The 230,686-nt window shown below is 39.2% G+C and carries 214 protein-coding genes and 5 pseudogenes (2 of these 219 running past the window's edge); 83 read left to right on the top strand and 136 right to left on the bottom strand.

Annotated features, from left to right (window positions below; genetic code table 11):
- A protein-coding gene (tnpB, locus tag BN997_RS09315) for an IS200/IS605 family element RNA-guided endonuclease TnpB (RefSeq protein WP_042531654.1) crosses the window boundary here: on the bottom strand, positions 1–734 show its 5' portion. The gene continues 439 nt to the left of window position 1, outside the view; 734 of the gene's 1,173 nt are visible here — the first part of the coding sequence; it begins with the start codon at positions 732–734; its stop codon lies beyond the left edge, outside the window.
- 489 nt (positions 735–1,223) lie between these two features.
- Here tnpB and BN997_RS09305 point away from each other — a divergent pair, with 489 nt between their 5' ends.
- From BN997_RS09305 to galT, 9 genes are all read left to right on the top strand, one after another.
- The gene (locus BN997_RS09305) at positions 1,224–2,111 is read left to right on the top strand and encodes an AraC family transcriptional regulator (RefSeq protein WP_042531651.1); all 888 of its coding nucleotides are present in this window, start codon (positions 1,224–1,226) and stop codon (positions 2,109–2,111) included.
- A gap of 228 nt (positions 2,112–2,339) precedes the next feature.
- A complete protein-coding gene (locus tag BN997_RS09300; protein WP_042531649.1) occupies positions 2,340–3,638 on the top strand; it encodes an alpha-glucosidase/alpha-galactosidase in 1,299 nt (432 codons plus the stop codon).
- A 197-nt stretch (positions 3,639–3,835) separates the two neighbouring features.
- Complete coding sequence (locus BN997_RS09295; RefSeq protein WP_042531647.1) at positions 3,836–4,882, top strand: LacI family DNA-binding transcriptional regulator; 1,047 nt, start codon at positions 3,836–3,838, stop codon at positions 4,880–4,882.
- Between the two features lie 300 nt (positions 4,883–5,182).
- Positions 5,183–6,475, top strand: coding sequence for an ABC transporter substrate-binding protein (locus tag BN997_RS09290; RefSeq protein ID WP_042531645.1), 1,293 nt, complete (start codon positions 5,183–5,185; stop codon positions 6,473–6,475).
- A 197-nt stretch (positions 6,476–6,672) separates the two neighbouring features.
- On the top strand, positions 6,673–7,569 hold the full coding sequence (locus BN997_RS09285) for a carbohydrate ABC transporter permease (RefSeq protein WP_042531643.1): 897 nt from the start codon (positions 6,673–6,675) through the stop codon (positions 7,567–7,569).
- A complete protein-coding gene (locus BN997_RS09280) occupies positions 7,569–8,399 on the top strand; it encodes a carbohydrate ABC transporter permease (protein ID WP_042531641.1) in 831 nt (276 codons plus the stop codon). Before BN997_RS09285 ends, BN997_RS09280 begins: the two co-directional genes overlap by 1 nt.
- A 191-nt stretch (positions 8,400–8,590) precedes the next feature.
- Positions 8,591–9,769 carry a galactokinase gene (locus BN997_RS09275; protein WP_042531639.1) on the top strand — a complete coding sequence of 393 codons (1,179 nt, stop codon included), beginning with the start codon at positions 8,591–8,593 and terminating at the stop codon, positions 9,767–9,769.
- Complete coding sequence (gene galE, locus BN997_RS09270; protein WP_042531637.1) at positions 9,766–10,770, top strand: UDP-glucose 4-epimerase GalE; 1,005 nt, start codon at positions 9,766–9,768, stop codon at positions 10,768–10,770. Before BN997_RS09275 ends, galE begins: the two co-directional genes overlap by 4 nt.
- Positions 10,767–12,245: a UDP-glucose--hexose-1-phosphate uridylyltransferase gene (galT, locus tag BN997_RS09265; RefSeq protein WP_042531636.1), complete on the top strand. Its 1,479-nt coding sequence runs from the start codon at positions 10,767–10,769 to the stop codon at positions 12,243–12,245. Before galE ends, galT begins: the two co-directional genes overlap by 4 nt.
- Positions 12,246–12,295: 50 nt before the next feature.
- Here the strand turns inward: galT and BN997_RS09260 are convergent, their stop codons facing one another.
- From BN997_RS09260 to BN997_RS09235, 6 genes are all read right to left on the bottom strand, one after another.
- Positions 12,296–13,465 carry an ROK family transcriptional regulator gene (locus BN997_RS09260; RefSeq protein WP_042531634.1) on the bottom strand — a complete coding sequence of 390 codons (1,170 nt, stop codon included), beginning with the start codon at positions 13,463–13,465 and terminating at the stop codon, positions 12,296–12,298.
- Positions 13,466–13,643: 178 nt separating this feature from the next.
- The gene (locus BN997_RS09255) at positions 13,644–14,681 is read right to left on the bottom strand and encodes a galactitol-1-phosphate 5-dehydrogenase (RefSeq protein ID WP_042531633.1); all 1,038 of its coding nucleotides are present in this window, start codon (positions 14,679–14,681) and stop codon (positions 13,644–13,646) included.
- A gap of 30 nt (positions 14,682–14,711) precedes the next feature.
- A complete protein-coding gene (locus BN997_RS09250) occupies positions 14,712–16,034 on the bottom strand; it encodes a PTS galactitol transporter subunit IIC (protein ID WP_042531631.1) in 1,323 nt (440 codons plus the stop codon).
- Between the two features lie 35 nt (positions 16,035–16,069).
- On the bottom strand, positions 16,070–16,345 hold the full coding sequence (gene gatB / locus BN997_RS09245) for a PTS galactitol transporter subunit IIB (RefSeq protein WP_042531629.1): 276 nt from the start codon (positions 16,343–16,345) through the stop codon (positions 16,070–16,072).
- 38 nt (positions 16,346–16,383) lie between these two features.
- Complete coding sequence (locus BN997_RS09240; protein ID WP_042531627.1) at positions 16,384–16,845, bottom strand: PTS sugar transporter subunit IIA; 462 nt, start codon at positions 16,843–16,845, stop codon at positions 16,384–16,386.
- The gene (locus BN997_RS09235) at positions 16,838–17,623 is read right to left on the bottom strand and encodes a DeoR/GlpR family DNA-binding transcription regulator (protein ID WP_042531625.1); all 786 of its coding nucleotides are present in this window, start codon (positions 17,621–17,623) and stop codon (positions 16,838–16,840) included. Before BN997_RS09235 ends, BN997_RS09240 begins: the two co-directional genes overlap by 8 nt.
- A 172-nt stretch (positions 17,624–17,795) precedes the next feature.
- On the opposite strand from BN997_RS09235, the gene BN997_RS09230 reads away from it, so the two are divergent.
- The 3 genes from BN997_RS09230 (at position 17,796) to BN997_RS09220 (ending at position 21,175) form a co-directional block, all read left to right on the top strand.
- Positions 17,796–18,722, top strand: a complete 927-nt coding sequence (locus BN997_RS09230; RefSeq protein WP_042531623.1) for a 1-phosphofructokinase family hexose kinase — start codon at positions 17,796–17,798, stop codon at positions 18,720–18,722.
- A gap of 20 nt (positions 18,723–18,742) precedes the next feature.
- Complete coding sequence (locus tag BN997_RS09225) at positions 18,743–19,612, top strand: class II fructose-bisphosphate aldolase (RefSeq protein WP_042531621.1); 870 nt, start codon at positions 18,743–18,745, stop codon at positions 19,610–19,612.
- A gap of 315 nt (positions 19,613–19,927) precedes the next feature.
- Entirely contained in the window at positions 19,928–21,175 is a 1,248-nt protein-coding gene (locus BN997_RS09220) for a YeeE/YedE family protein (protein ID WP_042531619.1), read from the top strand.
- Between the two features lie 130 nt (positions 21,176–21,305).
- Here BN997_RS09220 and BN997_RS09215 read toward each other — a convergent pair whose 3' ends face one another.
- Together BN997_RS09215 and BN997_RS22535 are read right to left on the bottom strand one after the other, a co-directional pair.
- Positions 21,306–22,205, bottom strand: coding sequence for an Rpn family recombination-promoting nuclease/putative transposase (locus tag BN997_RS09215; RefSeq protein WP_084612903.1), 900 nt, complete (start codon positions 22,203–22,205; stop codon positions 21,306–21,308).
- Between the two features lie 90 nt (positions 22,206–22,295).
- Positions 22,296–22,463, bottom strand: a complete 168-nt coding sequence (locus BN997_RS22535) for an Rpn family recombination-promoting nuclease/putative transposase (protein WP_175297029.1) — start codon at positions 22,461–22,463, stop codon at positions 22,296–22,298.
- 262 nt (positions 22,464–22,725) lie between these two features.
- On the opposite strand from BN997_RS22535, the gene BN997_RS09210 reads away from it, so the two are divergent.
- Positions 22,726–22,974 carry a hypothetical protein gene (locus BN997_RS09210; RefSeq protein ID WP_042531617.1) on the top strand — a complete coding sequence of 83 codons (249 nt, stop codon included), beginning with the start codon at positions 22,726–22,728 and terminating at the stop codon, positions 22,972–22,974.
- 77 nt (positions 22,975–23,051) lie between these two features.
- On the opposite strand, the gene BN997_RS09205 is transcribed toward BN997_RS09210, so the two are convergent.
- The gene (locus BN997_RS09205) at positions 23,052–23,798 is read right to left on the bottom strand and encodes an alpha/beta hydrolase (RefSeq protein ID WP_042531615.1); all 747 of its coding nucleotides are present in this window, start codon (positions 23,796–23,798) and stop codon (positions 23,052–23,054) included.
- Positions 23,799–24,067: 269 nt separating this feature from the next.
- Between BN997_RS09205 and BN997_RS09200 the strand changes: the two genes are divergently transcribed.
- Together BN997_RS09200 and BN997_RS09195 are read left to right on the top strand one after the other, a co-directional pair.
- Positions 24,068–24,601 carry a GNAT family N-acetyltransferase gene (locus BN997_RS09200; protein ID WP_042531613.1) on the top strand — a complete coding sequence of 178 codons (534 nt, stop codon included), beginning with the start codon at positions 24,068–24,070 and terminating at the stop codon, positions 24,599–24,601.
- 255 nt (positions 24,602–24,856) lie between these two features.
- Complete coding sequence (locus BN997_RS09195) at positions 24,857–25,726, top strand: AraC family transcriptional regulator (RefSeq protein ID WP_042531612.1); 870 nt, start codon at positions 24,857–24,859, stop codon at positions 25,724–25,726.
- A gap of 110 nt (positions 25,727–25,836) precedes the next feature.
- On the opposite strand, the gene BN997_RS09190 is transcribed toward BN997_RS09195, so the two are convergent.
- From BN997_RS09190 to BN997_RS09165, 6 genes are all read right to left on the bottom strand, one after another.
- Positions 25,837–26,721, bottom strand: a complete 885-nt coding sequence (locus BN997_RS09190; protein ID WP_052484963.1) for a glycerophosphodiester phosphodiesterase — start codon at positions 26,719–26,721, stop codon at positions 25,837–25,839.
- A complete protein-coding gene (locus tag BN997_RS09185; RefSeq protein ID WP_226894742.1) occupies positions 26,708–27,469 on the bottom strand; it encodes a glycerophosphodiester phosphodiesterase family protein in 762 nt (253 codons plus the stop codon). The genes BN997_RS09190 and BN997_RS09185 overlap by 14 nt, the downstream gene beginning before the upstream one ends.
- Before the next feature lie 133 nt (positions 27,470–27,602).
- Positions 27,603–28,931 (bottom strand): ABC transporter substrate-binding protein, encoded by a 1,329-nt coding sequence (locus BN997_RS09180; RefSeq protein ID WP_052485112.1) that lies wholly within the window; start codon positions 28,929–28,931, stop codon positions 27,603–27,605.
- Positions 28,932–28,968: 37 nt separating this feature from the next.
- A complete protein-coding gene (locus tag BN997_RS09175) occupies positions 28,969–29,784 on the bottom strand; it encodes a carbohydrate ABC transporter permease (RefSeq protein ID WP_042531606.1) in 816 nt (271 codons plus the stop codon).
- On the bottom strand, positions 29,781–30,710 hold the full coding sequence (locus tag BN997_RS09170) for a carbohydrate ABC transporter permease (protein ID WP_084613020.1): 930 nt from the start codon (positions 30,708–30,710) through the stop codon (positions 29,781–29,783). Before BN997_RS09170 ends, BN997_RS09175 begins: the two co-directional genes overlap by 4 nt.
- Positions 30,711–30,715: 5 nt before the next feature.
- The gene (locus tag BN997_RS09165; protein ID WP_042531602.1) at positions 30,716–31,831 is read right to left on the bottom strand and encodes an ABC transporter ATP-binding protein; all 1,116 of its coding nucleotides are present in this window, start codon (positions 31,829–31,831) and stop codon (positions 30,716–30,718) included.
- Positions 31,832–32,208: 377 nt separating this feature from the next.
- On the opposite strand from BN997_RS09165, the gene BN997_RS09160 reads away from it, so the two are divergent.
- The 3 genes from BN997_RS09160 to BN997_RS09150 all read left to right on the top strand — a co-directional run bounded on the left by BN997_RS09160 (position 32,209) and on the right by BN997_RS09150 (position 34,339).
- Positions 32,209–32,682: a DUF1307 domain-containing protein gene (locus BN997_RS09160; protein WP_042531600.1), complete on the top strand. Its 474-nt coding sequence runs from the start codon at positions 32,209–32,211 to the stop codon at positions 32,680–32,682.
- Between the two features lie 106 nt (positions 32,683–32,788).
- The gene (locus BN997_RS09155; protein WP_042531597.1) at positions 32,789–33,265 is read left to right on the top strand and encodes a DUF1307 domain-containing protein; all 477 of its coding nucleotides are present in this window, start codon (positions 32,789–32,791) and stop codon (positions 33,263–33,265) included.
- Between the two features lie 612 nt (positions 33,266–33,877).
- The gene (locus BN997_RS09150; protein WP_042531596.1) at positions 33,878–34,339 is read left to right on the top strand and encodes a DUF1307 domain-containing protein; all 462 of its coding nucleotides are present in this window, start codon (positions 33,878–33,880) and stop codon (positions 34,337–34,339) included.
- 62 nt (positions 34,340–34,401) lie between these two features.
- Here the strand turns inward: BN997_RS09150 and BN997_RS09145 are convergent, their stop codons facing one another.
- From BN997_RS09145 to mmuM, 10 genes are all read right to left on the bottom strand, one after another.
- Positions 34,402–36,231, bottom strand: a complete 1,830-nt coding sequence (locus BN997_RS09145) for a glycoside hydrolase family 13 protein (protein WP_042531593.1) — start codon at positions 36,229–36,231, stop codon at positions 34,402–34,404.
- A gap of 4 nt (positions 36,232–36,235) precedes the next feature.
- Positions 36,236–38,656 (bottom strand): glycogen/starch/alpha-glucan phosphorylase, encoded by a 2,421-nt coding sequence (locus BN997_RS09140; protein ID WP_042531591.1) that lies wholly within the window; start codon positions 38,654–38,656, stop codon positions 36,236–36,238.
- A gap of 200 nt (positions 38,657–38,856) precedes the next feature.
- Positions 38,857–40,287, bottom strand: a complete 1,431-nt coding sequence (gene glgA, locus BN997_RS09135) for a glycogen synthase GlgA (protein WP_042531589.1) — start codon at positions 40,285–40,287, stop codon at positions 38,857–38,859.
- A 10-nt stretch (positions 40,288–40,297) separates the two neighbouring features.
- Positions 40,298–41,470 carry a glucose-1-phosphate adenylyltransferase subunit GlgD gene (glgD, locus tag BN997_RS09130; protein WP_042531586.1) on the bottom strand — a complete coding sequence of 391 codons (1,173 nt, stop codon included), beginning with the start codon at positions 41,468–41,470 and terminating at the stop codon, positions 40,298–40,300.
- Positions 41,460–42,602, bottom strand: a complete 1,143-nt coding sequence (locus tag BN997_RS09125; RefSeq protein WP_042531584.1) for a glucose-1-phosphate adenylyltransferase — start codon at positions 42,600–42,602, stop codon at positions 41,460–41,462. The genes glgD and BN997_RS09125 overlap by 11 nt, the downstream gene beginning before the upstream one ends.
- A 150-nt stretch (positions 42,603–42,752) precedes the next feature.
- Positions 42,753–44,681 (bottom strand): 1,4-alpha-glucan branching protein GlgB, encoded by a 1,929-nt coding sequence (gene glgB / locus BN997_RS09120; protein ID WP_042531582.1) that lies wholly within the window; start codon positions 44,679–44,681, stop codon positions 42,753–42,755.
- A 124-nt stretch (positions 44,682–44,805) separates the two neighbouring features.
- The gene (locus tag BN997_RS09115) at positions 44,806–46,539 is read right to left on the bottom strand and encodes a phospho-sugar mutase (RefSeq protein WP_042531580.1); all 1,734 of its coding nucleotides are present in this window, start codon (positions 46,537–46,539) and stop codon (positions 44,806–44,808) included.
- Between the two features lie 943 nt (positions 46,540–47,482).
- The gene (locus tag BN997_RS09110) at positions 47,483–48,694 is read right to left on the bottom strand and encodes an MFS transporter (protein WP_042531578.1); all 1,212 of its coding nucleotides are present in this window, start codon (positions 48,692–48,694) and stop codon (positions 47,483–47,485) included.
- Complete coding sequence (locus BN997_RS09105; protein WP_042531576.1) at positions 48,687–49,118, bottom strand: MarR family winged helix-turn-helix transcriptional regulator; 432 nt, start codon at positions 49,116–49,118, stop codon at positions 48,687–48,689. Before BN997_RS09105 ends, BN997_RS09110 begins: the two co-directional genes overlap by 8 nt.
- 166 nt (positions 49,119–49,284) lie before the next feature.
- On the bottom strand, positions 49,285–50,229 hold the full coding sequence (gene mmuM / locus BN997_RS09100) for a homocysteine S-methyltransferase (RefSeq protein ID WP_042531574.1): 945 nt from the start codon (positions 50,227–50,229) through the stop codon (positions 49,285–49,287).
- 169 nt (positions 50,230–50,398) lie between these two features.
- Between mmuM and gpmA the strand changes: the two genes are divergently transcribed.
- Positions 50,399–51,094 carry a 2,3-diphosphoglycerate-dependent phosphoglycerate mutase gene (gpmA, locus tag BN997_RS09095; RefSeq protein ID WP_042531572.1) on the top strand — a complete coding sequence of 232 codons (696 nt, stop codon included), beginning with the start codon at positions 50,399–50,401 and terminating at the stop codon, positions 51,092–51,094.
- Positions 51,095–51,613: 519 nt separating this feature from the next.
- Here the strand turns inward: gpmA and BN997_RS23485 are convergent.
- Positions 51,614–52,168 (bottom strand): annotated as a pseudogene (locus BN997_RS23485) (N-acetylmuramoyl-L-alanine amidase family protein); the annotation flags it as partial.
- A gap of 248 nt (positions 52,169–52,416) precedes the next feature.
- Here BN997_RS23485 and BN997_RS09080 point away from each other — a divergent pair.
- The 5 genes from BN997_RS09080 (at position 52,417) to BN997_RS22525 (ending at position 57,643) form a co-directional block, all read left to right on the top strand.
- Positions 52,417–53,475 (top strand): ABC transporter substrate-binding protein, encoded by a 1,059-nt coding sequence (locus tag BN997_RS09080; RefSeq protein ID WP_042531570.1) that lies wholly within the window; start codon positions 52,417–52,419, stop codon positions 53,473–53,475.
- A 7-nt stretch (positions 53,476–53,482) separates the two neighbouring features.
- Positions 53,483–54,250 carry an ABC transporter ATP-binding protein gene (locus BN997_RS09075; RefSeq protein WP_042531568.1) on the top strand — a complete coding sequence of 256 codons (768 nt, stop codon included), beginning with the start codon at positions 53,483–53,485 and terminating at the stop codon, positions 54,248–54,250.
- Between the two features lie 6 nt (positions 54,251–54,256).
- The gene (locus BN997_RS09070; RefSeq protein ID WP_042531566.1) at positions 54,257–55,075 is read left to right on the top strand and encodes an ABC transporter permease; all 819 of its coding nucleotides are present in this window, start codon (positions 54,257–54,259) and stop codon (positions 55,073–55,075) included.
- A gap of 422 nt (positions 55,076–55,497) precedes the next feature.
- The gene (locus BN997_RS09065; RefSeq protein ID WP_244882358.1) at positions 55,498–55,902 is read left to right on the top strand and encodes a PH domain-containing protein; all 405 of its coding nucleotides are present in this window, start codon (positions 55,498–55,500) and stop codon (positions 55,900–55,902) included.
- Between the two features lie 170 nt (positions 55,903–56,072).
- Positions 56,073–57,643, top strand: a protein-coding gene (locus BN997_RS22525; RefSeq protein ID WP_139088971.1) for an IS3 family transposase whose coding sequence is annotated in 2 segments (ribosomal slippage) — positions 56,073–56,736 and positions 56,736–57,643 — 1,572 coding nt in all. Because the reading frame shifts where the segments join, the coding sequence is not laid out codon by codon here.
- 76 nt (positions 57,644–57,719) lie between these two features.
- Here BN997_RS22525 and BN997_RS09050 read toward each other — a convergent pair.
- The 6 genes from BN997_RS09050 to BN997_RS09025 form a co-directional block, all read right to left on the bottom strand.
- Complete coding sequence (locus tag BN997_RS09050; RefSeq protein WP_042531562.1) at positions 57,720–58,772, bottom strand: 2,3-butanediol dehydrogenase; 1,053 nt, start codon at positions 58,770–58,772, stop codon at positions 57,720–57,722.
- Between the two features lie 348 nt (positions 58,773–59,120).
- Positions 59,121–59,960: a Cof-type HAD-IIB family hydrolase gene (locus BN997_RS09045; RefSeq protein WP_042531560.1), complete on the bottom strand. Its 840-nt coding sequence runs from the start codon at positions 59,958–59,960 to the stop codon at positions 59,121–59,123.
- A 306-nt stretch (positions 59,961–60,266) separates the two neighbouring features.
- Positions 60,267–60,575, bottom strand: a complete 309-nt coding sequence (locus BN997_RS09040; protein WP_042531558.1) for a PTS sugar transporter subunit IIB — start codon at positions 60,573–60,575, stop codon at positions 60,267–60,269.
- Position 60,576: 1 nt separating this feature from the next.
- On the bottom strand, positions 60,577–60,912 hold the full coding sequence (locus BN997_RS09035; RefSeq protein ID WP_042531556.1) for a PTS lactose/cellobiose transporter subunit IIA: 336 nt from the start codon (positions 60,910–60,912) through the stop codon (positions 60,577–60,579).
- Between the two features lie 3 nt (positions 60,913–60,915).
- Positions 60,916–62,205, bottom strand: coding sequence for a PTS sugar transporter subunit IIC (locus BN997_RS09030; protein ID WP_084612899.1), 1,290 nt, complete (start codon positions 62,203–62,205; stop codon positions 60,916–60,918).
- Between the two features lie 11 nt (positions 62,206–62,216).
- Positions 62,217–63,527, bottom strand: a complete 1,311-nt coding sequence (locus tag BN997_RS09025; RefSeq protein ID WP_042531554.1) for a 6-phospho-beta-glucosidase — start codon at positions 63,525–63,527, stop codon at positions 62,217–62,219.
- A gap of 323 nt (positions 63,528–63,850) precedes the next feature.
- On the opposite strand from BN997_RS09025, the gene BN997_RS09020 reads away from it, so the two are divergent.
- Positions 63,851–64,573, top strand: coding sequence for a GntR family transcriptional regulator (locus BN997_RS09020; protein ID WP_042531552.1), 723 nt, complete (start codon positions 63,851–63,853; stop codon positions 64,571–64,573).
- A 27-nt stretch (positions 64,574–64,600) separates the two neighbouring features.
- Positions 64,601–65,299: a chitin disaccharide deacetylase gene (gene chbG / locus BN997_RS09015; RefSeq protein ID WP_042531551.1), complete on the top strand. Its 699-nt coding sequence runs from the start codon at positions 64,601–64,603 to the stop codon at positions 65,297–65,299.
- Positions 65,300–65,426: 127 nt separating this feature from the next.
- On the opposite strand, the gene BN997_RS09010 is transcribed toward chbG, so the two are convergent.
- A complete protein-coding gene (locus tag BN997_RS09010) occupies positions 65,427–66,467 on the bottom strand; it encodes a YdcF family protein (RefSeq protein ID WP_042531549.1) in 1,041 nt (346 codons plus the stop codon).
- Positions 66,468–66,627: 160 nt separating this feature from the next.
- On the opposite strand from BN997_RS09010, the gene BN997_RS09005 reads away from it, so the two are divergent.
- From BN997_RS09005 to BN997_RS08990, 4 genes are all read left to right on the top strand, one after another.
- A complete protein-coding gene (locus tag BN997_RS09005) occupies positions 66,628–67,776 on the top strand; it encodes a CapA family protein (RefSeq protein WP_042531547.1) in 1,149 nt (382 codons plus the stop codon).
- Positions 67,777–68,487: 711 nt separating this feature from the next.
- Positions 68,488–70,599, top strand: coding sequence for a purple acid phosphatase family protein (locus tag BN997_RS09000; RefSeq protein WP_042531545.1), 2,112 nt, complete (start codon positions 68,488–68,490; stop codon positions 70,597–70,599).
- A gap of 509 nt (positions 70,600–71,108) precedes the next feature.
- Entirely contained in the window at positions 71,109–73,079 is a 1,971-nt protein-coding gene (locus tag BN997_RS08995; RefSeq protein WP_042531543.1) for a beta-glucoside-specific PTS transporter subunit IIABC, read from the top strand.
- 35 nt (positions 73,080–73,114) lie between these two features.
- The gene (locus BN997_RS08990) at positions 73,115–74,551 is read left to right on the top strand and encodes a 6-phospho-beta-glucosidase (RefSeq protein WP_042531541.1); all 1,437 of its coding nucleotides are present in this window, start codon (positions 73,115–73,117) and stop codon (positions 74,549–74,551) included.
- Positions 74,552–74,718: 167 nt separating this feature from the next.
- On the opposite strand, the gene BN997_RS08985 is transcribed toward BN997_RS08990, so the two are convergent.
- Complete coding sequence (locus BN997_RS08985) at positions 74,719–75,579, bottom strand: pyridoxamine kinase (protein ID WP_042531538.1); 861 nt, start codon at positions 75,577–75,579, stop codon at positions 74,719–74,721.
- A gap of 242 nt (positions 75,580–75,821) precedes the next feature.
- On the opposite strand from BN997_RS08985, the gene BN997_RS08980 reads away from it, so the two are divergent.
- Positions 75,822–76,361 (top strand): ECF transporter S component, encoded by a 540-nt coding sequence (locus tag BN997_RS08980; protein WP_042531537.1) that lies wholly within the window; start codon positions 75,822–75,824, stop codon positions 76,359–76,361.
- Between the two features lie 110 nt (positions 76,362–76,471).
- On the opposite strand, the gene BN997_RS08975 is transcribed toward BN997_RS08980, so the two are convergent.
- The 4 genes and pseudogenes from BN997_RS08975 to BN997_RS08960 all read right to left on the bottom strand — a co-directional run bounded on the left by BN997_RS08975 (position 76,472) and on the right by BN997_RS08960 (position 78,495).
- On the bottom strand, positions 76,472–77,128 hold the full coding sequence (locus BN997_RS08975) for an HAD hydrolase family protein (RefSeq protein WP_084612896.1): 657 nt from the start codon (positions 77,126–77,128) through the stop codon (positions 76,472–76,474).
- 261 nt (positions 77,129–77,389) lie between these two features.
- Positions 77,390–77,494: pseudogene (locus BN997_RS23685) on the bottom strand (helix-turn-helix domain-containing protein); the annotation flags it as partial.
- A 174-nt stretch (positions 77,495–77,668) separates the two neighbouring features.
- Positions 77,669–77,848, bottom strand: a pseudogene (locus BN997_RS08965) (HAD hydrolase family protein); the annotation flags it as partial.
- Positions 77,849–77,940: 92 nt separating this feature from the next.
- A complete protein-coding gene (locus tag BN997_RS08960; protein ID WP_175297028.1) occupies positions 77,941–78,495 on the bottom strand; it encodes a group II intron maturase-specific domain-containing protein in 555 nt (184 codons plus the stop codon).
- Positions 78,496–78,966: 471 nt separating this feature from the next.
- On the opposite strand from BN997_RS08960, the gene BN997_RS22190 reads away from it, so the two are divergent.
- The gene (locus BN997_RS22190) at positions 78,967–79,485 is read left to right on the top strand and encodes a hypothetical protein (RefSeq protein WP_052484962.1); all 519 of its coding nucleotides are present in this window, start codon (positions 78,967–78,969) and stop codon (positions 79,483–79,485) included.
- Positions 79,486–79,695: 210 nt separating this feature from the next.
- Here BN997_RS22190 and BN997_RS08950 read toward each other — a convergent pair whose 3' ends face one another.
- Positions 79,696–79,905: a helix-turn-helix domain-containing protein gene (locus BN997_RS08950; RefSeq protein ID WP_175297027.1), complete on the bottom strand. Its 210-nt coding sequence runs from the start codon at positions 79,903–79,905 to the stop codon at positions 79,696–79,698.
- A 475-nt stretch (positions 79,906–80,380) separates the two neighbouring features.
- Positions 80,381–81,715 (bottom strand): 6-phospho-beta-glucosidase, encoded by a 1,335-nt coding sequence (locus tag BN997_RS08945; RefSeq protein WP_042531527.1) that lies wholly within the window; start codon positions 81,713–81,715, stop codon positions 80,381–80,383.
- A 223-nt stretch (positions 81,716–81,938) separates the two neighbouring features.
- Here BN997_RS08945 and BN997_RS08940 point away from each other — a divergent pair, with 223 nt between their 5' ends.
- A complete protein-coding gene (locus BN997_RS08940; protein WP_042531525.1) occupies positions 81,939–82,664 on the top strand; it encodes a MurR/RpiR family transcriptional regulator in 726 nt (241 codons plus the stop codon).
- An 80-nt stretch (positions 82,665–82,744) separates the two neighbouring features.
- Here BN997_RS08940 and celB (BN997_RS08935) read toward each other — a convergent pair whose 3' ends face one another.
- From celB (BN997_RS08935) to BN997_RS08885, 11 genes and pseudogenes are all read right to left on the bottom strand, one after another.
- Entirely contained in the window at positions 82,745–84,109 is a 1,365-nt protein-coding gene (celB, locus tag BN997_RS08935) for a PTS cellobiose transporter subunit IIC (protein ID WP_042531523.1), read from the bottom strand.
- A gap of 22 nt (positions 84,110–84,131) precedes the next feature.
- Positions 84,132–84,635 carry a hypothetical protein gene (locus tag BN997_RS08930; RefSeq protein ID WP_042531521.1) on the bottom strand — a complete coding sequence of 168 codons (504 nt, stop codon included), beginning with the start codon at positions 84,633–84,635 and terminating at the stop codon, positions 84,132–84,134.
- A gap of 11 nt (positions 84,636–84,646) precedes the next feature.
- Positions 84,647–84,970 (bottom strand): PTS cellobiose transporter subunit IIA, encoded by a 324-nt coding sequence (locus BN997_RS08925; protein ID WP_042531519.1) that lies wholly within the window; start codon positions 84,968–84,970, stop codon positions 84,647–84,649.
- Positions 84,971–85,029: 59 nt separating this feature from the next.
- On the bottom strand, positions 85,030–85,350 hold the full coding sequence (locus BN997_RS08920; RefSeq protein WP_042531517.1) for a PTS cellobiose transporter subunit IIB: 321 nt from the start codon (positions 85,348–85,350) through the stop codon (positions 85,030–85,032).
- A gap of 261 nt (positions 85,351–85,611) precedes the next feature.
- The gene (locus tag BN997_RS08915; protein WP_042531515.1) at positions 85,612–87,528 is read right to left on the bottom strand and encodes a BglG family transcription antiterminator; all 1,917 of its coding nucleotides are present in this window, start codon (positions 87,526–87,528) and stop codon (positions 85,612–85,614) included.
- 486 nt (positions 87,529–88,014) lie between these two features.
- Positions 88,015–89,412 (bottom strand): decarboxylating NADP(+)-dependent phosphogluconate dehydrogenase, encoded by a 1,398-nt coding sequence (gene gnd, locus BN997_RS08910; protein ID WP_042531513.1) that lies wholly within the window; start codon positions 89,410–89,412, stop codon positions 88,015–88,017.
- A 129-nt stretch (positions 89,413–89,541) separates the two neighbouring features.
- Entirely contained in the window at positions 89,542–90,900 is a 1,359-nt protein-coding gene (locus BN997_RS08905; RefSeq protein WP_042531511.1) for a gluconate:H+ symporter, read from the bottom strand.
- A gap of 12 nt (positions 90,901–90,912) precedes the next feature.
- On the bottom strand, positions 90,913–92,463 hold the full coding sequence (gene gntK / locus BN997_RS08900) for a gluconokinase (RefSeq protein ID WP_175297084.1): 1,551 nt from the start codon (positions 92,461–92,463) through the stop codon (positions 90,913–90,915).
- Between the two features lie 333 nt (positions 92,464–92,796).
- Positions 92,797–93,258, bottom strand: a pseudogene (locus tag BN997_RS08895) (family 1 glycosylhydrolase); the annotation flags it as partial.
- On the bottom strand, positions 93,230–93,769 hold the full coding sequence (locus BN997_RS08890; RefSeq protein WP_042531507.1) for a hypothetical protein: 540 nt from the start codon (positions 93,767–93,769) through the stop codon (positions 93,230–93,232). The pseudogene BN997_RS08895 and the gene BN997_RS08890, both read right to left, overlap by 29 nt.
- Positions 93,770–93,779: 10 nt before the next feature.
- Positions 93,780–94,238, bottom strand: coding sequence for a hypothetical protein (locus tag BN997_RS08885; RefSeq protein WP_042531505.1), 459 nt, complete (start codon positions 94,236–94,238; stop codon positions 93,780–93,782).
- Positions 94,239–94,444: 206 nt separating this feature from the next.
- Here BN997_RS08885 and BN997_RS08880 point away from each other — a divergent pair.
- Positions 94,445–94,651 (top strand): annotated as a pseudogene (locus tag BN997_RS08880) (UTRA domain-containing protein); the annotation flags it as partial.
- A 112-nt stretch (positions 94,652–94,763) separates the two neighbouring features.
- Here the strand turns inward: BN997_RS08880 and BN997_RS08875 are convergent.
- From BN997_RS08875 to BN997_RS08865, 3 genes are all read right to left on the bottom strand, one after another.
- Positions 94,764–96,488, bottom strand: a complete 1,725-nt coding sequence (locus BN997_RS08875) for a class I adenylate-forming enzyme family protein (protein ID WP_042531501.1) — start codon at positions 96,486–96,488, stop codon at positions 94,764–94,766.
- A gap of 42 nt (positions 96,489–96,530) precedes the next feature.
- A complete protein-coding gene (locus BN997_RS08870) occupies positions 96,531–97,796 on the bottom strand; it encodes a beta-ketoacyl-[acyl-carrier-protein] synthase family protein (protein WP_042531499.1) in 1,266 nt (421 codons plus the stop codon).
- A 282-nt stretch (positions 97,797–98,078) separates the two neighbouring features.
- On the bottom strand, positions 98,079–98,675 hold the full coding sequence (locus tag BN997_RS08865; protein ID WP_042531497.1) for a DNA-3-methyladenine glycosylase: 597 nt from the start codon (positions 98,673–98,675) through the stop codon (positions 98,079–98,081).
- Between the two features lie 216 nt (positions 98,676–98,891).
- On the opposite strand from BN997_RS08865, the gene BN997_RS08860 reads away from it, so the two are divergent.
- Positions 98,892–100,043 carry an acyl-CoA dehydrogenase family protein gene (locus BN997_RS08860; RefSeq protein WP_042531495.1) on the top strand — a complete coding sequence of 384 codons (1,152 nt, stop codon included), beginning with the start codon at positions 98,892–98,894 and terminating at the stop codon, positions 100,041–100,043.
- 66 nt (positions 100,044–100,109) lie between these two features.
- Here BN997_RS08860 and BN997_RS08855 read toward each other — a convergent pair whose 3' ends face one another.
- Together BN997_RS08855 and BN997_RS08850 are read right to left on the bottom strand one after the other, a co-directional pair.
- On the bottom strand, positions 100,110–101,327 hold the full coding sequence (locus BN997_RS08855) for an MFS transporter (RefSeq protein WP_042535944.1): 1,218 nt from the start codon (positions 101,325–101,327) through the stop codon (positions 100,110–100,112).
- A 20-nt stretch (positions 101,328–101,347) separates the two neighbouring features.
- Positions 101,348–102,391 (bottom strand): ArsR/SmtB family transcription factor, encoded by a 1,044-nt coding sequence (locus tag BN997_RS08850; protein WP_042531493.1) that lies wholly within the window; start codon positions 102,389–102,391, stop codon positions 101,348–101,350.
- 340 nt (positions 102,392–102,731) lie between these two features.
- Between BN997_RS08850 and BN997_RS08845 the strand changes: the two genes are divergently transcribed.
- A complete protein-coding gene (locus tag BN997_RS08845; protein WP_042531491.1) occupies positions 102,732–103,598 on the top strand; it encodes an SDR family oxidoreductase in 867 nt (288 codons plus the stop codon).
- 50 nt (positions 103,599–103,648) lie between these two features.
- On the opposite strand, the gene BN997_RS23170 is transcribed toward BN997_RS08845, so the two are convergent.
- The 3 genes from BN997_RS23170 to copZ form a co-directional block, all read right to left on the bottom strand.
- Complete coding sequence (locus BN997_RS23170; RefSeq protein ID WP_175297026.1) at positions 103,649–103,813, bottom strand: hypothetical protein; 165 nt, start codon at positions 103,811–103,813, stop codon at positions 103,649–103,651.
- Between the two features lie 3 nt (positions 103,814–103,816).
- Entirely contained in the window at positions 103,817–106,243 is a 2,427-nt protein-coding gene (locus tag BN997_RS08840) for a heavy metal translocating P-type ATPase (RefSeq protein WP_042531489.1), read from the bottom strand.
- A 109-nt stretch (positions 106,244–106,352) separates the two neighbouring features.
- Positions 106,353–106,559, bottom strand: coding sequence for a copper chaperone CopZ (copZ, locus tag BN997_RS08835; RefSeq protein ID WP_042531487.1), 207 nt, complete (start codon positions 106,557–106,559; stop codon positions 106,353–106,355).
- A gap of 155 nt (positions 106,560–106,714) precedes the next feature.
- On the opposite strand from copZ, the gene BN997_RS08830 reads away from it, so the two are divergent.
- On the top strand, positions 106,715–107,515 hold the full coding sequence (locus tag BN997_RS08830; protein ID WP_042531485.1) for a GNAT family N-acetyltransferase: 801 nt from the start codon (positions 106,715–106,717) through the stop codon (positions 107,513–107,515).
- Between the two features lie 68 nt (positions 107,516–107,583).
- Here BN997_RS08830 and BN997_RS08825 read toward each other — a convergent pair whose 3' ends face one another.
- From BN997_RS08825 to BN997_RS08795, 7 genes are all read right to left on the bottom strand, one after another.
- Positions 107,584–108,036 carry a DinB family protein gene (locus BN997_RS08825; protein ID WP_042531483.1) on the bottom strand — a complete coding sequence of 151 codons (453 nt, stop codon included), beginning with the start codon at positions 108,034–108,036 and terminating at the stop codon, positions 107,584–107,586.
- A 102-nt stretch (positions 108,037–108,138) separates the two neighbouring features.
- Positions 108,139–108,723, bottom strand: coding sequence for a hypothetical protein (locus BN997_RS08820; RefSeq protein ID WP_042531480.1), 585 nt, complete (start codon positions 108,721–108,723; stop codon positions 108,139–108,141).
- A 163-nt stretch (positions 108,724–108,886) separates the two neighbouring features.
- Entirely contained in the window at positions 108,887–109,366 is a 480-nt protein-coding gene (locus tag BN997_RS08815; protein WP_042531478.1) for a GNAT family N-acetyltransferase, read from the bottom strand.
- Positions 109,367–109,491: 125 nt separating this feature from the next.
- A complete protein-coding gene (locus tag BN997_RS08810) occupies positions 109,492–109,980 on the bottom strand; it encodes a nucleoside 2-deoxyribosyltransferase (RefSeq protein ID WP_042531475.1) in 489 nt (162 codons plus the stop codon).
- A gap of 77 nt (positions 109,981–110,057) precedes the next feature.
- A complete protein-coding gene (locus BN997_RS08805; RefSeq protein ID WP_042531473.1) occupies positions 110,058–110,822 on the bottom strand; it encodes an HAAS domain-containing protein in 765 nt (254 codons plus the stop codon).
- A 213-nt stretch (positions 110,823–111,035) separates the two neighbouring features.
- On the bottom strand, positions 111,036–111,653 hold the full coding sequence (locus BN997_RS08800; protein WP_042531471.1) for an NUDIX hydrolase: 618 nt from the start codon (positions 111,651–111,653) through the stop codon (positions 111,036–111,038).
- Between the two features lie 96 nt (positions 111,654–111,749).
- Positions 111,750–112,049, bottom strand: coding sequence for a Dabb family protein (locus tag BN997_RS08795; RefSeq protein WP_042531469.1), 300 nt, complete (start codon positions 112,047–112,049; stop codon positions 111,750–111,752).
- A gap of 189 nt (positions 112,050–112,238) precedes the next feature.
- Here BN997_RS08795 and BN997_RS08790 point away from each other — a divergent pair, with 189 nt between their 5' ends.
- Entirely contained in the window at positions 112,239–113,363 is a 1,125-nt protein-coding gene (locus BN997_RS08790; protein WP_042531467.1) for a DUF4352 domain-containing protein, read from the top strand.
- A 106-nt stretch (positions 113,364–113,469) separates the two neighbouring features.
- Here the strand turns inward: BN997_RS08790 and BN997_RS08785 are convergent, their stop codons facing one another.
- From BN997_RS08785 to BN997_RS08750, 8 genes are all read right to left on the bottom strand, one after another.
- Entirely contained in the window at positions 113,470–114,342 is an 873-nt protein-coding gene (locus BN997_RS08785; RefSeq protein ID WP_042531465.1) for an AraC family transcriptional regulator, read from the bottom strand.
- Between the two features lie 91 nt (positions 114,343–114,433).
- A complete protein-coding gene (locus BN997_RS08780) occupies positions 114,434–115,414 on the bottom strand; it encodes a zinc-dependent alcohol dehydrogenase family protein (RefSeq protein ID WP_042531463.1) in 981 nt (326 codons plus the stop codon).
- A gap of 95 nt (positions 115,415–115,509) precedes the next feature.
- A complete protein-coding gene (locus BN997_RS08775) occupies positions 115,510–116,238 on the bottom strand; it encodes an ABC transporter permease (RefSeq protein WP_042531461.1) in 729 nt (242 codons plus the stop codon).
- A complete protein-coding gene (locus BN997_RS08770; protein ID WP_042531459.1) occupies positions 116,239–116,949 on the bottom strand; it encodes an ABC transporter permease in 711 nt (236 codons plus the stop codon). It abuts the gene before it with no gap.
- Complete coding sequence (locus BN997_RS08765; protein ID WP_042531457.1) at positions 116,946–117,857, bottom strand: ABC transporter ATP-binding protein; 912 nt, start codon at positions 117,855–117,857, stop codon at positions 116,946–116,948. The genes BN997_RS08770 and BN997_RS08765 overlap by 4 nt, the downstream gene beginning before the upstream one ends.
- A gap of 136 nt (positions 117,858–117,993) precedes the next feature.
- Positions 117,994–118,488: an NUDIX hydrolase gene (locus BN997_RS08760; RefSeq protein ID WP_042531456.1), complete on the bottom strand. Its 495-nt coding sequence runs from the start codon at positions 118,486–118,488 to the stop codon at positions 117,994–117,996.
- A 43-nt stretch (positions 118,489–118,531) separates the two neighbouring features.
- Positions 118,532–119,899, bottom strand: coding sequence for a HAMP domain-containing sensor histidine kinase (locus tag BN997_RS08755; RefSeq protein WP_042531454.1), 1,368 nt, complete (start codon positions 119,897–119,899; stop codon positions 118,532–118,534).
- The gene (locus BN997_RS08750; protein WP_042531452.1) at positions 119,896–120,564 is read right to left on the bottom strand and encodes a response regulator transcription factor; all 669 of its coding nucleotides are present in this window, start codon (positions 120,562–120,564) and stop codon (positions 119,896–119,898) included. Before BN997_RS08750 ends, BN997_RS08755 begins: the two co-directional genes overlap by 4 nt.
- A 438-nt stretch (positions 120,565–121,002) precedes the next feature.
- Between BN997_RS08750 and BN997_RS08745 the strand changes: the two genes are divergently transcribed.
- From BN997_RS08745 to BN997_RS08735, 3 genes are all read left to right on the top strand, one after another.
- Positions 121,003–121,611, top strand: coding sequence for a TetR/AcrR family transcriptional regulator (locus tag BN997_RS08745; protein ID WP_042531449.1), 609 nt, complete (start codon positions 121,003–121,005; stop codon positions 121,609–121,611).
- 129 nt (positions 121,612–121,740) lie between these two features.
- Positions 121,741–122,667: a daunorubicin resistance protein DrrA family ABC transporter ATP-binding protein gene (locus BN997_RS08740; protein WP_042531447.1), complete on the top strand. Its 927-nt coding sequence runs from the start codon at positions 121,741–121,743 to the stop codon at positions 122,665–122,667.
- 22 nt (positions 122,668–122,689) lie between these two features.
- Positions 122,690–123,463: an ABC transporter permease gene (locus tag BN997_RS08735; RefSeq protein WP_042531445.1), complete on the top strand. Its 774-nt coding sequence runs from the start codon at positions 122,690–122,692 to the stop codon at positions 123,461–123,463.
- 152 nt (positions 123,464–123,615) lie between these two features.
- On the opposite strand, the gene BN997_RS08730 is transcribed toward BN997_RS08735, so the two are convergent.
- The 7 genes from BN997_RS08730 to BN997_RS08705 all read right to left on the bottom strand — a co-directional run bounded on the left by BN997_RS08730 (position 123,616) and on the right by BN997_RS08705 (position 131,143).
- Complete coding sequence (locus BN997_RS08730) at positions 123,616–124,776, bottom strand: FAD/NAD(P)-binding protein (protein ID WP_042531443.1); 1,161 nt, start codon at positions 124,774–124,776, stop codon at positions 123,616–123,618.
- A 126-nt stretch (positions 124,777–124,902) separates the two neighbouring features.
- On the bottom strand, positions 124,903–125,262 hold the full coding sequence (locus tag BN997_RS08725; protein WP_042531440.1) for a hypothetical protein: 360 nt from the start codon (positions 125,260–125,262) through the stop codon (positions 124,903–124,905).
- A 254-nt stretch (positions 125,263–125,516) separates the two neighbouring features.
- Positions 125,517–125,642 carry a hypothetical protein gene (locus tag BN997_RS23680; RefSeq protein WP_276325298.1) on the bottom strand — a complete coding sequence of 42 codons (126 nt, stop codon included), beginning with the start codon at positions 125,640–125,642 and terminating at the stop codon, positions 125,517–125,519.
- Entirely contained in the window at positions 125,642–126,871 is a 1,230-nt protein-coding gene (locus tag BN997_RS08720; protein ID WP_042531438.1) for a helix-turn-helix domain-containing protein, read from the bottom strand. The genes BN997_RS23680 and BN997_RS08720 overlap by 1 nt, the downstream gene beginning before the upstream one ends.
- A 205-nt stretch (positions 126,872–127,076) precedes the next feature.
- Entirely contained in the window at positions 127,077–128,528 is a 1,452-nt protein-coding gene (locus tag BN997_RS08715) for a carbon starvation CstA family protein (protein ID WP_042531436.1), read from the bottom strand.
- 147 nt (positions 128,529–128,675) lie between these two features.
- Complete coding sequence (locus BN997_RS08710; protein ID WP_042531435.1) at positions 128,676–129,407, bottom strand: LytR/AlgR family response regulator transcription factor; 732 nt, start codon at positions 129,405–129,407, stop codon at positions 128,676–128,678.
- Positions 129,395–131,143: a sensor histidine kinase gene (locus tag BN997_RS08705; protein WP_042531433.1), complete on the bottom strand. Its 1,749-nt coding sequence runs from the start codon at positions 131,141–131,143 to the stop codon at positions 129,395–129,397. The genes BN997_RS08710 and BN997_RS08705 overlap by 13 nt, the downstream gene beginning before the upstream one ends.
- A gap of 250 nt (positions 131,144–131,393) precedes the next feature.
- Here BN997_RS08705 and corA point away from each other — a divergent pair, with 250 nt between their 5' ends.
- The gene (corA, locus tag BN997_RS08700; RefSeq protein ID WP_042531430.1) at positions 131,394–132,344 is read left to right on the top strand and encodes a magnesium/cobalt transporter CorA; all 951 of its coding nucleotides are present in this window, start codon (positions 131,394–131,396) and stop codon (positions 132,342–132,344) included.
- 63 nt (positions 132,345–132,407) lie between these two features.
- Here corA and BN997_RS08695 read toward each other — a convergent pair whose 3' ends face one another.
- Positions 132,408–132,668, bottom strand: a complete 261-nt coding sequence (locus tag BN997_RS08695) for a YrhK family protein (protein WP_374705735.1) — start codon at positions 132,666–132,668, stop codon at positions 132,408–132,410.
- 277 nt (positions 132,669–132,945) lie between these two features.
- Between BN997_RS08695 and BN997_RS08690 the strand changes: the two genes are divergently transcribed.
- Positions 132,946–133,896, top strand: a complete 951-nt coding sequence (locus BN997_RS08690; protein WP_042531426.1) for a WD40/YVTN/BNR-like repeat-containing protein — start codon at positions 132,946–132,948, stop codon at positions 133,894–133,896.
- The gene (locus BN997_RS08685; protein ID WP_042531424.1) at positions 133,877–134,746 is read left to right on the top strand and encodes a hypothetical protein; all 870 of its coding nucleotides are present in this window, start codon (positions 133,877–133,879) and stop codon (positions 134,744–134,746) included. Before BN997_RS08690 ends, BN997_RS08685 begins: the two co-directional genes overlap by 20 nt.
- A 185-nt stretch (positions 134,747–134,931) precedes the next feature.
- On the opposite strand, the gene murQ is transcribed toward BN997_RS08685, so the two are convergent.
- The 7 genes from murQ to BN997_RS08650 form a co-directional block, all read right to left on the bottom strand.
- A complete protein-coding gene (gene murQ / locus BN997_RS08680; protein ID WP_042531422.1) occupies positions 134,932–135,819 on the bottom strand; it encodes an N-acetylmuramic acid 6-phosphate etherase in 888 nt (295 codons plus the stop codon).
- A 32-nt stretch (positions 135,820–135,851) separates the two neighbouring features.
- Complete coding sequence (locus tag BN997_RS08675) at positions 135,852–136,874, bottom strand: serine hydrolase domain-containing protein (RefSeq protein ID WP_042531420.1); 1,023 nt, start codon at positions 136,872–136,874, stop codon at positions 135,852–135,854.
- Positions 136,861–137,853, bottom strand: coding sequence for an N-acetylglucosamine kinase (locus tag BN997_RS08670; RefSeq protein WP_042531418.1), 993 nt, complete (start codon positions 137,851–137,853; stop codon positions 136,861–136,863). The genes BN997_RS08675 and BN997_RS08670 overlap by 14 nt, the downstream gene beginning before the upstream one ends.
- A gap of 6 nt (positions 137,854–137,859) precedes the next feature.
- A complete protein-coding gene (locus BN997_RS08665) occupies positions 137,860–138,732 on the bottom strand; it encodes a MurR/RpiR family transcriptional regulator (protein WP_042531415.1) in 873 nt (290 codons plus the stop codon).
- Positions 138,733–138,784: 52 nt separating this feature from the next.
- Positions 138,785–139,957, bottom strand: a complete 1,173-nt coding sequence (gene anmK / locus BN997_RS08660) for an anhydro-N-acetylmuramic acid kinase AnmK (protein ID WP_042531413.1) — start codon at positions 139,955–139,957, stop codon at positions 138,785–138,787.
- Positions 139,958–140,067: 110 nt separating this feature from the next.
- The gene (locus tag BN997_RS08655) at positions 140,068–141,156 is read right to left on the bottom strand and encodes a DUF871 domain-containing protein (RefSeq protein ID WP_042531411.1); all 1,089 of its coding nucleotides are present in this window, start codon (positions 141,154–141,156) and stop codon (positions 140,068–140,070) included.
- Between the two features lie 30 nt (positions 141,157–141,186).
- Positions 141,187–141,507 (bottom strand): PTS lactose/cellobiose transporter subunit IIA, encoded by a 321-nt coding sequence (locus BN997_RS08650; RefSeq protein ID WP_244882357.1) that lies wholly within the window; start codon positions 141,505–141,507, stop codon positions 141,187–141,189.
- Positions 141,508–141,777: 270 nt separating this feature from the next.
- On the opposite strand from BN997_RS08650, the gene BN997_RS08645 reads away from it, so the two are divergent.
- The 9 genes from BN997_RS08645 (at position 141,778) to BN997_RS08605 (ending at position 150,057) form a co-directional block, all read left to right on the top strand.
- Positions 141,778–142,086, top strand: coding sequence for a PTS sugar transporter subunit IIB (locus BN997_RS08645; RefSeq protein WP_042531409.1), 309 nt, complete (start codon positions 141,778–141,780; stop codon positions 142,084–142,086).
- Between the two features lie 26 nt (positions 142,087–142,112).
- Positions 142,113–143,384 (top strand): PTS sugar transporter subunit IIC, encoded by a 1,272-nt coding sequence (locus BN997_RS08640; RefSeq protein ID WP_042531407.1) that lies wholly within the window; start codon positions 142,113–142,115, stop codon positions 143,382–143,384.
- A 97-nt stretch (positions 143,385–143,481) separates the two neighbouring features.
- On the top strand, positions 143,482–143,787 hold the full coding sequence (locus tag BN997_RS08635; RefSeq protein WP_042531405.1) for a hypothetical protein: 306 nt from the start codon (positions 143,482–143,484) through the stop codon (positions 143,785–143,787).
- Positions 143,774–145,741: an AcpB/EbpR/MafR family transcriptional regulator gene (locus BN997_RS08630; protein ID WP_084612894.1), complete on the top strand. Its 1,968-nt coding sequence runs from the start codon at positions 143,774–143,776 to the stop codon at positions 145,739–145,741. The genes BN997_RS08635 and BN997_RS08630 overlap by 14 nt, the downstream gene beginning before the upstream one ends.
- Positions 145,742–145,970: 229 nt before the next feature.
- Complete coding sequence (locus BN997_RS08625; protein WP_042531403.1) at positions 145,971–147,266, top strand: 6-phospho-beta-glucosidase; 1,296 nt, start codon at positions 145,971–145,973, stop codon at positions 147,264–147,266.
- Positions 147,267–147,341: 75 nt separating this feature from the next.
- Positions 147,342–147,665 carry a PTS sugar transporter subunit IIB gene (locus tag BN997_RS08620; protein WP_042531401.1) on the top strand — a complete coding sequence of 108 codons (324 nt, stop codon included), beginning with the start codon at positions 147,342–147,344 and terminating at the stop codon, positions 147,663–147,665.
- Positions 147,662–148,945 (top strand): PTS cellobiose transporter subunit IIC, encoded by a 1,284-nt coding sequence (celB, locus tag BN997_RS08615; RefSeq protein ID WP_042531399.1) that lies wholly within the window; start codon positions 147,662–147,664, stop codon positions 148,943–148,945. Before BN997_RS08620 ends, celB (BN997_RS08615) begins: the two co-directional genes overlap by 4 nt.
- Position 148,946: 1 nt before the next feature.
- The gene (locus BN997_RS08610; protein ID WP_042531396.1) at positions 148,947–149,702 is read left to right on the top strand and encodes a carbohydrate deacetylase; all 756 of its coding nucleotides are present in this window, start codon (positions 148,947–148,949) and stop codon (positions 149,700–149,702) included.
- Positions 149,689–150,057, top strand: a complete 369-nt coding sequence (locus tag BN997_RS08605; RefSeq protein ID WP_042531393.1) for a PTS sugar transporter subunit IIA — start codon at positions 149,689–149,691, stop codon at positions 150,055–150,057. The genes BN997_RS08610 and BN997_RS08605 overlap by 14 nt, the downstream gene beginning before the upstream one ends.
- Positions 150,058–150,205: 148 nt before the next feature.
- Here the strand turns inward: BN997_RS08605 and hmpA are convergent, their stop codons facing one another.
- A complete protein-coding gene (gene hmpA, locus BN997_RS08600; protein WP_042531391.1) occupies positions 150,206–151,426 on the bottom strand; it encodes an NO-inducible flavohemoprotein in 1,221 nt (406 codons plus the stop codon).
- A 308-nt stretch (positions 151,427–151,734) separates the two neighbouring features.
- Between hmpA and BN997_RS08595 the strand changes: the two genes are divergently transcribed.
- Entirely contained in the window at positions 151,735–152,175 is a 441-nt protein-coding gene (locus tag BN997_RS08595; RefSeq protein ID WP_042531389.1) for an RrF2 family transcriptional regulator, read from the top strand.
- A 275-nt stretch (positions 152,176–152,450) separates the two neighbouring features.
- On the opposite strand, the gene BN997_RS22185 is transcribed toward BN997_RS08595, so the two are convergent.
- From BN997_RS22185 to BN997_RS08570, 5 genes are all read right to left on the bottom strand, one after another.
- A complete protein-coding gene (locus BN997_RS22185; protein WP_052484960.1) occupies positions 152,451–153,320 on the bottom strand; it encodes a GNAT family N-acetyltransferase in 870 nt (289 codons plus the stop codon).
- A gap of 115 nt (positions 153,321–153,435) precedes the next feature.
- Positions 153,436–154,440: a LacI family DNA-binding transcriptional regulator gene (locus BN997_RS08585; protein WP_042531387.1), complete on the bottom strand. Its 1,005-nt coding sequence runs from the start codon at positions 154,438–154,440 to the stop codon at positions 153,436–153,438.
- A gap of 152 nt (positions 154,441–154,592) precedes the next feature.
- A complete protein-coding gene (locus BN997_RS08580) occupies positions 154,593–155,531 on the bottom strand; it encodes a dihydrodipicolinate synthase family protein (RefSeq protein WP_042531385.1) in 939 nt (312 codons plus the stop codon).
- Between the two features lie 106 nt (positions 155,532–155,637).
- Positions 155,638–156,915, bottom strand: coding sequence for an Nramp family divalent metal transporter (locus tag BN997_RS08575; protein ID WP_042531382.1), 1,278 nt, complete (start codon positions 156,913–156,915; stop codon positions 155,638–155,640).
- A 107-nt stretch (positions 156,916–157,022) separates the two neighbouring features.
- A complete protein-coding gene (locus BN997_RS08570; RefSeq protein WP_042531380.1) occupies positions 157,023–157,283 on the bottom strand; it encodes a hypothetical protein in 261 nt (86 codons plus the stop codon).
- Positions 157,284–157,445: 162 nt separating this feature from the next.
- Here BN997_RS08570 and BN997_RS22895 point away from each other — a divergent pair, with 162 nt between their 5' ends.
- Both BN997_RS22895 and BN997_RS08555 read left to right on the top strand, forming a co-directional pair.
- On the top strand, positions 157,446–158,615 hold the full coding sequence (locus BN997_RS22895; protein WP_052484959.1) for a short-chain dehydrogenase: 1,170 nt from the start codon (positions 157,446–157,448) through the stop codon (positions 158,613–158,615).
- A 198-nt stretch (positions 158,616–158,813) separates the two neighbouring features.
- Positions 158,814–159,035, top strand: a complete 222-nt coding sequence (locus BN997_RS08555) for a hypothetical protein (protein WP_042531378.1) — start codon at positions 158,814–158,816, stop codon at positions 159,033–159,035.
- 69 nt (positions 159,036–159,104) lie between these two features.
- Here BN997_RS08555 and BN997_RS08550 read toward each other — a convergent pair whose 3' ends face one another.
- Positions 159,105–161,102, bottom strand: coding sequence for a penicillin-binding transpeptidase domain-containing protein (locus BN997_RS08550; protein WP_042531377.1), 1,998 nt, complete (start codon positions 161,100–161,102; stop codon positions 159,105–159,107).
- 12 nt (positions 161,103–161,114) lie between these two features.
- Complete coding sequence (gene bla / locus BN997_RS08545) at positions 161,115–162,038, bottom strand: class A beta-lactamase (RefSeq protein ID WP_042531374.1); 924 nt, start codon at positions 162,036–162,038, stop codon at positions 161,115–161,117.
- A 264-nt stretch (positions 162,039–162,302) separates the two neighbouring features.
- Between bla and BN997_RS08540 the strand changes: the two genes are divergently transcribed.
- From BN997_RS08540 to BN997_RS08530, 3 genes are all read left to right on the top strand, one after another.
- Positions 162,303–164,087, top strand: coding sequence for a BlaR1 family beta-lactam sensor/signal transducer (locus tag BN997_RS08540; protein WP_042531372.1), 1,785 nt, complete (start codon positions 162,303–162,305; stop codon positions 164,085–164,087).
- A gap of 16 nt (positions 164,088–164,103) precedes the next feature.
- Positions 164,104–164,490: a penicillinase repressor BlaI gene (gene blaI / locus BN997_RS08535; protein ID WP_042531371.1), complete on the top strand. Its 387-nt coding sequence runs from the start codon at positions 164,104–164,106 to the stop codon at positions 164,488–164,490.
- An 89-nt stretch (positions 164,491–164,579) separates the two neighbouring features.
- Positions 164,580–165,110, top strand: a complete 531-nt coding sequence (locus BN997_RS08530) for a GNAT family N-acetyltransferase (RefSeq protein WP_084612891.1) — start codon at positions 164,580–164,582, stop codon at positions 165,108–165,110.
- 672 nt (positions 165,111–165,782) lie between these two features.
- Here the strand turns inward: BN997_RS08530 and BN997_RS08525 are convergent.
- Positions 165,783–166,433 (bottom strand): FusB/FusC family EF-G-binding protein, encoded by a 651-nt coding sequence (locus BN997_RS08525; protein WP_042531369.1) that lies wholly within the window; start codon positions 166,431–166,433, stop codon positions 165,783–165,785.
- Positions 166,434–167,172: 739 nt separating this feature from the next.
- Between BN997_RS08525 and BN997_RS08520 the strand changes: the two genes are divergently transcribed.
- The 5 genes from BN997_RS08520 (at position 167,173) to BN997_RS08505 (ending at position 172,232) form a co-directional block, all read left to right on the top strand.
- The gene (locus tag BN997_RS08520; RefSeq protein WP_042531366.1) at positions 167,173–167,922 is read left to right on the top strand and encodes a class I SAM-dependent DNA methyltransferase; all 750 of its coding nucleotides are present in this window, start codon (positions 167,173–167,175) and stop codon (positions 167,920–167,922) included.
- 15 nt (positions 167,923–167,937) lie between these two features.
- A complete protein-coding gene (locus tag BN997_RS22890) occupies positions 167,938–168,105 on the top strand; it encodes a hypothetical protein (RefSeq protein ID WP_175297024.1) in 168 nt (55 codons plus the stop codon).
- 406 nt (positions 168,106–168,511) lie between these two features.
- Positions 168,512–169,267 carry a MurR/RpiR family transcriptional regulator gene (locus BN997_RS08515; RefSeq protein WP_042531364.1) on the top strand — a complete coding sequence of 252 codons (756 nt, stop codon included), beginning with the start codon at positions 168,512–168,514 and terminating at the stop codon, positions 169,265–169,267.
- 42 nt (positions 169,268–169,309) lie between these two features.
- Entirely contained in the window at positions 169,310–170,875 is a 1,566-nt protein-coding gene (locus BN997_RS08510) for an alpha-glucoside-specific PTS transporter subunit IIBC (RefSeq protein WP_042531362.1), read from the top strand.
- 31 nt (positions 170,876–170,906) lie between these two features.
- A complete protein-coding gene (locus BN997_RS08505) occupies positions 170,907–172,232 on the top strand; it encodes a family 4 glycosyl hydrolase (RefSeq protein WP_042531360.1) in 1,326 nt (441 codons plus the stop codon).
- A 66-nt stretch (positions 172,233–172,298) separates the two neighbouring features.
- Here the strand turns inward: BN997_RS08505 and BN997_RS08500 are convergent, their stop codons facing one another.
- Positions 172,299–172,832 carry a DUF1572 family protein gene (locus BN997_RS08500; protein ID WP_042531357.1) on the bottom strand — a complete coding sequence of 178 codons (534 nt, stop codon included), beginning with the start codon at positions 172,830–172,832 and terminating at the stop codon, positions 172,299–172,301.
- A gap of 372 nt (positions 172,833–173,204) precedes the next feature.
- On the opposite strand from BN997_RS08500, the gene treP reads away from it, so the two are divergent.
- The 3 genes from treP to treR all read left to right on the top strand — a co-directional run bounded on the left by treP (position 173,205) and on the right by treR (position 177,132).
- Positions 173,205–174,641: a PTS system trehalose-specific EIIBC component gene (gene treP / locus BN997_RS08495; protein WP_042531356.1), complete on the top strand. Its 1,437-nt coding sequence runs from the start codon at positions 173,205–173,207 to the stop codon at positions 174,639–174,641.
- Between the two features lie 76 nt (positions 174,642–174,717).
- Positions 174,718–176,403 (top strand): alpha,alpha-phosphotrehalase, encoded by a 1,686-nt coding sequence (gene treC / locus BN997_RS08490; RefSeq protein ID WP_042531354.1) that lies wholly within the window; start codon positions 174,718–174,720, stop codon positions 176,401–176,403.
- A gap of 15 nt (positions 176,404–176,418) precedes the next feature.
- Positions 176,419–177,132 (top strand): trehalose operon repressor, encoded by a 714-nt coding sequence (treR, locus tag BN997_RS08485; protein ID WP_042531352.1) that lies wholly within the window; start codon positions 176,419–176,421, stop codon positions 177,130–177,132.
- A gap of 70 nt (positions 177,133–177,202) precedes the next feature.
- Here treR and BN997_RS08480 read toward each other — a convergent pair whose 3' ends face one another.
- Positions 177,203–177,613: a GIY-YIG nuclease family protein gene (locus BN997_RS08480; protein ID WP_244882356.1), complete on the bottom strand. Its 411-nt coding sequence runs from the start codon at positions 177,611–177,613 to the stop codon at positions 177,203–177,205.
- A gap of 198 nt (positions 177,614–177,811) precedes the next feature.
- On the opposite strand from BN997_RS08480, the gene BN997_RS08475 reads away from it, so the two are divergent.
- Complete coding sequence (locus BN997_RS08475; protein ID WP_042531350.1) at positions 177,812–178,684, top strand: Hsp33 family molecular chaperone HslO; 873 nt, start codon at positions 177,812–177,814, stop codon at positions 178,682–178,684.
- A 4-nt stretch (positions 178,685–178,688) separates the two neighbouring features.
- Positions 178,689–179,411 carry a MerR family transcriptional regulator gene (locus BN997_RS08470; protein ID WP_042531348.1) on the top strand — a complete coding sequence of 241 codons (723 nt, stop codon included), beginning with the start codon at positions 178,689–178,691 and terminating at the stop codon, positions 179,409–179,411.
- 104 nt (positions 179,412–179,515) lie between these two features.
- Here BN997_RS08470 and BN997_RS23830 read toward each other — a convergent pair whose 3' ends face one another.
- The 17 genes from BN997_RS23830 to BN997_RS08390 form a co-directional block, all read right to left on the bottom strand.
- A complete protein-coding gene (locus tag BN997_RS23830; RefSeq protein WP_084612888.1) occupies positions 179,516–179,689 on the bottom strand; it encodes a type II toxin-antitoxin system RelE/ParE family toxin in 174 nt (57 codons plus the stop codon).
- Between the two features lie 173 nt (positions 179,690–179,862).
- The gene (locus tag BN997_RS08465) at positions 179,863–180,717 is read right to left on the bottom strand and encodes a hypothetical protein (RefSeq protein WP_042531346.1); all 855 of its coding nucleotides are present in this window, start codon (positions 180,715–180,717) and stop codon (positions 179,863–179,865) included.
- 123 nt (positions 180,718–180,840) lie between these two features.
- Positions 180,841–181,755 (bottom strand): superoxide dismutase, encoded by a 915-nt coding sequence (locus BN997_RS08460; RefSeq protein ID WP_413465439.1) that lies wholly within the window; start codon positions 181,753–181,755, stop codon positions 180,841–180,843.
- Positions 181,756–182,055: 300 nt separating this feature from the next.
- Positions 182,056–182,736: a GntR family transcriptional regulator gene (locus tag BN997_RS08455; protein ID WP_226894739.1), complete on the bottom strand. Its 681-nt coding sequence runs from the start codon at positions 182,734–182,736 to the stop codon at positions 182,056–182,058.
- Between the two features lie 323 nt (positions 182,737–183,059).
- Entirely contained in the window at positions 183,060–183,965 is a 906-nt protein-coding gene (gene prpB, locus BN997_RS08450; RefSeq protein WP_042531342.1) for a methylisocitrate lyase, read from the bottom strand.
- A 20-nt stretch (positions 183,966–183,985) separates the two neighbouring features.
- Entirely contained in the window at positions 183,986–185,128 is a 1,143-nt protein-coding gene (locus BN997_RS08445) for a PrpF domain-containing protein (RefSeq protein WP_042531340.1), read from the bottom strand.
- A 16-nt stretch (positions 185,129–185,144) separates the two neighbouring features.
- A complete protein-coding gene (locus tag BN997_RS08440; RefSeq protein WP_042531338.1) occupies positions 185,145–185,645 on the bottom strand; it encodes an AbrB family transcriptional regulator in 501 nt (166 codons plus the stop codon).
- Positions 185,642–186,145, bottom strand: a complete 504-nt coding sequence (locus tag BN997_RS08435) for an AbrB family transcriptional regulator (protein ID WP_042531337.1) — start codon at positions 186,143–186,145, stop codon at positions 185,642–185,644. The genes BN997_RS08440 and BN997_RS08435 overlap by 4 nt, the downstream gene beginning before the upstream one ends.
- 18 nt (positions 186,146–186,163) lie before the next feature.
- Complete coding sequence (locus tag BN997_RS08430; RefSeq protein ID WP_042531335.1) at positions 186,164–187,663, bottom strand: tripartite tricarboxylate transporter permease; 1,500 nt, start codon at positions 187,661–187,663, stop codon at positions 186,164–186,166.
- The gene (locus BN997_RS22175; protein WP_052484958.1) at positions 187,664–188,164 is read right to left on the bottom strand and encodes a tripartite tricarboxylate transporter TctB family protein; all 501 of its coding nucleotides are present in this window, start codon (positions 188,162–188,164) and stop codon (positions 187,664–187,666) included.
- Between the two features lie 128 nt (positions 188,165–188,292).
- Positions 188,293–189,312 carry a tripartite tricarboxylate transporter substrate binding protein gene (locus BN997_RS08420; protein WP_052484957.1) on the bottom strand — a complete coding sequence of 340 codons (1,020 nt, stop codon included), beginning with the start codon at positions 189,310–189,312 and terminating at the stop codon, positions 188,293–188,295.
- Between the two features lie 414 nt (positions 189,313–189,726).
- Positions 189,727–190,029 (bottom strand): hypothetical protein, encoded by a 303-nt coding sequence (locus BN997_RS08415; protein WP_052484956.1) that lies wholly within the window; start codon positions 190,027–190,029, stop codon positions 189,727–189,729.
- Between the two features lie 199 nt (positions 190,030–190,228).
- Positions 190,229–190,717 (bottom strand): PTS sugar transporter subunit IIA, encoded by a 489-nt coding sequence (locus tag BN997_RS08410; RefSeq protein WP_042531333.1) that lies wholly within the window; start codon positions 190,715–190,717, stop codon positions 190,229–190,231.
- Between the two features lie 87 nt (positions 190,718–190,804).
- Positions 190,805–191,200 carry an NUDIX hydrolase gene (locus BN997_RS08405; RefSeq protein WP_042531331.1) on the bottom strand — a complete coding sequence of 132 codons (396 nt, stop codon included), beginning with the start codon at positions 191,198–191,200 and terminating at the stop codon, positions 190,805–190,807.
- Between the two features lie 182 nt (positions 191,201–191,382).
- Positions 191,383–192,501, bottom strand: a complete 1,119-nt coding sequence (locus tag BN997_RS08400) for a Ger(x)C family spore germination protein (RefSeq protein WP_042531329.1) — start codon at positions 192,499–192,501, stop codon at positions 191,383–191,385.
- Positions 192,491–193,564, bottom strand: coding sequence for a GerAB/ArcD/ProY family transporter (locus BN997_RS08395; protein WP_042531327.1), 1,074 nt, complete (start codon positions 193,562–193,564; stop codon positions 192,491–192,493). The genes BN997_RS08400 and BN997_RS08395 overlap by 11 nt, the downstream gene beginning before the upstream one ends.
- Positions 193,551–194,876, bottom strand: a complete 1,326-nt coding sequence (locus BN997_RS08390; protein WP_226894736.1) for a spore germination protein — start codon at positions 194,874–194,876, stop codon at positions 193,551–193,553. The genes BN997_RS08395 and BN997_RS08390 overlap by 14 nt, the downstream gene beginning before the upstream one ends.
- Positions 194,877–195,112: 236 nt before the next feature.
- On the opposite strand from BN997_RS08390, the gene BN997_RS08385 reads away from it, so the two are divergent.
- Entirely contained in the window at positions 195,113–195,772 is a 660-nt protein-coding gene (locus BN997_RS08385) for a hypothetical protein (protein WP_042531323.1), read from the top strand.
- 164 nt (positions 195,773–195,936) lie between these two features.
- On the opposite strand, the gene BN997_RS08380 is transcribed toward BN997_RS08385, so the two are convergent.
- Positions 195,937–196,485, bottom strand: coding sequence for a histidine phosphatase family protein (locus BN997_RS08380; protein ID WP_042531321.1), 549 nt, complete (start codon positions 196,483–196,485; stop codon positions 195,937–195,939).
- A gap of 134 nt (positions 196,486–196,619) precedes the next feature.
- On the opposite strand from BN997_RS08380, the gene BN997_RS08375 reads away from it, so the two are divergent.
- The 4 genes from BN997_RS08375 (at position 196,620) to BN997_RS08360 (ending at position 198,137) form a co-directional block, all read left to right on the top strand.
- Entirely contained in the window at positions 196,620–196,838 is a 219-nt protein-coding gene (locus BN997_RS08375; protein ID WP_042531319.1) for a hypothetical protein, read from the top strand.
- Between the two features lie 163 nt (positions 196,839–197,001).
- Positions 197,002–197,379: a hypothetical protein gene (locus BN997_RS08370; RefSeq protein WP_052484955.1), complete on the top strand. Its 378-nt coding sequence runs from the start codon at positions 197,002–197,004 to the stop codon at positions 197,377–197,379.
- Entirely contained in the window at positions 197,360–197,899 is a 540-nt protein-coding gene (locus BN997_RS08365) for an RNA polymerase sigma factor (protein ID WP_042531317.1), read from the top strand. The genes BN997_RS08370 and BN997_RS08365 overlap by 20 nt, the downstream gene beginning before the upstream one ends.
- Positions 197,886–198,137: a hypothetical protein gene (locus BN997_RS08360; protein WP_042531315.1), complete on the top strand. Its 252-nt coding sequence runs from the start codon at positions 197,886–197,888 to the stop codon at positions 198,135–198,137. The genes BN997_RS08365 and BN997_RS08360 overlap by 14 nt, the downstream gene beginning before the upstream one ends.
- Before the next feature lie 859 nt (positions 198,138–198,996).
- On the opposite strand, the gene BN997_RS08355 is transcribed toward BN997_RS08360, so the two are convergent.
- The 9 genes from BN997_RS08355 to BN997_RS08315 all read right to left on the bottom strand — a co-directional run bounded on the left by BN997_RS08355 (position 198,997) and on the right by BN997_RS08315 (position 210,070).
- Positions 198,997–199,893 (bottom strand): Rpn family recombination-promoting nuclease/putative transposase, encoded by an 897-nt coding sequence (locus BN997_RS08355; RefSeq protein WP_052484954.1) that lies wholly within the window; start codon positions 199,891–199,893, stop codon positions 198,997–198,999.
- 189 nt (positions 199,894–200,082) lie between these two features.
- On the bottom strand, positions 200,083–200,286 hold the full coding sequence (locus BN997_RS08350) for a hypothetical protein (protein ID WP_139089045.1): 204 nt from the start codon (positions 200,284–200,286) through the stop codon (positions 200,083–200,085).
- Positions 200,287–200,405: 119 nt separating this feature from the next.
- Positions 200,406–202,544 (bottom strand): DEAD/DEAH box helicase, encoded by a 2,139-nt coding sequence (locus BN997_RS08345; protein ID WP_052484953.1) that lies wholly within the window; start codon positions 202,542–202,544, stop codon positions 200,406–200,408.
- A gap of 369 nt (positions 202,545–202,913) precedes the next feature.
- Complete coding sequence (locus BN997_RS08340) at positions 202,914–203,099, bottom strand: hypothetical protein (protein WP_042531312.1); 186 nt, start codon at positions 203,097–203,099, stop codon at positions 202,914–202,916.
- A gap of 262 nt (positions 203,100–203,361) precedes the next feature.
- Entirely contained in the window at positions 203,362–204,639 is a 1,278-nt protein-coding gene (locus BN997_RS08335) for an MFS transporter (RefSeq protein WP_042531310.1), read from the bottom strand.
- A 184-nt stretch (positions 204,640–204,823) separates the two neighbouring features.
- Positions 204,824–206,044 carry an MFS transporter gene (locus BN997_RS08330; RefSeq protein WP_042531308.1) on the bottom strand — a complete coding sequence of 407 codons (1,221 nt, stop codon included), beginning with the start codon at positions 206,042–206,044 and terminating at the stop codon, positions 204,824–204,826.
- Between the two features lie 150 nt (positions 206,045–206,194).
- Entirely contained in the window at positions 206,195–207,070 is an 876-nt protein-coding gene (locus tag BN997_RS08325; RefSeq protein WP_042531305.1) for a shikimate dehydrogenase, read from the bottom strand.
- 168 nt (positions 207,071–207,238) lie between these two features.
- Complete coding sequence (gene aroD, locus BN997_RS08320; RefSeq protein WP_042531303.1) at positions 207,239–208,003, bottom strand: type I 3-dehydroquinate dehydratase; 765 nt, start codon at positions 208,001–208,003, stop codon at positions 207,239–207,241.
- A 36-nt stretch (positions 208,004–208,039) separates the two neighbouring features.
- The gene (locus tag BN997_RS08315; protein WP_042531301.1) at positions 208,040–210,070 is read right to left on the bottom strand and encodes an NAD(P)/FAD-dependent oxidoreductase; all 2,031 of its coding nucleotides are present in this window, start codon (positions 210,068–210,070) and stop codon (positions 208,040–208,042) included.
- Between the two features lie 216 nt (positions 210,071–210,286).
- Here BN997_RS08315 and BN997_RS08310 point away from each other — a divergent pair, with 216 nt between their 5' ends.
- The gene (locus tag BN997_RS08310; protein ID WP_042531299.1) at positions 210,287–211,201 is read left to right on the top strand and encodes a LysR family transcriptional regulator; all 915 of its coding nucleotides are present in this window, start codon (positions 210,287–210,289) and stop codon (positions 211,199–211,201) included.
- Between the two features lie 72 nt (positions 211,202–211,273).
- On the opposite strand, the gene BN997_RS08305 is transcribed toward BN997_RS08310, so the two are convergent.
- From BN997_RS08305 to BN997_RS08295, 3 genes are all read right to left on the bottom strand, one after another.
- On the bottom strand, positions 211,274–211,810 hold the full coding sequence (locus BN997_RS08305; RefSeq protein WP_042531297.1) for a CueP family metal-binding protein: 537 nt from the start codon (positions 211,808–211,810) through the stop codon (positions 211,274–211,276).
- 403 nt (positions 211,811–212,213) lie between these two features.
- Positions 212,214–212,708 carry a hypothetical protein gene (locus tag BN997_RS08300; RefSeq protein ID WP_042531296.1) on the bottom strand — a complete coding sequence of 165 codons (495 nt, stop codon included), beginning with the start codon at positions 212,706–212,708 and terminating at the stop codon, positions 212,214–212,216.
- A gap of 30 nt (positions 212,709–212,738) precedes the next feature.
- Complete coding sequence (locus BN997_RS08295) at positions 212,739–213,491, bottom strand: HAD-IIB family hydrolase (protein WP_042531295.1); 753 nt, start codon at positions 213,489–213,491, stop codon at positions 212,739–212,741.
- A gap of 74 nt (positions 213,492–213,565) precedes the next feature.
- Here BN997_RS08295 and BN997_RS08290 point away from each other — a divergent pair, with 74 nt between their 5' ends.
- Positions 213,566–214,231 (top strand): Crp/Fnr family transcriptional regulator, encoded by a 666-nt coding sequence (locus BN997_RS08290; RefSeq protein WP_042531293.1) that lies wholly within the window; start codon positions 213,566–213,568, stop codon positions 214,229–214,231.
- A 214-nt stretch (positions 214,232–214,445) separates the two neighbouring features.
- Here BN997_RS08290 and BN997_RS08285 read toward each other — a convergent pair whose 3' ends face one another.
- From BN997_RS08285 to BN997_RS08275, 3 genes are all read right to left on the bottom strand, one after another.
- On the bottom strand, positions 214,446–215,735 hold the full coding sequence (locus BN997_RS08285) for a GntP family permease (protein WP_042531291.1): 1,290 nt from the start codon (positions 215,733–215,735) through the stop codon (positions 214,446–214,448).
- Between the two features lie 152 nt (positions 215,736–215,887).
- Positions 215,888–217,396, bottom strand: a complete 1,509-nt coding sequence (locus BN997_RS08280) for a CoA-acylating methylmalonate-semialdehyde dehydrogenase (protein ID WP_042531289.1) — start codon at positions 217,394–217,396, stop codon at positions 215,888–215,890.
- 65 nt (positions 217,397–217,461) lie between these two features.
- The gene (locus BN997_RS08275) at positions 217,462–218,358 is read right to left on the bottom strand and encodes an NAD(P)-dependent oxidoreductase (RefSeq protein WP_042531287.1); all 897 of its coding nucleotides are present in this window, start codon (positions 218,356–218,358) and stop codon (positions 217,462–217,464) included.
- Positions 218,359–218,597: 239 nt separating this feature from the next.
- Here BN997_RS08275 and BN997_RS08270 point away from each other — a divergent pair, with 239 nt between their 5' ends.
- Together BN997_RS08270 and BN997_RS08265 are read left to right on the top strand one after the other, a co-directional pair.
- Entirely contained in the window at positions 218,598–219,203 is a 606-nt protein-coding gene (locus BN997_RS08270) for a TetR/AcrR family transcriptional regulator (RefSeq protein ID WP_042531286.1), read from the top strand.
- A gap of 525 nt (positions 219,204–219,728) precedes the next feature.
- Complete coding sequence (locus tag BN997_RS08265; protein ID WP_042531284.1) at positions 219,729–220,529, top strand: YwqG family protein; 801 nt, start codon at positions 219,729–219,731, stop codon at positions 220,527–220,529.
- Between the two features lie 101 nt (positions 220,530–220,630).
- Here BN997_RS08265 and BN997_RS08260 read toward each other — a convergent pair whose 3' ends face one another.
- Positions 220,631–222,835, bottom strand: a complete 2,205-nt coding sequence (locus BN997_RS08260; protein ID WP_042531282.1) for a Z1 domain-containing protein — start codon at positions 222,833–222,835, stop codon at positions 220,631–220,633.
- 423 nt (positions 222,836–223,258) lie between these two features.
- On the opposite strand from BN997_RS08260, the gene BN997_RS22170 reads away from it, so the two are divergent.
- The 5 genes from BN997_RS22170 to BN997_RS08235 all read left to right on the top strand — a co-directional run bounded on the left by BN997_RS22170 (position 223,259) and on the right by BN997_RS08235 (position 229,460).
- Positions 223,259–224,584, top strand: a complete 1,326-nt coding sequence (locus BN997_RS22170; protein WP_052484952.1) for a tetratricopeptide repeat protein — start codon at positions 223,259–223,261, stop codon at positions 224,582–224,584.
- Positions 224,585–224,858: 274 nt separating this feature from the next.
- On the top strand, positions 224,859–225,548 hold the full coding sequence (locus BN997_RS08250) for a GntR family transcriptional regulator (RefSeq protein WP_042531280.1): 690 nt from the start codon (positions 224,859–224,861) through the stop codon (positions 225,546–225,548).
- 149 nt (positions 225,549–225,697) lie between these two features.
- On the top strand, positions 225,698–226,774 hold the full coding sequence (locus BN997_RS08245) for a tartrate dehydrogenase (protein WP_042531278.1): 1,077 nt from the start codon (positions 225,698–225,700) through the stop codon (positions 226,772–226,774).
- A gap of 229 nt (positions 226,775–227,003) precedes the next feature.
- Positions 227,004–228,131: a glycerate kinase gene (locus BN997_RS08240; protein WP_042531276.1), complete on the top strand. Its 1,128-nt coding sequence runs from the start codon at positions 227,004–227,006 to the stop codon at positions 228,129–228,131.
- Positions 228,132–228,185: 54 nt separating this feature from the next.
- Positions 228,186–229,460 (top strand): SLC13 family permease, encoded by a 1,275-nt coding sequence (locus BN997_RS08235; RefSeq protein WP_042531274.1) that lies wholly within the window; start codon positions 228,186–228,188, stop codon positions 229,458–229,460.
- 213 nt (positions 229,461–229,673) lie between these two features.
- Here BN997_RS08235 and BN997_RS08230 read toward each other — a convergent pair whose 3' ends face one another.
- A protein-coding gene (locus tag BN997_RS08230) for a sodium/glutamate symporter (protein WP_042531272.1) crosses the window boundary here: on the bottom strand, positions 229,674–230,686 show its 3' portion. 370 nt of this gene lie beyond the right edge of the window; 1,013 of the gene's 1,383 nt are visible here — the last part of the coding sequence; the start codon falls outside the window, past its right edge; the stop codon is at positions 229,674–229,676.

The raw sequence follows: 230,686 nt of genomic DNA, 5'->3' as shown, positions 1-230,686 counted from the left end.
TTTGCTGAGCCTATTTGTCGTCTAGACAGAATCACCTGCGCTTTTGCCAGTTTCTTTTCTAATGTCCGGAAAAATTTGGGGTTTGCATACACTGTCCCATTGGAAAGAGTTGCAAAATCAGTTATTCCAACATCGATGCCTACTGAGGAACCTGTCTTTTCATAGTGCCTGACTTCCGTTTCAACTACAATCGAAACAAAGTACTTGCCTGAAGGGTTGCGCCGGATCGTTGCATTGATAATACGTCCTTCCACTTCCCGACTTTTGGCAAAACGAACCAATCCGAGCTTAGGCAGTTTGATATGTTTATCCAATACCGCAATGTTTCCATTGACATGTTTCGTGGTATACGATTGAACAGGATTCTTTTTTGATTTAAAACGAGGTGCCTTATTCTGCTTCTTATAATAGCGCGTATAGGAATCATTCACGTTTTCAACGGCTTTTTGAAGAGCAATGCTATCAACTTCTTTGAGAAAGGGATGCGCTTTCTTCAATTCTGGAACCGCTTTGATTGCCTTATTTTTATTGAAAAATTCGCCCTTCCAATTATGTTGAAGAAGCTGTCCGTTTTGTACCATTTCATTCACCGTATGCCAATAGCGGTCTTTTTCTTTTTGTTTTCCTGTAAAATAGTTGTAGACAAAACGGGAGCAGCCAATTGTCTTATGGATGAAGGTGATTTGCTTTTTGTTCGGATAGATACGAAAACGAAATGCTTTTTTTACTTTCATGATTCCTTACCTCCTCCTGTCTATTATATCAGAAGAAGGATGATTTCGGAACATCTGTTCGATTCGATATTAAATAATTGAGACACCCAGAAGCAAGCTTTTGTGCATAGGAGATTCATCTCCCCCTTACCTCTACGCGCTTGAAGAGGGAGTTTTCTCTCCTGTTTTTGATAAAAAAGAGCCATTGAAGACCCGAAAACCAATTGCTTGATTTGAATAACTCCTTCATCTTTAGTCCTGCCTTTCCTGCATTAAATAAAACAATTCTTATCCATATCCTTTTTACCGATAGTTTGGTTATACTCTTAACCCTATCAGAAATGGGTTCTTTTTTCATTAGGCTATCATCATTTATTACCTATCTTCACCAGTTACTTGGCAGATAGATATAAGTTATTTCGTTTTTCTCTGAACAAGAGATTTGTCAGTCACTCATCCTCCAGTAAGATAACCCATGTTAAAATGTAAAAAAATGAAGGAGGTATTTCCTTGTATAAAGATATCAGCCACAACTCATATGGATTTCGTTTTCAAAGAGCTTATCAAGATAACGTAGCAGATTTGCATGCGATTGGCTTCGAACATCATCAAAACCCCGCTAATTACAGCTGGCATGGGCTGGAAAGAGGCGAAAAGGATATTATTATCTTTCAATATACGCTGCATGGGAACGGTGCAATATCCATCGGGGATACCACGCATGAATTAACAAAAGGAGATGCTTTCTTTATTGATGTTCCGAGCGATCATCGGTATTATCTCCCTGCTGATGCAGAGGAATGGGAATTTATTTTCTTTACCATTACTGGTACAGAGGCAGCGAAGTTATATCAGCAAATAACGAAAAAGCATGGTCATTTATTCCAATTGTCCATTCATTCAAGCCCCGTTAATTATATTTTTAATACCTTAAAGAGAATAGAAACGGCAGGGATTTCTCATGGCTACGAGGCTTCCTCCTGCGCCTATTCTTTTCTGATGGAATTTCTCGGATACTTAGAATATAACCAGCAGCAATCTAAAGCAATCCCTCCTTCTATCTCGAAGGCAATCGAATTTATAGAGAATCATTATAGTGAAGATATTACATTAGATGAAATCGTCAGCGTATCCGGCTTATCCAAATATTATTTCACACGCCAATTTGTAAAGTCTATAAATGAGACGCCAATCCGTTACCTGACAAAAATCAGAATGAAAAAGGCGCTTCACTTATTAATTACTGAAAAGAAAAGTATCGAGGATATTGCAAAAGAAGTCGGGTATACATCCAGTAATTATTTTAGTAAAGTTTTTAAGCAAACCATTGGAGAAACCCCAAGTAATTACCGACAAAACACAGATATCATGCCAGTTAACCAATTATTTACCGATTAAAAGAGAGCAATATATTACTTATTTTCAATTTATTTTACGATTGAAAACGCTTTACGCATCTATTAATATGTAGATAAGCAATAGCAATTTAATCGTACTCAAAAAGAGACCTTGTTTCTTTTTTTACTCTTTTTCAGTAAAACAATTTACTAAAAAGAAGCAAATATGGATTCATCAGAAAGACATTCTCATATTACATTTTGATTCTACTTTAGGAGGAAATAGCTTATGTCCAAAATTACATTTTTAGGTGCGGGAAGTACGGTTTTCGCAAAGAACGTATTAGGTGACTGCATGACAGTCGATGCGTTGCAGGATTTTGAATTTGCTTTATTTGATATAAACGAAGATCGGCTTCAAGATTCTGAAATGATGTTAAATAACCTGAAGAAAAGCTTGAATGCTACAGTTACGGTAAAAGCGTATCAGGATCGTAAAGAAGCATTACGCGGCGCAAAATATGTCATTAATGCGATTCAGGTAGGCGGTTATGATCCTGCTACCATCACAGATTTCGAAATCCCGAAGAAATATGGATTGCGTCAGACCATTGCAGACACCTTAGGGATCGGAGGAATCTTCCGTAACTTAAGAACCATCCCTGTCATGCAGGAATTTGCACGTGATATCAAAGAAGTTTGCCCGGATGCCTGGTTCCTTAATTATACGAATCCGATGGCTGTTCTAACGAATATCATGCTGAAGGAAGGCATTAAAACAGTCGGACTTTGTCACAGCGTACAGGTTTGTGCAAGAGATCTGCTGGAGTCTTTAGAAATGCCGACAGATGACGTGCAGTGGAAAATCGCCGGTATCAATCATATGGCCTGGCTGTTAGAAATCACGCGGCACGGTGAAGACCTCTACCCTGAAATTAAAAAACGTGCGAAAGAGAAGCAAAAAGAAAAGCATGATGATATGATTCGTTTCGAATTAATGGATAAATTTGGCTATTATATTACAGAATCTTCTGAACATAATGCCGAATATCACCCATACTTTATTAAAAGTCAATATCCTGAATTAATCGAACGATTCAATATTCCATTGGACGAGTATCCGCGCCGTTGTGTGAATCAGATTGAAGATTGGAAAAAAATGCGTGATGACTTAGTAAACGACCAAAACCTGACACATGAGCGCTCTCGCGAATATGGCTCTTATATTATTGAAGCGATGGAGACAGACAAGCCATTTAAAATTGGCGGAAATGTATTAAATACAGGACGTTTGATCAGCAACCTGCCAGAAAATGCAGTCGTGGAAGTGCCTTGCTTAGTAGATGCAAGCGGGATTGCACCAACGTATGTAGGTGATTTGCCGGAACAGCTCGCTGCATTAAACCGGACGAATATCAATACTCAATTATTAACCGTAGAAGCTGCGTTAACGAGAAAGAAAGAAAAAATCTATCAAGCTGCAATGCTGGATCCGCATACATCCGCGGAACTATCCATGGATGACATTACCTCATTATGTGATGATTTGATTGAAGCGCATGGAGATTGGCTTCCAGCGTATGAATAACTTAGATTCCCTCTCCTTGCTATGGTAAGGAGAGGGAATCCTAAAAGCTTTCTTGTAGTATACAGGCTGATTCACTTTGTTTTTCCAAGAACATCATAAACGCTTTTTCTATTTGTATTTCACCTTATTGAAAGCGTTTTACTCACCTGATAGTATATTAGCATAGTAAAGTTTAGTAAAAAAAAGGTGGGGAACCTATGGCAACAATTAAAGATATCGCAAGTAAATCAAATGTCTCTATTACAACCGTATCAAGAGTTTTAAACCATGACACATCCTTATCTGTAACGGAAGAAACACGCCAACGGATTATCGAGGCAGCTAATCAATTAAATTATCAAACGGTTCGCGGCAGAAAAAAACAGCTTCAAAACTCTAGTCCGACTTATAAATTTGGGATACTGATGTGTCAGTCCCTTGAGGAAGAACTTAGTGATCCGTATTTCTTATCCATCAGACATGGTATTGAAAGTCAATGCAAGCATTTCAACATCGAAGTTAATGAAGTTTATCGGATGAGCGATTTCCATTTGCATCAGCTGAATGTTCATCTGGATGGTCTCATTATTGCTGGAAAAATCGATGAAAGCCTTGTAGATACAATCCATGAGCAAATCAAGCATCTGGTCTTTGTCGATCATTCTCCGGATGAAAATCGTTTCGATTCTATTGTAATTGATTTTGAGAAATCCACTTGGATTGCTTTGGAGCATCTATTCTCTCTAGGTTATACCAATATTGGATATATCGGCGGAATGCAAGGAAAACATATCAAAGCAAATGAAAAGCGGGAGATAGAGGATGAACGCTATGTATTTTTCACAAAGAAAATGAAGGAACTGGGTAACTATAATGATGCTCATGTATTTGTAGGAGAGTTTACGATGTCTGATGGCTACCGTTTAATGAAAGAAGCCATCCAAAAAGGAAATTTACCGGAAGCCTATTTTATTGCAAGTGACCCGATGGCAGTAGGTGCATTAAGAGCTTTACAGGAAGCAGCAATAAAAGTCCCTGAAGATGTCGCTATTGTCAGCTTTGATAATGTAGAAATGGCCCAATTTGCCAGCTGTCCGTTGTCAACCATTCATGTTCCAACAGATACGATGGGAAAAACAAGCGTAAAGCTGCTGCTTGACCGATTACAGGGCAGAGACATTCCATTAAAAGTGAATGTCCCTACCACATTTGTGCAGCGCGAAAGCTGCGGTGCACTAGCAAAAACACGGCATGTTCCAAACTAGCTTTCGATATATCAAGGAAACCTATTTTTCTATCAAGACGCATTTTTTCATAATTTGTTAGAAAACTTGGTTGTCACCAAGCCTTTAGGTGACAACCTTAGTTACACTTATGCAGTAAGAAAGTTTATACTTTCTTACCTGCTAAACAAGCAATAGACCTAGAATCGTTTTTGGCGGAACAGATCTAGGTCTATCCATAGCATACTAATAGCAAGCGTACGCTATTTCATCTATTATAGGAAATATTTCGTACTCCTTGCAACTGTACCGATTCAAATTACTGATAAAAGGAGTATCCTTATGCGATTATGCCTTAAAACATTATTGTTGTTGATGCTGACCGGCCTTATTATAGCAGGCTGTTCGAATGATGATGCTGAAAATAAAACCGATTCGGAGGAGAGTACACAACCGGGAAACCAAGTAACGTTAACCTTTTTCTCTACTGTATCCAATGAAGCAGAGCAAGAAGCGATGCAGAGCGTTGTCAACGATTTTGAAGCAGAATATCCGGACATCAATATTAATTTAAATATGCCGGGACAAGACTATGAAAGTCAGCTGCGAATTCGAATGGCAGCAAATGATTTGCCCGATTTATTCGATACGCATGGCTGGGCCCAGAACAGATATGGAGAATATACCATGGATTTGCGGGACATGGACTGGGTAGACGACATGGATCCCACACTGGAGCAAAACTTTGTAGATGAGGAAGGCAAGGTGTACGCCTACCCGCTCAATCAGGCAATGGATGGGTTAACTTATAATAAAGAGATTCTTGATGCGTACGATATTGAAGTACCAGAAACATTTGATGAATTTATGGAAGCTTTAGAAACAGTAAAAGAAAAAAGCAACGGAGAAATTGCGCCTCTTTGGTTCGAGGGCTCTAATGAAAATGCTTTTGGTCAGTACTATGATCAATTTGCCAGCCCATTGCTTATCACCCATCCTGACCATGATTACAGTGAAGAATTACTAGATGGCAGTTTTGATTGGGAACCTTATGACTACTTATCTGAAAAATTGTTAGAAATGCATGAAAAAGAATTATTAAATATAGACGTGCTCACTGCAAGACCATACGAAAAAAATCAATTACTTGCTCAAGGCAAAATTGCTTTTGTTATGCAAACTGTACCTATCCATGTGATTCAAGAGTTAAACCCGGATATCGAACTGGGCATCATGCCTGTACCGGCTATCCATGAAGGTGATGACCCGACCTGGATTGGCGGCGAGCGGCATACGGTTGCCATCTGGAAGGATACAGCGCATCCTGAGGAAGCAAAAAAGTTTATTGATTTTTTAGCCAGACCTGAGAATGTAAAAGCTGTTGCAGAAGGAACCTCTTTAGCAGCTGGACTTACCAACGCTACTGCTGATATCTATTACCAGGATTACTATGAGCAATATGATGACATCTTGGTAGAGCCATATTTTGATCGAGTTTATTTACCAAATGGCATGTGGAAACCACTGGGAATGAGCGGACAAGAGTTACTATCTGGCGCCCTTTCTCCTGAAGGCGTCTCTCAAAAAATGAAAAATGAATACTTACGTTTAATAGAACAGGCGGGCTTTGAATAAATAACAAAAGCGTAGAGATTGCGCCCCGAACTTTGGGGTGGTTCGACCTTGGTCGAACTTCCATTACTTAAAGAGATAAAGGAATCACAATGAGGTAACGAACTGATGATGACTTATCGTAGGGCACAACGGGAAATCTCTTAGTTTGTGGCGTTCGGAGCTGGAAATCAATTTGTTTTTATAGGAGTTGAATATAAATGACGGTAAGTACGAAAAAAATAGGAAGAACGAAGCAAAATTCATCCCTTTGGTGGATGTATTTACCAGCCCTCCTGTTTGTTGTCTTTTTTATTGTATATCCTTTCTTAAACGGGATTCGTATTTCATTTACAAACTGGAACGGGTTTTCACAAACTTTTGATTATATCGGATTTAGACAATATACAAGAATGTTGACTGACCCCGATACCTGGACGGTAGTCCGCAACACATTAATATACGGCATCGGCAGCACCATTTTCCAAAATGTTCTTGGACTCGCCTATGCTTTATTACTTAATCAAAGTGTCCATTTTAAGACCCTTACACGAACCATTGTTTATTTGCCTGTTATTATCAGTCCTTTGATTATGGGCTATATCTGGTACTTCTTCTTTTCCTATCAAGGGGGAGCTTTAAACGATGTCCTGATTGGATTAGGATTAGAAAGAATCAATGTGCTTGGTAATGTAGATATCAACATATGGATTATTGTTTTCGTAAACACGTTCCAATTCGTAGGTATCGCAATGATTATCTATCTGGCCGGACTGCAAAGTGTATCGAGAGATTTTTATGAAGCAGCAGAAATTGATGGTGCTTCTTCCTTCCAGAAGTTCAAAAATATTACGTTTCCCTTATTGATGCCTTCCATTACGATCAATATGGTGATTAACATTATCGGCGGCCTCAAGCTGTTTGATGTCATTATTTCATTAACAGGCGGCGGTCCCGGAAATTCATCTCAATCGATGTCTACGTTTATGTACGATCTATATTTTGGAAGAGAAGATGCCGGCTATGCTGCTACACAAGGTGTTCTGATGATGGTTATTATTCTCATCCTGAGTTTATCTGCATTGATTTATTTCCGACGCAAGGAGGTTGAAGCATAATGGATTATAGTTCAAATAGAAAAAAAATTGCTTTATCGACACTCGCCTTATTCATTACGGTGCTTCATTTTCTTCCTTTTTATGTGCTAATCACCACTGCGCTGAAGGAAAAAAGTGACTTCAGTTCAAAGTGGGTCTTCCCTTTCGATATTAGCTGGTCTAATTTCAGGGAAGCCTGGGAGGCAGCAAATCTAGGGAATGCCCTATTAAATACAGGTATCATTACATTTTTTGCAGCGGCCATATTGATTATTGTCGGTTCTTTGGCCGCCTATCCATTAGCACGCAGACAGACAAAGCTGAATCGTTTTATGTACATGTTTTTTATCGCTATTATGGTTGTACCGCCTTTGGCTGCGTTAGTTCCACTGTATCAATTAGTAGTCAACTTAGGGTTGATGAATACACACCAGGTTGCCATATTTAATAATGTTGCTTCTTATCTGCCTTTAACTATCTTTTTATACGCTGGATTTATCCGGTCTACCATACCAAAATCATTAGAAGAAGCGGCTCGAATCGATGGAGCAGGGACATTTCGGATTTTCTTTCAAATTGTATTTCCGTTATTAAAACCAATCACTGCTTCGATTCTGATTATTGCTTGTGTGTATATTTGGAATGATTATCAATTTGCGATTTTCTTCCTTCAGGATGAGTCCGTTCAAACCATGACAGTTGCTTTATCCAAATTCTTTGGAGAAAATGCGAATAATTTAAACTTAGTTGCTGCCGCTGCAATTATTGCTACTTTACCAATGGCAATCCTATTTCTCCTTCTGCAAAAGCATTTTGTACAAGGACTTGCTGCAGGGTCGGTAAAAGAATAAAAGAAAGCTTCTTGCGATAATTTCTATCGTAGGGAGCTTTCTTCGGGATATCTATTTTCATTTGATGAATTTTTTAATAGAAACATTTGCAGAATAGGAGGAAAAACTATAAAATGAACTTAGTTAATTAAATTAATAAAGTTGCAATATGGATAAGCATACCAATAAAAAATATAAATCAGGAGGTCCTTATGACAAATCTAACCCAAGCATTTCACCAGATTTTTGATACATCCGAAGCCCCTCGCCGCTTTTTCGCCCCTGGGCGAATCAATCTCATTGGTGAACATACGGATTATAACGGTGGTTATGTCCTGCCTGCTTCTATCTCATTTGGAACGTACGCACTTGCCAGAAAAAGAAATGATCAAAAATTACGTTTCTATTCTTTAAACGCTTCTGAAAACGGAATAATAGAATGTGACCTCGATCATCTTTCTTACCAGAAAGCGCACGGCTGGGCGAATTATCCAAAAGGAATGGTCCAATATATGAAACAAGAAGGCTATGCCATCACGTCCGGTGCAGATATCTTATTTTATGGAAATATCCCAAATGGTGCCGGTCTTTCTTCATCCGCTTCTTTAGAATTAGCGACCGGTGTATTGCTGGAAGGACTTTTTAATTTGGAAATAGACCGGCTTCAGCTGATTCAAATCGGGCAAAAAGTAGAAAATAATTATATTGGGGTCAACAGCGGGATTATGGATCAGTTTGCTGTCGGGATGGGAAAAACAAATCATGCCATTCTCTTAAACTGCCAAACACTGGAATACAGCTATGCACCAATGCATTTACAGGATTATGAGATTATCATTATCAACACCAATAAACAGCGATCCTTGGCAGATTCTAAATACAATGAACGGTTTGCGCAATGCCGGCAGGCGCTCCAGGATTTGCAAAAGGAACTTTCCATCCAGCACCTTGGTGAATTATCGACGGAACAATTTGAAGCAGCGAAGCACCTGATCACAGATCCAGTTAATCAAAAACGGGCCAAACACATTGTATATGAAAATGCGCGGACACTGGAAGCATTAGAGAAACTGCGTAACGGCGACTTACATGCTTTTGGCCAGCTCATGAATGCATCGCATCTTTCGCTCCAATCGGATTATGAGGTGACTGGAATCGAATTAGATACGATTGCAGCTGTGGCTTGGGAACAGGAGGGCGTCATTGGTGCACGTATGACCGGCGCCGGATTTGGAGGATGTGCCATCGCTATTGTCCATCAGGATGCAGTAAGGGACTTCAAACATCATCTCAAGCAAATTTATCAGGACAAAATCGGCTATGAACCAACATTTTACACTGCTTCTATTGCAGATGGCGCCAAAGAAGTAACGGAGGAGGAGATAAAATGAGCATATTCGTTTTAGGTGGAGCAGGATATATCGGTTCTCACGCCGTCTACCAATTAATCGACCGCGGCGAGCATGTCGTCGTCGTGGATAGTCTGGAAACAGGACATCAAGAAGCAATCCACCCTGACGCTTCTTTTTATCAAGGAGATATCCGGGATATCGATTTTTTACGAAGCGTCTTTGCAAAAGAATCGATTGATGCCGTTGTTCATTTTGCAGCCAATTCACTCGTTGGAGAATCCATGGAAAATCCGCTTAAATACTTTGATAACAACGTTTACGGTACGCAGGTGCTGCTCCAGGCCATGGTCGAATTCGGAGTGGATAAAATCGTCTTTTCTTCCACTGCCGCTACATATGGAGAACCGGAAACAATTCCGATAACGGAAAAATTGCCTGCCAATCCGACCAATGCTTATGGAGAAACCAAGCTGACAATGGAAAAGCTCATGAAATGGACAGAACATGCACATGGCATCCGTTACGTTTCCTTACGCTATTTTAATGTGGCCGGAGCAAGAGAGACAGCAGAAATCGGCGAGGACCACTCTCCCGAAACGCATCTGATTCCCATTATTTTAGAGACAGCTCTTGGGCAGCGTGAAGCAATCACTATATTCGGAGACGACTACGATACACCGGATGGCACCTGCATACGAGATTATATCCATGTGGAGGATCTTATTCAAGCACATCTTCTGGCATTAGATTATTTAAAAGAAAACGGGCAAAGCGATATTTTCAACCTCGGAAGCAATCAAGGGTTTTCTGTGAAGGAAATGATTGAAGCTGCTCGTAAAGTAACTGGAAAAGTAATTCCTTCCCAAATCAGCAGCCGCCGTGCCGGTGATCCAAGTGTTCTTATTGCCAGCTCTGATAAAGCAAAGGAAATATTGCATTGGCAGCCTTCCCGCACCTCAATTGAAAAAATTATAGCAGACGCATGGAATTGGCACAGCAGTAATCCAAATGGCTATGCAGGAGGAGACGATTTAAAATGATTTACCATGATATCCAAGGATTAATCGACAAAGCGATAGAAAAAGAATTAATCGAAGGCTCCGATGAAATTTATGCACGAAATCAAGTCATGTCCTTGCTAAAAATAGCGGATTTTCCGGATCAGACAGTAGAGCCGACAGAAGATTCCATCCCTAACCTGATCGATAAAATCGTAGACTACGCGGTAGAAAATCACATCATTGAGGATGTTTTTGATGCGAAGGAAATCCTATCAGCTAATGTGATGAATTGCTTTGTCGCCCGCCCTTCTGTTGTAAATGCTATTTTTAAAGAAAAATATGCAGCATCACCAAAAGCAGCGACGGATTATTTCTATGCCTTAAGCAAAAATAATAACTATATCCAGATGAACCGTATCCGTAAAAATATTCATTTTAAAGCGGAAACAGGTTATGGCAATCTTGATATTACCATCAACCTGTCCAAACCTGAAAAAGATCCGGAGCAAATCAAAAGAGAACGCGCACTTAAGCAGACGATTTCCTATCCTAAATGTCTTTTATGTATTGAAAATGAGGGATATGCCGGACGGACTGGTTATCCGGCAAGAGCAAATCATCGTGTAATCAAGGTTCCGTTAGGAGATGAAAACTGGTATTTTCAGTATTCGCCTTATGTTTATTACAACGAGCACAGTATTTTACTCGCAGAAGAGCATCGTGATATGAAAATCGATAAGCAAGCATTTGAACGCCTGGTTACGTTTACGGAAAAGTTCCCACATTACTTTATTGGCTCCAATGCAGACCTGCCCATTGTCGGAGGCTCTATTTTAAGCCATGACCATTATCAGGCTGGAAATTACGAATTCGCGATGACGCATGCTGAAAATGCTTTTTCATTTTTGATTCCAGACTTCGATCACGTCTCAGCAGCCGTGTTAAAATGGCCATTATCTGTGATTCGGCTGCAGAGCGAGAATAAATCATCCTTGCTTGAAGCTGCCGATCATATTCTGCAAACATGGAAAAATTATTCAGATGAACAAGCAGCAGTACACGCATTTACGGACGATACACCGCATAATACTATTACACCAATTGCCAGAATACGCGAAGGCAGCTATGAACTGGACCTGGTATTACGCAATAACCGGACATCCAGCGACTATCCGCTGGGGATTTTCCATCCGCATGCAGATGTCCATCATATTAAAAAAGAAAATATCGGCCTGATTGAAGTCATGGGGCTTGCCGTTCTTCCAGCAAGGTTAAAGGATGAATTGCAGGAGATCAAAAATGATTTATGCGGAAAGCCAAGTAATATCGCTGACTACCATCAGGAATGGGCCAATCAAATAAAAGATAAATACGGTACGATTTCCAGCGAGGAACAAGCAGAAGATATATTACAACAGGAACTCGGCTTGAAATTCAAGCGGGTACTGGAAGATGCCGGGGTATTTAAAGAAAAAGCTGCGTTTGACAGGTTTATTGCGGCATTGGATACGTGAATCATTCATATAAAAACCGGACGGACTGCTGATAAAATGCAGTCCGTTTTTTATACTGGATTAAATAATTCAATCAAAAGTAAGGATATAGCTCCAAGCACCGTGGCATTATCATAAAGATTCGTCGCCTCAACCTGTGTTTCCTTTGCTTTCCCTGTCAAGGCACGCTGATGAATCGTTTGTTTAATAACAGGAAGCATTATTTCCCGGCTGTTCATAACGCCTCCGCCCAGAATAATTTTATCCGGATTCAGAATATGAATTAAATTGGTCAAGCCAATGCCGATAATTTCCGCAATTTCTTGAAAAACCTCGATATATTCTTGCTCGCCTGCTATCGCACGTTCATAGATAGTTTCCGCTGTATCTGCATCCTGGGAAGCACCTTTTATTTTTTTATGCGCATACGCAACAATTGCTGATCCGGTCGCAAAAGTCTGTAAGCATCCTCTATTCCCGCAGGTACAGCGTTCTCCATGAAGATCGATGATCATATGACCCAGTTCGCCGGCAATATCCTGTGCTCCATGATATAATTTCCCATTGATAACGATACCCGCACCTACACCGCGTCCAAGATTAACAGCTACCATGCTTTCCACATTCGCATGACCGCCAAACCAGGATTCTCCTAAAGCCATGGCACGGCCGTCATTTTCCACTTTGACGTTCAGATTGAATGCTTCCTCCAGCTCTGCTTTTATTTGAATATTTTTCAGCTCCAGGTTCGGCGCAAATAAAGCGATGCCTGTTTCAACTTCGACTACCCCATGCATGGCTACACCGATGCCGATAATTTTATCGTCTTCAACAGAGGAGGCTTGTAATACGTTGTGAATACCGTCTTTTAGCATCGTCATAAAGGCTTGATTGGTTATCGGCTTTTGAATGATGGCAGATGACTGCTCCAAAATTTCTCCGGATAAATTAGAAAGGATGCATCGGATTGTTTCTGGTCCTGCATCTACTCCAATGACGTAAAACGCACTGCTGTTCACATAAAGCAAGGTTGGTTTTCTTCCGCCTTGCGAAGCTCCCAATTCTTTTTCGATCACCAGCCCTTCCTCTATTAATTCTTTGACAATGCTGCTGACGGTCGGCGGGGTGAGTTTTGTTTCTTTCGCTATTTGTGCTCTTGATATCGGTTCAAAGGTACGAATTTTATTTAAAACAAGTGATTTGTTGACCGATTTCATTAATTGAAAAGTGCCTCGCTGCATCCAGATTCTCCGTTCATCGTTTTAGAAATATCATACCATAGTTAATTTAATTTATTAAGTAAGCTGTCCACATCTATTTGGTTGTACACCTTTCTTCTGGAGTTTCTATACCTTAAAGTTGTGGTGACGAAAAAAACTTGAAAGATACAATGAAACTGTACCCTTCAAGGCTTCCTTCCTACTGTCTTACATCATATAAAAACTTAATCGAATGATTATCCGGATCAATCATTTTCTGGAATGGTTCTTCTTTGACCTCCAGCGGGTTCACTTCATGAATCAAGGCTTTTACATCGATTTTTCCATCCTTCATGTATTGTAAAGCTGCTGTCCATTCAAATCCTGGAAAAGGAGCGGAATAGGACATCCAAGAACCGTATACTTTTAATTCTGCTCTTAGAATTCTTTCAAATACATCTGCTGGGAATGTAATCTCTTTCTTGGCTGTGCCAACATATACAACCTGACCAAGCTTCTCCACTACACTCAATGACTGAACCTGAGTCTGCTGCACCCCTGCTGTTTCGACTACGATTTCCGGTCTTTGATTTTCTTTAAAATAATCATCTAAATCAACTTCTAATGAATTGACGATAACTGTAGCTCCTAACGCTTTCGCCATTTCCAGCTTTGCGTTGTCAATATCTATAACCGTTATCTCTCCTGCACCCTTTGCCTGCAGTGCGAGCAGTGACATCATGCCGATTGTACCTGCTCCAAAAACAACGGCGCTTGCCCCGGCGTGAATATCGACTTTTTCAATTCCATGGATAGCAACAGTTAATGGCTCAATTAACGCCGCTTCCTGGTCTGTAATTTCATCCGGTAAAGTCAGGATATTTTTGGCATTTACCGCAACGTATTCAGCCATTGCCCCCTGCTCTCGGGAACCAATAAAACTATAATTCTCGCAAAGCGCCGGATGGCCGCTCGCACAGCTGGAACACTGTTCACACGGAACTAATGGAGCTACTGCCACGCGGTCTCCTTCATTTAATCCCTGCACTTCGCTTCCTGTTTCCGTAATAACACCTGAAAATTCATGCCCTAAAATGGTCGGGTAATGATGCACCTTCCCATCAAAATAACGGGCTAAATCGGAACCGCAAATTCCCACATAAGCTACTTTCACTAACACTTGATTGGGTTTAATAACTGGTATTTCCATATCCTTTACGGAGAAGTTTGCTTTACTTTCCAGCACTAACGCCTTCATTTCAACGACATCTCCTATCTAAAATTTTCCTCATATTTTCTCTCTTTTAAATTGAACGTACGTAAAAATAATACTGAATACATAAATTCCGCCAATGATTAACAATGGGACTAAATTTTGAAGCTGGAATAATTCTTTCAAAATAAATGTGATTGGTGCTCCGCCTTGGTCCAGAGAAGCAACTTGGCCGCTTGAAATATTTCCTGTATCTGTTGCCAGCTTCGTATGCACGCCTACCATCATATTCGCGATCCAGATAGTGATACTCATGATAAACGCTCCGGAAATAACCGTCCGGAATAAGTTTCCTTTATGGATCCCTACTGCCATTGATACAAAGAATCCAATGGTAGCCAAGTCACCAAACGGCAGGACTTGGTTGCCAGGAATCAAAATAGCAATAACCAATGTTAATGGAACAAAAATCAGGCTTGCTGCTACTACTTGGGAATTGCCTAATAGTAATGCTGGATCCAGCCCAATATAGTATTGCTGTCCTTGGAAGCGTTTGTCTAATATAGCCTGCGCAGCTTCTGCTATCGGCATTAAACCTTCCATAATAAATTTAACAACTGTCGGCATCAAGACCATAACAGCAGCCATTTGAATACCTAACTGCAGCACGTCAGATACAGGGTAGCCTGCCAAAAATCCAATGACGATACCTAATACAGCGCCAATAATGACTGGCTCGCCGACAACCCCAAAACGCTCTTCAATCTTACTGGAATTAATATTCACTTTTTTTACACCTGGAATTTTATCGATAATGGCATCAATGACCACTGCAAATGGAGCGGACCAGGTTCCAGAACCATGCGGAATCGCTATCCCTTCCAAGCCAAAATGCTTATTCACTGTCGGTGCAAACCAATCACCCAGCTTGTAAACAAAGGCAGAGTGAACAACAACACCAATAATTGCAAACCAGAAGTTTCCGGTTGCTGCCAAAATAATGGCTCCTGTAAACGTCATATGCCAGATATTCCAGATATCGACGTTAACCACACGGGTCATTTTCGTTACAAGCATTAGCACGTTGACAAGAATGGCTACAGGAATAGCTACCATAGCAATCGTTGATGACCATGCCATCGGGGAAGCTCCCGGCCAGCCGACATCAACCACGGAAAGGCCTAAATTAAAGCGGTCCGCCATTTCCTGTGCAGCTGGTCCTAAATTATCTGTTAAGAGACCAATGACCAAATTAATCCCGACAAATCCGACACCAATGGTTATCCCGGAACGAAGGGATTTTCCAATGCCTTGTTTTAAACAAATTCCCAATATAAAAATAACTAATGGAAGCATTACGGTCGGCCCAAGATCTAATATATATTGTAAGATTTGCATGGACGGAATTTCCTCCTTTTAATAAAGAGATTGCTCTACTGCAGAACCTCTAAAATTTCTTTTTTTGTTTTGTCTAACCCTACTCCTGAGATAAATGCCAATCCATGAATAACCGGAACACCGTAATCCTTGTCCACCTTAGCTGTGGTTACAATCAAATCTGTACCGCTGACTTTCGACCCTAATTCACTTACACGGCATTGTGATACATCTGCATCAATGTTATTTTCCTTTAATAAAGCTCTGATTTTATTTGCTGCCACCGTTGACGTTGCTACTGCTCCACCACATGCTACTAATACTTTTTTCATTTTAAATTCCTCCAATTTTGGTTAAATAATATTTTTATTTATAAATCTAAATTTGATTCCAGTAATTGATACGCTTCCTCTACTGTTTGAAGCTGTAATAGCTGATCTAAAAATGCTTGCTGCTGCACCAGCTCCACTATTTTTTGCAATACTTGAATATGTTCTTCTCCATCAGAGCACCCAAGCAGAAAGACGACTTTCACTTCAATTTCGTCAGAGTCGCTCCCCATAATCCGAAAAGAAACGGGCTCCTTCAGCGTCATTAAACCGATTTTACTTTCATTTACATAACTTGCATCTGTGTGTGGAAGTGCTACTCCGATTACGCCTGTCGGAACACCAGTCGGGAATTCTTTTTCCCTTGCTTTTAATCCCTCGACATATTCACTGTTGGCATAACCCTTCGTAATCATAACGCTTCCAATCTCTTCAAAAATGGCAGCTGTTGAATCTGCGCTGCTATTTAAAAGAATCAAACCTTTATCAAGATAATTATTCATCTTTATAACTCCTCTCCGCTTCAACGGTATAGACTTTCGTTTGCAGTGATTTGATGGTTTCTACTGCTTCTGCATCAGATGTTGTGTCTGTGATTAAAATATCGACTTCATCAATGGCAGCTACTTGGTTCATCGAAGTAGAATGGAATTTGGAGAAATCAGCCATCATAATTTTTAGCTGGCTATGTTTCATCATCAACCGGGATACTTCCGACTCTCCCATATGCATATTGGTATAGCCTGCCTGCAAATCTAAACCGCCTATTCCAAAAAATCCTTTATCTACAAAAAGCTTTTCAATCCCACGATAAGCAATTGGTCCAAATAAAGAGTTTTCATTTTTCCTTACATTCCCGCCGATAATAATGACATCAAAATGAGAATAATCGATGAGCTCCTGTGCAATCGGCAACGAATTGGTAATAATCGTTAAATCTTTCTTGTTATTTATTTCTCTGGAGAAGTATAAAGCGGTTGTTCCATAGTCTATATAAATGGTATCCCCGTCTTCCACGAGTTCAGCAGCTTTTTTAGCAATAGCCTTCTTTTCCTCTTCATTCACTGTTTTTCTCGTTACATACTTTGTCTCCAGATTGGCTTTATTAAGTATCGCTCCCCCATGAACCTTCCGAACAATGCCTTCCTGTTCCATTTCATAGAGATCTTTGCGGATGGTTTCCCGAGTTACTCCTAAATCATTACTTAAATCTGCAATTCTCACGCTTTTATTTGTTTGCAGATACTGCATGATAATTTCTTGACGATCTTGTGAGAGCATCTAAACACCTCCTAAAGGATAACTTGCAAACGCTTTAAATTGATTATAAGACATAAAACAAAATAATGCAAACATATTTTTATTATTTTTTTGCTTTATTTAAATTTTTCTTTGCTTTTTTTTGCTTTAGGATTTATGATAAATCTATCGAACATGAAAATGAGGTGATAGTTTGTTGCATGTTGTTTGTCCGAACCCCGCATTAGATCGAACAATTTTTTTAGAGAAATTTGATGTTAACGGTGTCAGCAGGTCACATCAGGCGAAGGAGCTATTAGGAGGAAAAGGGTTTAATGTGATTCGTTCTTTTTCTTTTCAAAATCCAAACAGCGCTTTCACAGCACACGCTTTTTTAGGCGGATATATTGGCAAACATTTGCAAAGCTTGGCAAATGACCAGCATATCTCTACGACAGTAACACCTATTAAAGAAAATACGCGTATCTGTTCCATTATTGTAGATAACGAAAAAGGGCACGCACATTTAATTAATGAAAAAGGACCGGTTATCTCCACATCTGAAAAACAGGCATTTGAGGATACCTTACTGGATTCGGTAAAACCGGAAGATTATGTTGTCTTTTCCGGATCGCTGCCAGATGGATTACCCTCATCATTTTATCGGGATTTAATTATTTCTTTGCAGGATAAAGGAGCAAAATGCGTGATAGACAGCAGCGGGGAAGCTCTATCCAAAAGCATCGAAGCGAAGCCATGGCTGCTAAAAGTCAATGAATCGGAATATTTAGAGTTAAAAAACAAAACAGCGGAAACAACGGAAGAAATCATTACCCTCTTAAAGAATGATACAGCACTGGAAAATATTATTATTACATTGGGAGGAGATGGCTCCATTGCAAAAATTCACAGAAAATGCTATCGCATTACTTTGCCAAACATCACAGCAAAAAATGCAACGGCCTCCGGTGATATTTTTCTAGGAAAATTGTTAGAAGCGTTTCAATCGAATAAAGTAATCCAGACTGCTCTCATAGAGGCAAGCAGTTTTGCTGCTTCAAACTGCTTATATTGGTACCCGCATATTGATATAAACGATGTAAATGCAATAAAAGAACAGATTACATTGGAAGAACTATAAACTAATGAGGAGAGATTTCAATGACTTTATACTCTACAACACCAATGCTAAATAAAGCAAAAAAGGAAGGCTATGGCATTGTCGCATTTAACGTCCATTCCTTTGACAGTATTTTCTGGGTAGTGGAAGGAGCAGCGCAATTATATTCCCCTGTTATTTTGCAGACAACGATGGGAACGGTCAAATCCTTAGGCGCAAAAAATATTGTCGAAGCGGCAACTGCTGCATCAAACTATTTTGATGTTCCTGTCGGCTTACATCTGGACCATTGCACAGACTATGAGCTGATCAAGCAATGCGTCCGTGCAGGCTATACTTCTGTTATGATCGATGCCTCGATGCATTCATTTGACGAAAATGTAACGCGAACCAAAGAAGTAGTGGATTTAGCAAAATCATTACATGTCAACATTGAAGCAGAGCTCGGCAAAGTAGGCGGCGTAGAAGACGATATCGTGGTAGACGAGAAAGATGCTCAAAAAGCAGTGCCTGAAGAATGTGTTGCCTTTGTAGAACAAACTGGCGTACCGACACTCGCTCCAGCCATCGGTACAGCACACGGAATCTATAAAGGGGATCCGGATATTGATTTTGACCGTATCCAAAAAATTGCTGAGATTGTCGACGTTCCTCTTGTATTACATGGCGGTTCCGCTGTGCCTGATAAAGATGTCCGTCAATGTGTCTCACTCGGTATGGCAAAGGTAAATGTTTCTACCGAATTAAAAAACGCTTATTCCCAAGCAATTGCTGATCATTTTAAAGAATATCCAGACCAATTAGACCCAAGACAATATTTACAAAAAGCAAAAGATGCGGCAATAGAAATGGTTGCTTCTAAAATCAAAATGGTTGGCAGTGAAGGGAAACTGGTAAAACCGTTTGTTTGATTGAGCTGCCGTATTTTCTTTCAATTGTTCTCAACGCTTCATGATGAAAAGAACCCTTCGAGATACAGTTTTTCATGATGTATTTCGAAGGGCCCTTTTTCATTTTATAAATGTTTTTATTTTATCCTCTACCTTATCTACATTTTCGTCAAAACTCCACTTCTCTTTATCGATTTTTCAAAAAGTAGTTAAAACCTTTCCCGGCTTTAAAGTGCATTTCAATCATTTTTAATAACCCATTGACATTTTTTCCAAAGAGGCATACACTAAAAAATCATAACAAACTAAATTGATAGGAATTAGAGGTGTTTTTAAATGTCTACATTGGCACAACCGGTTTCTGATCAACCAGCAAAAGTGGAAGATGCGCCAAAATTAAATCCTCCACAGAAAAAACTGGTTGCTGGCGGAATCATTGTTACATTTATTTTGACGATTTATTTAGCAGCCACACAGCATGTCGTTCAGCCATTGTTGTTATTGATTGGATTACTGCTTGGATATACATTGTTTCATGCACGTTTCGGTTTTACTTCAGCCTTCCGGAGACTAGCTTCAGTAGGGAATGGCCAGTCTCTGCGGGCGCATATGTTCATGCTGGCTATTGCATGTACATTATTTGCACCTATTTTAGCATTCGGGTTTTCCTTTTTTGGAGGAACACCTGCCGGTAATATTTCACCGATCGGCATTAGCCTGATTGTCGGGGCATTTATGTTCGGCATCGGCATGCAGCTTGGCGGCGGCTGTGCTTCTGGCACACTTTACGCAGTCGGCGGCGGCCGGACTGTTATGTTTATTACCCTGTTATTTTTTATTGTCGGCTCAACTATTGGTGCAGCCCATTCCACATTCTGGATGGACGATTTACCAGCTGCAGAACCTTTTTCTCTGGCAACCTCAACAGGGCTTGGTTACGGCGGAGCATGGGTTGTTTCTTTATTGATTTTTGCCATCATTGCCGGGATAACTATTCTGATTGAGAAAAAACGCAAGCCTCCTAAAATGGCGGCACTCCCTTCCGAAAAGGGATGGAAACGAATTTTCCGGGGTTCCTGGCCTCTTTTCGCAGCGGGTGCTGCACTAGCTGTTTTGAACGCTCTTACGCTGCTCACTCGTGACAGCCCATGGGGCGTGACAGCTGCATTTACACTATGGGGTTCAAAAGCAGCAGGAGCACTTGGCTTTAATGTGGAAAGCTGGGGCTACTGGGCCGGAAATACAGAAGCTCTCCATGCTTCTATTTTCGCAGATACAACAACCGCTCTTAATTTCGGTGTCATCTTAGGAGCTTTCATCGCTTCCGCAGCAGGAGGCCTATTCAAATTTACAAGAGTTACAAAAGGAAATACTGCCGCTTCCATTATTGGCGGTCTTCTGATGGGTTATGGCGCGCGCCTTGCATTCGGCTGTAACGTCGGCGCTTATTTCAGCGGCATTGCTTCCTTTAGTGCACATGGTTACATTTGGGGAGTAATGGCTCTTGCAGGTACCTTCCTTGCTTTATATTTGCGCCCGCTATTCGGTCTTTCTGTGCCAAAACCACGCGATTCATTTTGCTGACAAAAACACGGCGATACAGGCAGCTTCCTAAAGTTATTTTCAGCAAATGAATCCAGCAAACTTGATAAGAGGCAGGGAGCTCTCTTCCTTGTTGTTAATAGAAAAAACACGGATTTCCCCCGTGTTTTTTCTATTTCAAGTATTGTTTGACGTCTTCTATGGTTTTCAATTCATCTATGTGATCCACTATTGCTTCCAGTGTGTTTATTTCCTGTTCGTATATCTTTTTCTTTATATCTTCTGAAGGTGGAGCTACAAACTTTGTGATTAATCGAATTGTGGTATTGGCTAATGCTTCTGCTTTTGCTTCTGCTTTTCCTTCTGCTCTGCCTTCTTCCTTTCCTTCATTCCGAAAAATCTCTGCTAATGTCATTGTCAATTCGCTCCCTTCTTGATAAGTGTTTCCTATATGGTCGATTATATCATAAAATTGTTTTTTGGTAAGATGCCGCTGGACACGGAAAATATAATAAAACAACGTCTTCAGGTACGCTATTGCCCTTGTTTGATTCTGCAGCTGCCGCAGGAAATCGACTGCCTGATAGATGGTATTTACCACGGCGTGGATATCCTTTTTGCGGATATCCCGAAACACCATCAGAATAATTCGCAGGAACACATTCAATTGGACATTTTCGTCTTTATAACCAGATACATCGTATAGAAAAAATTCATAATCAGGGACATATTTCTGCAGATCGGGCGGGAAATCCTTATACCCTTCCAGCAGATGTTGAAAGGAAGTACCGGCATACCAATCCGTATCGCCATGATACAGCACAATCGGCATAATGATGGGCAGCTTATTGTCTTCTTTATTATCCCGTTTGATTTCCCATATCTCCACCATATATCGCAGTAACTGTAGAGCAGTATAGTAATCATGATAGCTTTTATGCTCGAATAGAAAATAGACGTAGGCTGGTTTTTGGTGAATTTTTGTCTGGAATAGCAAATCGGAGAAATATTCTTGAAGGTCGTGACTGATAAAACGAAACTTCTTTCTGTGGGGTTTTCGCTCTTCTCCCACAGAATGTTAGTTGAGTGATTCAGGGAGTTAGCGTCCGTTATCCCCCGCTTAAATGAATTTATTTTCACTCTCTATTTCGAGGCGGGGGTTTTACGGACGGTTCTCCGTGGCGAAGCTGTCTTTTTGAGGCTGAATAGATGCTACATCAATGGTTTCGTGCACAGAGGGCGGTAAAAAATAGGTAATAAAATCCTTAGCAACATCCACATTAGAAAATGTTTCTTTAAAAATTCTATCATGCGGGTTTTGAATCTGCAAAGTGATCAAGTCCTTTCATTGGTATCATTGAATGACTGAATCGAAAATAAGTTCTGAATTATATTAACACAGCCCTCCAAAAGAAACAAATGTTCTAAATTCCTTTTTTAGTTCAGAAAACTCGCTATTTCTTTAACTTTTTTTTAACGACAGCTATTGAAATATCCAATTAAAAATCAAAACCCCTGTATATTTTTCAAATTTAATCCCAAACTAAGTATCGTTGTTGATTCACATTCTAAATGGATAGGGATGATAATTAATGATGAATAATAAAAAAGGAATGACCACGTCACTGATCGCTGCAGGTGTAGCAGGTGCGGCAGCCTATGGTATAAGCATGGGAATGCAAAATGGTTCCTTTCAAAACATGTCACAAAAGCTTTCCAATTCCATGAATAGCTCCACCATGCAGGATATTGCTAAACCGCTTCAGGATATGCTTGCAAGCGGCGGCCAAGCAATGAATCAAGGTGCTAGCGGAGGACAGAATCAAACACAATCGTCTTAGATGCAAGTGCAGAAGCATTTACTTTTAAGATGACAAAAGGGATGACATCAGCTTCGATGTCATCCCTTATTAAATTGTTATAATTCTCCATCTTCTTCCCATGACTGCAATGCATGCAGAGACTTTTCAATAATCAAACCTTGATCATTATCCAAGGTTGCTACATGATAGCTCTCCTTCAGAGTGACGATTTCTTTTGAATTAGCAGATATGCTGTCCAATATCTTCTGAGCATTATCAGGTGAGACAACATGGTCTTGTTCGGAACTAAAAATAAGTGCAGGACAGGTTATTTTCTCCAGATTTTCCTTTGTTTCTTTTATCAGGCTTTCTAACTCTTTAATTGATTTAACTGGTATTTTTTCATAAGTGATTTCCATAGCATCTGCCTTTTTGATATCTGGTCCATCATCCGCAATAAAACGCTCTTTGAGATTTTCATACATTGCAGGTAATTCCACTGCTGCGTTGACGGTAATTATCCCGGCAAGCGGGTACTTTGCTGCGGTATATAGCGTCAATGTGCCTCCCATAGATAAACCGCAAACAAAAATCTTATCGCATCGTTCTTTAAGCCAGTTATATGCTTCCTCAACAGAATCTATCCAATCTTGGTATGTATATTTTTCCAGATCCTCAGGAGCTGTCCCGTGACCCTTTAACCTCGGTCCACAAACAGTATATCCTGCGTCTGCGAAAGCTTTTCCAATCGGATACATCGCTTGAGGCGTTCCAATAAAACCATGGATTATTAGAACCCCTGCACGATTCCCTTCAAAATAAAACGATTCTGCTCCATTGATAATAGGATACTGATTGCTCATCTATTATTCCTCCTCTTAACGTAAACTTTACTTCTTATTGGAATAATTCAAATCATAACACTATCTTTTGAATTATAACAAATTGATTTCCTGTAATTTGCTTTATCTCATGAAACAGATTATCTAAATAAACTTGGACTTGTACGGTAAATGTATTTTCGTTTTCCATCTTCGCTGTCCCTCACCATCATTTATTATTTCCATCTTATATAGTAAGATAAGCAAGAAGCCATTACTACAATCCATTATAATAAGAAAGAAGGATTTCCTTGAATATAAACCTTCGTAAAGAACAATCAACAGATTATCAAAAAACAGAAGCGCTCATTGAACAAGCTTTCCGAAACGAAGAGATGAGTGATCAACAAGAGCATTTGCTTGTACAACGTATCCGCACGTCCAACGCTTTTATTCCAGAGTTATCTATCATTGCAGTAAATCAACAAAATAACATCCTTGGCCAAATTCTTTTTTCAAAAATAACGGTTGAAAACAACGAAAAAACAACAGCATCGCTGGCTCTTGCACCCGTCTCTGTTCATCCAGACTATCAAAAGCAAGGGATTGGGTCTATGTTGATAAAAGAAGGATTAGAAAAGGTAAAGGCAGCTGGATATCCCTCTGTGATTGTACTTGGTCATGCCGATTATTATTCCCGCTTCGGCTTTAAACCAGCTAGTCTATGGGGAATTCAAGCTCCATTCGATGTTCCAGATGGAGCATTTATGGCTTTGGAGTTAACACCGGGTGCGTTAAAGGATGCCAGTGGTGTGGTTCACTATTCGGAAGCATTTTCTGAATAGTATACTGCTTTACCGGCTTACCGATAAAGTGAAGCTTCCTTCAGTAGGGGTTTTCTTTCATTCCCCACTGAATTTGAAAGGAACAAACCGGGCCGTTACTGGTTGTTGGATCTTCCACTCAGAAATATAATTTTTTACTCATTTCTTGAAATGGGAGTCTTGCAACCAGTTACCCTGCGACAAATTGGAACGCATATTGTCGGGAAACAGCTGATTTCAATTGGTATCCTTAAAATGAGAAGAGGAGGTTATCACATGAATACGCTTGATTCCATGAATGCTGCTATCGAATATATAGAGGAGCATTTAGATAAAAAAATCAATTACCAGCATGCGGCTCAAATCGCCTGTTTTTCGGAACATCATTTCAAACGAATGTTTTCTTTTCTTGCCGGTATCCCTTTATCCGAGTACGTACGCAGGCGTCGACTAACATTGGCAGCATTAGAACTGCAGGAGAATAACATGAAGGTAATTGATATAGCATTGAAATATGGTTACCAGTCCCCTGATTCGTTCTCCAGAGCCTTTCAGGAATTGCACCATACCTTGCCTAGTACAGTAAAGCAGACAGGAGTTTCTCTTAAAGCTTATCCACCGATTTCCTTCCAAATTTCTATTAAAGGAGATGTTGAGATGAAATATCGTTTTGTCGAAAAAGATGCTTTTCACATTGTAGGGCATAAGGAAGTCATGTATCCAGAGGATGGAGATTTTAACCCTACTCTTTGGAATACACTTACCGATGCAGATTATGCAAAACTTGGAACACTTGAGAGAGAAGATCCGAATTTAAGCGGCATACTAAATATCACCGTCAATACCTGCCACGGTCCAGAGCAGAGCGAAGAAGCCTTGGAATACTATATTGCTGTTGTAACAAATCAAACTGCTCCAGATCATCTCGCTGCGTTAGAAATACCTAAACAACAATGGGCTGTTTTTGATGCGGAGGGTGAGATGCCTCATGCCTTAACAAGCACTTGGAGTAGAATTTACACAGACTGGTTTCCAACATCGGGATATGAACTTGCAGAAGCTCCCGAGATTGTAAAAAGCATCCATGATATGAAAACGGAGATTTGGATTCCTGTACAAAAAAGTAAATTCGCTTTTATTTTTTAAAATAGCCGTTAGCTGTGATTTTTTATCGTACTGCAGCTAATGGCTATTTTAAAAACCTCACAAAGTCAAATAGCCTACTCTGCAAGGTTCTATATAAATAATGACATACTCTACTCCTTCAATACCTGCTTCGTAAAATCAATATCATCTGTAAAAATCCCATCCACTCCATACATCATGACACGCTGCTGTTCAACAAGCTGCGTACGCTCATCCGTAAAAAACACATGAACTTCCTTCCCCTGCTGATGAAGCGTATCAACAACACATTTCGTCACATTTCTTGATTCGATTCCAATTACATCTGCGTCTGCTTCAAGCCCATCCTCTAAATCAAATTTATCTGTGCCATATAACAGCGTCGAACGGATTTCCGGTGCGAATTCCTGCAATTTTTTCAAGCTCTCCTTAGAAAAGGATTGAAAGCTCACATATTTTGGATCCAGCAAATCATTTTCCTGAAGCAGATTGATTAACGGTTCTTCCATTTTTGTTTCCCCATCAACCAGACGTGTCTCAATATAATAATGCTCTTCCTGTTTAAATGCCGTAACGATTTCTTCTAATGTCGGGACGGGCTCTTTATAGGTTTTCTGCCCGAATACGGCTACGGTATCGAATTGCTTGATTTCGTTCAACGTAAATTCTTCTGGGACGCCTGCTCCTGTTGTTGTACGATCTAAGGTCGTGTCATGAAGTGCGATTAATTCATGATCTTTGGTCATCCGTAAATCAATCTCTATTGAGTCTGCATCAGCCTCCGAAGCAATTTCGTAAGCAGTCAGCGTATGTTCATTAAAGAAATTATTCGCACCACGATGGGCAATCACCTCTAAATCAGTTAAAACTGCTTCAGGCCTTCCTGCTGCACTTGCATATAATGTCTCCGCACCATATGTTTCCGAATCCTTAAGTACCTGCGGCTTTGCTTCAAAAAAACCAGATATTATAAAGACGGCAATTACCAAAGTAAGTAAGATACTACGCCATGGCATAGCGCTCACACCGATAAAAGATGGCACGATCCGGATAATCTGTCACAATGGCTTTTACTTTCACGTCCAGTAATTGCTTCAGCGTATCCTTATCATTGACAGTCCACACACGCAGCAGTCTCTTCCATTTACTCCAATGATAAATATGCTTTAAAAATGTATCCGCCTCAACATGCAGTGCCTCTAAACCCAAAATATCAATATAATCCTCCGGGTGGGAAATCGGCTGGTTAATAATCCATGCCAGCCGGGCATCCCTGTCATAATGACGTAAACGAATCAGTGTAGGCAGATGAAAGCTGGAGTAAATGACACGATTCTTTACATCCGGATATTTAGCAACATAGTCTAGCAGCTTTTCTTCGATATTTTCATATAAATTTTTACACGTTTTTAATTCAATATTCAATGCAACATCTGGATATGGACTAACCAGCTGAAGGACTTCTGCTAAGGAGGGAACCTTTTCTTCCTCCCAGCTCTTATCATAAGTCTGGAATGAGGATAGATAGGCTGGATTCCAATGTAATTCCCGAATTTCTGAAAAGGTATATTCTGCTATGGATCCAATTCCATTCGTTGTCCGATTTAGTGTAGCATCATGCATTACCGCAAATTCACCGTCCTTTGTCATGTGCACATCTATTTCCAAACCATCCACTCCAGCTTCCAGTGCTTTTTCAAAACTTAGCAGCGTATTCTCCGGATATAATCCCATCATGCCGCGATGTCCATATACTTTTGTCAAGAAAATCCCTCCTGAAAATTGAGTTGTTATCATGAAGTATCCTTTTGTTCAGCGGAGGTTCCCTGCTTCTGTTCAGCCCAAAACCTCCGCTGAATGAACCTCTTACTTACATCGTGCTTTCCTCTGTTACTTATTACTCTCCACGAGCTTTATTTGCTGTTTCAATGGCTGCATTCAATTGTTCGATTGCTGTCTGATACGTGGTATCTACATCTCCGCCATTAAATACGCTCTCCAATGCCGTTTCAATAATCTTACGTTCTTCCGGTATCATATCCATGACAGCCCCCTGTGTTGCATAAGATGGGTTGGTTGCTTGCAGCTGTTCCACTGTCACCTTTAATTGTGGGTTTTCTTCATGCATTTCTACAGCCAGCTCCTCTTCATAAGCTGCCGGATTAATGGCAAAATAGCCTGTATCTGTATGCCACTGTGCCTGAATTTCAGGCGATTGCAGGTACTTCATAAAATCCCACGCTGCTTTTTGCTCTGCTTCCTCCTTGCCCTCACTCATCCAAAGACTTGCTCCACCGATAACCACACCTTCCCGTTCCACATTTTCCGGATGCGGTAAAAACGCGACGCCTACCTCAAATGGTGCATTATCGATTAAATCACGAGAATTAGCAGAGGATTGCAAAAACATCGATACATCTTCTGCTAAGAATCCAGCCAGCATATTATCGCCATTGGTGCCATAGTTTGCAAATGTTCCATCTGTATTCATCCGCTCTACCCATTCAAAGATTGATTTTCCTTGTTCTTCGGTAAAGCCGATTTCTGTTGCTACTCCTGAACGTCCATTATCTTCATTCAATAATAATGCTCCTTGGTTTGCCAATAATTGTTCAAATAACCAGCCATACGCCTGAAGCGCAAAACCTTTCATCTCAGGATTTGATTCGACAATAGCTTTACTAGCTGCTTCTACCTCTTCAAATGTCTGAGGCGGATTTTCCGGGTCTAAACCAGCTTCCTCAAAAGCATCTTTATTATAAAACATCACCGGCGTCGAAGAATTAAATGGCATCGAATAGAATTGATCGTCTATTTTATAATAGTTAACGATATTCTCTTCTAAATGCCCCATATCATAGCCGTCCTCATCAATAAACTTTTGAATCGGCTCAATATGACCGCTGTTTACCATCGACATCGTGCCTATCTCAAATACTTGAATCATCGTCGGCGCACTATCTGTCCCAGCTACACTATGAAACTTCGTTAATGCCTCATCATAGGTTCCCTGAAACTCCGCCCGGACCTCTACCTCATCCTGCGATTCATTGTAGGATGCGACAATTTTGTCCAACGCTTCTTGTGAAGCACCTCCCATTGCATGCCAAAAGGTGACGATTTGCTTGCCATCTTCTGTTTCTGTTGCTTCACTAGACCCTTCTGCATCATTGGAACCGCAGGCTGCCATAAAAATAGTCATACTCAAAACGACGAATAACAACATTTTCTTCAAAAAAACGACTCCTTTTTCACATTCTTTTTTATTTTAGCGCTCCCTCTGTTAAACCACGCTGCAACTTCTTCTGTCCTAAAAATAATAAAATCAATGTTGGAATAATGACAATGACCGCTCCCGCCATAATCACTCCCCAATCGTTCATCTGCTCTTGTGATTGTAATTGGCGCAGACCAATCTGTACGGTTCTGACATTATCATTGGTTGTAGCTAACAGCGGCCACAGATACATATTCCAGGACGTTAAAAAGCCATACACGCCTAAGGTGATCAGGCTTGTTTTCGCTACCGGCAGGACCACTTTCAAATAAAACTTCACATCTCCCATACCGGCAATCTGACTTGCTTCGCGCAGTTCCTTAGGAATTTGTTTGAAATTCTGCCGTAACAAGAATGTTCCAAAAGCCATCGCAAAGAATGGAATCGTCAGTCCGGTATATTGATCAATCCAGCCAAGGTCGCGAATCGTATGGAAGTTTGGAATAATCGAAGCTTCAAATGGCACCATCATCGTTGCGATAAAAAGATAAAACAAGAAATCCCGGCCTTTAAATTCTAAAAAAACAAAGGCGTACGCTGCTAAGCTGGCTAAAATCAGCTGGCCAATCATGATGGCAATCGAAACTAAAAAGCTGTTGATGACATAATGCAGCAGCGGAAATTGTTCAAATGCCCGACGATAGTTATCGAGTGAAAAAGCAGAAGGCAAGCTTCCCGTCATAATATCCTGATTTGTCATAAAGCTCATGACAACAGCCATCATCGTCGGTGTGAAAACAAGAAATGCTGCAGCAATCAATAAAAGATAGGTTACAATTTTTCGTCCGAAAGGAATTCTCATTGATAATGAACCTTCCTTTCTCCCAATTTAAATTGGATGATTGTCATTAATAGAATGATAATAAACAAAATGATTGCCTGCGCACTCGCCGAGCCAAATTGATAGTTAGTAAAGGCTTCCCGGTAAATCGAGTAGACCATTAAATTGGTTGCATTTTGCGGACCGCCCTGCGTTAAAATATCCACCTGCCCAAACGTTTGAAAGGCATTGATAATTGTTACCGTCACAACAAAGAACAGGGTTGGTGACAGCATGGGAATCGTAATCCTTCTTAATTTATAAAAATACCCTGCACCATCCACATCCGCACTTTCATAAAGATATTTATCAATCGATTGTAATCCGCCCAGCAATATCAAAAAGGTAAAACCGATATTCATCCATATGGTTGTCACAGCTACCGCAATCAGTGCCCAGGAAGGGTCTGTCAGCCAGCCAACCTTCTCCAGCCCAAAGGTGTCCATGATAATATTTAAAAAGCCGATTGTCGGATGAAATAAGTACAGCCAGAATACAGATGCCGCGGCTACGGAGATTCCCATGGTAGAGGAAAATATCGTCCGAAAGAAGCCAATCCCTTTTAATTTTTCATTTGCAATAATAGCTAGAAATAAACTGATCACAATGGTCAGCGGCACTGTATAAAGAACAAATAGAAACGTCGATTTGATGCTTTGCTGAAAAATAGTTGATTGAAATAATGTCACGAAGTTATCCCATCCTACAAATACCGTTGTGGCCCCGCTCGCATCAGTAAGGAAAAAGCTTAAATAAATTGTCCGGAGCAAAGGATAGAATAAAAATACAGAAAAAAGAGCAATGGATGGCAATAGAAATAGGATACCTTTGATAAATTGCTTGTAACGCTGTTTCCGCTTCGTCCGCACAAATAAAGCTTGGTCCTCTTGTGTAATGACCGCAGTCATATTCGTCATATCGCCTGAACCTCCCCATGCCCGCTGAAGGAAGCTGGACGAATTAATGCTTCCGTCTGTGCATCAAAAAAACTCAGGTGCTCTGTCGATATATACACCTCCAGCTGGTTACCTGCTGTGATATCCCATTGCCCCGGCCATTTTGCTGTCCATAATTCGCCGCCGACATCCAAAGCGAGCGATGTCTCATTCCCTAACTGCTCTACATGAATCACTTCTAAAGAATGCGTTGCTTCCTGATGGATTGCCGGCTGGATATGCTCCGGTCTTATTCCTGCGATGATGTTTTTATGTACCTGAAACGCCTTCTGCATCCTGACATCTGCCGAAAAGGACAGTGTCTTGTTCACAAGAAAATTCGAGACATCCTTTATTTCCGTTTTTCCCATATTCATTTTGGGAGAACCGATAAAAGAAGCGACAAATAAATTGGCCGGTTCATTATATAATGTAATTGGTTTACCTACCTGTTGGATTTCTCCATCATTTAAAACCATAATCCGGTCTCCCATCGTCATCGCTTCGACCTGATCATGTGTTACATAAATCAAGGTTAAGCCTAATTGCTTCTGCAGCCTTCTAATTTCCACACGCATCTGCGCACGCAATTTAGCGTCTAAATTAGATAGCGGCTCATCCATTAAACAAAGCGGCGCTTCACTGACAACCGACCTGGCCAAAGCAACTCGCTGTCGCTGTCCTCCTGAAAGCTGACGCGGCTTCCTGTCTAAAAGCTCCGATAATCCCATCATTTCTGCTGTTTCCTTCAGCCTTTTCTGCTGTTCCGCTTTAGAAACCTTTTTCGCCTTCAAACCAAACAGGATATTTTGTTCGACCGATAAATGCGGATATAAAGCATAATTTTGAAAAACCATCGAAAGATTTCTGTCTTTCGGCTGCAGGTGATTGACTACTTTTTCATTCATTTTCAATACGCCGTCTGTAATATCCTCCAGTCCGGCAATCATCCGCAGCAAGGTACTTTTCCCAGATCCGGAGGGCCCTACCAATACAAAGAATTCCCCCTTCTCGATTGTTAAGTTGATTTGCTCTAATATGTTATTTCCCGCATGATACGACTTCGTGATATCTTTTAACTCGATATAACTCATTCTTTTCCTCCCTTCATTCAAGTACATTAAAACATATCTTTTTCATGAAATCGGGAAATTTACCAAACCAATACCAATACTTCATTTTTCATTAAAGGAACTTACAATAGCTTAATAAAACGAACCTCCTTTGACGGAAGTTTCACTGAAAATAGTTCATGATAAAGTAAAGCTTATCCCAGCCTCTAAACCGCTAAATCCAGTAATATCCAAAACAAACCAAATTTCATAATGAACATCCAAAAAAAGCAAATAAAACCTACTTCAAGCGCAGGATAATAGTCTAATTCTTTATTTTTTATCCAATTTGCTTTGACTTTGACTGTTTAATTCGGTACGCTAATTTTACAAATAAATAGATTGGGGCAAATTTCATAATGAAAAAAAGAATTTTTAGAATTACCGGATTATTATTTTTATTTATTGCTATAGCTGGACTAATGGCTTGCGGGAACGAAGAAACAGTAACACTTCAAGGGGAACAAATGGGAATGACCATGGAAGTAACCATGGATGCAAAAGATGATGAAATGACAAAACAAACGGTTAAAGCTAACATTCCTTATTCTATGGTAGGTGCCGCTTCACAGGAAGAAGCAGAATCGATGGATGAGCTTTTCCGTTCAGAATTTGAACCATTTGAGGATATCGATGGCATCGAATTTGATTTGGATTATGGTGAAGAAGAATTAACTCAAACAATTTCTGTTGATTTAACTGTTGCCGATATTGAAGAAATCAACAGTATTCCTGGCGCTAGTTTCCCAGACACTGGAGACGATGAGTATATTAGTCTGGAAGAAACAGTGAGCGATTTTGAAGAGCAAGGATTTGAAGTAGTAGAAGAATAGTTTGAGAGTAAAACCGTACCCGGAGGTACGGTTTTCGTTTGACTTTAATCGTTTAATTCGGTACGATGGCAACTGTATTAAAAAATGGATAGGAGCAATGACACAGATGAAAAAGAAAAATTTCAGAATTACTGGACTATTAGTTTTATTGATTGCTATTTTTGGATTGGCAGCATGCGGATCTAACGAAACGGTAACGCTTCAAGGAGAAGAAATGGGGCAGCAGCAGGAAATTACATTAGAGGCAAAGGGCGATGAAGTTCAATCCATGGCAGCTGAAATGACCATACCATATGCCTTAATCGGAGTCGAGTCAAAGGAAGAAGCAGAGTCTATGGATGAGATGCTTCAATCCGAATTTGAGGATGCAAATGAAGCAGATGGTGTAGAGGTTGAACTTACTTATGAAGAAGAAGAAATTGTGGTAGCCATCAATATCGATCTGACAACAGCTGGCCCAGAAGAACTGAACACGCTTGGCTTCGGTATCGATGAAGATGCTTTTGATGAGGAAGATTTAAGCTTAGAAAAAATGGTCAGCGAATTGGAAGATAACGGTTTAGAAGTAGTAGAAGAAGAATAGGAAGAAAGTAAAGCCGTATCTGAGCGCAGATACGGCTTTATTTTTATCTTTCCACTATTTTTACTAGTCTATTATTCACGAATTTCGATTTTGACTTTCCTATTCTAATTCGATACGATTAGCTTAATTACTCAACTTTCGCACCTAAGAATAAGCAAATATATCTTATATTCCAAGATGAACATGTTCTTCATTACCATGCTTGCATTTTGGTGAGGTGTTTTCCATGTACAGAATATCCTACTAGCGGAGGAAAAACACGGAGACTCCTATGGGAAAGCGCAATGTTCTTCGGTGGGGCGAGTAATCGCAGTCCCAGTGGGAAGACCCCGCAGAAAAAAGCGAACTTCTTTTTTCTACCCGCAGGGCATAAGTGCGACTTTGCTTCTGTCTGCGCCTGACGGCTTGCCAATCAGCAAGTCTTCTTTAAAGGAGGCTGAGCGCAAGCCCATGGAAAGCGTAGTGTTTTTCCGCAGCGGTGCTTTACACTTCACCTTCTGTTCTTTGTCAGGGGTGTTATCGAAGGAACGATTGACTCCTGTTTCTATAGAGATAAAGTTACTTTTAATGTGCGAAAGTTGAGTTAATTACATAAGAATAGGAGAAACAAAGATGATACAGAATAATAACTTTAAAATGACCGGTTTTTTCGTCTTGTTGATTTCCTTTCTCACCTTGGCTGCCTGCAGCTCCGAACAGGAAACCGTAACATATAAATTAGAGGAAGACAATAATTCGATCGAAACAACCTTTGTAGCTGATGATGGAGAAATCATTGAACAATCCAGTCAGAGCATCACCTCTTATGATAGTATCCGAGGCATTGAATCAAAAGAGGATGCAGAGGCGCTTCTTGTCCCTTCTGCTGAACCATTACAAGGGATTGAGGGGCTGGAATATAGCCTCGCTTTTGAAGAAGATCATTTCACTGAAACAATTACCATTGATTTCGCCGTGGTAGATATTTCAGAGCTGCCGGGGCTTGATGAACTGCTAGAAAATGAAGAAGGGAATTTAAATTTGGATGATGCGGTAGAAACCTTGGAAGAACAAGGCTTTGAAAAGGTAGATTAATAACTTTAAAAGCAGGCTGTATCGAGATGAATCGAGACAGCCTGCTTTTATTAAATACACAACTATATTTTTCCTGTTACAAAGAAATCACTTTTTCCGTCTATCGTGACATCCTTCAAAATACCCTTTATCACTTCCTCGGTTAATGGTACTTTCCGCAAGAAATGAAGCTTATCAGCATGACAGGTCTTTTCTTCATCATGCGGATTAATCATATAAATGGTATATTCCTCATCTGTAAAACGAAGCATTCCTAACATATCATCGGTATGAAAAAGAACAAAATCACCGTATTTTAACGTACTGTTTTGTTTTCTTTCCGTAATCCACCTTTGACAATGCTTGAAAATATCCTGGTCGATATCCTCCCATGGGAAGAATTTACGGTTATCGGGGTCCTGTTCTCCTGTCACACCAGCTTCATCCCCATAATAAATACAAGGAATTCCCGGAGCAATCAATAAAAAGCTCAGCGCAAGCTTCAGCCTTGCCTTATCCTCTCCAAGAAATGTATAGATTCGTTTCGTATCATGTGTCCCGATATTATTTAAATTATTAAAAAGAATATCTTTGGGATAATTTTCGTGAAGCTGCGTTAATCGCTGACAGAGCTCTTTTGGCGTTTTTTCTAATTGCAGCAGATCTAAGACCGTGTTTCGGAACGGATAGTTCATTACACCATGCAAATGATTTCCCAGGATATATTGCCTGCGTTCGTCATAAGAAATCTTATTTGATGCGTCCTCCCAAACCTCGCCAATCAGCACTTTTTCTGGATATTGTTCCAGCTTATGACGGATGCCGGCAATAAATTCATCCGGGAGCTCATCAGCTACATCTAAACGCCATCCATCTACACCCAGTTTGCTCCATTTATCAATTACACTGCCGTCATCCTGATAAATATAATCTTGAAATTCTTTATTAAACTTATCCACTTCCGGCAGGTCATCAATCCCCCACCACGACGCATACTTATTCGGATAGTCAGTGAATGTAAACCAGGGATAATACGGACTCTCTTGATTTCGGCAGGCTCCCTCATCCTCTCCATACGTACCATCATAGTTGAAATAAATGCTATTTCTTCCTACATGGCTGAATACGCCGTCCAAAATGACATGAATGCCTTCCGCATGCAACTTTTCTATGATTTCTTTAAATAGCTTCTCATCACCGAGCATTGGATCGATTTTCATATAATCTGCCGTATCATAACGGTGATTACTTGCTGCTTGGAAAATGGGATTCAGATATATGGCATTGATTCCTAAATCCTTCAGGTAAGGTATCTTTTGCCGGATTCCTTCTAAATTCCCGCCGTAAAAATCCCAACGGAGAATCTCTCCTTTTTGACCGCGCACATACAGCGGTGTATCACGCGTATCCCCATATAGGAAACTATTCCGCTTTGGCGCATTTACTTGCCCGTCTGGATTGCCATTATAAAAGCGGTCAGGAAAAATCTGATAAAAAACAGCCTCCCGATACCAATCCGGTGTATTTTCTTCTTTTTCAAAGCAGGTCAGCTGGTAAGGAATCACCTCATGCAGATTATGATATAGTTTCCCTTCCCCTTTAACAGATGACGCACCCCAAAAAGCAGACATTTCCTCCCCTTTATCATCCTTCCACTTCACAGCAAAATAGTAAAAATAGAGACCCTTTCCTTCATGAGGCGCATAGCTATAAGAGAAACGATTATCGCCTATACCCTTCATTAAATAAGCTTTTTCATCATGCGCCCCATTTTCTTTTCGAACCATAAATTGTACTTCGCTTCTATGACTTTCATGGACATCCACTTGAAAGGTAATCTTTTCGTTCGGCTGTACCGCTCCAAATGGTTTTTTATAATCGCTTATCCATGAATTATAATAAACATGTGGCATAATACTATCCTTTCTCAGTAACAAATGAATCTTTTGACTCGATTTTCCAAATATCCTCTGCATAACGGCTGACCGTCTCATCAGAGGAGAATCTGCCGGCATTCGCAATATTGATGAGGCTCATTTTCTGCCAGAAGGTTTGATCTCCATAAGCTTTATCAATTTCTTCCTGCGCTTCTACATAAGAATCAAAGTCGCGCAGCAGGAAGTACTCATCATTATATTTTATGAGGGAATCAAAAATTTCACGTCCTTCATAAACAATGTTTGGAATCGTACCATCAATAAATGCATTTAATACACGGCGGATAACGGCATTTTCATCATATAGCCTTTGGGCGGAGTACTCCTGATTCTCATAATATTCATAAACCTCTTTCTCGGTGAGACCGAAGATATAAATATTATCATCGCCGACTGCATCTCTGATTTCAACATTAGCGCCATCCAGCGTCGCAAGTGTAATCGCACCATTCAGCATCAGCTTCATATTACTCGTACCCGAAGCTTCCTTTGATGCAAGGGAAATCTGCTCACTGACGTCTGCTGCGGGGATAATTTTCTCTGCTAGGCTGACATTGTAATTTGGCAGGAAAACAATTTTAATCCGGTCTTTGATATCCGGGTCATTATTAATTAGATTCGCTGTTTCATTAATACATTTAATAATTACTTTGGCATAATGATAGCTTGGCGCTGCCTTTGCCCCGAAAATAAACACACGCTTTTGCATTTCTAAGCTTGGATTTTCTTTTAAATCCTGATACAGCTTAATAATATGCAATAGATTTAACAGCTGACGTTTATAGGCATGCAGTCTTTTAATCTGCACATCAAAAATGGCATCTGCGGAAACCTCAATATCTGTTGTTCCCAAAATATAATCAGCTAATTTTTGTTTATTTATTTTCTTTGCTTCTGCCAGTTTCTCTAAAACGGCCTGATCCGATTGATAGTTCCTCAGTAATTTCAAATCGCCAGAATCCTGTCTCCATGTCTTTCCAATCGTTTCATCTAACACGTTTGACATCGGTTCATTCACAATTTGTGACCATCTGCGCTGTGCAATTCCATTCGTCTTATTATTAAACCGGTCGGGATAAATAATATAGAAATCATGCAGAACAACTGATTTGAGCAAATCAGAATGCAATTTGGCCACACCATTTGTACTATGGCTGCCAATAATAGATAAGTGCGCCATATGTACCTGCCCGTTACGGATAATCCGCGTACGTTCTACTAAATCATGCGGGTGCAGCTCCTGCATCGTCTGCACATAACGTGCATCGATTTCTTCCATAATTTGATACATCCGCGGCAATGTGCGCTGCATTAAATCAATGGACCATTTCTCTAATGCTTCCGCCATAATGGTATGGTTCGTATAACTCATTACTTTTACAGTAATATCCCAGGCCTGTTCCCAGGACAATTCTTCTTCATCAATCAAAATCCGCATCATCTCCGGCACGCATAAAGCAGGATGTGTATCATTGATATGGATAGAAACATATTCGCTGAGCTTGGAAATCGGTTTTTGAAACCACTTTTTATAATGACGGATAATACTTTGGATGCCTGCTGACACAAAGAAATATTCCTGTGTTAAACGGATTAAGCGTCCCTGCTCATTGGAATCATCCGGATAAAGAACAGCTGTTAAATCCTCCAATTCTCTGCGTCCCTGAATACTTTGGTATTTATCCTCTTCCGAATCAGGAATCTCTACTGCCCAGAGCCGTAGTGTGTTGACAACATTATTTTCATAGCCTACCATCCCGGTATCGTAAGGAACGGCCCGGAGAACTCTTTCATTCTCATACACCGGCTTTAATTTCCCATCGTTTGTCTCTGCTAAATAAACATGCCCGCCGACACGGACATCTACCGCTTTACTTTCTCTGCGAACTTCCCAGATATTCCCGCTCTGCAGCCACTCATCCGGAAGCTCTACCTGGTATCCATCTACGAAGCGTTGTTTAAAAAGCCCATAGTCATACCGGATGCCATTTCCGTTACCTGGAAATCCGCCAGATGCGATCGAATCCATAAAACAGGAAGCCAATCGTCCAAGGCCACCGTTTCCTAATGCCATATCCTTTTCCACTTCTGCCAGATCATCTAAATGAATACCAAGATCCGTTAAAGCCTCTCTTGCAGTGTCCAATATTCCCAGATTCAATAAATTACTTTTCAGCATTCTGCCAGGTAAAAATTCAATGGAAAAATAATAAACCTGTTTTTTATTTTTATCCACATAATACTTCCATGTATCTCTCCATGCATCCGAATAACGTGCTTTTACCAGCGCTCCTAATGTATAGAAAATCTCTTGCTCGCTTGCGTCCTCCAATTCCATTGCATAATTCTCTCTCAGTCTCTGTTTCAATTCTTCTTTGAAAATTTCCTTATCTAAAGCCATGTATTAAGCTCCTTCTCTGCATTATCTAAGTTTAGCTTAAAGTTCTTCTTCCCTGAAAATGTAATTACACACTACATTTTGGGGAAGAAGCTGCTCATCTCACTTAAACCGATGCGTTTATGTTTTGGGCCTATAAGAAGGTGTTCAAAAAACTCAATAACATGCATTATTTCTTGAGCTCTTTGAACACACACCGCTTCCTATAAAATTTCTTTATAAAGCAAATAGTACTGCTCACTGGACGTCTCCCAGCTGAAGTCCTGTACCATTGCAGACTGAATCAGGCTGTCCCATACATCCTTCTCTTCCTGATAGACATGGATTGCTTTTTTCAATGCTTCCATCATGTAGTATGGTGTAAATAAGGAGAAGCCAAACCCTGTCCCTGTTTTTTCAATCGGATTATATGGTTCTACCGTATCTTTCAATCCGCCTATTTCATGAACCACCGGCAACGTGCCATACCGCATGGAAATCAGCTGTGATAATCCACATGGCTCGAATTTTGAAGGCATCAGGAAGATATCCGCGCCGGCATAAATCTTTTGAGCCAGTGTTACATCGAATGTAATGTTCACTGCGCACTTATTTGGATACCATTCAGAAATCAGCTGGAATGGATGCTCTAAGGCTGGATCTCCGGTCCCTAACAGAACAAACTGGACATCATATTGTAATAGATTCTCCAGCTCTTCCAAAACAAGATGAAAACCCTTCTGATGTGTCAGACGGCTGACCACCGCAATGACCGGAACATCCTTCTTCACAGGAAGTCCCATTCGTTCCTGTAATTCTTGCTTACACTCTTTTTTGCCTGATAAGTCAGCGGAAGAATAGGTAGACTTGAGCGCCAGATCTGTTTCCGGATTATTTATCTCATAGTCTATCCCGTTCACAATACCTGACAGCTTTCCCTGCTCCTGTCTGAGAATGCCTTCTAAGCCATTGCCAAATTCAGCAGTCTGGATTTCTCTTGCATAAGAATGGCTGACCGTATTTACTCTGTCTGCATATACAATACCCGACTTCAGAAAATTAATGTCATCTTTGAAGCGAATGGTACCATCATGATATTTTCTGTCGCCGACTCCGAATAAATCAGACAGCACTTCCGGGTGATACCGACCTTGAAACTCAATATTATGAATGGTCAGCACGGTTCGAATGTTTTGATATGCTTCAATCCAATGATATTTTTCTTTTAAGAGAAATGGTACCATTGCTGTATGAAAATCATGTACATGAAGGATATCCGGAATATAATCAACTGCCTCCATCATTTCAATCAGAGCCATCTGAAAGAAAGCAAAGCGTTCCCCATCATCATAAAAACCATATAAATCATCGCGGTCAAAATAGTAGAGATTATCGATAAAATAATAGGTGACATGATCCATTTTTAAACGTTCGATTCCACAAAATTGACTTCTCCAGCCGACGTCTATCGAGAAGGACGTCACATTCTCTAAGTTCTCTCTATATGCAGCCGGCATTTTTTTGTGAAGCGGCAGTACAACTGCCACTTCCACATCTTTTTTTGCTAATTCTTTCGGGAGTGCACCAATAACGTCTCCGAGTCCGCCTGTTTTGAAAAACGGTGCACACTCTGCACTAGCAAATAATAATTTCATATTTTTCCTCCTATCTCTCTATATCGCCAACTGCTACCCCATTCGCAAGGATATCATTGGTTACGTGCTGATATTTTTCAATGACTACCGGATTTTCTCTTGTCCCTATTATTTGTACCCCTGGATCCACAACAACTTCCTTATCCAAGATAGCGTTTTGCACCCTGGCTCCGGCACATATTTTTGCACTTGGCATAATGATTGAATCGATGATTTCTGTCCCTTTATCTATCACTGTTCCACGAGAAATAGAGGATCCTTCTACTTTTCCTTCAATGATACATCCTGTTGCAAATTGGCTGTTATTCACCTCAGAAGACTCTGAGTAATAGGTTGGAACTTCATTTTTTAATTTTGTATATATTTTTTGATTAGAATAGAGAAGCGAACTGAATTTTTGCTGGTTCAGCATATCAAGTGATGCATTATAGTATGAATTGATATCAAAAATATTACTTAAATAACCCGTATGCTCGTAGGTAGAGCTTTTTACGGTATGGATTTTTTTACGCAGAAAATCTTGGATATCCGCGGGAGTTCCTTCCTGCTGTCCTTCTTTTAATTCCCGAATCAGCCAATCTGTCTGGACGATATAAATATCCATGCAGAGATTCTCCTGCTCGGATGTCTGCAAATGCTCCATATATGGGCGCACTTCGGTAATTTGGCCATTATCTGTCAGAGATAATACAGCATCTGTCTGGCATATTTTTTCAGATTCTACCTTTTTATAAACTACCGTCATTTCATTGTTTTGCTGCTGGTGAATTTTTAAAACAGCTCGCAAGTCGATATTACAAATCATTTTACTGCTCATATAAACCGTATACTCTGATTTTGATTTTTCAAGATAGTCGATCAGCGGACGATAATAGCTTTGGTTATGTGCTTTTAATTTCAAAAAGTCTTGATAGAGGTGGATAAAGAAACGATTATGCACGCCGTCTAAATTCCATTCTTTCCCTCCGCCGATATGATCAAATACAGATTGTGTTTCTCCTTCATTAAAAATCATATAAACCGTATTTATATTCGCATTGACAATGCTGGAAAGCGGAAAATCAATCAGTCTGTATTTACAAGCAAACGGCAAGGTTGCCAGTGGTCTCTCATTTGTTAATGGAAGTAAAGCATTATAGCGTTGAATATTCCCTAAAACCGCACAAATTTTATTAGCCCTCATCCATCGTCACTCCAATCACTTCAGAATAGCCTACTACGCCGACCTCTTCCGTTCCGTCAATTACTGTATTGTCACCCACGACCGCGCCTTCTCCAATAATTGCCCGATGGATGGTTACGTCCCTGCCGATACTTGCTCCCGGCATAATAAAACTATCCGTTATTTTCGAGCCTTCTTTTACCTGCACATCATTCGATAGAATACTATTTTCAATCTGCCCAGCTACATAGCATCCATCAACGATTAGAGAGTCTGTCACCGAAGCGGTATCTGTTAAAAAGTTTGGCGGTGAAATTGTATTTCTGGAATAGACACGCCATGATTTATCCCGGATATCCAGATTCATTTCAGGATTAATAAATTCCATGTTTGCTTCCCAGAGCGAATCAATGGTTCCAACATCCTTCCAATATCCAGCAAATCGGTAGACAAATACATTCTCCCCGCCTTCTAAATAAGAGGGTATAACGTGCTTGCCAAAATCCAGCATATGGTCATCTTTGGAATAGCTGCTTAACAGCACCTCCCGTAACCGGCTCCAGTCAAAAATGTAAATTCCCATCGAGGCCAGGTTACTTTTAGGATTTTCCGGTTTTTCTTCAAATTCTATAATCCGGTCATTTTCGTCTGTATTCATAATTCCGAAACGAGATGCTTCTTTTTCAGGGACTTCCAGCACGGCAACTGTTAAAGAAGCTTCATTTGCTTTGTGTGTCTCAAGCATCTCTTCATAATCCATCTTATAAATATGGTCTCCTGATAATACAAGTAAATATTCGGGGTTCATCTCATCGATATAAGCAATATTCTGGTAAATCGCATGTGCAGTTCCTTCAAACCATTTACCGCCTTCTGAACCAGCATAAGGCTGAAGAATCGTGACGCCGGAATTAATTCCATCCAGCCCCCAGCTTGTCCCATTGTCTACGTGGTTATTTAAAGCGAGTGGCTGATATTGGGTGACTACACCCACATTTTTAATCCCAGAGTTGGCACAATTACTTAATGTGAAATCAATAATACGATATCTTCCTCCAAAAGGAACAGCTGGTTTAGCGATATTTTTTGTCAGTTTTCCTAATCGCGATCCCTTACCTCCTGCAAGAATCATTGCTAGCATCTCATTTTTCATATATTCGGTGAAAGCAGCCTTTCACCTGTCCCCCTTTCGATTACTTCTTCAAAAATTTACGTTAAAAAGTAAAACCTGGTGTGTTTCTATAATATATTTTTAGAGGATACAAAAAATTCCAATAAAAATGATATTTCCCATGATGAAAAATTACTTAGCAGATGGACGTTTTCTTGGTATTTTTATTTTATCAGGCTGTAAGATCAACGCTCCCAATGCCGGTACAACCGTTTTAATACGATAAGGATATTCCTTAAAAGGAACTTCCTCCGTTAATTGGTCAGGATTATGCTCTTTCCACGTCCCGCCGAATTCTTGCATTTCTGTATTCCAAATTTCCTTGTAGCTCCCTTGGTATGGAACACCAATCGGAAAATCCTGACGCTCTACAGGGGTCATATTTAAAATAATAATCAGAAAATCCTTTTTCTTCTTACTTTTCCGGATAAAACTAAGAACCGAATCATTTCGATTGTCGGCATCGATAATTGAAATCGTGTCATAGCTTTCCTCCAGTTCCCATAATGCCGGCTGTTCTTTATACAAAGCATTTAAACTAGTAGTAAAATGCTGCATGCTGTTGTTCATTGGATCATCTAAATCACGCCATTCCAATCCTTCATCGTACTTCCACTCTAAGAATTGTCCCCATTCACTTCCCATGAATAAAAGCTTTTTTCCAGGATGAGCAATCATATACGTATATAAATTACGCAATTGCGAAAATTGTTTATACCTGTCTCCCCACATCTTATGCATTAAACTCCTTTTTCCATGTACAACTTCATCATGAGAAAGCGGAAGGATATAGTTTTCCTGCATCATATACATAAAGGAGAAGGTGATTAAGTTAAAATGGTCCTTCCGAAAAGCTGGATCCATTTTATAAAAGTCCAGCACATCATTCATCCAGCCCATGTTCCATTTATAATCAAAGCCCAATGCGCCTGATTCAATTAATCCAGTAATCTGTGTGTCAGATGAACTCTCCTCCGCAATCATAATCACTTCCGGATGAGCCAGCTTGACAACTGCATTCAGCTTTTGCAGGAAGTAGTATCCTTCATAGTTACGATTCCCGCCTTCATGGTTCGGTTCCCAAGGCCCATCGTCATAATCTAAATAAAGCATACTGGAAACCGCATCGACACGTATTCCATCAATATGGTACATTTCTAACCAGAATAGAGCACTGGAGATTAGAAATGATTGTACCTCTGGTTTACCTAAATCGAAATTAACAGAGCCCCAGCGAATATTTGCTGCCCGATCCGGATTCTCATATTCAAATTGAGGTGTGCCGTCATATTTCGGAAGAGCATCATCATTAATACAGCAGTGACCGGGGACCCAGTCCACAAATACTCCTATATTTTCCTTATGACATGCTTCCACAAAATCTTGAAATTCTTCCGGCTTGCCGTAATAAGAGCTTAAAGCAAAATAACCTATCAATTGATATCCCCAAGACGCCCCGAGAGGATGCTCCATTAACGGCATAAATTCAATATGGGTATATCCCATTTTCTTGACATATGGAATTAATTCTTCCTTTAAATCCGCAAAGGAGTAAGGCGTCCCGTCCTCATGATGCTTCCAGGAACTGGCATGTACCTCATAGATATTTATGGGACGCTGAAAGAAATTAGAACGCTTCTTTCTCCCGTACCATAAACCATCCTTCCATTTTTTCTCCGGAACATGATGAATCACAGCTGCATTATCCGGACGCTTCTCAAATGCAATGGCAAATGGATCAATTTTATAAACTACTCTGCCGTCTGCCTGACGCACCTTGTATTTATACAAATCATTCTCGGAAGGCTTGCCGGTGAACACTTCCCAATAGCCATATACTTCATTTTTTTCCATTGGCAAGGATTCGTCCCAGTCATTAAACGTTCCTACCAACCATATCTGCTGTGCATTCGGAGCCCAGACACGGAAGACAAATCCTGTCTCCCCGTCCTGGTCTTCCTGGTGATATCCGAAAACATGCTGACTATAAAAGTTCTCACCCGAGTGAAATCTTTTTATTGCATCTTCTGTTTCCAATTCCAAATACTCATTCGTTTGCATTTCTTCATTCACCACCTATTGAAGTGCGTGTTCAAAAAGCTGCCGATGCTTTCGATTACTCCCCTCATCGAAAGGAGCTGATGATTTTTGAACATCCTCTTGAAGCTTGTCCCTGAAGTGATTTTCAGCTGGTTACATTGGTTATTTCCGAAATAGCTGCTGAAAAGGCTTTGATTTTTTCTTCAGCCGCTTCTTCACTCCCAGCTTTAACACCGATATAAAACTTAATTTTAGGCTCTGTTCCGGAAGGGCGTGCAGCTATCCAGCTTTCGTCTTCCAAGAAATATTTCAATACGTCTGAGGGCGGCGTGTTCAACGCAGTTACGGAACCATCTGCATGTACTTTTTCCTGTAATTTATAATCCTCTGTGCTGACAACCTTTATCCCTCCAAAAGTTATCGGAGATTCTTCACGAAGCTGTCTCATTAAGGAAGCTATTTTCGCCGAACCTTCTAAACCGCTCATGGTAATAGAAATTGTTTTTTCCTGATAATAGCCATATTCCTCAAAAATCGTTTGTAATGCGTCGTAAAGGTTTTCGCCCTTTTGCTTGTAGAAAGCAGCTACTTCGGCAATCAACACCAGCGCCTGAATGGCATCTTTATCTCTGACAAAGGGTTTTACCAGATAACCATAGCTTTCTTCAAAACCAAACAGAAATGTCTGCGAGCCGTCCTCTTGATATGCCTGAATTTTTTCAGCGATAAATTTAAAGCCTGTCAGTACATTAACCATTTTAGTTTGATAATTTTCAGCAATAGCAGTGGAAAGCTCGCTGGAAACAATTGATTTCAATGCCACTGCATTGTCTGCCAGTGTACCATCATCTTTTCGCGCTTTTAAAATATAATCCAGCATCAAGGCTCCAATTTGATTACCGCTGAGAACTCTATAGGTTTCGTCCGGCAGCTTCACAGCAACACCTAAGCGGTCCGCATCCGGGTCTGTTGCCACCAGCAAATCAGCACCGTCTTTTTCCCCCAGGGAAATCGCATATTCAAATGCAGAGTGTTCCTCCGGGTTAGGAGATTTGACAGTCGTAAAATCCGGATCAGCAATACTTTGCTCAGGGACGAAAGAAAATCCTGTAAATCCTGCTTGCTCCAACGCTTTTTCACCAAGCATTTTTCCGGCGCCATGCAGCGGTGTAAAAACAAGCTTTAAATCTTCTCCTTCTTTCGCTACCAGCTCTCTATTAATCGTTACTGTATCTACTTCCTGTAAATAGGCATCATCCACTTCTTTTCCGATAATTGTCAGAAGCCCTTTTTCTTTCGCTTCTTCTTCGGATAATACATCTATTTGCAGCGGATTTTCTACAGAACGGACATATGATGTTAAAGCATCCGCATCTTTCGGCGGCATTTGTCCACCGCTCTCTCCATAAATTTTGTAGCCATTATAATTTGCAGGATTATGGGATGCCGTGATCATAATGCCGGTAAACGTATTTAAGTGTCTCACCGCAAAGGAGAGCTCCGGTGTCGGACGCAATGATTCGAATACATAGGACGGAATCCCGTGGTTTGCGAGTGTTCTTGCCGCTTCTAACGCAAACTCAGGGGACTTATGTCTGGAATCATAGGCAATCGCCACTCCCCTTTTTTTATCCTCTTCTGACTGACTTTCCATAAATCGGGCCAGACCTTCTGTAGCTTGTCTCACCGTATAAATGTTCATCCGATTGATGCCCGGGCCCAATATTCCGCGCATACCCGCAGTTCCAAATTCTAAAGGGTGTGAGAAAGCATCTTCCAATTCTGTTTCATTGTTTAAAAGACTCTCTAATTCTGTTTTTAGTTCTCTATCCAGAGTCTCTTCATTCTTCCATTGTTCATAGGTATCTTGATATGACATAAACATGCCCCCTTCTACATTAAAATCTATGATCTTACTGCCAAGTAACAGTAACTCTATATTCCTGCGCAGACAAATAAAATTGATATAAAAAAACATCGCTGTAACCCATCATTATATATTGCATATATATGGAATGGTTCTATGTTATAAATTGATAACACATGACTGCGATGTTTTTATTTACGTTTATATAATAAATGTCTCTTAAAATATAGTCTATTCTATTGTCTGCTGCTGTTACTTTCACTTTTATTTACGTTCTAGATGAAATAACTAAATTTTCTAAAATCTGATTTTGAAAACCAACTTATCATATAACTAGAATCTATTCATTTTTATATAGCAGTAAGAAGGTTACTTGAGTTCATTATACTATAGATCCTTACATAATTATACATTGAATTTAAGAAAAAGGAGTAAAGTTCATATTATTATCATAATCCATTGGAATCAATTTACTTTTATTATCTTACATAACAGCAACCGACTTTTATCGTATATTTTCTACAAATTTTCACAGTACACTTAAAACATTTTTCGCCAAAATCTATCGTTGACAAATTCGATGTCATTATGGTTTTTAGCAGCCGTCTCAAAAATACTAGATATTAACTCAACTTTCGCACCTAAGAATAAGCATATATATCTTGCTATTCCAGGGTGAACATGTTCTCCATTACCGTGCTTGCATTTTGGTGAACTATCCGGCCATTTTGAAATTGGTGATGGTGCATAGCTCCGCTCCGGACAACCACTCCGCTTTCCGCCGCAGCGGCGCTTTACACTTCGCCTTCTATATCTTTGTCAAGGGTGTTATCAAAGGAATGATTAACTCCTGTTTCTATGGAAATGAAGTTACTTTTTAATGTGTGAAAGTTGAGATATTAATGTAAAAAACCTTCATTCCAAAAAGAGTCTCTTTTTGGAATGAAGGTTCTTTTTATTTATATGCTAATGCTTGCTTTTGAGCAGAAGCGGCTTTTTTGCCATGTAAAATGGTATACAGCCCTGCTGTTACAAGTACAACCAGGCCTAACACGATATAAAGCGTGCTAAACCCAATGGCTGGCGCAATAAATCCGAGGATATATGGTCCAAAGCCTAATCCTCCATCTAAAAAGATGAAGAAAGTAGATGTTGCCAGCCCCATCCGATGCGGGGGCGTCAGTTTGACTGCAATCGCCTGTGTACAGGATTGCATATTACCAAAACCAAGGCCAATCAATACACCCGCTAATAATAGTGTAAAGCTGCTATGTGCAAACCCTAAAACAATCATACCAATCGTAAACAGGACAAATGCAGGATACATTACAATATTTGACCCTTTTAAATCAATTAAACGGCCAGTAAAAGGACGGGAAAGTAATACAGCAATGGAATAAACAAGGAAGAATACACTTGCTGCGCTTACCAAATCCAGTTCTATCGCATAGGAATTAAGGAAAGACAGCACACTGGAGTAGCAAAGAGCTAAAATCAATGTGATAATTGCAATCGGCACAGCTCTAGGCTCTACAAATTGAGCAATAAAATGCTTTTCTTCCTCTTTTTCTATCTCTTTTTCCGCTTTTGTTTCCTCAATAACCGGGATTTTCACAAAAAAGACTGTAAAGAAACTGATAACACCAATTGCTAAACAGAGCCCAAAAATTCCTTGCATGCTGGTATGCTGACTCATATACAGACCGACAAACGGTCCTAATGCAGTAGATAAGGTCGCACTCATACTATAATAGCCGATTCCCTCTCCCTTGCGTGCTGCCGGAATGATCTGCGCTACAATCGTACCCGTTGCCGTACTTCCAAAACCAAGTCCAATCCCATGAATAAATCGGTTAAAGAGTAAAAAGCCGATACCAAAATTAAAGAAATATAAAGATGTAGCTACAATAAATATAATAACCCCGATAAACAGTGTTTTTTTCTGACCAAATTTTTCAATATAACGACCAATAAACAGGCGTCCAATCAGTGCACCGACAATAAAAATCCCGACTACTAGTCCGGATTGACTTGCAGTTGCATTAAATTCTTCTGCTGCGTATACTCCCATCACAACGACAAGCAGATAAAAAACAAGTGTTAATAAAAAATTAACTGCGGACACAATAATAAAATCTTTTGTCCATAACTTCGATTCACTACTCACTACGAAACCCTTCTTTACTTAAAATATTATCTTGGATTTTCATTAAAAATTGAAAAGCAATTTGCTTCTCTTCTTCTGTCAACCCTTCGGAAATGCTATGCTCTAATGCCGTAATCTCTTCTCTGCATACTTGATAGACACGCTTTCCTTCCGAGGTCAGCTCAATAATTTTTTCTCTGCGGTTGGTACTTGGTACTTCCTTAATCAGGCCAGATTCCTGCAGGCGACGAACCCGCCTGGTAATACCCGGTTTTTCTACTTGATAATAATTGGAAATATCAACGAGCGTTGAAGTACCGCTATCCTTTAAATAAACAATAACCTGCCACAGGGAATAAGAAAGCTGATATTTTTCTAAAAGGTCATTCAAATGTTTCATTAACAACCGGTGTGTACGTATATAATGCCGAAATAATCCTTCCATTTGCTAACCTCCACACATAATTAACAAGAGTAACTATTAACCTAGGTAACTATACATTTTATTACTGAAATTGTCAAGGGGGGATTGGATAAAAAATAATGGCTCTCCTTGTTTGGAAAGCCATTATTTTTGTCCGTTGCTTTTATGATGAAAAGAAGTCTGATTTCTACTGATTTCCCCTCAATATCTTATGGATACCTCTAATATCCTCTGGTCCTGTCCGGCAGCAGCCGCCGATAATTTTCGCTCCTTTTTTAGCCCAATCAGCAGCCGCGGCATCCATATGTACATCGTTATCTCCATTCCATGTTTTCGTTTCCGGATTATAATGTTCGCCAGAATTCGGATAGATGATAATAGGTTTTTGTGTACTGGCATGCAATGCTTGAACGGCATCACTGACAAATTCCGTGGTCACACAGTTTACCCCTACAGCTGCAATCTGGCTGCATGCGTTTAAAACTTCTGCACATTCTTTCAGAGACGTTCCTTCACTTATATGAACCGCATCTCTCAACGAAAACGTCATCCATGCAGAAATATCAGGAAATTCTTTCAGTACATCACAGATAACTCGAGCTTCCTGAAGTGATGGGATGGTTTCCACCGCTAATAAATCCGCTCCCGCTTCCACCAAAGCTTCTATACGCGGCTTGTGAAACTCATATAAAAACGAATCACTTACGCCGTAGTTCCCGATGTACTCTGACCCATCTGCAAGATAAGCACCGTATGGCCCGACAGAACCGGCTATCAATGGGTAGGGACGGAATGCTTCTTTTTTTTCCATCCAGTAATCTTCCCGCGCCTGTTGTGCTAATTCTACTGTTTTTTTCATAAGTGCTCTCGCATCCGCTTCACTTATTCCGCGCTTTTTAAAACCATCTATACTTGCCTGATAGCTTGCTGTGATTGCAATATCTGCCCCCGCCTCAAAATAAGCATAATGAACCTTTCTGATTTTTTCAGGCTCGTCCAGCAAAACACGAGCTGACCACAAGGGATCCTCTAAATCACAATCCAGCTTTTCTAATTCTGTTGCCAATGCACCGTCTAAAATTAATGTATCAAATTGATCCAGCAGCTGTTCAATTGGATTAACTTTTACCATTACCTGCTACCTCCATCTCTCTTTTATTTACTAGCTTATCGTATTCTCTTCTTTCTGCAAATTTTTCCTTTTTTTTTCAGAAATTTTTTAGAAGTTATTCCTTCGCATAATGTGTAAATCCTTCCAAACAGTGGTATGTTATATGTAAAAGGATAGTGAGGGATTATATATGAAGCTTGTACTGATCAGACATGGACAAAGTGAATGGAATTTGGCCAATCTTTTCACTGGATGGACAGATGTGGATTTAACAGATCATGGAGCTGCAGATGCGAAGCATGCAGGTCAAGCATTGAAGCAGCATGGATTCCACTTTGATGTGGCCTATACATCCTATTTAAAAAGAGCCATTAAAACACTGAATTATGTTTTAGAGGAAACAGACAGCCTGTGGGTCCCCGTCCATAAATCCTGGAAGCTGAACGAAAGGCATTACGGCGCTTTACAAGGATTAAACAAGCAGGAAGTGGCAGAGAAATACGGAGCCGAGCAGGTGCATATCTGGCGCCGCAGCTTTGATACAGCTCCTCCGCTTTTAGAAAAAGAAGATGAACGTTATCCTGGACATGAGCAAAAATATAAAGAAATACCCGAAGATGAAATCCCTCTCGGTGAAAGTCTGGAAACTACCATCAAACGCGTTATCCCTTACTGGGAGGAAGTAATAAAACCATCTGTAAGAGCAGGGAAAAGTGTTATTATCGCTGCACACGGGAACAGTTTAAGAGGTTTAATGAAATACCTTGAAGATATCAGCGATGAGGATATTGTAAATGTTTCCATCCCTACCGGAGTTCCACTTGTTTATGAATTAGATGACAATTTAGAACCTGTTTCAAAATACTTTATAGATCAGGAAGAATAAAACTTCATTCAGCAGAGACGTTGATTCTCTGCTGAATGAAGTTTTATTTTATAATCTGCGTGCGCTCGTATCTGGTCCAATATAAATATTACGTCTTCCCCGGCCTGTTTGAATCGTCACGACATTTGGATACGGCTCTGCTAAAATCGTATAAGTCAAGCCTCCAAAAGCTGACGGTGTAAGGCTCCAATCACTGTTTTTCTTTACAGGAGTAACATTTAACGGATACGTTCGCCAGGTGGATGCAGATGCTGGCAAATGAACACGTTTGGCTGAGGAACCGGTAGAAGTATTACCAGAATTCCCTCCAGATCGGATGGCATTTAATAGCCGTGTATTCTGTGCAGCTGTTCCCGTATAATTTTGAATACCATAAGAGCCAGCCAGCCTGGCACGATTGGCAAAGCTGGAATCTGTTCCAACGGATTTCAAATAATCTACAATGGAATTCGTTTTGCCTGCACCTGATGAAGCGCCTCCCTGGTTATTACTGGAGCCGCCGGAATTACCGGAAGACCCTGAGCTGCTTTTAGAGGATAATTGAAATATCCTCGCGATTCCTCTTGCATGTCCTAAAGCAATTTGCTCCAAAAATGCATCCGATTTCAATTTTGCTGCATCTGCCGCATGATCGATGAATCCATTTTCTGTTAAAACAGCTGACATTGCCGACTCGCGCAGTACATGAAAATTCGCTTGTTTTCTTCCTCGATTTTGAAAGTTCACCTGCTTCATGACTTCTTCATGCATGATTTGCCGATATCTTCCGGTTACTCCTTGATTAGAAAGACTGGAGTGAATAAAGTCTTCGTACCCAGAACCTCCCCCGGCATTGATATGAATGGAAACAAAATAATCTGCGCCCCACTGGTTCGCATCATTGGTCCGTGCAGTCAATGAAACGGTTCGATCCGACGTACGGCTCATCCGAATTTGATGCCCCTGATAACGATTGTTCAAGATATTTCGTATTTTCAAAGCAATCGCCAGCGTGACATTTTTTTCTTGGAGTCCTTGCCCTACAGCTCCTGTATCACTTCCTCCATGTCCAGGATCCAAGTAAATCTTCGCCATATAGAATTCCTCCCTCCATTTAAGATATAGAAAAAAGAGCTTGCCCGTATGGACGTGCTCCTTACGTGATTTGCTGATTTTTATTACATGGCGATAAATAGAGGCATCTTCCTTCTGTAATTTTCCAAAAATTCGTATAGAATTAAGCACTTATTTGTGCTATTCTATTATCTATATATCAAGCATACATACGGTTTTTCAAAAATTCGGACAAGTGCTGGTACTTAATTATGAAGGGGGAAATATTAATGAGAAAGAAAAAAAGTCTGTTATGGATGGCACTCTTAGCATTGCTAGTTTTGCTTGCTGCCTGTGGAGATAATGCATCTGGTACAAATTCGGATGATGCACAGCAATCGGACTCAGAAGGATTAACTACTGTTGAACTCGGAATGCTAAAACTGACGAGCTCAGCACCACTATTTATTGGAATAGAGCACGGATTATTTGAAGAAGAAGGAATCGATCTTCAAGTAAATTGGTTCGATGCGGCACAGCCAATTGCTGTCGCCGTAACCGGCGGGGATATTGACGTCGGTGCAACGGGAATTACTGCAAGCCTATACAATATGGTTGCGGGCGGAGAGGAATTATTAATCGTAGCTGATAAAGGAAGAGAACAGGAAGGCTATTCCTCCACTGCATTATTAGTACATAATGATTCAGATATCGAATCTGTTGAGGAACTGAAAGGGAAACAAATTGGAATTACTCAAACCGGGTCGACTTACCACTACATGGCCGGGAGATTGCTTGAGGAACACGGTCTGACAACAGATGATGTGGAACTTGTTCCATTAAACAGCATTCCTGGATTAATGGAAACATTGGAAAGTGAACAAGTAGATGCTGTCCTTTTAAATGAACCGAATATTTCGCTTGTGCTGGAAGAAGGCTACGGGAAAGTGATTGAACAAATTGGCGATGCTTTTGACTATCAGACATCCGGAATCTTTTTCTCCAATGCCTTTGCAGAGGATGAGGAAACGGCAGTTAATTTCATGAAAGCTTATGCAAAAGCAACCCAATATTATTATGAGGCTGTTCTTGTCAAAGAAGACGGGGAAATCGTTCCAGGGGAAAATTATGAGGAAGTCATTAATATTATTGCAGAATATACAGATCAAGAGCCGCAATTGATTGAAAGCGGGCTGCCTTATATGGATCGGGACGGCGTACTGCTCTCAGAAGATATCCAAACACAAATCGACTGGTACGCAAAGGAAAACTTAATAGATGCGAATGTCAATGCCGAAGATATCGTAAATACCGAGTTCCTTGAACAAGCTTTAAACGAATTGGAGTAGTGACCGTATGAAAATCGTCATTGAAAATGTTATAAAAAAATTTATCGATGCCAAAAAAAATGAAGTGACCGCATTGAACGATATCAATTTCTCCATCAATGAAGAGGAATTCGTCGTACTGGTCGGACCAAGCGGCTGTGGAAAATCGACGCTTTTGAATATTGTAGGCGGCTTATTGTCGCCTACTTCCGGTGATGTATACTTTGATGGAATCGAACAGGACCCAACACTTGGCATCGTGTTCCAGGAAAACGCCCTATTTCCTTGGCGAACCGTTTTTCAGAATGTTGTCTATGGACTGGAAGAACGGGGTGCAAGCAAAAAAGAGCAGAAGGAAATCGGTAATCACTACCTTGATATGGTCGGCTTAGCTGACTTTAGAGATGCCTATCCTAAACAGCTGTCCGGTGGGATGAAACAGCGGGCAGGAATCGCCCGGGCTCTTGCTGTAGAACCGGATTTACTCCTGATGGATGAACCATTTTCTGCGCTCGATGCTCAGACAAGGACATTAATGCAGGAAGAATTACTTACCATTTGGAATCGCACCCGTCTAAGCACGCTTTATGTAACGCATAACATCCAGGAGGCTGTCTATCTTGCCGACCGTGTTATTGTTTTATCCCGGCATCCCGGGCAAATAAAACAAATTATTCATATTGATCTGCCAAAGACAAAACGAAATAGCGAAGAGCATATACAGCAATTTAACCGCTATTCCGAAGAGATTTGGGAGCTCATCCGGCACGATGCCCAGAAAGCCTTGAAGGAGTGATTCGTTATGGAAAAATCAATAGAACAAACATCTCAAAAAACAAATCGAAAAGTCATTAAAAACCGTGTTGCTTATCTCGATAAACAAGTTCCTTTCTACACTCCTTTTGTAGGTATCCTTGGATTGCTCCTATTGTGGGAGCTGATTGCGCAGCTGGGATTTGTTTCCCCGCTCTTTCTTCCTGCCCCGTCAGTGATTATAACAACTGGGTGGGAAATGCTCACTAACGGGGAAATTATAAGTAACTTGAGCGCCAGTTTATACCGGATTCTAATGGGGTATGCGCTTGGTTCCGTTTTCGGTATTTTAGTTGGGTTAATTCTTGGTTTCTTTCGAACTGCTGATGCTATCGGAACGCCAATTGTCTATTCCATTTACCCGATTCCCAAAATTGCCTTACTGCCATTATTTATCCTGTGGCTTGGAATTGGCGAGCTATCCAAGGTAACCATTATTGCGCTTGGGGTCTTTTTCCCAGTTGTTATCAATACCTTTTCCGGGGTAAAGAATGTTGACCCGCTCTTGGTTAAAGCTGCTGTCACATTCGGTTCCAGCCGTTTCAATGTTATTCGCAAGGTGATCCTTCCCGGTGCATTGCCGATGATTTTTGCAGGACTCAAGCTTGCTGCCGGGACTTCCCTGCTTTTACTTGTATCTGCTGAAATGATTGCTGCTCAGGAGGGGCTTGGATCCATGGTTCTCCACTATGGAAACCTGATGATTATATCAAAACTGATGGTCGGCGTTTTGATTTTATCATTACTAGGATTGACCTTTAATAAAGTTCTTAAATGGCTGGAAGGTAAATTAATTCCGTGGCAATAAAAAAGTTTAAATAAAAAAAAATGCAGATAAATCATGCTTCATAAACTGGCCCCTATAAAACAGATACGGTAAAAAAACAACCACTCTATTCTGTTTTATAGGGTTCTTTGCCATATATTTATTTTAGAATGATTGTACGCGGGAGTTGATTATATGGGGGCATTATTTTTCCGTTAACGATTCTAAACATCCCCTCGTCCAATTGGGGTGAATTCCATATCTAGTTTTTTTAGAAAACGGAAAACGCGAATGCTTTCAATGTACCCTTCACATGGGACCGCTTTACTAAAACAGGGAGGAAACTTTGCACTATCCTTTCTTATAGCACAAAAAATAAAAATGAAACTTACCATCCTGACAAACGTAGATGTAGTAGGAAGGGGGAACCTTATATGGTATTTCCGTCAAAAAAAGATTGGTGGATGAGAATTGTTATCTGGGGAGCGGCTCTGCTTCTTATTATACCGCCTGTTTTCTTCCCAAACTTCGGTGTTTGGATGACTCCTGCATTTTTAGATAAGCAATGGATAAAAGTAATCATCTTGGGCTTTACTGGCATTCTTTTATTATGGATTTGGTTCAAAACCAATTACACGGTTGAAGAAAAAACACTAAAAATAACTTGCGGACCTTTTAAGAAAAAAGTAAAAATAGATGATATCCGCAGCATTCGGCAAACGAAAGATCCATTTACTGCTCCAGCTCTATCTATGGACAAACTTGAAATTAATTACGATTCATTTAAGGTTATTGCCATTTCTCCCAAAGATAAGCAGACATTAATACATCATTTATTAAAACAAAACCCCAATATAGAAATAAAGTGAGCCTTTAAACAACCAGGTTCTTATAAAAAACCTCTGCTTTGGCGGTTCCGGATGGCTGAACAGCGATAACAGATGAAAAGCAAAAGTCCACAGACATGATTGATATGCTCCCAATACAGTGGACAGAGAAATAATAAAAATTCTCTACTACTGTATTGGGGGCATTTTCTATGTCTAAAAGGAGAAGTAAACATACTTTAAATGAAAGGATAGAGGCAGTATTACGTGTGATGGAGGGGAGCGTGTCTGTAAGCAGGATTGCTAAAGAATACGCTGTCGACCGAACGACGATTAACGTATGGGTTCGCAAGTACAAAGAAAATGGGGGCTATGGTTTAAAGGATTTGAGGACATGGAAGGGATATTCCAGCGAGCTGAAAAGGGAAGCTGTTGAATTTTATTTAAATGGAGAAGGCAGTTTGAGAACGACTTGTGAAAAGTTCAATATTTCATCTCATTCGGTTTTACGTCAATGGATAAATCAGTATACTAGTGGGAAAGAGATAAAATCTACTAGTAAAGGAAGAGGAACCGTGACTAAAGGGCGTAAAACCAATCTTCAAGAGCGTATCGAAATTGTACAATATACGATTGCCAACGACCGCGACTATCATAAGGCAGCTGAAAAGTATAACGTTTCTTATCAACAAGTATATAGCTGGGTACGCAAGTATGAAAAAGATGGGGAACAAGGTCTTCAGGATCGTCGTGGAAAGTCCCTGGAGTCAAAGCCTACACTTACAGAAGAGGAAGAATTACAGCTTCGTATTAAAGAGCTGGAACACCGTAATCAGTATTTAGAGGCGGAGAATGGCTTATTAAAAAAGTTGAAGGAAATCGAAAGGGGGATGGGACCGCGCGACTAGGAACACATTTAGCTAAATTCCAAGCAATTCATGATTACCAACAGGAGACAGACACTCCGATTCTATTACTCTGTGAAATCTTAGTTGTATCACGCTCCGGATACTATAAATGGTTGAACTATGACCCAACAGAATCCGAAAAAGAAAATGAATGGCTCATGAAAGTAGTGAAAGAAGAATTTAAAAAGTATCACGGTAACTTTGGTTATCGTCGAATAACCATGGTGATCAACCGCAAATATAAGAAGCAGTATAACGAGAAAAGAATTCGACGCTTAATGGATCAAATGGGCCTAAAATCGCATATTCGCCGGTCGAATGGTTATTCAACGAAGACAAGTCACGAAAATATTGAAGAAAATATTTTAAACCGAGAATTTACCGCAGAGAAGCCGAATGAGAAGTGGGTAACGGATATTACGCACATGCATTATGGTTTTGGCAGTAAAGCTTATTTAAGTGCCATTAAGGACCTTTATGACGGCTCAATCATTGCTTACCAGGTTGGACGCTATAATGACAACCCTCTAGTTATGGATACCATCAAAGCGGCTATACAAGCAAATCCTGACACAACTCCATTGATTCATAGTGATCGAGGTTCGCAGTATACATCAAAGGAGTATCGTTATATTACTACAGAAGCTGGCATGACGCGCAGTATGTCTCGTGTCGGTAACTGTATTGACAATGCTCCGATTGAGAGCTTTTTCGGTCACTTTAAATGTGAATGTTACAACCTAAAGCAGTATAAGTCGTTTGAGGAGCTAAAGGAAGATATTGACGAATATATAACGTTTTATAATGAAGAACGATATCAAGCAAAATTAAACAGCCTTGCACCGTTAGAATTCCGGCACCAGGCTGTCGCATAGATTTTTTGTTTTTTCACTGTCTACTTGACAGGGCGCAGTTCAGATTCGCCTGTGGACCTTTCAATTATAAATCCTCTTATTTTGCACTGACCAGAATTTTAGATTGACTTTTATCGTTAAGAAGTAAGTCAAATCCTTCTTCTACGATATTATCTAATTTAATTTTATTCGTCACTACTTTTTCAGCAGGGATTTGTCCGCTGGCAATTAAATTAATCACACGATCGTAGATATTGGAATATGCCAGGGAAAATTTAATGTTAGCTTCTTTAATTGTTGATGCAAAGGCATTGATTTCCGGATTTTTCCCAAAAATCGCTAACACACAAACGGTACCTGTACGTTTAATAGCTTCCAGACATGTATCAAATGTCGGCTGAACGCCTGCACATTCTAATGCCACGTCAACACCATCACCATTCGTATCTTCCATAATTGTGCCAATCACATCATCTTCCGCTGGATTTAATGTTTTTACAAACCCAAAGGTCTCCGCTAGTGCTAAACGTTCTTTCGAAACATCACTGACAAATACTTTACTCGCACCTGCTGCACGAGCTGACAAAACCGTTAATAGGCCAATTGGTCCTGCACCGGTAACCAGTACCGCATCCCCTGCTTTCACACCTGCCATCTCAACCCCATGATACGTTACTGCAGTCGGCTCTACAAGCGCTGCCTGCTCCAATGTCATATGATCCGGGATTTGATGACAATATTGTTCTTCCATGACACAGTATTCTGCGAACCCGCCATCATCAGCAAGGCCGATAAATGCGGCATTACTATTTCTGCAAAGGTGGTAATTTCCTTCCCGGCATTCCTTGCATTCTCCGCAGCGAAGGTTTGGCTCGATACAAACGCGGTCGCCAGGCTTGAACGAGGTAACACTGCTGCCTACCTCTGTCACCGTTCCGCTAAACTCATGACCCAATGTCAGCGGAGCTTGTCTTTTTGATATTGGATGCTCTTCTGTCGGAATACCAACAAAATGAGAATAAGCATGTAAGTCTGAACCACAGATACCAGTCCATGCTACTTCTACTTTCACATCTTTTGCCCCGACTTCTTTTACTTCGACATCCTCTACACGGACATCTTTTTCGGCATAAATTCTTGCTGCCTTCATAGAAACTCTCTCCCATTCTATAATTTTTCTTATAAAAGGCAGAGTTTGCTTTCACTAAATGAAATACACACCTAGTTAAATACACCTATTTTTTTCAGCAAACACACTCTGTCTACCAATCTATTATACCATATGCCCAGTAAGAATTAACTGCAAACGCTCATGCGACCATAAAACGAAACTTCATTCAGCGGGAATTTTACGGGCGGTTCTCCGTGATAAATTATAAAATCACCCGAAAAAGACAAAATAAATGGTTGAAATTATGAAATAAGTCAGCATCCCCAGCAAAAATACCAAAATATATTTTACCGCTTTTCTCATCACCGCTCACCATCCTGTCCGGAGTCATTCGTCTATTAACTTTTCCAGCACAACCGCAATGCCATCCTCTTCATTCGTTAAAGTAATTTCATCTGCTGCACGTTTCAGTTCATCCTTTGCATTCCCCATGGCGATACTTCTGCCAGCGTACTGCAGCATCGTATAATCATTTTGTCCATCACCGAATGCGATAGTATCTTTTGCCGCAACCCCTAAGGAAGAAAGTGACTGCTCAATCGCGTTGGCTTTATCAATATCCTTGTCCGTGAATTCAAAATAAAATGGAGCAGAAAATGCTGCTGTTACTTCGCCTTGAAACGGCTCTTGCATTTGCTGGTAATGGGCTTGCAGGTAATCCTGCTCTCCTGCTACTAAAATTTTATGTACTGGAAAATCCACAAAATCAGCTAGATCATCCACCTCGCATAATTTCAGTCCAGCCCCTCTGGCTTCATATCTAATAATATTGATTGCTTCTCCTTCATAATGAATCACATTGTCATACACATCTTCTACATACAGATAATCGTCCCGGTCAATCATTGTTTTAACTGTAAATTTCCGCAGATGCTCTAAAACAGCTTTTGTGTATTTGACAGGCAATGGCTGGCTGAATAATTCTTTCCCTGTTTCACATTCAACTACTCTTGCTCCATTATAAGATACTATCAACCCCTGATAAGCACTCATTTCTAATTCATTTGCAACATCCTCCATCCCTTTTGATGGTCTGCCGGATGCTAAAACAAGCTGTATCCCTTGTCTCTGCGCTGCCATTAATACTTTCTTTGTTCTTGGCGAAATTACTTTTTCATTTGTCAGTAAGGTCCCGTCTAAATCTAATAATATGGCTTTTGGCTTCATGATCTGTCTCCTCAGTTCTGCTTTTTTATTTTCAAATTATGTTTCAACCTTTCCCGATGTAGGCAACGTTATTCAGGTATCTCCTTCTATCTTTTCCAATACATAGCTATCGTTCTATTATATTTTAAAATAAGCTGTTCATCTATTTTTTGATGTAACAAAAGAACCTTCCATCTTTTTAGCTGCTTCTCTATCATAGAACGGAATTGTTTATAGTGGAAGGGTAATGTACTGGTACGCTGAAAATATCTTCAAACACAAAAACTCGTACCTGCAAAGACGCAGATACGAGTTTTTATATCTATTCTAGTTTTCTCCATTTAATTCAATGGCCTGCTTCAGAACTTTATCCCCCTGCATCATTCCGTATGCCATCTGATCAATGACAGCTACCTTAACACCTTGAGGTTCTACCTTTTCTTTGATTTTCCCCTCTAGATAGCGAACTTGGGGCCCGATAAGAACAACATCTAACTGATCTAAATGATTCTTCAGCTGCGATTCTGCAACCGCTTCAATATCAGCAGCTACATTCTGTGCTTCTGCTGCTTCCTTCATTTTCTTTACAAGCATCGACGTAGACATCCCCGCTGAACAAACTAAACGTATTTTCATATTATTTCTCCTCCAGACGAATTATTTTTTGATGCATATCTATCATTTCAACGGCTAAATCCTTCACCGTTAATGCGTTCATTAAATGGTCCTGCGCATGAATCAGGATTACGGAAAGCGGAGTTGCTTTCCCATTCGCCTCGTCATGCAACAGGCTTGTCTGCATATAATGCGCCTCTGCAAATGCCTCATCCGCTGCATCCATTTTTTTAGCCGCTTCTTCAAATTCCCCTTTTTTAGCTAGCAATAACGCCTCCATTGCATCGGATTTGGCATTCCCTGCATGTAAAATAATTTGAAAGGAAAGCATTTGCACTTCTTCTTTTGTCATTGTCATGTTTTATTGACCTCCCATTTTCTCTTTCATCGCACGTACGCCTGCCATAATGAACGGGATATAGATAACCACCGCAACAGTCAGGTTAATAAGCTGAAGAATAATTCCTCTGGCGCTGCCGCCCGTTACCAGATATCCGCTTAGAATCGGTGGAGTCGTCCACGGCAGAATAGCCACTGTTTTTGGTACCAGTCCTGTGGATAACGCGATATAAGAAATAACGGTTAATGTAACTGGTACAAGAATGAACGGAATCAAGAAAATTGGGTTTAAAACGATCGGCAGCCCAAAAATCACCGGTTCATTGATATTAAACAACCCTGCTGGAGCAGATACCTTGGCGACCTCCCGATATGGATGGTTCTTTTCTCTTCTTATCACAATAAAGATAGCTATCAAGAGCGCAATCGTTGTACCTGAACCTCCCATGAAGACAAAAGAATCTAAAAATGGCTTGGTCACAACATTCGGTACATCAAACGCAGACATCCCCTGCTGGAAAAGGCTTGCATTTTGCTCAATCAACGGCAGATAAACCGGCTCAATAACCGATCCAATAATATTGGTACCGTGTAAACCAAAGAACCAAAGCAAATGATTTAAGAACGAAACAACCAGTGCTGCAGGTAATGTATTTCCCAGACCTTGCAGCGGTTCTTGTATTGCATTAAAGATAACCTCAAACATGCTGATTCCTACGAATACACTGATAAGTGCCTGGAATAAACCGACTAATGCAAGAATAATCATTGCTGGAATCAATGCAGCAAAGGAACGGGTTACCCCTTCCGGAACGCCATCCGGCATTTTGATTGTAATATTCGCCTTCACCAGAAGACGGAATAACTCGGTTATCAGCAGCGCAATAATAATGGCTACAAATAATCCTTGCGCACCCAGCCAGGCAAAATTCAATCCCCAATCTGCTGTTTCTGGTACTAAGATAATATAGGAAGCAATAGAGATTAAACCTACCGATAATCCATCTATTTCATAAGACTTAGCTAAATTATAAGCGATTGTAAAGGAAATGAGTAGTCCAATTACGGCAAATGTTCCATTCCAAACACTTCCACCCAGCGTCTGCCAGTTCCCTTCCCCAAAAATATTATTTAAAATCTTCACCATATCAAAGCTTCCAAAGGCAGGGAAATTATTAATCAATACGGCTAACGAACCGATAATAATTAAAGGCATAATCGCTACAAAACCATCACGAACAGCAACTAAATGACGTTGTGAGCCGATGCGGCCGGCAATTTCAATAAATTTTTGCATAAATGTATTATTCATTTTTCTTCCCCCTAGCGTTTAAATTGTGGCAAGTAATCTTCATGTGCTTCCAACAGTTCATCTAAAACCACTTTTGCTTTTTTCTCATCTTGAATTAACGGATTTACCAGAAAGGCATTGTAGGCGTCCTTGTAATCTCCTGACATACTCGCCTTGATTACCAGCTCTTCCATTGCTTTCATATTTTGAATCATCCCCCGCATCGGTGCAGGAATTTCCCCAATCGCAATCGGCTTCGGACCATTCTTTGTAATCACGCAATTTGCTTCAATCACTGCGTCATAAGGTAAATCAGGAATCGTGCCATGATTCCACGTATTTACCGTTTGGATATCTTCTTTGTTATTATAAATAGAATCCATTAAACTGCAGGCAACTTGACTGTAAAATGCACCACCGCGCTGTTCCAGCTCTTTTGGCTTCTCTCGGAGACTTTCTTGTTTATATAGATCAAACAGAGATTCTTCTAACGCTTGAACAACTTCCGCACGTGTCCCATTCTCTTCATAAGCTTTTAGATCTTTTTCCAATACTTTTTCTGATTGAAAGTAATACTGATGGTATGGATTCGGCAACAGTCTGGCAGATTGAATAAATGTTTCTGACCAATCTAATGGCATAATATTTGCCGGACTGTAATCAAACTCTTTTGAAAGCAGCTTTTGGAATACATCCTCTGTCCGATCCTCTCCGCTGACATAGACCTTGTCTCCAAACACAAAATGATTCAGCCCGATAAATTGAATCCATACATCCTCAGGAGGGACCTGTAATAGTTCAGCCGTAGAATGTCGCATATTAAATGGAATATTACAGACACCAATAACCTTTTTATGTGCCGAATGATTCAGCAGCGCTTCCGTAACGATACCTGCCGGATTGGTAAAATTAATCATCCACGCATCTGGACAAAGCTCCTGGACTTCTTTAGCTACTTCCATTAATACTGGAATCGTTCGAAACGCTTTCATTATTCCACCAGCACCGTTTGTTTCTTGCCCAATCATTCCATGCTTCAACGGAATTCGCTCGTCTTGGGCTCTTGCTGCTAATCCGCCAACCCGAATCTGTGTCGAGACAAAATCTGCTCCTTTTAAAGCACTTCTCCGGTCCAGCGTCCAAGTTAACTCAATAGCTGCACCCGCCTCTTCTATCATCCTGTTTCCTAATTGACAAATTGTAGCTACCTTTTCTTTCCCGGCTTCCACATCCACCAGAACAATTTCTGAAACAGGAAGTGTCGGCTGCCGCTCGATAAGTCCTTCTAAAATTTCTGGCGTATAACTGGAACCTCCACCGATAATTACTACTTTTAAAGACATAATCGACTTCTCCTTTAATTCTATTTTGTAATCGCTTTAATTGTTTTATCTGTATTACCTGTTTTAAATGTATCATACAAATTTTTATTTGTCTATATAAAATAAAATATAATTGTTGTAACAATTGTGTTTTTATCAATTATCTAGTAAACTATCTTTATAGTAGAAACTTTCATAAGAATTTAGATACTGATTTCTTAAAGAATGCTATGGATAAAATCACTTTTTCGTGTCTTTAGTCCTATTCATTGCTTTATCCCTTGTACTTTTACACTTAAAAGGGTATGATTTTTTAAAAGTGTCGCTAAAGGAGTACGGAATCTATGGAAAGAAACCAATCGCTACACACTTATATCAAAGAAGAATTGTTACATCGTATTAAGACAAATCAATATCAGCCCGGCGAGAAAATCCCTCCCGAACTGGAATTATGTAAGAGCTTTAATGTCAGTCGTACCACGGTTCGTACCGCTTTAAATCAGCTTACATTAGAAGGATATTTAGTTCGTCAGCAAGGACGGGGCACGTTTGTTGCAGATAAGAAAGTAAAACAGGCTTTATCCCAGACAGTCAGAAGATATAGTGACCAATTAGCCGACCAGGGGAAACATCCGGAAATTGAAGTATCAGATATTTCTGTCGTTGCTGCAAATGAATTATTATCTGATCAGCTAAATGTGAATCTCCAGGATCCTATTCAACGTATTGAGCGTGTCCGTAAAGCGAATGGAGAGCCTACACAGTATGAAGTAGCTTATGTCCCCTGGTCTGTTGCTCCGGGGATTACTGCAGAACATGCCGGCCATTCTCTATATAAATCATTAAATGAATTTTTTGATGTGTGGATTGCGAAAACCTCAGAAAATATCGAAATAGCTTTTGCAGATGAGCAAATTTGCAAATTTTTGGAGTGTGAGCAAGGTCTGCCCTGCTTTTACATTGAAACACTGGCGGAAGATAAAGACGGAAATAAAGTTGAGTTTTCCAGATCTTTTTTTCGGGGAGATAAAACAAACTTCTCGATTGAACGTACTTATTCGAAGTAATTAAAAAATCTATCAGGAGTGGTTTTCATGCGAATAGAAATCAATGCAGACGATTTCGGATTGACAAAAGGAGTGACAGATGGAATCATCCAGGCGCATCAAGACGGCTGCGTAACATCAACAACCTTAATGATGAATGGACTTGCAACCGATTACGCTGTCGAAAAGGCGCTGGAAAATCCCGATTTAAAGGTTGGCATTCATCTTGTATTAACTTGGGGAAAACCGCTTCATTCATCTGTGCCAAACCTCGTTAAATCCGATGGCACCTTTCGATTCACCAGCGGCTATCGCGATATGGAAGCTCCGAATATTTCAGAAGTCGAATTGGAATGGCGCGCACAGCTGGATGCTTATTTAACAACAGGTTTGCCACTTGATCATATCGACAGCCATCATCACGTTCATGGCTGGCCTCCTTTAAAAAATCTAGTCATCCAGCTTGCCAAAGAATACGATGTTCCTGTGCGTTATGTTGATTCCATAGCGGATCATCCGGAAATATGCTGGACAGATACGCTGTGGACTGGTTTTTATAAAGAAGGAATCACTGATGATTTATTTGATGTTCTTCACGAAGAAAATGGAACATCAATTGAAGTAATGACCCATCCCGGGCAAGTGGATGACGATTTAAGGAAAGTCAGCTCGTACACGGATGACCGCGAGAAGGAAATAGAAATTCTCAGCAGGATAAAAGTTCCTGATTGGGCAGAGAAAAAATAAAGCGTCCCCCCATTCATGAGGGGTTTCACGGCCAATTCTCTTTGATAAAAAAAGAAATCCAAACATCTCAAATTCTGTAGAAAGAATGTTGATAACGTTTGGATTTCTTTTTTTATGAAGTATGTTCTCAGGTAAAAAAATAGCTGATAATGGATAAAAGCAACGCAAAGCCCATAATACAGCTGACTGCCATAAAATGACGGCGGCGTCCCATGACAACAACAGCAATATATTCCCTGACCATGGCATTTGGCCAATAATAAAATGCTGTTTTTGAACCAATCCCCTGGCTGTCCAATCCAGCTTTTCGTGCATAAATCCCAGCACGGAATAAATGAAAATTATTCGTTGCGAAAATACTCTGGTACGTTCCTTCTCCACTCAAGTTATCCATGATTCTTTTGGAAAACCTCATATTTTCATACGTGCTGACTGATTTGTCTTCTTGAATCGTATCTTCCACTGGTATTCCTTTTTCTACAGCATAGTTTTGCATGGCTTCGGCTTCTGGAAGTCCTTCATCCGGGCCCTGTCCCCCGGAAAAGATAATTTTCGGCGGAACCGTAACTTTTTTCTGCTGATGATAAAATTCAATCGCTTTATCAATTCTGCTGGCCAACAATGGAGACACCCGGTCATTAATCAAGCCGCTTCCTAACACAATGATAAAATCTTGGTTTCGTTTTGGACGGCTCCATTGATTCAGTCCATAAGCTGTTAAAAAGTTAAACATATGCAAGAAAACATAGATAACAACCAAGCTGGCTCCTCCAAATAACGGATGCAAATACTCCGGGAAAAACTGTGTCGGATTGACCATATTGAAAATAATCAATGTAAGTATGCCTATGGCCATGATCAATGTTAAGGAGTTCCTGAATCGTTTCCCCTCCTTCTCCATTAACACTTTGGCATTGTAAAATAACCCGGCTATTAATGCGAGCACGCCAAACGGAATCATCAAAATCAAAAGTAAAGCAGGAAAAACCAGCACGATATACTGATAAGGCCCATCGATGTAAATATAAAAGAATGCGCAAAAGAAAAAGAAAGTGATTAAAAACCCATTAAACAAAAACCCGTTAATCAACTTACGCGGGTCCCGAAGATAACTGATTAGAAATAGAATTAAAAATAATAGCGGTATGGAAGCAATAAAATATATCAAATACACGCACCTCTTTCCATCTGTTCTCATTGACCTTTCTACTATCTAAGAAGAAGGAAGTTCTTTCATTATAATCTTTTCTATAAATGAAAGCATTATTTGTTTCAAAATAATTATGTGGTAGAATGTATCTAATTAACAGCTAAAGGCGGAGACTTCTATGCATAAACTAACCTACTTTTTCATCGCCCTTTTTCTTTTAACAGCATGTACACCCGCTACTGATTCGAATATAAGCAGCCCCCACTCTCATAGAAACATCTCACTGAGCGAGAAGGAAACGGATTGGATTCATTCACAAATTACAGTTTCCGCTATTGGAGATATTTTAATCCATGACCGTGTATACGACGATGCCTGGGATGGGAAAAAATATAATTTTAAACCGATGCTTGCTGAAACTGCCGATTATTTAAGAGAACCGGAAATCACTGTTGCCAATCAAGAAACCATTATGGGCGGGGAATCTATCGGCTTATCAGGGTATCCTAATTTCAATAGTCCAGTCGAAATTGGAGATGCTTTACAGGATGCTGGCGTCGATATCGTCACCATGGCCAATAATCATACATTAGACAGCGGCGAAGAAGCGATACAAAACGCCATTGCCTATTATCAAGAAATAGGAATGCTTTACACGGGAAGCTTCCAAAGTAAAAAGGATCAGTCTGAAATCAGAGTAATAGAAACAGATCAGAACATTTCAGTTGCTTTTCTAAGTTATACATATGGAACGAACGGCATGCCTATCCCAGAGGGAAAACCTTATCTCGTTAATTTGATCCAACGGGAGCAGATCAAACAAGAAGTTGAAAAAGCAAACGAGCTGGCAGATGCAACAATTATCAGTCTGCATTTTGGCGAAGAGGAAGCGCGAATGCCTAATCAGGAACAAAAGGATTTAGCACAGTATACTGCGGATCTTGGCGTGGATGTCGTGATTGGTCATCATCCGCATGTTCTTCAGCCGATAGAATGGCTGGAAGGAAAAGAAGGAAACCAGACATTGGTAGCTTATTCTTTAGGAAACTTCCTTTCCGGTCAATATCAGTTTTACAATCGTATTGGCGGAATTTTTGAATTTGATTTGGTGAAGAAGGCAGATGAAGTACACGTCGAGGCTCCCCGCTTCCTGCCGACCTTTGTGGAGTTTGAAGAAGATGGTGGTATCATGAAAGATATACAAGTTGTTCCATTAGAACAAACAGCGAAGGAGCAGATAGAGAATCTTGATGACGTTTATTCTGAAATGCAAGCCCATATGACGCAGTGGATGCCTGAATTGGATTGGATGAATTTGTCTAAATAGCAATAAGGGTTATTAAAAATAATGGCGGCTAGAATGTTTAACTCTGTCACATCCACTGAGTAAATTAACTAAAGACAGCGATAAAAGTGACCAACTCATGAAAACGCTTGAATCTCTGTTGACTTCATGATGTAGTCGTGATAGATTATATGTGTTAATTAAAAATAATTTATATAATTTTAGGAATGTTACCTATTTGGGCATAACCTGAGCGAAATAGAAGGATGCAATCCCTTTGCGTCTATTCTTATTCGTTCAGGTTTTTTATTTGTAAAAATGATCATCTCATTAGCTCAGAATAAGGAATCATCTTGGAAGTTGTGCATAAAGACATTAAACGGCTGAATTATTCGCCTCTTCACTTTCATCTGTTGTATCTCTAAATAAGCCTTGATTAAATAGTTAAAACCCATGTTGTAAGATTTATGCGTGTTTTCTCGACTGCTGTAACGGTTGGTCAGGAACGGCATTTCTTATATTCAAACAGATAAAGCTTACATGTTTTTTGTCTCAAAAAAAACATTATGTTCGCTTCCCAAAAAAGGAAAGCGCTTCCATTTAAATCCAAAAAAGGATGATGACTAGATTCATGCGCAGAAAATTACTTGTGAAAGGAGGTAAGATTCATTTTGAATGCCAAGCCTTCGTTTGTGAAGCTATTCTGAGCAAAAGAGATATTCATTATATAAAATATAAAAAAGGATGGTAGCTATGAAGAATAAAAAGTTAATTCTTTTTTTAATTGGTTTATTGGCAATAGCAGCAGTATTAGGAGCTTGCACCAATCCATCTTCTGATGATGCAGAGACTGACAGTCCAGAAGAAACGGAAGCAGCAGAGAAAACGGAGACCACGAATAAGAGTGCCACTTCGCTAGAGTCATTATTTGATACTGATATTACAAGCTTGGAAACTGTTAACGTGGTGGATGAAGATATGGAATGGCGCTATTACGATGATGACAAGGACCCAAATGCCGGAACTTGGTATGAAGGTTGGAATAAGCGTAATGGCTGGGCATATCCTGAAGGCTGGTTAGACTGGGGCACCATTCCAATGGAGTTTACAGAAGAAGATTGGCCAACCTATGAAGGAACTGTATTTAGTACCAGCCCCGAAACAGATGGACAAGTGTTAGCGACAACGGAGGATAGTAAAGCAAAAAGTACTTACTTCTTACGCCATACGTTCACACTAACCCAAGAACAAGCGGAGAGTATTTATGCACTTGAAATTACCGCTCGTTACAATGATGCAATGACAATGTATATCAACGGAAGTCCTGTAGGGGGGTTCCACAATATCCCAACTGATAATTATTCTGAAAATATGGAATACGGGGCACAAGAAGAAGTTGCTGATGGGGAATTTATTGAAGAAACCTTTATTGTAGATGACGTTTCAAGTATTACCAATGGTTATGTACCCGGTGAGTATGAAGAAGTTTACGATGAAGAGAATGATATGATAACGCATGAATTAAGTGAAGCAACAACAGATGATGATGGCAACACCTTTATGAACATTACTATCGCTGTTGAATTACATGCGTATGACCCAGATGATAACGAAGCCAGTTTTGAATTAGTGGACGTCATCCTTAATCCGGATGAGACCGAGCTGGCAGCAGACAGTGAAGCTGTGAAGAATGTTTCTGTCAATACAGGGGCAGACGAAGACAGCATTAATTTCACTTGGAATGCTTTATCCTCTGAAACAGGATATGTAGAAGTTGTTGAAGGAACAGATCCTGAAGCATTCTCTATAGAAGATGCCACTGTTTATGAAGCAGATTCCACAGAACTAGCTTATACGAAATTTACAGAGACAGATTATTACACTAACAAAGCAACTGTCGAAGTGGAACGTGATACCGATTACCTCTATCGTGTCGGTAACGAAGACGGCTACTCGCAAGTCTTTCCACTGCGTACACAAGATATCGCGGATGGTTACGAGGCAATTTTCTTAGCAGATGCTCAGATTGGTACCGGCACGATTCCAACCGATGTTTTTGGATGGGAAGAAACATTAGCGCATGCGTTTGAAACTGCGCCAGATGCTAGTATGATTCTAAACGCAGGTGACTTTGTAGATGCACCAGATAAAGAAAGTGAATATGATGCATATTTTGAGCCAGAGATTCTAGCTTCTTATCCAACTGCATCCGCCGTAGGAAATCATGATGTTGCTCCAAACTATAAAAATCACTTTAATGAGCCCAATTTAACGTCATATGGTGAAGATGAGGCAGGCAGTGATTACTACTTCACTTATGGTAATGTTTTATACTTGGTGTTGAATGCCAATAATATGAATAACGAAGAACATGTCCAATTCTTGGAAGAAACAATGGAAGAGACAGCCGATCAAGAATTTGACTGGAAAGTGTTGATGTTCCACCAATCTATTTACGCAGCCGGCAAACAATCGGAGAGTGAGGACGTGCCTATTCGACGTGATGTTTTAGTCCCTGCTATTGATGAGTCAGGCATTGATGTTGTATTAATGGGGCATGATCATGCTTATGCCAGAACCCATCAAATGCATAACTTTGAACCGGTTGAAGATGTTGAATTTGAAGATGAGAATCAGACAGCTGCTGTGAATCCAGAAGGAACATTGTATATAACAAGCAGCTCTGCCAGCGGCAGTAAGTATTATGATTTAGTAGAAGAATACGACTACTTGGCTTTCAGAGAGCAATTTTATGTACCAACCTTCTCTCATATCAGCTTTACTGAAGACACATTTGCGATCACATCTTACCGCACTGATACAATGGAAGAATTTGATTCTTATACGATTAGAAAATCAGAATAGGTTATATAAAAGTCGCGGTTCCTTTCATTCAGGGACCGCGGCTTTTATATTCAATCATCCCTCCTTCTCTGCCGCTAGATTAAAAGAAGTTTAAAATTCATTTTATAAGTATTAAAGATATAATCGCGACAAATGGTGAAAAACTCCGGATAAGAGAATAACTCCTTTTGAAGGAATCTATATTGGCGTATTTTCGGCTGAATATCTTTCTCATTTATCAAAGCTTTAGAGCATTTTTTCCATTCTTCAACCGTCAAACTTCCAAGATAATACTAAAAGTAACCAATTATTGAAAACGCTTAAAAAATTGTTGACTTCCTATAAAAGCCGTGGTAAGTTATAGTTGTTAATTAACAACACAATTGTATATACAAATTTAGGAATGTTACCTATTTTGGGCATAACCTGAACGGAATGGAAAGATGCAATCTCTTTGCGTCTATTCTAATTCGTTCAGGTTTTTTATTTGCAATTAGTCATTCAAATATAATTAGAAAGCGGGGAAAAAGATGAAGTACGAGCAGTTAGCTAAAGAGATTATTGAATTAGTCGGCGGCACAGAGAACGTAAATAGCGTAACACACTGTGTGACAAGACTCCGTTTCCGATTAAAGGACTCCCAAAAAGCGGATCGAAAGGCATTAGAGAATCATGAGGATGTCGTCACTGTCCGGGAAAGTTCCGGACAATATCAAGTCGTCATCGGCAACCATGTTCCGGATGTTTACAAAGCAGTCGTTGCTGTAGGCGGGTTCGAAAATGAGAAACAAGAAGATGACAATGAAGCTAAGGATGACGAGAAAAAAGGGTTATTCTCCAGCTTCATCGATATTATTTCGAATATCTTCATCCCAGTTCTTCCTTTACTGATGGCAACAGGTATTATCAAAGGATTTAACTCAATGTTCATCGCGCTGGGCTGGTTAGAAGATACCAGTGGTACGTCGCAAATACTGAATGTGATTGGTGATGGCTTCTTCACATTCTTACCTATATTCTTAGGTTACACAGCCATGAAAAAATTTGGCGGCACACCTTTCCTTGGTATGGCCATTGCTGCTGCGCTTGTTCACCCGAACCTCGCAGGAATCGGAGAAAGCGAACCATTCATGACATTATTCAGCGGGACGATTTTAGAATCACCCGTACAAGTATCCTTTTTAGGAATTCCAATTATCTTAATGAGCTATACCGCTTCCGTGGTACCGATTATTTTATCCACTTACTTTGCGGCGAAAATAGAACGCTGGTTTGCGTCGATTATTCCGCAAGTGGTGAAGTCGTTTATCGTGCCATTCTTAACATTGCTTATCATTGTTCCATTAACATTTATTGTTATTGGTCCTATCGCAACATGGCTGGCACAATCCATTGGATATGCCATCCAAACAGGCTATGAAGCCGTCCCGGTCATTGCCGGTATCGTTGTCGGCGGGTTCTGGCAAGTATTAGTTATTTTCGGTATTCATTGGGGTATTATTCCAATTTATTATAATAACTTAGCTGTGCAAGGGTTTGATATGCTCATCGCGATGACATTTGCTGCTTCCTTCGCACAAATCGGTGCAGTACTTGCTGTCTGGATAAAAACAAAGAATAAAAAACTAAAAAGGCTCAGCTTCCCTGCCTTTATCTCCGGGTTCTTTGGTGTAACAGAGCCTGCGATTTACGGGATTACCCTGCCATTGAAAACACCATTTGTTATGAGCTGTATCGGATCTGCCGCTGGTGGTGCGATTATTGCTATGACAGGTGCAGCGCTTTACAGTGCAGGACCTTTGGGTGTATTTAAAATCCCGACATTTATCCATCCGGAAAACGGGATTGACGGCGGTTTCTGGGGTATGCTGGTATCCATCATTGTAGCATTTATCGTTGCCTTCGTATTAACATACTTCTTCGGACGTATTAATCAAAAAGAAAATACCGAAGCGGTCGTCGGCGATGAAAAAATGCAAGAAGAAGTTCAAGACCAAGCATTGGTTGAAGATGATGTGAAGCAGACCAATCAAGAGATTACCGTCCAAAACGAAAATATTTTAAGCCCTGCAAATGGAGATATCATTCCATTAACGTCCGTTCCTGATGACGTATTCGCTTCCGAAGCAATGGGTAAAGGCGTTGCGGTCCAACCAAGTGAAGGCAGGATGTATGCTCCGGCAAATGGGGTCATTACCACACTCTTTAAAACGAATCACGCTATCGGTATGACCACAGACAATGGCGCAGAAATTCTGATTCATATTGGAATGGATACCGTAGAATTAGATGGAAAATTCTTTGAAGCACGTATGAAGCAAGGGGATACAGTAAAAGCAGGAGATTTGCTGGTTGAATTTGATATCAATCAAATCAAACAGGCTGGATATTCTGTCGTCACCCCTATCGTCATCACGAATACAAAGGCTTATAATGAGCTTGAAATTGTGTCGGGTGATACAATAATGAAAGAAGATGTATTAATTATTACAAAAGTGTAAAAAGAATATTTATAAAAATGCAAGGAGGAATTTTCATGACAAATAACAAACGATTTCCAGAAGGTTTTCTATGGGGCGGCGCTATTGCTGCCAACCAAGTAGAAGGAGCTTATCTTGAAGATGGAAAAGGACTGACAAACGTTGACTTACTCCCTACCGGAGAGAAAAGAAGAGGGATAATGGAAGGCCATATTACCGATCTCAAGCCGAATCCAGAAGATTTCTACCCTAGTCACGAAGCGATTGATTTTTATCACAACTATAAAGAAGATATCGCATTGTTCGCAGAGATGGGCTTCAAATCATTTAGACTCTCTATCTCATGGGCACGTATTTTCCCGAATGGAGATGACGCAGCTCCTAATGAAGCTGGTCTTCAATTTTATGATGATTTGTTTGATGAGTTACGTAAACACAATATTGAACCCGTTGTAACCATCGCACACTTTGATGTACCTGTATCCCTGATTGAACGGTATAACAGCTGGGAAAGCAGAAAACTCGTTGATTTATTTGAAAAATATTCGATTACGATTTTCGAGAGATACAAAGATAAAGTAAAATACTGGATGACATTTAATGAAATCAATATGCTGCTGCACCTTCCATTCATGGGAGCAGGCATCGTCCTTAAAGAAGGAGCTAACCGCGATCAAGTACTTTATCAGGCTGCCCATCACCAACTTGTAGCAAGCGCCAAAGCGGTAAAAGCATGTCATGAGATTATTCCAGATGCACAAATCGGCTGTATGCTTGCTGCGGGTATGTTCTATCCATATACAAGCAATCCGGATGATGTTTTCAAAGCAATGGAAAAAGACCGTGAATCCTTCTTCTTCATTGATGTGCAGTCACGAGGAGAATACCCGGGCTATGCGAAACGTTTCTTTAAAGATCATAACCTGAATATCAAAATGGAACCGGAAGATGAGCAAATCTTAAAAGACAACACTGTGGATTATATTGGATTTAGCTATTATTCCAGCCGGACAACCAGTACCGACCCTGAAGTTCTAAAAAATGCTACAAGCGGCAATGTCTTTGGTTCCGTTTCGAATCCATATGTTTCTAAATCGGAATGGGGCTGGACCATTGATCCAAAAGGCTTCCGCATTACAGCTAACCAGCTGTACGACCGCTATCAAAAGCCATTGTTTGTTGTAGAAAATGGCCTTGGCGCGAAGGATGAAATAAATGCAGATGGCACTATCACCGACGACTATCGCATCGATTATTTGAAAAAACATCTTAACGAAATGGGAGAAGCAATCGAGGATGGCGTGGACATCATCGGTTATACCAGCTGGGGCCCGATTGATATCGTCAGTGCGTCCACTGGTGAAATGAAAAAACGCTACGGCTACATTTATGTAGACCGTGATAACGAAGGTAACGGCACATTAAGCCGTAAGAAAAAGAAAAGCTTTGACTGGTATAAAAATGTCATTGCGACCAATGGTGAAGAATTGTAATAACGATGAACCCCCCGAATGGATTCGGGGGTTTTTTACGTACATAAATTTCTTATTTTACAGGTTAAGCTGAAAAAGGAATCGTTATCTTCGCCTGAATTTATCACAGCATCATCAGTGACCCTGCCGCTCTTTTAAATATATTAGACAAATGAAGAAGAAATACCTTACGTATTTTTTTCAATCAACATCCCCAAATATTTTTCAAAGTGTACCCCTTCTATTTCAGGAACCTCTTCTTCCGTTGAATCCTGGATAGCTTCTTTGAGGAATGCAACAGCAAGCTGTACAGCATTTTCCAGGTTATCTTCACGCATCATGCTCCCCATCATGACCGAAGCAAATAAATCGCCAGTACCTGAATAGCTTTTCCCGTTATACGCCATCTCATGGTAAAACGTTTTATTCTTATCTAAATACAAGTTACCGATAAACTGCTCTTTTGAATCAATTGACGGAGGATTCACACCAGTAATAATGACTTCAGCGCCCGTTGCTTGCTGCAGGTTATTCCCTGCTTCCTTCAATGCTTTCATATAATCCTCGCCATTTGAATAGCTATGTAACTTCTCATAAGATAATCCAGACAATAAACAGCATTCTGTCACATTTGGTGTAATCACATCTGCATGTCTCACTAATTCTTTCATTTTCTCCAATAATCCCCCGGTAAAAATCTTATAGACTTCTCCATCATCTCCCATAACCGGATCTACCAGCAGCTTTGTTTCTTTCTTATAAAACGTATCTAAAAAATGAAAAATATTTTTGATTTGTTCTCCGCCAGTTACAAATCCAGTAAATATCCCATCAAACGTTTCCCCGAGTTTATTCCATTCCTCTGTAAAATGATTCATTTTAGAAGTGAAATCTTCCCAAAAATAACTTGGATACTCCGTTTGTGCAGATAGAACTGCTGTTGGCAAGGGGCAAGCCTGAACACCCATGACGGAAAGAACAGGGATTGCAGCAGTTAAAGAGCATTTCCCAAAGGATGACAAATCTTGAAGCACAGCAACTTTTTTCATATAACCCTCCTTGAACGAACTGAAACTTTTTCTATTTTATCATTTGAAGATTGGCTTGTCATTAAAGGTAATAGACGATATTGGCAGGAATCGGCTGGACACGGATCGTTTATTTCAGATTACATGACCGTTTTCAGCTCATCTTTCAACTGACCCTGTCATTTTTTCATGAATTGACACTTAAAGGTAGGTCAATATTCTGCTAAAGTAATAAAAAAAATTCAAGTTAGGAAGGTTTACATATGGAGAATACCCCGGCTTATTTAAGGACACGTAAAAAAACACAAGACTTAATCATTACTTCTATGCTCATCGCACTCATTTTTATTTCTACCGCATTTCTAAATTTCAGACTGCCGATCGCTGCAAATGGAGGGCTAGTACATATGGGTACAGCGATGCTTTTTATTGCCTCTATTTTATTCGGACCAAAAAAAGGGGCCTTGGCCGGAGCAATCGGAATGGGTTTATTCGATATGATTGGAGGCTGGCTATTGTGGACTCCTATAACAATTATAGCGCGCGGGCTGCAAGGGTACATCGTTGGTAAAATTGCCTGGTTTCAGGGCCGCAAAGGAAATAGCATCGCTTTAAACATGACAGCGACAATTGTTTCTGTTCCATTTATGATTGCTATTTATTACATTGGTGAGTCCATTCTATACGGAAACTGGATTACACCACTGGCTTCTATACCTGGGGATATCGTCCAAAGTGTCCTGGGCATTCTGATAGCTATCCCAATTTGCGTTGCTTTAAAGAAGGTTTATTATTTTAAATAAATCAAAGGGGCTGTTGCACAATCGATTACCAGATTGTACAACAGTCCCTTTTCACTTTCCACCTATTTATACAATTGCAGTCCAGCCTAATCCAGCCCTTTAAACGTCCCCTACTCTGTGACCTTTACATTTTCTTGTAAAGATAACAATTGAACGATTGTTTTCATCACAGCATCTTCTTCATTAGCACGCGTGATAAAATTGGCAGCATCTTTTAATTCTTGCACCGCATTACGAACCGCAAAATTATATGCCGCTCTCTTCATCAGCTCTAAATCATTGTAGCCATCACCAAAGGCCAGCGTTTCTTCTGGAGAAACATTCAATATTTGCTGCAGCTGTTCCACCGTCGTTCCCTTATGAACATTTGCATTGGCAATATCAATCCAGTCTGCTTCCGAAGCGACAATATACGCTGATTCAAAAAATGGTGCTAATTTTTCTCTCGTCTCAAAACAATTCAAAGAAGCATCATGGATAGTTATCTTAACAAAGTCATCCGTTATTTCCTTAAAATCAGAAACCTGTCTGACCTGTGCATAGGACCCTCTGACAATCGCCGCTTCTTCCTGTGGAATGTTTTCTTTAATAACCGCCCCTTCTCTTGTGCAGGCAATAATCGTATGTTCCAGACTTATTTCCTCAAGCAGCTGGATAATTTCCAGCCCTAGTTTGTTGCCCAGCAATGATTCATAGACAAATTCACCATTGTGCTTGATTCGTGTGGCACTATCTCCTAAAATCCTTGAACTACCCCCACTTACCAACCTTCAAAGTTGCTTGAAGTGGGGGATTCCTAAGAACACCAACCTATCGGTCAGTTATGGATTAGGCTAGCCCCGCAGTCCCTGCGGTTAATCGCAATGCTTCTTTACGAAGATTCCTGCTTGCGTTCTTATCTCTTTGGTGATGGCATTGACAGATATCACACGTCCATGCACGCAAAGCAAGTTTTTTAACGTCTTGGTTTTGGTGTCCATTTCATTCACCGTATGCCAATAGTGGTCTTTTTCCTTTTGTTTTCCTGTAAAATAGTTGTAGACAAAGCGGGAGCAGCCGATTGTCTTATGGATGAAGGTGATTTGTTTTTTGTTCGGATAGATACGAAAACGAAATGCTTTTTTTACTTTCATGGCTTCTTACCTCCTCCTGTCTATTATATCAGAAGAAGGATGGTTTTGGAACATTTGTTCGATTCAATATTGAACAATTGAGACACTCCAAAGCAATCTTTTGTGCATAGGAGATTCATCTCCCCCTTACCTCTACGCGCTTGAAGAGGGAGTTTTCTTTCCTTTTTTTGATAAATCATTGGCATCGTCACCAAATAATTCCTCGACACGTTCACATTGTTTACCTGTAACAGGAGCAAAAACAACGCCTTTTTCATGCATCATCTTTTTCACATCACTGTACAGCTCCCTGTTAAAATCACCGCGATTATTTAAAAACGTTCCATCCATATCTGTTAATACTAATTTAATCATCATGAATATCTCCTTCAATCGAGTAGAGGGAAAAGCTAACTAGCTTTTCGCCCCTCTCACACCACCGTACGTACGGTTCCGAATACGGCGGTTCAATAGTTTGAGTGTACGAACTGGTATTGAAGAGCGATATCTTTATATCCTCTCGATGCCAGTTCTTTATCTGTCAATGAACGATGGAGTACATAGCTACTCGATATGACCCAGTAACCTTTTCTTGTATTCGACCATTCATAAGCTTTCTGTTTATCGATGCCTAAGTGAATTAGATTTTCCCTTTTTGTACGTGGATTCTTCCACTGTTTCCAAATGTACTGTCTAATTCTACGCTTTAGCCACCCATTTAGATTCTTCATAAATCCTTTCATTTCTCCTATGCCATAGTAGTTTATCCACCCTGTCATAAGTTGCCGGATTTCTTTTAGAATTCTATCGATACTTCTTCCACGATTGCGTTTCGTGATTCGTTTGAGTTTCTGTTTAACGGTCACTTTTGCTTTATAATGCGGACGAATTTGAACACCTTTCTTTGTAACGAGGAGACAGAACCCTAGAAACTTTCGTTTCAAGGGGCTTCCTACTGCGCTCTTTTCCCGATTCACCGTAAGACTTAAATCCTTCTCCAGGAATTTCGTCACATTCTTCATGACGCGTTGTCCTGCTCTTTTACTTTTCACGTAAATGTTACAGTCATCTGCGTAAATAAATTCACCACTAGTCTATAGATGTTATCGTAAACGTTGTCGGGAGGGTGTCGAAGAAAGCCTTACACACCAACGATTACCCCACTTTTACTTACTCTTAAATTTCTCTAATTCACACAAAATCACCACTTCAATCACCCTCAATCCCTTGTCAATACTGGCTTCGCTCGATAACAAGTAGTGCTGCCGACGAATAACAATATCAACAGCTGGCATTTTCCCCTCAAATATCCATATATTTAACCCCTTTACGATCATTTCATCGACAACTGATAATATTTTCTAATTTAAATATCCAGACATCAAACTTCACCAGTGTCAGTTAACAGAAAATTTCGGATATTATTCCATATCTAGTATCAATTCCTATTAAATGTTAATATTTTAAATATAATACAAAGGAGGGAATATTTTATGGATTTTAAAAAGAGAATTATTTCAGTATTTTCTGCAATTGCATTGCTAATTGTTTTTGGCATTAGCCCTGTTTCGGCCAATAGTGAAGATACATATGAGCTAGAGGTCACCCAAGAACTAGTTGATAAAGCTGAAAGTATCGAGACAGAAATTGATCAGTATGTTACAATTAACGATGAAGGGTTGTTAGAAATCGATCCAATTGTTGAAGAAATTTACGGGGAAGAATTATACGTTTTCTTTGTTTACGGTGCAGAAATTAACAATGAAAAAATCCTAGACAACGAATTACAAGTAACCGATTCAGGAATTTCTTCAACTGAACAATCTCAAGACGGGGTCACAACCTTTTCAGGCGGTTGCTCTTGGTCAAATTTTAGTAAATCAATAATTGGCGGTAGTATTAGTGGAGCTACTGGTGGCGCAGTTGTAGGCGGATTACCAGGTGCTGGCCTTGGAGCAATTGGAGGATATGCAGGTGGCGGCTTAACTCATTTTGCAACATGTTGGTGGTGATTCATATGTTAAAAATTTTCAAGAAAGATTTTAATATCTCAGGTTTAAGACTCTGTTTAGGCATTGGAGCAGTAGTGTTTGTTAGTGGAGTTTTATTCAAACTTTTTGAGTTATTTTAACGATTTGAGAAAGTGGTGATTTGCCACTCTCTTTTACTTTTATCATAAAATAATAATGCCCAAAAAAAATAAGCCCAGAATTATTCTAGACTCATTTTCCACCATCATCATTTTCAATTATAAATAAATCCTCCAATTCACAATCCAATACCTCAGCTAATTTAACCGCCTGATCTAACTTAATCATACTCCTATTTTTCATCCAATGAGTCAAAGTATTATTAGTAATCCCCATCTGTTCAGCGATATATCTCTTCTGATATCCCTTTTCTCTTATCAATTCCTCTATGACTAATTTCATTTGCATCACCATTTATATAATTCTACATCACCCTCAATATTCCTTTATTATCATTTATTTTTTAATAAAATCCAAATATATTTGGAATAAAATCGTAAACATTTGTGTATACTATAACTACAAGCGAATATACAACAGAACATACAGAATACTAACCCCACTCCACGAATCGGTGTCCCCGTTTTTCCAGTAATTGGTCTAACTCGTTTAAGTAAATATTACTGCGTAACGGAGACAGGTTTCCCCCTTGAGGCGTTCCTTCAGCCACTACCTCACGATAGCCACCTTGCCTTTCGCTAACAGTTCCTACTGCCAAGCCTGTAGTGGTCTTTCACCACCAAGTTTTCGCCCATGCAGGGCACACCTTTAAAAACAGATACCCGGCGCCGGGTATCTGTTTTTATCAATTCATGTAAGAAAGCATGCAGCATGTTAGCTTTACACTTTTCTCACCTTACAACTTCCAGCACCTGTATTAATTTACGCTCACTGTTTCCTGGAAGAATTGAGGAAGATGTGCTTTATGAGCCTCCATCATCTCATCAATAATTTCTTTCGCAATCTTATCACTTGGCGTTAATGGGTTAATTGTTAAAGCAAGTACCGCTTTATTATAATCCCCGGTTACAGCTGCTTCTGCTGAAATACGCTCAAAGGACTTAATTTGCTGTACCAGTCCGCGGGCAGCAACAGGAAGGTCTCCCACTGTCAATGGAACAGGACCATCTTTTGTAATGACACAGCTGACCTCAACCGCTGATTCAGCCGGAATACTTGCAATGGCACCGCGGTTCATTGTGTTTACTGGTTGAATATCACGCTTGTCGTTATAAATGGATGTAATTAAACGAACCGCTGCATCAGAATAATATGCTCCGCCGCGCTCTTCTAATTGAGGCGGTTTGATATTAAGATTTTCATTTTTATAAAGTTCAAATAATTCTTTTTCCAATGCCTGAACAACCTCAGCACGCGTTCCTTCTGTCTTAGAGCTTTCGATAGCTTTATCTAACATTTCCTTCGATTTGTAGTAATACATATGATATGGACAGGTTAAAGCATCTAACGCTTGAATAAATTCAGGCTCCCAGCCCATTCCATCGATATTCTTAACAAAGCTTGAATTTTCCGGATCAGATAATTTCTCAATTACCTCTTCCTTCACGCTCACTCCATCCAAATAAACATTCAAACCGTATACCATATGATTCAGTCCTGCAAAATCAATGCGGATTCGTGAATGATCGACATCTAATAATTTAGCAATTCCCATTTCCATACCAATTGGAACATTACATAGACCGACAACTCTATCAATATTGGAGTAGCGTAATACAGCTTCGGTAACCATGCCGGCTGGGTTCGTAAAGTTAATCAGCCATGCATTCGGGCAAAGCTCTTCCATATCTTTTGTAATTCCCAAAATAACCGGAATCGTACGCAACCCTTTAAACAATCCGCCAGGTCCATTTGTTTCTTGACCAAGTACACCATATTTCACTGGAATGCGCTCATCCTTGGCACGTGCATCTAAACCGCCAACACGGAATTGCGTTGTTACAAAATCAGCATCCTTCAGAGCCTCTCTGCGGTCCAATGTTAAATGCACATCGATTGGAAGGCCGGCCTCTTTGATCATTCGTTTTGCAAGGTTTCCGACAATCTCCAGCTTTTCTTTTCCTGTTTCCACATCGACTAACCAAAGCTCGCTTAGTGGAAATTCATCATACCGTTTAATAAATCCTTCTACTAATTCCGGAGTATAACTTGATCCGCCGCCAATTGTTGCAATTTTTATACCTTTTGCCATCCTTTACACCTCCAAAAATTTTAAAAACATGTAAATCTATCTAATTCTTTAAAAAGAAGAAACTTAACTTATATATTAATTGTATCAATATTTAGCAGAATATAAATGGTTAGGAACCATTTCGTTTTTAATAACAGAAGAAGTCATTTGTTACAAGGATGTAACAACCTGTGTTATAATGAATCATAGAGTTAATTTCTAATTAAAAGGAGAAGTGTGCATCATGTTTACACACGAGATGATTGCTTCATTCAATGAGTTAGAGACTTCTTTGTATAACTATATCAGTAAAAATAGTGAAAAGGTTGCTTATATGCGCATTCGCGAGCTTGCTGATGAAACCCATGTATCCACAGCTACTATCCTGCGCTTTTGCAGAAAAATAAATTGTGAAGGTTTTTCCGAATTTAAAGTAAAGCTGAAAATGTATCTGGAAGAAAATAAAAAGACAATTTTAAAGGATACACAGCATGCTGTAACAGAATTTTTTGATCGGACACTGAAGGGCGATATCGAAGAAGACATTAAAGAAGCTGCTAAGCTGGTAAGTAAAGCAGATAGTGTTATTTTCATTGGAATAGGCACCTCAGGGATCCTGGCCGAATATGGGTCAAGGTATTTTTCAAGCTTAGGTAAATTTTCGATGTATATTAAAGACCCGCTTTTCCCGGTCCATTCCAGTCTGCGATATAATAGCACTGTCATTGCTCTATCTGTCTCTGGAGAAACAAATTTTGCAGTTACGCATCTTAATCAAATGAAACAAGAAGGAAGTAAAATTATTAGCATTACCAACAACAAACACTCCACGGTTGCTAAAATATCAGATATCAATATCCCTTACTATGTAACGGAAGAGTGGTTTGAGAACGCAAATATTACCACACAGGTACCTGTGCTTTATATTTTGGAATCAATGGCACATGAGACATATAAGCTGAATGGCTAATGCAGGATAAACTTGAAAGGCGTAGTCGATAACGACAACGCCTTCACAATATTTCTTGTTAAATTATTTCTTGTGCTAAATTAAATCAACGCATCTTCCCCTTTTTCCTGATTAACTAATTTCTTATCATACATTTTAATGAATGGAAGCCAGATCAGAAATGCTACAAAAGCACAAAGCACGGAAACAATTGCCGCCATATAACTTCCGCCTGTACTAATAAATCCGCTGATACCAACTGGAGTAGGCCAAGGCATCATAGCGATAATCGATTCAACAAACCCTAATTTAATTGCCCAATAACCGATGGAAGCTGATACCATTGGAGCTAAGAAGAACGGAATAGCTAAGAATGGATTATAAACTATCGGTAATCCAAATATTAATGGTTCGTTGATATTAAAAATCCCCGGTGCAAGTGCCGCTTTACCTAAAACACTCAATTGCTTCGATTTTGCCATAAATGCAATAAATATACATAAACCTAATGTTGCTCCAGATCCGCCAATCGTTACAAACGCATTATTAAATTCCCCTGCCAGCGGAATGTTCGCACCATCGATATTAGATTGAATATTGGAAAGAAAGATTGGTGTCAAGAATCCAAATACAATGGTTGCTCCATGGATACCTACAATCCAAAGCGCATGCACAACAAAGTAAATAACCAGTATACCTAACCAGCTGTTTGTAATATTCACTACAAATCCAAACGGAATTGCTACTAATTTAAATATATCCGTGCCTAATGCAATTAAAATACCATTGACCACCAATACAGCAAAGGCAACTAAAAACGCCGGAATCAATGCAGTGAACGATCTGGATACACCCTCTGGTACCGCTTCAGGCATTTTGATAACCCAATTTTTCTTCACACAGAGCCGGTATATTTGCACAGCTAAGACAGACATCAGAATTGCTGTGAATATTCCTGTCGCCCCTAGACGGCTGACACCGTCTTCAACCATTTGCCATCCATGAACTGTTGTATTATTTTCATCAATCTGATGCACGAGAGACATCATGCCATTTTCTAATACGATTTCCGGAATAGTGATGAAAAAGGCAAACATAGATAGTAAAGCTCCGTTTAAAGGACTTAGATTAAGCTCTTCCTCCTCGGCATAAATTTTTGTATATTCGTAACCGATAACAAGACCGAAATAGATTGCTAATATTCCCATCGTTGCTTTATTCGCTAACATATATAAATCACTGATTCTAAAAAATGTATTATCGAAAAAGCCTTGTAAAAATGTAAGTGTCTGCGGCAATACGTTTAACACTAAAAACATCGAACCTACAATTACAAACGGAATCGAAGCCATCCCTGCAGCCATAATGGCACGTACAATACGAAAAGATGCAACTTTCCCCATGGGACCCATCAAATATTTTTCCAAAAAAGCAAATACTTTATTTTCTCCGTTTTCTGAAGCCATCGTACTCCCTCATTTCTTTTTATTAATTGACAGCCCTTTCAAAACTTTTAATTCGTTCATAATGCTTGTCTTCATTATGTTTAATCTTGTTTAAACGATAGAGAATCAACGTACTCAGTAATACACCGGCAATCAAAATACTTAAAACCAATATTTTAGATTTCTCTTCCGCTACAAGAAAGGGGAATAATTGATTGAATGATGAAGTAAAGCATGCCGGTACAATTAAAAGCATATTTGTAACAAGTAAAATGGTAAAGCAATACTTTGTATATTTGACAATATTAGAATGATGACCATATATTTTCACTTGCTCGATGGTACTGATAACCAATACAACCATTAATATCAACGGGATAAAATACAGTGATGAATCACTCATCAACAATGACATGAACCAGTATAAATTAGTAAAAAAGAATAATGCGGAAACATATCTAACTAATAAATACCGATTAAAGTACATCGATTTAATACTTAGCTTTTTCCTATTTAGTTCGATTTGTGCCCTCGCATCGTTTTTCATATTCAAACCCCTCATTTATCTTTGTCGAGTTTTTCATATAGATATAACATTTCTAACGCAACTTCTCTTAATGTCATCGTAGTCATTAAATGATCCTGTGCATGAACCATAATAATTTCCATATTGATTGTTTCTCCGGATGAATACTGCTGCAATAACGCCGTTTGGGACTGGTGCGCTAATAATACTTCTTCATTTGCTTCATCCAGCTTGTCTGCAGCATTTTTAAATTCGTTATTTCGCATCATTGCAAAGGCTTCATGTATCATGGTTCTCGATGACCCGCTGTGCAAAATGATTTCAAAGGCTACGCTCTGTATTTGTTCCTGATTCATTGAATATCCCCCTTTATAGTTGATATAAAGCAATATAAATATTTATTAATAACGAATGATTATTCCGGCAGCTCCTGCAAAATTAAATTACCTAATTTTTCTATCCCCATTGGAATCGGAACATACGCTTGAGGCGGAATATTTACCACTGGTTTACCAACGCGATCGCCAGCCTTTTTCAGATTTTGATAATACATTTTTGTTTGTGGACTCACTAAGAATAAATCAAAATCACTATTCTCTATTTTCTTCCCGCCCTCTGTCGCTGAAACAGCATCCACTTCAATATCATGCTCTTTTCCTTTTAGATATTCTGTTGCTTTTTTTGCTAATAAAGAAGATGACATACCACCTGCACAAATAATTAACGCTTTTTTCATTTTACATTCCTCCATGAAATTCTATTTTTTAGCATCTTGCGCTGTCTCTATAATCAGGAAATTCATAAAGGACTTAAACAGCAATCTCATGCCTTTCATCTAGCTTTTACCTTTATAAATTTCTTACTTAAATTATAATATGTAAGCGTATTCAATTACAGAGACTCTTTTTCCGCTGGTACAGGAAATAACTAACACCAAGTTTTGAATAGCACGAAAACACCCCGGACAGTGTTTACCCCGGGGTGTTCTAGTGCTACTCTATTTGATTATCTCAATTAATTGTTCATACGTCTTACATTGCACTATTTCTCTCACCATATTCTTATCGTCCAACAATTCCATTAATCCCTCATACATTTGTTTTAAATCATTTTTTATACCTTTGCTGATATTTAATTGGACAATTAATTGCACATACTTATCTCCCCATTGAATCGGTTTTTGAAGTGTAACAATTGACCAGAATGTATCCTCCGTCTGCGGTTCAATCGGGTGAGGAATGGCAACCATATTGCCAAAACTCGTTGGAGAAAAGCTCTCCCGTTGAAGCACCGATTCCAAATAGTGCGCATCCACTTCTCCATCAGATTCCAGTGCTTCACAGATAAAGCGTAAAACCTCTTCTTTCTCAGCAAAGCCCTTTTGTAGATACGTATATTTTTCCCGCAGATACGTATTGGAAATAACATCTCCCTGAATGACAAAATGATTGATTTTATTTAAATCTGTTTCTCCTAAAATCGTGCTTATATGAATAACAGGGACTGGCATCTTTTTCTCAATCGGAATCGTGCTGATAATAAAATCAATGTTATCAAACGAATGCTGGGATAAATTATAGTATTCGGTTGTACCCATAATATTTAACTGATTCCCAAACTCATTTTGCAGTTTATACATTAAAAGCTGAGCACTGCCCAGGCCAGATGCACAGACAATTAAGCAGCCCGGTACGTCTTCTTTATTCTTCTTTTTTCTTTCCTGCGCTACCTCAATATGAAGCGCCAGGTAACCAACTTCATTCTCATCTATTGCAATGCCCATTCTTTCTTGTACGGCTTGCGCTCCAATTAATGCTGCATCAAAAGATAATCGGTACTTCGATTTGATTTCTTCCAGCATTGGATTTCGAATATTCATCTTGAATTTATATCGGCTTATTGCTGGTTTTAAGTGCAGACTCATCGCCAACAGCAGTTCTTTGTCATCAGCTAAATGAAATCCAAATTCTGCATCAATCCGTTTCAGCATTTCTTTGACCATTTCTTGAATCTCATCATCAATAACAGAAATAACCTCTGTATGATGAATCGAAGAATCGGTAATCTTTGTTCCTTGCAAATGAATCGCCAGGTATGCAATCTCGTGTTCAGTAAAGGAAATATACAGTTTTTCCTGAATAGCATTTGCAATTTCTTGAGCAACTAAAAAAACCTTTGATGTCTCTATTTCTTGAAAATGAGGATGAATCATTTGAACAGAATGACTCTCACGAATCCGCTTACAAGCAATTGCAATATGTGTGATTAGATTTTGCAGGCTAATATCTGAAATAATAATATGATGCTTTCTCAGATTAAACAATACACTGTTTTTAATCATCTCTAACTCTTCTTCAGGTAAAATACCTAACCAGTCAGCCATATTGTCTTTTAAGACAGATTGTTGATTAAACAAATACTCAGAGATGCAGTATCTGATCTGCGTTTCATCGCCTATAATTTTAATCCCATGATACGGCTTATGCTCCAAAGCCAGCTTATACTCTTTCAGTATAGCACGGATATATTTTAAATCATACTGCAGGGTAGAGCGGCTTATAAACAACTGCTCTGCTAAGTCATCTATTTTAATATAATCGGAGGTCATCAGCAGTTTCTCCATCAGATATTTGACACGATCTGGATGATTTGAGGGAACATCATCTTTTTTGTAATTTGTTTGCTCCTGAATGAATTCATAGAATAAGCGTTCATTCCGAATGGTAAGCTGATAGCCTTTCCCTTTTAAAGATACGATATGTGTCCCGTACGGCTTTAAAAGTTCATTTAATACTTTGATATCATTACGTATCGTTTTAGAACTGACCTGTAATAAGGACGCTATATCCGAACTGGTTAAAGGTTCCTGTGCTAATCGCAGCGCCTCAAGTATCTTTTGTAATCGTGTATTCACGTAATCACTTCCTAGTTAGCACAATATTGAATCTGTCATCCTAAAATTTCTGTATATAACGGCTGCCAATAGAGTTTGTGACTATAGTAACAAGTTTATTATATCATACCTTTCTATGGGTCATCTATATTCAAATAATTGCAGCTTAATTAGCAAGCTGACTTTCTCTTCCGTTCATGATTCCTTTTTGCTGTACCTGAAAAGCACCGATTTTCACGGATACGCAAAAAAGTATTGCAGCGCATTTCGATTACGCTGCAATACTTTTTTAGAATGTCTCTCTTTTAATAGTTTGTCATATACTGCTCCCGCCCCCGCGGATGAATCGCAGTACGGAACAAAAATGCAGACTGCTGTTCAATAAAAGGAATATCGATACAGAGATTTTTTACCGTGTCTGCTTCAGAATTTAAAAATACATTAGAGAAAAAGAACTTGGTCAGGAACGCTTAGAATAAAACGAAACGCTTCTGCCTAAAGCCTAGCTTACCACTCCGTATGAAAATGACCTTCTTTATCCACACGCTGATACGTATGCGCTCCAAAATAATCGCGTTGTGCCTGAATCAGGTTGGCGCCGCTTTTGGCAGAACGGTAGCCATCATAATATACCAGCGAAGCATTAAAGCACGGTAATGCTAATCCAGTTTCCATTCCTTTGATAACCACTTTTCGCATCGATGCCTGATAGTTATTCAAAATTGTTTTGAAATATGGAGACAGGAGAAGGTTGGATAATTCTTTGTCTTCCTTAAATGCTTTACTGATTTCATTTAAAATACCGGCACGGATAATGCAGCCGCCGCGGAAAATCAGCGCAATTTCATCCAGCTGCAAATCCCAGTTATACTGCTCTGATGCCTGCTTATATTGATAGAATCCTTGCGCATAGGTAATGATTTTCCCCATAAACAGTGCTTGACGGACCAGCTCGACCCATTGATCCTTGTCAGCTGCATCTGCTAATTGGTTTGGCCCTGCTAATTCCTGCTCTGCCATCATGCGCTCTTCCTTCACATTGGACAGGAAACGCATAAATACAGATTCCGTAATAATAGATAAAGGTACTCCCGTATCCAGCGCATTTTGACTTGTCCATTTGCCGGTTCCTTTTTGTCCTGATTGATCTAAAATAACATCAACCAGCGGCTTTTTGGTTTCTTCATCCACGTGTGTCAAAATATCAGCTGTGATTTCCATCAGATAGCTTTCCAATTCGCCTTTGTTCCACTCTGCAAAAATAGCGGCAATTTCATCGACATTGAGCCCTAACCTTTCCCGCAGGAATTGATAGGCTTCCGTAATCAGCTGCATATCAGCATACTCGATACCGTTATGCACCATTTTGACGTAATGACCGGATCCTTCTTTGCCAAGATACGAACAGCACGGCTTGCCATCCACCTGTGCCGCAATTTTTTCCAGGATAGGAGCGACGTGCTGATAGGCTTCTTTATCTCCGCTTGGCATTAATGAAGGACCATTTAATGCGCCTTCTTCACCTCCGGAAACACCCACACCGATAAAATGAAAACCTTTTTCCTTTAAGTAACCGTATCTGCGGTTAGAGTCCTGAAAATTAGAGTTTCCTCCGTCCATGATAATATCGCCCTGTTCCAGCAAAGGCAGAAGACTATTGATAACGGAGTCTACAACAGCTCCAGCTGTTACCATCAAAAAGATTTTTCTTGGTTTTTCCAGCGAATGGATAAACTGCGTCAGCTCATAATACGCTGTTGTATTCTCATGCGGATGCTTTTCTTGAAATGCTTCCGTCAAATCAGGTGTATAATTATAGACTGCGACCTTTTCACCCTTATTCGCCATATTCAAAGCAAGATTCGCTCCCATGACTCCCAGCCCAAAAACGCCAATTGAATTCATTTTTTCATTCCATTCCTTTCGACAGGTGTTCAAGCGCTTTATAAAATCAAGAGAGCCCGAACACCTTTCACACAAATATTTCAGTCGAAGCTTAAGACAGAATTCCTGTACTGTCAGCTTGCCCGAGTTTTAAATAACTAAGCTTATTAAAAGCGTAAATACAAGTCCGGATACAGAGATAATCGTTTCCAGCAACGTCCAAGTTGCAAATGTTTCTTTCATCGATAAATTGAAGTATTCCTTAAAAATCCAAAATCCGGTATCGTTTACATGGGAGGCAATCAAACTTCCTGCGCCCGTAGCTAACACCATCAGCGCCAGATTCACATCGGTTCCTTCAATCAACGGAATCACCATTCCAGCAGTTGTTAAAGCTGCCACGGTTGCCGAACCTAAGGAAACCCTTAAAATAGCAGCAATCAGCCACGCAAGCAGAATTGGCGACATATTTGAACCAGAGAAGATATTTGCTACAGCATCACCGACACCGCCGTCAATCAATACTTGTTTTAACGCACCGCCGCCTGCAGTAACTAAAAGAACAATACTAATTCCGCGAACGGATTCCTCTGCTGAACTCATCAATGTTTTCATCGGAATCTTACGTGCAATCCCCATCGTGTAAATCGCAAATAACAGGGAAAGAAGGAGAGCCATTGTCGGGTCTCCAATGACGCGTGCGATTTCAAAAAACAAATTATCTGCAAGTCCGGCAATTTCCTGAACCAGCTGTACAATCGTTGTAACCGCCATCAATATGACTGGAGAAAGTGCAGTCAAGGCACTAATACCAAATCCAGGTGTTTCTTCTTCTTCAAATGTTTTTGTCGTTCCAAGTGATCCAATATTGCCGATTCGTGAAAAAGCATCCGGCACCAATTTCTGAGCTACTTTCGTAAATAACGGTCCGGCGATAATCACCGTCGGAATAGCAATCACAATACCGATAAGCAGCACCATGCCGATATTTGCTTCATACTGCTGTGCAATTACTGTCGGGCCCGGGTGAGGAGGCAGGAATCCATGTGTGACGGATAATGCAGCCGTCATCGGCACACCCAGATATAATAAAGGCAATTTAACTTCTTTAGCAATCTGATACACAATCGGAATTAATAAAACAAGTCCTACTTCAAAGAACAATGCGATACCAATGATAAAAGAAGCAACAACAACAGCCCATTGAATTCGTTTTTTACCAAATACATTAATTAATGTTAAAGCGATACGATGGGCACCGCCGGCATCAGCCAGTAACTTCCCTAGCATTGCACCGAAAACAAAGATAAGCGCAATGTCGCCAAGTGTGCCTCCAAGTCCTCCTTGGACCGTTTCAACAATTTCACCTGGAGACATGCCCAGTGCCAATGCCGTTAGTAAAGAAACAACAATCAATGCAATAAACGTATTTAAGTTCCACTTCATGATTAGCAGCAATAGTGTCACTACTGCCAGCGCAACAATAATAAGCGGATAAATATTTTCCATTATTCTCAGCTCCTATTCTTCATTCTGTTTATTTTCCAGTGATTTCTTTTCCTGATAAGCCGCAATTTGTTCGTATTCCTGTTCAAGCGAACGGGAAATATTGATAAAAATCGGCATTAATTCCTGATACGTTGAAACATGATCCGGGTTCGGTTCATGCTCATGTGTAAAACCAATCAACTTTTCTACTACATCGAAGGAATCAATTTTCCCTTCTGCATACAATCCCAGTAAGCAAGCTCCCAAGCAGGAGGACTCATAGCTTTTCGGAACGATGACATTCTGGTCAAAGATATCAGCCATCATTTGCCGCCACAATTCTGATTTTGAAAAACCGCCCGTTGCTTTAATCGATTTCACCGGCACATCCATTACTTCCACTAATGCCAGAAAAACAGAGTATAAGTTAAAAATAACGCCTTCTAACGCAGCACGTACCATATGCTCTTTTTTATGATTCAATGTTAAACCGATAAAGGAACCGCGGACATTCGCATTCCAAAGCGGTGCACGCTCTCCAGCCAAAAACGGGTGGAATAACAATCCGTTTGATCCGGGCTCCACCTGCTTTGCGATAGCAGTTAATACTTCATACGCATCAATGTTTAATCGTTTTGCTGTTTCGACTTCACTTGCAGCAAGCTCATCACGAATCCAGCGCAGCACCATGCCGCCATTATTTACCGGCCCGCCGATGACCCAATGATCCTCTGTTAATGCATAGCAAAAAATCCGGCCTTTTTGATCGGTGCGCGGTTTGGGAATAACGGTGCGGATAGCCCCGCTCGTGCCGATGGTAATCGCCACATCTCCTTCTTTTATCGCATTTACGCCAATATTGGACAGCACCCCATCACTTGCTCCAATAATAAATTTCGTGTCCGGAGCAATGCCTAAATCCTCCGCAATCTCCGAATGACAGTTTGTAAAGCTTTCTGTTGTAGGAACAAGTCTTGGGAGTTTATCCGCTGAAATACCAGCCATTTCAAGAGCTCCTTTATCCCAAACAAGCTCCTCCAAATTCATCATCCCCGTAGCGGAACCAAGAGAATAATCCATCACATAGTCGCCGAAGAATTGATAGAAAACATATTCTTTGATGCCGATGTATTTCTTTGTCTTTTCAGCTGTTTCTGGCTGCTCCTGCTCCAGCCATGTAATTTTACTAAGCGGAGACATTGGGTGGATGGGGGTTCCCGTTCGCAGGTAAACATCATGGCCGTTCCATTCATTTTTAATTTTCGCTGCCCAATGCGAGCTGCGGTTATCTGCCCAAGTAATGCATGGTGTAATGGCTTTATTATCTTCATCCATTGCAATTAGACTGTGCATTGCGCTGCTGAAAGAAATAAAGGAAAGGTCTTTTTTATCTATCTCTGATTCCTTTACTGTTTCTCGGATAACATGAAGCACCGCCTGATAAATATCGTCCGGATTTTGCTCAGCTGTACGTACATCCGGCGTATGCAAATCATATCCCTGATTACTCTGCGCGATAATTTCACCTGCTTCCCGGTAAAGAACGGCTTTTGTACTTGTTGTGCCAATGTCGACTCCGAGCATAAATTTATGTTGATTCACATTCATCCCTCACTATCTTTTATTAGAAACTGTGTATTGTTATGACATATCCTTCTGCCATTTATTTAATCCATTCACCCTTTTTATATCACTGAAATAAAGGGCTTACAAAACATATAATTTGTTAGTTCGAATACTTGTATACAAGTATCCTAACATGTAATTTCCATCTTGTAAACGCTTTTATTATATTTTTTTCATTTAAATTTAAGAGGTCAATCATTTCGGGCTATGAAAGATAGCCATTCCAACAGAAAAAAGGACTTTCCTAACCCATCAAGTTAAGAAAGCCCCTTTTTTCGTCACTATATCATTTTATCTTTCGTAATGTAAGTCTTCCCCATTTGATTGAATTACTTTCTTATACCAATCAAATGAATCTTTCTTCGAGCGTTTCATGGTTCCATTACCTTCGTTATCCCGGTCTACATAAATCATGCCGTAGCGTTTCTTCATTTCCCCGGTTGTAAAGGATACAATGTCCATAATTCCCCAAGGAGTATAGCCGATTAAGTCTACGCCATCCTCATTCACAGCCGCTTTTAAAGCTTCGATATGAGCGCCAAGATAATTGATTCTTGCTTCGTCATGAATGGATCCATCTTCTTCGACTGTATCAACCGCTCCAAATCCATTTTCCACAATAAACATCGGCAGCTGATAGCGGTCATAAAAGCGATTCAGCGTGTAACGCAAGCCTGTCGGATCAATTGCCCAGCCCCAGTCACTGGATTGAACATATGGATTATCAACCCCATGTGGCAGGCCGCCATTTGTTTTTTCTGCAGACTCGTCCGGTTAACGAAGAACGGTTGCCCAACTTTTTCTCAAGCGATCCCTCATATACATGGACCATCCCGGAAAAAGAGCCATATTTGGTGTGATTACTGGTGTAAAATAAATCCGTGATTCCTTGATCGATTCCCAGCAGCTCCTCTTGTGCTCTTTTGTTCACCTTTTTCGTGAAAGGGATCCCGATTTTAACTTTTCCATTCACAACTTTGGCAGTCATGGAGCCATTTTTATATTGATTTAATCTCCTTAAACTGTTTTCACTAGTGTTGACTGGTATTTCCACATACTTTTTTTCGTTTAGCAATTTTAAGAATACAACAAAATCTTCTGTCGTAGAATGGGATTTCTCGATTTTAGAAACTCTCGAATCCAATTGTAGTGTAGCCTTATGGACAAAGGGAAGTTTCCAATGATCCAGTTTATCGTAGAATAACGCACGGATGTATTCCCTTTTTGAAGTGCGTTGTTCTTCCGTTAACCTAGATAATATCATGTATGCGTTTTCATAAGTTTTTTGCAGCTTGCTTATTTTTGGTGCTTTGCTGCAATGCCCTTAATACAGCTAATTCATTTTCATCCTGAACAGAAGCATTCAAAAGAGATATGAACGATACATAAGGAATTATACCTTCATCATGGTGGAAAATATAACCATATAAATTATTTTTAATTTGCATGAAATGATTATGAAGCAGGCTAACTGCCTGATCAATCGCATTTTGACCATAAGCAGATCCTAATTGATGTGTGTGTCTTACACTTTTTTCAAGTACACGAATCTTGGGGGCTTGTTTGTTATTATTCATTAAGTCAAGGTAGTACTTGCTGTCATTAGCCATTTCTTTGATAAATCTATTCATCAAATTTGTATAGGCTTGTTCTGTTTCTATCAAACGTTCCAATTTGTTCTTGGTTGGCTTTCCGAATAGAAATACAGATTTTTTCCGATCATTTTTCCCCAAATATGATCACCCTTTCAATTTTTGGTTGTCCATGTATTTCTTAAAAGGATTATCCCATTAGCTCAGAATAAGTTAGCCATATGAAACACCTTCAACGAACTTTTGTTCGTAATTTAATCATATCAAACATTAGTTCGTTTGGGAAGCCATGCCATAACTTTCCTTCCATAATTGTTCCATTACTCAGGGAATTACATAAATAACATGGTCTAAAAGTTGGATTCTCTGATATGTATATGCAAACTGGCAAATTGACTGAACAGGAAGCAAGTTATTTGAAATTAAAGAACGGTGAACCTAAGCTCACGATGGAAAGCATCTTCTACCTGACAAATGGAATACCCTTCGATTACTCCAAGGTTACTTACAATTACAATCAATCGCAATTTTTTATTTTAGGTACAGGAATTTAATTCCTTTAGCACCTCAAATAAACCTGCTCAAAGCTGTTTTAACAGGTTTCGCAGCAGGTTTATTTCATCCCAGTTTCATGAACAGTAAACCCCGCCATATCAGGATTTCACGTTATTTCTTCCGTTTTTCTTCCGCTATATCCTGCAGTTTAAATTTCTGTATCTTACCTGTTCCCGTCAGCGGCCAATCCGCCGCTTCTACAAACCAGATATAACGCGGGACTTTAAATCGTGCTACATGCTCCCGGCACAGCTTTCGGATTTCCTGCTTCGTGCAGGTTTGGCCTTGTTTTAATTCCACAAACGCGGCACCGGTTTCTGTTGTTAATTGATCCGGCACGCCGACGATATAAACTTGATTTACTGCCGGGTGCATGGAAATCACATCCTCTACCTCTTTGGGAGCTACGGTTTCTCCAGATACTTTATACAGATCCTTACTTCTTCCTAACAGCCGAATATAACCTTGTTCATCAATCGTCCCCAGGTCTCCGCTGCGGATATATCCGTCCTCATCCTTGGCAAAAGCTGTCTCTTCCGGCTTTTTATAATACCCTTCTGTTACCACATTTCCCCGCACCGCTAACTCGCCGGCAGAACCGCTTGGCAGTGTTTCTCTTGTATCGGGATCAATCACTTTGTACGTGACACTTTTATCTCCAAACTCCGGATGAGCAGCGGCTCCTGCTGTTTTTACTTTCCCGACTGTTGTAGAAATAATTTCTAATGGATCTCCGATTTCAGTAAGCATTGTGGTAGAGCCCGCTTCTGTCGCGCCACAGCCTGTACCAATTTCGGTCACTTCTAATTCATCTACTGCTCTTTTCCATAACGGGACCGGCGAAGGAGCGGCACAGCATAATAGCGCATAAAGAGACTTTAGATTGGTATGCTTTACTTCCGGACGATTTAATAAGGCAACAAGCATCGATGGAACAGCCAGAAAATCATGAACCTGGTATTTCTCCATCAGCTCCAGTGACTGAAGTGGCTGAAACGCATGACAGGTCACCATCCCTCCTCCTACAAAGGAAGCGGCAAACAAGCCTTCCTGCAGAAAGTAAACATGGTACATCGGCAGCGGAGCATAAATACGTCTTCCTACCTCATATCCTCTGGTTAAGCACGTTGCAAAACCAGAACGGAGCAGCATATCATCCGTCAGCATCACGCCCTTCGGCAAGCCTGTAGAGCCGGAAGTATAAATAATAGCTGCAGTTGCGTCTGGATTATCTGTTTCCTTCCAGCGTTTGTTTAACGCCGTTTCTTCCACTGCTCGTGCACCTTGTAAAAATACTTCCCATGTCATATAGATTTCCGGTACATCTGCTTCTTTGTTGGGAATACAAACTGCTTTAGTAAAAGGGCTCTCTGCATCCGCTTGGAGTTCAGAAACAATATTCTTTACCCCTTCGGCATGATGCTGTTTTCCAGCGTATTGATGCGTAATCAGCCAATTGGTATCGGATTGACGCAGCATATAGGTCAATTCTTCCTTTTGCAGCTGCGTATTCAGCGGGACCATCACTGCTCCTGCCATCGAGGAAGCTACAAATAATGCGACGTATTCCGGTTCATTTTCCATTAAAACTGCGATATGGTCCCCCGGCTTAACGCCTAAATGCAGCATTGCCTTTGCATATTCACGTGCCCGCTCCCACATTTCCCCATAAGTTACAGCCTGATTCGGCATCATAATCAAAGGATTATCGCTATATTGCTGGCACTGCTTATGAAAATGCGTCGCAATCGTCCGCCTCTCCCAGCTCGGATACATCTTTTCCAGTGCAGCCTGCCGCTCCACTACACTCCCATGGCCTTGCCGTTCTTCTAGCATTCTTATCTCTCCATTTCATTATTCGTTTCCTCTTTTGCCCGATTAACCTTGAGGTGCCTGCCAAATCACAATTCCATTTTGTCCGCCAAAGCCAAAGGAATTGCTCATTGCTGTCTGGATTTGCTGCTTGCGGCTTACATTTGGAACAATATCCAGCGGAGCCGCTTCGTCCCTATTTTCTGAATGAAGGGTTGCCGGCAATATTCCCGTCTCTATTGCCTTAATCGATGCAATGCTTTCAATGGCTCCAGCCGCTCCTAATAAATGCCCGACGCTGCCTTTAATGGAGCTGACCGGCATGTTATCCAAATTCTCTCCAAATATCATCTTTAATGCTTTCGTCTCTGCAATATCTCCAGCCGGAGTCGACGTTGCGTGCGCATTAACATAGTCAACCTCCTCCGGTTTTAACTGTGCGGAACGGAGCGCCCGCTCGATTGCCAAAGCGGCGCTTGTTCCTTCCGGGTCAGGAGAGGTGTCATGATACGCATCATTCGAAGCTCCATATCCTTTTAACGTTGCGTATATATGCGCTCCTCTTGCTTTGGCACGCTCCAGCGGTTCCAGAACAAATAAACCTGCTCCTTCTCCCATAACCATTCCTGTCCTCGCTGCATCAAACGGCCGGGACCATGTGGAAATATCTTCCGGACCTTTTGCTGCCAATGCGCCCGCATCACCTAAACCGGATAAAAAGACATTGGACCATAAGCTATCCACGCCTCCAGCAAGAATATAATCCACATCGTCACGGAAAAACCAGTAAGCAGATTCTCCGATAGCATTAGCCGAAGCAGCACATGCAGTGACATATGTATTCGACGGACCGCGGAATCCGTATTGAATCGATATCGTACTTGCCGCTGCATTCGGAATCGATTTAGAAATCATACGCGGTCCGACTCTTTTTGCTTTACCCGTCGCTAATTTTTCAGACGCCTGCTCCAACGACTGAATCCCGCCAAAAGCTGTTCCAATCGCTGTTCCGACCCGATTTCGGTCTACCCCATCTATGAAGGATTCTCCATCATTTTTTAACAATCCGGCATCCTTTAATGCTTCATCTGCTGTTATCAAAGCCAGCTGGGTGAAATAATCCGTATTTCGGATAATCTTTTTAGATAGAAAATCAGACACTTCAAAATCAGGTACACGAGCTCCTGCTTTTGTCCACTTTCGTATATTTTCATCGGTTATTTCCCTTACCGCAGAATGATTCGCAATTAAATTATCCCAAAACGCGGGTACTCCCATGCCAAATGGCGAGACAGCGCCCATCCCCGTTACTGCAATGTCTATCTGTTTCATGCCGCATGCTCCTCTGCATATTTTTTAGACCAAATCTTCCCCTGTGTACATTCTCTATTATAAACATGACCAGCCTACCATTTGCTGCCATATCCTATTCAAAACCTAGTATTATTATAATGTAAGTATATATTTTCCTCAAACCATCCATTCCCAGATTTGTTTAGACTATCAGGTTATCTGTTTTTATTTTCTTACTATAATAAATTGAATTTAATATTAATAGCTACCGCTACATAAAAATTCCCGTTATCGTACAAATGATAACGGGAATTTTAAGGGTTATTTAGAAACAAATTTATTGCCGGCTACCCAAAAGCGATAGGGATAATCTCTGGCCTCTCCAGAATTATCAATACCAATCCGCGGACCGCGATTTATTTTCTCCGGCTTTTTTCCTTCCGCAATAAACAGCGGCGGCTCCTTGAGAGACCGTCCATAATCTCTCATATTAATATCTAAAGCCTGCGATAGTTTGCCCGGCCCGCTTGTTAGATTTTGAAATTTTTTCACTGGACGGCGGGCCATCATCAGATCGATTCCTGTATAAGGCTCCACTGCACGAATTAATACGCTTTCCGGTACTTCCTTCTCCGCACTGACCACATTAATTAAGCAATGATTATGAATGAGATGCGTATAGGTCATTCCAGCCTCTGCATAGAGAATCTCTGTCCGTTTCGTTCGCCGATTTCCAAATCCATGCGCTGCTCTGTCAGCATTTCCCAGATATGCTTCCGTTTCTACAATATATCCAGCGCTTGTTCCTTCCTCCGTTTGCTTTACTAAAATGCATCCAAGCAATTCTTCTGCTAACTGTAAGGTCGGATACTGATAAAATGCGTCTGGTAATGGGGTTAGATTAGGATCTTGTTTCATCGTATACACTCCTCGTTCTTATATCTCCTCTATAAGTTTACCCCATTTTAGTTAATTGTTAAGCATTCCCCTTTAAATAACTCCACCGTGCCTCTTACGGCGCAAAATATATTTCGGCCCATTCAAGATAATTGAACTATTCTGCAAACAATGAAATAATATAAATAAAACAAATCTGATGAATATACTTTGTCTTTTTCAAGGAGGAATACTGGTATGAGTTCTATAACAGCCCTAAAAACAAAAGAGGAGCGGGTCCAGCTTTTATCCAAAACAGTGGAGCCCTTTGGTGAACGTGTTCGGGAGCTTCCCGACGGCGCTTTTCCATATGAGAACTTTAAAGACTTGCAAGAAATCGGTTACCCGGCACTCACTGTACCTAAGGAAGATGGCGGAGCGGGTATTCCGCTGGATGAACTGCTTACCTATCAGCAAATAATTGCCCGGGCAGACGGTTCCACTGCATTATCTATCGGCTGGCATATGGGAATCATAAAACATTTAGGGGAAAGCAAGCCCTGGGACGAACAGATGTATACGAAGGTAATCAAGGACGTGGTTGAAAATGGTGCATTATTAAACAATGCCGCAACAGAACCGGCAACTGGAAGCCCGACGCGCGGCGGCAAACCGGAAACAACTGCTGTCAAAAAAGACGGTGGCTGGGTGATTACCGGACGAAAAACCTTTACGACGTTATCGCCAATCTTAACTTACTTTGTCGTTAGTGCTTCTATTGATGGAACAGATGACGTCGGTAACTTCCTGGTAAAGCATGATTTGGAAGGTGTTAACGTAGAAGAAACATGGGATTCGATTGCGATGCGCGGTTCTGGCAGCCATGATCTCGTTTTAGAAGAGGTTCATTTAGAGAAAGAAGATCTCGTTGAAATCATATCCAATCAGAAAAGAAAACCAGCAGGCTGGCTCTTGCATATACCGGCATGCTATCTCGGCATCGCACAGGCTGCTCAAAAAGATGCTGTCGCCTTTGCTACAAGCTATTCACCAAACAGTATCAAAGGGACGATTTCCGAGCTGCCGAATGTGAAACAAAAACTGGGTGATTTAGAGCTTCTTTTACTAGAATCTGAATACTTCCTGCATGCCATTGCAGATAAGTGGGATAAAGGCGATGAAGAAACCAGAAATACAATGGGCCCGGAATTAGGAGCAGTCAAGCTGTCTGTCACCAATAAAGCCGTTCAAGGTGTAGACCTTGCCATGCGTGTTGCCGGCGCGCAAAGCCTCAAGCTGAAAAATAATTTTGAACGCTATTACCGTGATGTCCGCGCCGGATTGCATAATCCGCCGATGGATGATATGACGGTGATGCAATTAGCGGATAAGTCGATACGCGAACTGTAAAGCATTCCAGCTAATAATGAAGGAAGAGCATACAGTAATGGAAGGAAGCTGTATGAAAATCTCGTTTCATACAGCTTCTTTTTCTTTGTCTGCATCTTCATCTATAAATTTAAAATATGGAAGCAAGATTCCCAATAAAGAAGTGGTGCTTATCACCATCCCTATCAATAAATATAATGGCCGGACGCCCCACATGTCACTTAAGTAACCACCGGCCAGGACACCTAATGGCATCATACATAGAATAATTAACAGCCTCACAGAGAATATTTTCCCCATTAAATGATGCGGGATGATTTTTTGGCAGATTGTCGTATTATGTATCGCGAAAACAGCCATAGCTACTCCGCCAATTACCTCTGTCAGAATCCCCAATAGAATGCTTGTATTAAAAAATAGAAATACAAAGGTCAGCCCGCCGATAAACAAAGCGCCGAGCATGAGTTTTCTCCGGCTTTTATACTTTATCTTACCAACCAAAATAGAACCTAAGATAAAACCAACAGGAAAACCGGCCATAAAATAACCGTATGCTGCGTAGCTTCCAGATAACTCCTCTGTTATATAAGGAAGCGTCGTAACCATTGTCACCCCAACACCAAATTGGACAAAGCCAAGAAATATTCCTAACCAGACAATCACCCGTTTTCTAAAAAAGTAAGTGATACCCTCTGTAAATTCCTTTATCCACGGCGCTCTTGTTTTTTGCTGGATTCTCGTCTCTTGGATAAAAAGCAACGTGAAACCGCTTAACAAAAGCAATGTACTTACTAGAACCATCGTAGGCAAGACACCCAGATATTCAATCACGACTCCCCCTAAAAAAGGAGCGGTAAAGGTCATGAGCCGTGCTGTTCCTTCCAGATAGGCGTTCGCTGTTTCCAATTGCCCCTTTGCCACGATGGAAGGCGTGATTGCCTGATTTGCCGGAACATACAGCGGTGTAATTAAGCCAATGATAATCTGCACGAAATAGACATGCCATGGCAAAAGCGAATCTGTCCATAAAGCAAACAGCGGCACAAGAAAGACAAAGCCTCTTGCCATCTGGGAGAATATCAATATCCACTTGCGGCTCCAGCGGTCAATAAACGGACCGATAAATAATTGGAGCACCAAAGAAGGGATAAAATATAACAGCCACATACTCCCAAGGGCGAGGGTCGAGCCGGTTAATTGATAAATCAAAATGGAGTTACAAAAGGTTCCAAAAGCACCGCCCAGCTCTGAAATTCCATTGCCAATCCATATGGACAGAAAAGATCTATTCTTAAAAATGGACATTTCCTTCTGCTTTATCCCCTTCATTTTTCCAGATACCAGTCAAATTCTTTCGCTAAAAGGGAAAATACATTCTTTTTCAAGCAATATTTGGAATCGCGTATTTCTACGATTTTTGCTGCTCTTAATATTTTTAAATGATGGTGAATCGTCGATTTCCCGATATCTAGTCTTTCTGTCATATCCTGCAGCGTCCTTGGATGTTCAGATAATAATTTAACCATTTTCAAGCGTACCTCGTCACCTAATGCTTTATATTTCTGAACGAGAAAATAATCAGGCATATACCGATCGCTTGGAGACACACTTTCATTCGCAACCGGATAATAAAATACTTTGGTTCCTTCGATATCTGCTTCAATATTCCACGGACGATAAATATATTGAGGAATCAATAAGACGGTGTGGACACTGGGTTCAGGTATATAAGTCACCCCGCCGGTCGCCCATTGCACTAGTTCCTCCGAAGACACTTTCTGCTGCCTCTCTTTTTTTGATTGATAATCCTTTTCTAAAATTGCTTCGGTTTCCTGCTGTTTCTCCTTCCCTACTTCTTGATACCAGCTGTTCATTACCTTTGTCAGATGCTTTTTTAAAGATTCCGCTTCACAGGTACTGATAAATTCGATATATGCTGGAAAGAACGGGTTATGTTCTGTAACACGCATCAGCTCTTTGACTGCCTTTGTCTCTCCTTGCGCAGCCTGCTCCCGGTCGGTCTGATAATGACCTCCGACAAAAGGCAGGCAGATAAACTTCAGCTCTGTATCTGTTAAACCTTGTACATATTGCTCGAACGTTTCTAGACTTGAAAATTCCTGCTGATGAAGTATTTGGAGCAATGCTTTCCACGTATTATTTTTTTCAACAAATTCCAATTCCTCCGATAACGCTGCGGAAATAGATTCTCTTATCTGCATCCAATATTCTTTAGGCTTATCTAATGTATCCAGCAGCCGGGTATTTGTTATTGCCGCAATTCCTAACGCACATTCCCACAAAATAGAATAATGGAGCTTGACTTGATACGTTTCTCTTTCTCTGCTTGTTGTTTGCAGAACATCCACTTGATCACTCCTCGTATGTTATTTATTTTAGTTTAACACATATTCTATAAATATAGAATTTAATATTTTATATTTATGAAATGTATTACATCATCATATAGTGCTATCACGAAGAGCTTTGATTGTATAAAAGATGATATGAGTTAAAGAGAAAAGAATACTCCTGCTCCGCGCTCTCTAGAATCAGCTCTCTTCTAATTTGATACAATTAAAATTTTAAAAACTTGCAGCTTCTATTCATCTCTTTGATATGCCTTTCAAATTAAAAGGTTTATAAAACGCTCGTAAGTGGAAAAATGTTGATACATACTTGGAAACTGAAAAAAGGGAGGAACGTATGATGAAACCGACAGAAATGCAAAAAGGCAGTACACCAAGACAAACACAAGATAAGCAGCCGGGAATTGAATCGAAAATGAACCCGCTCCCGCATCAGCCAACAGATTATACAGGTACAGATAAACTAAGAGGAAAACATGCGCTGATCACCGGCGGTGACAGCGGAATTGGCCGTGCTGTTGCTATTTTATACGCGAAAGAGGGAGCAAATGTTGCCATCTCTCATTTAGATGAGCACGGAGATGCAGAGGAAACGAAAAAGCTAGTCGAAGCAGAGGGCGTCCAATGTCTCCTTCTTCCTGGAGATATCAAAGAAGAAGCTCATTGTATTGATTTAGTCCAAAAAACAGTAGAAGCATTTGGCGGCATCAATATTTTAGTCAATAATGCTGCCATCCAATTTGACCAGGAAAATGTAGAAGATATTCCTTCTGAACAGTTTGAAGAAGTATTCCGCGTGAATTTCTTCTCGCAATTTTATCTGACGAAAGCAGCTGTTCCGCATATGGGACAAGGAGATTCAATCATTAATACCTCTTCCATCAATGCCTATAAAGGAAATGCTACATTAATGGACTATTCGGCAACCAAAGGGGCGATTACTGCTTTCACTAGAAGTATTGCACAAAGTCTTGCTAAAAAAGGAATTCGAGCGAATACCGTCGCTCCTGGACCTGTATGGACACCGTTGATTCCATCTTCATTTGACGAAAAGAAAGTGGAACAATTTGGACAAGATTCTTTAATGGGACGGCCCGGTCAGCCATCAGAGCATGCTTGGCCTTATGTGATGCTTGCCTCCAAGGAAGCTTCTTATATGACTGGACAAGCTATTCATATTAACGGAGGAAGCTGGACATCTTCCTAATAAAAAACAGCCTGTATTCTCGATAAAAGAATACAGGCTGTTATCTATTTCTATATAAAATCAGTTGAATTTACTTCTACAACTTGTGCTGCTGCATGATCATGAGGTTCTAAATCATTGCTTTCAAATGGATTATCCCCTGTGATCACACCATATGCAATAACTACAGCACATACATAAATAATCCCGATACTTACCCATTTTTTAATCGCCATCGATTACGCCTCCCTTTTCAGCTTCAAGCGCTGAAGTCTGAGTGCATTGAGCACGACGGATACGGAGCTGCACGCCATCGCTGCGCCAGCAACCCATGGGGCTAACAGTCCAATCGCAGCAACTGGAATAGATGCAGAATTATAGGCAAAGGCGAAAAATAGATTTTGCTTGATATTCCGCATTGTTTTGGCGCTTAGCTCAATACTGTCAGCCACACTGTGTAAATCACCGCGCATTAGCGTCACATCTGCTGCTTCTATGGCGACATCGGTTCCTGTACCAATTGCCATTCCAATATCGGCAATTGCCAGAGCGGGGGCATCGTTAATGCCGTCGCCTACCATCGCTACTTTTTTGCCTTCCTGCTGCAGACGTTTAATTTCATCTGCTTTTTGATCTGGCAAGACCTCTGCAATGACACGGTCGACACCAACCTCTTTGGCAATGGCCTGCGCTGTTCTTTCGTTATCTCCTGTAAGCAGAATAACTTCCAAGTTTTGTTCATGCAAACGTTCAATCGCTTCTTTTGATGTTTCTTTCACCGTATCAGCAACAGCAACCATTCCTGCCAGTGCACCTCTATAACCGATAAGCATTGCCGTTTTTCCTGCAGCTTCAAGCTCTATCATTTTTTCTTCGATGGAATCAATTTCGATATTTTGCTGCTTCATCAATTTTCTTGTACCAATATGGAGAGGTTCTCCCTCCCAGGTTACTTGAATACCTGCTCCGGGTACCGATTCAAAGTCGGTCGTTTCGATTAAATCAATATCCTGTTCATCGGCGCCTTTAACAATGGCTTCTGCGAGCGGATGCTCTGAATGCTTCTCAGCAGAAGCAGCCATTTTTAACAGCTCTTCCTTGATAATATCTCCTTGAGGAACAACATCTGTCAAAGCAGGCTCTCCTTTGGTGACGGTTCCCGTTTTATCCAGCACAATTGTTTCAATCAAACGTGTATTTTCTAGATACTCTCCGCCTTTAAACAGAACACCTAATTCCGCAGCTCTGCCTGAGCCGGCCATAACCGATGTCGGCGTTGCAAGCCCAAGTGCACAGGGACAAGCAATAACCAGGACAGTAATTGCAGGAACTAAAGCTGCACGTAAATCTCCTGGAGCAACCAAGAAGTACCAGACAAGGAATGTCACAATCGCAATACTGACAACCACAGGAACAAAGATTCCAGATACACGGTCTGCTACCCGCTGAATATCTGCCTTGCTTCCCTGCGCTTCCTCGACAACTTTTACAATTTGCGCAAGTGCGGTATCCTTTCCAATTTTCGTTGCTTCAATTGTCAGCATGCCATTTTTATTGATGGTGGAACCAATCGCCGTATCCCCGATATTTTTATCAATCGGAATACTTTCACCGGTAATCATTGACTCATCTACAGCTGATTTGCCTTTGACAATCGCGCCATCAACCGGTATTTTCTCTCCTGGACGGACGATAACCTGATCGCCGACAGCTACTTCTTCTATGGCAATTTCCAACTCTTCCCCGTCACGGATAACACGGGCTGTTTTCGCCTGCATATCTAACAGCTTTTTAATCGCCTGACCAGTGCGTCCCTTCGCACGTACCTCGAATAATTTCCCAAGCAGAACTAACGTAATAATCACCGCAGCAGCTTCGAAATAAAGTTCAGGCATGCCGGCTGCGCCTTGTATCTGCCACTCTATTCCGAGAAAAATACTATAGAGATAGGCTACCGATGTTCCTAGAGCAACGAGTACATCCATATTCGCGCTTTTATTTCTTAGTGCTTTATAAGCCCCTATATAAAACTGCTTCCCTGCAATAAACTGCACGGGCGTTGCCAGCGCTAATTGTACCCATGGATTCATCAGCATATCCGGTGAATAAATAAACGAGGTAAAGGAAAAATGCGTCACCATCGTCCATAACAACGGGAGCGTCAAAATAGCGGAGAAGATAAATTTTCCGGTCTGATGACGAATTTCCTCTTCTTTCCGGTTTGACGTCTCTTCCTTAGATACCTGGGGTTTAAGAGCATACCCTAGTTTCTTCACTACCTCCATCATATCCTGGGATGTTACTTGATTTTCATTATATTCAACCGCCACATTTTCCAATGCGAAATTGACATTGGCTTCTGTCACGCCATCCATTTTGTTTAAACGTTTCTCAATCCGATTCGCACATGCTGCACACGTCATTCCCTCAACATCAAAGGTCTGCTTTTCATGCTGGACATGATAGCCCAGCTGCTCGATTTTCTTCTCAAAATCCGCTACCGATGTCTGCTCTGGATTATAGTGAATCGTCGATTTTTCGATTGCAAAATTAACATTAGCATCTTCTACACCATCTACCCGCTTCAAGCCTTTTTCAATTCGGGTAGCACAAGCCGCACAGGTCATTCCTTCAATAGGCAATGTGACTTCTTTTTTAGCTTCCATCCAAACCGCCTCCCATACCTATACAGGGTATGTAATCCTTTAAAAAGGAGATCGTGCGGAATCTCTCGCACGACCTTTATTAAAATATCTAGACAAGATGTGTTCCTATTTAAACAACATCATAACCTTGATCTTCAATTGCTTCTGTAATATCGTCCAGCTTAACTTTCCCTTCATCAAAGGCAACATCCACTTTACCTTCCTGAAGATGAACGTTCACTGTATCTACGCCATCCAGACCGCCTACCGCTCCTTCAACAGAACTCACGCAGTGCTGACAAGACATACCTTGAACTTGAATTGTTTCGTTAGCCATTTTTCTAACCTCCCTTACATTCTATATCTATCATAACATACCCCTTATAGGTATTGTCAAGAGAGATGATTGGATTTCTTTTCACGATTAATGGACACCGCAAACTTATCATTGATAGAATAAAAGCGAGCTTTATCAGGAAAGGGAGTGACGTGATGGATAAGAAAAAGCAGAAGCAAATCATGATGCATAACTTAACCGAGAAATCAAAAGCAGCAGCAAGAAAAACAAAGGAAGCAGTGCTTTACGAAGAACATGGCTTTACATATATCGATGCCCAGCTTCCATCCTATAATTTTAATGTCGTTACCTTATCCGAAGATACCCCGCTCCCGCAAGAGGAACATGTTCAAAAAATCATAGCTATGTATGAAAATAAAGGATACCCCATGAATGTATGGGGATGGGAAGACCAACCAGAGATAACCAGTATGTTTAAAAAAGCGGGGTTAGTTGAATACGAAACGGATTATTTAGGAATGATTGCTGATTTGACAGCTTTTCATCCTGGGGGTCCTCATAAAGATTCAACGATGCAATTTAAAAAAGTTACTGCTCCAGAACAACTGATTACTTTCGGTGCAATTCTGGCCAGTCTATATGAGGAGACCGAGGAAGAAATACAAATCAATCATTATTTTCATCGTGCTGCACAGCATAGCTTTACAGATTATAAACAGTCACAGCATTTTCTTGGCTATTACCGGGGCAAACCGGTTGCTATTGGTTCATTATTGTTTACGGAAAACACAGCAGGAATTCATGATATTGCTGTGTTAGAAAGGGAAAGAGGACGCGGATTGGGTACAAAGCTGATGTACCATCTGATAGAGTCTGCTATAGCTGCAGGAGCTGAATATTGCACCCTTCAAGCCTCTCCGGAAGCGGAGGGTATTTATCGAAAGCTCGGCTTTGAAACCATCCGGAAGCTGAAAGTATATGCTAACTTTAAATGAATGTTTTCATACAATAAGCGATCCAACAAGCAATGAATCAACCTGCCCGCCGGATCGCTTTTTGCCGCTTAAGCCGCAGCCAGAAAATCTTTTATCTGTTTTAAATGATGCTCATCATGTTTTGTAAAAATTTTAAGGAAGCTCTCTGCTGAAAATTTCCGCTTTCCGCTTCCGATGGTAAATCTATCATTTTTATCTACCGTTCTAATCTTCTCTAACAGCTGCTTCCTCCGTTCCATAAATAACTCTATTATTTCATCAACGGTTTTTCCCTCAAGTGATTGAATCGCCTTTTCATTCTGCGTATCGTGGTCTGGAAATGCCGGCAGGTTCGCTCCCTGCTGCATTTGGGAAACCATATTATGAAGATTGTAGTCATCCCAATAATACATATGACCAATAATTTCTCTTATCGACCAGGCATCTTCTTTTATAGGAGTGTTCAATGTCTGTTCCTCTACTTTTTTCAGTTCGGAAACAGCGGCTATCGTACTTTCGTATGCAGTAAATACGTTACTCATATTCGTTTCCCCCTCACTTAGTCTATACCTTTCACACGCTTGAAAAAGGTGTCTTCCCGCCTGTCGGAGCAATGAATTCTATATTTGCAGATAATCTAAATCTTATTCTACTTCTGACGCAGGGACATACGATTCTATATGATCATTTAATTGGTCTCCGTTAAAATCTTCTTCCGTAACCATTAATTTATCGCCATCCCGCTCTAATTGAAAGGTGTAAAACGGACCATGGTAATTAAATAACCACGTCAGTTCAGCTGTTTCAACGGCTTCCACTTCCCCTAATAATTCTCCAATTATCTCCGTATCATCCTCTGCGGTTTGTTTCATATAATCAAAATCAATGTCACCATCATCAATCTCCAGATTTACCTTTAAGCGGCTATGTACAGAACCATCTTCTAAAATATCAACGCCGTTTTCCTGAACAGAATACGTCTCCGAACCTGCCACAAGCGCGGAAAATATATCTGATTCTACATCGCCCGGCTGGATTTCTTCCTGCTCTTGCTCTTCTTCTGTACTCTCTTCTCCATCACCGGCAGATTCGCCACTTTCAGCCTGCTCACTTTCCTCTGCCTGTTCATTGTCAGAAGCATTATTCTCATTACCTTCATCATTTCCACACGCAGCCAGTACAAATAAAGCCATTATTCCCGCTGTCATCAAACCAAGTATTTTTTTCATTTTCTTCCTCCCGTCTTTTCCTTTTAAAAATAGCATAGCGAGATTGGAAATCAACAGGGAAAAAGAACTGATTTTTCATTCTATTCTTTTAATTTCTTTCAATAACAATACAATTGTCCTGTGTTTTTACAATACCTAGAAACAGGAATATTTTTTACTCGATTTACCTAAGCTTTAAAGCTAGAATATATTGCTCTCCTTTAGGACCTTCTTTTCGTATACCCGTATCTGCAAATGCAACTTGTTGATAAAGCTTTTGTGCGGCTGTGTTTTTATGATTAACTGCTAAAATGATCTCATCACATTCAGGAAATGTATCCTTCACAAAATCCTCCAGTAACCGCATCCCTTTTCTGGCATACCCCTTGCGTTGATGAGCTTGATCAATAGATAGCGCAGTCAAAAGGATAGCATGAGGGTTATCGGTGTATTCTTTTACACGGTCTGTCTGATGCAGCAGGAAAAAACCCACCGGCTCCCCGTGATTCATAATCATAACGCCATACTGACCTTCAGCCAGATCAACGACCTCTTTCGGCAGCGCAGTAAATTGATGCTGCTCTTCCGGAAGCTCAAATTGATACAGCTGATCCATGTATTCTTCGGATAAAAGCTTTAAGGTGATTCTTTCCGTTTTTGACATAACCCTTCTCCTTCAACATTATCTGTTTATTCATTAAATAGGATGGAGGACATCAATAAAAAAGAGAAAACCAAACCCGCCCATCATAGCAGCATGAAGGACAATTTTGATTTTCTCTAAAAGCATTATAGCTGTCTATTCTTTACCTCTAATACAGCTTCCACAGCCTCTTCTATCGTAGAGGTAATCACACCATTCCGCTTAACTAAGCCTACTAAAAATAAATTGCGATAAACAAATTGATTTTCTAAAGCATCTTCCACAAGCGCATCTATCTTTTTCTGATTATCTCTCCCCTGCTGGCGGGTATCCGTAAATACACCAACAATCGGACGTTTCAACATCGAAAAAGCACCAATCTCAGCAGCTACACCAGAATCTATCTCTACACCGTCCAGTACTGCGATTAAAATATCACTCTTTTCCAATTTGGATAAATCCGCTTCTGCAATAATCTCACTATTGGCATAAGCCGTTTTATCATTAATTGCAGCATTTTCCTGCGGGAGATATAAATCTATCTCTGGAACAGCTTCACGAATCGCCTTTGCCAGCTGTTCATTCACATAACGATCGCCCATTGAAAATAACCCATTTGCCAAGTAACCCTTCACTTCAAGCACCTCTTATCTATTTTGATTCCTGCTTATCTTTCATTGCTTACATTCTAACAAAATATGTCTGGTTACAGCTATTTTTCTTCTTGAAACTCTAAATAAATATAAGCCCCTACAATCAACACCGTTAAAATAATACCCAGAAACGCTTGCATATCTACTCCAAGCGGTGTATTTTCCAAAATCAAGGGCGGAAAATTCCAAGCTATTAAAATAACGGGCAATATCCATGTTTTCGCCCAAACAGAGAGCAGTATCGCCGTTGCTGTTACAACTCCTAATAAAATCATACTACCTGCGAATGGAATCGTAACAAGCGACGTTTCCACATAACCATCTATAAAATAAGCCGCTATAAATAAAAGCATGCTAATCACTGCCGGAATAGCGAGCATGGCATATTTTTTAGATTCAGATAACTGATTTCCAGAAGTATACCGCACTGCAAATACAGAACCAATGATAAATAATAGCCCAATAACAACGGTACTCAGGATTCTAAAAAGACTGTACGCTACAATTTCTCCATACAATACCCCGCGTAAGGCGTCCCCAAACAGCATAAAAACAATCGCGCCTATTAGAATATAAGGTATCAGCCAAGATACCGACGGATTCTTTTTTTCCACTTCTTTCTTCAGCTTGTCTACATATTCCTTTGGGGATTGATTCGTAATTTGTTCAATCGGCTCATTATTCTGTTCCATCTCATAAAGCTGCTGTGCCAGATTATCTGCAACATCTTCAATATCCGATTGCTCAATCCCTTGAGAAAATAAATACAGCCGCAGTTTTTCGATAAATCGATTACTTTCCGAGCTCAATTTCGTCCGGTCCATGTCTACTCTCCTTTTTTGCTTCTATATCAATGTGTTTCCACTTTTGATTATTCCATTTACTTTCGGATTGCCAGGAATTCTTTTCTTCCTATGCATACCTCATCATATAAGAAAACATCCCTATTCTAAAGGACATGGACGTGTTTTACAAGAAATTTAGAACAGCAGAAATATTCTCTTCTTCCCAAGAAGCAATGCTTCATCCGTATGGTATTAATCAAATAATGCCGGTTTCTCCGGGTCTCTTAAAAATTCAAATAAACGTTTGATTTGTGTTTCCGTATTCCGGTTTAATGAAAGATTAGGCAGGTTATCCTCTGCAAAAAAATCAATCCCCTTTGTCTCCATACCTAAGCTGGCTTCCCCGCTGATAATCTCGCACTGAATACATAATTTATAATATTGGTAAGGCTGCGGCGGATGCGCATGCTTATTCGTATCAAAAACAGCGAGCAGCTTTTTGGCTTCAACATGAAAACCCGCTTCTTCCTGAATTTCTTTGGTAACATTTTCTCTTGGAGATTCACCGACATCACAAAAACCGCCTGGCAATGCCCAAGCATCATCATGTTTTTCACGTACCATTAAAATACGGTCATTCTTGAAAACCACGCCCCGCACATCTACTTTTGGAGTCTGATATCCTGTTTCATTAGCAAATAAATCACGGATAGATTCAAAATCGTGGCCCGTATATTCGTTCATAATCTCGATGCTTAAGGTACGCAGCTGTTCATACCGCTCTTTATCATACATATCATTTGTGAAAGTTAATCCTGCCTGTGCTAACGACTGGATTTGCTTTGCCCATTCTAGCCATTTATCACTCATCCAACTGCATCCTTTCATTGATTCATTTTATGTATACTTGCTGCGACATAGGAAAAAACAGCATAGAAAACCTTTCTACACTGCTTCTATCTATGTTTATAGTTGATAATCTACACAAACTCTATCCTGCACGCATTCCTTTACAAATCCGGATACACGGACATGCTCCGGGTGTATTTGATATTGCTGTAACGCTTCTTCCGTTTCAAATTCACTATCCAGAATAATATCACGGTCACTTGTTGCCAGCGGATTAAGAATGACACGGATAGAAACAACACCTTCTATCTTATCTTTTAAACTCTCTAACTCGTTCTTGATTTTTTCTGCATTTGTCTTCTTCTCTGCTTCACTAAAATTTTCACGGTGATTCCATTGTACGATATGTTTAATCATGCCTAACAGCTCCTGTTCATTTTATATACTAAAATTTTATCATATACTGCCCTTTTGGGACATCCATAACATAATTATATTATTCACATATTTTAGAATTATTTGATGCCATTGTCTTTAAATGATAAGGTAAGAACAAAGGATTATTTGCTCAAATTTCTAAAAATTATTAAGAAAGGAAGTACGGCAATGTACAAAACAGCAAGAACAGCAGGTTTTTTTCGGACACTCCTTTTATTCATTGCTTTCGCAGTCTTTATGATGGGATGCAGCTCTAATTCTGATGAAAACAATGAAGACTCCAGTGTCACAGCAAATCAAAATGAAGAGACGGAAGATACAGCGGCTAACGGTACAGAGGAAGAAGTTACAAATGATGAATCAGAAGGTTCTGAGCTCTATCATGAAATGGGAGAAACATTTGAAATCGAGGGATACAGTTCTGGTGTCCCTGCAGAAATTACCGTTAATGAGATATGGATAGAGGACGGAGAAGATCATCAAGCATTTATTGAAGAAAGTATCGCTTCCCCATCAGAGGATGACGCCGTTGCATTTGTTGATTATACCGTAGAAAATATCGGGGATCGTTCCATTAATATGGGGGACGTTATTCCGGAATACGCAGCTCTTAATGGAAGTTTCGACCTTGATTTGAGTTACCCTGAAAACGATACATTCACTGACCAGCTGGCGTCTTTCCAGGAAAGTTTAGACGAAGGCGAATCCATGGATTTGGTCGGAGCTGTTGCGGCAGATGAAAAATCACTCTATGCCGGTGCACTGATGTGGAATTTCGTACAGGACATTCCTGAGATTGTTTTCTATACTCCACAGGATGAGCGCAGAGATCAGATTGGCACCTATGATATTGGAGAAGACATGTATTTAAACGATTATGGAGAAGATACATTTTTTAAGGTGAATATCAGCAATGTGGAAATCAATGAAGGGAATGAAAATCTTGATTTAAGAGATGAAACGGAATCTGTCCTTGCTGTTGATATGACATTTGAAAATCAACTTGATGAAGATGTAACTTTATATCATAAATTTCCGCAGCCGCATGTAGAAGGCCTGGTAGATGGTCAAGGAGCAAACAGTTCTGTTCATCTTGTAATCGATGGACAACCTGTCGAAGATTTATATGAGGGGCCTGAGGGAAAAATTGGTCCAGGTGAAACGCTGGCAGGAACCGTCTATTATGAAATAGTCAGTGATGATGTAGAGGATGTTCAGCTGCTTTTTCCAAATCCATCCCTGCTTACATTTCCGGATTACGGGATGTGGGTTAATTATAATTTGGAGAGTTAGCACATCATGAGGGAAGCATCCTTTATGAATCCCCAAAACAAATATCATCATTATGAAAAACGAGGTGCTCTAAAGCAGCACCTCGTTTTTCACATTTGTGTCCCTTCTAATCCTTTCTCTTTACAGCCATCCAAATCTCACTATACACATTATCCAGATTGCTATAATCTTCTACAAAAGAGATTTCAGGCGCTTCCACTAATTCATAATCGGAGGAAGGAAGCCATTCAGCAGCAATTTTTGCCCATGTTTCCTGCATCGTTTGAGGGAACGGTCCTTGTGAAGAGAAAATAGCCCAAGTATGAGCAGGTACCTCCAGCACATCCAGCTCTCCAAATGGTCCTTCTTCATTTGTCAATACACCAATCATATGCTCCAAATAGCCTTCTTCTTCCATTCTGCCTTCATCAAAATGATACGAAGCATTAATTACTTGTCTAGGCTCTAGATTAGCATGTTCATGCATTTTGCCTTTTTGAGATTCCGTAATACTTTGCGCCAACTGTTCAATTTCCGGATTAACTCCTTCAAACTGCATTGGCACTCTTTTACTGACACCAATTATTTTAAATGCTTCTTTTTCTACAATTCGATAATTCATTTCTACTCCTCCTTGAATCGTTAATTGGAAGGTGAGTTTCGGAAAAGCTTTAAGGGATTGCTTTTGCTGCTGTTTCACTTCAGAAGGTTTACACCCTGCCCATTCCCGGAACGCACGGGAAAAACCATCGATAGAATGATAACCATATTTAAAGGCCGTATCTGTCACATTAACATCCTCCCGCAGCAGATCAAACATTGCATTGGAAAGCCTCCGATTACGAATATAGGCAGTCAGCGTCATCCCGGCTAAGAAAGAAAACATGCGCCGGAAATGATAAATCGATGTACCAGTAATTTTTTCAATTTCTTTCTCATCGATTTCTGTATCTAAATTCTCCTCAATATACTGTAATGCTTCGTTCATGCTGCTTTGCATTTCCTTTCCTCCCTTCCATTGATTCAAGTATAGAAGCTATTCATAAAAATGACTCGACAAAAAAGAAACGGATTTTATCGGAAAAGCATCATCAGCTGCTGGATAAGATTACTTTTCCTTTTCTGCCATCCGCAAGTGTATCCATTACCTGCTTTATATCTGCCAAATCATAATTTGCTTTCTCAAGGCCAAGCAGCAGCTCTTTCTTCTCCACAAGCCTGATGATTTGCTGGAAGGTTCCCTGCCATCTCGCCTGGCTTACCCTTTTATTCCAGTGTCTTAAATGAAAAATATTCATTTTCACTTTATCTGCAAAGGCTCCCCAATCCATCTGCTGTCCAGACAACAAGCCGATACTCAAAAAACGGCCCTGATTGCGTAAACAGCCAGCTAAATCAGAACCAGCACTGCCTCCCAATGAATCAATTGCAGCATCGGCTCCTTTTCCATTTGTTTTATTCATCACCATTTCAAAAAGGGATTGTCTTGAGGTATCTACCACTTCAGAAGCGCCAAGCTCTAAAAGCTTCTGTGTATGTTTATCATTTCTCACAACTGCAATCAAACGTAAATTTAAAACTCTTGCAAGCTGCGCATATAAATGTCCTATTGCTGACCCACAGGCATTAACTAACAGCACACTACCTGGCTGTAATTTCAATATCTCTGTCAGCGTAACCCACGCCGTCACAGGATTAATATATAGTTGCGCAGCCTGTATCTTATCAATGGATTCCGGCACAGGTACAGCAAATGCAGCTGGCGCCCGAACAAAATCCTGCCATGTCCCCTCACCCCGTAATGGTAAAACACGCTTGCCTATTAGCTCTTTGCTGACATTAGCGCCAACATCCGCTACAACTCCAACGCCTTCGTAGCCCGGAATATAGGGCAGAGGAATTCTGTGTGAATAGCTTCCTCTTACCGGGATTAAGTCCGAGGGGTTAATTGGTCTGGCTAACATGCGTACAAGTACTTCTCCTGCTTCAGGGGGAGTGGTTTCTTTGCCTGTTATTTTTAATACTTCATTAGGATTACCAAATGAATCACAATAAATATATCTGTTTCGCACTTTAAGATATCCTCTCTTTTAAAGCATTGCCTTCTCCCTATTATAATGGAAAAAGGAACAGCAGACGACTGCCATTCCTTTTGTATTTCTTCCTATTAAATCGCTTTTCTCTGAAAATACAGATAGCCTCCAATGAAAAATAATAAAAAACTGCCGCCCACAACCATTAGTATCTGATCCCAGGGTACAAAAAAGAAATCTTCTGCACTTCCACCAATATTCATCATTAAAAAGGGCTGTCCCCACGGATAATATGGCCCAAATCGCTCCGAATTAATTACTAAAATCGTCGGCAATGTAAAGATAACATTTATCGCAAATGGAGCTGCAAAGCTTTTAAATGCAATCGAAACCCATAGCTGTAAAGCAATCAACGGAAATGTTGCCATCCAGCCTCCTACAATCGTTTTCCACACAATATCCATCGGAAAAGGCTCTGTAATCCCACCTATCATACCTACTAAGTAAATAGAGACCAAGTATAATAATTGCATTACAAATATAAGGAGCAGCAATAATACATATTTGGAAAGAAAGACCTTTCCTCTTGTTACCGGCAGTGCCAGCAGCTGTTTCCAGCCTCCCTTCTGATGTTCGTACCGGCAAATCACACTAGCTAAGACACCTGAAATTAAAGGCAGAAATAAAACAGCATAAGTAAAATTCATCATCACCAATTTTTCATACCATGGATTTATTGCTCCTATATCGCCTAACGAGCTGGACATTCCAATAAATAATCCAACCAGCGGCGCCACCAATAGAAGTAGCAGCACTTTTGACTTTCGCAGTTTATACCACTCAGAACTTATTACGGAAATCATTTATTTAACGTCCCTTCTTTTAAAATCAACCATCCCCAGCAAATACAGCAACACTCCAAAGCCGATTCCTAACAAGGCATTGATATACGCATGGCCCCAATCATTCGATAGTGCCGGCCATTTCCAAATCATCCAATCAGGTAGAAGCGGAGCAGAATATGCAAAAATAACACCAATCACGCCTAGAGTTACCGGGATAGCCTGATTTTTACTTATCGTAGCCACCCAGAGCTGCAGTCCTAACACCGGCAGCGCAGCAAAGAAAGGTAAAAAACTGTACTCCATTAACCGTAAATACGGAATATCTTCTCCTAATCCCAATGTCAGACCGTAACCAAATACAAACAGGAATAAAAGGACGGAGGACAAAAATAAGATACAGCTGATTACCGTAAACTTAGATAGATATACTGACCGTTTGGATACAGGCAAAGCAACTAACTGCTTCCATGCATTGGTTTCATCTTCAATACTCGACATAAAAGATGTTAAAATCACAATCCCCAAAACAATCGCAAGCGGGGTAAATGTATTGATATTCAAAAGATAGTAAAGCCAGCGATCATCCATCTGCTCAAACAGATAATCTTTTCGCACTCCATAATTGACCATCTGCAATGCCACTACACCAAAAGGGCCAATCAGACACAACAGCCACATACCTTTACGCTTTATCTTTAAAAAATCCGATTGTATCAGTGGAAAAATCATTCTGCATGTTCCTCCTTTGTCATCTCCAAGAAGATATTCTCCAAAGACCGTGTTTCTTCTTGCACCCGATAGATAGAGAAGCCTTGCTGGACGAGGTAGTCAATGGAAGCAGCTACCTGTTCATCGTCCTCCACTTGCAGATTGATATGTTCTTCTCCTAAATCGGCTTTTTGTCCATTGGCAAGCATTGAACGCCAAGCTGCTTCATTATCATTTACCTTTATTTGAATAGAAGCTTGTGCAATTTTACGCATGGTTTCAATCGAATCCTGAAAAATCATTTTCCCTTTAGTCACTACCCCTACCCTTGTTGCCATCTGGTCAATCTCAGATAATAAATGACTGGATATCAATACCGTCATTCCATATTCTTTCGGCAAACTTTGAATCAATTCACGCATTTCAATAATACCGGATGGATCCAGTCCATTTGTAGGCTCATCCAAAATTAGCAGCTCCGGCTGATGAAGCATGGCAGCAGCAATCCCAAGGCGCTGCTTCATCCCAAGTGAAAAACCTTTTACTTTTTTATTTCTAACTCCATGCAGGCGGACCAGCTTCAATACTTCATCTATTCTTTCCTTTGGTGCATGTAGAATTTTTCTGCTAGCTTCTAAATTTTCTTTAGCGGTTAAATGCGGATAATACGAAGGGTTTTCTACCAGCGAACCCACATTTTTCAAAATGTCTATCCGGTTGTTTTTCATATCTTTGCCAAATAATTGAACAGAGCCGGAAGTTGGCCGCATCAACCCTAACAGCATACGAATTGTTGTCGTTTTACCAGCCCCGTTAGGACCAAGAAAGCCATAGATTTCTCCCTTTGGTATCTTCATTTCTAAATTTGACACTGCTTTTTCTTTTCCAAATGATTTTGTTAAGTTCTTTGTTTCTACGATATATTCCATGATTATCACCTCTACTTTCAAAGTTAAAGATGGAAGGTTAAAATAAAGTATGTGCTTTGTTTAAAATTTGTTTAAAAAAGCCGGAATTTTTAAGTTATCTTGCTTGTTGAAATGCCAAAAAAAGAGACAGTTTATATCACCCGTCTCTTTTCATTGCAACATCTAAAATACTTTGATGTAATGTATTCCAATTTTTATTATATTTTTTTATATCTTTCGGATTTATCCATATTCTATCTCTCGATTCATGAGCGGCTTTAAATTCATAAATTTGCTGCACATCCATACGATAAAAAATCTGATAACCAACTTTTGGGTAACGTCCTTCCGAATTCCATTCGATATTTTCGGTATGATCTACTGCGATATATCCTAAAAGCGAACAACTGCCTGTAATATAGCCTTCTTCATAAGCTTCACGTTTAAAACAATCTGCAGGCGCTTCCTCTTTTTCAATATGCCCGCCCGGTATATCCCAGCCCCTGTGATTTAAATTCACCAGGATCAATTTATTATCCTTGAAGCATAAACCGTGTACACTTGTTATCAATTCCTTTTCTGGAAGTTCGTTAGCTTGTATCCAAGTTAATTTTACTTTTCCATTTCCCCAATATACGTAAGCACTTTTCATTATCACTTCTCCCTTAAGAGAATTTCTCTACTCAAAACAAGGCCTAATCATCAGCTCTTTTTACTCTAATAATTTTTATCGTTGTTCCTTCTTCCGTAGAATTCATGTCCCAATCCAGGTCCATACCTTTTACCATCATATCAACAATAGAAAGACCGATGCCTGCGCCATTTTGATCTGTACTCGTCTGCATTCCTTTTCCTTTATCTATAATAACAATGGCATCGTGGTGCCCCGTTGACTCTGTCCGCACTGCGATATATTCGCCATCTGCCGCATGACGCAGCACATTTTGTAACAAATTATCTAAAATCCGGCTGAACCACAATGAATCTACTTTCCACATATTTTGTTCAAAAGGTTCTATGTCAATATCAACTTCAAACCTTTCCTTCTCAAAAACCGGATACCAGGTTGCTAAATATTGGCGGAGAAAACGCATCATATCTATTTCTTTTAATTCCTTCTTATATTTACTCGCCATAAGCAACGTATAAGACATTAAATTTTCGATTAATTTATCCACCTCTTCAATAGAGGTTGTCGCCAACTTAAGGGAATGCTTTGCCTCTTTTGGCAAATTCATTTTCTGCAATGTATACGCTTGTGCGTTTATTTTAGTTAAAGGTGTACGTAAATCATGTGATAAATTAGCAATCAGTTCTTTACGCAGCTGTTCCTCTTCTTGTTCACGTTCTCTGCTTGCCCTTAATTCCTGTACCATTTGATTAAAAGACTTCTCTAAATCACCAATCTCATCTTGTTTTTTTTCTTCAATAAGAATCGGTAACCCATCTGTATCTCGAATTTCCATTGCTTCTTGCAGGTGGACAAGACGTTTACGAATTCCTCTGAAAAACCATAGGGATATAAAAATAAACAAAAACACAACACCTATCGTTAACATAACAATAGCCCAGCTATACTGATCAAAAAGGCGTTGTCCTTGAGGCTTCATCGCTTCCCGCTCCAGTTGAAAGACAATAAAGCCATCTTCCTCATTTTCTCCTGCAAAAGCAACAACAGTAAATGGATCATTATTGTAATTTCTTTTTAAGAAATCCGCAGTATAAGTTGCGTCCCATTCCACAGGTAAGTTTTCTTGAAGGTTGCTTTGTACAGTCAAAATACCATTCCCATTCACCCAAAACATAGATGCGTTTGAATAGACCTCCCGCCACTCTTCAAATAGTTGATTCACATCGTCTTCCGATACTACGGCATTGGCTTCCTGATGCCATTTCTCCTCTATTTCTGTAAATGTATTTTCCCCATCCTCCGGTGAATCTGAATCATCTACTAAATTAAAAAAAACAAAAATGATAATGAAGTAGGCTGCTTGTATTAAAAAAATGGCAATGAGGATAATCAATATATATTTCGCTAATAAAGATTTCAAAAACCGCTTCATTTTTTCACCCGATATCCAATCCCGCGAATTGTCTCAATAATTGTTGGTTTCGCCGGATTTGCTTCAATTTTTTCACGCAAATAGCGGATATGCACCATCAGCGTTTTATCTCCTTCCATAAAACGCTCCCCCCATACGCCTTCATAAAGCTGCTCCTTCGTCAAAATTTGATTCAGGTGGCGAATGAAATATTGAAACAGTTGATATTGCTTTCCTGTCAACAAAATCTCTTCTGCTGTATGCTTATTGGTAATAACCAATGATTTCGTATCGATTTGCAGATGTCCGATTTCAATCGTGTCCTCTTTCTTTTGAAAACGGCGAAGCAATGCATCCACGCGTGCAGCTAATTCATCAGGATGAAAAGGTTTTGTCACATAATCATCCGCAAAACTTAAGCCTTCTATCTTGTCCTCCACCGCGGAACGTGCGGACAACATCACAATCGGCGTTTCTTGATTCGCTTTTTTGATTCGTTTTCCGATTGAGAAACCATCCAATCCCGGCAGCATAATATCTAAAATGGCAAGGTCTATATGGTTTATATATGTTTCTAATTCATTTCCAGAGGTCAGCCAAACTACTTCATGTCCTCTTCCTGTCAGATCTTCTGTTACCCATTGTCCGATTTCTTTTTCGTCTTCGATGTACAGGATGTGTGCCATTTTTCCACCTCATAATCTAATGAATTTCCTGATAATGCCTTTTTCTTTTCTGGTATGTTTCTTAAATTAAACATAACCATTCCTCTATAAACAATCATAGCAATTCTGCAAATGAAAAGAATAGACAACTTCTATTTTTAAACAAAATTTAAACATTAACCTAGCTTCTCTTTTAGTATTAATTTATTTTAACAAGGAAATTCTTTTTAAACTGTTCGATGCTAAAGATAATAAAGTTTATTTATCATTTATATTTATGGTAAAGTAGGATTATCTTAAGCTCTTTTTACTTAAAAGATTTTTCTCCTTATTTTATATAGGGACACACGGACTAAAACTATTTAAATGCATCGTCACATCCAAGAATGATTACCTTTATCCCGATTTTGGCTAAATTAAAATAATTACTTTAATAAAAGAAGATGGAGGTCACTGCTGATGGCACCTTTAAACGAAAATCAATTAGAACAGATTCGTCATGAAAGAAAAGAACAGATTATGAGTGCAGCACTTCAAGTTTTTGCAGACAATGGCATTAAGCTGACAAAAATAAGCACGATAGCAAAAGCTGCAAAGGTAAGCCATGGATTAATATATCATTATTTCTCTTCAAAAGAAGAAGTTCTGTATGAAAGCTTAAAGTGGGCAACTGCTGTCAATACATCAACTAATTTTTTAGAAAAATTAAAAGAAGATGATCTGCCTCCATCTGAAAAAATTAAAAAATTTGTTCTATATGCATTTTCCTCCACAGACTCCACTTCTAGTTACGTGTTTCGAATTATACAAAATTTGGATAATAAAGAAGAAACTCCGCAAGAAGTTAAAAATTACGTGGATAGTCTTGGGACAATGTATATCAATTTCCTTATACCTCTTATAAAAGAAGGACAAGAATACGGAGAAATTATCCAAGAAGATTCCGAAGAACTTGTCGGGATTTTCCTTACAACTTTATCAGGTGTCATTGCTGATGATATTACATTTTGGCAAGAGGACATGGAGCGCAAAGTAGAAATTTTGCTCAGAATGATTACTACACGATAACCTCTCCCCTGACTTCCAAATCCTAAAATTAAAAACAAAACTCCTCCAAAAAAGATTTGACAAAAGGAGGAGTTTATTATAAATTGTTGATTGACTGAATTAGTCAATCAACAAAAAGGAGGTTCTAGTTTGGAAACTGTTATTTCAGTGAAAGATTTAGAAAAAGTATACGGAAATCATTCTGTTTTAAAAGGAATAAACTTCGAAGTAGAGCGAGGGAGTGTTTTTTCTTTATTGGGGGAAAATGGGGCCGGCAAAACAACTACTGTTCATATACTTTCTACACTCATTTCCGCTACTAGCGGCTCTGTCCTAATTGGAGGATATGATACACGCAAAGATACCGATAACGTAAAAAAACGAATCAGTTTAACTGGACAATACGCTGCTGTAGATGAATTACTGACTGGAAAAGAAAATCTTATGATGATGGGACGCTTGAATCATTTAGACAGACAAACAGTAAAAAAACGAACCATCGAACTTTTACATCAGTTTGATTTAGTAAATGCAGCAAATAAATCTGTAAAAACATATTCAGGAGGAATGAGACGACGCCTCGATATCGCAATCAGTCTGCTTGCTTCTCCAGAGGTTATTTTTCTCGATGAACCTACAACTGGACTAGACCCAAGAAGCCGAAACAACATGTGGAAGCTTATCCAAGAACTTTCCAATAAAGGTGTTACGATTTTTCTTACAACGCAGTATTTGGAAGAAGCTGATCAACTCGCTGATAAAATTGCTATTTTACATGAGGGAAAAATTGTAGAACAAGGTCCAGCAGAAACATTGAAAAAATTAGTGGGTGAGGAAAAACTAGAAATTAACCTTGCTAATCAAAAAGAAAGTTGGTCCATTGCCAAGCAGCTTTTGGCTGGAAAAGCAGATGAAAAGAATCTTACTATTCTTGTTCCGTTATCATCCGTAAATAGTTTGCGCGAACAATTACAACTCCTTCATGAAAATGGAATTGAACCTGCCTCGATAAGTATTCGTAAACCAACCTTAGATGATGTATTTATACAGATAACAAAAATCAAAAAGTCTGAATAACAGGAAAGGAGCTGATAATTTTATGAATGAATCAAAATGGACTTGGATTATTCTTGATAGTTGGACAATGACACAGCGTACATTAAAACATATTTTCCGAAATATAGAATCACTGATGATGAGTATTGGTCTCCCCATTGCACTTATGCTTATGTTTGTTTATATTTTTGGTGGTGCAATAGACACAGGAACATCTTATATAAATTACGTTGTTCCAGGCGTTATTGTAACATGTGTCGCTTTTGGGAGTTCGCTTGTTGCTGTAGAAGTTGCTGATGATATGACTGGAGGTTTATTTGAACGCTTTCGTACGATGCCTATCCTTCCCTCCGCTTTATTAGCAGGTCATGTTATTGGAGGAATGGCTAGAAATGGGCTCGCTACAGCCATTACTATTCTCGTAGCAGTTATTATTGGATTCCGACCAACTGCTGGATTATTAGAATGGCTTGGAGTTGTCGGTATTTTAGCATTATTTATGTTCGCTGCTAGTTGGTTATTTGTACTGTTTGGCCTTATTGTAAAAAGTGTAGAGAGTGCTAATGCGATAACATTTCCAATGCTTTTCCTTCCCTATTTAAGCAGTGCTTTTGTGCCAACAGAAACCATGCCTAAATGGCTCCATACTTTTGCAGAGAATCAGCCAATGACACCATTTATAGAATCATTACGCAGTTTACTCACTGGAACACCCCTTCATAATAATGTATGGATTACGATTATCTGGTTTATTGGTTTGCTTATTTTTTCTATTATTGGAGCTACAATTGTATTTAATCGCAAGAAAAAGCGTTAATAATAAGTATATTATTTTTCAAGCGAATCTTTAGATATAATTAAACACATGATAAAAATAAAGCTAATTTCATATCGCCATCCAACCAAAAAATCCGCCTCACACAATAATCTATGGACAATGAGGCGGTTCTAACTCCCTATTCTATTTCCCTAAGCAAACTGCAAAATCCGTTCCGCAGCCTTCCTTGCTCCTGCAATATTTCTGGAAGCCGGACCTATCTCTAACTCAGCTAACGCTCCTGCCACAAATAAACCATTTTTCCATTCCAGCGATTTAGGTACGATTGGAAAACCACATGGTGCACAAGGCAACTGCATCTGCTCTATCAGCGGATCTAACCATTCCTTTCCCGGCATTGCAATGGCTGGACCGGTTGCCAGTAAAATAGCGGTTCCTTCCAGCTTTGCTTCATTTTCCATAAACAGCTGCATACTTCCATCCGTGTCTTCTCTAATCTTTTGAATACAGCCTGTATGAATATCCAGCCTTCCTGCTCTCTTTTGCTTCAATAATTTTAAATATAAATCTCTGGTGATGGAACCTCGATTCCTTGCTTCTTGTATAACCAACCTTCGTTCCTTATAGCTGGTCAATTTATGATACTTATTCAAATACTTAGGCCCGAGCCATCCTGGATCACTATCAAAATGGTGAACACGTAACGGATGCCGCTTCACCATGGTGACAGAATGAATAGATTCTTTTTGTGTAAGTGCATAGGCAAGATGTGCTGCTGTCATCCCGCCGCCAACTACAATCACATCCCCCGTTTCCGGAAGGCTGCTATCCATTTCAAACACATGATTTATTGCTTTATGATCCTTATACGAGTCAATCCATGAGGGATAATGAGGGGTATGGTTAACACCCATAGCAAGCACCACTCGCTCACTAAAGAAACAACGTCCATCCGCAATGCAAACTTTCCATCTCTGTTCCGTCCATGACAGTCCGTTTACCACTCCTTGCAGCCAACATTCCATGACGCCTGTTTCTTCTAACAAATCCATACTGTGCTGATTAAACATATCCAAACGCGGTCGCTGATACTGTCCTTTCAAACTCGAGGCATAATTGTTTTCAGAAGAGTATTTTTTTAAACTGTATGGATCCGTATGCAAATGATGTACTAAAGGAGAGCGTAAATATTTCATTTCAATCTTTTCTGTGATTGTGCGCCATCTTTCCAATGGCTGTTTATGTGGATCAATAATCAGTACATCTTTTACCTCTGCTTTTTTCTCTTCAAGCAGCCGGGAAGCAACACAGCTTCCTTGGATTCCTCCACCAATCACTATCCATTTATACATACCTGTTCCTCTCCTTCCTTAAAGCGTAATCATTACGGTTCAAAAGTTAAAATTTTTTCTTGAGATTCCTCCCTATTTGATTCCCATATCCGCTTTCGAATGGTTGTTTTTCTCTATTACCTTTCATTACAATCCTTCTGTATAAAAATATTTTCTATGTTCATTTTTTTCAAAGGCAGTCGAAACAACATTTGTACAATCAAGCCAACGTGCTTCTGCTTTTATCATTTTCGTTCTTTTCTCTATCTTTATTTCTATTTCTTTTAACACTTCCAGAAGTTCGTGTAAGGATAAATTGAACGCTTCAGCTACATGCTTATGAGGAGATTCAGCTCGGATTAAATCTATAAAATGTTCGGGTGTTAATGCTTTTTCAGAAATCATATTTTCTATATTTATTACTTTTTCATATAATAACCGCTCCTCGTTTGAGAGAAAACGGCTGATCACCTTATTCAAAAGTTTTGCTTCTATGTAGCTTTCCATTTTAAACGCCCCCCATAAAATAATTCATCAAAAACGTAATCATTACGATTTGTAACGGAAATATTATTACTTTACCATGAAATATAAATAAAAACAATCTCTTTTTCGATGAACCCGCTCTCTAACTTCCAACGCTTCCTTATGATATGTATCTATTCCCTAAAAAAGCATCCAAATTCATCTGCTCTGCAAAAAAAAAGCCATCTTCCACCAATCTAATGGTACAAGACAGCTTTCATCCTTCACATACCCTCTTAAAAATCTTTCGGATCTAGGCTATGTGTTGAATCTGGGTACTCAATTTCATCTACAGCACTTACAGTCATGGTTACACTGAAAAATGCGAATACCGCTAATGCAGCAATTATTAATTTCTTCATCAAATCCCTCCTTTCATATCTAAAACATTTTTTATCTTAAAATAAGCTTGTTTATACTGCTTATTTTGAGAATAATAATCAGATAACAGTACATTAGAGTAAATGAGGAATTCTGTATCCTTTTTCTCTTCAAAAAATGGAATAGCAACGGTTTCTAAGTATTCTTTAATGTTCTCTTCATTCAACTGTAATTGAAGTACATGAAACTTAATAATATACTCCTCCAACCCCTTTTTTTCTGCCACTTCTTTTCCTTCCGTAATATACTGTATCGCTTTGTCTTTATTCTCCATGCTCAAGTACAATTTTGCTAAGGCATATATTGTTTTCATACTATGTTGTTCTTCTATAGAGACGGAGAGACTTTGTTGATAATAATCAATTGCTTTTTCAATATCCTTCTTTTTTTCAAAGGCCAGTCCCAGGTTATGATATACCTTCCGAAGCAAATTTTTATCATCTTCTATAACTTTCTCTATACGATTATAATAATCAATCGCTTCGTCATAATTGCCCATCTTAAAGTAGTTAATACCTAGCAAAAAATAACAAACTGTACATTTATCATAGTTCATTTCCTGTAAATACTTATTTAAAGCTTTTTCCAAATGCTTAATCGATTTATATATGTTACCTTTCCGGTTGTAGACCAGAGAAAGTTCATAGTGAATATCTGCTTTGTATGGATAATTTAAAGAGTTTGCCAGACCCAGGTATAACTCTAACGCAGCATCGTAATCGCCTGTTTCATAGTAGTATAAGCCACAAACTCTATTAAATAAAGGCATCATCTTCATATTACTATAATCTTGCAAAGATTCTGCCTCTTGAAATTTTTCTTCAATTTCCTCCATTGTTGAAAATCTTAGAGCAAATCGCAACTCTATTAAGCTGATCAGCAGTCGGATACCAGGATCCGATGAATTTTCGAAGTCTTCCAAAAATGATTGATAGGCTTCTTTGGCTGCAGCTTGGTCTTCTTTAATCAAATTATAGATATTTTCCGCTTCTTGAACAACCTGATCATTCACCACTTCTTCGATTTGTACTAATTCTTCAGGGGCGATTCCAAACCGTTCAGCCAGCAATTGTAGAATCTCTTCATTAGGAACGACATTACCGTTTTCAATCTTGCTGTAATAGGATACAGAACAAATACCTTCAACAATCTCATGCTGGGTAGAATTCTGCTTATTTCGTAAAAATTTAAGTTTTTGCCCTAAATCCAAAATCCTCTCTCCTCTTCGTGAAATTTTTTACCTAGTTTAAATGTAACATAATTTCAATGAGAAGTAGAAGCATTCTTTTAATTTTTAAGGGATATCCTCATAATTATGGTTAATATTCACAAATAATTAAATAAAATGAAATGAATTTGTAAAATTTATAAAAAAAGAACAAGATAACCGCTTCCAGTCATCTTGTTTTTTATAATTAAGAAGCTTGCTTCCAATCAGAGACATCCACTTCAAGCGGAATATTATTAGCACGTGCCTTTGCAGCTGCTTTAAAAAATAGAACTACTAGCAGCGCTGCTCCAATAAAGCCGCCTCCCCATGAGATATTCATAGGTAAATTAAAACCAATTGGCTGTGACAAAATATAGGTAATAACCATGATCAGCATAAATGTTCCCGGAATCAATGCGACGAAATAATTTTTTCCTGCAATATAGAGATACATCGAACCAACAAATAGAGCAATTACTGCCGTTGACTGGTTTGCCCAGTTAAAATAACGCCACAATAATTCAAAATCAATTTGCGTTAAAATCATCGATACTGCAAATAATGGCAAGGCAATCCACAAACGGCTGGAGAACTTTTTCTGTCCAATTTTTAAGTAGTCTGCAATAATCATTCGTGCACTGCGAAATGCTGTATCTCCAGAAGTAATTGGAAGTATGATAACACCCAGCACGGCTAGCGTTCCGCCAATTGCTCCCAGAAGCGTAGTGGAAGCTTCACTTACAATGGCTCCTGGTCCGCCAGCCGCTAAAATGTCATTCAATCCATTATAGCCGTTAAACATGCTCATGGCAGCTGCAGCCCATATCATTGCAATAATCCCTTCTGCAATCATCATGCCATAGAAAATTTTACGTCCTTCTTTTTCTTTTCTGGTTGTCCGCGATATAATCGGTGTTTGTGTAGCATGAAAACCAGATAAAGCACCACATGAAATAGTAAAAAACAATAATGGAAAGATAGCTGCCCCTTCAGGATGAAAATTTTGGAAAGAAAGCTCTGGAATTGGTGCTCCCGTTACTACTAAACCAATTCCAACACCAATTGCACTCAATAAAAGCAATGCTCCAAAATAAGGGTACAGTCTGCCGATAATTTTATCGACCGGAAGCATCGTAGCCAAGATATAGTAAGCAAAAATAAAAGCAATGAAGATACCTAGGGCGACACGCCCGTCCGCTAATAAATGAAGCAGACTTGCTGGTGTAGAAACAAATACCGTACCAACTAGCAATAGTAAAAGGACTGCAAAGCCGTTAACGATATGCTTCATAACCTTTCCTAAAAACTTACTCGCAAGCTCCGGCAGATGCGCTCCCCGATTCCGGATGGAAATCATCCCTGTTAAATAATCGTGGACGGCCCCTGCAAAAATGCATCCCACTACTATCCAGATAAATGCTGCCGGTCCATATAACGCTCCCATAATCGGACCAAAAACCGGACCGGTACCAGCAATATTCAAAAGCTGAATCAGCGAATTTTTAGGTGTACTCATTGGAATATAATCCATGCCGTCTCCGTTCACATAGGCAGGTGTCGGCCGGCTTTCTTTGACTCCGAAAAGCTTCTCAATAAATTTCCCATACGTAAAATAACCGATAATTAATAAAACAATTCCTGCTAGAAATGTATACAAACTTTCTCCCCCTCTTCCATCATCAATGAATACGTTTTCAATAAGTATAGAATATACAAAGCAGGAGAAGGGGAAATCAGGAACAAAAGGTTATTTTTAAGCGTTATGATGTTCTTTCAAGAAATTAAGATGCATTGAAAGAAAGCATCAGATTTCTAATTTAGCACGTAATGCTTTTATATAATTTCTGCTGACGGAAAGCGTGTCTTTACTTCCTTCTAATTGCAAATGATAAGCGCCATTAAACCATGGAGTTAATCGTTGAATATGCTCCAGATTAACTAAGAAGCTTTTATGAATTCTGAAAAAGCCATACGCTAACAAGCGATTTTCCAGTTCTTTGAGCGGCATTTTGGTATCAAATTCTCCCTGCTTTGTGATTAATTTTGTCCGTTTTTCTATTCGTGACATATACAAAATATCTTTCAGATCTATATAGTGAATATCTCCTTCCACTTCTATCGCCAGCTTTCCACGTTCCTTCCCTTGATTTGTCTGCTCTTTCACACCACGTTTTTTCTCCAGCCGCCCGATTGTTTCTTTCAACAGTTCTTCATCATAAGGCTTCAATAAATAATCTACAGCATCATAGCGAAAAGCCTCTGCAGCAAACTGCGGATATGCTGTAGCAAAAACGACCAGCGGTGGCTTTTTCAGTTCTTGTATCGCCTTCGCTACTTCCATTCCGCTCACTTTTGGCATTTCAACATCTAAGAAAATAACATCTGGCTGATACTGCATGGTCTTCATGATAGCTTCCTCACCTGATTCTGCTTCTTGAACAGATTGTATTTGTGTGAATTCACTTAGTAAATGCTTTAATTCTTCCCGGTTATATGGTTCATCATCAACGATAAGCACTTGCATTAACTGATCCATTGCTTTTCTTCCTCCTTATGCGACAGGACAAAATAAATATTGGTCCCTTCCTCGTTGGTTCTTACTTGAAGTAACGCTTCCTCGCCAAACAGAATACGCAGCCGCCGATTTACATTGTAAAGCGCTAAGCCATTTCCTGATGTCGAATCTATCGGTGCTTGACGTATTTGATTTGCTGCTTCTTCACTCATCCCCATGCCATTATCCTTAATCCCGATATAAACACTGTCTGGGTGTTTTTTCATCGTAACCTCTAAGACACAATCGCTTTCTTTATCTTTAAACCCATGCATGATTGCATTCTCAACGATTGGCTGCAGGGTTAAAGGCGGAATCACTTCCGATAGCGCCTTCTCATCAATTTGATAATTCACCGTTAACTTATCTTTAAATCTTTCTTCATTCAAGGACAGATAAGCCTGGACCTGTTTTAATTCCTGGTCTAAAGTCGTTATTTTTTGTGTGGTAGCGGATAGATTCTGTCTAATAAAATGAGACAGGGAAATCAGCATTTTCCGAGCTTTCCCCGGATGAAGACGGATAAGTGATACAATTGTATTTAATGTATTAAATAGAAAATGCGGATGAATCTGAGCCTGAAGCGCTTTTATTTCTGCTTCTTTGGCCAGCTGATACACGCGTTCTGCCTGACCAATTTCCAGCTGATGACTGATCATGGAGCTTAACCCTGTAATCAATTCCATATTAACGTTGGTCAAATCATTTTCTGACTGGAAATAAAATTTTAGCGTGCCAATAATTTCTCCCTGTTCTTTCAGAGGAGCAATCATAACAGCTTCCAGCGGACAATCTGGGTTTGTACAATGAATCGATTCCGCTGTTGCCATTTTGATTTTCCCGCTTGCTATGGTTTCTGCAGTAATTTTTGTCTGAATTGGGTTTTCCTGCTGATGGTGGTCATGTCCAAGTCCGACATGTGCAAGGATAGCTGTCTTATTTGTGATGGATACAGCGCTTGTGTTTAACTCTTTATGAATAATACGGCAAACTGCCTCTGCTGCTTCTATTTGCAAGCCATTACGTAAATGCGTCAGTGTCTGATCTGCAATTCTCAACGTTTTTTGAGCCTGTACAGCACTTGCTTTCTCTTCTTCTTTCAATACACTTTTAATAACCAGCAGAACAAGCACTGAGCCGATGCCGTTAGCTAAAATCATCGGCAGCCCAATTAAATTAACTAGAGCCCAAGCCTGCTCTATCGGCCGGGCTAAAGCCAGAATAACCAGCATTTGTACTGCCTCAGCAATCGCCCCCACAAAAAAAGCGGTTTGCAGTTTAATCCGTTTATTTTTCTTATAGAACAGACTTGCAATAATTCCTGCAATCATTGTGGCAACACCACAGGCTATTGCTGTAAACCCTCCCAACGTAAAGCGATGAACTCCGGCAATCACCCCGGCTCCAATACCAACCTTAGGCCCTCCCAGTAAACCAGCGATAACGATGCCAATAACCCTTGCGTTTGCAATCGCTTCTTCTGACATCAAGTCCGTTGCCCAACGGTTAAATTGCAGGCTGTCCGTATTTACATTCAGCCCTGTATATGTACCGATAATCCCAAAAAAGGCGAAAAAAAGAATAGCTGTAAGATGCTGCTGGCGATTCAGCTGATTCTGATAAAACATTTTCCGGAAGAAGCGAAACCTTGTCAGCACAAAGGCTATTGTTACAATAATTCCAACTCTTTCTACTAACGTAATTAATAATTCAAACATGATAATGCTCCCTTCCGTTTTAATCAAACCTCGAAAACGCTCTCATTATTATAGCAGTTTCCTAGATAGTTGAAAATTGGTTATCAATCTACTATCAATAAGCCCTTCCCGCCTTCCTGTCTACTTAAATTCATCGATGGTAATATAACCGTAACCTTGGCACACAGCTTTAAAATTAATACTTTATCCGCTTCCCATATAATTATCTTTTATTATATACTTTTTTAAAGTGCAAAAAAGGAGTTTCATTATGCCCATCTCAATACATTACCAAACAGCTTCAAAAGAATGGAAACAAGCAGAAAGTGATGCAGCGGTTCCCAGTGATGCCCTTTTTATTTGGTATGATTTTGTACAAGCCAGTACAGAGGAAAGTGAATTGCTTGCTTCCCGATTTCATTTCGATCCGCTGGCCATTGAGGATACGATAAAAACAGTGTCACGGCCCAAGCTGAAAAAATACCCAGAATACCACTTTTTAGTTTGTCACCTTGTGAATGCAGATGATTATCGCGCACGGGCGGTAAACCTGTTTATGAAAGATCATATTCTTGTAACCTATCATCAGGATGATCTAAACAAGCTGGGCACTATCGGAGAGGGAATTCAAAAACGCTATCCGTCCCAGCCTGTTACTCCGGCAGATGTCGCTTTGATTATTTTAGATTTTATTGTGGACAGCTATTTTGAATACGTGTACCACGTAGAAGATGAAGTATTTTCCTTTGAAGACCGGCATGTCAATGATACAGCCGATAATCAGCTGATGGAAGACGTCTTTCAAATCCGGGCGGTGATGATTAAATTAAAGCGTGTTATTCTGCCGATGCAGGAATTGATACAGCATTTAAAAGAAGAAACAGCCTTCACCAAAACAAAGAAACAGCGGCTCTACCTTCATCATATTGAGGACCATATTATTAAACAAATGAACATCATTAAATCTGCACAGGAAATGACCAGTGATATCCGCGATAATTATGATTCGTTAAGCTCATACCGTTTAAATAATGTAATGAAGATATTAACACTCGTTTCAGTTATATTTTTGCCGCTCACGTTAATTACCGGTATTTACGGCATGAATTTCTCGCATATGCCGGAGCTGCAATGGGATTATGGGTACGTTGCAGTGCTTGCTGTTATGCTGCTTATCAGCATGGGGTTAATCATTTATTTCAAATTAAAAAAGTGGTTTTAAAGAACAGAAATGATATAGCAGTTAAAATCATGTTTAGCTGCTATATCATCAATCAGACGTTTTTTAAAGGGAGTTGTTATCCCATTTCTGCTTTTGCTTCACCTTAGACAGATGAAAATCATGGATAATCGAAATGAATGGACGTATTAGCATCTGAATACTTCCAATTACAAACAAAACGGTCCCGGCAAACATTGTATTGTCACTGAAAAACAGAAAGCTTCCAGTTAAAAAAATGAGCCCGAGGACGAAATCATTTATCTGATAAAGCAACTTATATATTGAAGTTACTTTTAATTCTATCCTGCTTACATGCAAATCCAGTTCTTGGTTACTTTTAGGTAATGGCACGCTTCTCCTCCTCCGTTTATTACTGTATGTGTAATCGGAAAGCCTTCTCTCTCTCTCTTACCAATGTTTTTTCATGCTATTATTTTAACAAATAATCGACTCCAGAAAGAAAAATAGTTTTGTTAAAAAATAAAAGAAGTTTTTTCGTTACATATATATTTCATCTTTTTAACTATGTTATACTTTTTTGTGTTCTAATTTAGAATGAATGTTTCATTTAAAAATAAATCGTCCAAAGGGAGTCTTTTTTGTGAAATCTTTTGTACTTGGTATATCCGCTTTCATGTTAACCTTGTTAACTATCATCAGTATGTTTGTTTACCAAAAACTTGATTTTTTTATAACCTCTCCGCCAGGATTTTCTGAAATAGACGATACCACTGTTTCAGCACCTGGAGGGCCGGCAGCTGACGCGCTGCGGCCAGTAGATTATGAAGCTTCCACTAGTTATTCCTTGCAAAACGATGAACTGCGTCTCACCTATAATCAGGGGGAAGATTGGGTGAACGTACCAATCGAGAAGGAACAGCTATTTTCCGGAGAATATCAAGGAAACAAGCAAGAATTGATGGAGCACAGCTATATACTGACGGAAGACCGGGCTGCCTTCTTACATGCAGAATCGTCGAATCAACACGTGCGCAGCATTCTTCTCACTTATTCTTTAGATCAGGGAGCGACATGGGAAACGTCTGAAGTAACCGATGCTTTTCCAGCAATGCGTTTTAGAAAAGTTGATTTTGTAAATGATCAATTTGGTTATGTTATCGTTTCGGGTGATCGCACGATGTCTCAGGAATTTTCTACCGTCTTCCTTACCCATGACGGCGGAGAAACCTGGGAAGAGACCAATAATTCGGGAGTATCAAGAATGATTGCAGACGGCGGATTTGTAGATGAATCAACAGGTTTTTTATCATTTGGAACCATTGATCCCGCAGAACCAATGCTCTATGTAACACAAAATGGCGGAGATAGCTGGAAAGAAGCTGCATTTCATATTCCCGAGGAATACGATCATGTCTTTGTTATCGCCGAAACCCCAGTACAGGAAGAAGACCAGTTGACTGTTTTAGTGGACCAGGGCCCTAATGGCGATTATGCCGGCGGTTTCGTAAAAGGAAAATTTGTATCTGAAGACAATGGAGAAACATGGGACTTTTTAGAGGAGGTGGATCCTGATGAAACAGCGTCAGAATAAAGTTAGAAAGTGGCAAAAAATCATTGGTGCTATTTTATTACTTCTTGCGATTGGCTTTTTCTGTTTACAAATGGGCTACCTCTTTATCCGGTCCAGCCATTTAATTGATTATATTGATCACAGGCTCTTTTACATTATCAATATCGCCTGTATGATTTTTCTCGCGTCTGGGGTTTTTCTTTTTATTTCCACGACAAGAAGGTTGAAAATCATTGGTTCAGGTATTGTACTTCTTCTCATCGTGGTACAGCTTATCATGCTCTTCAATAGTAATAACCTGATTAAAAGCGTAACAAGTCTATCTCCTGACCGGAAAAATGTTTTATCTATTAAAGAAAATCTGCAGACGACCGAGGTCGTTTATTATCGACCTCATTTCGGTATTATCGGCCGGCCGGAAGAAAGACTGCTGTCCCCAGTAAAAGGAGACTTTAAAGTAGAATGGCTGGCTAATGATGCGGCGGCGGTTACGTATCAAACTGCTGATAACAACACGCAGCAATTTATCGCTACCTATGGAGATCGCGGGGGCGGAACGAGTTACTATTATGTTGGTGCCGAGATTCACGGTACATGGCAGGGAGAAAATGTTCAGCTGGTCAGTGATACAGAAGGGATTTCTATCACAACTGATGGCGAATCCGAACATTTTGAATGGGACGATATCCATCAGTTCGGAACGCTTGCTGTTGTTTTAGAAAAAAACAACGAGGCTGCCTGGACTGTCTCTTTGGATGAAAATTTTCAGGTTAATGAAGATACACCAGAGCGGCAGAATGGAAATATTACATTATATCAAGCCACGATGAATGATAATGAACCGATAGAGCTGACTAAGCAGATAGAATAAAATAGATGCACTTCGGCTGAGGGGGAACTATTTTCAGAGAGTATGAATCTGGAATTTCAAACCTGCAGATAACCGCATGTATCTGCAGGTTCAAACTTACTTTATATGATTGGATAAAGGCATGTAATAAGGTGGACAGTAATTTCTATGGCAACAACAAAATGTTTAAGATTTTTTCAGACATGCTATACACTATCCAATTCTCCTATTGCTTTGACAAAATTCCCCTTGTACTTGTCCAGTTTTTCCTGCGCTATTGCCAACTCAACGCCAAACATCTGCATTAAAATAGCTGCTTTTGTATCCCCATCTGCTTTATCATAAGCCTGAGCAGCTTCCTTATCATCTGCCTGCGTCAACTCTTTTATAATAGAGACTGCCCTCTTACGCAATTTATGATTCTTTGCCTGCAAATTAACCATCAAATTTTCATAGACTTTCCCAGTCCGCACCATCGTTGCTGTGGACAACATATTTAAAACAACTTTTTGAGCCGTTCCCGCCTTTAGCCTTGTAGAACCTGTGACAACCTCCGGACCAACGGGGAGTTCGATAGCTATATCCGCTTCCTGCGATAGTTTTGTATCCTCGTTACAAGAAATTCCAATCGTTGAAAGTCCTAATGATTTGGCTTTATTCACAGCACCTAATACATAGGGGGTTCCACCGCTGGATGCAATTCCAACAATAACATCTCCATGTTCTGCAGCCTCCTCTACATCTTTTCCGCCAAGTTGTTCATCATCCTCTGCCCCTTCCACAGCTACACGCAGTGCACCATCTCCTCCAGCAATAATACCTTGAATGACGTCAGAGGAAACCCCAAAAGTCGGAGGACATTCGGAAGCATCCAGAACACCTAACCTACCGCTTGTTCCTGCCCCTAAGTAAATGACTTTATTTCCTTTTTCTATCGCTGCAACCATTGTCTCTACAGCCCTTTCTATTTGAGGAAGCACATTCTCAACAACTTCAGGTACCTTCTTATCTTGTTCGTTCATCAATTGCAGGATGTCATAGGTGGATTGTTCATGTAAATGATAGGAATGTTTATTTCTCTTCTCCGTCAACATATATTAACTCCCTTTCCAAATGTATATTTTTACTAGGTAATCAGCGTTTCAAAAACCATCGTGTGAAACCTTTTTCTGATTTCAGACAATCGATGCTGTCGTCCATAGTGCACTATATTGGTAAGCAGGATTGTAATGATTTCTTCTTTTGGATCAATCCATAAACTTGTGCCTGTAAATCCGGTATGTCCAAACGAGCCGATGGACCAGGCTGATCCGCAAGTTGTTCCAAGCGTCTTATCATGTAATACTTCAAAGCCTAAACCTCGATTTTGAATCACATTTTCTTTGATTAAAGCCATTGTTTCCGGTCTTAATATCGACTGCTTTTCCGGATACAGCCAATAATCGGCATAGACCGCTACATCCGAAATATTAGAAAATAGACCTGCTGAACCGCCAACGCCGCCCAAATGATAGGCTTTTTCATCATGTACCTCACCATGAACGAATTTTCCGCAAACTTTTTCCGTTGCAGCGATCTTATTTTTTTCTATTTTGTCAGGGAGAAAGCCAGTGTCTTTCATCCCCCAGGGCTGATACAGCTCCTTATCCGCAAAAACATCCAGCCGTTGGTTTGTTATTGCTTCGACAACTTTTCCTAAAACAATCATGCCGATATCGCTATATAAAACCTGTGTCTCTGGCAGGTGCACTGCTGTACAGTTCAAAATTTCCTTCCATACGTCTCTTTGCTGATACCGGTTTTTAACAGATAAATCTGCTGAAACACCTGAGGTATGCTGTAAAAAATGGCGAATGCTTATCTGCTTTTGCGGAAACGCGGGTATATATTTATTTACTGCATCGTCTATATGCAGCTCATTTCGCTCATGTAAAAATAGAATGCTCGGCAGTGTACACATAATTTTTGTTAAAGAAGCCAGGTCAAAGTAAGTTTCTGCAGTAACAGGGATTCTCTTTCCTTCATTATTCAAAAAGGAGCCTGCACTTCGTAACGTTTTCTGTTGTTGATGATGCCTGACAAGATAAACAGCTGCAGGAATCTCATCCTTTGTAACTAATTCCTCTAAATACCGTTCATAAGCCTTCATTTATGGCACCTCTTCTCCCTTTATCTGACAGCATTCGTTTGATTTGTTCCGGCAAATAGCCCTGCTGCTTTAGAACAAGCGCAATACTTCCAATCACAGGTGGATTTTGTGATGTTAAAACGTTTAACGAGGGAATTGCAGCGAGTTCCGCTTTTACCTTTTCGACAATGAGGTCATTTTGAAAAATGCCTCCTGCCAACACAAAAGAAACAGTCTCATCCCTTGTTTGAAACAGCCGTTCAAACAATACATTGCCGCGATTCGCTATTTGTTTAGCCGTTTCTTGGATAATCTTTAGGGCAATATCATCTTTCATTTCAGCCGCTTGAAAGACATAGCTTGCGAATGCAGCCACACGCTGTTTTTCAAAATGTTGATAGATTATAGGAATCAATTCTTCTATACAATCGATTTCTTCTCCATCCAAAATAAGGTCTGTCAGCGCAGTTTTTGGTCCCAGCCCGTCTAATTCATTGAATACAGCTATCAAGGCCTGCGAGCCTAAATCATAGCCGCTGCCCGGGTCTCCTCCAATCACGTGACCCCATCCGCCAACGCGGGCAGTCCTTGATTGATGCACCCCAAGCGTTATTGCTCCTGTTCCGCAGATAGACACAATACCATCTGCGCCGAATGTTTCTGAATAAAGAGCAATGGTTCCATCATGCTCCACAACGATTTCATTAATGGGGAAGCTATGCGGTGATGTTTTTTGAAAGTACTCGACCCATTTTTTCCGGTCCGCTTCTCTGCCTAAGCCTGCTATACCCAAACCTAACGATACCTCTGTATTATCCGAAAAATGATTGTGTTCATAAGCCTCGCTTATGATTTGGCTGATGACTTTAGCAGAATGAGTATAGCTGGTACTGTGGGGATTTGCAGCCTCTGCTTCCGTTTCCCATACATGCCCCTCTGTTTTATGAAACAATAACGCTTTCGTTTTCGTTCCACCGCCATCAATTCCCAAGATATACATTTATCATCACCCTTTATGTGGATTCCGAAATTCCTTTTGCAACACTTCTCGTGTCTTATTAAGATAATATAAGGTGGAATCATAACTTCTTGAAGCAACGCCGGTAAACAAAATATCAATGATATTAAGCTGTGCCATCCGTGATGCAGTTGCTGCACTTCTAACCAGTTCTGACTCAACAGAGGATACATATAAAGGAATATCAGCCATCTCAGACAGAGTATTCTTTCCGTACCTTGTAATCGTTATCACCATTGCATTATTTTTTTTCGCATTTTCAATCGATGAATTGACATGCTTTGTTTCTCCTGAATAAGAAATCCCGACTGCCACATCCTTTTCTGTTAATGTAACGGAGGAGGTCAACTGTAAGTGCGCATCTTCAAATGCGGTACAATATTTGTTAATTCTTAAAAATTTCTGCTGTGCGTCCTGTGCAATAACCTGTGAAGCAGCCGCTCCATAGAAATCAATTCGATTTGCCTTATCTAATGCTTCAATGGCTCTCTCCACACTGGATAAATCAAGTATCTTCAATGTCTGCTCAATAGATTGTATGTTTTTCTGTGAAATGATATCCATAATGGAGCTTACCTTTTCCCCTGAGGAAATTTCTGTATTGTTATAGTTGCTCAGCTCACTAGTTTGCAAATTCCCAGCAACTCGCAGCTTTAAATCTTGAAATCCGGATACGCCTATGTTCTTACATAGACGTATAATAGCGGCTTGGCTGGATCCGCTTCTTTCAGAGAGTTCTTTGATTGACAGCCGGACTGCTTCTTCCGGATGCTCTAATATATAATTTGCGGCATTTCTTTCAGCTGGTTTGATGATATTCAATGCTTCTCTAATTCGGATTAATCCATCATTATTTCTCATTTTATAAAACCTTTCATTGTTAATTTTTCGACTTGTGCATCGTATAGACTTATTATAGAAGGAAATTTGGATTAACTCCATAAGGAGGAAGCGTTATCTGCCCCAATATAACCGGCTCTCTGGCACCTGTCGCGTTAGGTACATTCGTTTTTTGCTGATGAATGGTCTCATTCGCCAGAACAGCAAATCCGACTGCTTCCTTCTCATCTGCAGTTATCCCTATCTGTTCCGCTGTGTACACATTTTTAGAAGGCAATAAACTCTGGAGCATTGTGATTAATGTCTTATTATTTCCTCCCCCTCCGCTGATAATAATGTCTGTAATATCTGTTTTGGGAAACACAAATTTCTGATAAGCATCCGCAATAGAATATGCCGTGAAATAGGTGGCAGTCGCTACTAAATCCTCGTATGGCAAATCTTTATGGTTCTTGATAACTCTAGAGGTAAACGTTTCTCCAAACTGTTCTCTTCCTGTTGATTTAGGCGGCTGAAGAGCAAAGAAATCATGTTCCATCCATTCTGCTGCGATAGCTTGATGAACCGTTCCTTTTTTCGCAATTGCACCTTCTGCATCATAGCCCACCTGAAACAATTTTCTACACAGGGCATCAATAATCATATTCCCCGGGCCTGTATCAAATGCATAAATCGTTTCTAAAGATGAATCCTTTTCCATAACCGTACAGTTTCCAATGCCGCCAATGTTTTGTAAAATTCTTCCCTTATGCTGATCTCTATATAATAACCAGTCAATATACGGAATTAAGGGAGCACCTTCCCCTCCAGCAGCAATATCCATCATTCGAAAATTGGAAACAACCATTGTTTTGGTTTCATAAGCAATCACCGAGGAATCTCCTATTTGTAAGGTGGACCGCACCTTGGAGCCATCTGCTTCAGGAATATGATAGACCGTCTGCCCATGAGAGCCGATTAAATCAACATCTTCTAAATTGACCCCAGCCTCTCTGCAAACCCTTTTAACTGCCTTTGCAAAGGAATAGCTTAATTTCACATTTAAGCTGCACAGCTTTCCAACATTTGATTTATCAACGTCCATAGCATCCAATAATTCTTGTTTTAAAGCACCATCATAGGGCCATGAAATGCTTTTTATAATATCGATTTCTGTATCGGTGCCATAACCATCTATTTTTACAAGTGACGCATCCAGACCATCTAAGGATGTCCCGGACATTAACCCTACAACCAATTTACTCATGTCATCTCCCCTTTACGAAAGTTTTCTTCATGCTACACAACAGAAAAAGCGCCACAGCCTCCGTCACACTGTTTACCTAAACATCTGATAAGATACCCTTCATTCTTTGCTTATGCTCTTGCCGTAAATGCAAACTTTTCCCATGGCTTTAAATAATCAATTAAGAAAATCTCTTCCTCTCTAATTCTTGCAACTACGTTGGATTTACCGGAATTGACCATATCTTTTAAAGCAATCTGCAATTCTCCGGCATACTGTTGATATAAATCACTTTCTATAATGATATCTCCTCTTTTTATATCCGGCGTATGATGAGCCGGGAAGGTATGCCCGCGATATTTCACTCTGCTCTGCGTAGAACGAATCATATAATCGGAAACGTCTCCCCTGTAAAAATGCGGCTCACGAAAAATAATTTCTTTTTCCAAATCACTTGCGGTAGAAACCGTATCGACAGTAAACGTTATTTTCTCCTTGTTTATCTCACTGAGGCGCTTCATTTCCGCTTCAGATGCATAAGCATTACTGATAATGACATCATCAATAACGTTTGTGGCAAATAAATGCTTCGCTTGCACGTCAATTGGCAATTCACGATGCATCTCAACTGTCGGCAGACCCTCTACGATTGGCCATGGTCCAAAAGCAGCATCCTTGGAAGAGATAAAAGCTGCTGTTCTCAAACCATGCTGTTTAAATTTCCGGCTGCATTCCATAAAAAAATCATAGGATAGCCCGGCGTAGCGATGCGGGTAAAAGTTATGGCATCCTGTCAGTTTAGATAAATTAGGCTGATAGCTTAACAGATTTTCCAAATATTTATTGGAGTTACTCATATTAATCTCGATGCTCAATCCATAAGAATTATACGTCATCATTGCTTCTTCATTACCGGTAAATCCCATATCTAATCGGATACCATCCACTCCAAGATCAGCGAAAAAAGATAAGTCTTGATAGGAAATATTCAATGCAGCAAATATGCGCGGACTGATATCACAAATCACTTCCATTTCTTTTTCTTTCGCAAAAGAAATTGTTTTCTTAAAATCAGAGATTATTTTTTCTTTATCCCCTTCTACGGATAGCAGACAAGTGAAGATACGTTCAAAACCATATTTCCTTGCTGTTTGTATATATTCCAAGTCTTCTTCGACACTTGATTTATTGGGATAGATGGAAATACCAAGCTTTTTCATTTCGAACACCTCTCTCCTCATGTATTCATTTTAATTCTTCTCTAATTCGGAAATTCTATTTAACAGCTTAATCATATTTTCAATCAATGACATTTCACTTATCGCTGCCATCAGATGGTCTTGGGCGTGAACCATCAGCAAAGTCATTGGAACACCTTCTCCATTTAACTCTGCTTGAATCAGTTTGGTCTGCGTATTATGAGCCGTGTTTAGTGTTTGATTTGCTTCTTTCAACTTCTCTTCCGCTTGCTGAAAATCATTTTCATGCGCTAGTTCGAGCGCTTCATAAGCCATTGCTTTCGCATCTCCACCATTCGATATAATTTCAAAAATTTCTTTTTCCATATCCATCTGAACCCCTCCCGCTGATTTCCGCATGATAGCGGATTGAATTTTAATTTTACAATTTTAAAATATATTTGAAATTTTATTTTATGTATTCTATAATACAAGTATATGAAAGCCCTTTCAAGCAATTAATCATTTATCCAAAAAAATATTTTCAGGAAGGAGGCCACCAATAAAAAAATCGAGCTTATTTTTAAGTCGCTTGCTGTTTATAGGAAACGGATAAAAGGCTGCAGTAAAATCCAAATAATTATTTTTAAAGGACGTGACGTGATGAAAAAAGTATTATTTGTATGCTCTGGTGGAATGTCGAGTGAAATTGTGGTGAATGCATTAAAAAAAGAAGCGGGAAAACACGGACAGGATCTTGACGTAAAGGCTGTAGGCTCCAGTGAGGTAGACGCAGAACTTGACCATCATTGGGATGCCATTATGGTTGCACCGCAAATAAGACATCGCTTTAAAGGCATCAAGGAAAAAGCGGATGAACATGGCGTTCCATGCGGCTCCATACCTGCTCAGGCCTATAACCCATTGGGCGGTCCTACGTTATTAAAAGCGCTGAATGAATTGATTTCATAGCTCAGGATGGAAAGGAGTTACGTATCATGGCTAAATTTACAGATTTTTTGGAGGAAAAGGTTTCTAATCCAATGGCCAGATTGGCGGAACAAAGACATCTTTTAGCTATTCGTGATGGTGTTATTTCTTCCCTGCCATTCATTATTGTAGGATCTTTCTTTTTACTTATTGCCTCTCCGCCTTTGCCCGAATCATGGGCAATTACTCAATGGGCGGCAGATAATGCAGCAGAAATATTAATCCCTTATCGGATGACCATGTTCATTATGTCCCTTTACGTCGCATTCGGTATTGGCTATAATTTAGCGCAATCCTATAAGGTCGACCCTTTGTCAGGGGCACAAATTGCAGTTGCTTCTTTGCTTCTTACCATTACACCAACAGTAATTGATGAGTTGTTTTATTTACCAATGGAGTTTCTCGGCGGAAGCGGTCTGTTTGTAACGATTATTGTTTCCATCCTGTCTGTAGAAATCTTCCGAATATGTAAACAGAAAGGGATTACGATCAAACTCCCGGATGCCGTCCCTAAATCCGTCAGCAGATCCTTTGAAGCACTTATTCCGGTAGCCATCGTTATCGTATTAATGACTCTTATTACGGTAGTTATCGGAGTGAATTTGCATACAGTTGTTGAAAAGCTGGCCGCTCCGCTCGTTACAGCTGGAGACAGTTTATTTGGTGTATTAGTCCCTGTTTTTCTCATTACCTTTTTCTGGTCGTTTGGTATCCATGGTGTTTCGGTTGTCGGATCGGTCGCACGTCCAGTATGGGAAGTATATTTGTTAAATAACGGGGAAGCTGCCGCCGCAGGAGAGATTCTGCCTCATGTTGCCCCTGAGCCTTTATATCAATGGTTCATATGGGTCGGCGGCTCAGGCGCCACACTTGGTCTTGTTATTGTGATGATCTTATTTGCACGATCAAAATATTTAAAAAATCTAGGCAGAACAGTGAGTGTACCTGCCCTTTTCAACATCAATGAACCGGTTATTTTCGGACTGCCGATTGTCTTAAACCCGATACTGATTATTCCTTTTATCATTACACCTATCGTTCTTGCAATTATTTCTTATTTTGCAACGTCCATAGGTCTGGTATCGCCGACATTTATACGAGCCCCCTGGACGCTGCCAGCTCCAATCGGCGCTTATCTGGCAACGGGAGGTGATTGGCGGGCTATCCTCCTGGTTCTTGTCAATATCGCGATATCCGTAGCAATCTATTTCCCATTCTTTAAAGTCTATGATCGAAAAATGGTGGACTTAGAAACGGAAGAAGATAATACAGCTCCATAAGACGAAACGTCACTCAGCGGGAGTTTTACGGACGATTCTCCGTAATAAATTCAAGAGAGGAAATCAGCAGGTTTCCTCTCCCAGGGAGGAAAATATAATGAAAGAGTCCAAATTAATACCTCGTATCAGCTTTAAAGGAGTGCTTGTGTTTTTATTTATATTATTTGTTGGAATGCTCGTCTTTCCGACTTTCTTAAGTTATTTCCAGCTTCCGGATGCAGTAAGCTATTTTATCAGTGCCGGGATAGCAGCTTCATTAGGTATTGGCATTGTTCTTACTAAAATAGATGGAAAGGCAGAAGAGAAGCCTTATTTCAAAAAACGTATAATCGTTGCCCTTCTTGTCGGGTTTGTCAGCAGTGCTTTAATGACCTTTGTATTTGGAGGAGATGTTATTGGTTAATGAAACAATCAGAACAGAGGATCAATCAGGTATGCATATGAATGTGCGATGGAAACAAATTTTACATTTATTGCTCACGTCCGGGAAGTCTTTAACCAGTCATGAATTAGCGATAGAGCTGCAAGTCAGCTCCAAAACAATTCGCAATGATATGAAGAAACTCCGGCCCTTGCTAGCTGATTACCATATAGAAATCGCCTCTGTACGCGGGAAAGGCTATACATTAATAAATACTGACCAGAAAAAAATTACTGCTTTCTACCAACAGCATATGGAACAATCTATCCCTGTTGAGCCAGAAGATAGGGTTCATTTTCTAATGGAAAAATTACTACTGCAAACCGACTATATTAAGCTTAACGAAATAATGGAGAAAATATATGTCAGTCGTTCAACCTTACAGAGTGATTTGCGACAGGTACGCAAAATTTTAGCAGATTATCAGCTTACGCTGGATCAGAAACCGAACTACGGAATAAAAGTGAAAGGCGATGAAATGCAAATTCGTTTTTGTATCGCAGAATGGCTTTTTCAGCAAAGCACTTCATTTCTGCATCATGAGATGGACCTGTCCATCTTAAATGAAAAAGATTTGAAAATGATTAGAGATACAGTTTTATCTCATTTGCGACAAAACAAAATCATTATTTCAGATATAAATCTTCATAATTTAATTACACATGTAGCTATTTCTGTAAGACGTCTCAGAGAAAACAACACCATTCAAAAAAATATATACGATGCTAATTTACAGGACACCACAGAATATGAAGTAGCCCAAAAGATATTACTTGAGATAGAAGAAAATTTATCTATTATTTTTCCAAGTAATGAAGTTGCCTACTTAACCATACATCTGATGGGGACAAAACTCCTCTCTCATGAAGAAAGTACGACAGAACTCCATCAAGTTATTGATGCGGATACACTCAAGCTGGCAGAACAAATGATAGAAAGAATCGACAATCAATACGGATTTCATTTAAAAGAAGATAAGGAATTGAAGCTTGCATTGGCTTTACACTTAAAGCCAGCAATCAATCGTTATCAATATCAGATGAACATGCGCAACCCAATGCTTGATGAGATAAAAATGAATTATCCCCTATCGTTTGAAGCGGCATTAGCTGGGAGTGAGGTATTAATAGAAGAAAAATCAATTACGATAAAAGAAGATGAAATCGCCTACCTTGCATTACATATAGAAGTGGCTCAAGAACGAAGAAAACAACTGGTTGCCAGCAAAAAACGCTGTCTAATCGTTTGCGCTTCTGGAATGGGCAGTGCACATCTTCTGAAATATAAACTTAAAAGTATGCTGTCAGAAGACTTGGTTATTGTTGGAACAACCGAAATGCATAACTTAAAATACCATTCACTGGATTACATTGATTTGATTATCACCACGATTGCTATTCCTTGGGATACCGGGAAACCAGTTATCCAGGTGAGTACTATCTTAGGGAAATCTGATCTTTCTAACATACAGCAGCTTCTAAGAAAAGGAAAAGATATAACAGATAATTATCTTTATGAATCATTTACTTATTTGCAGCAAAGTTTCAGTCAACCTGATTCTATCCTTCATTTTATGTGCAACGAAATCTACAAAGCAGGATTTGCTAATGAAAATTATCTTGATTCCGTTTTAAGCCGAGAAGAGTATGCGCCAACCAGCTTTGGAAATTTAGTCGCCATCCCCCACCCTCTTGAACCGAAAAGCACACATACATTCTGGTCAGTGATGACTTTGGCAAAGCCGGTTGATTGGGGAAAAAAGCCTGTACAGCTTGTGTTTCTATTAAGTGTAAAGAAAGAGAATCCAAAAGAAATGAAAAAAATGTTTGAAGCTTTAGGTGATTTACTGGAAGACAGAGATTTAATTCAGAGATTAATAGCATGTACTACCTTCAAACAATTCAATCATACTTTGCAGCAATGGAAAGATCTTTAAAGCCGGATGAATGGAACAATGAATTCATCTGGCTTTATTATTCTAGCTTGGCATCAGCCTCCATCCTTTTCAATATGTTCTTTTTGCATACTCTTAAGCGCCCCCTGATAATAACCCCCAGTTTTATCCACTTGATTTTTTTCCTTTGCAGATAGAAAAGGACGCGGTGCAAAAGTCCAACATATTCAACTACAATAAAGATAACAAAGAGAAAAGAGGTGAGGAATGAATGAAGTCTATCAAATTAGCAATCATTGGCGGTGGGTCTTCTTATACTCCTGAACTTCTGGAGGGTGTAATTGCTGAAGCAGAACATCTACCAATAAAAGAAGTATGGCTTGTCGATATTCCTGCAGGTGAACGGAAACTTCATATCATCGAAGCACTAGCAAAAAGAATGATTAAAAAATCTGGTCTCCTTATTCATATCTTTGCAACAATGGATAGAGAAAAAGCCATTGAAGGCGCAGATTATGTCATCACACAATTTCGAGTCGGACAATTGGAAATGCGGAGAAATGATGAATATATTTCCATGAAGCATGGGGTTATTGGACAAGAAACAACTGGTGCAGGAGGATTTATGAAAGCGCTTCGTACTATTCCGGTTATTTTAGAAATTTGCAAAGAGATGGAAAGGTTAGCCCCAGACGCGTGGCTGTTGAATTTCACCAACCCTGCAGGTGTAGTAACCGAAGCTGTACTGAAGCATTCTAAGATTAAAGTGGTCGGGCTCTGTAATAACCCTATTAATTTCTATAAAAAGTTTGCTGCCGTATATGATGTGCCAGTGGAAGCTGTAAGAATTCATTTTACCGGAGTGAATCATTTAATTTGGATAACCGAACTGTACATTCACGGACAATCACACATACAGGATGTTCTTACAGGGCAATCAGAAAGCTATGAAGCTGCCAATATACCAAATTTTGATTGGGATATGGATTTCCTTCAGTCGCTTGGTGCTATCCCCTGCGGATATCACAGATACTATTATCAGACCGATACCATCTTAAAAAAACAAAGAGCGGGATATAAAAACAAAAAAACACGAGCAGATCAAGTACAAAAGGTAGAAAAAGAACTTTTTGAGCTTTATCAAAATCCAGAATTGGACAGAAAGCCAGAAGCATTGGAACAACGGGGAGGAGCTTATTATTCCGAAGCTGCTATCCAGCTTATGAAATCAATTCATTTGGATACACAGCACATTCATACGTTGAATGTCAGAAATAACGGAGCAATATCCTGTCTTCCTGAATCTGCCTGTGTGGAAGTCAATTGTATAGTTGAAAAGCATAAAATCACACCATTGCAAACTTCCGAACCATCGCCACAAATCCGCGGATTACTGCAAATAGTAAAAGCTTATGAAGAGCTTACCGTTGAGGCTGCCACAACAGGAAATAAGGGGATTGCCATCCAAGCTTTAACACTACATCCGCTTATCCCTTCCGCAGATAAAGCCAAAGAAATTCTTGATGATATGCTGGCGGTCAATAAGCCTTATTTAAACTGGAACTGACAGCCTATCTTGTATTCGCGAGGAGGGATTACAGCGAGTTAGTCTGTGATAATAATATGTTAGGAGATTTTAAAAATGAAAATTATATTGCTCTGCGCGCTGGGAATGAGCACAAGTTTGCTTGTTAAAAAAATGAATAGAGAAGCTGCCAGTCAGTCTATTGATGCTACTATTGAGGCATATTCTGCAGATGATTTAGAGGAACAACTGGAAAATGCAGATATCATCCTGCTTGGACCGCAAATTCGCTATAAAAAAAGGAAAATATTCCAACAAGCAGAAGAAGCTGGTGTACCAATTGATGTTATTGATATGAAAGCTTACGGGGTACTTGACGAAAAAAAGGTATTAAAACAAGCTCTGAGTTTAAAAAATAAACAAGGGAGAGAAGGTCAATGAATGGGTTTCAAGAATTTATGGAACGTTATTTCATGCCAGTTGCTGGAAGGCTTGCTGAACAGCGCCACTTAAAAGCAGTACGAGATGGTATTATTGCTGTTATGCCATTATTGATTATCGGAAGTGTGTTTTTAATTATTTCCTCGCCGCCCGTTGAAACTTGGGCAGATTTCATGGCGCCATATGCTGCTAAACTAAGTATCCCTGTTGATGCTACATTTGGACTGCTTGGATTAATAGCAGCATTTTCAATCGCATACAGCTTGGCAAAAAGCTATAAAATGGACGGACTTTCGGCAGGAGTATTAAGCATCGCAGCATTTTTTGTTGCAACACCTTTGACCGAAGATGGAAATATCCCGCTTAACTTACTTGGAAGCGAAGGACTCTTCATCGCTATCCTCCTATCTATCCTTACAGTAGAGATATTCCGCTTCTTTGAACAGCGAAATATTGTCATTCGCATGCCTGAAAGTGTACCTCCTTCTGTTTGGAGAGCATTTACCGCGCTTATTCCTGGAGCTGTTATCATTGCAGTGGTATGGGGAATCGACCTATTGCTCAGCGCTGTTTGGAATCTATCTTTGCACGAAATTGTTGGAGCTGTATTAAGAGAGCCTCTGCAAATGCTTGGATCAAGTTTTTGGGGAGCGATGGTTGCTATTATACTAATCCATCTACTCTGGTCATTTGGAATTCACGGCATTTCTGTTGTTGCCAGTGTCATGGCTCCTATCTGGTACAGTCTGACAGAACAAAACGTAGCTGCACAACAAGCTGGAGAAGAGCTCCCTCATATTGTCGGTCAACCTTATATGGCAATCTGGTGGGCTGTAGGCGGATCAGGCATGGCTCTGGCACTCACCTTACTACTTGTCTTCATGGCAAAATCAAAACATTTAAAAGGGCTTGGAAGAGGCTCCATAGGAGCCGCCTTTTTCAATATCAGTGAACCCGTCATTTTTGGAGCACCTATCGTAATGAATCCATTATTGATTGTTCCATTTATTCTGGCTCCTCTAGCTGTCGGCATTATCACTTATTTCACTATGTCGATTGGCCTGGTCGGTAAGCCTTATGCGATTGTTCCTTGGACAACGCCTCCTCCATTTTCCGGAATACTGACAACAGGCGATTTCCGTGGCGGTATTCTTATGATTGTAAATATTTTAGTAGCGATGCTTATCTACTTCCCTTTCTTTAAGATGTATGATAAGCAACTTTTAAAGGAAGAAGCAGATAATAAAGAAGACGCATCAATTGAAGAAAAGGATGATTGATATGCCAAATAGGAAGAAAGCAATTATTAATGCGGATGATTTTGGTATGACTCCTGGTGTTACAGCGGGAATCCTCTATGCGCATCAGTTTGGTATTGTAACAAGTACTACAGCAATGGTAAATCGTCCTTTCGCAAAAGAAAGCTTAGCTCTGGCAACAAACTATCCCAATCTCGGTATTGGCTTACATTTTGTCTTGGATTCTGGAAAGCCCGTTTCTCATCGAGTGCCAAGCTTGGTAGACCAAACCGGTCAATTTTTATCCGGCGATTCTCTAATGAAATCCGCCAAAAAAGCAGATATAAAAGCGGAGTTGCTTGTACAGCTTGAATTATTAATGCAATGGCATCCAAATGTTACGCATATTGACAGCCATCATCATATGCATTTGCATCTGCCAGATGCATTGGAAGCAGTCTTGGAAGTAGCAGAAACATATAAGCTTCCGATACGCTCCTTCACAGAAAATCATTGGCAGAGCACAGACAGTACGGACAATCTATATTATGACTTTTATGGAACAGAGAATGTAAATCTCTCCTACATCGAATCAATACTGGTAAATTTGGAAGAGGGGGCAAGCGAGATCATGTGTCACCCGGCATTTTTAGATCCCTGGCTTACTGCAGGCAGCAGCTATACAGAAATAAGAATGAAGGAATTAGAGATTTTAACAAATTACAGATTAAAGGAAATCATCCACGAGCATTCTATTGAGCTAGTTCACTTTGGAGGTATACACAATGAATATAGATAATTTATCCATGCAAATCATTTTACATGCTGGAAATGCTAAAAATGCACTGCATGAAGCTCTGCATCAAGCAAGAATTGGAGATTTCTCGCATAAGGAGGGTAAATTGGAAAAAGCTGTCGAAGAATTACTGCTGGCTCACAAAATACAAACCAGTTTTATTCAAGAGGACGCAAAAGAAAATTTGGAATCGTGGTCAATACTTCTTGTACACGCTCAGGATCATTTAATGACAGTTATGTCTGAAAAGGAACTGATAGAAGAAATGATTCATCTATACGAAAATCAGTATCGACTGGAGCAGCGCGTAGAGGAATGGATAGATGTAGGAAGAAAATACAATTTAGACAGCAAATGAATCATTTAGCTGCGTAAAGTAAATCTGTAGGAACGGGCGAACTTTTGTGATAAAGACATTTATAATCTACTATACATGAATCTACTTTTCTCGCCAAAATAAAACCAAAGAAGCTGACTATTCATAAGAGCAGGCCAGCTTCTTCTTTTTAATTCGCTATCTCATCCATTGGTTCAAATAATTCAAAGTGAATATCATTATCTGCCACATTCATTTCTTGCAAATGACCATGCATCGCACCCATAAATCCTTTTGGACCGCATAAATAAAAAGATGCGTCCACCGTTGGAATAACTGTTTTTAGCCAATCCAAGTCAATATGCCCTTCTTTATCACATACACCTGCGTCTGTATTATCCGCATAAACCGTATATTGCGTTACTTGTTTATTGGATTCTGCAATAGAGGCTATTTTATCCTTCATTGCATGGTAGGCGCGAGATCTAGCTGCATGGATAAAGATAACTTCTCTCTCCGGCTGTTCTTCTACCACTGTTTCCAGCATACTCATTAATGGGGTTAATCCAACTCCCCCACTGATTAACACTAGTGGTTTTTGTTCTGTTTCGTTTAATACAAAATCTCCAGCTGGCGCGCTAATTGCCAGAACAGCACCTTCTTCTACTTGGTTATGAAGATAATTAGATACAATTCCTTCCGGATGATGCTCATCTTCCCGCTTCACACTGATTCGCAAGAAATCCTGTCCCGGCGCAGTGGATAAACTATATTGACGTAAATGGTCATAGGCTTCCCCTTCCATTTGTGCTTTTACAGTAATATATTGTCCAGCTTGATAAGGTGGAAGCTTTCCGTTATCTGCAGGCTTTAAATAAAAAGAGGTGATGACTTCACTTTCCGGAACTTTCTTAGTAACTGTAAAATCACGAAATCCAACCCAGCCTCCTGGCGTATTTTGCTTTTCTTCATACATTTCTTTTTCTACGCTGATAAACACATCTGCAATCACGCCATATGCTTTTTCCCATGCATTAATAATGTCATCCGTAGCAGCATCTCCAAGCACATCCTTGATGGCAATTAATAAATATTTTCCTACAATCGGATATTGTTCTGGTCTGATATTTAAGCTTGTGTGTTTATGGGCTATCTGTTTCACATGCGGCAGGATATCCTCTAAATGCTCAATATTTGCCGCTGCTGCATAAACTGTATTTGCCAACGCTTTTGGCTGTCCGCCCTTCCGCTGGTTGGTCTGATTAAAAACATTTTTCAGTTCCGGGTGATTTTCTAACATAATTTTATAAAAGTGCCCTGTTATTGCTTCACCATGCTCCTGCAAAACTGGTACCGTTGCCTTTATTGTTTCTATTGTTTTCTGATCTAATCCCGCTGTTGTTGTTGCCATTATAAAACACTCCTTTGTTAAATAGTGAAAATTCACTCCATGGAGGGCTGCTTCCCTCTTACAGAGTTTTAGCTAAATCAATCGGGGTATTCACGTCCGCTGCTTCCCGTTTTCTCTTCATAAATCACCTTAATCCTTGAAACAGAGAGGTTACAGACGATTGCACCAAGGTACATTTTATCTTGATCATTTAAAAGATGTATTTTGAATACATCTTTTATTTTAATACGGTTAAAATGTGAATTCAATGTGTCAAAAGCAAATTTATGTTACAATTATGTGAAACAATTAACAATTGGAGAGATATCATGAACTTAAAAAAATATACAGACTTCTCCTTGCGCGTCTTGATTTTTGTTGGATTAAAGCCGGAGGACGAGCTTTCAACAATCAAAGAAGTATCCGATGTGTATGCCATCTCACCAGAACACCTGAGAAAGGTTGTCCATGATTTAACGAAAAGAGGATTACTGACATCTGTCAGAGGAAGAAACGGCGGATTCCAGCTTGCCAAGCCTGCTTCTGATATCAATATTGGATTATTGATCCGCTCTCTGGAAAGTGATTTTAATTTACTCGAATGCTTTGATAAAGAAACCAATCATTGCGTGATTTCACCGGGGTGCTCCTTAAAGCATGTCCTGAATAAAGCGTTATTTCAATTTTTTAAAGTGCTGGAAGAATATACATTAGAGGATTTAATACAGAATGAAGAGGAACTGAAGGAATTGATGGGGATGAAAGATTAATTCGGGGGATGATCTTGTATTTCATCCTATTATTTACAAGACGGCTAAGGCAGCCCGCTACAAGACCCCCCCTATCTCAATTTGATTATTAAAATGAAAAAGCCGTGATTTTTACTAATGGCCTGTATAGTGATATCCTCTAAACTTATTTAACGAAGCAGGAATTAACGGAATTAACGGAAGGTCATTCCTACCTTTTTGAACAGTCTCTTAAATAAATAAAAACAGCCTTTCCTGGAAAAGACTGCTTTTACTCCTTACTCACTGTATATCCGCTAGTACTGAATTTTATAATGAATCAATGTATCTCCCTTTTCAAATCCTATTTTTTCGTAAACATGATTCGCATGATCGTTGTCGGCATCCACAGTGAGATGTACCTCATCTATTTTAGGAAAAGCAAATATAGCTGTTAACACTTCCTTTAATAAAAGCCTTCCAAATCCTTTATTTTGATACCTGCCTGCTACGGCAATATATTCTAATGAAGCCTCTGAAAGCTCTTTGTTTATTTCAAAATAAGCATAACCAACGAAATCTCCATGATCATCCTTCAAAACCTTTAGTACATTATTCTTGTTTAACCTGTTCCGGATGGTTTCTGCGTCATAATATGTATTTGGAAAAATGCTGTCATGCAGCTGCCGGAATGCTGGAAAATCAGGCTCAGTAAAGAAACGGCATTTTCGTTCATCAGCGTTTTCAAAACGGTTCCGATAAATAACTAAATTTAAGTGTTTCCTTCCTTGTTTTGCTCCAATCTGTTTCATAAATGCCTGCTGCTTTCTATTTTCTTCGTTAATAAAGAAGGAAAAATACTGAACAGATGGATATCGATCGATTAACCGCTGCCAAAGCTGAACGTCCCATTCCATTCCTTCCGTCTTATTAAACGGACCCCAGACTTCTGCTTCGTTATTCTCTATATCCAATCCGCAAGCAGCCACAATTTCTCCAGTATTGCGTTTAGCTATTAGAAAGGAAACTTCTCCCTTCTCATTCACGAAGTCCTCTTTAAGCGCTTGTAAAATATCCGCTTTATCTGTTCCGCAAAAACCAATATGATTGGTCTTTTGATGATTCATATCCGCAAGAAAACCAGCTATTAATTCAAGATTATTTGCTCGTTCTATTATAACGGTCATCTTCATACACCTTCTTTTATAGAGCTAAGCATGTCATTTTACAAAAAGGTTTTTTGTAAAATGACAATAGCACCGGGAAAATTCTGTTCGTTCTTAATTAATTATTATATTCAAACTAATCCTTCACAATTCCAGTTGTGTCTCTTGAAATAAAATCCATTTCAAAAACTATCTCTTTTTTGCGAATTTGTTTACCCTTTAACAAATTAATTAAAATTGCTGAAGCTCTTTTTCCTATTCCAATCAAATCAACATGCACGGTCGATAGCGCAGGAGTAATATGGCTTGATAATGGCACATCATCTAATCCAACAACAGATAAATCTTCAGGTATCTTTAAACCAACTTTTCCGGCAGCTTTGATTAAACCAATTGCTAAATAATCAGATGAACAAACAAATCCAGTTATTCTTGAATTTTCAATTAAAAATTTTTCTAAATCCTGATTTCTTGCTTGTATTTCAAATTCACCCACTTCAAACACATTATTTTTAGTGTATTCCATATTTAATGACTCTATTGTATTTTTATACCCTCTCAAGCATTTCACACTATGCATAGAGTCCATAGGCCCATTTATAAAACCAATATTTCTGTGTCCTAATTTGTAGAGTTCTTCTACCGCTTTTTTGGTCCCCATCTCGTCATTTGGCCGTACACAAGGGAATGGCGAATCTTCTAAATAACTACCGATTACTACAATCGGCAATCCGATACTTTCTAACCATTCTAATTTCAACTCTTTGTATCTCGGAGCAAATAATATTACTCCATCAACTGATTGAGTTTCCAGCAACCTTTTTTGCTGCAGGGAAGTAAAAGACATCACCATATTGTAATCTGTTTTATCTAAACCTTTCGCAATACCTTCTAGTACAGTAGAAAAAAAAGGGTTATTTAAAGTAAATGTACCTCTGGGTATTACTATAGCAATATTTCCGGTCGATTTCATAACTAACCCACGAGCACCCATATTAGGACGGTAATCTAGTTCATCCATGACTTCGCGTATTTTTTTTTCAGTTTCTTTGCCTACACCTGGTTTTCCACTTATGACTCGTGAAACCGAGGCAATTGAAACTCCTGCCTTTAATGCAACATCTTTCATACTGACAGTCACTATCTTATCCCCCATTTAATGATTGTTGTTTTTATTATAAAACATTCTTACACCAATTCATAGAATAGGGATATATGTAAAAGCTAATATGTTCTTTTTCCAGGAACATACTAGCTTTTTATTTATCATAAAACATTTTTAATTAATAATACTTATACTTCTACAGATAGCCCTACTTTTTTAAGTCCATCAGATATTTCTTGTTTTTCTTCCTCAGTTAATGGTAATACTGGACGACGAGCTAGAGAACTGCTGATTAAACCACGTTGATACATTGCTTCTTTCATTCTTAAATGTGAGGTAGATGAAGGTTCATCCATCTTATAGATTGCCTGTTTTAATTCGTAAATACGATCATATACTTTATTAGCTTCTGCTAAATTTTGATTCTTAACTTGTTTGACCAGTTCTGCAATCAAATCTGGAACAAAGCAACCAAATCCTACTAATGCACCGTCAATACCTTGTACAAGTGTCGGTAACAAATATTCATCGTGGCATGTTAACAGCGAAACATCTGGCGCATGCTCCTTAAGCGCTCTTACGTCTACTTCATATTGTGCCATATCACGTTGACCGATTTTAAAGGAGACCACATTAGGTATTTTCGCCATTTCCAATAATTGACTCGTCGTATATGATGGTTTAGTCCATGTAGGATATTGATGGACTACAATTCCAATATTGACCGATTCAGCTACATCTTTAAAAAATTCAACAGGTGAATCCGGCTGCATTCCAAAGCGTAACCATGAATGTGGAGGCATTAATAAAATTCCTTCCCCACCAGCTTGCTCAACTGCCTGACTATGTTGAATGGCTTCAATTGACCCTTCTGCAGAAACACCAGAGATTACTGGAATACGCCCTTGTAATTCATCTGCTGCTATCCTTACTGCTTCTGCACGCTCTTCCGGTAATAAAGTCATGATTTCTCCCGTATGCCCATTAACCACTATTCCATTTACACCTTCATGACTTGCCACCCATCTAACTAATTTACGAAATTCTGGTTCGTCAATTGAATAATCATCCTTAAAAGGAATTAATACTGCAGGAAATACTCCACTCCATTTTTCTTTATTTTTCATTATAATCTCCTCCTATTTTTTACGTAAACGTTTACGTAACAATGGTAAAACGGTTTCATTATATTGTCAATAATAAATAATGACCTTATATAAATCCTTCCGTTTATTAACTGAATATTTTAGAAATTACATCTATAATTACAAAAGTAATTAATATTAAAGAAAATAAATAACTTATGGTCATACATACTTGCAATAATTTTGGTTTTTTCAAGCCTTTATTTACTTCTTTGTTATATAAAAGCAAACACATAAAAAGGCCTCCAAACGGCGCAGCAACAGCCGTAGCTATATTTGCCACATATATCAATTGTATTGGTGACCCTCCATAACTGAAACTAACAACTGCAGAAATAACCAAGACAACAAGAGACCCCCAACGGACACTTTTTTCTTCTAAGCCAGTCGGTTTATTAAAACCTGCATTTAATAATACAATTGATCTGTGTGTGTTTCCTAGAAGTGATGAAAACGCACAAGCAACTAGGGCAAGTCCCATAACTATACTTGCAGCTCTTCCCATAAAAGGAACTAGCATATCCGCTAGCTGCGTAGGAGAGCTTATTATTACTTGATTAGGAAATAACACAATAGCGCCCACTAGAACTATTGCGCCGCTCACTAATATCACTCCCGCTATATGCGCTATCGAATCAGCCAGCATACCGCCATTAAATAAATCAGCTTTTTTCCACTTTTTCTCTTTGCTTAAATAAGTACCATATAACGCAGTTGTAATAGAAGCATTTGTACTAATAAAACCTAACACTAAAGCTAAACTTCCAACCGGAAAAGTCCAATGGCTTATTCCGTACGCTAATTCACCTAAATTTGGTCCTCCAGTTTGAAATATTGTGGCGTAAAAAGCCAATATTAACCCAATAACACACAACATTGATATCTTTTCCACTTTCGAATATACACCTTTAGAAAAATAACAGTACACTAGGAAGGCCAACATAATTAACGCACCTATTTTCCAGTCTATCCCGAATAGCAGATTCATACCTGCACCTGTACCAGAAATATTTCCTATAGTAAAAAATACACAAGATAAAAAAGTTGTTATTCCAACAATCTGAGCAGCTAAAGGGCCAAAATAATGTCTAATCGCATGTAACGCTGGCATGCCAGTCAAAAGAGCTACTCTATATGTTGTTAATAAGAAAGATATACCCATAAAAGCAATTGGTATCATAATCCAAAGTAACGAGTATCCATACATCGCCCCTACCATAGAAGCTGTTGTAATCGCTCCAGGTCCAATAACAATCCCAGCCAATATTATACCCGGGCCAATTCTCTTCATTAAATCTTTAAAAGGAAGGCGCCTAATATTGGATTCATGAACAGGTTCTTGTTCAATTAGATTTTCCTGGCTCATAATCTACCTCCAGTTCCATTTTCCTTAGTAAACGTTTACGTAAAATTAAAATAACACGAAAGCGCATACAAAGTCAACGTTTTTATAAAATACATTCTGAACTTTCTTTATTTTCTTTTTCTAAAATTATTTCGTGTTTTACCGCAAGCTCTCCTTACCTCAGCGTACTGTACAAAATAATATATAAAAAAGCCAATCAACGGTGGCACAATATAATCAATTACATTAGCATAATTACTTCGTATAACCATCATCAACAAGGAAGCAAATAAGAACACACAAAAAAATCGTATACTTGATGGAAGCAATTTCTTTTTTTCCTTTTGAAATGCTTCTTTTGTGGATACTTCTTCCGTTTCGAAGTCCATTTTTTACCACTCCCCCACTTTAATGTAACACAAATATTAATTTCAGAAAATAACAATTTATTTAGCAGGAAAAATGAATAGGTTTCATTGCTGATTCGCGCAAACGCTTTTACAATAAACATAAAAGGCCCTACTAGAAAATATATGGAGAGGGGAGATTTTTTGCAGCATTATCCTTGGGAAGCTTTGACAGTGGAAGAAATAAATCACCTGATGAAAGATGTCTCTGTGTCATGGTGGATTGCTGGAGGCTGGGCGCTTGATTTGCATTATGGACAGCAGACAAGAGAGCATGGCGATATGGATATTTTGATTAGAAGCGAAGATTTAGATGCACTAAAAAAGTATTTAGGAGAAAGCTATGAATTATTTATTGCTGATAACGGTATGTTGACACAGCTGGAAGATTCTGAAAGCCTAAGCGTAGCATCAGGCAGTCTTTGGGTCAGAAAGAAGCAGGGAACAAGCTGGTTATTCGAAATCATGCTAATAGATTCAGAGAATGACGAATGGATTTACAAAAGAGATAACCAAATCAAACGGTCTATCAGCAGGATTGGAGCACTCACAGACGATGGTATACCCTATATAAAGCCGGAGATACAATTGTTATATAAGGGCGGCAGCTCTGTTATCAGAGAGAAGGATCATAAAGATTTAGAACGGCTGCTTCCCGTTCTGAAAAAGAATGAAATAAAGTGGCTTTATTATTCATTACGTCAGCAATTTAACGGGAAGCATCCGTGGCTGGAAATCATCCATAATAAAATGAAAGACCTCCCTGCCCACACCTTGGTTATCGGCGGAACAGGAATGTTATCCGCTGCTTCTTTATGGCTTGCTGATCATTCAGATAAAGTTTCCATTATCGCACGCAATCAGACTAAAATGGAGAGAGTACTTAACAAGACGGAGGCGGCTTCCTCTATTACCCCGTTATTTGTTAACTACAAAGATAGTGCGGGGCTGAAAGAAAGGATTAAAGCAGCCATCCTTCAGAACGGTCCAATCGATTTGGTTATTGCATGGATTCATTCGGATGCGCACCATGCGTTAGATATTATCTGTCATGAAGTTGCACAGGAAAATCCAGCTTGGAAACTCTATCACATCTTAGGGAGCAGCTCCAGTTTAAATCAAATAAAAGATGCTGCTGTAAAGAAATATCCGGGCTGCCAGTACAGACAAATTCAGCTTGGATTTATTTTAGAGAAAGAAGACTCCAGATGGCTAACACATCAGGAAATCAGCGATGGAGTGATTGATGCTGTTGTTCACAATCAGGAAATAAAAATTATTGGAACATTAGAGCCTTGGGATAAGCGTCCTTGAGTTATACAAATACGGATACTTTTATGAAGAAGTTGACAGAGAAATAAATAAAGCTATATGAACATTTTGTCCATATTTGAAACGAAACATGACATGTTGTCCCTAAAGCTCTTTACAATTTATTAACAAAAGCAATTTTTCTGATTTTCTTTGTTAAAATCGGGTAAGAGCATACATTAGAAGGAGTGATAATACATCATGCGATTGAAAAAATCCTACCTTGCAGCCTTAGGAGTTTCATTGATGCTTCTTCTTGGAGCATGTCAGGACGATGAAAATGAAGAACCGGATAATCAAGAACCAAATCAAGAAGAAAATGACAATGAAGATGGAGCGGAATCAGAAGATACAGAGAAAAATGATAACGAAGGTGGATCAGATGAGGACAAGGTGGAGGACATTTTTGAAGGCGGGGAATAAAAAACCTATCTAAAACATATTCACCTGAATCCTCTTTGCCGGATTCAGGTGAATGCTCATTTTTATTCTTTATTGCATATATTCAAAAATACTTCTCGCCTTGGATATCACATAACCGCTGCCGCCGCGGTCCTTCACATCTTCCACCATCATTACCAATAATATGTCAGAATCGTCCTCTTCAAATCCGACAAACCAGCCATTTTCGTTTCCATTATCATCTTCCTTGCTTCCTTTTATCTCCGCTGTTCCAGATTTCCCGCCAATTACCGCTTCTGGTATATACGTGCTGTGTGCAGTACCATCCGGGCTTTCGACGACCTGAATCAAATTCTCTTTTACCAAATCAGCAGTTTCTTCGCTGATAAGGTTTTCCTTCCAAACCTCAGGTTCATCCGCTTCAACCAGAGAAGGGTATAGCATGTTTCCTTCATTAAGATAGGGCGTGTATGTTAACGCAAGATGGAGTGGGCTCATCATTACCTGCCCTTGTCCATAAGCTGTATCAGCAAGCTGTACTTCATGCTCGATTTCTCCATTATTCGTCAGATTCGAAGCTGGAATAGCAAATGGGAACGGGATTTCTTCGCCAAATCCAAAAGCAGCTGCCTCTTCTAAAAAGCTGTCTTTCCCCATCTCTAAAGCTTCCTGCGCAAAATAAATATTATCAGAATGAATAAAAGCATCTCGCAGATTGACATCTGCTTTGTCATGAACACGAGTAACATAATAATCTCCCCATGAATCATCCTTTGTCCAATGAAGACCGTCAATCTGACGGACCTTTTCCGGATTGGTAATGCCGGTTTCTAATCCAATCGATGCAGTTATCGTTTTAAATACAGACCCTGGAGCATAACGGCTAATAAAACGATTTAAGAATGGTTCATCCGGGTCTTCACTCCATTTTTCCCATTGCTCGTCTGACAGTCCTCTTACAAAAGCATTTGGATTGTAACTCGGTGAGCTGACAAGTGATAATACTTTTCCTGAATTTGGATCGAGCGCAATGGAGGTTCCAGCATCCCCGTCAAACTGATTATATATTTCTTGCTGCAGTGCAGCATCAATGGTTAATTGTACATCTTCTCCATCGACAGGTTCTTTTTTGGCAAGCGTTTCTTTTACATCTCCATCTGCATTGCTGATATAAATATGGGCGCCTTTTTCTCCCCGTAATTTATCTTCAAATACCTTCTCCAACCCTGCGTTTCCAATTACATCGCCAGCAGCATAACCATCGAGCTTCCCCAGCTGCTCTGCCGATATTTCCCGGACATAGCCTGCTAAATGAGCGGTCGAAGCTCCCAACGGATAGGTACGGACGGTTTCCACGCGGGAGCTTACTCCTGGAAGTTCCACATAGGCTTCTATATCGTCTTCTTCCATTGGCAAGGTTTTTATTGGCACGAACACTTCCGGTGTTACCCAGGATGCATCCAGCGCCTGATTTATTTCTTCCACCGAAATATCCAAGAGCTCCGCCAGCTTCTCTTTTGTTTGGGTTCCTTCTTCCAGCATGCCCGGGATAACCCCTATAACATTCGCATCATCGTTAACGGCAAGTCCGTTTCCATTCTTATCCTGCAGCTCTCCTCTTTCTGCCTCTAACGTGTTGACCTTTACTTTATCTCCTGTACTTAACTGCGGAAAAATCTGTGAGGTATTCCATTTAACCAGCCACGCTCCCTCATCTCCCTGTTCTAAGGTCAGCCGGTGCCTGTATTCAATTGGACCAGCAGCGGTGTTCATTTCTACCTTATATGGAAGAGTCATAACACCTCCATCAGACTCTAACTGCTCCTTGGAATCTACCTGCGATGTCACTTGTAAATTCTCTGCTTCTATCCCATCATATATATTTTCATAGCGTTCGATAAACGCTTCTTCTGTTATTTTATTTTTTACTTCGTCAGAAAGCTGTTCATACATAGCAGAAAAATCTTTATTCTCCCAGTTGGAAAGATAATCATCCAGTACCTCTGACGGCTCTTCTTTTTTGGAGCATCCAACGATTATCAAAAGCAGCATCACCAGCAGGAGGAGAATCATTCGATAACCTTTCATTCTTCCACCTTCCTATTCTTCATTCTGCATCTGCTCGATGACACCTCGTGCTGCTTTTGCAATGACTGCATCATCGAAATCTGCGTCTTCTGTATCACGACTGGACAAAATGGAGATAACAATCGGTGCTTGATGGTCAGGCGGCCATACGACAGCAATATCATTTCTTGTACCATAGCCCCCTGCTCCACTCTTATCGATAACTTCCCAGCCTTCAGGTACGCCAGCACGAATCAATGTATCTCCAGATTCATTCCCGGTCATCCAATCAGTTAACAAATCACGCTTATCCTCAGAGAGCAAATCACTGAGCACATATTTTTGCAAGCTTTCAGCAAGTGCTTTGGGTGTACTCGTATCTTTGGTATCTCCCGGCGCTGCTTCATTTAGATCCGGCTCCATCCGGTCTGCTTCGATTGTTTCGTCACCAATTTCTCTTAATCTTTCTTCCAGTCCATCCGGTCCTCCTAATTCTTCCAATAACAAATTTCCAGCTGTATTATCACTGTAGCGAATAGCAGCCTCCATGATTTCTTTTAATTTCATTCCATCATCTACATGATTTTCTGTCACAGGAGAATAAGTTACTAACTCATCCTCCGTATACGTAATGACTTTCTCCAAGTCTTCCCTTGATGCGGTTTGTAAAATGGCAGCAGCTGCTAAGACCTTGAACGTAGAAGCATAAGCAAACCTTTCATCCGCGCGATAAGCAACAGTCTGATTTGTTTCCGTATCTATCGCATATACGCCAAGTCTTGTATCAAATTCATCCTCCAGCTCTTTAAAAACTTCTTCACTTTGCGTTTCACGCTCCGCAGCTTCAGGATTTTTATCACTGTTTCCCGCTTCATTGGAACAGCCTGCTAACCCTATCACAGCAATCAATAACAATAAGGCCAATCCTTTTTTATTAAAAATACCTTGAATATACATCGTTTAAATTCCTCCTAAACATTCTTTTTGACTACAACTGTAATACAATACTACATATGTAGTCCTCATATGTCAATTCCTATTTTTCCATTCTTATTCAACGTTTGATAACTTTACCTCAGCGTGCTAAACTTTAACGTATTACAGATGTAATTTCAGATGCACTTATGCAGAAAGAAATATGGATGTATTTCTTTACGTCAAATAACTTTCGGTAAATTGTTTATATATTATTACCGCAAATGAAGAATGGAGACGAAAAGCATGTTTATAACAACGCTTCTTACAGGTTTCATCATTTCTTCCATTACAGTCGGATTTATTTTGCTTATAAAAAAGCTTTTCCAAAGCCAATTATCTGCGAAATGGCAATATAACCTATGGTATTTATTGCTTGCTGCTTTGGTCATTCCATTTATCCCTGCGCACTTTCTTCCTGCCGGCAACCTCTTCCATTCATTTACTGGCCCGTCCAGCGAAGGAAGTACCGCTTCGATAAATACTGCAGCGCCCGAATCCGGGGGAACCAATACAAATTGGATGCAGGACTTTTCTGTAACTGTAACGCAGACAAATACGGATCTGTTCAATGGAATTGCCGGCGGGATCTGGATTGCAGGTGCTCTCGTATTTACCGGGCTTTCCATACATGCATGGCTGAAATTAAAAGGAATAAGAAAATCTATTTCCGCGGTGGAAAATAAAGCTATTCTTGACCTTTTCAAAAGAGCAAAGCAGCAGTTAAATATCTCAAAAAATATTTCATTGGGAGTTTCCGATGAAGTACATTCCCCGTTGACATTCGGCTTGCGTAAAACCTTTGTTGTGCTGCCGGCGAATTTTGAAGAATGGTTATCTGAGGATGATATCAGGCATATCTTCCTGCATGAATTAAACCATTATAAATACAAGGATATCCCTACAAATTATCTGATGGTTTTCTTTCAAATCATCTACTGGTTTAATCCGTTGATTTGGATTGCATTTAAAGAAATGCGTCTCGACCGGGAGATTGCTTGTGATTACGCAGTACTGTTGTCTTTAGATGACAAAAATCATAAAAAATACGGAAATACCATCATTCATTTTATCGATAAATCTTCCAGCCCTTCGTACAATAAGCTGGCAAATCAATTAAATGGCTCTAAAAAGCAGATAAAGAAACGGATTGTAGAGATTGCTTCCTTTCAAGCAGACTCTAAATTACTGCGTGCCAAAAGCATGGGAATCTTTTTGCTGGTTGGATTATTTGTAATCACGCAGATTCCATTTGCTTCTGTAATGGCAAATGACAATAATCGTTATACTTCCTTTAAGCCTGAACAGACAAACGAGGAAGACCTGAGTTCTTATTTCCAAAATTACGAGGGCAGTTTTGTTCTGTACGATATGCAGGAGGATGCGTACCATATCTATAATGAAGATCAGAGCACACTGCGGATTTCTCCTGATTCTACTTATAAAATCTATAGTGCTTTATTCGGATTAGAAGAAAACATCATCACAACCGAACAAAGCACCATCGAATGGGACGGCACAGAACAGCCTTATGACCAATGGAATCAAGACCAAAATCTGGAGACTGCTTTAAACCGTTCTGTCAATTGGTATTTCCAGCAGCTTGATCAAAAATTAGGTGCAAACAGCATTCAATCCTATCTAAGCCGGATTCATTACGGAAACCAGGATATTTCTGACAGAACGAACCCATACTGGCTGGAATCTACTTTAAAAATTTCACCAGTAGAGCAGGTAGAGCTGTTGCAGGAACTTTATACCAATCGCTTTGACTTTCAGGAAGAGCATATCCAAGCTGTCAAAGAGGCCCTGCAAATGGACCAAAAAGACGGTGCTGCTCTCTACGGAAAAACGGGAACAGGTAATGTAAACGGCAAGGATATCAATGGCTGGTTTGTCGGATTTGTTGAAACAGAAACAAACACGTATTTCTTCGCAACAAATGTACAGGACGAAGATAATGCCTCTGGAAGTATAGCAACAGAAATAACCTTAGCGATTTTAAAAGATAAACAAATTTATGAGGAATAAAACCGGGGTGAGGAACATGACGGAGAAAGTACCAAGTATTTCTGAAGCAGAATGGGAAGTAATGAATGTCCTGTGGGAAAAATCACCGCAAACAGCAAATGATGTGATTACCTCCCTGCAGGGGCAAAAAGATTGGAAGGCGAAAACCGTACGCACATTGTTAGATCGGTTAGTGCAGAAAGGCGTTGCCGGTGTAAATAAAGAACAGCGGGTCTATACCTTTTACCCCCTTTATTCACAGGATGAGTGCCAGCGTGCCGAAGCGGAATCCTTTATCAAGCGAATCTATGGCGGCACGGTAAAATCCATGCTTGTACAGTTTATTGAAGAAGATTCTTTGTCTGAAGAAGAAATTGAAGAATTAAAATCGATTTTGGATGAAAAACCGAAAAAGAAAAAGTAAATTAACCAGAAAACCTTGAAGGGACTGAATGATGCGCAGATAGCAATACTTTTTACAATAGATTTAAATGATTATTGGAGGTAAAAGTATTGAAAGAAGAACTATTCACAAAAAGATTAGTCTTGAGAAAAATGCAGACATCTGACGCCAATGCTCTATTTCATATTTGGTCTGACCCGGCAGTAGCAGCATTTATGAATATCTCTGCTTTCACACACGAATCGCAGGCCATAGAAATGATTAACACATTGAATGAATTAGCTGAAACCAATCAAGCCATCCGCTACAGCGTGATTGATTTGGATTCACAGGAAATTATCGGCAGCTGCGGCTTCAATGCTATCGACCTTGAAAATGCCCGGGTTGAGATTGGCTATGATATTGCGAAAGCGCATTGGGGAAATGGATATGCTCCTGAGTCAATCCAGGTACTGATCCATGAAGCTTTTGAGAATTTGGGAATAAATCGGATCGAAGCGAAAGTGGAGCCTGCAAATGTGAATTCGGTGAAAGTCCTGAAAAAACTGGGATTCAGCTTTGAAGGAACATTACGGCAATATGAAAAGGTAAACAAAGGTTTTGTTGATATTCAAATGTATTCCCTTCTGAAAAGTAATTAATCGAATTGAAGCCGTTCTAGATCTGTTACAGGATCTGGAATGGCTTTTCTTTAGCGTTTTCATTCTAAGAAAAACCAAGAAAATCACTTGGTCTTTAAAATAATGGTATTCTTTTCGAGCAGATGTCCGCTACGGGAAGTCGCTTTCCGCGGGCAACGCTTAAATCTCCTCGGAAGAAAATCGCTTCCTGCTCAGGTCTACCTGTTGCTTTTCCTGCAGGAGTCGACAACATCCGCTCTCATCCAAGTGGAATTATGTTTTATTTGCTTTTTTACAAGGAAATAAAACATAATTCTAGCGGAAGAAATACACGGAGACTCTTGTGGGAATGCGCAGTGATCTTCGATGGGGCGAGTAATCGCAAAAGCTCTTCGATGGGACGAGTAATCGCAGTCCCAGTCCCAGTGGGAAGACCCCGCAGGAAAAAAAGTGTTTTTCTTTTTTTCTACCCGTAGGGCATAAGTGCGACTATGCTTCTGTCTGCGCCTGACGGCTTGCCAATCAGCAAGTCTTCTTTAGAGGAGATGAGCTCGGGGCCCACGGAAAGCGTAGTGTATTTCTAAAGCGGCTATATTCAGCATTTTTTATATACTTTCCTATTCTTTAAAAAAGACAGACAAAGAAAGTACGCACCTTCTTTACCTGTCTGCTTTTAAATTGTTTTCATAAAAGTTACTTAGTGACTCTATCAAAGAATGTTCTTACCTTCTCTATATCCGTTACTTGCTGATTGCATAATTGACTGTCAGCGCAGATATAATTATAGTGTTTGGTAAATGTTCCGGGAACCTCTCCTTTTACGGAAGTGGTTAAACGAACAACATCTGAGTGCTGATTGCAAAGCGCACAAATACCTTTCGTTGAAGGGTGTGTAAAAGTACCCTTAAGTGCTTTAAACCCACTATCTTGCTCTATCACCATATATCTGCGTAATTTCCCGGGATCATCCCAAGCTAAATAAGAAATGTGCTGAAAATCCATCTCCTCAAGGGTTGGAAGCTTCAACTTTTTCTCCTTTTTAAATAAGCTTTTTAATTTACTTGCTTCTACTGTTTTAAATGGAACAATATAGGATGTTAGCTGTTCTAAAAAAGCTTCTCCCTCTGTCCGGTCTGTTATATCTATCAACGGTTGGATTACTTTTTCTTCTTCTTCAGACCATGTAAAGGAATCGATAACATCTGCTTTTACAATTCCGCGTACTGCCAGAATGACATTTTTATCCTTCGTGGTGGTTAAGGCTCTTAAAATTTTATGTGCCTGCTGCTCTATAAAACGATAATTCGCTACTGTTAAAAACGGCTCAATTACTTGTTTTCCCATTCGAATTCACTCCATTATATTAGGCTATTTATTAAAACTTACGGCCTAAAGAGATCATTCATTATTTATTCCGGCTTACTATATTCAGACCTCTCAGACCAAAAAGGTGCCTAGTCTAGAGCAAGCATTATCAAAGAATGCTTCCATGTCGATTCCTCCTTAAAAAAAAAGCTACAGCCAGTATATCACTTTTTCAACCTAACATTTTGCTATTTGTCTATTTGTCAAAAGCAATCTTGAACTTCAGGATTCATTTTAAAAAATAAGTTAAATATATACATTAGAAGGAGTGATACAGCATGAGACTGAAAAAATCATATTTTGCAGCACCTGGCATGGCACTCTTACTTATCCTGGGGGCATGTCAGAGCGCTTAACAGGCAGAAAGAGACACCTCACAGCAGGAGCAGGAATCGGATGAAGAAACTGCTTCTGAGACGGATAGTACGGAAGAAAATGACGCAGAATCCGCTGGCAGCAAGGAAACACCGTTTATGAAATTGATGAGAGCATCGACAATCCAATAGACGCATTGCAAATAGCTGTTGAAAGTGCCTCTTAACACAGAATGGCTTGCCTTTGTTATATAGGGCAAGCTTTTTTCGAATAACATTACTAGCAATACTTCTACCTTTTTATCCTTTTTTAGATTATTCCTCCATTTTATTATAGAATGGTAATATATGCTTCACGAATGCTGCAGTTTGAAATAAGAATATGACAGAATCGAGGGATAGGTATGTTCAAAGAGTACGGGGAACTAAGTACAAAATTATATGAAGTTACCAAACCAGTTGGACATTCATTGAACGGCGACATGGAATATTATCTTGAGAAAGTAAAAAATAGACAGGGTTCGGTACTGGAGGCCGGTGTTGGTACAGGCAGAATGCTAATCCCCCTTTTAAAAGAAGGAATAGCCATAGACGGCGTAGATATCTCACCAGAGATGCTGACGCAGTGCAAAACCAATATGCAAAAATATCAAGTAAACACCAATTTATTTAATCAAGATTTGATACAGCTTGATTTAAAACAGAAGTATAGCACCATCATTATGCCTTCAGGGAGTTTTTGTCTGCTTTCCAGAAACCAAATCGATACCTTCCTTCAAAGAATCTATCATCATCTGGAGGAAGACGGACTATTTATTTTTGATACCTTATTGCCAATCGGCTTTCAAACGGGTGATATGGAAATAAGCAATTATCCTATAACAGAGGATTCAGGGATATTATTTACAAGTATAAGCAAAGGCATCGACTGGCTGGAACAAAAAATTTCCTATATCCATAAATATGAACTGCTGCATAAAGGTGCTGTAAAGAAAACCGAAATCTCCCATTTCATTCTTTACTGGTATGGATTGAAGGAATTAGAAGGTTTATTAAAACATATCGGTTTCAGTTCCATCGATTATGACATTGGTTATGGTCAAGAAAATGACCCTTCTCTCATAACCTTTAGTGCGAGTAAAGAACATAATTAAGGGAGTGAAGTTATCTTGGAGATTCAAACAGAACAATTGATTCTGCGGCCATTTACCTCATTGGATAAGGATATTCTCGTTACTTTCCGGATGTATCAGCAGATTAATTGGGATAATAAGAAAAATCGCGTATTTAAAAAGTATTGGAATATGTACGCTGAACATTTTATAGAAGATATTTAATATAAACAAAATATTGCTCTGAATATAATGAAGCTCTCTGTGAAGGTAACCTCCTGGGGCTTCTTATTATTTTCTTCAAAAACGCCGCTCTCTGTTCCCTCCACCATAATATTTTCAATCAGCTGCTCTAAAAAGGATTTCTCATCCTCTCTAAAATCCCAGCTTCATATAAATGCTTTTTTCATTGGGACATGTCCCGGAAAATGAACGCATGTGTCAGCATGAGTAAAGGCATCCATAATCGCTTCCATCTATTGTTGTTCTTGAAAACAGCATTTAAAATTAAAATCAGTTGAAACCCCTTCCATCGCCGGCAGGAAAAAATTTATGGATAGTGAGGTGATTGCTTTTATACAGATTTTTAAATTATACTCCTTGTAAAGGAAGACTTACAGGAGTGATAAAAATGGATTTAATAGAAGAAGCAGTTAACCAATATTATGAAACATTTAATGCCACAGATAAGTCGATAGCCTCCTATATTCTGAAGCATCGTGAAGCTGTAGAGAAGATGACCATCAGGGAACTGGCTGATGCATGTCATTCATCAAAATCAACGATATCCAGATTTATTAAGAAGATTGGATTCGCGGGTTTTAGCGAAATGAAATATGCAATAAAATGGCAGGAACAAAAGGAGACTTCAGAAAAGTCTTATAAAAAAAGCCTCATCACTGATATACAAATGAATATTGAGCAGCTGCAGCATTGGGACTTTGAAGAAATATGCGAAGCCATTGAATCATCCGAGCGTTTATTTGTATACGGAACAGGAACAGAACAAAAATTGTGTGCAAATGAACTGAAAAGATATTTTTGGGTACTCAATAAATATGTCCATGTGATTGATGACGAAATGGATTTTCATGTATTAATGGACGATTTAACTGAAAACGATTTAATTATTATTATTTCACTTTCAGGCAATACGCCTTCCATGCTTCCTTTTGCACAGCGGATTGCTGCTAAAAAGATTCCATTGATGTCAATTACAGATTTAAAGAATAACAAGCTTGCTCAATTAACTGATTTAAGAATGTATGCGTTTGCTCATCCGCAAAAAAGCCATCTCGCTTTAGAGATTACAACATTTTCTACCTTTTTCGTTATGGTTGAGGCGCTTTTCCGGTCGTATTTAGATTATTTGGAGCAGAAAAAGTAACAACTTTTATCTATTACTATTTTAAGTTAGGGGGAAATACAGATGATGCAGAAATTCCAACGGTTTGGAAGCGCTATGTTTGTTCCGGTTTTATTTTTCGCATTTTCAGGGATTGTCATAGGCTTTTCGACACTTTTTAATGACCCTCTTATTATGGGCAGTCTTGCAGAAGAAGGCACTGCATGGTCTAAGATTTGGTTCATCATTGAAGAAGGTGCCTGGACCGTATTTAATCAAATGCCCCTCATTTTTGCAATGGGCATTCCGGTAGCATTGGCTGCCAAAGCAAATGGCAGAGCGTTAATGGAAACAATTATCATTTTTCTCACCTTTAATTATTTCATTAATGCGATGTTAACAAGCTTTCCTGGATTTTTTAATGTTGATTTCAGCCAAGAGGCCGGCGGTGTCAGCGGGCTAGCAGAGATTGCAGGGATTAAAACATTAGATACCAGCATTCTTGGCGCAATTATTATATCCGCTATTGCGGTATATTTGCACAATAAATACTATGATACGAAACTGCCAGACTATCTCGGTATTTTTCAAGGGTCTGCATTTGTAGTCATTATCGGTTTCTTCGCTATGCTGCCGGTTGCTTTCTTAACTGCCTGGTTATGGCCTTACATCCAAATGGGGATTGCATCCCTTCAAGGATTTTTAGCTAACGCGGGGAATTTCGGTGTATGGCTCTATATCTTTTTAGAAAAGATTTTGCTTCCGACAGGATTACATCATTTTATTTACGGACCATTCCAGTTTGGACCAGCTATTATTGACGGCGGAACTTATGCCAATTGGGCAGCAAATATGGGTGATTTCGCCCAATCTACTGCTTCCTTGAAAGAACTATTCCCAGAAGGCGGATTCGCCATGCAGGGGAATTCCAATATATTTGGCTTACCAGCTGCCGCTTTAGCTATCTATGTAACAGCACAAAAAGGAAAAAGAAAAGTGGTCGCCGGATTATTAATACCCGCAACCATAACGGCTGTTTTGGCAGGAATTACCGAGCCGCTTGAGTTCACGTATATTTTTGTTGCACCATTATTATTTGCTGTAAAAGCTGTTCTGGATGCTTTTCTGGCTACAACGATGTATATATTTGGCGTCACTGGAAATTTTGGCGGCGGACTGCTGGAATTCATGTCCATGAACTGGATACCTTTATTTAGCAATCACTGGATGACCTATTTAATCCAAATCGCCATTGGTATCGTCTTCTTCTTTATCTACTTCTTTGTATTCCGTTTTATGATTTTGAAATTAAATATTAAAACACCAGGACGTACTGATGAAGAAGTCAAACTTTATGGAAAAGAAGACTATAAAGAAAAGAAAAGCGCAGAATCCACAGAAAAGAATCTGGCTGGTGAATATGTGGACCTTCTCGGCGGACCAGAAAATATTGAGCATGTTACAAATTGCGCTACCCGGTTAAGAGTGCTCGTCACGGATCCTGAAAAAATAGCTTCTGATGAGCATTTTAGAAGCCTCGGCGCATCAGGTGTCGTTAAAAACGGAAATGCCATTCAAGTAATCATCGGATTATCTGTGCAAAATCTCAAAGAGGATGTAGATAATTATCTCGGAAAAGAAACAGAATAAAAAGTTTAGTCATGTACTGGAGGAATAAAGAATGAAGGATAATTTAATCATAACCATTGCCGGCGGCGGAAGTACCTACACACCAGGTATCGTCTCTGCGCTATTAAGTAATAGCAGTAAATTTCCTATTACAGAAATGCGGTTATATGATATCAATCCAAAAAGAAATAAAGATATGAAGTTAATTATCAATCAGTTATTGATTGATAAGGACAGACAAGATATGAAGCTGGTTGTAACAGAAAATCCAGAAGAAGCATTCACAAATGTGGACTTTGTTTTCTCCCAAATTCGTGTTGGCGGTCTTGCTATGCGAGAACAAGATGAGAAAATTCCGTTAAAATACGACCTGGTAGGCCAGGAAACATGCGGACTGGGCGGTTTTGCATACGGGTTACGCTCCATTGGCGGAATATTGGAGATTGTAGGCTATGTACAGCAATATGCTCCAGATGCCTGGATTCTTAACTACACGAACCCGGAATCTATCATTTCCGAAGCAATACGGAGAAAATATCCTGATGCCAATATGATAAATGTGTGTGATATGACCATATCCCTGGAAGAGACCATTGCATCTAACTTTGGGTACGACAGAAAAAACTGGATACCAACTTACTATGGTCTAAATCATTACGGCTGGTATAGCAAAATATATGATACGTCGTTAAAACGGGATGTTATGCCTGAAATTATTGACAAGCTGCGTCAAGTTAATATGGACGTTGCCGAATTTAATGAAGGAGATCGATATTGGGCGAAGACGTATCAACTGATGTCTGCCATGGTGAAATATTTCCCTGAGGCACTGCCTAATAATTATTTAGAATATTACTGGTTCCCCGATCTTATGGTTGAAAATGAAGATAAATACTTCACCAGAGCCAATATGGTGATGGAGGGCCGTGAAGCAAACACACGTAAAATGGCAGAACAAATCAGAAATGGAGAAACAGAAGATATTCTGCATTTCAACTTTGGTGAACATGGTAACTATATTGTAGATATAGCTGTTGCGATTTTAAATGATGAACCGAAACGTTTTATGGTTATTACACCTAATAAAGGGTCAATTCCAAATTTAAGAGAAGATGCAGTTGTAGAGGTCCCTGCCTATATCGGCGCCACCGGTGTAGAACAGCTTGCTTTACATCCTATCAATGATTTTCATAAAGGAATGATGGAAGCACAGGTTGCAGCAGAAAAACTGCTTGTGGATGCATTTTTTGAGAATTCCTATGACAAAGCCTTACAAGCATTTACCTTAAATCAAACCGTACCGTCTGCGCGAGCAGCTAAACAAGTCCTTGATGAAATGTTGATTGCGAATAAAGATTATTGGCCTGAACTCCATTAATTCAAAATATAGTGTTCTCTCTCTAAAAAGCTTTTGAGTGGCAAGAAGAAGCCACCCAAAAGCCTTTTATTTATATTTTCTCCGCATTTCTTCTAAATACGCTTCCGATTCCCCTCTAGGAATACTCAGTGTTTCCCAGTCCTCCCCTTTTACTTGTTTACCTATATAAACAATCTGTCCAACATGATAAGCATAATGAGCCAGCTGTCTTTCAATCGCATCTATTACTGTGTGTTCTTCACTCCGAATCAGAATAGTCTTTAATAAATCATCACCGCTTACTTCATGCAATGCTTGAAAGAGGACTTTCCAGCCGTTTTCCCAGGTGTTTCTTAATTCTTGCAAAGAATATATTGTCTCTTCAAATTCGTGGTCACGGTCTCTGGTTGGCTTCTCACCATCTGATGTTAAAAAATTGGTCCATCTCGATACCATATTGCCATGCAAATGCTTTACAATCACAGCAATACTGTTGGATGCTTCATTCAAACTCCAATGAATATGCTCTTCCGCCAATTGATTGATCGTTTTATCGCCAAGTTCCTTCACACTCTGAAACCTTTTGCGTACGACATGCAGATATTCTTCTTGCATCTCCATCATGCCCCCTCCTATTTGAATCCACTTTAATTACCCTCCCTGTTTTCCTGCCTTCAATATACAAGATTCACAAAATGATAACAATTTATCGCAGTGTAACTGGCTGGGACTGGAGCTGCGATTACTCGACCCACCGAAGGGTTTTGTAAGACTCCCACTTCAAGAATGGAGGGAAATCAAAAATTCTAAGTGGGAGATCCAACAGCCAGTAACGGCTCGATTCGTTCAACTAATCTTCAGCGGGGATAAAAAAACCCCCACTGAAAGAAGTTTCATTTTATCCTTCAACTTCTTATTGACAAACTTGTATATACAAGTTAAACTGTAAGCGATAACACTTGTATATACAAGATACAAAGAGGAGGTAAGACATTGAGTAAATTTACTGGCGACGCAAAGAAACTGCTGGAAAAAGTCGGTGGAAGTGAAAACATATCTGTGGTCACACACTGCGCTACCAGGATGCGGTTTGTTTTAAATGACCCGGAAAAAGCAGATGTCGAAGCTATAGAAGATATTGATATGGTAAAAGGAACCTTTACACAGGCTGGACAATTCCAAGTAATTATCGGAAATGAAGTTGCTTCCTTTTATAATGAATTCACAAAAATTTCTGGGGTTGGTGACACTTCTAAAGAAGATGTCAAAGAAGCTGCAAAGCAAAATATGAATATCATGCAGCGGCTAGTATCTCATTTAGCAGATATATTCACGCCGATTATTCCCGCATTGGTTGTCGGAGGACTGATCCTAGGTTTCCGAAACGTAATTGGTGATATTGAGATGCTGAATAATGGAACGCTGACCTTGGCTGATTCCTCCCAATTTTGGGCAGGTTTATATGATTTTCTTTGGCTGATTGCTGAAGCGATCTTTCATTTTCTCCCTGTTGCTCTTACCTGGTCTATCTCCAGGAAGATGGGAACGACACAAGTACTCGGAATTATTTTAGGTCTTACATTAATTTCTCCACAGCTTTTAAATGCCTATAGTGTGGTCGAAACATCCGAAGTACCGGTTTGGGATTTTGGCTTCTTCCAAATTGAAATGATTGGCTACCAAGCCCAGGTTATCCCGGCTATTTTAGCAGGTTTTGTATTAGCTTATTTAGAAATTGGCTTGCGAAAAATTATCCCGCAGGTTGTATCCATGATTTTTGTACCTTTCTTTGCATTACTTCCAACAGTAATTATTGCCCATGTAATCTTAGGCCCTATCGGCTGGACAATCGGTACATGGATCTCAAATATTGTATATGACGGATTAACTTCTGCAGTCGGCTGGTTATTTGCAGCGGTATTTGGATTTGCCTACGCACCGCTTGTTATTACTGGTTTGCATCATATGACAAATGCCATTGATTTGCAGTTGATGAGTGAATTCGGGGGAACAAACCTCTGGCCGATGATTGCCTTATCAAACATTGCCCAAGGTTCTGCCGTTGTCGCAATGATTTATCTTAACCGAAAAGATAAGAAAGAACAGCAAGTAACCATCCCGGCAGCAATCTCCTGTTACTTGGGAGTTACTGAACCGGCATTGTTTGGTGTTAACTTACGATATCTGTTCCCGCTTTTCGCTGGTATGGCAGGATCTGCCGTTGCAGCAGTGATTTCAGTCGGCTCAGGTGTCATGGCTAACTCCATTGGTGTTGGCGGAATACCAGGAATCTTATCTATTCAGGTACCGCATATGCTGATGTTCGCTGTAGCAATGGTCGCAGCAATTGTTATTCCATTCATCTTGACAGTGATTTTATCCAAAACAAAAATGGGCGTAGACGCGTACAAACGCTTAGGTAAAAAATAAAGTGAGGAGGGAGCCTCTCTCCCTCCTCCATTCATAAAAAAATAATTGAAACACAGCAACATTTAGGAGGTTGATTATGGAAGAAAAATGGTGGCAAAAATCCGTCGTTTATCAAATTTATCCAAAAAGCTTTAACGATACGACAGGCAACGGAATGGGCGACATTAACGGAATTACAGAAAAACTCGATTATTTAAAAGAACTGGGGGTTGATGTCATTTGGCTTACCCCTATTTACCTTTCTCCTCAAAAAGACAATGGATACGATATTGCTGATTACTATGCAATCCAACCAGAATTTGGAACCATGGAAGACTTTGAAACAATGATGGAAAAAGCACATCGACTTGGTTTAAAAATAATTATGGATATCGTTGTAAACCATACATCCACCAGTCATAAATGGTTCCAGGAATCCAGAAAATCGAAGGATAACCCTTACCGAAACTATTATATTTGGAAGGATGGCAAGCCTGGCGAGCTGCCGACAAACTGGGAGTCCAAATTTGGCGGCAACACATGGGAATATGATGAAGCAACCGGCTCTTATTATCTGCATCTCTTCGATGTTACCCAGGCAGATCTCAATTGGGAAAATGAAAAAGTCCGCGACGATGTCTATCAAATGATGAATTTTTGGCTGGATAAAGGGGTAGATGGCTTTCGTTTAGATGTGATCAACTTAATTTCTAAAGACCAGCGTTTTCCAAACGATGATGGCAGTGTACCACCAGGAGACGGACGTAAATTTTACACAGACGGCCCGCGGGTACATGAATTTCTTCATGAAATGAATCAGGAAGTTTTTAAAGGACGTAAAACCCTCACTGTCGGGGAAATGTCCTCTACCTCCATGGAGGATTGTATCAAATATACAAATCCAGAACGCGAAGAACTGGATATGACATTCAACTTCCATCATTTAAAGGTCGATTATCCAAACGGGGATAAGTGGACAAAAGCACCATTTGATTTTCTTTATCTCAAGCAGCTGCTATCCGACTGGCAGACCGGGATGCAAGAAGGCGGCGGCTGGAATGCGCTCTTCTGGTGTAATCACGACCAGCCGCGAATCGTTTCCCGTTTTGGAGATGATACAACATACCATAAGGAATCTGCAAAAATGCTGGCAACAACGATGCACATGATGCAGGGTACGCCTTATATTTATCAGGGAGAAGAAATCGGCATGACCAACCCTGGTTTTGAAGATATTTCCCAATACCGCGATGTCGAATCACTGAATATGTACAAAATAAAAAAAGCTGAAGGCTTATCTAATCAGGAAATTATTGAAATTCTGCAGCAAAAGTCCCGTGATAACTCTCGAACTCCTATGCAATGGAACCATTCAGCCAATGCCGGGTTCACAGAAGGTATTCCTTGGATCGGTCTTCCTGATAATTATCAAGAAATCAATGCAGAAGCTGCAGTGGCCGATAAAACATCTATTTTTTACCACTATCAGAAGCTTATTCAGCTTCGAAAAGACTACCAAGTGATAACAGATGGAAAATATGAGCTGATTTTACCAAAGGACTTTGCAATTTTTGCGTATATAAGAGAAAATGAGGATATAAAACTATTAGTAGTAAACAATTTTTACGCAAACGAAGCAGAGCTGGATTTACCTGAATCGATTCATCGTGCATTTACAGACAGCGAGATTATACTGTCTAACTATACCGATTCCCCATCTTTAACGTCAGATCAGATTTCACTGCGGCCGTATGAGTCTGTTGTTTACTATCTAAAGAAATAACTGGAGTTAATTGCGATGCGAAATAAATATGTCCTTATTTATCAAGAAATGGTCCAAAAAATAGAAAAAGAAACGTTTAAAGCAAATGAATTTCTTCCCTCGGAAAATGAATTAGCCGAGCAGTATCAAACCTCCCGGGAAACAATTCGGAAAGCATTAAATTTGCTTGCTCAAAACGGGTATATTCAAAAAATCCGCGGGAAAGGATCCACGGTGATTGAACGGAATAAATTTGACTTTCCCGTATCCGGGTTAGTCAGCTTTAAAGAATTAGCTGATAAAATGGGAGAAAAGCCAATTACTGCTGTTCATCAATGTGCCAAAGTCAGCGCAAATGATTTTATCCAGAAGCAATTAAAGCTCAAGGATAACCAGGAAGTCTGGGAAATTATCCGGACCCGTTCCTTCTCTGAACAGCGTATTATTTTGGACAAGGATTATTTAATCACAAAAACGGTTCCGTACATTTCCAAAGACATTGCTGAAACGTCTATTTATAACTATCTTGAAAATGAGTTAGGACTGATTATCAGCTTTGCAAAAAAAGAAATCATTGTAGAAGAACCAACAGCAGAGGACCGTGAATTATTAGATTTAGAAGGTTTTCATAATATCGTGGTGATAAAAAATTATGTCTATCTAGACGATGCGACATTATTTCAATATACCGAATCCAGGCATCGTCCAGATAAGTTTCGTTTCGTGGATTTTGCCCGGAGAGAACATTAAAGACAGGCTGCTGCAGGAATAGAATTGACTGCAGCAGCCTTTTCTCTGCCTAAATATTCCGCTGCTGATGCTAAAAACCAATAAAATCAGGCATTTCCTCACCAGAATAAAACAAATGCGAAAAACATCTGCAATCCGATGATCCGAAGCCTTTTACCGGCATTGTTCCTGCATTTTCCCGCATCAACCGCTGAAAAAGCCCGCATTCCCCTTCCAAACCGGGATACGTTTGCACAGCCTCAATTTGTAAATAAGGGCGTAAATAATCTATATGCCAGCGCTTCTTTTTGTCTATCTGAAGATGCCTGTCCACCCGCGCACGAATATTCCGTTTGGCACTGCCAGCATATACATAATACCCTTTTGGAAAATGAAATTGCCCCAGCTTGCCAATTGGAATAGCGCTCATATCTTCCGGAAGCCACGCCTTCACTGGATAAAGTGTATCTGTTTCCTGTACAGAATAATGTATAAGCTTCAACTGTTTTATCACCTCCACGGTAACCATGCTGATGAAAATACCTGAAATGTTCCTTTGCTTTCTATTCCTGTTAATTCTATTTTAAGATGAACTGTCCATATTGTAAAAGACCGTTCTTCCTTTTTACACTCTTCCAAATGAAGCTTGAACCTTACGTCACGTCATGTTTTATCCTATTATTAGAAAGGAGCGGATCACATGATAAATACAATTATAAAAACCCTTATTTTAGATAAAAGTATCCGTTTATACTTTACGGATAACACAAAAATGCTACAGGAAATCATGGAGTTAAGTACAATAAAGGATAAGACCTGCTGTTTTGCTTTAGCTAAAGCGGTTTCCATTCTGAGCCTTCTTTCCGCAGCACTGAAGGATAATCAGCGAATCAGCTTGGTTATTACATTAACGAACAAGAATCATAAAATATATGCAGATACAGATGCAGGAGGAAATGTACGCGGCTACGTCAGCCAAGCACTTTTAAAAGCATCCCGACAACAGAATTCAAACCACTCACTCCAGGACCTTATCGGGACAAAAGCTTCCATACGAATGATGAAAGGATTGGAAATGAGCCAATTCACTGGGGTTACAGATATGCCTTATCAAAATATGGACGATGATTTTGCCTATTATTTTAAACAAAGTGAGCAGACAGATACCATGATACAAACAAATATTGAATTGGACAGGAATAGCTGTCTTCTTAAAAGTTATGGAATCTATGCGCAGGCCTTGCCTGGAGCTGAGGAAGGTGCATTGGATTTTGTACGGGAGCAATTCGAAGCAGAAAACCTTGCTTCTTTGCTGCTTAACATGAATGACGCCGAGATAGAAAAGGCGTTGAACCAGCGCTTTTATCGTTCTAAAGTGTTGGAACATAAGCCAATCCAATTTTCCTGTTCCTGCTCGAAGGAAATGTTTTATGGCTTTCTGTATTCCCTATCTGCAGAAGAATTACAAAAAGCCGTGGAAACAAGCACTTCTATTGATACAACATGCCATATTTGCGGCAGAAGCTATGTATTTCACCCTTCTGAAATACAAACTATTTTACAAACGAGGTGAGCACATGCCAGATTACTGGTCAACCGGGCAATTAGCAGCGCTGACAGGACTTTCCATCCGTACACTAAGGTACTATGATCAAATCGGGTTATTTTCGCCTTCTCTCTATTCAGAGGCGGGACATCGGCGCTACACCAGCGAGGATATGCAGATGCTGCTGCAAATTCTCGTGTTGAAAAGAATGTATTTACCATTGGAGGAAATAAAGGAGATTATCCAAACACACAACGAGAACCTATTAGATACACTCGATCAACAAATTAGCCGGGTCAAAGCAGAATTAGCTGTTCAGGAAAAACTGCTGAGCCAGTTAGAATATACCAAACAGGAAGCAGCTAAGATGGAAACTATTTCTTTCCAAGAGCTGACCTCCCTTTTTGAATTGATTCGATTAAATCGTTCCGACTATTTTACAAATAAACAGCTTGATAAAATGAGAGAACACTATCTTCATACAGGAAAAAAAGCATACAAACAAGGGGAAAAACGCTTTAAAGAACTGCTTGGAGCGTTAAAAGACAAGCATGAAGATGGCGTATCTCCACAGGATCCATCCGTTCAGAGCTTGGCAGAGGAATGGCAAGAATTGATGGATACTTTTTCAGGAGGAAATAAGGACTTGATAGAGAGCGCCGAAAAGTTTTACGCTAAAAACCCACAGCCTGCTTTGCATTTTGGCTTGGACAGTGTGTTGTATAGATATATTCAAGCTGCTTTGGAGGAATAGCGAAAAGATGCACGACAGTAACTATCTGTATGCCAGAAAAGGCTGATACCAAACCAAGAAAAAAATGACTTGTATCAGCCTTTATTTTCTATGATTAATTAAAATCATTTTACTAAATCATCGTATTTCTGAGCGCCAAATAAAACGCGCATAATCAATACATTTTTGTTCTTAATCAAGTAGAAAACAATATAATTCTCAACAATAGGTTTACGATAACCTCGTCCCCTTATTATTTTATCTTTTGCCAGTTCACAAGAGAATGGAAATAGGTTCAATCACTTAATTCCCGATTCTATTTTATTCATTAATTTATTCTTTTTACTTTAACCCAACAAACTATTCCTTTAATGCTCCGGAAGATGAAATAATTTTTTTCGCACCAAAAAAACGACTCCTTTGCAACGAAGCCGTTTTTTCCTTGTTAATATATAGAAGCAAATCATACATCTTATGCTTCATTATCCTCCGTCTCTTCGTCTTCCAATTGCTCTTCCATATGTTCATCAGGGGCTATCTGTTCAACCTTGATCTCATCATCCAATACGTCCTCTAACTGGAAAAAACCTTCATCGTAATCAAAGTCTAGTGCATAATCCTCTAATTCCATACTTGTTGTAACCTCACCATCATTTGAGCTCATCTCCATCTGGACGATGACAAAGGTTTCGGTATCAAAATAATAGTCGATTTCCTCCTCTCCATCTGTGAATACGAAGTGATGCGCATCATATTCATTAACAGCAGTCTCACCTTCATAGGTAATGTCGTGCGTATCCATCATCTCGCGAATCTGATCTTCTTCCATTTGGATTTCTGCTGGATTTGCTTCCACATCTAACATTTCGATTTCGTATGCCGTATCATCACCCTCTGTATAATTGATGGAAGTTTCACTATCATCAGAGACGCTATATTCTACTGGGCCGCCATCTGTCTCTATTTCCGTACGTTCACTGACCGTTCCATCTTCATTATTCATTTGCCATGAGTACATATGCATCGTAGTAGAAGATTCTGTTTCAGCGTTCTCTTCTCCTCCCAGTTCTTCCTCCAGCTCCTCATCTAAGGACATCTCCATGGTAATCGTTGCTTCTTCATAACGCTGATCAATTCCAGACAAAGCATCTAGGGCTCCCTCCAGAAGCTCTTCTTCCTCATTTACCTCTCCCTCTTCTGTTTGATCAACTTCTGGTGTATCTGTTCCATTGCCATTGTCTTCTGCGTCATTTTCCCCTGTATCATTACATGCCGCTAATATTAGTAAAAAAGATACCATGACTGCCAAAATATAATGCTTCTTCATACAACTTTTGTCCTCCCTCATTTTTACATCTACAGGAGGATTTCCCTTCAAAATGAGTGCTAAAACTTTCATTTTAAAAGAAAATTTGGTATTTGCTTAAATTTAAACATTTTATAACGCCTATTAAAAAGGCTGCCATTTCAATTGTTTTGCCTTATTAAATCGGTTCTCCACTTCCGTCCAATTGACAATATTCCACCAATTATCTACGTAATCCTCTTTCACATTCTCATATTGCAGATAATAGGCATGCTCCCACACATCAAGGACGAGAAGAGGTACCACATCCCATTGACTTAAATTTTGATGCTTTTCCGCCTGAAGAATCTCCAGACGTCTTGCCCGCGGAGACCATACTAAAATAGCCCAGCCACCTCCTTCAACATGATTTGCTGCTTCTGTAAAATGTGCTTTAAACTGGTCATAGCTGCCAAAGGATTGCTCGATTTCATGCAGTAAATCTCCAGTAGGCTCCCCGCCCCCATCCGGGCTCATCACCTTCCAAAATATCGTGTGTAGATAATGTCCTGCACCGTTAAACGCTGCTTCTCTTTCCCAATGCTTAATCAGGTCATAATTATTATCCCAACGCGCCTGCTGCATTTCCAGTTCCGCTTTATTTAAACCGTCCACATAGCTCTGATGATGCTTATCATGATGCAGCTCCATAATCCGGCGTTCGATATAAGGCTCTAAAGCATCATAGCTGTACGGAAGCGGCGGAAGCGTATGGCCGCCGATTGGAACCACTCTTTCACGATTCCCTTCTGCTCGCATTTCCTCCGTGTACTGTTCTATATACTGGTTAAATGTTGTGTACAAATGATTCGCTTGGTTATAAGCCTCCTGTTCTTCTATAGCTTGATGATTTGCAAGCTCCTTTTGAAATTGATTGAATTCCTTTTCCCATTCAGCTAATGCATCTCTACGGACATCCTCTTGAAAAGATTCCCTTGCTTCCCGATATGTTTGCGCCATCTCTTTACACCATAATTCTATTGAATGAAGATATTCTGACAATGAAAAAGCCTCCCTCAAATTAGTCGTTAATACTATATGCAAAAGCGGGCTGGGCTGATAATTAATAAAATAATATGTGTAAGTTCAATTAAGTATTTAATACATTAGCACCTATACTGATTGAAAAAACAGCAAACAAATTCTTTTACGCTTTATAAAGAAGTAAAAATTACAAAGGTCATTGAAAAGTTTTATTGCTTAAGAATGTTAATGACTCCACGGCATAACAAAAGCACCTCCTTTAACTTAAATTCCCACAAAAAGAAGGTGCTGGTTTACTAATATATTATTTGAATATTAAGCTGCTTTACTTACTTTTTATAAAGACAGATAAGACAACCCATGTATCGTATTTTTCAAGCTACGTTTAATATGTGCACGCATTGCTGCTTCAGCTGCATGTTCACTTTTAGCTTTCATATGTTTCAATACTTCTTCATGTTCTTCGACTGGTAAAGTACGTGGATATTCAGGATCCTTATAAACACCTAATCGTCTATACCTAGATACCCGGTTATTTATCTGTTCTAGTAAATTTACTGCCGTGGCATTGTTACTGTACTCACCTAATAAACTATGAAAATCACTTCCATAAGATACTACATCCATTTTACGTTCATTTTCTGCAGAATTTCGCATTAAAAATGTAATGTCTTCAAACTTATTAATGATTCCATCAAAATCATTAGATTGAGCAATGTTCAGTGTAGCCTCTCTGGCAATGAGTCCTTCCATTACCTCTCTAACCATAAAAAGTTCTTTCGCTTCTTTCATAGACATTGGAGCAACAGCCATTCTCCCATTAGCTTTTTTTACTATTAAACCTTCCAATTCTAATCGATATAATGCTTGACGCAATGGAGTTCTGCTTATCTCCATTTTTTTAGCTAACGAATCTTCAACTAAACGGCCATTGGGTTCATAAGTAAACTCGATAATATCTTTTTTTATTTGTTCATAAATATAATCAGTTGTTGATAATCTTTTTGTTTTATCCAATATAGATCCATCCTTAATATAGTATTAAGTTAGATGTCACCTAATTAATTCTTTTCTCCATGGGATTTTAGAAATACCTTATATAAAAGAATATCATATAATTAGGAAGCGTGACAGTTAAAAAGCATGTATATGGTTCAAACTCAATTAATATACTTTATTTTTTTACGAATTATTTAATTATAATATTTCAAATATAATTAAACCATTAAAATATTAATAAGTAATTACTTATTAAATGTAGAAAAAAACACAGAAACTACTGTAATTCAGCATTTCTGTGGTTTTTTATATCAAGAAGATATTGCAATAAATAAAACTAATTACTTAATCAATTCCTCCATATTTGTTTTCGCAATACTTTCATCTAATAATTCATACTTTTCATATAAAAGAACATCATATAATTCTTGCCTTGTCTGCATCTTGTTTAATAAATTACTTTGTGTACCTGTCTCAGCTATTTCTTTATACATAAGCTCTACCGCTTTACTTGCTATACGCAAAGATGTAACTGGATATATTACGATTTTATACCCCATCTCTTCAAATTGTTCTGCTGTAAACATCGGCGTTCGTCCAAATTCTGTCATGTTAGCTAAAAGCGGAAAATCAACTCTTCTAGCAAATCGTTCAAAGTCTTCTTTACTTTGCAATGCTTCTGGAAAGATAATATCTGCCCCAGCACCAAAATATGCTTTTGCACGATCAACAGCATTTTCTAACCCTTCTTGGGCGAAAGAATCTGTTCTTGCTATAATAACGATATCAGGATCTGCTTCTCTAGCTGCTCGAATTTTTCTCACCATTTCTTCTTTGGTTACTAGTACTTTTCCGTTTAAATGGCCACATTTTTTAGGAAGTTCTTGATCTTCTAATTGAATGGCTGCAGCCCCGGCGTCTATCATTTCAAATACAGTTCTTGTTACATTTAATATACTTCCATAACCCGTATCAATATCAACAAGGAGCGGCATTCCTGTAGCACGAACAATTTCTCTTGTACGATTTGTTAATTCTGTTAATGTGAGCACCCCTAAATCTGGTATGCCTAAACTTGCGGTTAAAGCTGCTCCAGATAAATATATAGTTGAAAATCCAGCTTTTTGGGCTAGCAAAGCTGCCATTGCGTCGTGTGCACCTGGCATTTTAATAATTCCTTTGGTATTTAATTCTCTCCTCATCACTTTAATCGGATGTTCATAATTATTTCGTACTAACCAGCTCATTTTAACACTCCTAATTCAACTTAATTTTGCGGTATATATAATTTACCAGACATAATTCTACGTGCTGTTCTTTCCAAACCAACATAATTAATTCTTTCTTCTAATTGACTTTTTTGAACTCTAATAGAAATTATTCCTTCTGGATGTCCAATCCTTACCATTTGTCCATTTTCTAATGGCTTTATCTTAGAAACTTGGTTAGGAATCGTGCCATCTAAAAGACATGCTCCTGCTAAGTTTAGTAAGCCACTTACTGCAAAGGTCCGATGCATCTTCTTCATAGATACCATACGAGCTAGAATATCATAATCATTCTTTTTTATTCGCTTCCCAGTAGACGTTAAATAATCTATAGGTCTACTGACAAAAGAAACCTTTGGTAAAGCAAGATATTTTTCTTCTGCTTCTATCAAACTGGGAGTTAACCCACTTTTAACGGCTATATGTCCTCTCATATCTTCTAATGTTTTCATAATAAGTGGGTCTTTCATAATTTCTTCATTTTGCTCAGCACCTGTTAGAGAAAGGGATTCTGCATCTAGATATACAAATGGATTAACAATATCGCAAAATGAGTAAGCATATTTTTTTTTGCTAATAGTCAGTATAGACTTTGCAGACAACGGTAATGTCTTCTTTGTTTTTGCCCCGCCAGGATCTTTAATATCAACAAGGAATTTAGCGCCAGGGTCTTTAACACCTGGTATTTCAAAACTGCCATCTACCTTTGCCTTTCCATTTTCCAGTGGAACTGTTATCTTAAGATATTTTTTAATATTAACGTTCCAAACCGTAACAAGGGTGGATTCCATGTCTTTTGATACGTTTATCATCCCCTCATCCACTGCAAAAGCTCCCGTTGCAGCCATAAGATTCCCACAAGTTCCTTCGTAATCTATTACTTCACTTCCAATTCCTAATTGAACAAAAGTGTAGTCTATATCTGCATCTTTTTTTACGCTTTTATTAATGATTACAACTTTACTAGTATGAGAGGTTCCTCCTCCAAGGCCATTTACATGAGATACATCTTCCGCTCCAATACCTTTTAAAAATATTTTTTCTCTTAATTCTTTTTCTTTAGGTAAATCTTTTTCGTGGAAAAATAATCCTCTGCTTGTACCGCCTCTATAAACAACACATGGCACCGTTAATTGTTCCATTTTCTCACTCCTATCCTCACAACAGTAATAATTTGATTATTACGGGTAATATTAAAATTAAAAGAGATATACGAAACAAATGCATTAACATTACTACTTCCACATCAACATCTATTTCATCGGCTACAATCGAGATTTCACTCATTCCCGCAGGTAAACTTCCACTTAACGCAGTTAACCATTTAAAACGGAACAGCTTAGTAAATATATAGGCAATTAAGAATGCAAATAAAAGATGAAAAACGGTTGCTATAAGACCAGGAACTATATGATTAAAAAATAACGATACGATATCCGGCTGTAAATTCAATCCTATTAATCCACCAACTAGCATTTGTATCATCTGCTTATACTTTTTCTTTAATGGAGGTACTTTCAAACCACTAATTTTCGCGATTGCTACAGTAATAAAACTCCCCATTAAAATGCCAATTGGCAAATTTAAAATATGCCCAATATATCCTCCTACGCTTGCTATGCTGACTACAATCACAAATTTCTTTAAAGATTGATTCATGTCTTTTCACCTTGTTTATTAAACGTTTTAAGAATCCATCTTAAAAGTAGCATTAATGTTACAAACCGAATTAAATGCATTATTGCTACAACTTGTGTATCCGTATGTATAGAATCTGCCAAAGTCAGCATTTCAGCAATTCCACCTGGTGAAACAGATACTAAAGTCATAACAAATGGAGTCATTCCCATTCCTTTAAGAATCATAGCAACAACAACAGCTGATATTACACTTCCAAAACCAAGTATTATAAAACTGATTAATTTTTTAAATGGGAGATAAAGTATATTTTTAGTAAACATTAAGCCTATCATTGTTCCTAAAGCAACTTTAGATAAATTTCGAATCAAAGGCGGTATCTCCTGGGAGTCAATCATGCCGACAATGCTAAAAACCCCGACCATTAACATAGACCCTAAAAGTGCACCAGCAGGTATTTTTAATTTAACGCCAATTATGCCTCCTAAATATGCAAGAAATAAAAAAACAATAGCATTCATTTTATTATCCCTATTTATTTAGGAAACTTTACTCTTTTTGTTTAATTTATCAAGAATAATTGGCAAGAATACACCTAAGATAGTAATGATAATTAGAATGATACTTACAGGGCGAGTTAAAAAGGCATTAATCGTTTCACTACCATGAAGCTGTACACTTTTCAATAATTCTGAATCCGCAATTGGACCAAGAATCAAGCCAAGTACGACCGCAATGACAGGATATTTATTCCTTCGTAAATACCAACCAATAATTCCAAAAATAAATACTAAAAAGGCATCAAATAATAAATTTCGTGTAGCAAATGCACCAATTAAAGCAAATACTATGATGATGGGAATAAGAATTCTAGTAGGAATATTTATAACACGGCCTGCCCCTAAAGATACTGCTCCTCCAACAAAAATCAAAAAGAACAAACCTACAACCATTGAAAAAATAACACCATATAATATTGTACTTTGTTCAATAAATAATCTTGGTCCCGGAACCCATCCTTGCATAATAATAGCTCCAAGCAACATTGCCGTTGATGCGCTTCCTGGAATACCTAAAACAAGCATCGTAGCAAGTGCCCCTCCCTCAGAAGCGTTATTAGCGGATTCCGCTGCTACAATTCCTTCTTCATTCCCTTTACCAAATTTATCTTTAGACTTGGAAAATCGTTTCGCCTCATTATAGCTCAGTAAACTGGCAATCGTAGAACCTGCTGCTGGCAAGGCACCAACAAAAACTCCAATCGCACTTGATCTGATTAAATTAAACGGATATCTAAAGATTGATTTGATACCTTTTAACATTTGAGAAGTTAAATTTTGATTTGCTGATTGCTTAGACACAAATTGTTTATCTGCAAGAAAAAAGAGTTCAGATACTGCAAATAAACCGATTAATGCAGGAATCATTGGGATTCCATCCAATAAATAAACATTATCAAAAGTACCTCGTACCGCTCCAGTATCTGTCATGCCGATAGTACCTAATAAAACACCGAACAACCCTCCAAAAATTGATTTAACAAAGCCTCCTTCTTGTATTGAAGATATAATTGTTAAACCAAATACTGCTACAAGAAACATTTCCGTGGGACCAAACTTTAATGCAAAGGAGGCAAGAGGTTGAATAATTAATAGGAGCACAAATCCTCCAATCATTCCCCCTATAGCAGAGGACCCTACCGCTAGACCTAGAGCTTTTCCTGGCTGACCCTGCTTTGTCATTGGATAACCGTCTAAGGTAGTTGCGACTGCTGCTGGTGATCCAGGAGTGTTAATCAAAACCGCTGTTATTGCTCCCCCAAACAAACCTCCTGTATAGATTGCAATTAAAAACACAAGTCCGGATAATGGTTCCATCGTAAATGTAACTGGAAGCATCAACGCAATACCCAATGATCCTGTGAGACCTGGTATAGCCCCGAGTATAACCCCTAAAAGTAGCCCTAATATAATTAAAAGGAAATTAAACCAGTTCATAAACATGACTATTCCATCCATTAGTGACTGCCATTCAATCATCTACAATACCCCCTCTAATAGTATTCCTGATGGAATAGGTATTCCCAAAAGGTTATTAAATAGATAGAAAAGAAGCAGTGTAAATACTATTGGCAAAATAACTAGAACTTTTTTCGAACTTGTTCCTAATATTCTCATCAAGATTGGCATATAAATAATTGTCATTATTAAAAAACCGAGATAATTCATTAATACTAAATAAATTAATGTTGACAGCATAAACAAAAATACTTTTTTGCTTAATCTAGCAGATGATTCATCTGCTTCATCGGAATCTTTTTCATCTGTGTTAGTGGATTGTTTTACTTCTTTCCATTCTTTCCATATGATTAGTGGATAAAGTAGAATGATAATCCAAATAATCGGATTGACCATAAGTTTATCCTGTGCGCTGTTTAGTGAACTAATATCTACTAAATATACTACTGAAAAAATAAGGATACCTGTGGCTACAATAACGCGATGGACAAATGTATTAAAAAATTTTCCTAATCCTCCCACATTACCCCTCCTTATAATAAAATTTAGAAAAAAATAAAGTCATGAATTTTAAATAAAAGGTTCATGACTAATAAAATATTCGAGTGGAACCAATATAGTTTTCTAGTTTAATTTCTTCTAATGTTGTATTATTCTTCTTTAAGTTTGTCTTTATATTCATCTAATAAGTCATGTAGAGAGTGATTTAATTCATCACTTTCCTCAGGGCCACGAAATTCACTTACTTCCTCTGCGTTGTTATCTTTGATGTAATCTTGATATTCTTCACTTTCGAATACATTTTGATATGCTTCTGTAAGTAATTCAAACAATTCTGGATTATTTTCTTTAAAAGAATCATGTGTAGCTAAGAACCGAACAGACCCTACTAAAGGGACTTCTACATCATAATTTGCTAATACATCATTTATAGGTTCTGCATCTGGCCATAAATCCATTTTTTCTTCTGAAGCTACAGATAGAACTTTAATGTTGTCTTCAATTGCGCTATCTCCCAAAGCATTACCAATCATGAAATCAACGTGCTCTCCTAAAAGAGCGTTACGCATTTCCCCTCCGCCATCATAAAAAACTGGTTTAAATTCAATTCCTAACTCTTCTTCCAACAGTACTCCGGTAAGATGTAATGGCCCACCGCTTACCGTAGAATAGCTAAGCTCTCCAGGATTTTCTTCTGCATACTCAATTAACTCTTCAAATGTTTCAAAAGGCGAATTTTTATGCACAGTTATTGTGATTGGATCAAATTGTTCAATATTTACCATTGAAAAATCATCAATGTCATAATCTGCATCTTGTAGCAGAATACTAGCACTTAAGTATAATTGCGTACCACCAAATATAACAGATCCATCATCTTTCCCATTCTGAAAAACGGTAGTTCCAACCTGTGTAGCTGCCCCAGGACGATTATCAATTTGTATTTTTGTATCTAATTCCTCTTCTAACTGCTGAGCAATAACTCGCATCATACTATCCAAGCTCCCTCCGGCATCAAACGGAAGAATAAGCGTCGTAGTATTATGTGGCCATTCTACATCTCCTTCTGAGTTTGCCTCGTTATTCGCCCCATCGTTAGAACATCCTACTAAAGTAATCCCTAAAATTAATAGTGCAATAAGTAGTTTTGCTATTTGAAACTTCTTCATTTTTTCCCTCCTCTTATTTTAAAAAGAAACCGCTTGCAAAATTATTTATTCCCCCTTTTCTGAATTATATAAATTAAAACTTTTCGATATCATATCACAGTTTCGTATAATTGTATACAATTATACGAAAAATTTTCGACAATATTTTTTAATTCAACAAAAAAAGACAAATTAATTTATAACAGCTAGATGATGGACGAGGGAGAAGACTATCCTGTACTTTTTATTTTAGTTTATATTTTTAGAATTTTGATTAGTTTAATATTAGCTGTACATGTAAAAACTTCATTTAAAGGTAATTTTCTTTGTACAGGATAAATCTGTGTTATTTATTCTCTTCGAAAAATGTCATATTGTAACCAATAAAAAATACCGATTAGAAACCGGCATTTTTATCTTGATTTATTGTATTTTTTAATAAAAAGTCCCAGGCTGTTGAAGAGTTTGCGGTCTCCACCAAGACTCTACCATTTGCCACGCTGAATGAAAATCCTGTCCCTGCCCCATCAAATATGCAATTGCTATGGCCTCTCTTAATGCATGCGGATAACCGAGATGTTGCGCTTCCCGCATCCCGTGGTTGATTACTGGAGACATCGCAGACAGCACCTGCTGCTCCATCGAATGTTGTCCCATATTCGGCTGCTGCTGAAAATTCCGAGGTTGTTGCTGATTAAAAAACGCCATATGCTGATTTGGATTATATGGATTAGACATATTAGCCGCCTCACTTATAAATGGAATCATTTTAGGTAAATTCCCTACTGTGCAGCCTATGCATTTATTATTTTAAATGTTCCCTTTGAATACTTCATACAGAAGCAATGTTATTCACGCCTGTACTCAACGAAGTTTTTAAATAAAAAGTGATTTCCCGCCATAAAGCGAAAAACCACCAATTTAATTCTTTACCACATTATTTAACAGTAATCACAACGTCTTCACTTGCACGTACTTGGTTCACATCTTGTTTATTTAATGCTTCGATATCACTCATATTCGTAATAAGCATTGGTGTGACCGTATCTGCAGCTTTTTCACTTACCACATCTAGATCCACATCAACAAGGGCATCGCCTTTTTTCACTTTATCTCCTTCTTTTACATGGATGGTAAATCCTTCTCCATCCAAGGAAACCGTTTCTAATCCAATATGAATTAGAATTTCGGCACCATTGTCAGCTTTAATCCCTACAGCATGCTTTGTCGGGAATGCTTGTACAATATCTCCGTCAACAGGTGATACGACTTTACCGTTAGATGGTTTAATCGCAATTCCGTCCCCCATCATTTTTTCAGCAAATACCGGATCAGGTACTTCTTCCAAAGGAATTACATCCCCGTCGACGGGGGCGAATAATTCAATTTCCTGTTTTTCTTTCTTTTTAAAAAGCTTCCCAAACATAGCTATCCCTCCAAAATTGATATACATTGATTTTATCATATGTTCCGAAGAATTACTTTAATAAGCCTGCTAGAGCCCAACATGTAATCAACTTTGCTTATCTATCAGCTTCTCCACGATTTCTCCTGGCCGAACATCCAAATAAATAAGCTCATCCAGTCCTATCCACACTGGCTGGTAAGTCCCCCTATTTCTACTAGAATTCGTATACTCCTCTCCAAGTCCTGTCGCAAATTCACCACTTATTATCTCTGCGGCAAAATAATATTGTTTACCATCAAAATTTATGGTATCAAAAAGTTTGATGATTCTTACATGAACACCGAGTTCTTCGTATACTTCCCGAACAGCTGCTTGTTCTGGATTTTCTCCGTCTTCTATGCCGCCTCCTGGAAATACATAATACCTTCTTTGTTCACGAGTTCTTTTTATCAGCGCAACTTTCCGGTTTTCGATAATCACTGCAGCACTTCTTCTTCTCATTTATACACCTCTCTTCTTTATAATAAATGAAGCCATTTCATCTGTATACTTACTTTCTCCCCCTATTTACCACTATTAGCCCTGCCTGATAGATAAAAACAATAAATTGGTTTAAATGGCTTCAAAATGTAATAAAAAACTCCAGATACCATATTTACGATACCTGGAGCCCTTTTCTCCAACTAATCCTGTTTTTGTTTATCCCAGTCTTCAAAATCATCATTATTTAAATTTCGTATTTTACCATTATTCTCGATAACCGCTTCTACTTCTACCTTTACATTTATATTCGGATACGTTTCATTGAGAAAGTTTTTCAGTTCATTATGGGTATAGTTTTTCCTGATTCGATTACTGATTCCAAGAACATCTGCATGTTTATCCTGCAGCTTTTTAACGAGCTGAAGTGTATCCTTTTCCACTTTTTCTTCAAACTTCTTCTGAATATCTTCATCGTTTAAATGATCTTCTGCTTCAGCAACAATCATCACAAATTCAAGCTTGATGGTCAGGTCGATTTGATCGCCATTGTATTTGTAATCGTACTCTACATCTCTTTCAACAAGCTCTACATCAGTTGTCTCATCAATCGTTATAAATGTTTTAATAACGTTTTCTTCATTATTTAATAAATTCATCAGCAGCACTTCTAAAGCATCTAATGTTTCAACGATCTTTCCATTCTTTAGCACGGATGCGCCAAAGTAATCCATTTCCAAATTTTCATTGGAGCTAATAATTGGAATAGCAATATCTGAGGTATACGAATGAATGCCTCTGTATACCTGCCATAGACTTACTTCCGGATTATAAATTTCCCAGCCAGCCTGCTTTTCTAAAAATCCAAATATAGGTACACCTACTTTTTGAAATGTTTCAATCATCTGATCGATATAGGAATCCATATCTTCTTGGGTAAATGCCACAGTTGGTGTTGCCGGCATATCTCTCATGCGCATGAAGGTATTAATGATTTTTCCAATCCCTTCCCTTCCCAGTTCTTCACCTAACACAACAAAACCAATATGTTCTAAATCAATGGTTGTTTCAATTTTTTTCTTAATTTGTTCAATGGCGTCAACAATTGTAGCACCTTTGCCGTCCACCTTTGCCAAATTCCTCTGCTCAGATACCACAGAGACCGGTATGATTAAATACACATGATACAAATCTTCATCCTTTGTTACCCCCATTAAAATAGGCGTGGAACGGTAATTAATGTCTCTGGAATCCCAGCATCCACTTAATAAAGCCAGCAATACGAAAGAAATGATTATCTTTATCCAATAATTACGTTTCATGTTTATCCCTTCTTCCTATCCAAAAAATGAAGATCAGCAGACTGATGAAGGTGTAAAAACGAAGCGGCACAATCCAAATGATATGGGATTGTACTTGCTCCCACGTAGAAATCATATTTGCTACAGCTGTAATGAAGATAACTATAATAACCATTGCAATCGATGCATGAAGCTTGCTCGTCTGGAAGATGCTTTGATATAACGTCCGCAAAATATGCAATAGCATCCCTAAAAATAACGTTGCGTAGATAAGAAGACTTAGACCAAAGAGGCTTGTCAATGTTTCAAAGATAGACCAGTCAATATCAACCGTAGCTAGCATTTCGATATATGGAAAAGTGAAATTCCGTGCTATTTCATTTCCAAATACCAGCATGGGTGAGTAAGCAGCCATAAATATAAATAGAATCAAAAGCCACGAAAACCAGAAAACCGTTTTATAATTGAATTTTTTTCCTTTTGGTAAAAAAGCGATAAATAAAAAGGTTGGAGATAATATTAAAAAACCTGTAATAAAAGGCATTTCCAATAAAAAATCGAAGTTACTTACCTTCGCCGGAAAGAAGTTATACCATTCCGCATTGAAAAAGGATAATATGAAAATAACGACTATGACATAGGAAGAAGTAGCTGCTATTAAAAAGGTTGTCCGGAAGATACTTTCCATCGAACCAAGACCAATATAACCAGCCGTTGTAATGAAGATGACCATCACATAAAACATGGGTGTCTGATTCAAGAATAATACTGTAGTAAACTCTGCATAAGTACGGATGGCAACAATCACTGTTCCAATAATAAAAAGGCTGATGGGCACAAGTAAAGTAAGGGATACAGCCCAACGTTTTTTGGGCAAATTTTTTAAAATATTAGGTTCCTTTAACTTGGATACACCAAATAACAGCAGACCAAAAAGAGCGATATGTGAAAATCCATGTATAAGAACAATTAGCCAATGTCCATTATCTACTGTATCCAGGATAAGGCTAGGATACAGCAGAAACATCACTCCGATATTTGTGACTAAAAAAAAGATTATAATCAATAAATTATTGATTTTCACTTTGAATCCCTTCCTTTTTCCATCGGACATATGGAACTCCAAAACTCGTGATTCGGGCAATATAGGAGCATAAAACCAGCAGACCGATGACATGTCCCAGAATTCCAAACATAGCGGAGAAAACGACAATAATATATTTCATCAAGCGCAGCGTAATCCCATTTTCAAAGTTAACGATAATTCCATTTGCAATTGTCGTCGCAGCAATGATAATAATCAATACCCCACTCACAAGGCTGGCTTCCACAATCGCCTGTCCCAAAATAATACCGCCTACTACTCCAATCGTATTGGATATCGAGAGAGGCAGCCGAACGGCAGCTTCCGTAATCAATTCAATCAAAAGAAGCATAATGATGATCTCAATAAAGGCAGGATAAGGCACAAATTGACGGCTCTCCGTTATCGACAAGGCCAGCTGGACTTTTAACATTTCCGGATTTATTGTAATCAGCGCGACATATAAGCCGGGCAGCAATACAGCAATCATAATTCCAACAATACGCAGAAGATATAAAGAATACACAAATGCACTCAGATAGTTACTGTCACTTGGCTGCTTGAACACATCAAAAACCGTATTAAACAATACCAGTGCAAACGGATAACCATCCATAAAGAATACAATCTTCCCCTGCTCTATGTATTCCATGGCGTTTTCAGGTAGCTCTGTAGAATTTACTCTGGTAATTAATGAAAATTTAGAAAAACCAAATGCAACATGAATGTCTTTGACTTGTTTGATTTCATTTGGATAATCCTCGATTTTCTTTTTAATCATCTCTACCATGTGTTCCTCTGTCGTCCCTTTTAAAATAAGAAAAGAAAAGCGGCGGTTTCTTTTTCCATGCTGTGTTGTGATTACTTCCACATCTTTTGATTGATATTTACTTCGCAACAGCCCTATATTTTGTTGACTATTCTCTGTAAATGCATCCTTTGCCCCGTAAATAGTGGTTTCATTGACAGGAACTTCAATACTTCTGTATAGAGGTTGTGAAACAGGATCAATAATTAATGACATTTCTTTCTCACGATTCCAAATAATTACTTTTCCTTCATAGAGTGTTTTGATTTGTTTATTAAATTCCATTTTCTTCCAAGATGTTTCTTTAGAATGAAGGCTGTTTGGCTCTGATGATTTTTCTTCTTCGTGCCGAACTAATGTCTCCACCATTTCCCACGTAGCCGAAAAATCCACCAAACTTTCAAACCCAACCACATCGTAAGGAATACCTTTAATAATGACGGACTTCATTTGCAAATCTTTATTCTTCTGTTTCAAATCTTCTATCTGATTGATGAAATCCATTGTCCGCATCCTTTCTCTTATCTTATCTTTTAGTTATGAGCAAGGAAGCACTTTTTCATACAAAAAATCCGCAGCTCTGTTCTTTCTAATTTTTTAAACAGGTGGTTCTACACCGAAACTTTATTCACCTGGAAGTTTACAGAGGGTTTACCGTACTAATGTGTAAATTATAAGAAACCTTTTCCCCCTTTTCTCGTATTATCTATTAAAAGAACACGATTCGGAGGCAGGATAGCATGTTTCGTTTTAAAAGCAAGCGCAGAGAAAGAGCAGCAAAAAAAGTAAAGAGTGGGGATGGACATGCGTTAAAACCCTTTCGTTTTTATGAAATATTTTATCGTTCCCTTTTTTATATAAACCTTCATGAAGATGATAAAGAAAAGCATACTTATGCAGTCCATATTAATTACTTTGATGAAAATGAGTCCATCGATTTATACCGTGATGGAAAGCACCATGCAAAAGCCTCTACTCCAGCTGTCTTTCCGGTTCCTGGAGGGGTTATTGAAGCTGCAGCAACGACATATGGTTTAAAACGAATTCATTATATTACGGAAGATGAACGCGAGTTTGTACTCTCCCCAGATCGCCGTTCAGCGGAAGGGCTGCGCATGCGTTTCGATGCCAAATTCCCTGAAATCAGCGCCATTATCGGAAAGTTTGCCATTTTTATTCTGCTGGTTTCTTTAATACTAGGACTTCCGCAGCTGGCTTCGCTTATTTCGGAGATTCCCTTTATTGCAGAGCGGTTTGGTTCCTTTGATTCGCCAATCATTCTTCCTTCTTGGCTAAATACGACACTTCTCATCGCCGGGGGCATCGCAGCTATTGAACGTGCTTTGACATTAAAAAATCATTGGCTGATTGATATGGAAACAAGCTGGTGGGATGACTAATTTTTGAAGTGAATGGAAAAGGAAATACGAAGTTTATCAGCAAGTATTTAAAAATGCAGCAACCGCCAGTTGAATGACAGTTGCTGCATTTTTAAATACGTTTTTCGGCGATTCATGACCTGTTAAACTGATTATTGGATAATTAATTGCATATCTTTCGTTCTTTACGCTTCTAACCATATCCGCTCAAGCTGGTGATGATCTTCTGAAATCTGCAGCTTATAAATATCGGGATTACTAAGTTTTCTCCACGCCTCAAATCCCGTACTTTTATCGTAATAATGCAAAAGCAGAGAGATGATTCCTCCATGGGCCACCATTATGCTGCTTTTCGCATCGCTTTCTCGCAAATCATTCACTACATGCATTATTCTCCTGGTTGCTTCCTTACTGCTTTCGCCGCCTTCATATTTTAAATCGAAATCCGTATACGTTGCTTCAAGTTTATCCATCCAATCTGGCATTGAAACCGTACTGAGCACCCTCTCTTTCAAACGGCTATCTGTCTCTATTTTTAAATTGTTCTTTTCAGCAAAAGGCTCTACCGTTAGTATCGCGCGTAGAAACGGGCTGGAAATGATACGATCAACTTTTTTGCCGGAAAGGAATACAGCCAGCTTCTTCGCCTGCTCTTTTCCTTTTTCCGTCAAGGAGGCATCAGGAGCTTGACCTGTTGCTTCACAATGCCGGATGATGTAAATTATTTTATTCATCTTCTTCAATAATCCTCTCTTTTTGAAAAATTTAATTTATTCTCTTTATCCTAACAGAGTTTATGATATTTCTTTTATTTTTTATGAACTTTTTGCTTTGTTTGTTTGTATAGTCAGTAAACAAGGGGGAGGGAATGAAAATCAATGCATATCAAAAACGAACCATTTATATTACAACTGGTGTACTTATTTTCTTCGCAATCATTTCTTTCATCACAAATGATTGGAGATTCTTTTTAGGAAGCTTATACTCTGTATTCATTAATATCATGTTTGCATTTACCGCTAAAAACAATAAGCATATACAAAAATTTAATCAGAAACATGCTGAAAAAAAGAAACTTGTAAAATAAAATATAAAATCCAATGTTTTTACTTCTTTGATATAATGCCTGTACAGTAACTCTTATTGACGAGATATAGTTCAAACCTTATCCATGTCCGTTTATTTGGCTGGCCATCATGTCATACTCGGAATTTGATCAAAGAAAATATATAATAGATAGGAAGGGAATTATGGGGAAAGGATATATTATTTCTTTAATTGTGGCAGGGGTATTATCAATATTGATTCCTGCTATCATCAGATCATTTAATCATAAATATGTTGTTAAAGAAAATGGAAAAATAAATTATAAAAAAACAACGATTTATTTAAGGTGGAACGTGTTTGATACAGTCACGTTATGCCTTGCCATTTATGTCATTCTCTGTGCACAAGCCTTATTTTTCTTCATTGCAGCTGGAAAAACCGTTGAAAATGCATGGGTGCAATTTCTATCCAATCAAACGCAAACTTGGGTTATTGTTATTGTGAGTTATTTTGTTTCCCGTATTTCGATGACATTAAAATCCATCAAAGCCCACCCAGGGGATAAAGAAGATGAAGCGTAACGAAGAGTGGATGGAAATTTACAAAAATGGGGACAAAGCAGGCTTCACACAATTATATGAACGCCTGTACGAACCGCTTTACTGTTTTCTCTACCGTTACACGCAAGAAGAACAGCTCAGTATAGATATTGTTCATGATACGTTTGAAATCCTGCAGAAGAAAAAGCAGGCATTCAATCCTGCGAAAGGAACAGTCAAAGCTTATTTATTTCAAATTGCTTACCGCTTACTAATAAATAAATTAAATCGAAGAAAGAAATGGCGCTCTCTGCTGCCTTTTTTAGCACCACAGTCTAATCACTCGATAAGAATGGATGAAAAATTATGGGTTCAGCAGGCCATTGCCGACTTGCCTGATAAGCAGCGGGCGATTATTTTACTGGTTTATTATGAAGACCTGCCGCAAAATGAAATTGCATCGATATTAGATATTCCGATAGGTACCGTTAAATCGAGGCTACATACTGCAATGAATACATTAAAAAACAACCTGGAGGAGGATTTTCATGCTGAAAGATGAATTTAATGAAGAAGATAAACTAAAGGAAGAGCTGGACCGATTTCAGGTAATCGTCCCTGAGCAGAAACGCAGGCAAAAACAAACAGCCTGGCAGCGATTTATCCATTATTTAGCTTCCCCTGCCAAAGATCCTTTAGAAAAAGCAACCGTCACCTTAACCGGGTTGAATTTAACAAGAATGGTTCCTTTAGCTTTAGGGGTTGGGATGAGTGTAATTCAATTATGGATTCATATGTAAACAATAAAATGCGAGTAAAGCAACTTTCTATTACTAAATTCTGCCCAACTTCCTTAACTACAGTTTTACAGATTCTAGATTAGGGGATGGTTTTATAACCTGGAATAATGGGAGGTTCGTAAATTCATGCAGGTAGTATCTTGACTTATCTTTGGATACCTTCTCCTTCTCTTACATGTATGGTTTCATGAGCTGGGGCATTACCTTACCGGCCGTTTTATTGTAGAAATCCATAAAGACAATATCCAGATAAAACTTTTGAATATCCCCTTCATGTTGCGTTGAAAGGGAAAGATGAGCAATGGGTGGCGCCGAATGACAAAGACGGAAATTATATAGAGAGCTATTTAAAATATGATCCGCAGGGTAAATGGTCTTTTTTATACATAATGGCGGGTTTTTTTTTTCAAACAGTTATTTTTTTCAGCCTGGCAGCGAGCATCTTTTTTATTTTTCAATGCTGTATATATTTTCGGAGATGCTTTATTTTCTATTTGGAAACAAACTCCCTTTGGTGACACGAGCGCTGCTTTTCTTTTTGCCAGGTGGCAAACGATTCTATTTGTTAGCATTCTTTTACTAATTTATGTTTTCTTCTATATGTTTATTTGGATTCAATCGTAACTTTCACATGACAAGGGGCAGGTTTCATAACCGCTCCCTTTTAGGCTACTGATATAAAATTACTTTTCCCACAACATCATTTACCGGCAAGTTTTCCATTTTCTCCATCATTTGCGCTTACTCCTCTTTATTTAGTTTTAAATAAGTTTTGCTTCATATAAACAAAGTGAGCCAATTTACAATGAAACCAGCTCACTTTGTTTGTTTATAGAAACAGATAATCTATTTTATTTATTTACTCACTAGCAAGCCTTTTAATTTCTGCTTCACTTAAGTCTGTGATCTCTGCAATGTCACTGATTGACATATCTCTTGCTATCAGTTTCAAAGCTAATTCCTGGTTCCGCTTTTTTATCCCTTCTTCTATTCCTTCTTGCTTTCCTCTCTCAAAATAAGAATTCGGCAGCTGCATGACTATTTCTTTTTCCTCTTCCGGCAAGTTTTCCATTTTCTCCATCATCTGTTCTTCCTCCTCTTTATTTAGTTTTAAATAAGTTTCGAAATAACCATAAAGAAACTCCATTTGCGCCGGATTGATTTTCATCCGGGTAATCATACGCAGAAATTCCAACTTTACTTGGACACGCTCATGTTCTTCATAGCCCATCTGACTAAGCAATGCGGCTGCGGCCGGGTTGTCTGATTGAATATATTCTTTCCAGTTTTTCTTTCTTAATTGTAATTGTAAAAAGTTAAATTGAAGTACTTCTTGGGTAGGTGTATCGACTTTGAATTTCGTGGGTTCTTCTTGTTTCCTATTATAACTCAAAACGGCGATAGGTTGAATTGGTTTGCGGTGTTTAGCGTAAAGATAACTGAAGTAGAGAAACATTCTTTCGGGGAAATCTGCCTCATGAGTGGATTGTGCTTCGGTGTGGATATGGAGAATTTTATCCTCGTGATGCAACTTTACTTCGACGAGCACGTCAATTTCCTTTTTGGAGCCTTCAAGATAATCCAGGTAGACTTCCTGTTCAAGAAATGTGACGTTGGAGAAATCAATGTAGGGATGAAGGTCGGGGAAGAAGCCTTCGATAAATTCCTCGAAAAACTCTTGTATCAGCTTTTTCGTCAGCCGATCATGTTTCATGTAATCTGCTTTTTCTTCTAGTATAACGGGGACTGTAAACAATAGAGCACTTCCTTTCTTTTAAATTATATTTATTTTAGCAATTATTCTGAAATAAAACAATTATAGTTTTTTCATTCCTGCTTCGAAAAAACTAATACTACTTCCCTATAAGAAAAGAGCATCGTCACAGACCATGCTCTCCTCTCCCTTATAAGAACTGCTAAACTAATCTTTTTCATTATTCTCCCCTTAAACTTGCGGCTTCTTTCCTTTAAATGAAACGAAAAATACAATTAAACTCACAATAAAAGCTGCTAAGGCCAACCATGAAACTGCATTGGATACCGAAATGACATCTAAAAATCCAAGTACAGCAATGATAGGCATGACAAGAATAGCTCCCAGAACCTTTTTAAAACGTGCATATCTGGCTCTTTCTTTAAATGATGTCATGGCATCCTCCTTTTTCGTTATAGAAGGTTTTCCCGGCTTTCTTGCAGGTGAAACATGCTCCATAATACATCACATAAGAAATATGATAATTCTTCCGTGTATGCAATTCAAAAAGTCTTTTAACGCACAGTCTCCATAAACCGCTCTTTCTCCAGCTTCAATACTTTTTTCTGAATAGAAGCTTCTTCTTCTTCCTGCTCCTGCTCATCTAAAATGCGTGATGCTGTGTCAGATTCTTTTACAAACAGGTTAAAAAGATTCGCTTTTTCTCCTAATACGTCAAGCATTGTCACATCAATACTCTCTTCCGTTAATAAGCGATAAACGACAACGTTTCGAGATTGTCCCATTCGATAAGCACGGCTGATCGCCTGTTCTTCCATTGTCGGCTTCCATTGCGGTTCGCATAAAACAACCACATTGGCAGCCTGAATATTCACCCCGACACCGCCGGCAGTAATCTGGCTGACCAGAACGGAACCAGCTTCATCCGCTGTGAAGGCATCAATGATTTCCTGTCTTTTATGATTCGAAACATCCCCAGTAATGACGCGATGTGCCTCGTTTTCTAAATTACTGCTGATTGTCTGGATAACATCTTTAAAATAAGAAAATACCAGCACTTTATGCCCGTTTTCTTTTGCATTTTCACAGATTTCAAGCAGCTTCTCAAGCTTCGGTGACTTACTCTGAGATCCGCCCTGCCAGCCTGCACGGCGCATGGCCATGACCTGTTCCTCTTTCACTGCCTGCTGATAGAACTTCTTCTCTTCTTCACCAAACGGAACCCATTCTGGAATAATCTCCAAATCCGGAAGCTCATGTAATACGTCCTTCCGATTCCTCCTTAAATAAACTGGAGCAATGGCTTCACGGAATGCTTGCGGATTACGCAACAGCATCTCTTCTGATAAGTCATCCGCAATTCCCGGCTGCAGGACAGAGACCAATTGCATCATTTCCTCTACCGTGTTCTCGAGTGGAGTTCCGCTCATAAATAAGACATACTCCGCTTCGTCTGCCAAATGATAAACATTTTGCGAGCGCTTTGTATTCGGATTCTTCACATAATGCGCCTCATCAACAACCAACGCATCAAAATGATGACTGCCTTCCAATGGCAGAGTTCCCGCCAATTCAAAAGTGGTTATTAAAATACCCGTACCTTCTTGCCAGGCCTGAAATTGTTCTTCACGATTGCTGCCGTGAAAGATAAATGCCTGTAAAGCAGACCGCTGTTCCATCTCTCTTTTCCAGTGGGCGATTACGCTTAGTGGACAAACAATGACAGCATGTCCCTGATGGTTTTGCCTGAGATGATTGAGAATAGCAAGCGCTTGAACCGTCTTTCCTAAGCCCATCTCATCCCCCAGCAGCGTCTTTTTATAAAGCAAAGCATACTTCGCACCAAAAATTTGATAATTTCTTAAGGTAATATGCAGTCCATTCGTATCAAGCGGATGGTTATTTACTGCTCCTACCACTTCTTCTGGCAGACTTTCGGAAATATTCTTCGAGTCAAAGTCCGTTGCTTTTTCAATTTCTGTATAGTAAAAGGCATTTTCTCTTTCAAAATGCTTTTTGAGCTCTTCTTTACTCACTTCAAAATCAAGCATATAATCTAATCTTTTCTTTATCTGTTTTAATTCCTTTTGATGCTTGTTTTTATTTAGATTGGCAAAAGCAGACCGTATTTTTTCCTTCTCCTCTTTCGGCTGAAACAAACCGCCAAAAAATCCTTTCTGTTTCTTGGCCATTTCAATATCAGATATCGTTTCATCATAATACTCCTGAAATTTCTCCTGCATCTCTTCAAGAATGTTTAACAAATGCCATTTTTTATAAATCGATTCCAGCAAATGAACATCTTCATCAGAAATATCATCCGGATTCACACGCGGCGTTGCCTGTTTATATACTGCTTCTTTTATTTTAGAAACTGCCTGATAAATGTGCTCTGCCGTTTTTTCATCCATTCCATCCAGCTGCGCCAGGTCCTGAGCTGGTTTATCCGCTATATCTTTCATTGTTTTCAGCCCATTATGCTTCAAAGTGTTTACAGGGAGCTCTTTATTCACTGTTAACATTGTATCTAAAGGCATCGTCTTTAATTGTTCATTTCCTGAGCTTGTTTTCAGCCTCTGCCATATTCCTTTGATTCGATTGTTAAATAACTCCTCCGAGTTCATATCGATGCTGTCGTATATCCGGTTCAGATCCGCTTCTAACCGTTCTACGTCCTGTTTCGTCCGTACCATGATTTCTCCTCCTGCTGCTCTATATCAAACATGTAAAATTGTCTTTTTTATCGATCACAGACAGCAATTTTTTTTACCAGCTGCCTCATCTCTATTCAAAATTACATTCCGCTTCAGCAGAATGTATGACATTATATTATTGTAGCATTGTTTCCCGCACGATAAAAAGAGAAGATGTCTTTATCGTTACGTATTTACCCTTTATCGATAACGCAAACGCATTTCCTGTTTTCAAATGTAGATTAAAACCGTTCTTAACCATCATAAAAAACCGCTTGATATCTAAGTATACCAAACGGTTAGAACAATGTTGAAGCTGATCTATCACGAAAAAATGAATTTTCGTTTTATATTTGCATCAAGCAAATTCTATGTAATATCAAAATAATTCGCCCGATGAACCTTCTGAAAAAAATGCTGGTGAGATTTATTTTTTCGGCTTCCCTTAAAAAGATGATGATTTCTGCTTAATAATTCCTTATAATACTGAGCAAATCCCGCATGTGATAATCGCAAATTAGCCATTCTTTTCATTGGCTCATCAGTTTTATCCATCTTATCATCCTCCTTGCTTTAGCGTATGTACAAGGTGAGTCAATTATGAAAGCTGGAAGGAATCTAATTACAAATTAAAGATGATTGCAACATACTGTCAGTTCCACGGTGAAAACTTCTTTTTTCGATGCTATTTTCCCACCGTCTAAAAGCCTGCTTACAAGGAATCTCAGTCTCCTGAGAGAAAGCAGACAAACTCCGCTCAATATACTGTTTTTATAATTACACTAATATCCTTGTACGTGATTTTTAGAAAAGCATTTCACTGCATACTTTCCCCAATCTCTTTCTTCATAACAATCTCCATTTTTCTCCTGCTCCGAAACGCCCCGACTGTCAACACAGCCATCAGCACACAGATAATGATTCCTAACGTGAAAGCTGGTTCATAGCTGTTGGAAAGGTCATACATATAACCGAAGACCGCAAATCCGAAAGACTTTACTAACGCCTGTCCCATCGTTACATAAGAGAAAATTTCAACAAAATGTTTCTTTCCAAATAATTCTTTTGTAATCAATGGCAGCCCGACGATAATAACCGATGCATGAATACCGTACAGAAGGGAAGCAGTAAACACGGTAGCATAGGTTCCATGAGATATGAAAAATAGACTGAAGCCAAATGCAATCAACAGCACACTGACAATCAACGTCATTTTCACACCAAATTTATCACTGGCTGCTCCAAAGAGAAATTTGGTAAGCAGGTTCGATATCATCGAAGCCGAAACTAATGTGGCAGCGGCTGTAGTGGTTAATCCGACAGTATCACCGTAGGAGGTTAACAGCTGGTTTAATCCGCTGATCAACCCGGAAAATGAAGCAATGATAATTACACAGAAAAAAGCTAAACTCGTTATCGCAACTTTCACAGGTACGCCCTTTTCATTTTCTTTTTTAAAGGTTTCTTGATCTTCTAAGGTTTCTGCATAGCCATATGGTTTGTACCCTTTATCCTCCGGTTTAAAGCGTAAAACAAAAATGGTGAAAGGCAGGACAATCACTCCGATAATAATCGCGGTGATCACATATGCAGTTCTCCAGCCAAAGCTGTCGATGAAAGAAGCAATCACCGGATTCATAATTGCTCCTCCAATACCTGTAAAAGCACCGATGATTCCCAAAGCCATTCCCGTTTTTTTGTGAAACCAATTTTGAACAATAACCGGAATAGGAATATAAAAAATAAATGCTCCGGCAAATCCGATAACGATACCAGAAAGGTACCATTGCCATATTTCTGTATATAACGACATGACAGCAATAGCCGAAAGAGCTACCACAAAGGCAACAGATAATGTAATGCGGACATCGATTTTAGATAATAATTTTGCCACTAAAGGAGAAGCCACAAACATTGCCAAGCATAGAAAAGTCATGTATAAAGACATATCTCCTGTGCCAATCCCCAATTCCTTTGTAACAGAAGGAAAGAATATACCCGATGTGTTGAAAATTGTACCTAAGCCGGCAAAATTGATCATACAGCAGACAATTAAGACCACCCAAGCGTAATGGAATTTTTTCTTCTCTTTCATTTTGCATCACCTTTTTCAGCTAGTATCCATTCATTCACCATCAAAGTAATTATCCCCTCTGGAACAACCCTGGGGGTCTGTCATTTTACCAACGGGAGAGACTGCCCTCTCCCACTGTATGGTGCTTCCTATGCCATTCCATTCGATTTGAAATAGAACCGTGCTTAAATCACTGTAACACGCTTTACGCGGCTTCTACCATACCTTCATTCTCTTTCTTATATCTTTTATTAACGTAAATTGCAAGCAACACACCTATAGCTGTTATGGCAAAGTTAAACAATAAAACATATTTTGGTCCGTCTACACCGCCAACTCTTGTAATCACACCAGCTGCACTTAAAATAATATAGTTAGCCAGACTGGATGAAATCATAACAATGGACGTGATTTTTCCTTTATGCTTTGGAAACAGTTCATTTGCTGTGGATGTTACTAACTGTAATACTCCGCCAGCTGCAGCGAATCCGAGAATAAACCCGCCAATCAGTAAAATAGCCGGCGTTTCTATAAAGTAAATAATAAGCAGCATAACCGCTGATATCGCTGGATATAAAATAAGCACTTGAACTGGTTTGAGCCATTTTTTATTGATGAAAACAGCCGTTAATAATACAGCAACAATAGATCCGATGGCATAATAGGACTGAATGGTGCTTGGATTTTCCATACCATGTAATGTTCCTAATTCCTGGTTGGCATTCAGCCAGAGCTGGAATGTAGAAGTACATGTAAATGCAATAAGAATAATGACCACGCTTGTCGCTGTGAATTTCATTTTTTCTTTCTTCTGGTTCTTATCAGTCTTTTGGGTACTGCTATTTGGCGGTAATGGCACAAAAGCCAGCAACACACCGTCTATAGCGAGCAGAATCGCTACAAAGTAAAAAACGGTTTGGAATGACATTTGGCTGGCAGCCACAAACCCTATCATAAAAGGTAATGCAAACTGTCCGATAGATATAGAGAACTTAGTGAACATATTCGCTATACTTCCCTTTTTACCGAAAATCTCCATAAGGGATGGAATAACTCCGGTGTCCAAAAAGGAATTGGCAGCTCCTCCTAATAAGGCAAAGACAAAAGCAACATAGAAATTCGGAGCGAAAATGATTCCAACAAAGAATAATACATATAAACCGACACCAATCAGACTGGAAACTCTTCTGCCAAATTTATCGGAAACAGGTCCTGAGATTGGCAGCGTAATCAGACGCCCCAGCCCTAATGCAGCAATAACGGTAAAAACGATACTTACATCCAACGCGCCATTGGGCAGCGTTGTTGCTCCCCACAGCTCTGCCAGTTCATCTTTATATTGTGCCAGAATAGATACTCCAATACCATGGATAATAAAAGTAATATAGAGTGCCAATGCAGCTGGATAATATCTTTTCGTATTCATGATTTTTTCTCCTCTCATTTGAAGGACTTTTTTTATTGCTATTGGATATAAAGTGAAACTTCATTCTGCGGGAGAAGAGCGTAAACTCCCACAGAATAAGATTGGTTTTAGAATTTCGATGACTTACCCTTCCAAATCAGTACAGCGTAATCAAAACATTTGATTTTTCACATATTCAACCGGCATTTCCTGACCTGTCCACAATTCGAATGCGGCAGCGCCCTGCCAAAGCATCATCCCAAGACCATTGATTGCCTGACAGCCAACGGACTCCGCCATCTCCAACAGCTTTGTTTTTCTCGGGATATAGACCACATCGGAAACAATCAATTCCGGACGCAGCCAAGAAGGGTCGGGAACTAAGGCTTGCCCTTCAAGCGGTTTCATTCCAACACCTGTTGCATTTGTTAAAATATCACTTGCTGCAATTTCCTCTTTTAACGTTTCTTTATCTTCTAACCGATACACATTTGCTATACAGTCCCCTTCCATTTTTTCATTGATAATCACCGTATTATTTTCCGCCCGGTTAAAATATTCATCGTCTCGATTAAAAATGGAAATTTCTTTTACTCCTTCCAGAGCTGCCTGGATAGCAATTGCCGTTGCAGCCCCACCGGCTCCCAAAAGGGTGATTTTCTTTCCTTTTACATCGATATGATTTTCTTTCAAGCTGCGAAAATAGCCGATCCCATCTGTGTTATAAGCTATTAATTTGCCATTATCATTTAATACGGTATTCACAGCACCAGCAAAACGCGCTCCATCTGTTAATTCATCCAGTAATGGAAGTATTTTTGTTTTGTTCGGCATGGAAACATTAAATCCGCGCAGGTTTAAGGCCCGGAACCCGGTGACAACATCCTCCAGCTGCTTGTTATCTACCTCAAATGCCATATAGACATAATTTAGTCCCAGTTCCCGAAATGACATATTATGCATTGCCGGAGATAAAGAATGTCCAATAGGTGTTGCTGTCAGTCCAATCAATTTTGTTCTTCCGTCGATTCTGCCTTGATCTGTCATGTTAATTCCCTCCTGAATTTTTGATAACATACCATTGATTTTTTCTATTTTACCTATACACTACACTCTAATGCCCCACTACATTTGTGAAATATTTCACATGAATAACTGCAATAATCCCATTTTTTTATTAGGAAGCACCTTATCCTGGTTAACTGGGTTTTTATTTTATAAACTCTGATGCAGCAGATGCAACGTCTGTTTTAATTCCGCCGCTGCAACCTGTCCGGGCGCTGATGCTTTATTTGCCGCACCAAATGTTAATGCAGAGCCAAATACTTCCCCAGCGAGACGGCTAATGACTCCTTTTCCTGCCATCGACATTGTAATAATCGGCCTGTCAGCAAATTTCTCCTTCATTTCTCTCGTAGCATCCAATAATGTCAGTACGTCTGCCGTTGTTTCCGGCATAACAGCAATCTTCGGTAAATCGCCGCCCAGCTCTTGAGCCCGGCAAAGTCTGGTTATGATTTCTTTCTTATCTGGCGTCTTGTTAAAATCATGGTTGGATATGATAACAAATACACCATGTTCATGCGCGGCTTCGATGATTTGTTTTACATCTTCGGGTTGATTGAACAACTCGACATCAACGATATCAATCTGCCCTGTTCGGGACATTTCACGGTTCAGTTGTAAATAATAATCAACGGAAACCTCTTTTTCTCCACCTTCTTTGAAGCTGCGAAAAGTAAATATCAGAGGCATCTCCGGAAGCACCTTACGTATCTCCGTAAGGGCTTCTTTTACTTTTGCGATATCCTCAACCTGTTCAAAAAAATCAACACGCCATTCAACGACATCACATTCCAAGCTTTTCAGAAAATCTGCTTCTTCTATCAATTGGTCAACCGTCTTACCAACCATCGGGATGCAAATCTTTGGCATCCCTTCACCGATACGAATATTTTTTACTTCCACAGCTTTGATCATTTTTTCTCCTCCTTGGGATGAATAATTAGGAATCCTTTAAAAAGGAATCGCTTCTTTCTTCTCTGGTACTTCAAAAGCACCTATTTTCTCTAATGTTGTAAGAATATTTCTTCCTTCACGTGTGCCGTCCATAATTTTTCTGGCGCCCCAGCTGTCTCCGATATTTACGACTTCCACATGATTTGCTTGGAAATATTGCTGTAATTCTGGAACTTCTTTATTTTCAGGACGCATTCCCAGACAGATAAATCCATAATCAAATGCCATTTGTTCTTCTTCGTCTTGATGTTTGATTTGGAAAGAATTGTCTTCTACTTTCGTCAAAGCTGTTTCAGTTCGAACATCGACCTCATAATCCTTCAGCATGGTCATCATTGAAATTTTTGTAATATGGTCTAGGCCTGCGCCAACTGCCGGCATCATTTCTATCATGCTGACATCGCTGCCTCGTTTGCTGAAGAATTCCACCACATCCAGACCGACAGCACCGCCGCCAACTACAGCGATTTTCTTTCCTTCTAAATGCTGTGCTTCAAATTCATCAATATACTGAAGCAGTTTAGCAATAGAATAAATGCTGCTGTTTTCCTTATCAATACGATCATGAAGACCTTCAATCGGTGGCAACAACGGCTTAGATCCTGTAGCATTAACAATAATATCGGGATTTAGGCTTTCCACTAACGCAATAGTTGCTCTTGAATTTGTTAATATTGTTAAATTATCTAATTGCTCTGCTCTTTTTTCCATATATTCTGGAAAATCTAAAATTCGTTTTTTATCAGGAAGTTTGGAAATCTCTTTCGCCAAACCGCCTAATTCTGCTTTTTCTTCGATAAGAAATGTTTTACATCCTACTTCCGCGGCTGTACATGCTGCTTCCAGCCCTGTTGTTCCGCCGCCAATCACAACAACCGTTACGTCCTTCTTCACTTTTCTATCCTTATATGCATCGCCGCCAAATAAATCCGGGTTCACCGTACATCTTATTGGACGGTTCAGAGCGATACGATGACCGGCACAGCCGATATTACATGAAATACATTTTCGGAGCATATCCTCCTGGCTGTCTTTTACTTTATTGACCCAGTTCGGATCTGCAATCAAGCCGCGTCCCATTCCAATCAAGTCTGCATCGCCTTCTGCCAGAATTTTTTCTGCTGTCAGCGGCTGACGGACATTTCCTGTTGTAATCGTCGTTTTATGGAATTTTTCCCGCACTGCTTTTGCCATATAAGAACGCCAGCCATCCGCTAAATTCATTTCATCGATTTGATATTGGATGGTATCATTCACTGCCGCTGATACGTTAAAGATGTCTACTTCATCATCTAAATATTCCAGGATATGCAGGATATCTTCTAATGTATTGCCACCCTCTACAAATTCGTCGGCACTTACCCGGAGACTGATAGGGAAATGCGGACCGACCTCCTGACGAATACGGTCGATGACCATCCGCGGGAACCGTGCTCTGTTTTCATAGCTTCCTCCAAATTCATCGGTCCGTTTATTATAGATTGGTGATAAGAATTGATTCAGAAGATAGGAATGTCCGGCATGGATTTCAATTGCATCAAATCCGGCAGCAACCACACGTTTAGCTGATTTACCATAGTCTTCAACAATTCCAAGAATTTCTTCTTTTTCCAGTGGTCTTGGAACAGCCCCTCCTGATTTCGAAGGGATATTGGAAGCAGATACCGGCTGGTGTCCAATTCTGTCCGGCACAGCAGATGCTCCTGCATGATTGATTTGAATAGCTGCTTGTGTCCCGTGTTTATGCAATGTTTCTGTCAATTTATATAATCTGGGAATAAATTTATCATGGTCAATACGAAGCTGTGTTGTTCCGTTCGATCCCATTGGAAAAGAAACACAAGCGTTTTCGACTATAATTAATCCAGTCCCTCCCTTTGCTCTCTGCTCATAATACGTTATATGCTCGTCGTTCATCGATCCGTCTACTTCGGCGAAATTTGTTCCCATCGGCGGCATAATGATTCGGTTCGGTATCGTCATCCTTCTGACAGTTAACGGTTGAAAAATATGTTCATATACACTCATTATAATACCTCCATTTTATTATTTTGTGAAATATTTCACAAGTTGTTTTAAAAATTTTTTACCTTGCCTTTTGTTCCTTGATTTCCTTTACACCTTTATTATATTAGATACTAATTCATAAATCTAATAGGTTTTTTCGACAAATCAATAGATTTTATCTATGAATCATAGCATAATAAATATATAGAACGCTCCGAAACGAATGGAGGAATGAAAATGAATTTGAAACAGCTTCACTATTTCAGAGAACTGGCGCACAGTGAACACCTTACCAACACAGCGAATAAGCTTTCCATTTCTCAGCCGACATTAAGTTACGCCATTACAGAGCTGGAAAAGTATCTTGGTGTCTATTTATTTGAAAAGCAAGGCAGAAATATTCGTTTAACAAAATACGGTCATTTTTTTCTTGAATATGTAGAAAGGTCACTGGCTGAACTGGAAAGAGGAGAAAAAAAGCTGCGTGAACTGACAAGTCCGTCTCATGGAGTCATTGATCTGGCGTTTATTTATACGCTGGGGCCTTATTTCATTCCAGAATTGATTAAGAACTTCTCGGAACAAGGTGCCTATAAAAATATCTCTTTTTCTTTTTATCAGGGAACCACCAAAAATATAATTCAAAATCTAAAAGAAAATATGTACGATATTGCCTTCTGTTCGATGAAATACAATGAGCCTGACATTGAATTTACACCCGTTGCAGAGCAGGAGCTTGTATTAATTGTTGCAGAAAATCATCCTTTAGCAGGCAGAGAAAGTATTGATTTAGAGGAGACAGCCAGCTATCCCTATGTTTATTTCAACCAAAACAGCGGGCTGCGTCCCATCGTTGATGAATTATTTCATAAAGTAAATTTAACTCCTGAAATTATTTGTGAAGTGGAAGAAGATAATGCCATGGCCGGGCTGGTCGCAGCCAATTATGGAATTGCCGTGATTCCGAATATTGGGGCGCTTTCTCATTTTCCGGTTAAAGTCATTAACATAAAAAAACCTGTTTATCACCGGTTTATCTATATGGCTGCCAGAAAAAACGATTATCTATCCCCGGCAACCAGCGCATTTCGCAGCTTTGTCATCAGCTATTGTCAAAAACATTATTTAAAAACAAAAAATAAAGTAGAATAACCTGCAAACTCATTTTGCCTTGGCATCAAAACAGGCTGCCTGGATACTCCAGACAGCCTTCATCTCAATAACTTATATTAATTGCATCGTTGTGATACAGGTGAAATCATCCTGAAATGTACTGATTTCTGATGTTACTTCTTTTCCATCCTGTTTGATTTCCACCGTATAGGTTTCATCTCGAGGAAGCCATAGATCAATAAAGCCATTTTCTTCTGTCTGCATGGGTTCATCTATAACCACATCGCCCGCTGCGTTTTCAATATAAACCTCGAATTCTTCCTGAACCATTTCTCCCTGACACCCTGTTAAACTATGAATTTCACAAGGATGCGTCTGCTGTTCAAAGGGAGCTATCGAAACAAAAAATTCATCCTCCGGCAAATCATATACTGCTTCCTCCTCTCCCTCATCATTTGTTACAATCAGCTGCTCGGAAGTAATCGATGCATTCTCGTCAACAATTTCTTCTGTACTATAATGATGGACTAATTCCTTGATATCCCCGGTTTCGTCCAGTGTATTTTCTTCGGGGTTATCCTCTTCTCCACTGCAGGCAGTTAATAAAACCAACAATCCAAACAAGACCAGGATTATTTTTTTCTTCATGAAATTCACGCTCCAAATAGGATTTCTTGTCTTGTATTATACGGGACGGCGATGCTTTTTCCTATATTCACATGATAACTGACACAATATAGTTAACTTTATAGGAAGAGGAAGGGCTATTATGAACAGAACGTTCATAAATGTATGTAAAAGTGTTTAAAGATACACATCTCCTAATCTTTCCATTTTTATATTTATAGCGTATTCTTAAAATATAAATGAATATACGTCCGGTGCTGGTACACCGAACGGTTTTTACAATAGACTACTTCATCATAATGAGTAGCGCTGAGTTATTGAATAATCCCTCAAACGCCCGCTAAAGCATACGAGGGATTATTTTTTGTGGCCCTAGAATATAGTTAGGGATAGAGCTATATTTTAATAGAAACAGCAATCCTCTTCAAATCAAGTCACGCAGATAAGCTATTTTCTTTTTATCTTTCTGGTTATTTTTGTTCGCACGATAGCTGTCCTTAAAGGAAGCCTCATACACTTTCAAATATTGCTCAGATGTTAAAAGATAATACGTCGCATCTCCTTGCTGATGGAGTTCTAATTCCTCAAGCGATATCCCCGCAAAGTCCGGCAATGTGTCCATAATACCGAACCCAACAGCCAGCCCATCCTTTTCAAATTCATGCTCATGCAGATCAACAAAGCTGTATCCCAGAGATAGCATGGCCTTCATAATGTCGTCCCAATCATAGATAGCTTGTTCTGGCGGAATCTCCCATCCTCTTTTATCACCGGGAACGTGTATATCCAGGTCCTGCGCCTCCCAGTTTTCCCCTGTAACTATTTCTAAACCTACAGACCCCATTAATAGAGGAGTAATTTCTTTCTGATTAAGCTGTTTTACAATGGTTAAAAAAATAGAAAACTTTTCATTTTGCATTTACACATCTCCCTTTATTCAGAGACTTAGTTAACTATATACTCCTTGCATTTCTTGATTCCCATACATATGCAATGCTTTGGTTATCATTGCTGCTACCTTTTCCTTCTCTACCGATATAGATGCATATTGTTCCACTTCATGTTCACCAACACAAACACTGTACAAAGCATTTTCGAACAAGCATTGATCATTACTGTCATTTCCAAATGCAATAAACTCCTGAACCTGCAAGCTATGTAACCCTCTTACTTTATTAATTCCAAGCGGGCTGATATCTATCGCATTTTCCCCTTTATAATAGGTTATATTTACAGGCAAGTCGGCGAGCTCATCTATCACACGTTGCGGCGGCTGAAACAAAACCAGCTTGCACAGCTTAGACAGGCTTCTTAACTCCCGATTCTGTGCGGAAGCCTGATTAATATTTTTATAAATAGGATGTGTTTCCTCTCCAGTAAATGCATAATCCCAGTCACTATCTGCTAAATAAGTTACCTGATGAGCTTCTACCAAAGTAATCAGTTTTGTAAGCAGACTATCTTGAAAATGGATAACATCCATCTTCTCCCCGTTTGAAGTATATGCTCCATTTCCTCCAACCAGTTTTTCTTGCTGCAAAGATTTCGGCAAGACCGGCAATAAATCACGGATTGGCCTTGCCGATGCGAAAATCACTTGATGCCCTGCTGCCTTTATTTCCTCCAGCGCTTGTATAATGGACGAATCAATTGTTTCCCCATCAAAGCAAACCGTTCCGTCTATATCAAAAACAAAATTCATGTGAATCACCTCTTTTTCAAGTATACTATGGATAAAAAATTACGAAAGGACAGATGTCCCGAGGAGGAAATAACATGGAATTAAACCAATTTACCGTCATTTACAATTATTCCATTTCAAATAACCTGGGAAAGGAAATCCGCATTCGAACGTATAAATCACAAGAATACATATTAACCGCCGGAGAAGAAATCGACGGATTTTATTTTTTAATAAACGGAAGATACTTTGTTTCCAGTCAAGAAATCACGGGTAAGGAACTGCTGCTCCGTTATTGCCTGCCCCCTGCTGTTATGGGAGATATTGAAATTCTGGAAGGCGGTCTGATTCAATCAAATTGCATCGCCGCAGAACCATGTACATTTGTCTTTGTTCCGAAATGGATATATGAAAAAGAGTTAAAGTATGATGCAGTCTTTATGCAAATATTATTAAAAGAGCTGGCCTATAAACTTCGGACATGCACTATTTCATCCAGAGTAAATGCCCTATCCCCTACAAATGTCCGATTGGCTGCTTTTTTGTGTACAATTGCTTCTGATTCAGATTCGAGAGCGTCCTATCTTTTAACAAATAATATGGAAGAAACTGCTGCTTTAATTGGAACCACGAAAAGGCATATCAACCGGATTTTGAAACAATGGACGGATCAAGAAATTGCAGAACGAGAGAAGGATGAAATACGAATTTTGCAATGGGATAAGGTGGAGGAGATTTCTGAGGGGGTTCGGTTTGAATAGGTATATATTGCTGCCATTTTCTTTATATCAAAAATGCGAAATTAAAGTCCCCTCTCATAGCAGCCTTTGCTCATAAAGAAAGATGATAAAAACTTATCCTGCATTTTGAATTATGGGTAGAGTAGAGATTACCCATAGTTCAAAATGCAGGATTCGGAATTAATTACTTGAAAGTCAAGTACTATTCTTCATCAGGCTGAGCTATTTATAAACATTAATAAATACCCACACTTGCTAATAAAATAGCTGGTATAAGCGCTAATATCGGGAAAACAATTGCTACTACTGCAATATCTTTGTATGACTCTTTATGTGTTAGTCCTGTTACAATCAATATCGTTATTACCGCTCCATTGTGTGGCAGCGCATCTAAACCGCCTGAAGCGATGGATGCGATACGGTGAAATGCTTCTGGTGCAATACCAGATGTCGCAGCGATTTCATTATATTTTTGACCTAAAGCTTCCATCGTAATACCTAAGCCTCCAGAAGCTGAACCAGTCGCTCCAGACATCAAATTGGATGCAACAGCCATTGAAATAAGCGGATTTGCCTCAATCCCCAAGATATAATCACTTAATTTTTGGAATCCCGGCACTACTCCTACCACCGTTCCAAACCCAACCGCTGCTGAAGTATTAATCATCGCCATTACCGAATCCGTAGCTCCTTGATTTAATGAAGGAATCAGACCTTTAATTTGGTTTAATGAGAATAAAATAATTAATAAGATACCAACTAATAAACAAACAACAATATCCCAATATAAAATATTAAGCGTAATGATTACTGACACTAGAGGCAGTAAAGACAAAAGAATGTGTGGCGGTTTATCAATTAACTTTCCTTTTGCTTCAGAATCTTTTTCTAATTCATGGAATCCGTAGCCAGCCTTTTTTAAATTCTTTTCTCTTTTCTTTAAATAGAAATAAGCGACTCCGCCCATAACTAATGAAGCAGCAAGTCCCATAACAGGTGCAGCTGCCGCTGTTGTATTAAAATAAGCAGTTGGAATCAAATTCTGAATTTGCGGCGTCCCGGGAAGTGCCGTCATAGCAAATGTCATCATCCCAGTTATAATTGTAGCTGGCATCAGCTTTCTAGGAATATCTGCTTGCCTAAACATACTTACCGCAAGTGGATAGACAGCAAACACAACAACGAACACACTAATACCACCATATGCCAAAACTGCTGAAGCCATAATTACACCAATAATTGCTTGCTTTTCACCAAAAACTTTAATTATACCTTCCGCCACCGACTGGGCCATGCCACTAAATTCCATTAACTTACCGAAGATTGCACCTAACATAAACACAGGAAACCAATTCTTCGTAAAGTCGACAAACCCTTGCATATATGTATTTGTATATGCATCAAGCAAATCCAGCCCACCAAATACCGCCACAACTCCAGCACAAATCGGTGCAATCCAGATAATTGACCACCCGCGATAGGCTAGAACAATTAACAAGACTAAGCCTAATAATATCCCTACCATTTGATCCCCATCCTTTTGTAAGGGTTTACATTTTACTGTTCGTATAAAGTTGATGAAAGTACTAATCTATCTGTCAGGAAACTTAATACAGATTAGAGACTCTGTGCTTTCTTGTTAAAAAGATTAGGGGCCAGTTTTAATGGCCCCTTCAATTAACTGCTAGGAAAATCAAAATTAGTTTCATCCGAGGCGGATTGGTCAAACCATCTTTCGGAGACCGTTTTAGTTTTAGTGAAGAATCGAGCAGTATCTGGACCAAACATTTGCCCTTCCCCAAATCGTGAATCTTTCCACCCTCCAAAATTATGATAACCTACAGGAATTGGAATCGGTACATTTACGCCAACCATTCCCACTTCAATTTCTTGAGTAAATTCACGAGCATCACGGCCACTATTGGTGAATACGGTCACACCATTACCATATTGATGATTATTGATTAACTGTATGGCTTCATCAATTGAATCGACTGCAGTGATTGTACGTACCGGACCAAATACTTCTTCTTTGTATATATTCATATCAGAAGTAACATTATCTAATAACGTAGCATCGAGATAAAATCCTTCCTTGTTCTCCACATCAGGGTTCCTTCCATCTACAACAATATTAGCTCCTTCTTTTACTGCTTCATCAATAGCACTTAAAATGCTTTGTTTTGCTTCGGCGCTTATTACTGCACCAAAGTCAGCTGTCTCATCATCATAAGATCCAGCTTTCAGCTTCTCCACTTTTTCTTTTAGCTTCCCTGTAAATACTTCTGCCGTCTTTCGCCCTACTGGCATCGCTACGGATATGGCCATACAGCGTTGCGATGCTGAACCGTAAGCAGCACCTAGAAAGGAATCGACTGCTTTATCAATATCGGCATCTGGCATAATAACCATATGGTTTTTCCCACCGCCAAAAGCATTGACACGTTTATGGTGCTTCGTACCTGTTTCATAAATAAATTCAGCTACTTTTGTAGACCCTACAAAGCTTATCGCCTGAATATCTTGATGTGTAATAATGGCATTGACCGTATTTTTATCCCCATTTACAACATTCCAAACACCAGCAGGTAAACCAGCCTTTTCCCATAGCTCCGAGAGTAATATAGCAGAGTATGGAACTTTTTCGGATGGTTTTAATATCATTGCATTTCCTACTGTTACCGCCATCACGCTCATTGCAAGCGGTACCATAACTGGGAAATTAAAAGGAGAAATACATGTTACAACGCCAAGCGGCTGTTTCATGGAATAAGCATTTATTTCCCCGCCAACATTAACAGAATATTCCCCTTTAAGTATTTGCGGCGCTCCAATTGCCAGGTCAACTGACTCTATCCCCCTGCTTATCTCTCCTTTTGCATCAGAAATTGTTTTTCCGTTTTCTTTCCCTATTAACTGTGCTAATTCCTCTGTATTTTCAACTAATAATTGACGGAACTTAAAAAGAACTTCAACTCTTTTACCCACAGAAACTTTTGCCCATTTTGCCGCAGCCTTTTTGGCTAATTGTATCGTCTCATCTACTTCTTCATCGGAAGCATAAGGAACAGCAGCTATTTTCTGACCAGTTGACGGGGTGTATACATAACCAAACTTATCATTCTGTCCTTTCACTTTCTCTCCATTGATATAATGTGTTACTGTATCTAACGTTACCGTAGCCATATCGTCAATTCCTCCCATTTAGTATTTTTTCATAAAATCAATAGTATCTTATTAATTATTAAAAACTACTTAGCAGGTTCAACCTTTTGTTCTGTTAACATGAGATATGCTGTCGACATATCTTTATCTTCGTAACCTTTTATATTAGATTCAAAGTAGTCTACTAACGCTTCACCTAAAGGCAATTTTGTTTTAAATGAATTGGAAACATAATTTGCCAGCCTTAAATCTTTTAATAGTAGCTCCGTAGTGAATGCTCCTTTATAATACTCATCTTTAGCTATAAAATTTTTATAGTTTCGTCTAAATACATCACTTTGTCCTGAGCTTACATTTACGATTTCATAAACGATATTATGATCTAACCCTGCTGCATCTGCGATAGATAGAGCTTCTGCAACGGCCTGTGTATGAATACCAGCCATTAAATTATTAATTAATTTAACAACAGTTCCCACTCCATGGTCTTCTCCTACATGAAAGATGTTTTTGCCGATTGCTTTTAGGTATGGTAATGCGAAATCATATGTTTCTTTGTTACCTCCAACCATCACACTTAAGCTGGCTGCTTCTGCGCCAGTTACACTTCCACTTACTGGTGCGCCTAAGTATTGAGTCCCGTTTTGTAAGGCAGCTTTTGCAATCGTTTTATTTAATTCTGGAGAAACTGTGCTTAGGTCAACCAATGTTAATGATGTTTTTCCATTCTCTACAAGGCCCTCGTTACCTAAATAAACACTTTCTACAATGGGTGGCGTTGGCAAGCTAGTAAATATAAGATTTACTTCACTTGGCAGTGTGGCGGATGTGAATCCAATATTTCCACCAATTTCAGCGAACCTCTTTTCATTCATTTTGTTTACATCTACTCCATAAACGGTATAACCCGCTTTTAGTAAATTGCTTGCCATTGGATAACCCATATTCCCTAACCCAATAAAACCAACTTTCTTTGTGTCCATCAAACCCCTCCTTCAAATAATTTTCACGAATGGAAACGCTGTCATTTTACTGTTTGATAATTGTTAAACCTCCATTCTTCTTCTATATTTATATTTCACATACTAAAGTCAAATACCGCGGTCACCGAAATGCATTAACAACATAATAAATGTAAAATTAAAAATAGTCAAGACTTTTCAAAAGATTGATTCTACATTTCAAAAATATTATGCTATTCTAAATGAAAGGGGGCTATATTATGACACATATAACAGCAAGAAAGCTAAAAGCCCTAGAGACCAAAAAAGCACTCTTGGAAACTGGGCTAGAACTTTTTGATAAAAAAGGGTTTGATAATGTAACGGTGGATGAAATTGTAAAAACCTGTAATGTATCTAAAGGGGCTTTTTATGTGCATTTCAATAGTAAATATGATATTTTCAATGAAAAATTTAAAGATATTGATAATTTCTATTCGGAATTTCAGAAAGGAATATCAAATGACATTAAAGCAAGTGAAAAAATTCTTATATTTTTTGAAGCCCAAATGATTTATTTACGTGACGAGTTAGGGAAAGATTTAATCAGAACTGTATACATGAATGCAATGTCGCTAACCATTAACAAAAATCATTATTTATCTGACCCAAACAGGAATCTTTATCAAGTAATTAACTCTTTTGTTCAGGAAGGAATTAAGAATAAAGAATTTAAGGAAGGATTAACGACGGAAGAAGTATCTGTATTAATTACGAGGTGTATGCGAGGCACCATCTATGATTGGATTATTTTCGGAGAACAATTTGATATCGTGGAGGAAATGAATAAATTCACCTCTACTGTTCTGGATGGGTTAAAAAGGTAGTAAGTATATCATTTTGGGCGAGGATTTCTTACATTAATAAATTAGGAATTACTTTCCCTGCTCTAATTTGTCTCTAAAATGAAGAACGATTTGGGAGAGATCCCGATAAAATTCACTATGCTATATATATCGGTAAATGCTTAACGATAATTTTGTGTATTACAAATAAAGTGACATACATACTGTTTATAATGTAGTAGACGGCTGATTAAAGAAAAAATATCTGATTTACGAAGTTAGCTTTCCTGATATTCGGAAGATACAGGACGGTTAACTTTTTTTTGGATATGCATGATAATTGCAGTTACCTTTTAAAATGATCTATAATCTCTCTAAAAATATGTCAATATATTCTACTCTAATCACTGAAATCCCCAGTAATATATTTCGCTCATCAACAAGTTTCTCTACTACAACCCTGAGTACCTTCAATATATGAATTATTTGCTCTCATATTTTCTTTGATTATCCTGATTTGCTATAGTAACTACTATACAGAATAAACTGAATTTCAGGAGGTTTATTATGCCAGACAAAACATCATTACAATTACCTGAAGCATTCGAGCAATACCGCTCTCTCATTCAAGACACACTGATACCAATTGTAAAGGTTTCTACTACGGAGCGTAAAACTTCATTATTCGAAAGCAAATTTGCAGGTGACCCTTACTTCCCTGCTTCTATGGAATACCCTAAAAATGAAGAGGGAATTCCTCTAAAACTATTGGCGCAAATTAATTTTGAAAACGTTCCTGTTCATTTACCGCATTTTCCCCATAAAGGGATTTTGCAATTTTATATTGATGGCAATGATGATTTGCTGGGAGTAGATTTTGATGATGGACAAAATCAATCTGGGTTTCGAGTAATCTATCATGAAAAAGTAATTCAGGATGAATCCCAATTAATCCAAGACTTTTCTTTTGTAAAAATGCCAGATGATGAGCTGTTTTTCCCTGTCGAGCAGGAAATGGGATTAACTTTTGAGACAGACTTGGAAGCTCTCACAGGAGGCGATTATCGCAGTGATGAAATGTATGCAGCTATATTCGATGAAATAAACCATGATGAAAAGCTAGAGGAAGAATTCTTCCAGCTATTTAACGGGACAGGCCATAAGCTTGGCGGCTATCCCTTCTTTACGCAGGAAGACCCGCGTGCCTATGGAGATTATCAAGATGCAGATATATTGCTGCTGCAAATAGACAGTGTCGGAGATAAGATTATATGGGGAGATTCCGGTGTCGGGAATTTCTTTATCTCTGAAGAGGATTTGAAAAACAAAGATTTTAGTAAGGTGCTTTTTAATTGGGATTGTTATTAAAATATTGCCTGTGCTGTTTATATATTGAACAGCACAGGATTTTTTATACCCAATCTGCTAAACATAAAATATACTCACCTTGCTAATTTTTTCACTTCTTTTTACCTCTCCTTAACCCCTTTCCCTGCAAACACCGTCGTTTTCGTCTCTTCCGGTGTAACCAGCACAGGCCAATAAAAAGCTCCACCGCGCCACCCCTGCTCCTCTGCCCCATTCTGTCTTATCAAGATCAGTGATGGAATAATTCGTGCTAAGTTTTGTGCTATTTTTAGTTCATCCTGTTTCGTATCTGGCGCATCTTCAAACCTGCCAGTGCTTTTCCGAATACGGGCCATATTACGATTCTGACGCAAAACGACCCAGACATGCCCTTTTCGATTCGTGTCCGTGTCCTCGGATAAATAATTCATCACAGCACCAAACGTTTCTAAATCCCACTCATAGCCCTCTTTGAATACGTAGGTTTGATAAATCATTTCTAATAGGTTTTGGACCTTCTCCTTTTCAACCAAAAAGCAGCGGTCATCTTTGGGATGTATTGCTTTTGCTGTCTGCTTCATTGTCGCCACATGCTTATCTATCTTTTTCATTTCCCTCTCCAGGTAGCTTTTCGCAATCGTTTGAAAACCAGATGGCAGCATCCGTTTTCCCGGCTTTAACATCTGTACGCTTGATAGTAGAATTTTATTTGGATTGCATGGCAAAATCGTATTATCGCTATCCTTTTGAATAAAAGTAACTTCACCGCTGTTTGCTCCAGATTCAAAAGCCCGGCGCAGCTCTGTATCAAATTCATGCATCTGCTCCATAACATCATAAATTCGTCTGGTCGTATAAAAGCGGGTAACTGCCATGTCAGCAAGCGGACGTGCTCCATACATTCGCGAATGCTGTAAGACCGTGTCCTGCTGGAATTTCTGCGGATTTCTTCCATAGTAGAAGCCAATTAAATTTTTTATTGTAATCCCCCGGTCAAGGATTTGCCCGCCGATAAAGAAGTTAAGCGGCGTCCGTAATTTTAGCTCTCCTGATTTATCTAATAAATGATCGACATCCTGCTCTGAGTTTACAATTTCAATTAACAGCTCTTCCTCTATCAAAGCATCACGAACATCGGAAAGCACTTCATCAAAAGCAGGAAAATACATATCCTTCCTTTGTGAGCGCGCAAAATCCTGATAAGCTGTACGAATTACCTGATCAAAGATAGGGTCTTCTTTCTCCATTGCATCGCGAAGCTGTTCTTCCATATGAAGCATGACTTCTTCCTGCCACTGATGCGCTGCTTTTGTCGTGATCGTGTGCATGATAAAAGCATACTTTTCAAGACGCTCTCCTTCTTTTTGCTGTTGTATATTGCGGATTTTACTGCCGACAATAAAATGAATCAGCGCGCTGCGAATCCCTTCATACCGTTCGCCATGAAGCAGATGGTTCACCTTTACCTTCCGCTTATCACTTTTCCTTAAGATTTCAAGCTCTTCCTCTTGAATTTCATGGTAGAGATAACTCGCCATGTGCGCCTCTTCCTTAGATTTTTCAAAGTACATTTCCCCGCCGACATATTTATCATGCACCGGCACTAATTCGGTAAAAGCTGGCCGCTTCGGCTGAAAGGCTTTATGCTCATGGGTAGTCATATCATCTGGCTGAAGATATAAGGAATACGGAGTCGCCGTTACCTGCAGATAAGCAGCATTCTCTAATCGGGCACGAATCTGATCAATTTGTCCGGCAATCACTTTGAGATCAATTATATTTTTATCTTTGACATTGTCATACGCGACAGAAGCAAAATCTGCTTCATCATCAATAAATAACATTTTCCTCGCAGTCAAATCCGGGTACATATCAAATAGCAGTCTTTCTAAACGCTGCATATTTTTCTTTTCTTTTTTCAGAACAATCACAAGCTTTTTCTTCAATTCAAATTTACGCAGCTTTACGGGCATTTTCATAATGTCGTAAATAGCTAATTCATCTTCCTCAATACACTCCGTAAATTCACTCTCCACCCTTTCAAAGGTTTGTTTGACAAGGGCATTTGAATTTTTGGTCAGGATAATCACCACATCAAAGCCATTATCAAACCCTAAACCCATCGAACCGAGAAAGGAGCGTGTTTTCCCTGATTGGATATGTCCTAGCAGCATGCCCGGCTTTTTTGATGTGGTAGAAGTGTCCAATAGCTTTGAAACAGTGTTCTGCATCACCTGTATTTCTTCGGTTTTATAATTATTTTTCTGAATTAATGGGGGGAAGAATGTCCCGTTTGTTTTTAACGATGTTACACCAGCTGTGTGCATATGTATTTCCTTACTTTCTTTAACTATAAAAAAGTGACTTGTTCAGCCACTTTCCGCTTTTTGTTTTATTTAAATGCTTACTTAAATATACCATTTTTAAATAAGGTACTCAAACCTTGCAGAAACCCAGCATCCTGCAGTCAAGGGCATCTTCATGAGATTAAAGAAACTTTCCAGCTTTTGTATTTCTATTTATTCCTGCCTCTTAATTTCGCCCTTTCCTTGCGAGATTCGAAAAGAAAAGCTACAATAAAAAACGGAATATAACAAGATTCAGGCTGGCATTATTATGTTCCGCCTATTTAAATAAAACAACAAGCTCCTTCTATCATGAATAGAAGGATTTTATTAGTCTATATAACGACAAGGATAGAGCCAGAAACTTTATCCTTTTTCGACCGTAAATAATGAGGAGTTATCACTATGAGTAAAATAAAGAATGAAAGCTATTATAAGATTCTTGGCACCACTGCTAATATTGGTCAAGCAAGAATCGAAGAAAAATATCTGCAGGCTTTGGAAAAACATCCGCAGGAAACAGACCCAGAAGGCTATGCCAAAGTACAGGAAGCTTTTGAGGTTTTAAGAGATCCTGAGAAAAGAGCAGCTTACGATAATAATCGTAAACACGGCAAGAAAAAAACAGACGCTGCTTCAACCGGGAAGGCTGACCAACAGCATACACCCGAAGAAAATACAAAAGCAGAAGAAGTCAAACCGCTTGATGAAGCAGAACAATTAATTGCTGATGCAAAAAAAGCCATGGACAGTGGAGATAACCAAAAAGCCTTTGAAATCTATAAAAAATTAAATCAGCTCGTACCAGATAGCGGCGAAATTAAATTTAAGCTATTAAAACTAGCTAGTTTTAATGACGATGTTGATGAGATGGAAAAGATATTTTCAGAAATCATCCCGCTGACGACAAGCAACGAAGAGTTGCAGGTCATCTATACGTTAAAGGCTGATATCTACCAAGATAATGGCTATCCTGACAAGGCTATCGAAACCTACGAGGATTTATTGGAGAGGTTCCCAGAGCAAACATCCATGTTTGCCCCAGCGCTTGCACATCTTCACACTCAGATAAATCAGTATGATAAATCCATGCAAGTCATGGAACAATCTCAACCAGCAGAAGATGAGGATACCAAAACAACTACCGCATTCTATCTATCCTGGATTAATATTATCATTACGACAGAAAATTGGTCTATGCTATCTAAAATCATCTCCAAATTTAAAAAGCATCTAAAGCATGTTTCGGAAACGGATGATGTAAAAGAGCTGCAGGATGAACTGATGGAACAATATATGTATTTTCATAAAGCAGCACTATTTCAAGAGGCTGAGATTTACATCGGTTTAGCAGATGCTATTACCCGGAATAATAGTGACATAAAAAAAGCACATAATGAAACCAAAAAGCAGGCACGTTTGCAAAAAGAAATCAGCAGATTGTCTCGTGATATGCATGCTCATGCGCTGCTTTACTACAAAGCATATGAATGGTTCTACACCGGCAAAGTATCTGCTGCAAAAATGATTGCGGTAATGAATGAATTACCTGTCTACCAGAAACAGCAACTGGAAAATGACAACCAAAGCTATGCGGCAGGAATTCTGCAGTTGAAGAAAAAATATCCGCTTATTTATAAATCATTTCAGAATCAATGGGATACTTTATTTGAACAGTTAACTGTCGGACTTAGCCGGGAAGAGAAAAGGAATTTGCGAAAGAAGAAATAATTTATTTAAAAAAGAAATAGCTGACACTTTCACATTTTATTTGGCGAAGGTGCCAGTTTTCTTTTTAATATGAGCACCAGACTTAATCTGTTAGTTATTTCTCCACATAATTAAGCTTATGAGAAATCAATAAAACATTAAAGGAAATTCCGAGAATATACTCTTACTTCTGTTTATTTCAACATCTTTAGTATAATATGAATAGATCACGAAAAACATCTATGCTTCCAACTGCCATTTATTTTATCAGATATTTAAGAAGGAGCGGTTTTTTATGGATTTTCCATTACATAAAATAAAAGAAAACATTGATCACATTGAAGATTATAAGTTACCTCAACAAGCTTATTTGATACTTAAATCTGCCGTTCGCGAACTAATTTTATCGCCAGGAAGTATGTTTTTAGAACGTGAAATAACAGCATTTCTAGAAATGAGCAGAACACCCGTAAGAGAAGCATTTGTACGCCTGGAAACGGAAGGTTTAATTCGTTTAGTTCCTCGTAAAGGGTTTGTTGTAGAACCGATACGTCCAGAAGATTTAAAAGAAATTTATAGTGTTATCGTGGCACTTGATGGAATTGCCGCAGAAGCAGCTACTCAGAACGCCTCAGATAAAGATATTCAACAACTGCAAAACATGATTGATGAACAACTAGAGGCATTAGGAAATGAAGATTTAGAACGATGGTCCAAGCTGGATGATTTATTCCACCGCCAAATTTTAGATTTAGCTGATAATCATCGTTTATCAAATACTTATGAAACATTTGATGATCAGTGTCATCGAGCAAGACTCTTTACGATTCACGAAAGGCCCTTACCAAAACAATCCATTCAAGAACACAAAGCTATCATCGCCTGTATGATTGCTAAAAATGAGCAAGCTGCAAAGTATGTTATGCAAGAGCATCGAAACAGATCTCATACCGAAATTTTAAATATTCTACGCAAGGAAAACTAGCAGACAAGATCTTAAAATCTTATCTGCTAGTTTTTTAATGAATACATTAAAAGGGTTTAATGAACAAAAAATAAATAAATAAAATAAATATTGACTTTAACGTATACGTTGTTTAAGATATAAATAACTTAATAAAGGGAGGAAGCGTTATGACAAAAGCGTTTAAACTTGCAGTAATTCCAGGAGACGGTATCGGAAAAGAAGTAATTGCAGCCGGTATGAAAGTATTAACTTACTTGGAGGAACAATCAGACGGTAAATTTAAATTTGAAAGCGATTACTTCAATTGGGGAAGTGATTATTACTTAGAGCACGGAAGTATGATTCCAAAAAATGGTGTAGAAACTTTGAAAGATTATGATGCCATTTATTTCGGAGCTGTGGGTGATCCTCGCGTACCCGACCATGTCAGCTTATGGGGACTTCGTATAGCAATTTGCCAAGGGCTAGATCAGTGGGCAAATATCAGACCTGTGGAGTTTCTTCCTGGTATCAATCATCGTATCGCTCATCCAGATCCAGAAAGCTTAAATTGGATATTGGTACGTGAAAATTCAGAAGGAGAATACTCTGGAATTGGCGGAAGAAACTTTAGCGCTCGTCCAGATGAAAGAGAAGTAGCCATTCAATCTTCTATTTTTACAGAACATGGCTGTGAACGTATTATCCGTTTTGCGTTTGACCTTGCACGTACTCGAAAAAGAAAGAAGGTAACTAGTGTTACAAAAAGTAATGCACAACAATACGGAATGGTTTTATGGGATGAAGTATTTCAACGTGTCAGCAAAGAATATCCAGACGTAGAAACAGACCAATGGTTAGTAGATGCTATGGCTGCCCAATTTGTACTTAATCCAGATGATTTAGAGGTAGTGGTTGCATCTAACTTATTTGCTGATATTTTATCTGATTTAGGAAGCGCCCTTGCTGGCAGCCTTGGTATTGCTTCTAGCGCTAATTTACAAATCGACAAGCGGTTTCCTAGTATGTTCGAATCTGTCCATGGATCTGCTCCAGACATTGCTGGTAAAGGAGTCGCAAATCCAATTGGCACGATTGCCAGTGCTGCATTAATGCTAGAAGACCTCGGACTGCAGGAAGAAGCCAATAAAGTACATGAGGCTATCCGCCGAACAACTGCACAAGGTATTATCACTCGTGATATTGGGGGAACTAGTAATACAGAAGAAATTACAAATGCAATTATCAAAAATCTAACACTATAATGCACCCTTTATTTTCACGTTTTTCTAATATTTAAAGAAAACTTGGCAAGGCAAACCTGAAAGGCGCGGATTTCCTTAGTTGGGACTGGTACCGCGATTACCAGCCCTACCAAAACCGCGCGCTTATACTTTATTCCTGAAAGTTCTTTATGCTCTTTTAAAGCGCAATGATAAAAGGTACTGAGATAGGCTTATCTGAGTACCTTACTTTTTCATAAGGAGGAGACAAATGAAGATATTAGCTGCTGTAGACTCATTTAAAGGAAGTATCAGTTCTTCAGAAATTAATGACATTATAGCTAAAGAATTAGAGATTAAAAATTTAGAAGTTATTCAAAAACCTTTAGCTGATGGCGGTGAAGGAACAATGGATGCATTGATTGATTCGGGTGTTGCGAAAAAAATAGATTGTATGGTTATTGGCAGTCTGGGAGAAAAAATACAAAGCTATTATGCTCTGATGAATAATGGCACGGCGGTAATTGAAATTGCTCAAATTTGTGGCTTGCCAATGATTCCTGAAAATAAAAGGAATCCGTTGCATACGACTACATATGGTGTAGGCGAAGCGATTATGCATGCAATAAACCATGGGGCAGATAATGTGGTCATTACGCTTGGCGGAAGTGCTACAAATGATTTGGGAATAGGGATGCTTCAAGCCCTGGGCGTAACAATTACAGACGAATCTGATCAACCTGTTCCTTTGGGAGCTGCTGCTTTAAAAGACATTACACATATAGATTTTTCAACATGCTTTACAGCGATTAAAAATATTACATTATCTGTTATAACAGATGTGCAAAATCCGCTTTTTGGTCAGAATGGCGCTACATTTATTTTCGGCCCGCAAAAAGGAATCACACCAGAAGACGCTGTTGAAATCGAGGAACAAATACAGCGCTTATGTACCATTACCCCTATTTTAGAAAAGTATCAAGATACTCCAGGGGCAGGTGCAGCAGGTGGTTTAGGTGCTGCATGCTTAGCACTTGATGCTCAAATATTTGATGGTGCTGACTGGTTTATGGAAACGCTTCAAGTAAAAGAAGTCATTCATCAAGTGGATGTTGTTATTACAGGGGAAGGAAAATTAGATTCTCAAACATTGTCAGGTAAAGCTCCTATTAGTATTGCAAATTACGCACGCAGCTTAAATAAACCCGTAATTGCTATCGCCGGCAGTATCGACAGTTCTTTATTAACACGTTTTTACGAAAGCGGTATCAACGTTTGCTTATCCGTTATTCCCGGCGTTCAAACACTAGAACAAGCAATGGAGAGGTCACAAGTTCAGAATAATATAAGCTATATATCACAGCAAATAGCCACTTTTCTATCATGGCCAAAAAAGTAGTTTAGCAGTCTTTGTGTTTTAGCTTTTAAACGTTATAACTTTAGGGGGAATAAAATGAGTCCTGAAATAATTACGTTACTATTTTTAATATTTGCTATCATAATGTTCGCTTGGGAAAAAATCCCTTTATCTATTACAGCAATGATAGTTGCTGTGGGATTAATTTTAACAGGAGTATTAGAACCCGGCGAAGCTTTCGATGGGTTCGTCAATACGAATGTCTTATTATTTATCGCCATGTTTATTGTTGGTGGAGCATTTTTTGAGACAGGTATGGCACAAAACTTTGGGAGTATCATAACCAAATTTGCAAAAACGGAGCGGATGTTAATTGCCGTTATCATGGTAATTACTGGCCTTATGTCAGGTCTATTATCAAACACAGGCACAGCAGCTGTATTCATACCTGTTATCATTGGCATAGCAGCTAAATCCGGGTTTTCCAGATCCAGATTACTTCTCCCTCTAATTTTCGCAGCGGCTATGGGAGGAAATTTGAGTCTGATTGGCGCCCCAGGGAATATGATTGCCCAATCAGCTTTACAAGGTATAGGTTTATCTTTTGGTTTTTTTGAGTATGCAAAAGTTGGATTACCTATATTAATTATTGGTATCTTATATTTTTGTTTTTTCGGATACCGATTTTTACCAAATAATAAAGAACAAGCATTGAATGAAGACTCCATTTTCAATCAACAAATAGATTATTCAAATGTTCCCAAATGGAAACAATATTTATCTCTTATTGTTCTAATATTAACTGTAGCGGCGATGATTCTCGAAGATGTCATAGGTGTACCGCTGCATGTTTCCGCTTGGACTGGGGCATTAATTTTAGTAGCAACAAGAGTTATCTCAGAAAAAGAAGCAATGAAATCGATTGATATGAATACCATCCTTTTGTTTGTCGGTTCTTTAGCAATGGCAAAAGCTATTGATGTTACCGGAGCGGGAGCATTAATTGCACATTCTATTGTAGACTTTTTGGGAGATACACCATCACCTTATTTATTATTAGTTGTGATTTTAGCACTCTCTGCTGTGATGACAAATTTCATGTCCAACACAGCAACCACTGCTCTATTAGTACCGATAAGTTTATCCATTGCAACTTCTATTGGAGCAGATCCAAGAGCTGTACTGATGGCAACAGTAATCGGAGGTTCTTTAGCATTTGCTACGCCAATTGGCATGCCTGCAAATACAATGGTTTACAGTGTCGGCGGCTATAAATTCATGGATTACGTTAAGGCTGGCTCTCCAATGATTTTAGTCGGCATCATTGTTTCCATGTTATTGCTCCCTATTTTCTTCCCATTTTATCCCTAGGAAACTAGGTTAGAAATTACATTATTTCAATTAGCAGCGTGCTGTCTCATAAGAAAAGTTGAGAGCACCATTATGATAAATGTTTATTTAGCAGAATTGCTTTTAAATTTTATTTTTTAACACGAAATAAAATAGGTATAAGCAATTAAAGAAGAAGACCGGAATCTTTCACGAAGCCAGTCTTCTTCTCTTATTACTCTATTTCAGAACACATCATTCCTCCCTATCCAAAGGAACAGCCGGCCTTTCTCCCAACGGAATCTTCCAATACCACCATTTAAATATCCTCGCAATAACAAAACATGCTATCGAAATAGCTACATAAATACCAACAAACGTCCAATGCTGTCCGGTCATCAGCATAATCGGACCCGCCGACCAGGCAAATAGCTCCAACGGCGTATTTAACGGTCCAACGATCGCAGTATCAGTTAATGTTTTTGACTTATTGTTTGGATCAATAACTCGTAGCAGTGTTAGCCCAATAGCAAAAACACCGGTGGAATAGCCATATACAAAGATAGATCGTTCAAACCAGCTTTCGTAGTTCATACCAGGCCCGATTACGACGAGGGTCAATACAACGACAACCAGTCCTGAAAGCATTAGTAACGTCAACGGCAGCCAGTACTCTCTCACAACCGGAAGCTGAATCGATGCCACGCCAAAAAATACAAGATAATCTGTTGCAGAGCTTCCGATTCTATCTACTATTTTACTGTCTACATATTTATAAATCCCTTTTTTACCTCTTCCCAAAACAAGATACATCAATAACGCAATAATAAATGCAATCGTAAATGTCGGAAATTCTAAATTCCAGGTCTCTGCAATATAGTTATTTAATAAATATCCTAATCCGGCAGGAACCACCAATAACGCGACATGAAAAGCCAATGGGTCAAGTGCGATAGGCGATACGGTATCCTTCCCCATCGAGGTGCGGTTTTCAGGCTTTACTAATCCTGTTTTTAAATCCTCCGAAATTTCAGAGAAATCCTTTACATATTGCGTATAGCCTTTTCGTGTTGCCCATTTGATAAAAATGAGCCCGCCCAAAATACCAATAAGCATCCCGCCGGTGGCCGCTGTCATGCCTAAATCCGTTGCATTTTCCCAGCCTAGGTTCTCAAAGGTTGTTCCGATTGCTGCAGCTGTTCCATGACCTCCATAGAACCCGGCTGCTAATAGTAATCCAAACCCGTAATTGATCTCTGGAATAAATT

The organism is Oceanobacillus oncorhynchi, assembly GCF_000821065.1.
Taxonomy (GTDB): Bacteria; Bacillota; Bacilli; order Bacillales; family Amphibacillaceae; genus Oceanobacillus; species Oceanobacillus oncorhynchi.
Note: the sequence above shows the minus strand (reverse complement) of the source record. Positions and strands in the feature narration are given on the sequence as shown.

What these genes read in the sequence shown, in the direction of transcription:
- BN997_RS08645 (WP_042531409.1), top strand. Translation starts at nt 141,778, where the DNA reads ATGAAAAAAGTATTATTTGTATGCTCTGGTGGAATGTCGAGTGAAATT.
- BN997_RS08865 (WP_042531497.1), bottom strand. Translation starts at nt 98,675, where the DNA reads ATGAAACAAGATCCTAATCTAACCCCATTACCAGACGCATTTTATCAG.
- BN997_RS09150 (WP_042531596.1), top strand. Translation starts at nt 33,878, where the DNA reads ATGATACAGAATAATAACTTTAAAATGACCGGTTTTTTCGTCTTGTTG.
- BN997_RS08360 (WP_042531315.1), top strand. Translation starts at nt 197,886, where the DNA reads ATGCTGAAAGATGAATTTAATGAAGAAGATAAACTAAAGGAAGAGCTG.
- BN997_RS09080 (WP_042531570.1), top strand. Translation starts at nt 52,417, where the DNA reads ATGAGAAAGAAAAAAAGTCTGTTATGGATGGCACTCTTAGCATTGCTA.
- BN997_RS08875 (WP_042531501.1), bottom strand. Translation starts at nt 96,488, where the DNA reads ATGCTAGAAGAACGGCAAGGCCATGGGAGTGTAGTGGAGCGGCAGGCT.
- BN997_RS09115 (WP_042531580.1), bottom strand. Translation starts at nt 46,539, where the DNA reads ATGTCATATCAAGATACCTATGAACAATGGAAGAATGAAGAGACTCTG.
- BN997_RS08785 (WP_042531465.1), bottom strand. Translation starts at nt 114,342, where the DNA reads ATGCAAAGCAGCATGAACGAAGCATTACAGTATATTGAGGAGAATTTA.
- prpB (WP_042531342.1), bottom strand. Translation starts at nt 183,965, where the DNA reads ATGAGCTGGTTAGTACGAAATAATTATGAACATCCGATTAAAGTGATG.
- BN997_RS08705 (WP_042531433.1), bottom strand. Translation starts at nt 131,143, where the DNA reads ATGTTTGAATTATTAATTACGTTAGTAGAAAGAGTTGGAATTATTGTA.
- BN997_RS08380 (WP_042531321.1), bottom strand. Translation starts at nt 196,485, where the DNA reads ATGAATAAAATAATTTACATCATCCGGCATTGTGAAGCAACAGGTCAA.
- anmK (WP_042531413.1), bottom strand. Translation starts at nt 139,957, where the DNA reads ATGAGTAAATTGGTTGTAGGGTTAATGTCCGGGACATCCTTAGATGGT.
- BN997_RS09140 (WP_042531591.1), bottom strand. Translation starts at nt 38,656, where the DNA reads ATGGCTTTAGATAAGGAAATTTTCAAAGAAGAATTGAAACAGAGACTG.
- BN997_RS09280 (WP_042531641.1), top strand. Translation starts at nt 7,569, where the DNA reads ATGGATTATAGTTCAAATAGAAAAAAAATTGCTTTATCGACACTCGCC.
- BN997_RS08470 (WP_042531348.1), top strand. Translation starts at nt 178,689, where the DNA reads ATGCCAGATTACTGGTCAACCGGGCAATTAGCAGCGCTGACAGGACTT.
- BN997_RS08275 (WP_042531287.1), bottom strand. Translation starts at nt 218,358, where the DNA reads ATGGACACAAAGAAAGTTGGTTTTATTGGGTTAGGGAATATGGGTTAT.
- BN997_RS08280 (WP_042531289.1), bottom strand. Translation starts at nt 217,396, where the DNA reads ATGGCTACGGTAACGTTAGATACAGTAACACATTATATCAATGGAGAG.
- BN997_RS08725 (WP_042531440.1), bottom strand. Translation starts at nt 125,262, where the DNA reads ATGGAAAGCTACATAGAAGCAAAACTTTTGAATAAGGTGATCAGCCGT.
- BN997_RS09260 (WP_042531634.1), bottom strand. Translation starts at nt 13,465, where the DNA reads ATGCAGCGAGGCACTTTTCAATTAATGAAATCGGTCAACAAATCACTT.
- BN997_RS09070 (WP_042531566.1), top strand. Translation starts at nt 54,257, where the DNA reads ATGGAAAAATCAATAGAACAAACATCTCAAAAAACAAATCGAAAAGTC.
- BN997_RS08670 (WP_042531418.1), bottom strand. Translation starts at nt 137,853, where the DNA reads ATGTATATCTTGGGAATTGATGGCGGTGGAACGAAAACGAAAGCGTTA.
- BN997_RS09180 (WP_052485112.1), bottom strand. Translation starts at nt 28,931, where the DNA reads ATGTTGTTATTCGTCGTTTTGAGTATGACTATTTTTATGGCAGCCTGC.
- celB (WP_042531523.1), bottom strand. Translation starts at nt 84,109, where the DNA reads ATGGCTTCAGAAAACGGAGAAAATAAAGTATTTGCTTTTTTGGAAAAA.
- BN997_RS09045 (WP_042531560.1), bottom strand. Translation starts at nt 59,960, where the DNA reads ATGAAGCCAAAAGCCATATTATTAGATTTAGACGGGACCTTACTGACA.
- BN997_RS08805 (WP_042531473.1), bottom strand. Translation starts at nt 110,822, where the DNA reads ATGGACCGGACGAAATTGAGCTCGGAAAGTAATCGATTTATCGAAAAA.
- BN997_RS09065 (WP_244882358.1), top strand. Translation starts at nt 55,498, where the DNA reads ATGAGAATTGTTATCTGGGGAGCGGCTCTGCTTCTTATTATACCGCCT.
- BN997_RS22190 (WP_052484962.1), top strand. Translation starts at nt 78,967, where the DNA reads ATGGATTTTAAAAAGAGAATTATTTCAGTATTTTCTGCAATTGCATTG.
- BN997_RS08330 (WP_042531308.1), bottom strand. Translation starts at nt 206,044, where the DNA reads ATGAATACGAAAAGATATTATCCAGCTGCATTGGCACTCTATATTACT.
- BN997_RS23680 (WP_276325298.1), bottom strand. Translation starts at nt 125,642, where the DNA reads ATGAAGAAATTAATAATTGCTGCATTAGCGGTATTCGCATTTTTCAGT.
- BN997_RS08840 (WP_042531489.1), bottom strand. Translation starts at nt 106,243, where the DNA reads ATGGAAGCTAAAAAAGAAGTCACATTGCCTATTGAAGGAATGACCTGT.
- BN997_RS08620 (WP_042531401.1), top strand. Translation starts at nt 147,342, where the DNA reads ATGAAAATTATATTGCTCTGCGCGCTGGGAATGAGCACAAGTTTGCTT.
- BN997_RS09165 (WP_042531602.1), bottom strand. Translation starts at nt 31,831, where the DNA reads ATGAGTTATATCGAGTTAAAAGATATCACGAAGTCGTATCATGCGGGA.
- BN997_RS08665 (WP_042531415.1), bottom strand. Translation starts at nt 138,732, where the DNA reads ATGAGAAATAATGATGGATTAATCCGAATTAGAGAAGCATTGAATATC.
- BN997_RS09160 (WP_042531600.1), top strand. Translation starts at nt 32,209, where the DNA reads ATGAAAAAAAGAATTTTTAGAATTACCGGATTATTATTTTTATTTATT.
- BN997_RS08310 (WP_042531299.1), top strand. Translation starts at nt 210,287, where the DNA reads ATGAATTTGAAACAGCTTCACTATTTCAGAGAACTGGCGCACAGTGAA.
- BN997_RS08340 (WP_042531312.1), bottom strand. Translation starts at nt 203,099, where the DNA reads ATGGATAAAACTGATGAGCCAATGAAAAGAATGGCTAATTTGCGATTA.
- BN997_RS09000 (WP_042531545.1), top strand. Translation starts at nt 68,488, where the DNA reads ATGAAGAATAAAAAGTTAATTCTTTTTTTAATTGGTTTATTGGCAATA.
- BN997_RS08985 (WP_042531538.1), bottom strand. Translation starts at nt 75,579, where the DNA reads ATGAAAAAAGTTGCTGTGCTTCAAGATTTGTCATCCTTTGGGAAATGC.
- BN997_RS09030 (WP_084612899.1), bottom strand. Translation starts at nt 62,205, where the DNA reads ATGAATAATACATTTATGCAAAAATTTATTGAAATTGCCGGCCGCATC.
- BN997_RS08350 (WP_139089045.1), bottom strand. Translation starts at nt 200,286, where the DNA reads ATGACATCATTTAAAGAAAGAGCCAGATATGCACGTTTTAAAAAGGTT.
- BN997_RS08815 (WP_042531478.1), bottom strand. Translation starts at nt 109,366, where the DNA reads ATGTCAAAAACGGAAAGAATCACCTTAAAGCTTTTATCCGAAGAATAC.
- BN997_RS09295 (WP_042531647.1), top strand. Translation starts at nt 3,836, where the DNA reads ATGGCAACAATTAAAGATATCGCAAGTAAATCAAATGTCTCTATTACA.
- BN997_RS08420 (WP_052484957.1), bottom strand. Translation starts at nt 189,312, where the DNA reads ATGAAGAAGTTTCAAATAGCAAAACTACTTATTGCACTATTAATTTTA.
- BN997_RS08745 (WP_042531449.1), top strand. Translation starts at nt 121,003, where the DNA reads ATGGCACCTTTAAACGAAAATCAATTAGAACAGATTCGTCATGAAAGA.
- BN997_RS09205 (WP_042531615.1), bottom strand. Translation starts at nt 23,798, where the DNA reads ATGAGCAATCAGTATCCTATTATCAATGGAGCAGAATCGTTTTATTTT.
- BN997_RS08655 (WP_042531411.1), bottom strand. Translation starts at nt 141,156, where the DNA reads ATGAAAAAGCTTGGTATTTCCATCTATCCCAATAAATCAAGTGTCGAA.
- BN997_RS08890 (WP_042531507.1), bottom strand. Translation starts at nt 93,769, where the DNA reads ATGATATTATCTAGGTTAACGGAAGAACAACGCACTTCAAAAAGGGAA.
- BN997_RS23170 (WP_175297026.1), bottom strand. Translation starts at nt 103,813, where the DNA reads ATGGCGATTAAAAAATGGGTAAGTATCGGGATTATTTATGTATGTGCT.
- BN997_RS09005 (WP_042531547.1), top strand. Translation starts at nt 66,628, where the DNA reads ATGCATAAACTAACCTACTTTTTCATCGCCCTTTTTCTTTTAACAGCA.
- BN997_RS08765 (WP_042531457.1), bottom strand. Translation starts at nt 117,857, where the DNA reads ATGGAATATATCGTAGAAACAAAGAACTTAACAAAATCATTTGGAAAA.
- BN997_RS08710 (WP_042531435.1), bottom strand. Translation starts at nt 129,407, where the DNA reads ATGGATCAGTTAATGCAAGTGCTTATCGTTGATGATGAACCATATAAC.
- BN997_RS08930 (WP_042531521.1), bottom strand. Translation starts at nt 84,635, where the DNA reads ATGAAAAACGATGCGAGGGCACAAATCGAACTAAATAGGAAAAAGCTA.
- BN997_RS08520 (WP_042531366.1), top strand. Translation starts at nt 167,173, where the DNA reads ATGTTCAAAGAGTACGGGGAACTAAGTACAAAATTATATGAAGTTACC.
- BN997_RS08550 (WP_042531377.1), bottom strand. Translation starts at nt 161,102, where the DNA reads ATGAAAGGTTATCGAATGATTCTCCTCCTGCTGGTGATGCTGCTTTTG.
- BN997_RS09125 (WP_042531584.1), bottom strand. Translation starts at nt 42,602, where the DNA reads ATGAAAAATGAGATGCTAGCAATGATTCTTGCAGGAGGTAAGGGATCG.
- BN997_RS08925 (WP_042531519.1), bottom strand. Translation starts at nt 84,970, where the DNA reads ATGAATCAGGAACAAATACAGAGCGTAGCCTTTGAAATCATTTTGCAC.
- BN997_RS08960 (WP_175297028.1), bottom strand. Translation starts at nt 78,495, where the DNA reads ATGAAGAATGTGACGAAATTCCTGGAGAAGGATTTAAGTCTTACGGTG.
- BN997_RS08635 (WP_042531405.1), top strand. Translation starts at nt 143,482, where the DNA reads ATGAAAGAGTCCAAATTAATACCTCGTATCAGCTTTAAAGGAGTGCTT.
- BN997_RS08240 (WP_042531276.1), top strand. Translation starts at nt 227,004, where the DNA reads ATGAAGATATTAGCTGCTGTAGACTCATTTAAAGGAAGTATCAGTTCT.
- BN997_RS08465 (WP_042531346.1), bottom strand. Translation starts at nt 180,717, where the DNA reads ATGAAGAAGCATTATATTTTGGCAGTCATGGTATCTTTTTTACTAATA.
- BN997_RS09050 (WP_042531562.1), bottom strand. Translation starts at nt 58,772, where the DNA reads ATGAAGGCAGCAAGAATTTATGCCGAAAAAGATGTCCGTGTAGAGGAT.
- BN997_RS09025 (WP_042531554.1), bottom strand. Translation starts at nt 63,527, where the DNA reads ATGTCTTTAAAAGTAGTAATTATCGGTGGAGGTTCCAGTTATACGCCA.
- glgA (WP_042531589.1), bottom strand. Translation starts at nt 40,287, where the DNA reads ATGAAATTATTATTTGCTAGTGCAGAGTGTGCACCGTTTTTCAAAACA.
- BN997_RS09300 (WP_042531649.1), top strand. Translation starts at nt 2,340, where the DNA reads ATGTCCAAAATTACATTTTTAGGTGCGGGAAGTACGGTTTTCGCAAAG.
- BN997_RS08860 (WP_042531495.1), top strand. Translation starts at nt 98,892, where the DNA reads ATGAGTTCTATAACAGCCCTAAAAACAAAAGAGGAGCGGGTCCAGCTT.
- BN997_RS08800 (WP_042531471.1), bottom strand. Translation starts at nt 111,653, where the DNA reads ATGAGTGATAAATGGCTAGAATGGGCAAAGCAAATCCAGTCGTTAGCA.
- BN997_RS08410 (WP_042531333.1), bottom strand. Translation starts at nt 190,717, where the DNA reads ATGTTTGGGAAGCTTTTTAAAAAGAAAGAAAAACAGGAAATTGAATTA.
- BN997_RS09145 (WP_042531593.1), bottom strand. Translation starts at nt 36,231, where the DNA reads ATGCCACATGTTTATTATAATTCATGGATAAGCGATTATAAAAAACCA.
- celB (WP_042531399.1), top strand. Translation starts at nt 147,662, where the DNA reads ATGAATGGGTTTCAAGAATTTATGGAACGTTATTTCATGCCAGTTGCT.
- BN997_RS08630 (WP_084612894.1), top strand. Translation starts at nt 143,774, where the DNA reads ATGTTATTGGTTAATGAAACAATCAGAACAGAGGATCAATCAGGTATG.
- BN997_RS08285 (WP_042531291.1), bottom strand. Translation starts at nt 215,735, where the DNA reads ATGGTAGGGATATTATTAGGCTTAGTCTTGTTAATTGTTCTAGCCTAT.
- BN997_RS08625 (WP_042531403.1), top strand. Translation starts at nt 145,971, where the DNA reads ATGAAGTCTATCAAATTAGCAATCATTGGCGGTGGGTCTTCTTATACT.
- gntK (WP_175297084.1), bottom strand. Translation starts at nt 92,463, where the DNA reads ATGCTCGGAGTCGACATTGGCACAACAAGTACAAAAGCCGTTCTTTAC.
- BN997_RS08295 (WP_042531295.1), bottom strand. Translation starts at nt 213,491, where the DNA reads ATGAATTTTGTTTTTGATATAGACGGAACGGTTTGCTTTGATGGGGAA.
- BN997_RS08305 (WP_042531297.1), bottom strand. Translation starts at nt 211,810, where the DNA reads ATGAAGAAAAAAATAATCCTGGTCTTGTTTGGATTGTTGGTTTTATTA.
- BN997_RS09020 (WP_042531552.1), top strand. Translation starts at nt 63,851, where the DNA reads ATGGAAAGAAACCAATCGCTACACACTTATATCAAAGAAGAATTGTTA.
- BN997_RS08755 (WP_042531454.1), bottom strand. Translation starts at nt 119,899, where the DNA reads ATGAAGCGGTTTTTGAAATCTTTATTAGCGAAATATATATTGATTATC.
- glgD (WP_042531586.1), bottom strand. Translation starts at nt 41,470, where the DNA reads ATGAGGGCTAATAAAATTTGTGCGGTTTTAGGGAATATTCAACGCTAT.
- BN997_RS08440 (WP_042531338.1), bottom strand. Translation starts at nt 185,645, where the DNA reads ATGAATCAATCTTTAAAGAAATTTGTGATTGTAGTCAGCATAGCAAGC.
- BN997_RS08510 (WP_042531362.1), top strand. Translation starts at nt 169,310, where the DNA reads ATGATGCAGAAATTCCAACGGTTTGGAAGCGCTATGTTTGTTCCGGTT.
- BN997_RS22185 (WP_052484960.1), bottom strand. Translation starts at nt 153,320, where the DNA reads ATGACCGTTATAATAGAACGAGCAAATAATCTTGAATTAATAGCTGGT.
- mmuM (WP_042531574.1), bottom strand. Translation starts at nt 50,229, where the DNA reads ATGGTAAAAGTTAATCCAATTGAACAGCTGCTGGATCAATTTGATACA.
- BN997_RS09240 (WP_042531627.1), bottom strand. Translation starts at nt 16,845, where the DNA reads ATGAATAATTATCTTGATAAAGGTTTGATTCTTTTAAATAGCAGCGCA.
- BN997_RS08990 (WP_042531541.1), top strand. Translation starts at nt 73,115, where the DNA reads ATGACAAATAACAAACGATTTCCAGAAGGTTTTCTATGGGGCGGCGCT.
- chbG (WP_042531551.1), top strand. Translation starts at nt 64,601, where the DNA reads ATGCGAATAGAAATCAATGCAGACGATTTCGGATTGACAAAAGGAGTG.
- BN997_RS08500 (WP_042531357.1), bottom strand. Translation starts at nt 172,832, where the DNA reads ATGGAGATGCAAGAAGAATATCTGCATGTCGTACGCAAAAGGTTTCAG.
- BN997_RS09210 (WP_042531617.1), top strand. Translation starts at nt 22,726, where the DNA reads ATGATGAATAATAAAAAAGGAATGACCACGTCACTGATCGCTGCAGGT.
- BN997_RS08770 (WP_042531459.1), bottom strand. Translation starts at nt 116,949, where the DNA reads ATGATTTTTCCACTGATACAATCGGATTTTTTAAAGATAAAGCGTAAA.
- BN997_RS09275 (WP_042531639.1), top strand. Translation starts at nt 8,591, where the DNA reads ATGACAAATCTAACCCAAGCATTTCACCAGATTTTTGATACATCCGAA.
- BN997_RS08995 (WP_042531543.1), top strand. Translation starts at nt 71,109, where the DNA reads ATGAAGTACGAGCAGTTAGCTAAAGAGATTATTGAATTAGTCGGCGGC.
- BN997_RS08830 (WP_042531485.1), top strand. Translation starts at nt 106,715, where the DNA reads ATGGATAAGAAAAAGCAGAAGCAAATCATGATGCATAACTTAACCGAG.
- BN997_RS09105 (WP_042531576.1), bottom strand. Translation starts at nt 49,118, where the DNA reads ATGGAAGGATTATTTCGGCATTATATACGTACACACCGGTTGTTAATG.
- BN997_RS08650 (WP_244882357.1), bottom strand. Translation starts at nt 141,507, where the DNA reads ATGGATATGGAAAAAGAAATTTTTGAAATTATATCGAATGGTGGAGAT.
- BN997_RS08730 (WP_042531443.1), bottom strand. Translation starts at nt 124,776, where the DNA reads ATGTATAAATGGATAGTGATTGGTGGAGGAATCCAAGGAAGCTGTGTT.
- BN997_RS09170 (WP_084613020.1), bottom strand. Translation starts at nt 30,710, where the DNA reads ATGACTGCGGTCATTACACAAGAGGACCAAGCTTTATTTGTGCGGACG.
- BN997_RS08415 (WP_052484956.1), bottom strand. Translation starts at nt 190,029, where the DNA reads ATGTCTAATCCATATAATCCAAATCAGCATATGGCGTTTTTTAATCAG.
- BN997_RS08385 (WP_042531323.1), top strand. Translation starts at nt 195,113, where the DNA reads ATGTTTCGTTTTAAAAGCAAGCGCAGAGAAAGAGCAGCAAAAAAAGTA.
- glgB (WP_042531582.1), bottom strand. Translation starts at nt 44,681, where the DNA reads ATGCAAACGAATGAGTATTTGGAATTGGAAACAGAAGATGCAATAAAA.
- BN997_RS08820 (WP_042531480.1), bottom strand. Translation starts at nt 108,723, where the DNA reads ATGAAAAAAATACTTGGTTTGATGACAGCGGGAATAATGGCTTTATTT.
- BN997_RS09175 (WP_042531606.1), bottom strand. Translation starts at nt 29,784, where the DNA reads ATGAGAATTCCTTTCGGACGAAAAATTGTAACCTATCTTTTATTGATT.
- gatB (WP_042531629.1), bottom strand. Translation starts at nt 16,345, where the DNA reads ATGAAAAAAGTATTAGTAGCATGTGGTGGAGCAGTAGCAACGTCAACG.
- BN997_RS08430 (WP_042531335.1), bottom strand. Translation starts at nt 187,663, where the DNA reads ATGATTGAATGGCAGTCACTAATGGATGGAATAGTCATGTTTATGAAC.
- BN997_RS08445 (WP_042531340.1), bottom strand. Translation starts at nt 185,128, where the DNA reads ATGGAACAATTAACGGTGCCATGTGTTGTTTATAGAGGCGGTACAAGC.
- BN997_RS08775 (WP_042531461.1), bottom strand. Translation starts at nt 116,238, where the DNA reads ATGATTTCCGTAATAAGTTCTGAGTGGTATAAACTGCGAAAGTCAAAA.
- BN997_RS08540 (WP_042531372.1), top strand. Translation starts at nt 162,303, where the DNA reads ATGTTTATAACAACGCTTCTTACAGGTTTCATCATTTCTTCCATTACA.
- BN997_RS08475 (WP_042531350.1), top strand. Translation starts at nt 177,812, where the DNA reads ATGATAAATACAATTATAAAAACCCTTATTTTAGATAAAAGTATCCGT.
- BN997_RS08940 (WP_042531525.1), top strand. Translation starts at nt 81,939, where the DNA reads ATGTTTACACACGAGATGATTGCTTCATTCAATGAGTTAGAGACTTCT.
- BN997_RS08855 (WP_042535944.1), bottom strand. Translation starts at nt 101,327, where the DNA reads ATGTCCATTTTTAAGAATAGATCTTTTCTGTCCATATGGATTGGCAAT.
- BN997_RS08250 (WP_042531280.1), top strand. Translation starts at nt 224,859, where the DNA reads ATGGATTTTCCATTACATAAAATAAAAGAAAACATTGATCACATTGAA.
- BN997_RS09155 (WP_042531597.1), top strand. Translation starts at nt 32,789, where the DNA reads ATGAAAAAGAAAAATTTCAGAATTACTGGACTATTAGTTTTATTGATT.
- BN997_RS09075 (WP_042531568.1), top strand. Translation starts at nt 53,483, where the DNA reads ATGAAAATCGTCATTGAAAATGTTATAAAAAAATTTATCGATGCCAAA.
- BN997_RS08735 (WP_042531445.1), top strand. Translation starts at nt 122,690, where the DNA reads ATGAATGAATCAAAATGGACTTGGATTATTCTTGATAGTTGGACAATG.
- BN997_RS08595 (WP_042531389.1), top strand. Translation starts at nt 151,735, where the DNA reads ATGAACTTAAAAAAATATACAGACTTCTCCTTGCGCGTCTTGATTTTT.
- BN997_RS08265 (WP_042531284.1), top strand. Translation starts at nt 219,729, where the DNA reads ATGCCAGACAAAACATCATTACAATTACCTGAAGCATTCGAGCAATAC.
- BN997_RS08580 (WP_042531385.1), bottom strand. Translation starts at nt 155,531, where the DNA reads ATGAAAAATAAAGAAAAATGGAGTGGAGTATTTCCTGCAGTATTAATT.
- BN997_RS09195 (WP_042531612.1), top strand. Translation starts at nt 24,857, where the DNA reads ATGAATACGCTTGATTCCATGAATGCTGCTATCGAATATATAGAGGAG.
- BN997_RS08825 (WP_042531483.1), bottom strand. Translation starts at nt 108,036, where the DNA reads ATGAGTAACGTATTTACTGCATACGAAAGTACGATAGCCGCTGTTTCC.
- BN997_RS08270 (WP_042531286.1), top strand. Translation starts at nt 218,598, where the DNA reads ATGACACATATAACAGCAAGAAAGCTAAAAGCCCTAGAGACCAAAAAA.
- BN997_RS08405 (WP_042531331.1), bottom strand. Translation starts at nt 191,200, where the DNA reads ATGAGAAGAAGAAGTGCTGCAGTGATTATCGAAAACCGGAAAGTTGCG.
- murQ (WP_042531422.1), bottom strand. Translation starts at nt 135,819, where the DNA reads ATGTTGACGGAGAAGAGAAATAAACATTCCTATCATTTACATGAACAA.
- BN997_RS08605 (WP_042531393.1), top strand. Translation starts at nt 149,689, where the DNA reads ATGAATATAGATAATTTATCCATGCAAATCATTTTACATGCTGGAAAT.
- copZ (WP_042531487.1), bottom strand. Translation starts at nt 106,559, where the DNA reads ATGGCTAACGAAACAATTCAAGTTCAAGGTATGTCTTGTCAGCACTGC.
- BN997_RS08950 (WP_175297027.1), bottom strand. Translation starts at nt 79,905, where the DNA reads ATGAAATTAGTCATAGAGGAATTGATAAGAGAAAAGGGATATCAGAAG.
- BN997_RS08905 (WP_042531511.1), bottom strand. Translation starts at nt 90,900, where the DNA reads ATGGAAAATATTTATCCGCTTATTATTGTTGCGCTGGCAGTAGTGACA.
- BN997_RS08245 (WP_042531278.1), top strand. Translation starts at nt 225,698, where the DNA reads ATGACAAAAGCGTTTAAACTTGCAGTAATTCCAGGAGACGGTATCGGA.
- gnd (WP_042531513.1), bottom strand. Translation starts at nt 89,412, where the DNA reads ATGAATTCAATTGGCGTTTTTGGGCTGGGAGTCATGGGAGCGAATCTT.
- BN997_RS08610 (WP_042531396.1), top strand. Translation starts at nt 148,947, where the DNA reads ATGCCAAATAGGAAGAAAGCAATTATTAATGCGGATGATTTTGGTATG.
- blaI (WP_042531371.1), top strand. Translation starts at nt 164,104, where the DNA reads ATGACGGAGAAAGTACCAAGTATTTCTGAAGCAGAATGGGAAGTAATG.
- BN997_RS08870 (WP_042531499.1), bottom strand. Translation starts at nt 97,796, where the DNA reads ATGAAACAGATAGACATTGCAGTAACGGGGATGGGCGCTGTCTCGCCA.
- BN997_RS09285 (WP_042531643.1), top strand. Translation starts at nt 6,673, where the DNA reads ATGACGGTAAGTACGAAAAAAATAGGAAGAACGAAGCAAAATTCATCC.
- galE (WP_042531637.1), top strand. Translation starts at nt 9,766, where the DNA reads ATGAGCATATTCGTTTTAGGTGGAGCAGGATATATCGGTTCTCACGCC.
- BN997_RS09290 (WP_042531645.1), top strand. Translation starts at nt 5,183, where the DNA reads ATGCGATTATGCCTTAAAACATTATTGTTGTTGATGCTGACCGGCCTT.
- BN997_RS08400 (WP_042531329.1), bottom strand. Translation starts at nt 192,501, where the DNA reads ATGAAACGTAATTATTGGATAAAGATAATCATTTCTTTCGTATTGCTG.
- gpmA (WP_042531572.1), top strand. Translation starts at nt 50,399, where the DNA reads ATGAAGCTTGTACTGATCAGACATGGACAAAGTGAATGGAATTTGGCC.
- BN997_RS08260 (WP_042531282.1), bottom strand. Translation starts at nt 222,835, where the DNA reads ATGCACACAGCTGGTGTAACATCGTTAAAAACAAACGGGACATTCTTC.
- BN997_RS09035 (WP_042531556.1), bottom strand. Translation starts at nt 60,912, where the DNA reads ATGACAATGACAAAAGAAGAAGTGCAAATGCTTTCCTTTCAAATTATT.
- BN997_RS08675 (WP_042531420.1), bottom strand. Translation starts at nt 136,874, where the DNA reads ATGAAGGCTTATGAACGGTATTTAGAGGAATTAGTTACAAAGGATGAG.
- aroD (WP_042531303.1), bottom strand. Translation starts at nt 208,003, where the DNA reads ATGATCAAAGCTGTGGAAGTAAAAAATATTCGTATCGGTGAAGGGATG.
- BN997_RS08795 (WP_042531469.1), bottom strand. Translation starts at nt 112,049, where the DNA reads ATGATTAAACATATCGTACAATGGAATCACCGTGAAAATTTTAGTGAA.
- BN997_RS08325 (WP_042531305.1), bottom strand. Translation starts at nt 207,070, where the DNA reads ATGACAGATCAAGGCAGAATCGACGGAAGAACAAAATTGATTGGACTG.
- BN997_RS08845 (WP_042531491.1), top strand. Translation starts at nt 102,732, where the DNA reads ATGAAACCGACAGAAATGCAAAAAGGCAGTACACCAAGACAAACACAA.
- corA (WP_042531430.1), top strand. Translation starts at nt 131,394, where the DNA reads ATGCCCATCTCAATACATTACCAAACAGCTTCAAAAGAATGGAAACAA.
- BN997_RS08370 (WP_052484955.1), top strand. Translation starts at nt 197,002, where the DNA reads ATGGGGAAAGGATATATTATTTCTTTAATTGTGGCAGGGGTATTATCA.
- BN997_RS08685 (WP_042531424.1), top strand. Translation starts at nt 133,877, where the DNA reads ATGAAACAGCGTCAGAATAAAGTTAGAAAGTGGCAAAAAATCATTGGT.
- BN997_RS09220 (WP_042531619.1), top strand. Translation starts at nt 19,928, where the DNA reads ATGTCTACATTGGCACAACCGGTTTCTGATCAACCAGCAAAAGTGGAA.
- BN997_RS09190 (WP_052484963.1), bottom strand. Translation starts at nt 26,721, where the DNA reads ATGCCATGGCGTAGTATCTTACTTACTTTGGTAATTGCCGTCTTTATA.
- BN997_RS09250 (WP_042531631.1), bottom strand. Translation starts at nt 16,034, where the DNA reads ATGCAAATCTTACAATATATATTAGATCTTGGGCCGACCGTAATGCTT.
- BN997_RS09235 (WP_042531625.1), bottom strand. Translation starts at nt 17,623, where the DNA reads ATGCTCTCACAAGATCGTCAAGAAATTATCATGCAGTATCTGCAAACA.
- BN997_RS08300 (WP_042531296.1), bottom strand. Translation starts at nt 212,708, where the DNA reads ATGCAAAATGAAAAGTTTTCTATTTTTTTAACCATTGTAAAACAGCTT.
- BN997_RS08980 (WP_042531537.1), top strand. Translation starts at nt 75,822, where the DNA reads ATGGAGAATACCCCGGCTTATTTAAGGACACGTAAAAAAACACAAGAC.
- BN997_RS08945 (WP_042531527.1), bottom strand. Translation starts at nt 81,715, where the DNA reads ATGGCAAAAGGTATAAAAATTGCAACAATTGGCGGCGGATCAAGTTAT.
- galT (WP_042531636.1), top strand. Translation starts at nt 10,767, where the DNA reads ATGATTTACCATGATATCCAAGGATTAATCGACAAAGCGATAGAAAAA.
- BN997_RS08335 (WP_042531310.1), bottom strand. Translation starts at nt 204,639, where the DNA reads ATGAAAGAGAAGAAAAAATTCCATTACGCTTGGGTGGTCTTAATTGTC.
- BN997_RS08435 (WP_042531337.1), bottom strand. Translation starts at nt 186,145, where the DNA reads ATGAATGCTATTGTTTTTTTATTTCTTGCATATTTAGGAGGCATAATT.
- treC (WP_042531354.1), top strand. Translation starts at nt 174,718, where the DNA reads ATGGAAGAAAAATGGTGGCAAAAATCCGTCGTTTATCAAATTTATCCA.
- BN997_RS08345 (WP_052484953.1), bottom strand. Translation starts at nt 202,544, where the DNA reads ATGGTACGGACGAAACAGGACGTAGAACGGTTAGAAGCGGATCTGAAC.
- BN997_RS08760 (WP_042531456.1), bottom strand. Translation starts at nt 118,488, where the DNA reads ATGAAAAGTGCTTACGTATATTGGGGAAATGGAAAAGTAAAATTAACT.
- BN997_RS08235 (WP_042531274.1), top strand. Translation starts at nt 228,186, where the DNA reads ATGAGTCCTGAAATAATTACGTTACTATTTTTAATATTTGCTATCATA.
- BN997_RS09040 (WP_042531558.1), bottom strand. Translation starts at nt 60,575, where the DNA reads ATGAAAATACGTTTAGTTTGTTCAGCGGGGATGTCTACGTCGATGCTT.
- BN997_RS08515 (WP_042531364.1), top strand. Translation starts at nt 168,512, where the DNA reads ATGGATTTAATAGAAGAAGCAGTTAACCAATATTATGAAACATTTAAT.
- BN997_RS08920 (WP_042531517.1), bottom strand. Translation starts at nt 85,350, where the DNA reads ATGAAAAAAGCGTTAATTATTTGTGCAGGTGGTATGTCATCTTCTTTA.
- BN997_RS08570 (WP_042531380.1), bottom strand. Translation starts at nt 157,283, where the DNA reads ATGGACTTCGAAACGGAAGAAGTATCCACAAAAGAAGCATTTCAAAAG.
- BN997_RS08640 (WP_042531407.1), top strand. Translation starts at nt 142,113, where the DNA reads ATGGCTAAATTTACAGATTTTTTGGAGGAAAAGGTTTCTAATCCAATG.
- BN997_RS08750 (WP_042531452.1), bottom strand. Translation starts at nt 120,564, where the DNA reads ATGGCACACATCCTGTACATCGAAGACGAAAAAGAAATCGGACAATGG.
- BN997_RS22170 (WP_052484952.1), top strand. Translation starts at nt 223,259, where the DNA reads ATGAGTAAAATAAAGAATGAAAGCTATTATAAGATTCTTGGCACCACT.
- BN997_RS08555 (WP_042531378.1), top strand. Translation starts at nt 158,814, where the DNA reads ATGCGATTGAAAAAATCCTACCTTGCAGCCTTAGGAGTTTCATTGATG.
- BN997_RS08315 (WP_042531301.1), bottom strand. Translation starts at nt 210,070, where the DNA reads ATGAGTGTATATGAACATATTTTTCAACCGTTAACTGTCAGAAGGATG.
- BN997_RS08390 (WP_226894736.1), bottom strand. Translation starts at nt 194,876, where the DNA reads ATGGATTTCATCAATCAGATAGAAGATTTGAAACAGAAGAATAAAGAT.
- BN997_RS08525 (WP_042531369.1), bottom strand. Translation starts at nt 166,433, where the DNA reads ATGGGAAAACAAGTAATTGAGCCGTTTTTAACAGTAGCGAATTATCGT.
- BN997_RS08790 (WP_042531467.1), top strand. Translation starts at nt 112,239, where the DNA reads ATGTACAAAACAGCAAGAACAGCAGGTTTTTTTCGGACACTCCTTTTA.
- BN997_RS08575 (WP_042531382.1), bottom strand. Translation starts at nt 156,915, where the DNA reads ATGAGCCAGGAAAATCTAATTGAACAAGAACCTGTTCATGAATCCAAT.
- BN997_RS08290 (WP_042531293.1), top strand. Translation starts at nt 213,566, where the DNA reads ATGGAATTAAACCAATTTACCGTCATTTACAATTATTCCATTTCAAAT.
- BN997_RS08505 (WP_042531360.1), top strand. Translation starts at nt 170,907, where the DNA reads ATGAAGGATAATTTAATCATAACCATTGCCGGCGGCGGAAGTACCTAC.
- BN997_RS08375 (WP_042531319.1), top strand. Translation starts at nt 196,620, where the DNA reads ATGAAAATCAATGCATATCAAAAACGAACCATTTATATTACAACTGGT.
- treR (WP_042531352.1), top strand. Translation starts at nt 176,419, where the DNA reads ATGCGAAATAAATATGTCCTTATTTATCAAGAAATGGTCCAAAAAATA.
- bla (WP_042531374.1), bottom strand. Translation starts at nt 162,038, where the DNA reads ATGTATATTCAAGGTATTTTTAATAAAAAAGGATTGGCCTTATTGTTA.
- hmpA (WP_042531391.1), bottom strand. Translation starts at nt 151,426, where the DNA reads ATGGCAACAACAACAGCGGGATTAGATCAGAAAACAATAGAAACAATA.
- BN997_RS09225 (WP_042531621.1), top strand. Translation starts at nt 18,743, where the DNA reads ATGACTTTATACTCTACAACACCAATGCTAAATAAAGCAAAAAAGGAA.
- BN997_RS09255 (WP_042531633.1), bottom strand. Translation starts at nt 14,681, where the DNA reads ATGAAGGCGTTAGTGCTGGAAAGTAAAGCAAACTTCTCCGTAAAGGAT.